The sequence below is a fragment of the Chryseobacterium salipaludis genome (assembly GCF_022968825.1).
In the GTDB taxonomy this organism is placed as follows: domain Bacteria; phylum Bacteroidota; class Bacteroidia; order Flavobacteriales; family Weeksellaceae; genus Kaistella; species Kaistella salipaludis.
In genome coordinates this window covers 1-230,686 of record NZ_JALHKS010000002.1, presented here as the reverse complement: position 1 = coordinate 230,686, position 230,686 = coordinate 1, and the positions used below count along the sequence as shown (strand labels likewise).

Genomic DNA, 230,686 nt, shown 5'->3' with positions numbered 1-230,686 from the left:
AATTTCTACGCCGGAATTCCGTTGTCCCTATAAAATATTCTTGCATGACAAGAAGCTAAATCCCTAATTTTGTGGCATGTCTATTATTGCCCTGCAGCCTTTTCTTCCGGCAGACACCGAATGCCTGGCATACCTGAAAAAATGGTTTGGCGCGCATCATATTCATCTGAAACTAACCCGCGAGCGTGCGACCAAACTCGGTGATTACCGCAAGCTCGGGAAGAACGAGCACCGGATTACCATCAATGGTACCCTGCCGCCGCAACTGTTTTTCTTTGTGCTCACCCACGAGCTGGCGCACCTCATTGCGTTTGACCGCTACGGTTTACGAATTATGCCCCACGGCAAAGAATGGAAACAGATTTTTCGGGAGATGCTGCTGGAAAGCCTGAGCTTGTATGAAGAGGAGTTGCAACCCATTATTAAGCGATTTGCTGCCGCGCCCAAAGCCAGTTTCACTGCCAGTCCCGATTTGGTTCGCTATTTCGATGTGCGGGAGCCGGCTGATGAAACATTGTATGTGGGTGACCTGCTGGTAACAGACCGTTTCCTCTACCGGAATGAGGCATATCAGATAGAAGAGAAGCGGAAAAAAAACTATCTTTGTGTGCATGCGAAAACCGGCCGCAAGTATATTTTCAAGGCCATTGCCCGCGTGGAAAAAATTTCATGATTTACTTTGACTATGGCGCATAGCAATAACTACTGCATTATTATGGCGGGCGGCATCGGCAGCCGTTTCTGGCCCATGAGCACTCAGAAATATCCCAAGCAGTTTCAGGACATTCTCGGTACCGGGAGCACGATGATTCAGCAGACTTACGACCGCATCAGCCGGATTGTGCCGCCGGAAAACATATACGTGATCACCAACCGCGAGTATATCGCGCTTACCCAGCAGCAACTGCCGGATCTTTCGGTGGACAACATTGTGGGCGAACCGATGATGAAGAACACGGCTGCCTGCAACATCTATATGGCGCAGAAAATTGCCGCACGCGACCCCAAGGCAAATATCGTCGTGCTGCCGGCAGACCATCTCATTCTGAAAGAAGATTTATTTCTGGAAAAGGTTGCCCTGGCGTTTAACCTTGTGCAGGAAAATGACTATCTCGTCACGCTCGGGATTCAGCCGACACGTCCCGAAACCGGCTATGGCTACATTCAGTATCTGGATCAGGGCGATTCGCAGTATTATAAAGTCATCACCTTTACCGAAAAACCGAGCCTCGAAATTGCACGGACTTTTCTGGAAAGTGGCGATTTCCTCTGGAACGCCGGCATTTTTATCTGGAACGTGCAGTCCATCCTTTCTGCCTTTGCGGAATATCTGCCCGAAATGTCTCAGGATTTCGCTGCCTGCGAATATAATAGCGAGCGCGAACAGGGGTGCATTGATTTGATTTATCCTAAGGTAAATAAAATTTCCATCGATAACGGAATCCTGGAAAAAGCGCAGAACGTGTTTGTAATCCCCGCTGATATTGGCTGGAGCGATCTGGGCACCTGGACTTCCGTGTACGAAAATGCGGCAAAAGACGATTCCAAAAATGCCGTCAAATCCCGCCATGTGCTGACGTATAACGCAAAAGGAAACATCATCAACCTTAAAAATAAAAATAAGGCCGCAGTCATCGATGGGCTGAAGAACTACATCATCGTGGATACCGATAAAGCCTTGCTGATTTGCCCGCGCGATAATGACCAGCTTATCAAAGATTACGTGCAGGATTTGAAAACCCTGAAGAAAGGCGATAAATTTTTATAGGAGCAGGAAGGTGAGTGCTTCCTTTCGAGCGGCGTCGCGCTGTCCATTATATCCCTTCGTCGCGCTGAGGCGCTCCTGCGGGGATGCCATTTCCATCGCGGCTATTGAGGGAGGCAGCCGCGATTCTGATGGATTTTTTTTAAACTTTACATATAAACCCTGTCCAGGATCTGCTGAATGTTCAGCTCTTCCAGGCAGGCCCAGTCGCCGCGGTAACACGGCCGGTCGCCAAAAACCGAGCACGGCCGGCAGCTGAGGTCTTTTACCTGGACCACATCTTCCTCGTTTTGTCCGTAGCCCAGGAAGCCGGCAAAAGGATGTGTGGAACCCCAGACGGAGATACAGCGGGTACCCATTAAACTCGCCAGGTGCATATTCGCTGAGTCCATGGAAATCATGAGTTCCAGTCCCGCAATTTTTTCCAGTTCTTCTTTCAGGCTGAGTTTGCCGGCCAGGCTTTCGGTATTCGGCAGTTGCTGCTGCCAGCTGTTCAACACCTCGGTTTCTGCTTTGCCGCCACCGAAAAGATAAATAGGATATTGCGCTGCCAGCCTCCGCACGAGTTCATAGGTTTTTTCCAGTGGCAGCATTTTGCCTTTGTGCTGCGCAAACGGTGCCACGCCGATTCCTTCTTTACCCGGTCGCGAGCGCAATTGGTGCGATAACACCAGCGGAAAGCCCATGGCCCGGAAGACATCGGCGTAGCGTTCGGTAGTACGTTTGAGTGGCTGCTTATCGAGGTGGCAAATATTGGTCAGCGTTTCCTTGTCCTTCTTGCCTTTATTAATTTTATAAACCGGAAAGCCGTTTTTCTGAAAAAAAAGATCCAAAGTTTTGGCGCGGATCACATCGTGCAGGTCCGCGATATAATCTGGCTGAAATTCTTTCACGAGCAGGCGCCCGAGCTTGCGCAGGCCCCAGAAACCTTTGTATTCCTCAAAATCAATTCCTTTAAAGGTCAGCCGCGGAATGCCATTAAATAAATCTGCAAAATTCCGGCGCGAAACCATTACGATTTCCGCGTCGGGATTTTGTTCCAGGAACTCCCGGAACACCGGCACCGTCATGGCGACATCGCCAAACGCCGAAAAGCGGTATGCGAGAATGCGCTTCACGATTTCAGCTGGAACGCGACGGCGTAAAACTTCAGTTGTTTGGTCATCGCCATCAAGCCGTTGGCGCGCGACGGCGACAGGAATTCCTGCAAGCCAATTTGCTCGATAAACTGAAAATCAGAATCCAGGATTTCCTGGGTAGTGTGGCCGCTGTAAATACTGACCAGCAGGGAAATAATTCCTTTCGGCAAAATACCGTCGGAATCTGCCTTGAAATAGAGTTTACCGTCATTGAAACTTGCGTCCAGCCATACTTTGGACTGGCAGCCTTTGATCAGGTTGGTCTCGGTTTTCTTATCCTCGGGCAAACCTTCCAGCTCTTTTCCGAGGTCGATAATATATTCGTATTTCTGCTCCCAGTCATCCATAAAGTCAAAAGCCTCCACAATTTCCTGCTGTTTTTCCTGTATCGTCATTGCGCTGTTTCTTTGGTGCAAAGATAGGAAATTGTGAGGGGAGCGTTCCAGTGAAAATAAAAAGCTGCTCTTGTGAAAAGGGCAGCTTTGAATGTTATAATAAGATGCTATTATTGTGGGGTAAGTGTATAAGTTAAAGTAGTGGTGAAAGTTTTGCTCTGCTCTGTTCCCAGCTTTGTGAAATACGCATTATTGCCTTTACCGGCGTAGGTGACATTAATTGATGAATCATTTTTTCCATAAGCCGCTGTGTACAACGTTTTCTTGGCTGCATCATTAAGGGTGCTTACGAGAATGTCTTTGTCACGAAAATTTTCTAGCCCATCTGTCGTTCCTTTGGTAGCAATAAGGCGTACACCCAAATCGTTAAATTCTGAATTGCTACTTTCTACCATTAACTGAAATCCACCTGTGCTGTACACAGTAAGGTGATCCTTATTTTCGGATTTTACACCATCTTGATAATGTTTTTTTGTTTTATATTCTAAAGTAATATTCTTCTGATTATTTTTAACTACCAAAGTTTGAATTGCGTTCAGTTTAACGTTTAAGGTGACCTGGTCACTAACGGACGGCGCTTGTAAGGTAGAAGGAGTTACTTGGCCAAATAGGCTAGCAGAAAAAGCTAAAAAAGCAAGGGTAAATAAAAGGCTGATTTTTTTCATTACGTGTATTTATTTTTTGTCTGTTGTGTATGCCGTTTTTTGACGTGGCAAAGATAGAAAGAAGCAATCAGGAAACAATTATTAAAAAACACAAAACACCTATTAAAATTAACAATACTTTAATTGTTATTTTAAATTAAGCTAATATTCCAATTATATAGTAATAAAAATTATAAAAGGAATAAATGGACACAGGTTGCAACATTTATTAATAATAATAAAAAGATAATGGTTTATGGTTTATAAAAAGGCATTTGGTTATCTGGTTAAATGGTGGTTTCTGCACTGGAGGGCGGTGATTTAAAACTCTTAAATCCAGTAAATAGCACATTTTGTCAAAATTGAATACGCTTTGTCGCCACATGAAGATTGACAGGTTCTCGAGCCTAAAAATTGGATTTTAAACAAACGATTAAATACTGCAAATTACTGCTTGTGGTTAGTTGCCAAACCGTTTTATTTCCACTTTCTTTTCCTTAATATATAAAATTACGGTGGGCAGCTCCGTAAGTTGATCCGCTGTTATCCTGATTTTGTTAAAATGATCTTTCACATATACGTGGGCGGGCAGGGATTCTGTATTTAATAAAACCTGGTAGATTCCTACCGGCAGAAAAGCGTTCAAGGAGCCATTGCTGTCTGATCGGTATTTAAAGCGCGTACCACTCTCATGTTCAAAAATCAATTCGAATCCCTCCAGGTTTGCCTGTACTTCAAAACTGATCCGCGCGTCATAGTTGGGATCAAAAATGAATTGTGTTTTAGCCCGCCCGGTGCGCTGAAGTGGAATTTGTGCCTCGGTTTTTTTGACTGCAACCTGAATTTGCCTCTCTGGTGCGTACCAGCGCTGGCCCGGAAAAGTAAGGGCATAGGAGCCGTAAGGTACGCCGCGGTAATTAATCGTGCCGTTTGACAAAGTGGTAAGCGTTGCATTATTGATTTTAACCTGCCGGTCGTGTGCAATTTCATCTCCTTTATCAAATATACCGTTGCTGTTGTAATCATAGAAAAGGAAAAGATTCAAATTTCCTTTTTGAATCGTATGATCGGGGGAAGCGGTGGGTAGATTATAGCGCACTCCGGTCTGAATGTAGTTTTGCCGAAAAGTGTAATTATTATTTGAATGGAAGTTCAGGTTGGCTCCGGCAGTCCAGGTGAGATTTCGCACCGGCATCCATTCCGCCTGTAGGGCAACAGCGTAATTATCTCCATAAAAGGAGTCTTTGTTCCATATGCCATTGGCGGCTACGAAAAGTCTGTCTTTCAGAATGTCTTTTCTGTAAGAAGCTGTAAAGCTTGTTTTTTCTACCGGCGCTTTTCGGTTATAAGCCAGCAGAAGATCGCTGATAAACATACTACCGTGCTGCCAAGTGGCATTCAGATGGAAATTTTTAAAATTATACCCTAGCTGACTCTGAAAATATAAAGTTGTGTCGTCGCCTGACCTGCTGAATAGGCCTTCTGCCAATGTTAATGAAATCACATGCTTATAAGACCTGCTGCGCCAGTTAAAACTTTCGGTAATATAAGCGCCGGTAATCCCTACCGTTTCTCCCTGATTGTAATAATTTGAGCTTTCTCTGCTGAAAGAAGGTGAAACGGATGCCGAGAGTTGATCACTGAGTTTGAAAGAAGTGCCAATACTGGCACGCAGCGTCGTGCTTTCGTTTCTCAGATTAAAAAGCGAAAGATCGTGCGGACGGTTTCTGTACAAGCTGAATCCTGCAAATGCCGTAACTTCACCAAACTGCCGGTTTAATCGTTCTTCTAACACGAGGGAGCCGCGTCGGTACCCTGCATAATAAGGGCTGCTGAAGTAGTTATTGCTGCTGTAGGTGTATGTACGGCCAAGTTTACCATTTGCTGTGAAGCCCAGCGCCCCGCCGTATGCACTTCGGCTATGATCACTGCTCATGATATAACTGCCCCCTGCGCTTATGTTCATATTATTGTCAAAGCCAGATCTTAGTTGATAGCTGTTGTTCCACAAAAACTTTTGACCGGTGTAATCCTGGTCTGCTGCCAGGCTGCTTTTGAGGATTTTATTATCAACGAGCAGAGAGCCTTTGGCAAAGGCTGCCCAACCTGTGAAGAAAGGGTTATTAAAATCAAGGAGATTGTATCCTCGCTGTACCACGCCAATACTACCTTGCCAACCGGTGGATTTTTCACGAAATAATTTAATCCCCTGTCCGGTGAAACTCATATCAATATCGGCTTCGGAAAAGCTGCCAAGTAAAATTCCTGAGCCATTCCTGGTATAACTCAGCCAGGTGTCATTTAAGATATCGGAAGAATATGCGCTCCTGTAATGCGTGTAGTTTAAATTTCCTTCCAGGTTTCCTTGAGAAACAGGAATTTTATGGTGAGCTGTGAATATGAGACCCGGATTCTGATTGAGAATGTCATTATAGTGTAAGGAAACGTGATTGGGGCTCCGCATACCATACAAAAAAGGCTGGTAACCAGGTGGTGCATAACGGCGCGAGCCGTCGGTATTGTGAACTGAAACAAACACATTTCCTCTGAATTCACCATTGGGGTCTAAGGCTGCAGTATTAATATTAAATTGGCCCAGTGACAGTAGTTCTCTGGTAGCAGTTCTGGTAAATGAAACGGTTTTTTCCGTGAAAGGCTCTACAGAAACATTTTTTTTAACTTCGCTTGTGTAGCCAGGCAGTTTTGGGAAAGTACTGACGAGAATTATGTTTTCAGTTTCGTTGCCTCCGTTAATTAGTTTTATTTCGTACGTAATAGAATCTCCCGGTGCCCGCACAAAAATTTCCGGATGCACAGGCGTTACAGATAATTGTTTTTTCGCTGCTACAGATATGGTAACAGATTGTTTACTGACGAGCAGGCCTTTTTTATCTCGCAAAAAAAGTTCGATGGATAGATTGCTGACAGGTCGGGCTTTTTGCGGTAAAATCCGTGCATTAAAAAAGTACTTTTTACCAGGTTCCAACTGAACCGAAACATTTTGATGGGATACAAGAGAAAATCCTTCCGGAACAATAATACTAGCGGTCCCGGTGAATACGTTTTGCGTGTGGTTTTCTACAGTTATAAGTAAAGAGCTGACGGAGCCGCTCTCTGTAGCAAGAGTTGACGAAGCGCTGATACGAACAGAGCTTTCCGTCAGCTGAGCATTTATTGTGTGAGCTGTAAAAATGAGCAGGACAAGGCAGAAGTGTGGAAGCCTGTGCCGGATATGAAACATTACTTTGGAATCAGCGTGTAAGTCAGGGTAGTAGAATAGTTGCCCGGACGCGCGTTAAAAATTTTTTCATCTGCAGCCTTCGTGCTGTATTTCAAATCAAAATCCTGATTTTGTGCAGAAGTGCCGGACGAATAAAGGGTCTGTGCTTCCGCAGATAATGGCAAGCGAAGGCCTCCATTAATTTGTATCCCGACCGTGCCCAGCGGTAATTGCTGCAAGCCGGATTCGTGTTCGAGTACAGGGGTCAGTGCGCGTACCTGTATTTCAAAACCTGTATTGGAGGAAACAGTAATGCCTTTTCTGTACAGGGAGTGAGTGCCCTGGGCATACTGTTCTTTGCTGTTAAATTCAAGCAGTGCAATGGTGGCAGCGGGATTTATTTTTAAGGCATATACCGGTTCGGGCGTAGACGGGCCGTAATTGGTTCCTGGATGAATTTGCATCGCCATTATTATGCTGGAAGATGAGAGTATGTTCCCATTTTGATTATAAAAGGTAAAAGTGAGGGGTACCTGGTAATTCTGCCATGATTTGTAATCATTCAGATATCCCCCGCCCTCGATGCGCAATTCATAATCGATGGTAAACTGTGCGTAGTATCGGGTTTTAAGACGATATGGAGAACGCTCTATCAAAAATTGCTCACTGAAATTCTGGAGCAGTGCATCTGATCTCGCGCCAAGCTGGGTGGCACTGATGCTTGCCAGGTCACCAGGATTATTCATGGTGATGTTTTTTATTTTCAGACTTATTTTTTGAGGTGGAAATTCTTTTGTTCCGTTCGTGATAGCGCTGGTTATACGGCTGGAGAGTGACCACGCAATTTCGTCAGGACTATCCAAATGAAATTGTACAGAGATGCCGGGATCGGTTGCAGTGCCACCGGTGGGGTGACTGATCGGGATCCAATTCCCAAAAGCGTTAATCCGTACTTGGGCTAAAGCGAAGCAGCAGAGCAGTGTCAGCAATAAGCTTATAGACTTCTTAATCATAACCAAACTCTAATTCTGCAATCTTCACAGCCCCGGAAGATTCATAATCGACAATGCTGGTAGCTACATAATTTCCTTTTTCCAAATCTGCAGGTAACTCCAGCTGCAGGTTCCGGCGGTCACCGGGCATCGTGTAAAATATAATATCGGCCGCCTTAATCTTCTTTCCGGTAGCGGTATTGAGTAAATCAGTAGTTATCGTTCCTTCTGCCCAGATATTACCCGTGTTTTCCAGCTTCATCAGTAGTTTGTTGCTTTCGCGTTTGTAGTCCAAAAACTCAATATTCGCATTGCGTGCTGATGGAAGCCGCTGGTATATTTTAACGCCTGTTCTTACCGCTATCTTGATCGAAGCTCCGCGGTCATTCACGCCATCGGAAGGATTGGTCTGCGTAATATACATCATGGCAGTGTGCACCGGCTCAGCGTTAAGAGTGGAGGGGACTGACATGCGTAGCTGAAGATCGTACGACTCTCCCGGATCCAGGCTGAATGTTTGCTTCGAGACCTGCAGCCAGTCAGCACTGCTCGTAGCAAGTGTGTTGGCATTGCTTACTACATTATTGCCGTTATCATCGTACTTCCAGTCATTAAAAGAAACACTCAGGTCCAGCCGGGCTGAAGCAGAAACATTGGTAACGGAAATCGTTTTAATGTCGCTTTCGCCGGCCCCTAACGTAAAATAGGTGCGCGGCGGCGTCACTGAAATCCCGGATTGGCCGAAAATGTAATACCATGTGAGGCTGAAAAATAGAATTAGTCGAAATTTGGTCATCCTTCTGTATTGTAATGAGATGGCAAAGATCGCTAATTATTATTGTGCTTCCAACGTGTAAGTTACATTCGTTGAGTATTCTGTGGGACCCCCTCCTTTAAAGTATTTATCCATATACTCATTTGCTTTTCCGCCCCCATAACTGATGTTGAAGTTTTTGTTGCCGCTCCCGCTGCCATTGGAGATAATGTTTTGCGGTTCGGAAGACAAAGCAACAGCAAAAAGAGAAGCTCCTTCCAACTGGTTAGAGCCCGGTGTCGGCATAATACTGATGCTGCTGCTCTCTATATTGTAGTTCGGAGCATTGGTACTGGTAACTTTATCTGAAGCCGTGTGCACCTTCACACCGAAGGATCCGGTGCTGAATATCGTTAAATGATCCTTTTGTTCTGCAGTAACTCCGTTTTTGTAGTCCTCCTTTGTTCGGTATTCCAAATTAACTTCTTTCTGAGCCGGATTTACAACAATGGTCTGCACAGGGTGCAGTTTGATGTTAAGAGTGACTTCTGCATCGGTAGTTTGTCCATGTGTGATACTGGCGGTCGCTATCACCGCGAGGGTCAAAATAATATTTCTCATATGTAGTATCATGTAGCGGTTTGCCGTACTCAAATATAGTAAGAAAAAACCGTGATATTACAATTTAAACAATAAACAAGGACTGATTTATATTGGTAAAACCAAAGTGTGAAACTCCTAAGTGATTATTTGATATAAGATTATATGAGAGCAGGCGATTGAGCAATGCTACGGTAGGCTGTTGGCGCTGTTCCGACATGCGTTTTAAAAAAAGCGCTGAAGTTAGACTCCTGTGCGAAGCCAAGGGAATTAGCAATTTCCTTGATGCTCAGATCGCTGTTTAGGATTAAGGACTTGGCGCGTGTCGTCAGGTTGTCCAGCACAAATTCTTTAGCGCTTTTTCTATATACTATCTGTGTAGACCGATCCAGGGCGCGTCGGGTAATATTTAGCTTTTCCGCATAAAAACTGGTGTTCCTTTTTTCGTGCAAATGTTGATTAATTAACTTTTTAAATCGCAGAACGATGGTGTGGTGATAATTGTGCGGATTAATTTCATTCAGATCATTTTGGAAACCTTCCAGCAGTATGCGTTCCAGTATGTTATGTGCAATGAGGTAATGATGTTCTTTAACGTCAGGTGAATAAATGTTTTGCAGGTCTTTCATAAACACAGCTGTAAATGTTTCAGCATTACAAATCGAGTTTTGAAAACTGCAAGCTGTAGTAGCAGAAAAAAGACAGTCACTTTCCAGCAGGGTGATTTCAGCAAAACTTCTGCCGAAGAATTCAGTACTGAATAAAATAACCTGCGCGGCAGTATTGTCCTGCTTAAGAAACCGTTGCGTTACATCCGGTGCCACGCATATAAACGTATTGGCGCCATATAAATGTTTTGATCCAGCTGCTTCATGCCAGAAAGGTTCGTTGCCCGACCAGATCACGCAGTGCATCGGCACTTGCCTTTCGCTTAATAGTTCAGGATAATTGGTTAGCAGTTCATCCAGAGTAAAAACCTCGATGAGCTGGGTCAGTAATTCAGGATATAAATTCTTCATCAGTGTAATTTCGATATGTGTCTTTTGGCGTTTGCGGTATTCTGTTAATTTATAGTAGGATTAAGTAAATTCAGTAAAACTACCAAATTCAAGATAAATAGAATATAAACTGCATTATTTATAAAAATATAAGATGCATCTGCCAAATTAGCACAGGTACATGCCAACTGATCCTGATAATGGATTCGCCCATTATATAATAGAGCGAAGCTGTTATTCTCGGCTCTTCTTTTCGAACATACTACGGTGCGCATGCAGTTACATCCTGTGTTGCGGAGAGGTGTAAGATTAGTTTTATGAGATGAAACTGGATTTTCATTCTGACCCCTTCCGTAGCCCTGCGATAAATTTTAAAATTTAGTACCTTTGGTTTCTTTTATACCTGAACCAACCTTTTCTCATACATGATTCTGATTGTTGATGATGCTCCGGAAAATATAATTTCGCTGAAGAAAGTCCTGGAAAAAAATAATTTCGAGGTGGATACGGCGACGTCCGGGGAAGAAGCCCTGAAAAAGGTGCTGAAAAATTCCTACGTCCTGATTATCCTGGATGTGCAGATGCCGGAAATGGACGGTTTTGAAGTGGCGGAAGCGATCTCCGGCTTCAGCAAAGCCAAGGAAACAGCCATTATATTTCTTTCTGCGGCCAGTGCCGATGTAAAACTCATTACCAAAGGATATTCCTCGGGGGCGCTGGATTACATCACCAAACCGGTGGATATGAATATCCTTCTGCTTAAGGTGAAAACATTTTACCGCATTTATGAACAGAGCCGCGCACTAAACCAGATGCAGACCAAGCTGCTGGAAGAAATCGAATTCCGCAAAGAAGCCGAGCGCAAAAAAGATGAGTTCATCAGCATCGCCAGCCATGAACTGAAAACGCCGATGACCAGTGTGAAAGGGTATATCCAGCTCCTGGAACGCAGCCTGGACAAAGGCGATATCGATACCGTGAGAGACCGCCTGCATAAAGTGCAGAATCATATTGAAAAACTAAATATCCTGATTGCCGACCTGCTCGATATTTCTAAAATTGAAAGTGGCAAACTGAAATTTAACAAAAAAGAATTTTCCTTCGACGAGTTGGTGGGTCATATTCTGGAGGTATTGCAACAGACCCATCCCGAGGTGAAACTTCTTCACCAGGGTCAGGTGGGCGCTGTAGCCTTCGGTGATGAAATGCGCCTGGAGCAGGTGATCATTAACTTTATCACCAATGCCATTAAATACGCGCCGGATAGTACTGAAGTTCATATTACCACAGAACTCCGCAATGATGAGGTGTATTTTTCTGTCCGCGATTTCGGAATCGGGATGGACCGGAAGCATCAGAGCAAAATCTTTGACAAATTTTATCGCGTGGAGGAAACTTCGGAACGATTCCAGGGATTGGGCATCGGGTTGTATATCTGTCGCGAAATCATCGAGCGGCACCAGGGAACCATCGGTGTACACAGCACGCCGGGCGAGGGTTCCGAGTTTTATTTTTCTATTCCGCTGCAGCCGGAAGCTGTGGCCAAGCCAATGATCAACCATGAGTCTTAAAAAAAATTTACTGTACGGGCTGGGCCTGTCCCTTCTTCTGTTAATCATCAGTTCCGCAGCTTCGTATGTAAGCATCAGGAATCTGATCGAGAGCGCACAAATGGTTCGCAACAGCAACCGGGTCATCAAAAATCTGGATCAGCTTTTTTCTTTGGTAAATAATGCCGAAACCGGCCAGCGCGGATACCTGCTTACCGAAAATCGGGATTTCCTGGAGCCTTATATTAGTTCCAAAAACAAAATTTCGGGCGGGCTGGATAAGGTAAGTTCCCAGATCAGCCAGACCCCTTCGCAGCTTAAAAATCTGGAAAATCTGCGCTCCAATATCGAAACAAGAATTCGCATTCTGGATAACAACCTGAATTACAAGGTTAAAAAAAATGAGGTGACCACGGAGCAACTCATGATGGGCAAAAAATACATGGATGAAATCCGCCGCACGGTGGCTGCCATGCAGGCCGAAGAACAAGCTATTCTTCAGTCGCGCACGGAAACCATGGAAAGTTTTGTTTCTTATACTCCGTTCCTGATTGTTATTTCAGCACTTCTGGCTATAACCATTACTTTGGTCTTCTATCGCAAAGTCTCACTGGATTATGATGAAAGGCTGAAGCTGAATTCAGAACTCCAGCTGAAAAATCACGAAACCGAGAACCGCCTGGTCGCTATTGAAAGAGTAGCTGCTAAGATTTCCGACGGCGATTATGATGTGCTGCAGGAACAAAAGGTGCGCGAAAGCCTGGGCAACGTGGCAGAACCACTGGAGCGCATGGCGGTTTCCCTTGAATCATCTTTTGCTGCTTTAGAAGAAAAAGAATGGTTAAGTTCATCTGTAGCAAAACTTAATGACCGTATGATGGGCGAGAAAAGTATTGAAACCCTGGCTGCAGATATCCTGGAAACTGTAACTTCTTTTACAGGCAGTACAGTTGCTGCGCTCTACCTGCAGGAAGAGGACACGATGCTGCACTTGGCCGGATCTTATGCCCTGGGCGAATCTGCCCGAATGGTGAAACCGGGTGAAGGAATAGTCGGTGAATCATTCCGTTCTGCGCAGGAAATTATGGTAGAGGATATTCCGGATACGAACCTGACCATCAGCTATGCAACGGGAACCACGACCCCGCGTAATATCGTGGCGCTTCCCGTCACGCGGTACAATGTGCCGCTGGGCGTGCTCGAGCTGGGAACCACTGGAGCGTACACAAAACTGCAACGCGAATTCCTGGCAGCTGTAGCAGGAAATATCGGACTTGCGTTTTATGGTGCCCAAAGCAGATTGAAACTGCAGGAGTTGCTGGAGGAAACCCAGGCACAATCCGAGGAGTTACAGACGCAGCACTCTGAACTTGAAAATATTAATGCAGAACTCGAAGCGCAGTCACAGAAGCTTTTAGCATCTGAAGAAGAGTTGCGTGTACAGCAGGAGGAATTGCTGCAGAGCAATCAGGAATTGGAGGAACGTACCAGTTTACTCGAAGAAAAAAATGCACTGATCGAGCAGCACAATGCGGCTATTCACCAAAAATCACAGGAGCTGGAGCAGAGTACCAAGTACAAATCAGAATTCCTGGCGAACATGTCCCACGAACTGCGTACGCCGCTTAATTCCATTTTACTGCTTTCCCGACTGATGACTGAAAGTGAAGACCTGGATCCGCAATATGTGGAATATGCCGAAGTGATGCAAAGCTCCGGGCAGGGATTGCTTCAGCTGATCGATGAAATACTCGATTTGTCGAAAATCGAAGCAGGGAAAATGACCCTAGAAATCAATGAGGTTCCGGTATCGGAAATTACAACCGACATGAAAATGTTGTTCGGTCCGCTGGCAGCTGAGAAAAAACTAAACCTTAACATCGAAATTGAACCCGAAACAGCAGAAACACTTCATACCGATAAGCAAAGACTGGAGCAGATTTTAAAAAACCTTTTGTCCAACGCGGTTAAATTTACCTCTGAGGGCAGTATCGGGCTTTATGTTTCCGGTGGTGCTGATCATAAACTCCTTCGCTTCCGCGTGACAGATACCGGGATCGGTATTGCAAAAGAAAAAATAGGAATGGTCTTCGAGGCCTTCCAGCAGGCAGACGGTTCCACCCAGCGCAAATTCGGCGGTACAGGCCTCGGTTTGTCCATCAGCCGTGAACTCGCTCGGCTCCTGGGAGGAGAAATTGAACTGCAGAGTACCGAAGGGAAAGGCAGTGAATTTACTTTGATAGTTCCGAGAGATGCCACCAAGCCGGTGGATGAGCTGGTACCAAAGCCGGTCATTAAACAACCGGAACTGCCGAAACCTGCACCAAAAGGTGATGAGCCTAAACGTTTTATCTCGGACCAGATTCCGCAACCCGTAGATGATGACCGGGACGATATTCAGGAAGGCGATAAGATCATTCTGATCATTGAAGATGATACGGCGTTTGCCAAAATTCTGCTGGAGTACACCCGCAAGAAAAACTATAAAGGTATTGTAGCCGTGCGCGGCGACGACGGAATTGAGCTGGCCCGGCATTACCGCCCATTGGCAATTCTGCTGGATATTCAGTTGCCGGTCATGGACGGCTGGCAGGTGATGGATGCACTTAAATCCGACCCTGCGACCAAGCCGATCCCCGTACACATCATGTCCTCCATGAAGTTTAAGCAGGAGAGTTTGCTGCGCGGCGCCGTGGATTTCATTAATAAGCCGTTTGCTCTGGAACAAATGCAGGAGATTTTTGCAAAGCTGGAAAATGCGCTGAACCGTTCGCCGAAGAAAGTGCTGATTGTGGAAGAAAATGAGCAGCACGCGAAAGCGCTCAGCTACTTCCTGACCGCAAATAATATCAACACAGATATCGCTACCAATGTTTCAGAAAGCATCGGCTCACTGCACAAGCGCGAGATTGATTGCGTTATCCTGGATATGGGTGTGCCGGACCGCAATGCGTATGACACGCTGGAAACCATTAAGAAAAGCGAAGGACTGGAACAGCTGCCGATTATTGTCTTTACCGGTAAAAACCTTTCGAAGGGCGAAGAAAACAGAATTAAAAAGTATGCGGATTCTATTGTCGTGAAAACAGCGTACTCCTATCAACGCATCCTGGATGAAGCCGGATTGTTCCTGCATTTAGTTGAAGAAAAAAACCGCAAAAAGCCACAAAATGGATCAGATTTTCTGCCTTCGGGTGAACTTCGGAATATTCTGAAGGATAAAACCGTACTGATCGCCGATGATGACGTTCGCAATATTTTCTCGCTTACCAAAGCCCTGGAAGCGCACGGCATGAAAGTACTGCCGGCAATGGATGGCAAAGAAGCCTTATCTACATTGAGGAGCAATCCCGAAATCGATGTGGTTTTGATGGATATGATGATGCCCGAAATGGACGGGTATGAAAGCATCCGCGAAATCAGGAGTTCCGCTTCTTTCCGCAACCTGCCGGTGCTGGCTGTTACTTCCAAAGCGATGATGGGTGACCGCGAAAAATGCATTGCCGTGGGCGCGTCTGACTATATTTCTAAACCTGTGGATATTGACCAATTGGTGTCTTTACTGCGGGTATGGCTTTATGATAAAAACTAATACTTAGCCGAATGAATACTTCCAGAGAAGTGCTTATCATCGATGATGACAGCAAAAATATTTTTGCACTTACTGCCGTGTTACGGGCAAAAAAATACCAGTGCCGCTCTGCCATGAGTGCAGAAGAGGGTTTCAGAATGCTGGCACCCGGCCACAATATCGGTGCGGTGCTGATGGATATGATGATGCCGGGCATGGATGGCTATGAGGCGGTCGCAAAAATGAAACAAAATCCCGACTGGAAGGACATCCCTGTAATTGCCATCACGGCACAGGCCATGGCCGGTGACCGCGAAAAATGCCTGGAAGCAGGTGCCGACGGATATATCTCGAAACCAGTGGATGTAACGGCGCTTGTTGATTTATTGACTGACTTAATGAACTGAATCTGTGAACGCGCCCGATCAATATGATGAATACATAGAAATTCTGTTGTCTGATGTGCTGGAAGTGTACGGTTACGATTTTACCGGCTATTCCCGCGCTTCGCTGCGCCGCCGTATTGTGCGGCTGTACGAGATGGACGACTTTGTAAGTTTTGCCGAATACCGCTATCGCATCCGGACCGATGCTGCTTATTTTAAGCGTTTTCTGGAGGAAATCACAATCAATGTTACCGAGATGTTCCGTGATCCCACCTTTTACAGAGTGTTGCGCCGGGATATCCTGCCGAAGCTCGGTACCTATCCCTTTATCCGTGTTTGGATTGCAGGCTGCAGTACCGGCGAGGAGGCTTATTCAGTAGCCATCTTTTTAAAGGAATTAAATTTGCTGCATAAATCCCTGATTTATGCCACGGATATTAACAGTGCGGTGCTGGAAACGGCAGGCCAGGCGATGATTCCTTTGAGTAAAATTAAATTATATACCGAGAATTATATTGCGGCCGGCGGCAGCGAACAGTTTTCGGATTATTATACGGCCAACTATTCTTTGGGTAAACTGAATGATGAACTGAAATCGAAGATGATTTTCTCCACGCATAACCTGGTGACAGATAACTCTTTTAATGAATTTCAGCTTATTCTGTGCCGGAACGTGATTATTTACTTCGATCGCCAGCTGCAGATGAACGTCTTCGAATTGTTTGATAACAGCCTGGAGAAATTCGGCTATCTGGCGTTGGGAACAAAAGAAACACTCGACTTTTCGACGATTGTTAAAAATTATGAGCGTCACGGAACCGAAAAAATCTGGCGTAAAATACATTAAATGGAAAAATGCGAAGCGGTAATGATTGGTGGTTCTGCCGGCAGCCTGGAGGTGCTGCTGAAAGTTGTTCCTGCCCTGGATACAGCGCTGCGCTTTCCTGTAATTATCGTTCTCCACCGCAAATCCGGACAGGATAATCTGCTTATTGACCTGCTGGCTGCCAGAACACAACTCCGTGTGAAGGAACTGGAAGAGAAGGAAAAAATTGAACCGGCTACTTTGTATATTGCACCACCGAATTACCATTTGCTGATCGAATCCGACGGGACCTTCTCGCTGGACGCTTCGGAGAAGGTTAATTTCTCCCGCCCGGCTATTGATGTGGCTTTTGAAAGCGGTGCCACAGCCTATGGTGAAAACATTGCCTGCATACTCTTGTCGGGGTCAAATAGTGACGGAGCGAAAGGCTTGCAAAAAGTAGCGGCAGCCGGCGGCCTGGTACTCATACAAAATCCCGAAATGGCGAAGATGCCTTATATGCCCGAATATGCGCTGCAGGCCGTGGAAGCAGATGCCGTTTTAAATGATGACGAAATCGCAAAATATATAAATGAATTGTCAAATGACTGAAAATACAACCTTACACACCACCAAAAAAGTATTTATTTTTGATGACAACCTGGAAATATTGGAACTGTGTTCCGAAATCCTGAGAGATATTGGTTGCGAGGTGAAAACATCGCCTACCACCAATGGCGTGGTGGAGCAGGTAGCTGCCTGGATGCCGGACGTTATCCTGATGGACAACTGGCTGCCGGACATCACGGGCGTGGAGGCTACACGCCTGATTAAAGCTGATGAAAGGCTGAAACATATTCCCGTGATTTATTTCTCCGCCAACAGTGATATTGATTTGCTAGCGAAGGAAGCCGGTGCCAATGATTTTCTGGCAAAACCATTTGATATTATGCAATTTGAGGAAACCATCCGGGAATATACCGGATTGCCTTGAAAAGACCTCTTCAAGCAAAGCAGGTACGACTTACTACAGAATATATATAATAAAAACAGCGGAGAAGACTTCACTGTTTTTTTATGTTGAGTGATATTGCCGGTGTATCAGCGCACCGCCATAAATTCAATTCCTTCTGGAGCGTCGTCGCGTGGGATACTCACAAAGTGGCGGTGATAATCATTGTAGTAATCATCATATTCCCGTTCGCGGTACTGCATCAGTTTACGGATGCCGAATAAACCTAGGCCCAGCAACAACCCCATGCCGCCGGCCAGTAAAATTCCGGTTTCTTTGCTCATGTTTTTATAAGTTATAGGTTTCTGTTTAGCAAATTGCATTCCTTTTTGTGCCCCGCCTGTTCATGTCGGATGTTAATTTTAAATTAAAACAGCTGAGATTGCTGGCGCACACAGCAGGTATTTCTCCCCGATTCCAACGATTCTTAATTCATTTTAAAATACTATTTTTGAAGAAACCCTGTATGTATGAATTTTAAAACTATTGCCGTGGGTGCTGCCGGTTTACTGCTTGCTGCGTGCGGCCCACAAAAGAGTATGGGAAAACTGAAATATCCAGTTACCAAAAAAGTGAACCACACAGATGAGTATTTCGGTGTCAAAGTAGCAGACCCGTACCGCTGGCTCGAAGATGACCGTGCGGAAGATACCAAAGACTGGGTACAGCGCGAGGTAGCTTTTACCAACGATTATCTGGCGAAAATTCCGTTCCGCGAACAGCTGCGCGAGCAATTACGGGATATCTGGAACTATGAGAAAATCGGTGCACCTTTTAAAGAAGGTAACTATACCTATTTCTATAAAAATGATGGTCTGCAGGCACAGTCTGTTCTGTACCGCACGGACCGCAAAGGAAAAACTGAAGTATTCCTGGATCCCAATAAATTTTCTGACAAGGGAACCACATCGCTGGCGGGACTTTCTTTCAATAAAAAAGGAAATTACGTAGCCTATTCTATTTCCGAAGGTGGCAGCGATTGGAATAAGATCATCATCATGGATGCCAATACCAAAAAAATTATCGATGAAACCATCGTGGATGTGAAGTTCTCCGGTGCGTCCTGGCTGGGCGATGAAGGCTTCTTCTATTCGAGCTATGATAAGCCGCAGGGCAGTGAACTTTCTGCAAAGACCGATACCCACAAAGTGTATTTCCATAAGCTGGGCACCAAGCAAAGTGCGGATAAACTGATTATCGGCGGATCGGATTTCAAACGCCGCTATATGGGCGTGGGTGTTTCCGATGATGAACGGTATCAGATTCTGAATGCGTCCGAAGCCACCAACGGAAATGAACTTTACATCAAAGACCTGAAGAAAAAAGGCAGCGATTTTATGCCAATCCAGAAAGGCTACGATGTAAACACAAGTTTCGTGGACTCTAAGGGAGATATCATTTATGCCATTACCGATAAAGATGCTCCGAATAAAAGACTCGTAAAGTTTAACATCAACAAACCAGATGTCTGGACGGATGTAATCCCTGAAACTGAAAATGTACTCAGTATTTCCACCGGGGGCGGTTATCTCTTTGCACGTTATATGGAAGATGCCGTAAGCACCGTGAAACAGTTTGATTACAACGGAAAGCTGGTCCGCCAGATTACGCTTCCTGGTATCGGGACTGCCGGTGGTTTCGGTGGTAAATCAACAGATAAGCATTTGTACTACTCTTTCACCAATTATATTACACCGGGAACTACCTATAAGTACAATGTGCAAACCGGGAAATCAGAGGTGTACCAGAAGCCAAAAGTGAAATTTAATCCGGAAGATTATGTTTCCGAGCAGGTATTCTTTACGTCTGCCGACGGCACCCGCATCCCAATGATGATTAACTATAAAAAAGGATTAAAGAAAGACGGAAAGAATCCGACCATCTTATATTCTTATGGTGGTTTTAATATCAGCCTGCAGCCTGCTTTCTCCGTAGTCAACGCAGTTTGGATGGACAACGGCGGGATCTATGCCGTGCCGAACATTCGCGGCGGTGGCGAATATGGTAAGAAATGGCATGATGCCGGTACCAAAATGGAAAAGAAAAATGTTTTCAACGATTTTATTGCCGCAGGTGAATATCTGCAGAAGAATGGGTACACGTCTAAAGAATATATGGCACTGTCCGGCCGTTCCAACGGTGGTTTACTGGTGGGCGCAACGATGACCATGCGTCCCGATCTGGCGAAAGTTGCCTTCCCGGGTGTGGGCGTACTGGATATGCTGCGTTATAATAAATTTACGGCTGGTGCTGGCTGGGCGTACGATTACGGAACTGCCGAAGACAATCCGGAAATGTTTGAATATCTGCGTTCCTATTCACCGGTGCACCAGGTGCGCAAAGGGGTTTGCTACCCGTCAACCATGATTATTACCAGCGACCACGATGACCGTGTGGTTCCTGCGCATTCATTCAAGTTCGGGGCAGAGCTTCAGGAGAAACAGTCCTGCAGCAATCCAGTACTGGTTCGTATTGAAACCAATGCCGGACACGGCGCAGGCCGCAGTACCGAGCAGGTCATCGGTGAAAATGCCGATATGTTGAGCTTTGCGTTGTATGAAATGGGTCTTCGCAGTCTGGAGAAATAACCAGATTCCCTTTGTGTAATAAAGGCTTCCCGTTGCAAAACCGGGGAGCCTTTTTGTTTCAGGTCAAAAAATAATTTCCCTATTTTTACACCACGAAAGCAGTATATCACAGGTTTCAGATGCAGAGTGCAGGTTGAAAAAGCGAATATAATTCCTGTGTCCCTTGAATGGGAATTTTGCTGCTGCCGTAAATGATTGAGAGAATACATGTCAGACATCATCCAGCTTTTACCCGACCATGTTGCCAACCAGATCGCTGCCGGCGAAGTGGTGCAGCGCCCGTCGTCTATTGTAAAAGAGCTTATTGAAAATTCCATCGATGCCGGTGCCACGAAGATCGAACTGATTGTGCGCGATGCCGGTAAAAATCTGATTCAGGTGGTGGACAATGGCCGCGGCATGAGCGAAACTGATGCGCGGCTGGCTTTTGAACGTCACGCCACATCCAAAATCCGCAGTACCGAAGATATCTTCCGCATCAATACCAAAGGCTTCCGTGGGGAAGCGTTGGCTTCCATCGCGGCGGTGGCGCAGGTGGAACTAAAGACAAAAGTAGCCGAAGCGGTGACCGGCACCAATATTTATATCGAAGGTGGTACGCTGCAGTTTCAGGAACCGGTGCAAACCACTGAGGGTTCCAGTTTCTCGGTGAAAAATCTTTTTTATAATGTTCCGGTGCGCCGCAAGTTCCTGAAAAATAATAATGTAGAATTCCGCCATATCATCGACGAATTCCAGCGTGTGGCGCTGGCGCATGAAAATCTGGATTTCGAACTTTTTCATAATGATGATATTATTTTCCGGCTCCGCAAGGGAAGTTTGCTGCAGCGCATTGTGGATGTGTTCGGCCGTAAGCTTCAGCCTTTGTTAATACCGTTGAAAGAAGACATCGGCTGGGTGCAGCTGAATGGGTTTGTAGCCAAACCGGAAGGCGCGAAGAAAACACGTGGCGAGCAGTTCTTTTTTGTAAATGGCCGCTATTTCCGGAGCGCCTATTTTAATAAGGCCGTGCAGGATGCTTTCGAAGGATTACTGCAGCCCGGTTACAATCCGACTTATTTCCTGTTTCTGGAACTCGATCCCGGTAAAGTAGATGTGAATATCCATCCGCAGAAAACAGAAGTAAAGTTTGAAGATGAAAGTCTGATCTATGCCTTAATTCGCTCCACGATTAAGCGCTCGCTCGGGATTTATAATGTAGCGCCAAGTCTGGACTTTGACCGCGATGCCAATGTGGAAGCTTTTGTGCAGCACAGTGGCAAAACCGCCAGCTCTATGAATGCACCGGATATCGTGGTGGACCGCGATTATAATCCCTTCCTCGAAGAAGTGGCGACACCGGCAGAACGCATTGCTCTGGCCGAAGTATATCAGCAGCACACCCAGGCGGAACCGTCTAAAATTAATCTTTTCGAAGACGAGGATTTCGAAGAAGATCTGATGCGCCTGCCCAATGGCTATTGGTTATATAACCGCAGCGGAACCACCCTGATGCTGGATCTGGGAAGGATGCACCGGCTCGTGGTAAGTGAAAGAAATCAGAACCGGAAGCACTCCGGCGAACGGTATGCGCTGCTCTTTTCCATGGAGTATCATATGAATGAGCTGGAAAAAAACAAGTACCGCTCCATTAAGAAATTCCTGCCCGAACTTGGTTTTGATATGGTGCTGGCCAATGACAATGTGTTGCGGATTGATGCAGTGCCCCATGGTTTAAAGGAAAGCCAGATCATGAAGTTTCTGGAAAACCTTTTTGAAATTCTGGACTACCGCACGGAGGAGGATTTCATGCAGTTCTATGACGAGCAGTGGAACCGGCTGCACTCCAAATCGCGGTTCGATTTTCTTTATAAAACAGATGCGGAACAGGTCATCAAGGATTTTACCGCACTGGGCTTCCCGGAATACCTACCCTCCGGCAAGCGGTGCTATTACCCATTACCCCTGGATGACCTCAAAAACAAATTTTAATTTATGTTCCGGAACCTTACGCCCGTCACCAAGAATATCCTGATTCTGAATGTCGTTTTTTACCTGGCCTCCAATTTCATCCAGTTTCCGAAACTGTATGAAATGTTTTCAGTGTACTATATTGAATCTCCATACTTCCGAGTGTGGCAGGTGATTACGCATATGTTTATGCACGCGCCCCTGCAGGGCGGTGGCGGACTTACGCATATTTTGTTTAATATGATTACGCTGCTCAGCTTCGGGCCCGTGCTGGAACAGGTGCTGGGTGAGCGAAAGTATATAATTTTATATTTCATCAGCGGCATCGGTGCCTATCTGCTGAACTGCGGCTGGAATTATTTTGAAATCATGCAGGGCGCAGACCCCGAACTTATCTACAACATCCCGATGATGGGCGCGTCCGGCGCTATTTTTGGCGTGGTGGCCGCCTTTTCCACACTGTTTCCGGATGCTAAATTGTTTTTCTTTTTTATTCCGTTTCCCATTAAGGCCAAATATCTCTTTCCGGGAATTATCGTTATTTCACTGTATCTCGGCTTCAGTGGGTCGATGGGGGGTATCGCACACTTTGCACATATCGGCGGAGCCATCGTAGGGTTTATTCTGGCGCGCGCCTGGAAGAATGATTTATACCGTTATCATTAAATCGCTTCTGTGGGAATCGTCAGAGCTTTATTAACGTTAATACATACGGGCATCCTGATTTTGTTGCTGGCAACGACGCTGAATGCAGTTGTGCCGCCGCGCGTTTTTCCTTATCTGAATTTGCTGTCACTTGGTTTTCCGGTTCTGCTGCTGGTCCATCTTGGCTTGTGTTTCTGGTGGCTTCTGCGGTTGAAAAAACGGGTCATCTTCTTTGCTACTGCAACTTTACTTATCCTTCAGCCCATCCGGCGCTGGGTGAACTGGACGGGTCAAAATGAAACCGCTGCAAATCTCAAAGTAGTTTCTATGAACATTAAAGGGGGCGAGTATGGCTATCCGGAAATCTATGAATATCTGGAAAGTCAGCAGGCCGACCTGGTGCTTGTTCAGGAATTCGGCACCCAGTTTAAGTTGCCCGGTCATCAGTATCAGGTAACCAAATATCCCATTGTGGCAGTGAGTTCGCGCACGGAGATTCTAAAAACTGAAAAAATTGCCACGACCGGCAATGGGAATTCCTTTTATGCCGATGTTCGGGTAAACGGGCAAACCATTCGCGTGATTAATGCGTACCTGAATCCGTTTTCCTTTGACAAAGGCACGGTGAAACCCACAGAAAGCCTGGGTGAAAATAAAGTGAAGGTCAAGTATATTCTGAAACGGTTAATTCCCACTTTTAAAATTCACCAGCAGGAAGTTGCAGATCTTCGCCGGGCCGTGGAGCAGTCGCCGCATCCGGTTCTTCTGGCCGGTGATTTTAATTCCGTACCGAATTCCTACGAATATTATCAGCTCACCGGCAGCCTGACGGATGCATTTGTAGCGGCGGGGCAAGGTTTGGGTACCAGTTTTCATGATTATAAATTTCCCATCCGCATTGATTATATTTTCAGTTCTCCTGAAATTACGCCGGTAAATTACCGGGTGGACCGCAACGTTCACCTCTCTGACCATTTTCCTGTAATTGCTGAATTCAACCTGAAATCGCCATGAAAAACCTTTGGATTTTTTTGTTGTTTGCTATGCTGGTTATTTCCTGCAGTAAGAAAAACGCAGCTGCCGTAACCGAGTCGCTGCCGGAAGATTTGCGCGCGCCTTATGACACAACTGCGATTGACTCTTTTTCGACGGGTGCTGTACCGAGGAGTGTGTTGATTGCTGACTCGCTCAAAAAACGTCGTGCTGCGGATCAGTTAAAAAAGGATACGGTCAGCAAAAGCAGATAACTTTCTTTAAGCATATGGTTTAAGTAGACTTGCCTGAGTAATTATCCGGAAGATAATATGCTCGGCAATGGCAGTAGATTTTTTGCTTCTTCCATTTTATATCAAAAATAAAGTTTTGGTGTATTTATTTTAATTTTAAATTTAGAAACGCTGAAATACCTGCTTCACGTATTGGCATGTGGGAACTAAGATTAATGATTATGTGCTTCGGAACAAACGCGCGGATTATGGTAAAAAAAACAGTTGCCGCAGTTTCACAACAATTAGAAAATAACTTGGGCAGAGGCTATTCATTGCGTAGCGTACGAAGGACGATGCAATTTGCCGAGCAGTTTCAGAATCTGGAGATTGTGACACCACTGGTGACACAATTGAGTTGGTCTCAGCTTAACCCTGCCTACAAAGGACAGATGGAGCTTTACCTTAAATGGCTGAATAAACATGAAAGGCAGCCGGCAGAAGAAAGCCCGATCGGCTTGATCCTGTGTGCCAGCAAAAGCAGTGAACAGATCGAATTGCTGGAAATGCATAAAGAAGGAATTATGGTAGCTGAATACTGGACAGAACTACCGCCCAAAGAAGAACTGGAGAAAAAGTTACAGTCGCTGCTGAAAGAAGCGCGGGAGCGGATCGGCAACCAGTTAAAAATCGACGATTGAATGCAATACGACGGTAACCAAAGTAATTTTCATTTCAAAAAAGAATCAAAGTGCCTTCTTTGTTCTGATTATTTTAAGCAACCCTGAAATTGGCCAACAACTTGTTGACCAATTATCATAAGCTGATATAATATAGCTGCGACATTGTGCTTCAAGACATGATCCTGCCAACTAATCACTAAAACGTTTCGGTTTTCACCGCATTCAGTTCCAGCAGACCATCAATATATTCCCGGTCATTGCTCAGGCGCGGAACTTTATTCTGGCCACCGAGTTTGCCACGCTGCGACATCCATCGGTAGAAAAGGTTGGGTTCTGCTACATGCACTATTGGCATTTTTAAGGTCATATTGTTGTAACGCTTGGCTTCGTAATCAGAGTTTAGCGATTTCAAATGATTGTCGAAAATCTCGATAAAGCGATCCAAGTCGTCCGGTTTCGTTGTAAACTCAAATATCCATTCATGTGCGCCGCTGTCACCGTTTTGCATGTACACGGGTGCACCGGTAAAATCACACACTGCCGCCCTGGTCGCCTCGCAGGCACGCGCCAGCGCAGTTTCCACATTATCGATCATCAGTTCCTCCCCAAAGGCATTGATGTAATGCTTGGTACGCCCGGAAACCCGGATGCGGAACGGCTGCAGTGAAGTAAAACGCACCGTATCACCGATCAGATAACGCCAGAGACCGCTGTTGGTAGTAATCACCATCGCGTAATTTTTGTCCAGTTCAACTTCCTCAAGCGGAATGGCTTCCAGGTTGGCCGGGTCAAAACGGTCCATCGGAATAAATTCATAGAAAATACCGTAGTCCAGCATCAGCAGCATTTCATCACTGCCATGCTGATCCTGGATTCCGAAGAAACCTTCGGAGGCATTATAAATCTCGTAATAATTAATGTCTTTCCCGATCAGCTGGCGATACTGCTCGCGATACGGTTTAAAGCTGATGCCACCGTGAAAGAATACCTCCAGATTAGGCCAGAGTTCCGAAATAGAGCCGTGTCCCGTTTCCTCAAGTACGCGCTGCAGCAACACCATCATCCAGCTCGGAACACCGGTCATACTGCCGACGTCTTCATTTTTAACTTCTGAAACGATCGCCTTCAGTTTGCTCTCCCACTCGGACATGAGCGACACTTTTTTGCTGGGCGTCGTCGTGATTTCCACCCAAAACGGCAGATTATCTATTAAAATGGCGGAAAGGTCACCGAATTTAGTGTTAAAATCTTCGTAGAAATCAGCACTGCCGCCCAAGCGAAGGTTCTTATTGGTAAAAAGCTGGTTATCCGGATGGTTATTGGCATACATGGAAACCAGATCCTTTCCGGCTTTTAGGTGGCACAGTTCCAGACTCTCGTCGGTAATGGGAATAAATTTGCTTTTGGCATTCGTAGTACCCGAAGACTTGGCAAAATTGCGCACAACACCCGGCCAGAATACATCGCGCTGACCTTGGCGGGCTTTCTCAATATAGGGCTCGAACTCCTCATAGGTCACAATCGGAATATTACGCCGGAAATCATCGTAGCCGGTAATGGAACTGAACCCATGAATTTTACCATAATCGGTGTTTTCCGCATGATACAATTGGGAAAGCAGTACCCCGTTCTGCGTTTCAATGGGGTGATCCATGAAGTTCTGGATCTGATCGATGCGCTGGCGGATAAACCAGTTCACCACGGTATTGAAAAGTGCCTTCGTAGCCATATATACAAATATAATATTTTTCCGATTACAGTTTCCGAAAGACGGTAATTTGCCTAATTCTTTAACAGGATTTAATAATATTGATATTTGAATAGAGATCCAGCCATTGGTGTCCAAAAAAAATCCACCTTTCAAAAAAGATGGATTGTACGTGACAGAAACCGAAGTTTAGCAATATTCATCGTAAGCTGCCTGCAGATTTGCTGCAATAGCACCGGCAGGGTTTCCTTCGATGTGGTGGCGTTCCAGCATGTGGACCAGTTCACCATCCTTAAACAAAGCAATACAAGGTGAGCTTGGCGGGAACGGTGCCAGGTGCTTGCGCGCTTCTTCCACCGCTTCCTTGTCATATCCTGCAAAAACAGTAATCAGTTGTGCCGGCTTTTTATCACCGGTCAGGGAGAATACTGCGCCCGGACGGGCAGCGCCGGCTGCACAGCCACACACAGAGTTAATCATCAGCAGGGTAGTGGCGTCTTTTTTTATCGCTTCATTCACAGCCGCTGCGGAAGTAAGGTCCTGGAACCCTTTATCGGTAAGTTCCTGCTTCATCGGCATTACAAGATCGTCTGGATACATAGTATTAAATTTTAAAAATATAAATGATAAAGGCTTATGCCTGACTGACAAATTTACGCAAACTTCGCCAGACTTGTGCCTGTGCATACTATCGTCAAAACCATTCCACTTTCGTAATCAGGACGATTTGTCCTAAAAAAAACCTGCAACTCCGAAAACGGGTTACAGGTTCAATCAAATCGATATGCAAAGGTTGAATATCCTGGGTTAATTAAGCAGTTGTTTTGCCATGGCACTGATGCTTTTTCCATCGCTCTTGCCGGCAAGCTGCGTGGAAGCCAAAGCCATGACCTTGCCGAGGTCCTTAGTCCCTTCAGCACCGCTCTCCGCGATGATTTGTTTCAGGGCAGCCTCCAGCTCGGCTGGTGATAACTGCTGAGGTAAAAACTGCTCGATGATGCGGCTTTGTTCCTGTTCCGTTTCCGCCAGATCCATCCGGTTCTGGGCAGAAAATTGTTCGTAAGACTCGCGGCGTTGTTTCACCATCTTTTGCAGAACGGCAATTTCCTGCGTTTCGGTGAGCTCTGCACCGCGCGCTTCGGATTTGAGCAACAGCAGCTGTGATTTTACCGCACGCAGCGCGTCCAGTGCCGTTTTGTCTTTGGCGCGCATCGCCGTTTTGATAGCGTCATTTATTTTATTTTCTAAACTCATATTGTTCAGTTTTAAATAGAAACCAGGTTAATCGACGTCTTTATTTAAAAAACGGTTTTCGCGAATTTCCATCTTGCCGTCGTTATCAGCCAGATAGTTGTTTATTTTCTGCTCAGACGGATTTTCCTGTCCGATAGAAATGTTTTTGCGTCGGAAAGCCGGCACCGTTTCAAATTCATTATCGTTGTCCATTTTCTGGTAACGGGAATTGAATTCTTTCAGTTTGTTTCGTCTTTCCTGTACTTTATCGCTCGCCGGTGTTTTATTAATGAAAGTAAAGCCATCCGAAACTTCTGAAACCGGAGTTTGGTGCGCTTCTTCTTCTTTCACTTCAGGAGCCATCTGCTGCGTTTCTGCCTGTGCCTTCGGCGTAGTTACCTGCTGGCTGGACGCGGATGGTTTTTCATTGACGAAAAAATTAAACTCTACCGGTTTTTCCTCTTCTGAATCGGAAGGTGGAGATTGAGGTTCTGCCGGTGTATAGGTGTTTTCAAAAGTAAAGGACTGTGGTTCTTCATCATCGCCGTCTTCTTCTTCACCGAAAGTAAAATGGTCGAAATCATCTCCTGAGGCAGGCTGACCAAATGTTTCAGCAGCGCGCGGCGCATCGTATGTTTCCGTCTGTGTTGGGAAATCATGTTCCGCGGAACGCTTTTTTTCTGTATTTGTCTGGGTAAACTGAGCAGTCGGGAATCCGCTGTCAGGATCATCATCATCGTCATCCAGAATGAAGATGTTTCCGGAATCTACCTGTTCTTTCTTAACTTCAGTCGGGAAGGAACTGCCGTCTTTTTTGGCACCACCGTCCATGGAATCAGACAGGGTGAATTTTACTTTTTCAGTAACGCCGGTATTTTTTTTATGATCCTTGGCAAAACCGGTCGCAATAACGAGTACGCTTACGGAATCGCCCAGTTCCTCATCTGTTCCCACCCCGAAGATAATATCGGCCGTATTGCCGGCTTCCTCCTGGATGTGGTCCATGATGACCCCGATTTCATCCATGGTGGCTTCTTCTGAACCGCTGCGGATCAGCAACAGGACATTTCTTGCACCGGTAATTTTGTTGTCGTTCAACAGTGGGGAATCCAGCGCACGTTTTACCGCTTCTTCGGCTTTTTTCTCACCAGATGCGATACCGTTGGACATCAGTGCCGTGCCGGAATTCTGAAGTACCGATTTTGCATCACGGAAGTCAATATTTACATCAAAATAACCGGTAATTACTTCCGCCATGCCTTTAGCCGCATTCGTCAACACCTCATCTGCTTTGGAAAAGCCTGATTTGAAACCAAGGTTACCGAACTGCTGGCGCAGCTTATCATTATTAATAACAATCAGAGAATCTACATTATTGCGGAGTTTGTCCAGACCGAGTTCGGCCTGCTCCAGCCTGCGCTTTCCTTCGAAACTGAAAGGAACTGTTACAATGCCCACCGTCAGGATGCCCATGTCTTTAGCCACTTTGGCAATCACAGGTGCCGCACCGGTTCCGGTACCACCGCCCATTCCGGCCGTAATGAAAACCATTTTGGTATTCTGGCCCATGGCCGCTTTAATATCTTCGATGCTTTCGATCGCCGCTTTCTCACCAACTTCCGGGTCTGCACCGGCGCCCAGGCCTTCGGTGATGCTTACCCCCAGCTGAACTTTATTGGAAACAGGGTTGTTATCCAGCGTTTGCGAATCCGTATTGCATATCACGAAATCCACTCCGTGAATACCGCGCTCGTACATGTGTTTCAGCGCATTATTTCCGCCACCGCCAACGCCGATTACTTTGATGATTGATGAATTTCCTTTGGGCAGATCAAATGAAAATCCTGTAGTTCCTATATTTTCCATACTATTTGTTTAAATTGTTCAACTTCGTCGTTATTCCACTTCCTCGAAGAATTTTTTCACGCTTTCCATGATCTTTTGTCCGATGGTCAGCTTTGTCTTTTTCACTTCCGGCACTGCAACTGGTTCCTGCGCAGCTACCTCTCCTGCAACTGTTTCCGCAGTTAGCTCTGCAGTAGGCTGAGCTTCAGTTTGCTGCGCTTCCGCCTCGGTTTCAGCGATCGGTTCCGCATAGCTTTTCTTGTCGCGAATGCGTAAACTCTCCATCAGCAAACCTATAGCGGTCGCAAATTCCGGACCTTTCAGCAGCTGGCTTTTGTCGTTGGTCACATACTCATTGGCAAAACCAATACGGCTGTCGAACCCGGTTGTATAATTCGCCAGCTGGCGCAGATGCCGCAGGTTGGAACCGCCGCCGGTAAGTACGATGCCGGCAATCAGTTTTTTCTTCTGCTCGAAGGCACCATAGGCTTTCAGCTCTGTATTTACCATCTCCAAAATCTCCTCCACACGCGCATTCACGATCTGTGCGAGGGTCTTCAGGCTGATTTCCTTATCGGGTCTGCCGTGCAGTCCCGGAATCGTCACGAAGGTAGTATCTTTTTCCAATTCCGGCACAGCCGAACCGAAATTAACTTTCAATTTTTCTGCATGTTTTTCGATGATGGAGCAGCCTTCTTTGATATCATCGGTAATAATGCCGCCACCGTAAGGAATCACGCAGGTATGACGAATAATGTTGTCCTTAAAAATAGCAATATCTGTGGTACCGCCTCCTATATCCACAATGGCAACACCGGCTTCTTTCTCTTCCTTGGTTAATACAGCCTCAGAAGATGCCAGCGGTTCCAGCGTGAGTGATTCCATCTCCAGGCCGGCTTCTTTCACACAGCGCGCAATATTGCGGATACTGCCCATCTGCCCGACCACCACGTGGAAGTTGGCTTCCAGGCGAGTGCCGTGCATTCCTACCGGCTCCTGAATTTCGCCCTGAGAATCTACTTTGTATTCCTGCGGCAGGACGTGGATAATTTCTTCTCCCGGAAGCATCACGAGTTGCTTCACCTGTTCCTTTAGTTTGTCAATGTCGTCATCGGTAATGACTTCTTCGGGGTTTTCGCGCATAATGTAATCCGAATGCTGCAGGGAACGGATGTGTTTCCCGGCAATACCTACGGTTACTTTCTTAATCTCTACGCCGGAACTTGCCTGCGCCTGTTGTACGGCCGTGCGGATGGACTGAATGGTCTGTGAAATATTATTCACAATCCCTTTATGAACACCTAAACTTTTGGCTGTGCCAACACCGAGCACCTCAATCTTTCCGTGCGCATTTCTCCTGCCTACGATGGCCACAATCTTTGTGGTACCGATATCGAGGCCTACTGAATACTCGTGATTTTCCATTATATATCGATTTGATTTTTTTTATTTATTTGTATTTGTTTTCATTTAAGGTACTTACGGTTTGGGCTGGTTTTGCGGCAGCTTCGCCAGTTCTTTCCGGCCGAGCGCCAGCACACTGTCATTGGGTTTAAAATTAGGATTCAGTGTGGTGACAATCTGATTTTCATATTTCAGTGAAATTTTATTGTATTTCTCCGGTTGCTGATAAATCAGGTACTTTTCCACAAAAGCTTTGAACCCTTTTATTTTTACTTCTATATTTTCCAGGTCACCGATTTCTACTTTAAAGTGGCCGTCGTTGGTCAGCAGGTTATAGTTGCCGCGCGATTTGGAGATGCCCACGAAATATTTGCTGCTGAACTCATCGCGGTTGATCTTGGATATAAGCGAAGCGAGCGGTTTATATTCTTCTGCTTCCACCGCTCCGGTTACCAGCATGGCAGGGAAGGAATAATTTCGGGACAAAGGAAACTCAGCACCGTGCACATCCACATAGAAATCCTGATTGCCTTTTTTCAGGCGGAAGGCGGGGACACGCTGCAGAATATCCAGATGCAGGCTGCCGTTCAGATTTAAGTACACATTCGCACTGTCCACAGCAGACCAGGTACGCAGTTTCTTCTCCAGGTCCGGTATATCGAGAGCACCGATACGGTCGGCCGGGTTGTTTTTCCGCACAAGCGTGCGTACCTCTTCTTCATCAATAAAATATACCGGCGCCGACGTATCCAGCAAACGTACCGCAATCTTCTGCACAGGTTTTTCGCTGAAACGCTTCAGGGAGAAGCTCAGCAAAAATCCGAAGATGATTACGGTAACCAGTATTTTTAATATTCTGAATTTATTTTTCATAGTGCCTTGTGGCGCTTCTTTTTTTAATAATTAGCGGAAACTTCCGTTTGCCAGGTGACCAGCGGGTCGTATAAAGTATCAATATTTCCGGCACCTGCCGTCAGTAAGATATCAAATTCTTTTTGTTTAATGAGATCCAGCGCCTCCGAAAGTGTACAAACTTGTGCCGACGTGCCGGAAACCTTTTCCAGAAGCCAGTCTGAGGTAATTTCATTATAATCCTCCTGCAGTTCACGCGCCGGGTAGATATCCAGCAGCAACAGCTCATCTGCCCGGCTGAGACTGTCGGCAAAACCCTGGGCAAAATCACGCGTCCGGCTAAACAAATGCGGCTGAAATGCAACCAGCAGCTTTTTACCGGGATAGAATGTTTTTATAGAACCAATCACCGCATCCAGCTCCGTGGGATGATGTGCGTAGTCATCGATATAAATTTTACCGTTAGCAAAGCGGTGCTTCGTGTAGCGTCTTTTAATTCCTTTAAATGAAGCAATCCCTGCCTGCAGTTTTTCATACGAGACACCGAGTGAAGACAGGAGGGCAATCGCTGCCGTGGCATTTTCCACATTATGAATTCCCGGAATTTCCCACTCGAAAGGGATGGTTTCGCCGGTGGATGTTTTATGGAAATCAAACTGAATATGGTCTCCGCTTTCGCGGATATTGTCCGCGTAGAAATCAGCGGGTTCATTCGCAGCATATCGTGGTCCCGAAGACTGAATGCTTATTCCCTTCCGGCAGAACAGCTGTTGCGCGTCGGGCAGCAGGTCTGCAAAATCCTGAAAACTTTTCTCAATGGCAGCGCTGTCTCCGTAAATATCCAAGTGGTCCGCATCGGTGGACGTAATCACGGCCCAATCCGGCGCTAGCGTGAGGAAACTGCGGTCATACTCATCGGCCTCCACCACAGAATACTGATTGCCGCTGTGGAAGAAATTGGACTGCAAATTTTCCGAGATGCCGCCAAGAAAGCAGCTAACCTCCAGACCGGCCTTTTTGCACAAATGTGCCAGCAGGGAAGAGGTGGTTGTTTTGCCGTGGGTACCGGCTACCGCAAGGCAGGTAGTGCCTTCCGTAATCAGTCCCAGCACCTGCGCGCGTTTTAAAATCCTGAAATTTCGCGCACGGAAGTATTGCAGAATGTCCAGATTTTTAATGGCCGGCGTATAAACGACTAACGTATTTTCGGTGGTAAACTTTTCGAAGTCGGGCGTAATTTCATCTTGAAACTGAATGCTGATTCCTTCCAGCTGCAAAGTGTCCGTTAGTTTGGTCGGCATCCTGTCGTATCCAAACACCACTTTTCCTTCAGCATGGAAATAGCGAGCCAGGGCGCTCATGCCGATACCGCCGATGCCGGCAAAGTAGATATATTGGTAGGAAGACAGGTTCATTCGTTCTTATTTAAAGTATTTAAAATTTCGTCCACAATCGCAGCCGTAGCATCCGGCCGCGCAAACTCCGCGATATTCGCCGACATTTCCTGGCGCAGGGTGTCATCATAACAGATTTCCTGAAGCACAGTCCAGAATTTCTGCGGAACCTCAACATCCGTTACCATTCTGGCGGCATTCTTTTCGACCAAGGCCTGCGCGTTTTTTGTCTGATGGTCTTCTGCCGCGAACGGAAAAGGAACCAGCAACACCGGCTTCTTCACCAAGGCCAATTCCGAAATGGCGATAGCGCCCGCACGCGAAACAATAATATCCGCCGCTGCGTAGGCGGACGCCATATCCGAAATAAACTCGTGTACATGAATATCCGGATTACCTGATCGCTGCGCCGCTTCTTTCATCTGCGAAAAAGCGGTACTGCCGGTTTGCCAGATGAGTTGCAGCTGATGTTTTTCCAGTTCCTGAAGATGCGATTTCCAGGCATTGTTGAGCGTTTGCGAACCCAGGGAACCACCAACGGATAGTACGGTAAGCCGGTCCGGATTCAGACCCATTTTTTCACGGGCAGTCTGGGTCTCCGGAAGCGGTTGCGTGAGTTGTTGCCGTACAGGATTACCGGTAAAAACGGTACGCGTTTTCGGAAAGAATTTTTCCATGTTCGGATAGGCGGTAAAAACTGCCTTTGCTTTGCCCGACAGGAAGATATTTGTTTTCCCCGGCAGTGAATTCTGCTCCTGCACAAACACCGGAATGCCTAAGGCCGCTGCTGTGTACAAGGCAGGACCGCTGGCAAAACCGCCGGTGCCGATGGCAACATCCGGTTTAAAATCGCGGATGGTTTTGTGCGCCTTTACCAGACTTCCCAGCAATTTAAAGGGAAGAGTCAGATTGCGCAGCATGTGCGCACGGTTAAAGCCGGCAATGGGTAAGCCCACGATGTTAAACCCGGCCTGTGGAACTTTTTGCATTTCCATTTTACCGGTTGCACCTATAAACAGAAATTCAGCCTGCGGGAACCGCTGCCGGATTTCCTGCGCGATGGCAAGCGCCGGGAAGATATGTCCGCCCGTACCGCCGCCGCTCATGAGTATTTTTATAGGTTGCTTCATTACGCGATATCGTTTATTTCTTCAATCGTTTGTTTTTTACCCAGGCCTTCTTCATCATGAACCTGTATTCTGGAACTGACATTGAGGACGAGCCCCAGCTGAAAGAAGGTCACCAGCATCGAGGTTCCCCCGTAACTGATCAGAGGCAAGGGCTGACCCGTGACCGGAATCAGATTAACGGCAACGGCAATGTTGACCGCCAGCTGCATAAAGATCATCACTCCGATGCTAAGTACCAGCAAACTGCCGAAAAAAGCCGGCATTCGCGAGGCAATAATCATAATCCGGATAATCATAATCAGATATAAACTGATCAAGAGGACCGCACCCGCGAAACCATATTCTTCGACGATAATGGCAAAAATAAAGTCGGACGCCGATTGTGGCAGCATTTGTTTTAAGGCACTTTTTCCCGGTCCCATCCCCGTAATTCCGCCATGCACAATGGCCGCTTTTGCCTGCATGGTCTGGTAATTCTTTGCTTTATCTGCCTCATCCTGGATATGGTTGTCCTTCTTGGAGTAGGTCTGCACACGGCTGATCCAGGTGTCCACCCGGTTATTGCTGATAAGTTTTGTCTGAGTGGCAACCAGCAGGAAAGCAGTAACCGCTATAAAGGCAACACCGATAAAGCCCAATATATATTTACGGTTCAGCTGCCCGATAAGCATGACCAGCAGTGACACGATCAGAATCATCAGTGCTGTGGAACCATTGTCCTTCGCCACCAGTGCAAATACAATAAGCACCGGCAGGAAGAGGTAAATGATGTTTTCCACCGGCAGACGCTCACGGCTGATTTTCTTCGTTAAATAACGGCAGATATATATAATCAAAAATAAATAGGCAAAAGTCGAGGGTTGAAAGGCAACACCGATACCGGGAATCCGCATCCAGCGTGAAGCGGAAGCGCCGTCAATCGTTTCGCCGGAAAATGAGGTGAATGCTACCAGAATTACACTCAGCCACATCAGGATGCTGCTTAATTTTCCAATATATTCATACCTGATCATAATGGCAAAGCGGAGCACAGCAATTCCCATGGCTAAAAAGCCCACGTGGCGAATCAGGTGAGAAGTGGTGGTTCCGTTATTCACAATATACTCCAGGTTCGAACTGGCAGAATATACGGGGAAAATGGAGAAAAAAGAAAGTATGAGCACAACGCTCCACAGGACTTTATCGCCCAGGAAAAATTCTCTCTTCTTTGGTGCTGCCTGCTGCATCTTATTCATTCATTTTTTCTGGTTCAGTTTGTAAGACCGCCTGCTTAAATTTGCGGCCGCGGTCTTCGTAGTTTTCAAACAGGTCGAAACTCGCACAGCAGGGTGCCAGCAATACGGCATCTCCTTTTTCTGCAACACCGCGTGCGGTGGCCACGGCTTCCTCCATGCTGGACGTGCTGTAAATAAACTCCTTACTATCTTTAAAAAAGTCGATGATTTTTTCGTTATCCAGGCCCAGGCAAACAATTGCTTTTACTTTGCGGTTGACCAGGTCCTGAATTTCAGTGTAATCATTTCCTTTATCGACGCCGCCCACAATCCACACAGTTGGCTGACGAACGCTTTCCAGGGCGAAATAGGCTGCATTTACATTGGTAGCTTTGCTATCATTAATATAGGTGATGCCATCAATGGTAGCTACCTGTTCCAGGCGGTGCTCCACAGCCTGAAATGTCATCAGGGAATTGCGGATGCTTTCATTGCTGATGTTCAGCAGTTTCCCGGCAATGGATGCGGCCAGGCTATTGGCGATATTGTGATTTCCTACCAGAGATAATTCTGAAACCGGCATGGAAAACTTATCATCCAGTTTCACGTGCAGGTTTTCTTTTTGAATATAACCCCCTTCGCTCAGTTTTTCATGGGTGGAAAAAGGAATCATTTTCGCCCGGACTTCCAGCTTTTCGAGCAGACTGCGGCTCATTTCATCATCTTTATTATAGATAAAGAAATTATCGTTCTGCTGATTTTCGGTAATCCTGAACTTGGCCAGTGCATACTCCTCGTAATTGTAATTGTACTGGTCTAAATGGTCCTGACTTAAATTTAACAGCAAAGAAATATACGGCCGGAAATTCTGAATATCATCCAACTGAAAAGAACTTACCTCCAGCACATAATATTCATAATTGGCATCCGCAACCTGTCGGGCAAAACTCTGCCCGATGTTGCCGGCCAGGCCTACCTGTAACTGGTCATTTTTCAGGATATGATAAATCAGCGAGGTAGTTGTAGTTTTTCCGTTGCTGCCGGTAATGGCGATAATCTTAGCCTGCGTAAACTCAGCAGCGAATTCTATTTCGGAAGACAGCCGGATTCCTTTCTGATTAATTTTAAAAATAATATCAGACTTTTTGGGGATACCGGGAGATTTTATAATCCAGTCAGCCGCTAAAATACGGTCTTCGGTGTGCTGACTTTCCTCAAACTCAATACCTGCCTCCAGCAATTGCTGGCGGTACTCGGGACGAATCGCGCCTTTATCGGACAGGAATACATCCAGCCCTTTCTTTTTAGCCAGATAAGCCGCACCCACGCCGCTTTCGCCGCCGCCCAAAACAACAATCTTCATACTATCGGACTTTAAGTGTTATTAAACAAATGATGGCAAATAAAACTCCGATGATCACCATGCGGTTCACAATTTTACTTTCGTGGTAACCCTCTTTCTGATAATGGTGATGCAGCGGTGACATCTTGAACAAGCGGTTTTCTTGGGCATACTCCAGACCGAAACGCTTTTTCCGGTATTTAAAAACAGCCACCTGCAGCACGACGGATAAGTTCTCTATCAGGAAGATTCCGCACAAAACAGGAATCAGTAATTCCTTTCTTAAAATAATGGCTAAAACAGCGATGACACCGCCCAGCATCAGACTGCCGGTATCGCCCATAAAGACCTGCGCAGGATACGTATTATACCAGAAAAAGCCGATCACAGCACCCACCAGCGCCAGCGCAAAAATGGTGGTTTCCCCCATATTCGGCAGGAACATGATATTCAGATAATCCGCAAAAATGATGTTCCCCGAGAGATAAGCGAAAAAGGCAAGCGTGAGCAGAATGACGACACTCGTGCCGGCGGCAAGCCCGTCAATCCCGTCCGTAATATTAGCGCCGTTACTTACGGCAGTTACAATAAAAATAACGATGGGAATGAAAACAACCCAGGCCCATTCATGCTGTTGTTCCGGTGTCATCCAGAAAAGCAGGCCGCTGTAATCAAACTCATTGTTTTTCACGAAAGGTACCGTGGAAACAGTTGACTTCTCAGTCTTCATGAAATTGGCTTCCACGTTGTTGCGGTTCAGTTCGCGCGCATCGGCGTATTTTCTTTTCACCGTAATATCGGGATGAAAATACATGGTAACGCCAATGATTAAACCCAGGCCTACCTGCCCGATTACTTTGAATTTGCCACTCAGGCCGTCCTTGTTCTTTTTAATTTTTTTCAGGTAATCATCAATGAAACCGATGGCGCCCATCCACACGACTGAGATGATCAGGAGCACAATGTAGATGTTCATTATTTTAGTAAAAAGCAATACCGGAATTAAGGTCGCGAGAATAATAATCAGGCCTCCCATCGTTGGTGTCCCTTCTTTTTGCTTTTGCCCAAGCAATCCCAGGTCACGCACCAATTCACCCATTTGGCGGCGGCGCAGGTAGTTGATGATTTTCTTTCCGAACACCAGCGCAATGACCAGCGACAGCAGTACCGCCATACCTGCCCGGAAGGAGATAAATTTAAACATACCCATTCCCGGAACGTGGATTCCGTGAGCATTAAAATATTCGTATAGGTAGTATAGCATTCTATTCTTTTCTTACATTATTTAGACATCAGCCTAGCGAGTTCCAGCGCGGTTTCGCGGTCATCGAAATGATGACGCTGTCCGTTTATTTCCTGATACGTTTCGTGGCCCTTGCCGGCGATTACAATGATATCTTTGGGTTCAGCAAATTTAATCGCCATTTTAATCGCTTCCCGGCGGTCTGGCATGACCATAAACTTACTGAAATGCTGCGGTTCCACACCCGATTCGATGCTTCGGATAATTTCCTGAGGGTCTTCCGTACGCGGATTATCTGAAGTGATAATGGCCAGCGTGGACTTCTGGGTGGCAATTTTTCCCATCTCCGGGCGCTTGGTAACATCGCGGTCGCCGCCACAACCGAACACGGTAATCAGCCGTTCATTTCGTGTCCTGATTTCATTTACTGAGTCCAGAATATTTTCGAGTGCATCCGGTGTGTGTGCATAATCCACGATGAAGAAAATTCCGCCGTCGGATTTCAAGGTTTCAAAGCGGCCGGGCACGCGCTGCAAAAGAGAGACGGCCTGCAATACTTCGGCAGATTCAAAACCGCATTCCAGTACGGCAGCATACGCCAGCAGCAGATTATAAGCATTAAATTTCCCGGTGAGTGTGGTCCAGAATTCATTGCCATTGAAGTTCAGCAGCATTCCGTTGAAATCTGTTTCCAAAACGCGGCCGTGGTAGTCCGCCATGGTTTTCAGAGCGAAAGTTTTGCGTGTTGCTTTGGTATTCTGCAGCATGACTTTGCCGTTGCGGTCATCTGCATTCACAATGGCTACTGCCTCGGATGATAACTGGTCAAAAAACGACTTCTTTGCTGCCAGATAGTTGGCAAAAGTTCCGTGATAGTCCAGATGGTCATGCGTAATATTGGTAAAGCCTGCCACCTGGAAATTCAGACCGGCGGTGCGGTATTGGTCCAGGCCATGAGACGAGACTTCCATCACGGCAAAATCGCATCCTTGTTCCAGCGCTTCCGCCAGCATGGCATTCAGCCGCAGGATGTCTGGAGTTGTATGTGTAGACGGAATCACTTTATCGCCGATGTGATAAGCGACCGTGGAAAACAAAGCAGATGGATGCCCCAACTGTTTCAGTAACTGATGGATCAATGTAGTGACCGATGTTTTACCGTTGGTGCCGGTGATACCAATAAGTTTTAATTTGGACGAAGGATTGCCATAAAAATTCGAAGCAATACGACCTAAAGTTGCTGCGGAGTTTTCAACTTTGATATAAGTGACATCCGGGTTTTGTTGTGCAGGTATTTCTTCGCAAACAATGATGGCAGCACCCGCTTCTTCCGCTTTGGTGATGTATGCATGACCGTTTGTTGTACTGCCGCGCAAAGCCACGTACATGCTGCCCGGCGCCACTTTTCGGCTGTCGAAGGTAATATGCGAAACGTCACGGGAAAGCGTGCCGGCCGTTTCGATAAGGGTGATATGTTGCAGTACTTTTTCTAAGGTCATCATCATAATCAGTTTTGCAGCTGCAAATAAATTCTCTGGTCTTTTTTTATAATCGTTCCTTCCTGCGGAAACTGTTCTTTAATTTTGCCTACGCCGGTGTAATCTACACGGTACCCCTGATTCTCCAGTTGGGGAATCACGTTTTTACCGATAAGACCCGTGACATTCGGCATCGTGTTTCTGCGAACGGCTACTTTTACAGGCTTGGCCATCATCTGGCTCAGGTCTACTTTTTTATCCACCAGCATTTCTCTTTCAATATTTTGCGGTGTTTTCAGGAACGTTTTTCCGGCAATTTCTTTAAATACAGGAGCCGCAATGGTGGACCCGTAGAATCCTTTGGAATTGTCCGGCTGGCTTACCATCACGATGCAGGTATATTTAGGATTATCTGACGGATAAAATCCGGCGAAACTTGCCTGGTATTTGGCTGGCCCTTTTTTCCAGTACTCAAATTTGGCAGTTCCGGTTTTACCGGCCATTTTCAGGTTGGGAGTAAAAATACTTCGGGCAGTTCCTTTTTCCACTGCCTTGGTGAGCGCATCGGTCATCAGCTGAATGGACTTGGGCGATGCCATTTGTTTTACCATCGTCTGCGGTTCCGCCTGGTACAGTACTTTTCCGTCCTTCATGATTTTTTCAATGAAGAGCGGCTTCAGCATTTTACCTTTGTTGGCGATGCCATTATAGAAAGTAGTCAGCTGCAATAAATTAAACCGTGAAGAGTAGCCATAAGAAATGGAAGCCAGCGTTGCCATATTCCAGGCCTTATCTTCCGGCTTTACGATGTAAGGCTTCGTGATGCCCGGCAGCTCAATGTCCATACGCTCGAACATTTTCCAGCGGCGCAGATGGTCCAGAAATACTTTAGGCTTCTCCCCATAAAACTGAGTAATGAGTTTGGCCGTGCCCACGTTGCTGGACTTTGCCAATACATCTGAAATTTCATAAATACCGCCGCCGTGGTCATCGGTTATGCGCTGTTTCCCATAAACCCAGACACCGTTGCCGATATCGACTGTGGTGTTTTCATCAATAAAACCATCATCCATTGCGGCGAGCAGCGACACGGTTTTAAAGGTAGAGCCCGGCTCCTGTGCATCCTTCAGGGCGTAGTTGTAAGCATCCACATAAATGCCCGGTTCCGTGCGGCGCAGGTTCACCATGGCTTTAACTTTTCCGGTAGTGGCTTCCATCACCACTACGCTGCCATGATGCGCATCGAAATTAATGAGTTGCTTTTCCAGTGCAGAATGGGCAATATCCTGGATGCGAAGGTCAAGGGTAGTGTACACATCCTGGCCGTCCACAGGTTCATTCACCTGCCAGTAGTCGATAGGTTTCCACTGGCTGCTGTTCACGCGCTGCTCCAGGCGGCTGCCATCAATCCCCGTCAGATACTTCGAGAAAGCACCTTCCAGGCCGGACTTTGCGATTTCATTATCCATCCCGATGGTACCGGCGCCGATCTGTGTGGTAGCTAATTCTCTTTTATAATTTCGGTCGACAATAAATCCACCCCGGTTTTTGCCGCGGTTGAAAATAGGAAACTGGCGGATGCGGTCATACTCATCGAAATCCAGCCCGCGCACCAGCATGTAATACTGGTTGTTGGCTTTCTTCTGCTGATCGAATCGGTTTCTGAAATAAGAACGCGGTTTGCCAAACATCGCCGAAAGCGAGTCGGTTAGCGCACCGATATTGTTTTTATATAAAGAGTCGCGGATAATTTTAAAATCGATATACACATCGTATCGCATCACGGTGGTTGCCAGGATGGAGCCGTCTGCCGCAAACAGGTTACCGCGCGCAGCCTTGAGCGTTGCCTGCCGGTAATTCTTGCTGATGTAGTCTTCCTTGATCTCTTCTACATTGGTATTCTGCAGAAACAGGATTCTGGCCAGAAAAACCGCGAAGACCACCACCGCCAGCGCAGTGAGCGAATAGCCCCAGCGTAATGCTTTCAGTCGTTTAGCTTCAAAATCATTTTTCTTCGCCATGCAAGCTGTCCAGTTTAATCAAGATTTTATGCGGATGATTTTCCAGTGACAATAAGCTGTCCTGCACCATTTCCTTGCCCAGTTCAGACTCCAGCTTTACTTTGATAAGCCGGCTCTGCGCAAAGGCGTTGCGCGATTTATATTCTTCTGTCTGTTCTTTCAGCACATTAACCTGGCGGATGCGCTGGCTCACCAGGTGGTTGCTGTAAATCATCATAATCAGCAGCACGAAAATCAGTAGGAAATATTTGTAATGGGTTTTTACCTCATCACGGTTTAGAAAATTACCTTTAACAATATCGATAAAGGTGAGTTTCTTTTTAGGGCGATATGTCTGCTTTTTGGCCATCCGGGCGTGTGCTCCTTTGTGTCTTTATACTTTGGTTCCGGTCCGCATTTTGGCACTTCGTGCGCGCGGATTTTCTGCAATTTCTTCGTCGGTGGGAATCACGGCTTTACTCTGCAACAGCGTAAAAGCTTTCGGATAGTTTCCGTACACGTCCCGCTCCGGTTCTCCCTCGAACATGCCGTTCTTTAAAAATCGCTTCACCAACCGGTCTTCCAGCGAGTGGTACGAAATAACCGTCAGCCGCCCGCCGGGTTTTAATATCTTATAAGATTGCAGCAGCATATCCTTCAAAGCATCCAGCTCCTGATTTACTTCAATGCGGATTGCCTGAAAAATCTGGGCATAGACTTTATTCTGTTTGAATTGTGGAATATAAGCAAAGACTTCTTTCAGGTCATTCGTTGTTTTCACCGGTTTGTTCTTGCGCCAGCTTACCAGTTCGCGGGCCAGCCGCCGTGCTTCCCGCAGTTCACCATAATAGTAAAACAGGTCAGCGAGTGCCTCTTCTTCATACTCATTTACCACGCGCCGGGCGTCCAGGTTTTGCATCACATTCATGCGCATATCCAATGGCGCCTCCGAACGGGTAGAAAAACCGCGCTCGGCTGCATCAAACTGATGGGAAGATACGCCAAGGTCTGCCAAAATTCCGTCCACCTGGGTTACGCCATACATTTGCAGTGAATTTTCCAGAAAGCGAAAATTCTGATTGATCAGTGTAAAGCGCGGATCATCGATGGTGTTATTCAGTGCATCCAGATCCTGATCAAAACTGAAAAGCCTCCCGTCTGCAGACAGGTGGTTCAGGATTTCCCGGGAATGCCCGCCACCGCCGAAAGTGCAGTCCACGTAGGTGCCATCTGGCGTTGTTACCAGATCGGTAATACTTTTTTTCAGCAGGACCGGATTGTGATACATATATATTGTTGAGCTTATCGTTTATACTTCTTTACATTAAACCTGACCGGCATCAAAATCCTGGGCACCCATCACCTCCTCTGCAAGTTGCGCAAAGGAATCTTCAGACGCAGACAAGACGGCCTCATAAGACTGCTTGTCCCAGATTTCAAACAGTTCACCTGCACTGGTAATAACAATGTATTTCTGCAAACCGGCATACTGCATCAGGTCTTTCGAAATCTGCAGCCGGCCCGCATTATCGGGTTCTGCTGTTTTCACACCGGCGGTGAACATGCGGATAAAATCTGCATTTTTCTTCACGAAGCGATTGAGTTTATTCAGCTTCGCCATCAGCAGTTCCCAGCTTTCCATCGGGTAGACTTCCAGGCAGTTCTGAAATACGGCACGTTTAATTACAAATGACTCTTCATCATAGGCATTCATCTGCCTGGCGAGTGCTGCCGGCAGTTTAAGCCGGCCCTTATCGTCGATCCGGCATTCATATGTCCCGATGAAATTTTTCATTTGGGGCAAATTTATAGAAAATATTCCGGAAGTTCCCACTTTCACCCACTTTCTGCCGCTATTGTTAATAAGTTTGCGGTGATTAAATAACGGTTTGATAAACAGTAGTTTATTAAAATATTTATCAACATTCTATGCGATGCGCATTAGTTCTGCATGAAAACAGGGCTGAAAAGAGAAATTCAGACAGAAAAAATGTATTTTGGTGTTTAATTTGTACTTTTGCACACGCTTACTGCGTAAAATTCTATGATATTTAAAACAAAAAAAGAAAAGAAATTCGCTTTTATTGAAGCTGGCACAGGTCAGCCGATCATCCTTTTGCACGGACTGATGGGCGGGCTTAGTAATTTTGAGGACACGGTGGAATTTTTTTCCGGTAAAGGATATCAGGTGTTTGTACCGGTACTGCCGATCTATGATCTGCCGGTGCTCAATACCAATCTGACAACGATTGCCAAGTATGTTGCGAAGTTCATTGAAGAGAAAGTAGGGAAGCCGGCCATTATTGTCGGGAATTCCATGGGTGGCCATGTAGGCCTTATTCTTACATTGTCCCGCCCGGATCTGGTGGAAAAGCTGGTGCTCACCGGAAGTTCAGGTTTATATGAACGTACTTTCGGCGACAGTTTCCCGCGCAAAAGCGACAAGCAGTACATCCGCAAGAAAACCGAAGAAGTGTTTTATGACCCGGCGGTAGCAACCGATGATCTGGTAGAAGAAGTATTTGCGGTAGTGAATGACCGGATGAAAGGAATCAAGACGGTGATGCTGGCGCGTAGTGCTATTAAACACAATATGCTGAATGACCTTCCGAAAATAAAAACACCCGTTTGCCTGATCTGGGGCAAGCAGGATAACGTGACGCCACCCGAGGTAGCGGTAGATATGCATAAGTCGCTGCCCAATTCGGATCTCTACTGGATTGACCACTGCGGCCACGCGGCCATGATGGAACGCCCGGAGGAATTTAACCGGATCCTCGATGAGTGGCTGCAAAAAGAAAAATAAACTGAAGGGGAGAAGCATCTTCCCTTTTTTTATACCTCAACTTTTATGATTATTAAAACCGCCACCTTTGTAAAAAGCAGCAGCCGCTGGCAGGAGTGCCCCGAAGCGGTCTTGCCTGAATATGCCTTCATCGGCCGCTCCAATGTGGGAAAATCCTCGCTGATCAATGCGATGCTGAACCATAAGGACCTCGCCAAGACTTCCGGAACGCCGGGGAAAACACAACTCATTAATCACTTTCTGGTGAACGATGAGTGGTACCTGACCGACCTGCCGGGTTATGGCTATGCGCGTGTTTCCAAAAGCATCCGCCGTGATTTCGAAAAGCTGATCACCAACTATATTCTGAACCGCAAAAATCTGGTCAACCTCTTTATTCTGGTGGACGCACGTCATGCGCCGCAAAAAATTGATCTGGAATTTATTGAATGGGTAGGCGAACACGGAATTCCTTTTTCACTGGTGTTTACCAAAGCTGATAAACTGAAGCCCATGGAACTGCAGAAAAATGTGGAACACTACAAAGCAGAACTGCTGAAAAGCTGGGAAGAACTGCCGGAACTGTATGTTACCTCTGCCGAGAAAAAAACCGGTGGCGAGGAGATTTTAAGTTTCATCAGCCGTACCAATGAATTTCTAATCAAAAATAAAGTTCGTTTCGACTGATGGCGGCTCCTTTATACTGGAAGTTGAAGAACTTTGCTGAACTGACTGCGCAGGAGGTTTATGCAATATTACAAGTCCGTGCCGAAGTATTTGTCGTGGAACAGAATTGTCCGTACCTCGATGCGGATGGAAACGATGATCAGGCATTGCACCTTTGGGCAGAACAAAACGGAGAAATCATCGCGTACTGCCGCCTATTCGGGCCGGGTATCAAATATAAGGAACCTTCTATCGGTCGAGTTTTAACCAGGGAATCGGCACGCGGAACCGGCGCCGGAAAAATACTGATGAAACTGGCACTGGAGGCAATTCACACCCATTTCGGGACTGCGGAATGCCGAATCTCTGCGCAGGATTATCTGTTGCGTTTTTATGAAGGTTTTGGTTTTATCGCTACGGATCACCGGTATCTGGAAGATGATATTCCGCACACGGAAATGCACCGCAGACAGTAAGTTCCAGGGCACGGCAGCTCTTTATTCTGCTGTGTGCGAACTGAAATGATTTTCTTAAATTAGCAGCTTAAATAATTTAATAAATGAAAAGAATCTTTTTACTGCTCACCTTCATGCTGAGCTTTCTGCAGATAAAGGCAGATGAAGGAATGTGGCTTTTAACGATGATTAAAAGACTGAACGGAGTAGATTTGAAAAAACAAGGCCTGAAGCTGACGCCGGAAGAAATTTATTCCGTGAACAACTCCAGCCTGAAAGATGCCATCGTGCAGTTTGGCGGCGGATGTACCGCTGAAATGGTTTCCAAGGAAGGTTTGCTGTTTACTAACCACCACTGTGGGTATGGGCAGATTGCAGCACTTTCGACCCCGGAAAATGATCACCTGACCAACGGATTCTGGGCAATGAAGCGCAGCGAAGAACTTCCTGCCAAAGGACTTTCCGTTCGTTTCCTGGTTCGTATGGACGATGTTTCTGCCCGAATCAACGCGAAACTGAACAACCAGATGAGCGCGGAAGAACGCGATAAAATCATCGGTGATGAATACAAAGCCATCCAGAATGAAAACTCTGAAAACGGAAAATACACGGTAGTGGTTCGTGATTTTTTTAACGGAAATGAATTCTACTATTTCGTATATCAGGATTTCAAAGATGTTCGTCTGGTAGGAACGCCTCCGAACTCTTTGGGGAAATTCGGTGGTGATACCGATAACTGGGAGTGGCCAAGACACACAGTGGATTTCTCTGTATTCCGTGTGTATGCTGATGCGAACAACAACCCGGCAGAATACTCGCCGAATAACGTGCCGATGAAACCTAAGCATGCCCTGCCGATTTCCCTGCGCGGTTACAAGCCGGGAGATTTCGCCATGATTATGGGCTTCCCGGGGCGTACCAACCGTTACCTGACTTCCTTCGGTATCGAGCAGATGGTGAACAAGGATTACCCGGCGTGGGTAGAAGCCTCTAAAGTAGCAATGGATGTCATGAAAAAATACATGGACAAAGACCAGGCTACCAAAATTGACTATGCTTCCCAATATGCTTCCGTAGCCAACTACTGGAAAAACAGACAGGGAACCATCGATGCCGTATATGCCAACGGAACTATTCAGGGCAAAAAAGAACTGGAAGCTAAATTCCAGACCTGGGCACTGAAGCCGGAAAATCAGGTAATGTATGGCGGGATCCTGCAGGATATTCACGCGAACTATGGCCAGATTTCTGACCGTAACGTAGAAAGAAATTACTCTTCTCAGTTGCAGCGCAACGCAAAATATATCCCGATTGCTTACCAGTTGGGCGAGCTGCTGCATTCCTATGCCAACCAGGACGAAGCCGGAAAAGCGGCAATGAAGCAAAAGGTAACAGATGCCATCGACCGCGTGTACGAAAAACTGAACATTAAGCTGGAAGGTGAAATGCTGAACTCTATGGTAGCCCTGTACCAGCAGCGTGTGAACAAATCGGTAGCGTCTCCGACCGTGATGGCCGCTGATGCCAAAAACCTGTCCAACATGGCGTTCGCTTCCATCTTTGCGAACAAGGAGTCTGCAATGAAGTTTGTGAACAACCCGGACCGTCTGGTAATCGATGCAGATCCGCTGTATAAATTCGCCAAAGGATATGTGGAAGACCAAAAACTGGCTGGCGAGAAATATTCCAAAGTAGATGAAGCTTTCGCGAAGAACAACAGAATCTTCCTGGATGGTCTGCGCAAATCTCAGCCAGAAGTATCTTATTACCCGGATGCAAACTCCACGATGCGTGTAACCTTCGGTAAGGTAACGACGCTGCCTATGCGCAATGACCGCAAGTACACCATCAAAAAAGAAGCGGATAACTATTACACAGATATCTACGGAATGGTGGCGAAATACAAGAAAGGCGATGAGGAATTCGACCTGCCACAACGTTTCCTGGATTTAGTGAAGAAAAAAGATTTCGGACAGTACAAGGATAAGAAAGGCTTTATGCCGGTGAACTTCCTGTCTGATAACGATATTACAGGCGGTAACTCCGGCTCACCGATTATGGATGGCGAGGGGAACCTGCTGGGCCTTGCTTTCGACGGAAACAGCGAAGCCCTGAGCGGTGATATTATCTTCGACCCGAAACTGCAGAAAACAATCAACGTAGACGTTCGTATGGTTCTTTGGACCATCGACAAATACGGAAAAGCAGGCCACCTGATCAGTGAAATGACACTGGTGAAGTAAGACGCTTTCACCTTATAAATAAACCCGCTGGATGATCCGGCGGGTTTTTGTTTTGATATGATGATGGTTAAATTTATCTAATAATCTTCAGGTGGTCGTTTAATAGCATTAAAGCGCTTGCCACTGAACAGGTTATTGAAAGAAAAAGGACTGCAAAATTTTTTACCTGCAGAGGTTTGATAACGTCAAATTTTATTAAGAAGATTAGCAAAACAGCAGCAGAAAATAGGCTGATCGAAATAATGGCGAGCAGGATTAGCGTAATATTCTCAGAGGTAAAAATCTGCCGATTAATAAACAACATTACCGCTGAAACAGCAGTGAGTATAGTGGCCAGTACAATTGAAGTTTCTGACTCTCTTTCTTTTGGTAAATTATTCCTATTTCCATTTGGGAGCAATAATAGCAAATTGGAAAGGGCGTCGAGTAGATCTGAAAGCATATTATTTCGTCAATATTTCATTAACAATTTTTATAATGCTGTATACCAGCGAAAGTGGCACATGAGAGCGTTCACACTAAAAATTTTAAAATAATCTGAACAACAACTGGATTTTAGTTGTCGGGTATTTTCTTTGAATGCATTTGCCTTTCGTTTCTTGTTGTCAGGGTCGTTAAGATATCACTGCTAAAGGTTGGGTATTGGCAATAGTGCAGTTATAACGTGGAGTTTTAATATTTATAAACTAATCTTCGGCAAATCTAAGATCGTTAAAAGTGCGATTCCTCCGCACTATAGCCAATACGATACTAGCAGATGCTCATTTTTTAGAAACTATTAAATAAAAGTCTGTAATATTCCTGATGGTTATTAATAGAATTTGAATTGTAAGAAAAACCAAAAAGCCATATAATATAATCTTAATTTTATTAGGAATTAAAACGAATGTCGTAAATAATGGTACAACTAGAGAACTTAATATTACAAATATCTCTATTACAATTGTATAACTGAAATTTATTAAGAGCAATTCGTAAAGCGAGATTTGCTTATTATTTATTTTAACAGGGGTTTTGACATTTCTAATTTGTTCCAAGTTTTTGCCGCCTCCTGTTACTAAAATTGTAATGATTGCAATTGAAATTCCTAATAAAACGCCTAAAATATTTAGTGATGATTCTTTAAACTTGAAAAAAATTTCAAAACTGTAATTATTACATATATTTAGAAGAATGACTAACATGATAATAACGAAAGGGACCACCCATTCAAACATTACATTTCTCTTATTAAGAGATTTAAAGTAATCGTAAATTAATATTAGAAATTCTAAATACATTATTCAAAGTTATCTAAAATAGAATTAAGTTGAATAAATGTATCTGCGGACGACATTTCTCCAGTTTCTTCATCATAATCGCACAATACATATTCTTGTCGTTCAATAAAATCAGTGTTGATAATAACTTCATTGTTTTCAGCATTTCTACCTTTTACCCTAATTCTATTAATATGATTCTCGCCTCCACTTACTTTTGCAAAAATATCTCTAACAGTATCTTCGATAGTATTTTTTCTCTTGGCCTTTAAAGTAACAGTTATCTCATGATTAACTTCTGTTGTACGATCACTAAAGTTTAGAGCCTCACTACCCAATAGTTGTTTATCTACAATTACATCAGCGTAAGTAATCCTTTGAAGTCTATCAATTTCATCTAAAAAATTATCCTTTGCTAAAGTTTCAAAATAAAAACGAAAATTGTTTTCTAAATCTAGTAAGGTTATAAAATGGTTCAAATATTTAATAAAATTATTAATACTTACTCCAAAATGGGATTTTTCAATTACAATTAAAACTTCTCCATTTATTGGCTTAGTGATTATATGAGTTTTTTGTCTTTCGCCTTCTCCTAACTGTTTGGGGCTATCTCTTTCGGCAATTGTTACACTATCTATCAATTTAGGCCTAAAATTATATGCAGCATTCTTAAAAGTAATTTTATTTTTATCACTACTTATAATCCTACTATCAAGTAAATAAAATCTATTATGTCCTTGTTCAATTTTTCGATCAGGCTTATCTAATTCCTCAATCTTCATTAACAAGTTATTAAACGTATCAATCACGTCCATATTTTCATCATTAATCTTTAAATAATGAAAACAAATTTTTCTTTTTTTTCTAGGCATGGTTTTCTTTTTGACTTTCTGCTAACTCTCAAATATACGCAATAAGACCATACAGTAATCCAAATATAAAATGCTGGAAAGGAAAGTTATATATAATTGTAACCGCTTGTAGCTGGATATTACATATTCATTTTACGCAACACGGAAACGGTCTTTTGTTTCCTGTAAAGCAAAGTAGATATCACAGAAAGACAAAAAAAAGCGGAAAATCAATTCCGCTTTTCGTTTTAAAGTTCTTCTTCACTAATTAATCCCATGTCGCCGTAATGCTTTTTGAACTTGGCGATTTTGGGACCAACCACCGCGCTGCAGTACGGTTGGTTTGGATTGGCTTTGTAATAGCCCTGGTGGTATTGCTCTGCCGGATAGAATTTGTCCAGTGGTGCCAGCTCGGTGACGTATTGGCCGTTCCATCGGCCGGACGCTTCGGACTTTTTCATTTCCACTTCTGCTTCCTTTTTCTCCGCTTCATCCTGATAGAAAATAACCGAGCGGTATTGTGTACCGATGTCATTTCCCTGACGGTTCAGCTGGGTCGGGTCGTGCAAAAAGAAGAAGATATCCATCAGCTGTGCGTAGGATATTATTTTAGGGTCATATTTAATCTGCACCACTTCTGCATGGCCGGTCTCGCCGGTGCAGACTTCCTCGTAGGTAGGGTTGGCTGTGTGACCGCCCGCATAACCGGAAGTTACCGAGTCCACGCCTTTCAACATACTGAAGCAGCTTTCCACACACCAGAAACAACCACCACCGAAGGTAATGGTCTGTAAATTTTCTTTATCCATTATAGGCTTATTTTGAGATACACTTTGTTTTTTGCCCTGGCCGTTACAGGAGAACAGCAGCAGGCTCATCAAAATTACTAAAAACTTGTTCATTTTAATAAAACGAATTTTGTGCCTTTTAATTTTATAAATCGTTAATTTTAATTAAAGTTTAACACCCGCGTCGGACGGCTGACTCCAAACCAATGCACTTGCCCCCAGGATGGCGGCATCGGCTTCGTTGAGCGAGCTGCAGATGAGCTTTACTTTATCGCGGAAGACAGGAAAAAGGTTTCGCTCCATGTGGAATTTGGTGGGCGTGAGTAAAAAGTCGCCCGCCTGAATCACGCCGCCAAACAGTAGAATGGCTTCCGGTGAAGAAAACATTACGAAATTCGCCAATGCTTCGCCCAGCTTCTGCCCGGTATAGCGGAACACTTCGATGGCGGTCGGGTCGCCCTGCAGCGCACAGTCATGGACCACACGCGCACTGATCTGCTCTTCCGGATAGTTATTCAGCAGCGAATGCGGAAATTCAGCCCTCATTTTCCGGGCGGTAATGGCAATTCCGGTCGCGGAGGCGTACGCTTCCAGAGAACCTTCCGAGCCGGTACTCCAGTGCTTCCGGCCGCCGGATTTCACGATGGTATGGCCCAATTCACCAGCAAAACCATCGTGACCATAAATGAGTTCACCATTGGAAATAATGCCGCTTCCGACACCCGTGCCCAGGGTAATCATAATAAAATCCTTCATCCCGCGTGCTGCGCCAAACATCATTTCCCCCAGCGCCGCCGCGTTGGCATCATTGGTCATTTTGCACGGAATCCCGAACTTTGCGGTAATCATTTTTGCAAAAGGTACAATTCCGGTCCACGGCAGGTTGGCGGCGTGTTCTATGGTGCCGGTATAATAATTCGCATTGGGCGCCCCGATTCCAATACCGATGAGCAGTTCAAAACCACCGTTTTCTTCAATCACCGGAGCAACTTCCGCATGGAGTGCCGCTACAAATCCTTCGGGCGCGGCATGCCCTGCGGTACTAAGATTCCCTTTGGCCAGGATTTCACCGCGGCGGTTGACCAGGCCATATTTTGTATTGGTACCGCCAATATCAACGCCCAGAGTAAATTGATGGGAAGTATCTGTGAACGACATGCAGGAAGTTTTTATGGTTTAAAAGTAGTTAAAATAAAACTTTAGCATGGACAACCGTTGGTTTTCTGAGCGAAAAGGCAACTGTAATTATAATTGCAAAATTTCATCTGCGGCTGAATCCAATATATTATCGTGTGTACTAATAAAAAACAATTTGTTTTTGTCTAAAATTTCGTCTTTTAATAAGGTTATCGATTCAGTGTCTAGAGAAGCAAAAGGCTCGTCCCAAAAAATATACTTAGGGTTATGAAACAGCGTTCTGGCCAACTCAGCTTTCTTTTTCATACCGAGCGAATATTCACTGTAATAAACGCTTTCAGGTAAAGTAAACAGAGCACTATAGAATTGTATCTGTTTCTCAATTACAGAAGAATTAATTTTTAAAAGATTTCCAACAAAACTGAGGTTATCTCTGAAGTTTAAATTGCTGAGCAATATTGGCTGATCCAGCAGGAACGCTGCATTTCCGTGAAAGTTGACATCTGTATATTCAACCGAACCACAATCGGGTCTAATAAATTGCGCAATGAGTTTAATCAATGTTGATTTGCCTGCACCATTTCGGCCCTTCAGCAAAATAATGCCTTTCTCCGGAATATCTAAGTCCGGGAATTTTAGCAGCGTCTTATCTCCAAACTTTTTCTGAAGATTACGTATCCTAATAAGCATGAAAAATACTTTTAATTAAATTAAAGAGAAAACCCGGTAAAAGACAGGCGATTATATATTCAACCGGTATAAAACTCTTAAAAATAAACAGCAGTATGAATGTGAGAAGTGAATTATAAACAGACAACCAGATCACCGATTTGTGGTAAAGCCTGCACAAGTTGATGACTTCACTGAAATCTTTAAAAAGTTTAAACTGCTGCACAAAAATATAAAAAAAGATAACCGCGATCATGGACTGCTGATAGCGTTGATCAATAATGAAAAGGAAAAGCAACAGAAGCGGCGGAACCCACAGCAGCTTTTTATAAAATAGTTTCAAAAAAGTGAGAACCCTTTTCATAGCAGTTTCTTACAGTACAGAAGCATTACAAGAGATGAGGTAATTATTCCGGCCAGTACGCCGAAGAATGTATATAATGAAACAAACTTTATATTTTCTGTAGAGGTTATTAATAGAAAACCAAAAAGCCAAATGATAATTGCCACCAGAGATGAATTTGTTTTAAAACTGGACTGGATAAGCAAAAGCAGGATTTCTACAGAATTAAGGAGAAACACACTGCACGCAGTCAGGATAAGTGTTATGAATAGTTGCAGAAAAAGATGTTCAGAGAAATAATAAGGGAGAACAACAATCATTGGAAATAGAGAACAGAGAAGTGCCCGAAAACCATATCCTTTAAAAAAGAGCATCTTCTGTAAAAATAATATTCTTGAGTTTGATGAAGGGAAAGATAATCGCGCAGTTGTGACCAAACTATTATAGCTGTTGCTGCTTCCCGGCAAAATAAATTTGCAGAAGAGATAAGATAATGTGAAAACGGCAGGATATAATATAAAATTTAACATTAGAAACTGCTGTCCTGCAAAATGAAATTCAATATTCTTTTGACTTGCAATCCCCACCGTTAGGGTGTTAATTAACAGGAAGTAGATAAAACTAAAAATATATAGATGAATATAAAACCTGTTTGAAAATTTCTTTAGAGCGAAATCCCAGGCAGGAGATATTCGGGAAGCCGCACCTTCATTAATCACCGATTTTATAATGAGAAGAATTACTTTAAAATGCACGGGAAGTCGTAAATAAAATCACAAGATATAAAAATCAGAAAGAATTGATAACCTGGGGAGTGATACATTTTAAAAAATTAAAACTTCCCCGGCTCTCACCAAAGAAGTTTTTATAAGACGCAGATTAAATAACGTTTGCTGCTATCTCGTATATCTCATCTTTTTACAGTAAACCCAAAACCATACAAAGGATAAAAATGCCATCGCACTATCAGTTAAAGGTCTTCAATAGTCTTTCAAAAAGTTGAATTAAAAAGTTAACGATGGTTATTAAACTAAATGTAATCGTATTTTCCTGGAAAATATCATCTTCCCTTTACTTTTCTTGGCGGAATATTAAGCTTATAAAACATAAAGCCAAAGATCACGGCACTAATCGTAAGCAGCACCTTTGCAGTTTGTTCTTCTTTAATAAAAAAGAGAGTAATAGAAATGATTAGGGCCACCAGCGAAAATTTATTTTTTAACACCATGTAATGTGATTAAGAGAATTGGTAAAGAAATCGATACGCACCTGAAAAACCTTCGTAAATTTATTAAATAATAAACAAACGTATTAAGCCATTATTATGCTTTGGAAACTAAAATTTTTTTCTTGAAACAATAGGCTAATAAAATAAGCATTGACCCTGCAAACAAGCTTGCTATCACTTTCAAGTTAAAACCTGAGATTACCAATCGGTAGTACGCGACAGCGAATGATGCTATTCCCAATAACGTTATGAAATAAATTGGCGCTGTTTTCTTCATTTATAAAATTTAAGTGAGTAAAAAGAAAATGTCTGATTCAAAAATAGTAAACTTTTACTTTTGCCGCAAAATGTACTTGCATAATGATATCTGCCGAGAAAAATTAAACTGCTAAAGACATCCACCTTGAATTCTGTGTCTTAATGTCTTTGCAAAAAAAACTTCCCAGGCTCACACCAGGGAAGTTTTCAAATAATTTAAGATACTTCTTACGCCGGAATATCTCCTTTATACAAGAAGGATACAATTTCCTTGTTGATTTTTTCTACCATTTCGGTAAACAGATAGAAGGATTCCTGCTTGTAAATCACCAGCGGATCTTTCTGCTCATATACCGCACCCTGGGAAGAACGACGCAGATCATCCATCTCGCGCAGGTGAAGTTTCCAGTTCTCATCGATGATGGCCAGCGAAATGTTTTTCTCAAAGTCATTCACCAGCGATTCACACTGGGTTTCGTAGGCTTTCTCCAGGTCGGTGACAATGGTCATCGTTTTAATACCGTCGGTGAACGGAACCTGAATCATTTTAAACATGCTGCCCTGGTTTTGGTATACATTCTCGATAATCGGGAAGGCTTTTTCTTTCAGCAGCTGCAGTTTGTTTTTATAATCCTCGGAAGCCGCGTCGAACAGCATCTGCGTAAGTTCCGGCACTTGCTTGTTGCGGAATACTTCTTCGGAGAAAGGAACTTCCATGGTGAAGTTTTTAATCACTTCAAACTCGAATTCCTTGAAATCACTATTCACTTTACCCTGCGCGACCAATGCCTGAGATACATCGAAAATCATGTTCATGATATCATATTTCAGGTGATCACCAAACAAGGCATTTTTACGGCGCTTATAAATCACATCGCGCTGCTTGTTCATCACGTCATCATACTCCAGCAAACGCTTACGGATCCCGAAGTTGTTTTCCTCCACTTTTTTCTGCGCTCTTTCAATCGACTTGGAAATCATGGAATGCTGAATCACTTCACCTTCCTTATGGCCCATTTTGTCCATCATTTTTGCAATTCTTTCGGAACCGAACAAACGCATTAGGTTGTCTTCCAGGGAAACATAGAACTGGGAACTTCCCGGATCACCCTGACGGCCGGCACGTCCTCTTAACTGACGGTCCACACGTCGCGAATCGTGACGTTCGGTACCAATGATGGCCAAACCGCCGTTTTTCTTTACATCGCCCTGCAACTTAATGTCGGTACCACGTCCTGCCATGTTGGTGGCAATGGTTACCACGCCGGGCCCACCGGCCATCGCTACAATTTCGGCTTCACGGGCGTGCAGTTTCGCGTTCAGTACGTTGTGCTGAATCTTGCGCAGTTGCAGCGCGCGGGACAGCAACTGGGAGATTTCTACCGAAGTAGTACCCACCAGTACCGGCCGGCCGGCTGCCGTTAATCTTTCGATTTCCTCGATAACGGCGTTGTATTTTTCACGGTTGGTTTTATATACCAAATCCTGCTTATCATGTCTTTGAATCGGGCGGTTGGTCGGGATCACCACTACGTCCAGTTTGTAGATTTCCCAGAGTTCGCCTGCTTCCGTTTCTGCCGTACCGGTCATCCCTGCCAGCTTATTGTACATACGGAAGTAGTTCTGCAGGGTAATGGTGGCAAACGTTTGGGTCGCTGCCTCAATTTTCACATTTTCTTTGGCTTCAATCGCCTGGTGTAAACCGTCGGAATAGCGTCGGCCTTCCATAATACGACCGGTCTGCTCATCCACGATTTTCACTTCGCCGTCGATGACTACGTATTCATCATCCTTTTCGAATAAGGTATAGGCTTTCAATAGCTGGTTCAGCGTGTGAATGCGCTCAGATTTCACGGCAAAGTCACTGAAAAGTTTTTCCTTCGCTTCGAATTCTTCTTCTTTGCTCAGGTTTTTCGCTTCCAGTTCCGCGATTTCGGTCCCAATGTCCTGCAGTACGAAGAAGTCTTTATCTTCATTACCGGCCGACATATATTCTACGCCTTTATCGGTCAGGTCAATCTGGTTATTTTTTTCATCAATAACGAAGTACAGGTCTTTGTCCACGATCGGCATGTCGCGGTTGTTGTCCTGCATGTACTGGCCTTCTACTTTTTGCAGCAAGGCTTTGTGTCCGCTCTCGGAAAGGAATTTAATCAGCTGGCGGTTTTTCGGAAGTCCGCGGTAGGCCTGCAGTAATTTAAATCCACCTTCCTTGGTATTGCCGTTGTTGATGAGCTTTTTAGCTTCGTTGAAAATCGCCGAAACTGTTTTCTTCTGAATATCAACGATGCGGTCCACAGATGGTTTCAGCACATCATATTCCTGACGGTCGCCCTGTGGCACCGGCCCGGAAATAATCAGCGGCGTACGGGCATCATCTACCAGTACAGAATCCACCTCATCCACAATCGCAAAGTTCAGTTCGCCCTGAACCAGTTCAGAAGGAGAGGTCACCATGTTATCTCTCAGGTAGTCAAACCCGAATTCGTTATTGGTTCCATAAGTAATGCTGGATTGATAGGCACGGCGGCGCGCATCGGAGTTCGGCTGGTGCAGATCAATACAGTCAATGGTCATCCCGTGGAACTGGTACAGTGGGCCCATCCAGGCCGAGTCACGCTTCGCCAGGTAGTCGTTCACCGTAACCACGTGCACACCGCGGCCCGGCAGTGCATTCAGGTAAATCGGCAAAGTTCCCACCAGGGTTTTACCTTCACCGGTCGCCATTTCCGCAATTTTTCCGCTGTGCAGTACCACACCACCGATGAACTGTACATCGTAATGTACCATATCCCATTTGATTGGGGTACCGGCAGCGTCCCATTCGTTTTTCCAGAAAGCTTTGTCGCCTTCAATGACCACGAAATCTTTGGTCGCAGCCAAACGGTGATCGTGTTCCGTTGCGGTCACGCGTAGGCCTCCGTTCTGGGCCAGGCGGCGGGCGGTTTCTTTTACCAGCGCAAAGGCTTCGGGCAGGATATCCGCCAGCACCTTTTCCTCGATGGCATACGAATCTTTTTTCAGCTGTTCAATACGGTTGAACAGGGTTTCTTTTTCATCAACATTTACCGAGTTCTTGATTTGTTCCTGTGTCTGCTCGATTTGCGCAGTAATTTCTGCGGTGGCAGTTTTAATTTTCTCCTGAAATTCAGTTGTCTTGTTCCGCAGTCCGTCGTCTGTAAGTTCCTGTACGGCCGGTTCTGCTGCTTTTATTTTTTGTACAACCTTTTTTACTTCCTTCAGGTCAGTGGCATTTTTATCGCCCAGAAAACCTTTCAGAACTTTATCTATAAAACCCATATTGATTACTTTCGGCTGCTGCGGTTTTGCTCCGGCAGCCATTTATATATTTTAGAAACTTTAAAAATTATTCTTAAAGTGCAAAAAGCCAGTAGTCACATGACCTACCGACTTTTATAAATTATTAATATTCATCTTCATTCCACAGGAAGTCCTCATCAGTAGGATAGTCACTCCACACTTCTTCGATAGACTCGTAGATTTCGCCTTCATCTTCGATCGCCTGCAGGTTCTCTACCACCTCCATCGGAGCTCCGGTGCGGATGGCATAATCAATCAGCTCTGCTTTTGTCATCGGCCAGGGAGCATCGCTCAGATAAGACGCAAGTTCTAATGTCCAATACATATTATTTATTTTTTTGCAAAAGTATAAAAATCGGCGACATAAAAAATCTTTTTCTCACTGATTTTCAACAAACTTAGATTATCGTTTTGGAAAAATTCAGATTCCTTTTCTCAAAAACCATTCCACAAACTTTTTTATGCCATTTTGGAAATTTGTGGCCGGTTGGTAGCCAATGAGTGTCTTCGCTTTTCGGATGTCGGCACTGGTTTTCTGCACATCGCCGGGCTGCATCGGTAAGGTTTTTTTCAGCGCAGGAACAGCCATTGTATTTTCCAGTGTTTCTACCATTTGGTGCAGCGGTATTACTTCACTTTCACCCAGGTTTATGATTTCATAAACACCCTCATTTTGCTCCAGATACTTGAGCGCGCCCAAAACGCCGGAAATAATGTCATCTATATACGTATAATCCCGCGCCGTGGTGCCATCGCCATAATAAGGAATCATCTCCTCGCGCTGCATCAGGCCGGCAAATTTATGAATCGCCAAATCTGGCCGCTGGCGGGGTCCGTACACGGTGAAAAACCGCAGATGAATCATGTCAATTTTATACAGATGAAAATACACATGCCCCAGAAGTTCCGTACAGCGCTTGGTTGCGGCGTAAGGTGAGATTGGTGCGTCCACCGGATCTGTCTCCGCAAAGGGCACTTTTTCATTATTTCCGTACACGCTGGAACTGGAGGCGCACAGGAATTTATTGATTTTATGTTTCTTCGCGAGTTCCCATAAATTCATCGTTCCGCGAATATTCACTTCTTCGTATTCCAGCGGCCGCTCAATTGAAGGACGGACTCCCGCTAAAGCCGCTAAATGAATAATAGCATCAATTGAATACTGTGAAAAGATGTTTTCCAAGCCTTCTACATCGCGGATATCCTGGTAAAATAAACGATAATTGTCCGACGAAGTTTCTGCTATAAGCTGCTGAATATCCTGGTTTTTATTGGTAAATACAAACCCGGATTTTCTGCCGGTTGATTCCAGCGTATTGTGCACCTTAATCCGGTAGTCATAAAAATCATCAAAATTGTCAATGTTAATGACAGAATGTCCGTTCTGTATTAATTGCTGAACCAGATGCGAGCCGATAAAGCCGCTGCCACCGGTAATAAGGTAGGTCATTTTTTATGTTTTCGCCGTAAATTTAATTAAATCTAAATGATTAATTTTACCCAAATATCTCCCTATGAAATTTACCGGCACTTTGCAGAAAATGATTACCCAGAACGGTCAGCCGATCGAGTATTTTCTGAACTTGTCGCAGCATCTGCTCAGCATGAATCAGCTGCTGGGCAAAACGCTGAAACTGCAGCACGTTGGCTACGAGTGTATGAACTGCGGCAGTGAGGAAAAGATTTTCAGGATGGGATTTTGCAAAAGGTGTTTTTATGAAAGTCCGTACGCCTCCGGTGCTATTATCCGGCCGGAACTTTCTACCGCGCATCTCGGGATTGAAGATCGCGATCTGGCCGTGGAAGAAGCCATGCAGCTGCAGCCGCATATTGTTTACCTCGCCTACACCGGTGATGTGAAAGTGGGGGTGACCCGCGAGAGTCAGGTGCCGACCCGCTGGATTGACCAGGGCGCTACTTTCGCGCTGCCGATTGCCAGAACGGACAACCGCTATGAAGCCGGCATGATTGAGGTGGCGATGAAAGAACACTTGCCCGATAAAACCAACTGGCGTAAAATGCTGGAAGATGATTTTGAGGATGACCTGGACCTGGCTGATTTCCGCGAAAAAATTCAGGCACATTTCCCGGATGATTTTAAAAATTTCTATGCCGCTGATGATCAGATGGTGCGGCTGGACTACCCTTATGAAGCACCCGAAAAAATAAAGTCTTTTACCCTGGACAAAAAACCTGAATATGAAGGCGTGCTGCGCGGCATCAAAGGGCAATATCTCTCTTTCGAAGGTGGCGAAGTGATGAACGTGCGCGGACACGAAGGCTACAGAGTTACCCTGGAAGTTTAAAATAGTTCTTAATACGCTGGCAGGCCGCCGATTGGCATGTAATTATCTATCTCACACGAATGAAAAAAAGAATACCCCGTTTTGTGCTGTGGGCACTTGCCGGCCTGCTGCTGTTGCTGCTGGTGGCAAATCTGGGCATTAATTTCTGGCTGAAGAAAAAACTTCCCGGTTATATAAAAGGAAACACGGAGTATATCGTCTCATATAAAACGCTGGAAGTGGACCTGCTCACCGGCAACATTCACAGTACCGGTCTTTCCGTGAACAGCCAGCATCCCGGGGATAAAAATACCATTGGGTTGCAGGGAACCATTGATACGCTTTCGGTTTCGCGACTCGGTATTTATGATTATCTGGTGCACAAGAGCGTTTCCAGCACACAACTTAACATGATCCGGCCGCTGTTAAATGTAACCCTTGCCAAACCCGTGGATGACCGTACCGGTAAAAAACGGAACCCGGTTACTTTCAGAAATATCAATATTAAGGACGGCGACATTCGCATATATCAACATACCGGACGGAAATTTTTCAGCGTTCGCCAGCTCGATCTGGAGGTGAATAATCTGAAAATGACCGAAGAATCTGTTGAGCAAAAGCTCCCGTTCGTCTTTGATAACTACAAGATCCGGGGAAATCACTTTTTCTTTCGGCCTGACCCGATTTATGCAATTACAGCGTGCGAAATACGTACCGAAGAACAAAATATGAAGGTGAAAGACTTTGCGCTTATTCCTTTATTAAATTATAGCCAACTGCAGCAGTATTACCCGAAGAAACGCAACCTGATGAAACTGGAAGTGCCCGATATGCGTTTTAAAAACCTGTCTTTAAAAAGAAACCAACTTGCACTGCATGGCGTGGAAATGAACCAGCCGGTGCTGACGATGACAACGTCCCAGGGAAATAATAAAAATAAAAAGAAAAGTTTCCGCTATGACGTGCTGCTGGATAATGTGCAGCTGAACAATGCGCGCATCCAAATTCTGAATCCTTCGGGAAATCAGATCTTCGCCGCCCAAAAACTGAATATGGGCATTGATAAGCTGAAAATGAATGATGAAACAGCGCGCGGTAATATTCCTTTTAATTACGACAGTTTCCGGATTCGCGGTAAACGGTTGCACTATTTCACTGGCAGGGAGAAAATTCAGGTGGCTGATATTTTCCTCAATCCGGAGAAGGCAGATTTACGTTCCATTAATGTAACCTCAGCGGCCCCTTCTTCCTCAGAAATTAGTCTGCAGGTACCGCGGTTGCGGCTGAATGTGGATCATTGGGAGTTTGTGAATGATAAATTGAAAATGGAGGTTCGCGATATACTGGTGACCAACCCAAAAGGAAAATGGCTTACCGCGGCACCGCAGAAAAAAGCAAATCCTGATTTCAGCTTTTTGCAACTGCCGATGCGCATCCGTAATGTGGAACTACAGGACGCAGATCTGACGGTAGGGAATAAAGAAAAACCAATCGTGGTGCAGGGTGCCAACGCGGAGCTGCATCATGTGGAAATGAATAATCAGACGGTGAAGGATTCCTGGCCTTTCCGTACGCGCAATTATGAGTTTTCTGCCAAAGGCTTTTTGTATACCATTCCTTTTTATACCTTATCTGCTACGAATATAAAAGCAGATAAAAATAAAGCCGAGCTTCGCAATTTTTCCATGAAACCTACTGTTTCGCGGGCTCAGTTTATCCGCCAGATTCCCACCGAGCGCGATTTGTATGATTTAAAAGCTCAGCACGTGCAGGCAAGCGGAACCTGGGACTTGGTTTCGGGCAAGAAATTTCTTGAGCTTGATCGGTTATTATTAAATGGAGTAGATGCTAATATATTCCGCAGTAAGATTCCGGCGGATGACCTTAAGGAAAAGCCACTGTATTCCGCGCTGCTAAGATCCATCAGGTTTCCTGTTTTTGTGAAAACGCTAAAACTGCAGAATTCGCGGTTAGTGTATGAAGAGGACACCAAAAAAAGTGATGGACCGGGTAAACTTATTTTCAGCAATTTTGAACTGCTGGGCCATAATATAAACTCCAGGATTGCTGGTCGGCCTACCCAAATTCCGCTCGACATCCGTTGCCGTTTTATGGACGTGTCGCCGATGCAGGTACGCTGGACACTGGACACGGCGAGTCCCCAGGATGCTTTCAGTATTGCCGGGAACATAACAGGTCTGCCGGCGCAGCAGATTAATACCTTCATTGAACCTTATTTAAAAATACGCGCAACCGGACGGATTAATGATCTGAGTTTCGATTTCAAAGGCAATCGTGCTGGCCTGGACGGTGTGCTCAGGATGAAGCATGAAAACTTAAAAGTAGAAGTCCTGAAAAAAGATGGCGATAAAAATGAAGTCTTATCCGCCGTGGCCAATATATTTGTGCGAAGCGATTCCGAGAAGTTTCCGGCTTCGGTACCGGTGAAAGATGTGGAGCGCGATAAAACCAAATCTTTTTTCAACCTTTTCTGGAAAGGAATAGAACAGGGATTAAAGAAAACCCTGCTCGGCAGCGGGCCTGCAAAAGTAACCGACAACCTCACCAAAAAAGATACAACTTCCGCGGTCGCGCCTTCCAAACTAACGGACAGCGCTGAAGCGCGTGCTGCCCAGCTGGAGCAGCCTGCTGAAAAAGACAGCACCAAAAAGAAAAAGAAAAACTGGTTCCAGCGTTTATTCCAGAAAAAATCCGGAAAGTAAAACTTTCCGGATCGGGGAGCGGTGCTCCGGGTATCAATTATTTCTAATCAAAGGTTGTCTTCGTCATATTCAGCGCGCTCGTGGATAGGCACCTGGCGCAGGAAATTATCGAATTCTTCGCCGCTGTAATTACTGTTGGCGCCGTAGGAATCCAGCAAAGTGGCCAGTTGTCCTTCTTTATCTTCAATTAAATAAAGCACGGCATTGTCATCGGGATTGCTTTCTCCTTCAAAGCGGTAGGACTTCACGATGCAAAGATCCTGTGGCTGATAGGTCTTTTCACTATCACCCAAAATCATCTGGTTTTGATCATTCATGCAGATTTCCTTCGTGATGCCTTTTTTATACAGGCTGTTCAATACTTGCGACAATGTCTTTAGCTCGTGTTGTTCCATGATTTTATATTTAAAAGGCAAGCAACAAAAAAAGTACCATGAACCGCGGATCGCTGAAGGGAAGGAATAAAAGAACAGAATCGTAGTTGGTAAAAAGGGCCTGAAGGTATAAAAAGAAAGCGCCGCTGACCAAAGGTCAGCGGCGCTTCTAATCTAAAAGTACCTCGGACGGGACTTGAACCCGTACGTCCTTGCGGACACAGGATTTTAAGTCCTGCGTGTCTACCAGTTCCACCACCAAGGCAAGCACTTAGAGCGAAAAACGGGACTCGAACCCGCGACCCCGACCTTGGCAAGGTCGTGCTCTACCAGCTGAGCTATTTTCGCGTAATATTAATCCTGAACTCAGAATTAACAGGTAAGATTAGGTGCGGATGAAGGGACTCGAACCCCCACGCCTCACGGCACCAGATCCTAAGTCTGGCGTGGCTACCAATTACACCACATCCGCTGATAAAGAACGCTATTCTTCGTTTTTGATGAGTGCAAATATAAAGACTTTTTTTATTGCAAACCAAATCTTTTTTTCAACAAATTTTAATTTTTGCAAAATAGATTGCCCGCTTTCTTTTTCTGCACAATTTTATTACTTTTACACCATAACGAATTATATCATGGAATTACAAGGAACAGTAAAGAAAATAACAGACATTCAGACGTTTGCGAGCGGTTTTCAGAAGCGCGAAATGATCCTGATGACCGAAGAACAATACCCGCAGCCGATCAGCATTGAATTTTTGCAGGACAAAACAGATTTGCTGAATCAGGTAAATGAAGGTGATAAAGTGAAGGTGTCTATCAACATCCGCGGCCGCGAGTGGACTTCTCCGCAGAATGAAGTGAAGTACTTCAACTCCATCGTGGGCTGGCGTATTGAAAATATGGCTGCTACTTTTAATGAGCCTACCCAGGCGGCACCTTCCCAAAACCAACCGGCACAGGGCGGGAATGTTTTCGAAGAAGATGAAGATGACCTTCCTTTCTAATCTTCTGGTGTACATTATATAAACCATACCTATATCCTGCTGTACCGGCGGGATTTTTTCTTCCCGATGATTCTGTTAAATCCCGCTGAAATTTCTTTTCCGGATCCCGCGCAATACGACCCGGAGCAAGGTCTGATCGCTTTGGGCGGCGATCTTTCGCCGGAACGGCTGCTGTTTGCCTATGAAACCGGGATCTTCCCGTGGTACAATCCTGGTGAGCCAATATTGTGGTGGTGCCCCGATCCGCGTTTCGTGCTCTATCCGGAAAAAATCAAAGTTTCCAAATCGATGCGCAAAGTTCTGCGTGACGGGCAATTTACTTTTACGGAGAATACGTGTTTTCGCGAAGTGATGGAGTCCTGCCAGCAGGTCGATCGAAAGGAGCAGGACGGTACCTGGATATCCGGTGAACTGATTGATTCCTTTGAAACTTTACACCGTCATGGTTTGGCCAAAAGCATCGAAGTCTGGAAAGATGGTGCACTGGCTGGCGGTTTTTATGGCCTTCAGATCGGCCGTGTTTTCTGCGGGGAAAGTATGTTCTCGCGTGTGAGCAATGCCTCCAAAGCGGGTTTTATACACTTTGTACAGACGCACGCCGCTGAAATTGATTTGGTGGATTGTCAGATTTACTCCGCTCATCTGGAAAGTCTCGGCGCGGAAATGATTCCAAAGCGGACGTACCTTGATATACTTAACCAACAAATTACATGAACGCAGAAAGAGAAAAATGGGTGCTGCTGATTGCGCTGTCCGTCATCTGGGGTTCTTCCTTTATTCTGATTAAGAAATCGCTCCTTTATTTTAATCCCTATCAGGTGGGCGCCTTGCGTGTACTCATTGCAGGACTGCTGTTGCTGCCGGTGGCGGTTTCACAGTTCAGGCGTTTTCCTAAAAAGCAGCTGCGCTGGCTTATTCTGGCAGCCTTCACCGGAAATTTTATTCCGATGTTTTTGTTCCCAATTGCGGAAGAGCGTGTAAGCAGCAGTATTGCGGGCATCATGAATTCCATGATGCCTATCTTCGTGATTATTGTCGGATCCCTGTTCTGGAAATTTGCCACGACCCGGCGGCAGGTGCTGGGTGTCGCGATCAGCTTTACTGGCGCGTGTCTGTTGATGCTTTCGGGAGGCGACAGCGGAACGCTGGAAATTGTTCCCATCCTGTTGTTGTTGCTTGCTACGTTGTGTTATGCGATTTCCACCACAACAGTGAAGTCTAAGTTACACAGCATCCCCGCAAAAGTACTTTCTGCTTTTGTCTTTTCTTTCGTCCTGCTGATTCCCTCCATGCTGGCGCTGGTGCTTTCCGGCTTCTTTTCTTCCGAAATGCCGGCCGGTGACCTGTGGGCCGGTCTTGGGTTTGTAAGCTTGCTGTCAGTCTTCGGAACGGGGCTGGCAATGATGCTCAATTACCGGCTGCTCAGTGTGTCCACGCCGTTATTTGCGTCTACGGTTACTTTATTAATGCCGGTCGTAGCGGTGCTGTGGGGAATTTTAGATGGTGACCGACTGACCGTCATGCAAGGTGCGGGTGGCACAATTATTCTGGCCGGGCTTATTTTTCTGCGGTCCGGGAAAAAGTAGTCTTAAAGATATTTTAGAAAAGGAGAGCTTTTTGTTCAAAGCCTATCTGCTCCGTTGTTCATTGGAAGGTTGTGCAACCATGGACGGCAATAGAAAAATAAAATCGAAGCGCTTTAAAATAAAAAAAACCACCGCACCCGAAAGTGCAGCGATTTAAATAAATCTAATAAAAAGTAAAAATGAAAGGCTACAAAGATATATAAATTATATCATACCAACCAAAACATTTTTTAGTGACAAGAGTTCTTTTGCCTTCACTGTCTTTTTTATTTTGCTAAATTTGGCTGATGTTTATCCGAGAATATATTTCCAAAGACTATCCGGCGTTCAGTCCGGCCGATTCTATTGAGTATGCCAATGAGGTTGCCAAGGAATTCGGGTACTCACATGTTTTTATAACGGAAGATGAAGTGTATCTCGGTGCGCTGAGCCAGTCTTTTCTGGAAGAAAGCCCGGAAGGATTGCTCTCCAGCCTGGAAATGCACTATGAGAAATTTGCCCTGTCCGAAGATCTGGCGCTACTGGAAGCGGTGAAGCTTTTCCATATCTTCAGCAGTAATGTGATCCCGGTGCTGAACGGTGAGGAGAAATATCTGGGCTATCTTTCCTGCGATGATCTCTTTGCGGAGTTTGCGCGCTATCCGCTTTTTTCGGAAACCGGTGCCATGCTGGTGGTGCAGATTCATGAAAAAAATTACACCATGACGGAGGTCTGCAAAATTGTGGAATCCAACAACTCTAAAATATACGGCTGCTACATCAGTGATTTTGTCGGGGAAGACGTGCAGATTACACTTAAAATCAGCAGCAATAATCTGAGCTCAATCGATGAAACTTTTGAGCGCTATGGTTACACCGTTGTGTATAAATATTATAATGACGAAAAAGAAGATCTGCTGAAAGACCGGTTTGGCTTCTTTCAGAAGTTTCTGGAATTTTAATGATGATGAAAGCAGCGATTTATTCACAAAAGAAAGATCTGGATACATTTCTGTATCTGAGCAAAGTGGTTTCTGAGCTGCAGAAGCGTGGAGTAGAAGCCTTGCTGTATCGCCAGATGGCGCAGGACATGCAGTTTTCCCGGGACTTCCGGACTTTCGGCACGCGTGAGGAACTGCGGGATTTTGGCGTGGATTACTTTTTTACTTTCGGCGGCGACGGAACCATTGTGAATTCGCTTTTATATGTGCAGGACCTCGGTATTCCGGTGGTCGGCGTGAACACGGGGCGGCTCGGGTTTCTGGCAAGCTTTACCAAAGAAGAGGTTTTTCAGGAGTTGGATGCGATTCTTAAAAATGAAATGAAAATCAGTGAGCGGTCCGTCATCGAAACGGTCTTGCCGGACGGTTCTTCTTTTTTTCCTTATGCCTTAAACGACCTGACGATTTCCCGAAAGGAAACTACCGCCATGATCACCGTGGAATCATACATCAACGGCGAATTCCTGAACACCTTCTGGGGCGATGGCCTGATCATCTCCACACCCACCGGCTCCACGGCGTATTCACTGAGCTGCGGCGGACCGATTATTACACCGGATAACGCCAATTTTGTGATCACGCCGATTGCACCGCATAACCTGAACGTGCGCCCGCTGATCGTGAACGACGATGTGGAAATCAGGCTCACCGTGCGCAGCCGCGTGCCGCAGTATTCACTTTCCCTGGACTCACGCCTCTTCCACATGGAAACCGACCAGGAAATCACCCTGCGCAAAGCTCCGTTCCGCATCCGGCTGATTCATCCGCGGAAACTGAGTTTCTATGAAACCATTCGCCAGAAACTGCTTTGGGGCAATGATAAGCGTAACTAAGATTACCATAAAATTTCGTTAACTTTACGCCGCCTAAAACGGTAACAAATACATCTAATAAAAATTACAAATCATGAGTAGAAAGTTTCCGGCCGGAGTAGCCACAGGACAAATGGTAACCGATATTTTTGAGTATGCCAAAGAAAACAAGTTTGCCCTGCCGGCAGTTAACGTGATTGGTTCCAGTAATGTGAACGCTACGATGGAGACCGCCGCAAAACTGAATTCTCCGGTAATCATCCAGTTTTCCAATGGAGGTGCTGCTTTCAACGCAGGAAAAGGATTGAAAGGGGAGGGCCAGACGGCTGCCGTACTCGGAGCTGTGGCCGGTGCCAAGCACATTCACACATTGGCCGAAGCATACGGAGCGACTGTAATCCTTCATACAGACCACTGCGCCAGAAAATTATTACCCTGGATTGATGGCCTGATGGATGCCAACGAGGAATTCTACAAGCAAACCGGGAAGTCACTGTACTCTTCGCACATGCTGGACTTATCCGAGGAAACACTTCAGGAAAATATGGATATTTCCTGCCGTTATTTCGAAAGAATGGCAAAAATGGAGATGACCCTGGAAATTGAACTGGGAATTACCGGTGGTGAAGAAGACGGTGTGGATAACAGCGGCGTGGATTCTTCTAAACTGTACACTCAGCCGGATGAGGTAGCGTACGCATATGAAAGACTAAAACAAATTTCACCTAATTTTACGATAGCTGCGGCGTTTGGAAACGTACACGGAGTGTACAAACCGGGCAACGTGAAACTGACACCTAAGATTCTGTACAACTCACAGAAATATGTTGCCGATAAATTCAACCTGGGCGCGAAGCCGGTGAACTTTGTGTTCCATGGTGGTTCGGGTTCTTCCCTGGAAGAAATCCGTGAGGCAATTGATTATGGTGTTATTAAGATGAACATCGATACAGACCTTCAGTTCGCTTACACCGAAGGCATTCGTGATTACATGAACGAAAAAGGTGAATACCTGAAAACGCAGATCGGTAATCCGGAAGGCGACGGTAAACCGAACAAGAAATACTACGATCCGCGCGTTTGGGTACGCAAAGGTGAAGAAACATTCAGCACCCGCTTGGTTCAGGCGTTCGAAGACCTGAATAACGTTGGCACACTGTAAAGATTAATTTAAAATAATAAGGCGGCAGGTATTCTCAGGATACAGCCGCCTTTTAAAACTTAAAAGCAAAATAAATGGCATTCGACTGGTTTAAAAGGAAAACACAGAACATTACCACCTCCACAGAAGACAAAAAAGATGTGCCGAAAGGACTCTGGCATCAGACGCCGACAGGCAAAATCATCGAGCATGATGAACTGAGAAAAAACAATTATGTTTCGCCGGAGGATGGGTTTCATGTGCGCATCGGCAGCCGCGAATTTTTTGCTATTCTGTTTGATGAAGGCCAGTTCACAGAACTGGACGCCAATGTGGAAAGTGTGGATATGCTGCACTTTAAAGACACTAAATCATACACCGACCGCCTGAAGGAAGTGAGAGCGAAAACCAAACTCACCGATTCCATTCGGAATGCCACCGGTACGGTTAATGGCGAGAAAATGGTGATTTCCTGCATGGACTTTAGTTTCATCGGAGGTTCCCTGGGTTCTGTGATGGGTGAAAAAATCCGCCGTGCGGTGGACTATTGCATTGAGCACAAACTGCCGTATATGATCATCTGCCAGTCCGGTGGTGCGCGTATGCAGGAAGCAACCTACTCGCTGATGCAGCTGGCCAAAGTGCAGGCAAAACTGGCGCAGCTTTCGGAAGCCGGTTTGCTGTACATCGCTTACCTGTGTGATCCTACCTTTGGTGGAATTACCGCCTCGTTCGCCATGACTGCAGATATTATCATGGCGGAGCCTGGCGCACTGATTGGGTTTGCCGGGCCGCGCGTAATACGTGAAACCATTGGGAAAGATTTGCCGGAAGGTTTCCAGACTTCGGAGTTTCTGCAGGAAAAAGGCTTCGTGGACTTTATTGTGAAGCGTACCGAAATCCGGGAGAAAGTTTCGCAAACTGTAAAACTGTTGCGCCACGCGTAACCAGAAAACATCCTGAAATATATCTCACCTCTGCACAGGGGTGGGATTTCTTTTTATGAGGACTTTAAAGATTATATTTTCAACGCTTTCCACCTTAAGCTTTGGCAAGCTGATGAAACTGCTGAGGCTCGTGGTTCCCCATCCGCTGTTCTCACTGATGGGTTTGTATGCCACCATTCAGACCTTCGCAATTGCACAAAAGCACTTTCCCAAAACCCATGGCAGCAACGGACCGGGAAATGCCTTCCGCCATGCCTTGTGGAGTTGCCTGATTATGATGTACTGCAGCAAGATTTCCTCACCCGAAAAAGCACTGGATTACTGCCGCCGGATGACGGATCTCCATGAAGAACTCTTTCCCAACAAACCACTGGAAACCAAGATGGATCTGCACAATAACCAGGTTGGGCGCGAATTCTTTCTCGAAATGTTGCCGGGCATTCACCGTCAGTTTTTTGAAAAGAATTTCTTTGTCGGACCTTTGCTGGAGAAAACGAAGAAGGCGCAGCGCCTGCTCGACCTGGAGGATGATTTTCCGGGTGAACTTGTGTATCTGACCAGGTAATTATTACTTTTTAGAAATGCGGTAGAGTTTCCCGCTGTCGGTAATAGCATAGAGGTTCCCGTCTTTGCCGTTCAGGACATCCCGAAAACGTTCGCCTTTATCAGCGAGCAACCATTCTTCACCGGCCACTTTGTTATTTTCCAGTTTCAGGCGAATAATTTTCTCGCCACCCAGGCAACCGAGGAACATATTGTTTTTCCATTCACCGATAGTTCCTGTATAAAAGGTGATGCCGCTCATCGAAACCGATGGATCCCAGTAATACACCGGTTGTTCGGTTCCGGCTTTCTGCTGGATGCCGGCGCCCACCTTCTGGCCGCTGTATTCCAAACCGTAAGATACATCGCCCCAGCCGTAATTCTTGCCGGGCTGGATCAGGTTTACTTCATCGCCGCCTTTAGGGCCCATTTCTGCTTCCCAGAGCTGGCCTTTCTCATCGATAGCCAATCCCTGAGGGTTCCGGTGTCCGTAAGAATAAATCTCCGGCTGATACTGGCTGTTTCCTACGAACGGATTGCCGGGCGCAGGTTTGCCGTCTTTGGTGATTTTTAAAACTTTACCCAGATAAGCGGTGGTATTTTGCGCCAGAGGTCTTGTTTCCAGATCTGAACGTTCGCCGGTGCTCACGAACAGATTTCCATCGGCTGCAAAAGCCAGCCGGCTGCCGTAGTGCAGTTTGCCATCGTACGTGGGGGTGGCTCTGAAAATAACAACAGGATTTTCAACCATTTTTTCGTCACCGGATAATCTGCCTTTTCCTACCGCAGTATGGTTGCCGCCTTGCACAGGTTCCGAAAAGCTCCAGTAAATCATTCTGTTTGTGGCAAAATCTGGATCCAGGGCTACATCCAGTAAACCGCCCTGGCCTTTGCTGTCGACGGCCGGAAAACCTTTCACTTCTGTGGTTTTTTGGCCGGCTGTATTCAGAACGATCATGGTGCCATTTTTTTGTGTTACCAAAAAACGGCCGTCCGGCAGATTGATGATTCCCCAGGGTTTTTGCAGGTCACTGTTAATGACTTCCGATGTGTAAGGCGTCTGTGTTTTCAAGCCTTGTGCGCGTGTTTGCCCGGCAAAAGCAGGCTGATAATCGGGCGCGTTTTTATTGGCTGTTTCGGGGTTTGGCAATCCGGCCGACTGTCCCGGCGGCGGGGCGGGATCATCGTTGGCAACGGGTGGTGTCTGGCACTGGGAGGTGATTAAAGCGAGGGTAAGGAGCAGCAGCGTTTTCATAGAATTGTTTTTTATTAATAAATACAGCAGTAACAAAAAATATTCCGTACGGAAGCTAACTCTTTATAAATTTATATTTAAAGAACAACGGTTTGTGTTTTTTTATTTATAATCAATCTTATGGTTTAACTCAATCGGGTTATTGTGCGCTCTTATTGCTTTTTGTGCATCGACGGTCCATTGCTGAAAGTTCGGTTCCAAAACATTCCCTTTATCATCGACGTATCTTATTTTAGCAGATAACCCCGCTGAGTTTGGTTTCATATTTTTAAAGGGGTCATTGTAATATTCGGTAGCCAGCTTTTTAAATTGCTTCCAGTTGATTTTAAATGGTTTTGCGGTGGTCGGAATATGTCCCGCTGTGTTTCTGATTTCTTTCAGTGAAAAGTGGTAATCCAGATCGCTGTCCATGATTTCTATGATTAAACCGGGTAATCCTCTGAAAACATAAGGCCCGTCCTGCACAGGGATTTCCGGCGCAAAGCAGGCTTCCCAGTTTCTTCCGCCATAGCCCACCTTAGCCTTCTGGCAGGTGATCTCTCCGATTTTTTTTGTGTCAGACAGTATGGTCCAGTGCAGTTTTTCCTCAATGGGCAGCGCATAATGATCATGCAGATTGTCAATGATTTTAATCGTTGTATCGGTAGCCAGGTCTTTGGTGACGGTAAACTTATTTTCGAAGCCGGAAGATAAAGAGCGGTTGACACCTGTTTTATAATTGATGGAGTCCACTTCTCTTTGCTGCTCCGTTCTGAATATCGATGTTAAATTTTCCACATCGAGCAGAGTGGTGGCTGTTTGTAAACTGTCTTTTTTCAGTTTAAAGCTCAGTTCATAAACAAAGATTTTATGCTGTGCACCCAGGAAACCGATGAGGAAAAGAGCGGAGAAGGTAAAAGTGGTTTTCATCATAAAAATTGGATTATTGTGAAGTAATAGTAAAACAAGGCCATTGTACTGGGCAGATTTGTACAAATATGCAATATTAAATCGTAAAAATGCACTATATTTCAAAATTAATTCTACATTTGTAGAGATAAGTGTGATATTGTAGATATGAAAATCAAACTAACGGAATCAGAACTGGAATTAATGGAGATTATTTGGTCTCGCGGAACAGCTTTTATGAAAGATATTCTGGAAGCCTATCCGGAACCGAAACCCGCCTCTACGACTGTAGCTACTTTATTGAAGCGGATGCACAGTAAAGGTGCCATCAATTACAAATTGTACGGAAACTCCCGGGAGTACAGTCCGATGATTAGCAAGGAAACTTATTTCGGGGAGGAAATGAATTCGATGATTGACCGCTTTTTTAATTCGTCCGTATCGCAGTTTGCGTCATTTTTTACCGGCAGCCAGCAGTTGAGCCAAGATCAGCTCAAAGAATTGCGGGACATTATTGATCATCAGATTAAAAGGTAGCGTATGGAAACCTATGTTATAAAAATCATTGTAGCGAGCGGTCTCTTTCTGGTTGTGTATTTTCTGCTTTTGCAAAAGGAGAGAATGCTGCAGGTACGCCGCTTTTATTTACTGGTAACATTAGTACTGGCTTACATCATGCCATTCATTACGATACCGCAGCTGAAAGCCGAAGCCGGAACCGGTTTATTTGTCGGTGCTCCGGTGTTGCTGCAGGCCGCCGGGGCAAATCAGAGCATTTTTATGTTTGATATAAAGGACGCATTATTGGCGGCGTGGGGAGTTGTTACCTTTTCTTTACTGGTAAGGTTTGTGGTGAATCTGTATCGTATTGTGCGGTTACGCGGAAAAATCAGCCATTTCAGGAATACCCGCGTCATGATCGGGAACTTTCCGCACGCTCCTTTTAGTTTTTTAAATACAATTTATCTCAATCAAAACCAGCTAAAAAATGGTCAGCACGAGGAGCAAATTTTGCTTCATGAAAATTGCCATGTACAACAACGTCATTCACTGGACGTACTTTTACTGGAATCATTGCTGATTGTCAGCTGGTGGAATCCGTTTCTTTATTTGTACCGGAAAGCTGTCTTCCTGAATCACGAATATCTGGCAGATGATGCGGTGCTCACTGAAACACAAAATGCTTCCGCTTATGCTGATCTTATTTTGCAAAATATTGCCGGCAGCAATGTACATACCCTTACACACCATTTTAATTTTATTCATATCAAAAAAAGATTTACGATGATGAACACATCCAATTCCCGGTTCGCCGGCCTGAAAAAATGGGCACTGTTGCCTGCAGTAATTGTCACAGGCTTTCTGTTTGCCAACAAGAAAGTACATCATACCGCGCCACCAAAAGCACCCGCACCTGCACATACCGATAACAGTGAAAAATTGACTGTAGTTGCGGAAACGGCCTTGATTACACAGGAACAAAGAGTATCTGTTTTGAAAGAAACGCAATCAGTTATAACCGCTCAGGATACCATCCGTCCCGGCCAGCGTGAAGAGGTCGCAGCTCCTCCTATTCCGCCACCACCGCCGCCAAGCGAAGGATTTTTGCCTCAATTCCCGGGCGGGATTAATGCGTTTCGTACCCTGCTGCAGCGTAATTTTGACATCTCCGCTTTAAAAGCAACAAAAGGAATTGTGAGCACCAAAATATATTTCACCATTGATGAAAACGGAAAAATGTCTGATTTCGAGGTCGACGGTACTGATGAAGCTTTTAATAAGGAAGCCGTGAGAGCAGTTACTGCCATCGCCAAAGATATTACCTGGACACCAGCTACGGAAAAAGGCAAAGCGGTAAAGTATCGGTTTTATTTACCGATGACCATGAGTTTTGAATAATAGTGTAAGTGAAGAAAGTCACGAATTACTATTTACAGTAGGCGCTAACAATTTAAAAAAAATTACAACATCCAACCAAAAACAGTGGCTTCAATTTTGCCGCTGTTTTTTTATGACTGATGAATTTAATCTCAGGGCTTCAAGGAAAATCGCCCTGACTGTTCTTTATATTTAAATCTAGATTATAAAATGATTTACCGAGGTTTAACGGCTGATATTCAAAGAGAAAGGCTCCGGTGAAATGCTATAAATTTCGTAAATTTGCACTATGAATTTTCAACTTCAATCTGAATATAAACCTACCGGCGATCAGCCCAATGCGATAGCGAAATTATCCGAAGGCGTGAAGATCGGCGAGAAATACCAAACCCTGCTCGGGGTGACAGGTTCCGGCAAAACCTTTACGATTGCCAATGTGGTGAATGAGGTGCAGCGCCCCACCCTGGTCCTCGCGCACAACAAGACGCTGGCTGCCCAGCTTTTTATGGAGTTCAAGGAATTCTTCCCGGAAAATGCCGTGGAATACTTTGTCTCGTACTACGACTATTACCAGCCGGAAGCGTTTATCGCGTCCACCAATACGTATATTGAAAAAGACCTCAGCATTAATGAAGAGGTGGAAAAACTGCGGCTCTCAGCCACGGCCAGTTTATTATCCGGCCGCCGGGATGTGCTGATTGTAGCATCGGTCTCCTGTATTTACGGTATCGGAAACCCGAAAGAGTTCCACAAGTCGCTGATTTCCATTGAAAAAAATCAGAAGGTGACCCGCACCCAGCTGTTGCATGGGCTGGTGAATGCGCTGTACAGCCGTACGCTGAATGAATTTACACGCGGTACCTTCCGCGTGAAAGGCGATGTGGTAGATGTATTTCCCGCGTATGCGGATTCTGCCATTCGTATTCAGTTCTTTGGCGATGAGATCGAGAAGATCCAAAGTTTTGATCCGCTGTCCGGAAATGTGACGTCGGACTTTGATCAGATTCAGATCTATCCGGCCAACCTGTTTGTGACTTCCAAGGAAACTCAGCAGAGCGCCATCCGGCAGATTCAGGATGACCTCGTAAAGCAGGTGGATTTCTTTAATGATATTGAAAAACCCTACGAAGCCAAGCGGCTGCAGGAACGTACCGAGCTTGATCTGGAGATGATGAAGGAGCTGGGTTATTGCAGTGGTATCGAAAACTATTCCCGTTATTTTGACGGCCGTACGCCGGGCTCCCGTCCCTTCTGCCTGCTGGATTATTTCCCAAAGGATTTCCTGATGGTGATTGATGAAAGCCACGTCACCATCCCGCAGGTACATGCCATGTATGGGGGCGACCGCAGCCGTAAGGAAGTTTTGGTAGAACACGGATTCCGCCTGCCTGCCGCGATGGACAACCGTCCGCTGAAATTTGAAGAGTTTGAAGGCATCCAGAACCAGGTGATTTATGTGTCGGCGACACCGGCTGATTATGAACTCGAAAAATGCGGCGGTGAGTACGTGGAACAGATTATCCGCCCGACAGGACTGCTGGATCCGGTGATTGAAATCCGTCCGTCCTTAAATCAGATTGATGATCTGATGGAGGAAATTCAGAAAAGAGCAGAATTGGATGAGCGTACCCTGGTGACCACTTTAACCAAAAAAATGGCAGAGGAGCTGACTAAATATTTTACCAAGTTTGGAATCCGCACGCGCTACATTCACTCGGATGTGGAAACGCTGGAGCGGATCCAGATTATGCAGGATTTGCGCGTTGGTTTATTTGATGTACTGGTGGGCGTCAACCTGCTGCGGGAAGGGCTTGATTTACCGGAGGTTTCACTGGTAGCCATTATCGATGCGGATAAGGAGGGGATGCTTCGTTCGCGCCGTTCGATGATTCAGACGGTGGGCCGTGCCGCGCGTAACCTGAACGGCAAGGCGATCATGTATGCCGATAAAATCACTCAATCAATGCAGGCAACCATTGATGAAACCAATTACCGCCGGCAAAAGCAAATGGAGTATAACGAGCAGAACGGACTGGTACCGACTTCACTGAATAAAAAGATTTCGGAAGTGCTGGTGGGCCGCAGCAAAGATTTCCCGGATGAAAAATATACCCAGAAGGAAATCCTGCGCAAAGTAGCCGAACAAACCGGCGGCTACGGCAGTGAGGATATTGAAAAAATGGTGGCCGACAAGCGAAAAGCCATGGAAGCTGCCGCCCGAAACCTGGACTTTATACAGGCTGCGAAACTGCGGGATGAGATTGCCGCGCTGGAAGCCAGTGCTCAATAATAAAAAAGCTGCCCGTGGTTAACGCGGGCAGTTTTGTTATTTTTGCTAGAAAGAAGGTAAGATATTCACGGATTTGGATTTGTTGTTCTGATGTCATGCTCTTACAAGATGTTTTTTAATGTGTTTTACCGCTTTTTCATGTTGTATTAGAAGAATGATCATAGTAACAAAAACGAAAAGATGAAAGAACGTTTGGGTTAGATTTAAAAGGTAAACGTCAACGCTAAATGCTGAGCTTTTGTTAGCAAACTCATGCAGCAATTTAAAACTGTTCATCGGAAGCGTTTGCATCAGATCAAAAAAAGATAGCATTACGTAGATAAAAAACAGGTGCACCACCAATTTGGAAAAGAGCTGAGAAGCCAAAGTTCTCTTTCTTTTCATGCTAGTGATGGCAAAGGTAATAAAAATCAAAGCAGTACCTGCTGTCATTAAAACCCAACCAAGCGCGGTCAGTATTACAAATTTTTCTGTAGAAAGCAGCCAGGCGCCGATCATTAAAAGCAACATGGAAACGGCTGTTGTTAGTAAACTTTGCTTCAACACCTGATGAATGCACTGTTTTCCTATATTTTTAATCATAGCAGGTACTTTGTGAAAACTGAACCACGCTTTACGCACCAATTTCAGTTCCGGAGCCCACAGCAATTTTGTCTGTTGAAAGGCAGTGGTGAAACTGGCACTTTCATTATCCATGAATTTGCTAACCTGACTGTAGAAATGATCTTCAATTTCAGGCAGAAAATCGATAGGGAGATTTTTAGACAGGAGATATTCACGGACTTGAGTTTGTTGTTCTGATGTCATAGTTGCACGTGTATTTTGTTTTGTAAAAACCGGACCGCTTTTCTGTATTGTAAAAAATATAAATACCCAAATATCCACCAGAAATCACAATACCAATATATACCAATACTTCCAATTTGAACCTGTGAAAATGGTTGGAGTTCCGCTAACGTGTTAAGCGCGACTACATATTTTTCAAACTTTGAGTCACCATCTGATAGCATCAATAAAAGTATGGCACTACTCGCCATACAAAATGAGTATGCTCCGGCTTGCATAAAACTGAGCCGCTTCTTTCGCGGGTTGTTCAGAATTGTTTTGGTGAGTTTAAATTCAATTAAAAGATGCAATGCAAAGGCAGAAACAGCTAAAAGATGTACCGTGAAAATAACGGGGTTCGCAAAACTTGGGTCATAAAAGATAAGTCCGGTGGATGCGATGGTATACAATGCCCAATAAAACAGACTTTTCTTAATAATGCTCCATTCAGTCCTGTTCGTTATTTTTCGTTCAAACACGGTCCTGCGGTTCACCAAAGGCCACCAACTCCAACGTAACTCCGTTTTCCAGCTATGGCTTATCTCCTGCAATGTTACTTCAAATGATTTCTTTTCAATTTCCGTTTTGTAAATCGCCTGTTCAGTCATATGATCCAAAATCTCCGATTTCAAATCAAGCGGCAGGTTCTTTCCTTCGAGTATCTGTTCCAGCTTTTGTTGTTGCCCGGTGGTCATCATAGGTCAAAGATGGCTTTCAGGTTAAACAAATAACTTCTCATTTCTGTTTCCTTTTCCTGTTGCAAGCCTTTGCCTTTTTCCGTCAGTAAATAATATTTTCGGTCACGGCCGTTCACGTTTTGCAGCTCAGAGTAGATGATCCCGTCGCCTTCCAGCTTGTGCAGTAACGGGTAAAGCGCGCCTTCCGTCATTTCCAGTTCGCCTTGGGTCAGTTCCTTTGCGCGCTGGGTCAGTTGATACCCATACATTTTTACTTCCTGTGCCAGGAGCTTCAGGATAATGTTTTGCAGCGTTCCTTTATACAGTGCATTCTTTTTAGCCATAGTAAAACTTATACATAGCAAATATATGTATAAGTTTCTTATGTATGCAAATTAAAATTAAAACCGGTACGTGCGGACAGGAGTTTTCGCTGTGCGCTTTTGCTGGCGAAGCGGTGTGAGCAGATCCATTAAACCGTTAAGTTTAATTTCATAGATGGTAGAAAGTTGCATGCCCAGTTTCCCCTTTGGCATTCCCTGGCGCTGGAACCATTCAAGATAATTAACCGGCAAATCCACGAGCAGGGTTCCTTTGTATTTGCCAAACGGCATTTCGGTTTCGCAGATTTCCTGCAGGATTTCTGGGCGAAGGTCAGGCATCATATCGTCAGGTCAATTTTTTCTTCTATTTCTTTGGGTTCCGGTAAAATAAGCTCGTTTTCGTCGTCCGAGAATTCATCACGGTACACCTGAATCAGCAGAACCGTAATCGAAATCAGGATCGGACCGAAAATAAGTCCCATAAAACCAAATAAATTAATCCCCATGATGATCCCAAAAACCGTGTTCAGCGGGTGAATGTTCTCCAAGCGTTTGAGCAGAGTAAACCGCAGTAAGTTATCAGTCAGTCCCACGACGATCAGGCAGTAAGCAGCCAATCCCAACCCGGGCCCCGTTTGCCCCTCAGCAATCATAAAGATGCAGACCGGCACATACACAATGGCGGCTCCCACGATCGGCAGCATAGAACCTACCGCTGTTAGCGCAAATAAAAGTATCGGGCTCGGTGCCCCAAAAATGTAATATCCCACCAGCGCGACAATTCCCTGACCCAGCGCAACCACCGGAATGCCGATCGCGTTGGCCATCACCATCTTGCGGATCTTTTCACCCAGCAGGGAAACATTAGATTTTTTTAAAGGTGCAGAACTGGACAGAAGCCGCTCAAATAAAAGCGGCTTTTCCAGCATAAAATATAAGATGAAATACATCGACAGGACGATGGTCAGTACATTGAACGTACTGGTAAGTGCTGCTGCGCTGTATTTGCCTACATTGTCTTTCAGTTTCGCCAGATTCTCCTGACTCAGCAGATCAATTTTTACTTTTGAATAAACAAAATCATGAATCTTGTCCACAAAAGCATTAAATTTTTCCATGTAAGCCGGTGCGTTCACCAATTTCTCGATCAGCAGATCGGCAATAAAATAAATCGGTAGCACGAGCACCAGCAAGGTTCCCACAATTATTACCGTTGCCGACAGCCAGGGCTTCCACTTGCGTTCCATTTGCAGATACATATTGTACTTGCGTGTAATCACATACAGCGTGATAGCACCCAGCAAAGACGGAATAAAAAGCGCGAGGTTGAACAGGATCAGCAGTGCCAGTACAATAATAACCAGCAGCAGAAAAACCTGCTTAATTTTGGTATCGCTAATCTGTTGGCGGCGGTGTGGCATGGCAAGAGTTTTTTTTAAGGATACAGGGCTTTCAAAAAGCTTGCCTGATTTACTCCGTAATAATCGTTCTCGGGCGACCTTTCGCTGCGCAGTACGCGGAGTACATCACCACAATCATAAACGGCATGGTTAAAATAAGCCCGATACCGCACAAAAAGACGCCGGCTATCGAAATTAAAAGGCCCAGAAATGAAGCCAGCAGCATCGCTCCGTAATTGTTCTTTGCGATCTGAAATGATTTTGAAAGTGCTTCGGTTGCCGAAGCGTTTTCAAATAACAAAATAGGGTAGCCCAGGAATACGAGCGGCAGCACAAAGAATAAAGGCACGACGCACAAGGCTGCCGCGATCCCTATAATAATACTGAAAAGCAAACCGAAAAGAACAATATTTAAAAAGTTCTGGCGGTATCCGATGAATAAGTCGCCGGCACTGATCTCTTCACCGTGATTATACTTATTGGCGATATAAATAAAGCCCACATACAGCGGCGTTAAAAGAAGGCCTATCAAACCGCTGATTCCATAATACGTGGTAAAGCCGGGATACATCCACATATCTTGGGTGAAAGTTTCCGGTGACGAACGTGCTTCTTCCATAAATCCCTGCGAATCAAAGCCCACCAGCGGTGTTACGATCAAAGAGGCACCGAACATAATGACCATCATCAGCAGGCCGTAGAGAAAAGTTCCTTTGTATGTTTCAAAGGCATCACTGATAATAGCGCCCGCCGACATTTCTGGTCCACTCGTTTTCTTAAAATCGTCGAAAGTTTCCATATTGTTTTGATTTTTTAATGTTTCCTTCAAATGTATTATTAAAAAATCAAAATAACCAAATTAAACCCCCGCATTTGTGCTCTTTTCTGAAATACTGCCGGAATATAATGCATATACTACCGCATGCCAGAAAGGAAACGTGAAAACAAGGCCGACTCCAAACAAAAACACACCGGATAAACTGATCAATATCCCAAGAATCACGCTGCCGGCAACTGCCAGCGGCTGTAATTTAAGCAGCTGAAAACTCACTTTAATTCCCTGAAAAGTTCCTGCCTGATGAAACAGCATAAGCGGGACAGACAAAACCGTCACCATGAGCCATACCAAAGACAGCAGCGGAATGATATTCGCGTAGGAAAGCATAATCGTCCAGAACAAGTAAAAGGCCAGAAAGCGGAAAAACATAATCCCGCGGAAACCGGTAAACAAATCACCTAACTGCGGCTTTTCCCCGGCATCCACCTTTCGGTACATTTCATAAAAACCCACGTTCAGCGGGCTGATAATCGCCAGCAGAATAAACACACCGAAGACGAAACCCTGTGCCTGCGGCAGCGCCGCAATCTCCGCCGCTTTTGTATTAAATGCCGGCAGATCCGTCATCACCAGATCACGGTACGGCTCCAGTGCTTCCCATAAACCAAAGTGGCGAAACAGATACATATACCCTAAAAAGAAAAGAGAAAAGTACAGCAGGCTATAGGAAACCTGGTAAAATAAAGTGCGGCTCCAGTAGCGGAAGGCACGTTTTAAAATCTCAGGCAAGCCGGCCTGTCCGGGCGTAAATTGTAGCATCCGGCAAAAATACACAAAAGCGCAGAGTAACTCTTAAAAAACGTAATTTTGCGCCATGTCAGCCTACCTGCATTCTGGGTTTCAACGCATGGATCGCTTCTCCGCCCGGGAGCAGCCTTTCTTCTTTCTGATTGATTTTGAGGTACAGCAGGTGGAAGTGTACAGTCCGGATGAATTAAAGGAAACCGGTATTTGCGTACAGTTTGCCGGCTTTCAAAATACAGAAGTTTCCGCACCGTCGGATCAGGAGATTGTATTGAAGTCGGTGCCATCTTCTTTTCAGGAATATCAAAAAGGTTTTGAAATCGTGCAGCAGCATCTGCAGCAGGGAAATTCTTATCTCATCAACTACACCTGCGAAAGCCCAGTAACGCTGAACACTTCTTTAAAAACCTTGTTTGGCGCGTCGGCAGCAAAATATAAAATCTATGCGCCGGGCCGCTTTGTATGTTTTTCGCCGGAAACTTTTGTGCAGATCAGAGACAATACAATCAGCACAGAGCCGATGAAAGGTACCATCGAAGCGGACCTGGAAAATGCAGCTGCACAACTCCTGGAAAATAAAAAAGAAACGGCAGAGCATTACACGGTAGTCGATTTATTACGGAATGATCTGAGTCATGTGGCCGACGATGTTACTGTGCAGAACTTCCGGCGATTGGATTTGATTAAAACAGCGCAGAAAGATTTGCTCGCCATGAGTTCCGAGATTACCGGGCAGCTGCGGCCTGAATTCTGCGGCAAGATCGGGAGTGTGTTGCAGGAACTGCTGCCGGCAGGCTCTGTTCTCGGTGCGCCGAAAAAGAAGACGCTGGAAATCATCAAAGAAGCTGAATCCCACGACCGCGGTTTTTATTGCGGAATTGCGGGTTATTTTGATGGCCACAATCTGGATTCCTGTGTCATGATTCGCTTTATCGAAGCGCGGAAGGGCAATTTATTCTTTAAGAGCGGCGGCGGCATCACCCATTTGAGCACAGCCGAAGAAGAATACGAGGAAATGAAAAATAAGATTTATGTCCCGGTTCATTGAAAGTATTCGCCTGGAAAACGGCCGCATTTACCTGCCCGAACTGCACCAACAGCGGATTGAGCAGGCTTTAAGAAATTTCGGTGCGGAAATTTATATTGATATTTTAAAAAAAGATTTCTTTAAAGAACTTCCCACGGATGGTTTGTACAAAATCAGACTGGATTACGGTTTGGACGGAAAGTATTCTTATGAATATCTGGTGTATCAGCGACTGGTGCACCGTTCTTTCTGTCTGGTTAAGGCAGATACGATTGATTATTCTTTTAAATATGCCGACCGCGCAGCTCTTAATCAACTGAAAGATGGCGATTCTGAAATCCTGATCGTGAAGAACGGCCAACTGACCGACGCGTCCTATGCGAATCTTATTTTTTATAAGGATGAAAAATGGTTTACGCCGGTTTCATTTCTGCTGAACGGGGTGCAAAGACAGTGGCTGCTGCATAACCAGCTCATTTTTGAAACAGAAATCACACCTGAAAACATCCACCAATTCAGTCATTTTAAATTGATAAATGCGCTGAATCCGATCGAAAAAGCCACCGAATATCCTGTCGGGTGTATCCGGAATCTTTTATTTTAAAGAGGCAAAATAGTTTTTCAGAATCTGTGCGTTCTCTCTTTCCATGGTGTCAACTTCCAGAATCTTGGGCTGACTGTCCGGCTTGAAAAAGTTATCGAGAATCCGGACCAGGGTTTCCTCGTCGTCTGCTTTGCTGTAACTGAAGCCATATTGCCTGGCCACAAATTCCATGTGTTTATGGTGGCGCGTCATAATAAATTCATCGAGCGCGTTGGTCGAGTCCGGCCCGGGAATAATTTTAAAGATATCGCCGCCGCCGTTATTAAAAACAATAATCCGCGTGTAGGGTGGGATATACTGATTCCAAAGCCCGTTGATATCATACAGAAAACTGATATCGCCGGTAACCAAAAGAGTGGGATTGGCGCTTTTCATGGCAAAACCCATCGCGGTTGAAGTAGAGCCGTCAATACCGCTGGTGCCGCGGTTACAGTACAAAGGATTTTTGCCGAAGTCAAACAGTTGCGCGTACCGTATTGCCGAGGAATTACTGATGTGCACATTCCAGTCCGCAGGAACTTTGGACGTCAGAATTTCAAAGAATTTAAAATCTGAAAATCCGGTTTTCCGGCAGTAGTCCAGATGCTGGGCGTCGCGCTTATCCCGCAGCACGTTCCATAAATTATAATACGCAGAAGGTTCAAGCGCCACCGACGGCAGCAATTGTGCAAAAAACTGCGCCGGCTCGGCCACCACTTTTTCTGTGAGCGCGAAATAGGTATCGGGCTGCCAGTGCGGATCTATATGCCAGTGGTATTTCACCTTTGCCTGTCTCAGGAATTGCTTTACTTTTTTGGAAACTACATTCTGGCCAACGGTAATCAATAAATCGGGGCCGTACTGCTTAAAATCCTCCGGCGTAAAATTAAAGATATACCGGTCGATATGCCCGAAGAATTTTTCGTTGTGCAGGTTAGAATTCGCTTCCTTCAAAACCACAACACTATGGTTTTTCACGAGTTGCGAAAGCTGCATGTTCAGTTGCTCGTTATCATCCAGCGTACCGGCCAGAATCATAATGCGTTTGGCGGCATTAAACTCTGCGGGTAAACGCGCCGGAAGCTGATATTTCGGAGCACGAATCGTTTTTTCCACCGGCGGAAAAACCGGTAATTCCGAAACCAGTTCATACAGCGGCTCCTGCAGTGGGATATTAATGTGCACCGGGCCCTGATTTTCCAGGCAGGCTTCAATGGCTCTTTTGATGGTGGACAGGTTGATTTCATCTGCATCATCCGCGTTATCTTCCACCAGTTGAAAGTCTCCGTAGGAATGCTGAGCGTACAAGTGGTTTTGGCGAATCGTCTGCCCGTCAAAAAGGTCAACATAATCCCGCGGACGGTCGGCTGTGAGAATCAGCAGCGGAATATTGCGGTAAAATGCTTCGGTCACCGCCGGATAATAGTTGGCAGCCGCAGAGCCGCTGGTGCAAGTAATAGCCACCGGTTTTTTTGTGCTCTCTGCCATGCCCATCGCTACAAAAGCTGCGCTGCGCTCATCCACAATACTATAGCAGTTCAGCGCTTCCGTTTCCGAAAAATGAATCGCCAGCGGTGCATTGCGTGAACCGGGAGATATGACCACATTGGAAATTCCGTATTCCTGGAGAAGATAAGCTAAAAGCTGAATGCTGTGTTTGGAGGAGTATTGTTTCATAGTCGGGAACTGGTGCAAATTTAATTAATAATAAATGCACCCTAAATAAATATTAAATTTGCAGCTGAAACTTAATCAAACAATTATGAAACAGATCCCAAGTGTGGATTTGCGTGATTTCCTTTCGGCCTCGCCGGAACGCAAGCAAAAATTTGTAAATGAAATCGGAAAAGCCTATCAGGAGATTGGCTTTGTTGCTTTGAAAGGTCATTTCTTGGAAGAAGAACTGGTGGATGAACTGTACAAAGAAGTGAAAAACTTTTTTGAACTGCCGGTAGAAACCAAAAAAAAGTATGAAATCGCCGGCATTGGCGGCCAGCGCGGCTACGTTGGTTTTGGCAAAGAAACCGCCAAAGGTTTCAAGCAGGCGGACCTGAAAGAATTCTGGCATTTCGGCCAGTATCTGGAAGAAGGTTCGAAATATGCGCAGGAATATCCTGACAATGTGGAAGTGGAAGAACTTCCGCAATTCAACGCGGTGGGGAAAGAAGCATATAAAATGCTGGAAAAAACCGGTGTCTATGTTTTGCGCGCCCTGGCTTTGCATTTAGGCCTGGACGAATTTTATTTCGACAAATTTGTCAATGAAGGGAATTCCATTCTTCGGCCGATTCACTATCCGCCGATTACGCAGGAACCCGATAACGCAGTACGTGCTGCGGCGCATGGTGACATTAACCTCATCACGCTGCTGATGGGCGCGCAGGGGAAAGGCCTGCAGGTGATGAATAACGATGGCGAATGGATTGATGCCATCGCTCAGGAAGACGAACTGATGATTAATGTCGGAGATATGCTCTCGCGTCACACCAATAACCGCCTGAAATCTACCGTGCATCAGGTGGTGAATCCGCCACGTGAACTGTGGGGAAGCAGCCGCTATTCCATTCCGTTTTTTATGCATCCCGTGAGCGAAATGCCGCTGAATGTCCTGGAAAACTGTGTGGACGCCGAGCATCCGAAATTATACGAAGATACGACCGCCGGCGAATTTCTGCATGAAAGACTGGTGGAATTAGGGCTGATAAAATAGAAATCAGCAGAATTGTTATTTTGAGAACGGGCCGTGGGTCCGTTCTTTTTTATTTAAGATGTGCATTCCGAGAGATGATGTGAACTGCAATTAGAAAAAAAGCCCTGTTAGAGCTCGAAACTCTAACAGGGTTAACATCAATATTTTAGACTAAAAGTTAAGCCTCCTTCAACTGTACCGTAAAGTGTCGCAGAATTTCGGACTCCCAGGTGATATGATAGCCTTTCTGAATTTCATCGCGGCGGTCATACACGTTTTTCACGGCCGCGGCAATATAATCCATGTGGTTGTTCGTGTACGTTCTCCTCGGAATCGCCAGGCGTACCAGCTCCAGACGCGGATAACGGTTCTCGCGCGTTTCCGGATCGCGGTCGGCCAGCAGCGTCCCGATCTCCACCGTGCGGATGCCGGCTTCTTTATATATTTCATTCGCCAGTGTTTGTGCCGGGTATTCTTCGCGCGCTACGGCAGGCAAAAACTGTAAAGCATCAATAAATACCGCATGTCCGCCAATGGGTTTCTGTACCGGAATACCGAGTTCAATTAACTTGTTACCCAGATATTCTACCTGGGAAATCCGGCTGTGTAAATAGGTAAATTCGGTGGCTTCATCTAAGCCGACTGCCAGTGCTGCCATATCGCGCCCGGCCATGCCGCCGTAGGTAATGAAACCTTCAAACACAATAGTAAAATTACTCGCCTCGCGGAAAATATTTTCATCATTCAGTGCTATAAAACCGCCGATGTTCACCAGTCCGTCTTTCTTGGAACTCATCGTCATGCCTGCTCCGTACGAGAAGACTTCCTTGGCAATTTCTTTAATGCTGCGGTCCTGCTGTCCTTCTTCTCTTTGTTTAATAAAATAGGCATTCTCCGCAAAACGTGCGGAATCAAAGAAAATCGGGATGCCATACCGGTCCGAAAGTTCTTTCACGGCGCGGATGTTTTCCAGCGAAACCGGTTGTCCGCCGCTGGAGTTGCAGGTAATGGTAATCAGGCAAAAAGGGATTTTTTCCTTTGGATGGCTTTTATAGACCTCTTCCAGTTTATTGAGGTCAATATTTCCTTTAAACAGATGCGGGTCATCAATATCAAATGCTTCATCAATGGTGCAGTCGACTGCATGTGCTTTGCGTATTTCAATGTGTCCTTTGGTGGTATCGAAATGGCTGTTGCCGGGAATAATATCGCCATCTTTTACTAATACGGAAAAAAGCACGTTTTCCGCAGCGCGTCCTTGGTGTGTTGGGAGCAAATATTTATATCCGGTAATGTTTTGTACTGTTTGATGCAGCTGGTTAAAACTGCGCGAGCCGGCGTAACTTTCATCACCGGTCATCAGTGCAGCCCATTGCCGGTCACTCATCGCACCGGTACCGGAATCGGTAAGCAGGTCGATAAATACGTGCGAAGACTGTAAATTAAATAAATTGTAATGTGCCTCTTTCAGCCATTGTTCACGTTGTTCGCGGGTGGACGGGAAAATTTCTTCCACCATTTTAATTCTGAAAGGTTCGGCGTATGGTAATTTCATAAAGATAGTTTTGATTAAATTGTAAGTGTTTCCTGAAGTGAGGAAAGGAAATGAATAGCTAAGACGCTAAGGATAATAGACTTGGAGGTGATAGACTTGGAGGTGATAGACTTTCAGATAATAGACAAAAAGATTATAGACCTGGGGAAAATAAAGAGGGGAATGAAGAAGAGAAACTTTAATACAGCTGGCTAATGCCTGTAAAGATGGCGGTAGGTTTTGAAGCATATACGACTTTCTGGGAATCTCCGCCACCTGAAATCGTTACGTGCAATTTCCTTCTTTCGTTACGCTTTCAACTATACTATCACACCTCTGACTTCTAACCTCTAACTTCTAACAATCTAATTTCTAACCATCTAACCTCTAATCTCTAACCATCTAATCTCTATTCCCTCATTCCGGCGCTTTAAACACGTTCTCATCCGAATGGAAGCCGGCCACGCCACCGCTCACGGCAAACTTCATGGCCTGCGCCGCGCTGACATTTTCGAGCACCACAATATTGGTCGCCAGCACGAAAACAACCCAGCCGGAAACGGCATAGGAGTGGGGCAGATACACCGAAACATATTCCGGAAATCCTACGGAAGATAAATCGCTCTGGGTGAGAAAACCAATCCGCCAGACATCCGGTTCCGCAGCAGTTTTAATGAGCACCGGGCGGTTAAACTTCTTTTTGTCGCCAACAAACGAAGTCATTACATCTTTTAAGGACGAGTAAATAAACTTAATCCCCGGGGTATGTTCCAGCAGATAATCTACGCTGTCCACAATCACGCGGCCCAGAATAAATTTGCTGCCCAGATAGCCGATCAGCGTTGTGGTACTGATAACAAGCAGAAAGGTGGTGCCGGGAAAGAGCTGCTCGGAAAGCGACGGAATAATATTATCAATACTGGAAACAATGTACCAGATAATCCATACCGTTACGGCCAGCGGCCCGATAATCAGCAACCCCTGAAAGAAGGATTTCGCTAACGTGTTAAAAATCTGTTCGTACCGGTTCTTGTTCATGAAGAGCGCAGCATTAAATAAAAGATGAATTCTGCCGGTTAAATGTACAAAAAAAGCCGGTGAATTACCGGCCGGTTCTTACCCGTGAATGGTTTCCTTTTTTCCGTAGGAAATAATCACTTTCGCTTCATAATCCAGCCACTCTTCCCAGCGCTTGTTCACCGTGTCGGGATCGCCCAGTTGGCGTGCGAAGGAAATGAAAGTCGTGTAATGATTTGCTTCCGAAATCATCAGTTCGCGGTAAAATGTTTTCAGTTCTTCATCTTTGATGTTTTCTGTCAGCACGCGGAACCGCTCGCAACTGCGCGCCTCAATCATGGCAGCGAAAAGCATCCGGTCAATAATATATTCCTGGCGGCTCCCCTGAACGATAAATTTCATCAGCTGGCCTACATAATCATCTTTGCGCTCACGGCCGAAGGTGTACCCACGCTTTTTGATAATTTCGTGTACCTGCTGGAAATGTTCCAGCTCCTCTTTTGCAATTTCCAGGAGTTCTGTTACGATTTCCGGATATTCCGGGAGCATGGTAATCAGCGTAATGGCGTTGGTTGTCGCTTTTTGTTCGCACCAGGCATGGTCCGTCAGAATTTCTTCCAGGTTACTTTCAGCAATATTTGCCCACCGCGGATCAGTGAGCAGTCTTAATTTGAACATAAGGGCTTTTTGGCAAATTTAATAAATTCTGGCTCAGAGGTTTGTGATGTTTTAAATTATATATAATTCAACAAAACGGTTATTAAATTAGGTAGTGTAAACTGTATTGGCATACAAGTTGAATATTTCCACAGCAACATTAAAAAAATAAAATTATGAACACTAGCGTAATAACGAGAAAACTGGAACAGTTTGGAGTGTGGGTGCTGACCCTTTTCTTTAGTGTAATGGCATTTGCTCAGGATACAACGCCTGATTTGAATGTAGATGTTACAACGACTAAAACAACCACTACGGAAGAATGGTATACCAATCCTCTGTACTGGGTAGTCGGAGCTTTGCTGCTGATTATTCTGATTGCTGTGGTAGCACGCGGAAACCGCGGTGAAAGTACCAACCCATAATCAAACGGGTGATTTTCTCTATTAAAAAAACTGCTTCCTCACGAGGCAGTTTTTTTGTGCAGAAACCTGAGCACACGCCAGCCCAATGCGTCCAGCCTCTTGAGCAGTTCAGCGATGCCCACGGCGAATACTACATTGATGCTGAAAATTAAAACCAACTGCAGTGCCCACGGTATTTTTCCCACGAGCGGAACTACGATGAAGTAAATCAGCGACGAACTGATGCCCTGCGCAAAATAGTAAAAGATGGCGTGTCGCCCGATATAGCTGAGGAAATTCTCTTTTGCAACAGCTAGGCGGTTGTATAAAACAAACAAAGTAATCAGTGAGAATGAAGACCAGAAGATATACAGCCATTTCGGTGGAAACTTGGCTTTGTTCATTTTCATAAACAATTCCTTGCCTTCCTGCCAGTACAGAAAAACAAAGATCAGCAGCGGCAACAGAAATAAAAGCGGAACTGCCTTCCTGCCTATTTTCTTTCCTTTCAGCTGATGTGCAATCAGGAAAATCCCCAGATAAAAAGCCACGTATCCCACCTGCCCGGTCGGATAATACGGCGGATAAACATTAAATAACAAGGTCAGTCCAAAACAAACGGCAATAAAACACGGAACATGCTTCGGGAAAAAACGGAGAATCAAAGCACCAAAAACCGTCAGAATAAAATAGACTTTCAAATACCAGAAACTGCCCATCACCACCGGGAAAGTGTCCGCATTGGTATATTGATGCAGATACCAGTTGCCCAGATTCTGCCATTGCGGTACATCCGAAATATTCACCGGAACATATTTGCTGCCGAAAGTTGCGTAGAAATCCTGCAGCCAGGCAAGGCTGAAGAAATGCAGGCCAATTACCTTAAAAATATAATCGGCAAAAAATAAAAAGGTTACGAAGATCATGTATGTGATCTGCAATTTCAGCAGGCGAAACAGCGTTTTCTCCAGATTGCTGCCGGAGGTAAGCCCGCTGAGTGCATAAAACAGCGGCACATCTATCAGCAGAGAAAGCACCCGCAGTTCCGCCGGAACATAATACTGACCCGACCAGAAAACGGTATGTATAAATATAATGGAAAGCGTTGCAAAGCCCTTCGCGCAATCAATGTAGAGATCTCTTTTCATAAGCAGTTTACCGGTGATAAATGTAATTAAAATTTACAGGCGTAGTACAACAGACATTTATAAAACAAAAGGCAGAACCAAAGTTCTGCCTCCTACTAAAGAAATGAATATGAAATAGGTGTTTTGTTAGTCGAGTTGTTGCCACTCTTCAGCACTGATGGTGCCGTCCTGAATTTGTTTTAACTCTTCCACATAGCGCTGCATATAAGCGTCCAGTTCCGGGAAACGGCTGTTCTGGCTCATGCGGTAGGTGTCATTCAGCACGCCATTATAATAATAGAAGAAATTATAATCAAAATCAGTAGCGGACAAATCATATTGACCCAGCAGGAAACCCAGACGTACGGCCGAACGGCGCTGCGCCGGCGTACCGTGGTGGCCCGGACTGGTGGTGCTGTAATCGCCGATGCTTTGCGCAAACTCATACGCTTTGGCAATTGCCGCAAACGAAGACTGATTATATCCGTTCGGACGACGCAGATAATATCCTGCAAAACCGTCAGCTTCCAGTTCGTGCGCGCGGGCGGTAGATTCATTCACCGTTGGGATGCGGTAAATGTATTGCAGCTGATGTCCGTATTCATGCGCAAGAATCATCGCATTCACAATATTGCCGCCTTTGGCCTTGGCATCATAATAAATGGCATATCCGTAATAGATCTTTCCGGTGGAATAGGAGATCGCGTTGTAGGTGGAATTTTGGTTAGAAGGGTCACTTACAAAACGGAGTGTGGGTGCGCTGCGTCCCCACAGGGCTGCAATCTTTTTATTTTGTGCGACCATAAAATTGGTGTCTGTGCTGCTGGTCAGGCCGGTTTTCAGTACCGCGCTGCTGGCCCAGTTGCCGTCCACGTAGGAGCAACTGATGTCATTTGCGCCCGGCTGTTCCGGTGCGAGTGCGGCAATGGTTTCGGGTTGTTCCGCAGGTGAGCGGTCCTCCGCGGTGCAGGAAAAAAGCATAGCGGTGACACCGGCTGCCAGCAAGCAGCTTTTTGTGAATTTGAAATTCATATCGGATAATTCTAATATCTGGTTCAGCTAAAGTAATAAAAAAATGTTTTTATCATAATATTTTAATGAAAAAATTCATGGTTTTTTATAAAATAAAAAGTGATTTGTCCATATGCTTGTAATGATTTATTTTATATCTTTGCACCTCGAAATAACTAAACAAAATTTATAAACAATGTTTGCAATTGTAGAAATAGCAGGGCTTCAATACAAAGTTGAGCAAGACCAGAAATTGTTTGTAAACCGTCTGAAAGGGGACAAAGGAGGAAAAGTATCCTTCGATAAAGTGCTTCTTACGGTAAACGGTTCTACAACCATTGGCGCCCCGGCTGTAAGCGGTATCACTGTTGATGCTGAAATCCTTGACCATGTAAAAGCGGATAAAGTAATCGTTTTCAAGAAAAAAAGAAGAAAAGGATACGAGAAGAAAAATGGTCACCGACAGTCTCTGACTCAAATCCAGATTACAGGAATCACCGGTTTTGATAACAACAAGACTGAAAAGAAGGCAGCTCCGAAAGCAAAGAAAGCAACTCCTGCAAAAGAGCAGCCGGCAGCAGACGTAGAAAACAGCAGCGAAGCGGCTGAATAATTTTTAACCGACAAAAAACCTAGAATAAAATGGCACACAAAAAAGGGGTTGGTAGCTCCAAGAACGGTAGAGAGTCACATTCCAAGAGACTGGGTGTGAAGATTTTCGGCGGACAGGAAGCGATTGCCGGAAACATCATCGTGAGACAACGCGGTACACAGCACCACCCGGGTGAAAACGTGGGAATGGGCAAGGACCACACACTTCACGCACTGATTGATGGTAAAGTAGTATTTACTAAGAAAAAAGACAACAGATCGTTTGTGTCTGTTGAGCCTAATGCATAAGCATTATATATAACAATAAAATCCCGGTTTCGTTTGAAGCCGGGATTTTTTTGTGCGCTCAGCCAGAGATTATTTGATTTTAACGCTCAGTCCTTTCAGTGTCTGCCAGCCTTCCTGATCGGTTACCCGGATCATGAAATGATAATCACCGGTGTCCGCATTGGCCGGGATATCAATTTCTGTAGTGGCGGTATATTCACGCAGCCCTGACGGGATATCATACGCTTTAATAAATGTCAGCGGATTTACCGGCGCTTTCTTTGGTTCAGAATCACATCCTGTCGTTTCAGTAGTGTGATTGTGGTGATCGAAGTTATGGTGAATATCCAGGCTGTAGGAACCCAGTTCACGATTATCTGTAAACGTGGCCCGGAAAATAAGTTTCTCGCCGATCTGGATCACACTGCATTGCTGCGGGAATGAACCAGGCGACATTACAATTTCCGGATATTCTGTATCTGGTTGTTCCTGCTCATCGCTGCGGCAGGCGGTGAGGGTGAGGAAAGCGGCCATCGAGGCCAAAAGTAATTTTTTCATAATTTCTAAAGATTAAAAGGGCCGCGCCATCACACGCGGCCCGCGTGTTTTACAATTGAACAGGGATTTCGATGTAATCAAAAGTGCTCATGTTGTGCGTTGTGTTTGTATAAACAACACCGTAATAATAGGTACTCGATTCCCAGGCTTTTGCGCCGGTGATCGGATTGCCCTGCGGCTTATTTCCGTCAACCGCAGCACCGATCTTTAATTTCGGGGCAGGATAATTTCCGATACCGCCGACGGTTTCCATATCGATGTGTTCGATAACGTCATACACGATTGCCTTACTGAAGTCAATCTCACTGATGGTTTCCGGCCTGTGATTAAATTTTTTGTTAATCAGCAGCAGGTACGCTTTTCCGTTATCTTTCACGCCTTCCAAAGTGGTAGGCCCCCAGAAGTCATCACCAGTTTTGAATACATATCCCGGCATTTCCACGCCGTCGGCCGTGCTGTAATACACATCATCATTTGCAAAAACATTCATGGCATAAATAATGGGATTTACCGGTAAGTTGGCTTCCAGGTACAGGGTAATCGCGCGTTTTTCCACCCGCTTGGTGCCGTTTTCGTCATATACCGTGATAATAAAGTCATAGGTGCCCTCGGCCGCATCTGCCGGAATATCGAAATGCTTATGGACATTCGTGTTACGCGCTCCTTTGTATTGCTCCCAGACTACAGTGTAATGCCAGGGCTTGCTGTAACTCGCATTGGCACGCTGAACAAGATTCACTTCAATCTTATCGATTTTATCGCCTGCAGTTACATCTGCATTAAAGTGAAAATCTTTTCCGATAGTTCCTATTTCATTGTTATTAAGGCCTATCTCAATATTCTCAATAGTCGGTACAGCTTTCTCCGGCTCCGGTGTGTCATCATCGCTACGGCAGGAAACGGCAGTGAAGAGAAGTAAGGCGAATACAGCCAGCATTCTGATAAAAAGCAGCGGTTGTTTAATAGATTGAATCATAATAGTGGTTTAATAAAATAGTTGTGTTGTAATAGTGTGCAGCAGTCGTCTGCCACTTTTGTTCTGTTTAATGATCGTGATCATGGTGATGCCCCGGTGGCAGGTTTTCTTCCAGGTAAAGCTGAATGGCGCGTTTTTCCACCAATTGAGTGGTGTTCTGGTCGTAAACGGTGATCACAAAATCATATTTTCCTTCCGCCGCATCTGCCGGAACATCAAAGTGTTTGTGAATGTGCGCATTTTTGCTGCCCCGGTATTCTTCCCAGGTTACCGTGTGATTCCAGGGTTTGCTGTACACTTCGTTAGCGCGTTGCAGAATCTTTACTTCGATCTTATCGATTTTGTCACCCGCCGTCACGTCTGCATTAAAGTGGGAATCCTCGCCAATGGTTCCGATTTCATCATTGTCATGACCCACTTCAATATTGGTAATAGAAGGCATTGGGAGTTCGGGTGCCTCATCGTCGCGGCAGGATACAGCAGTCAGAAGCAGGAAAGCTGCGAGGACACTGCAAAAGTTCAGGTGTTGTTTAAAAGTTTGTAACATGTTAAAAAAAATATAGGTTAATAAATGGTTTCAAATACTTGGAAACACGGCAGAAAGAAGCCCGGCTCTCCTTCGCCGGTAGCATCCTTCATGTCGGTTTACATATATAAAATAGAGTGGTGGAGTTCGCTTTTTAGATAGGAACTTTCAGAGTCAGCACAAAGTTTCTTCCGGCTTCCGGCACACCGATGAGCCTGTAAAAGTTGGTATGCGTGAAATACTTTGTATTCAGCAGGTTTTGTACCTGGAAATAGAAATTTACCTTTTTGCCATCGACCATCACATCCGTCCCTGCATTGAGGTTGAGAATCTGATAGCCGTCTGTCACGCGTTCCGGCGGAACAATCCGGTTCTGCATTGCCCCGATTTTAAAATCGACACCCAGGTAACTGTCACTGAGGGTACGACTGAACTTCGGTTCATAAGTAAACCCAATCAGTGCCGACGGCGCGGGCGCAAACGGGAGGTTATATCCTTTTTTGCTGCCCGACAATTGTTCTGAATACACATACTCACCCAGAATTTCGGTGCGGAAGGTGTCAGAAAAATGAATGCCCGCTTTCAGTTCAGCTCCGTAGCGCTGTACTTTACTTTGGGTGTATTCATAAATCTGATTTCCGGCACCATACAGAAAATCAAAACCGGAAGTCGGATTCAGGTAAATGTAATTTGGGAAATACTGAAAGAAAGGATTGAAGTCAATATGAATTTTTCCCTTTTTAAATTCTGCCCCGAAATCTGCCTGATAGGATTCTTCTGCCTTCAGTCCTGCGTTTCCTTTTTCGTAACTGTAATAATGGTAGTTTACTCCATTGGACGCGAGTTCTTTTGCCAGCGGCATCCGAAAGCTTTTCCCCAAATTAAGCCGGAACTGCCAGTGCCGGTGATGATAATTTGCGCCGGCGCCCCACGTAAAAGGCCGGAATGTGCGGGTGAGCGGCTGCGCTCTCTGCGCGTAGGTGCTTCCGCCGGGTACGGGACTGGTAAACCAGTCGTAGTATTCGTCTATGCTGATCCGGCCGTAATCTAAGCGAGCACCGACATTTAGAGACAGTTTTGAATTGATATTAAAAAGATCATGCACATACACTCCGGCAGAATGCTGGTCATAGGCCGGTGTAAGAAAACTCCAGCCACCGATGCCGTTATCCTGCATCTCCGTGCTGATGCCTGTGCTCAAAGTGTGGCGGCCCAGGCTGAGTTCATTGTGCGCCTGGGCACTGTAAACGTATTTATCAAAAAGTCTTTCCAGCTCCTGTGGAATTTGCAATTGTGCCGGATACAATGGCGGCATGTAGCCGTGTGCAATATAATTGCTGAACTCTTCCCGGTAGTTCCGCTGGAAACCGGTTGTAATTTTCAGTGAGTTTTTGCGGCCATAGCCCAGCACAGTTTCATTGATAAGTTTAAAGTGATTCACCTGCTGGGAAGGAAAATCGATATCGCGTGAAGAAGCATCATACAGATCTGTATCAACTTTTCGGGGCTCCAGTCCGTGTGCATTGGCAAAAAGTCCGCTCTTTGAATGCAGATTGCTCAGATAAAAGACCGACCGGAACCGGTCGCTGACATAGCCGCCCGACAAATGCACATTAAACTCTTGGCCTGCCGTATTGCGCATTCGCCTTTTATGAAGCGGTGCCTGATAAGAATAAATATCCACGTAATCGGCCGGAATCTTATAATCACCATAATCCAGATACGTAACCCGGCTATTCAGATACAGATTATTTTTTTTTCTCATGGCAGCAAAGGAACCGCCCAGCAGATCATTTACACTTTTAGCTGTGAAAATTGCCTCTGCTGAGGCGGAATCCCGGCGCGGAATGTTTGTCGGTTCAATGGCAATCAGCCCTGCAATAGCATTCGAGCCGGTCATCAGCGCCGCAGGTCCTTTAGTCACCTTCACAGTACCGGCCGCATACTGATCTATTTCCAGGCCGTGGTCGGCGCCCCACTGCTGGCTTTCATGTTTTACGCCATGCTCTGTCACCACTACGCGGTTAAAGCCCAACCCGCGAATGACCGGTTTGGACTGTCCGGATCCGATGCTGAAGGTATTGATGCCGGGCAGGCGTTCCAGCGTTTGCGATAAGCTGCCGCCCAGATGTTTCTGCAGGTCCTTCTGGCGAAGGACTTCCGAACTCTGGGACTGATTTCTTTTTAATTGATCATCGGGTGAAAGACCGGTAATGGTTACTTCCTTAATGGAATGGATGCTGTCTTTTTTTTGCTGTGAATGCAGGCTGCCGGCGGCCAGGCACAACCCGGCAGACAGATACATATACGCGCGAATATACATTGCTATATGTTTTAAGTTAATACGAAAAAGCACTGATACAGCGTGGGTATCAGCGTGGATTCTGAATTAGCTTAAAACAGGGGGTGCCCGAAGCCGGAAGAGGCCGGCCAGGCGAAATTGAGAAACAGACTGATCAGCTGCCTGAATTTTGGTTTCAATCAGCTGCCCGGGACGGGCGGGTATCAGGTCAGGGTGAAAACCGCAGTCATTCGTCTGCATACTGAAATGACAAATGGAACATGCCGTGAAATCATCGGCAGCCGCAGCCATTTTTTTGCTGTGCGAAGTATCCGCAGAAGAAGAAGTATTTTCATGCGCATGATGCCACAGGTGAACCGACTGGAAGATTACCGAGAAGATAACCAGTATTCCTAAAAACAGACTTTTAAAATGTGTTTTAGCCATATTCACCGAAACATTTCAACCCTGAGCATCCGTATGCCAAACAGGGAAATGCGCGAAATTTTGTCAAAACTAAGAAAAAATTAATAAACAGAATTAAATTAAGAGCGTATCTGTTATGATTTAGACATAAAATATAAATTATAAAACTGACGGATATGCTGTAAGAAGCATCAAACTGCATCGCATCTAAAAGGTAATACAGCAGCTTTTTTAGATGTATTTTATATTCTTTTAAATCATCCAGCTTTGGAACAAAGTAGCCAAGCCTAAAAAGACTGCGAAGCCGATCACGTCCTGAAAAGCGGTTTCAAACGGGCCGGCTGTGGTGGCCGGGTCAAAACCAAACCGCTTGGAAAGAATGGGAATAATGGTCCCCATCAGGCCGGCCGTCAGCATCGAGCAGACAATCGCGGCACCAATCACAATTCCGAATGGTAATTGCTTCGCCCAGATCGCTCCGATACCGCCCAGCACAATACCGCACACAATTGCCATGAGTAGTGAAGTCATTCCTTCTTTTTTCAAAGATTGCCAGAGATTTTTTTTGCGGCTGCCGGCATCCAGCGCGCGTACGGTGATGGCAGCGGCCTGCAAACCCACGTTTCCGGATACAGCTGAAATTACCGGCATGAAGGAGGCCAGCAGAATCACCTTTTGCAGTACGTCATCATAATGTGCGATAATCAGTCCGGCGCCCAGTTCAATCGCCATCGTTCCCAGCAGCCACGGCACACGCACTTTTGCGGCGGCTACGGGGGAGAGTTTCTCCATCACCTCGGCATCAGTCCCGACAGCTTTATTGTACAGATGTTTTAACCTGTTGGCAATCACCGGCATCAGATCGTCGGCCGGAATCACTCCCAATAGAAATCTTTCCTGATCAACCACCGGCATACTCGAAAATTTGTATTTGGACAGCAAAGCAGCCACATCTTCCTCCTGTACCTCCGGCTCCACGGAAATGACTTCGGTAGTCATCACTTCTTCAATCCTGCAGCCGGGTTCACACATAAGTAAGCTGCGAATGGAAATAACACCCAGCAGCCGGTTGCGTCCGGCGGGATTTGCATTGTTACCTTCCACCACGTACAGGTCAGAGGGCACGTCTATATCAGGATCTGTTTGTTTGACCGTTGCGATCGCCTGTTCAATAGTCATCCGCGGATGCAATACCAAAAATTCAGTTGTCATGATGCGGCCGGCACTGCCTTTTTCATATTCCAGCCTGTGCTGCGCATCTGCGGCAGCCGTTTCCGGTACTTCTGCCTGCAGGACCTGCTCCGCTTGCTCATCCGTTGCTTCTGCCAAAACAATCGCTGCCTCGCGGGCCGGCAAAGGTTCCAATAATTTAGCCACGTGTTCGGGGTCCAGCGCCTCCAGAATATATTCAGTATGCTCCTGATCCAGTTTTGCCAGAACTTCGGTGGCGGTATCATCATCCAGCGTTTTAAAAACGCGCAAAGCCTGTTCTTCTGTGAGTTCATCCAGCGCCAGCGCCATGTCGGCGGGGCAGGCTTCGGCAATTACATTGACCAACTGTTCTGTCGCCGGTTCTTCATTGTGTTCCTTAAACAGGGCAGCAAGAGATTCTGCCAGCTGTTTGTACAGCAGCGGTTCAGACATAGTTTACATTTTTTATTGGGTTGTTGTCGAGGAGGCAGGTACAAATAGGGTACCAGCGACCTGAAAGTTGCGGTGCAGGAAAAACTGATTGTCTATTAGTTGTGCGTATTTTTCTCTTTTTGCTCCCTCCTTTTCTGTTCCCGCATGGCTCTTTTGACCATTTTCTTGTGGCGGTAATGCCGGATGCGCTGGCTGTTCTTTACATCAGCGAAGTGCTGGTAAATCGTATTAAAAAATAACAGAATAATACCTACACTTATAATCTGATAAAAGACCACGAAAAGCTTTCCGTTCGTGGTTTCGGGGTATAAGTCACCATAACCGGTCGTAGTTACTGTGCTTACTGAAAAATACAGCCCGTCCAGCCAACTCCAGCCTTCCAGATAGTGCATGGCGACCATGCCTACGATCAGCGTAAGTACAGAAACAAACATCAGATGCCGGTAAGCCCGGTGCCGCATGAAGGATCGCAAAGTGGTGAGAAGAGTTGTTTCCATAAAAGTGTCTCTGGCTTTTATATGGAAGTATCATGCACAAAATAACATCCGCCTGTATATTTAACTGTTTTTAACATAAAATAAAATCTGGGTAAATATAAAAATCTGGGTAAGCCGCCGCTGATTGAATATTTTATATTAAATTTAAACAGAAATAGAATAATATTTTTAAAAACATCACATTTAAAATACATTTATGGAAAACCTTAACACACCGCCACCTTCGCCTACACCGCCTAGCCCGCAGGATCGCAACAAAACCTTTATGATTATTGCCATTGTAGCCATGGTCATCGCCGTGGGAGCCTTGTTGTACACCATTTTCGGCAATAAAAAAGAAGCGAGTAAGGAGGAAACAAAAGTAGAGGCCACCGTGGTTGATTCGCTCCCCGCGAAAAAAGATTCTGTAATCGTTCAGGAACCGCAGAAAACTGTTAACGAATATGGCGAAGAGTATGACCCGATTGAGCTGCAGTACGTGATTGCGAATGATGCCTACCTCCGCACCGCGCCCTCCACTTCTTCCCAGGCAGGCACCCTGAAATTCGGTGACGCGGTGTATGTGGACAACAGTAAATCGGACGGGCAGTATGCCACCGTCTACCTTTCCAAGCCTGATAATACCAATATGTCACAGCCGTATTACGTGACAAGTTCGGTCCTCGTGAGCCATTATGAATTCGAACAGTACAAAAAATCATTCTCATTGCCGCAGTTTGCCAAGCTGGCGTCCAAAACCAAAAAGCTGATTACAGATAATAACTATTCAAACAGCACGAGCTACAGCCTTACCCAAAATGCCGACCGCGCCAAATATGCCATCAGTTACGGCGATTTCGATGGCGATAAAATAACAGACGTCGCGGTTGTTCTGGATAACAATGAAAAACAAACTTCCAGGCTGCTTATTATCTGCACCAATGCCGCGACCAAAGATCCGTACCTGGCCTATGCCGCGGACTATAATGATAAGGTGCGCATCAACTCTTTCCGCAAGGGAGCCTCGGTATACATGGATTCCGACGAGTTTTATGCCTCACCGCACGACGGACTCATCCTGAATTATGAGTACGGTAAACTCGCTATTGTTTTCGACAGCAGCAACCAGAAATTTAAAGTCTACGAGCAGGAATAAGTTTCAGCTATTGTTTTCAAGGGCGGACATTTCGCGCTGTTCGCCCTTACTCCTCGCTCGGTAGCTCCGCTTTATTTCTTTTGAGAACATAATTTTCACCGCCGCCGTTAAAATACTTTCAATAAATATTTTTTTGATGAAAAAATTATCTTTTTTGCTTTTAGTGCTGTTGCTGGCCTTTCAAAACTGCACCAGAGATTGCGGTGAGAGTTTCACGCCGGCGGCACCATTAACGTTCAATGTAGTGGATAAAAATACGCTCGAAAATCTCTTTACCAACGGAACTTTCGACCCGGATAAAATTAAAATAGTCAATACGCTGAACAATAACCAGCCGCTGGAATTTAGATTTATCAAAGAAAATAATCGCAACCTTATCGAAATCGGTTCTATCGGCTGGAAGACCGAAACAGTACATGCGCTGGTGAAAGTTGGCGATGTGGAATTATTTAACCTGCAGGTAGAAGCCGAACGAAAAGAAGGCGAATGCAACAGTTACACGGAATACAAAAAGATTTCTGTTCTCAATGCAGATTACCAGGTGAATCCGCAAACCGGCTTGTATACTATTTTGGTAGAGTAGTACAGCATCGCCATTGTTCAATGAAATTCTTTCAACGACCTCCTCGCGGCGATTTAAATTTCGACGGCACATTTGAAACGGCTTTTCAGACTTCCTCTTATTTTATTGTGAATCCAAATAGCAGCATAAAATGAGTAATTACAATCCGCAGGAACACCACCGGCGGTCGATCCGTCTGAAAGGTTATGATTATAGCCTCGAAGGACTGTATTTTATCACCATCTGTTGTCAGCACCGGGCGCACTTATTTGGAGAAATTGCAGACGGAGAAATGCGTTTAAACCAATTCGGAGCGATTGCACATGCAGCGTGGCAGCAGACAAGTGAAATACGGGATAATGTGGCCTTACACGAATTCGTAGTTATGCCGAATCACTTTCATTCCATCATCGAGATCACCTTTAAAAAAGGAAATAATCAAGTCGGGAAATTTCAATCACCCTCGCAAACAGTAGGATCCATCATAATAGGATTTAAAATAGCCACCATCAAGAAAATAAAGGATTTGATAATTGATGAAGAAATGAAATCAGATTGTCGAGGCGAATTGCAATTCGCCCCGACAGCAGAAAAAATCAAATCATTAAATTTTAAAATCTGGCAAAGAAACTATTACGAGCATATCATCCGGAATGAGCAGGCTTACGAAAGAATTTCAAACTATATCAGAGAAAATCCAAAGCGCTGGCCGGAAGATAAATTCAGCAGCCTGAAATAAATGTTGCCGCAACCCGGGTGAAGTATGGCAAAGGCATGGCTGAAGCATGGATAGTGCATGAGTAATGCATGGAGCGGCATTATCGTGCTTTTGTGCCGTTTCTGCCGAATAGGCCGCAACCGCTATTACATAAAAGAGCCGGCTATTTTAAAAATACCGGCCCTTATAAATAGAAATGGATTAGTTGCCTCCCTGCTTTTTCAGGTATGCATCCCAGCCTTGTGCATTCAGCGCTACCAGCTCATTGCTGCCGCGTGCCACCAGATAGTTGCCCTGTGATTTATCCACTGCGTGACCGATCACCGTGAAATCGGGATGATTCCGAATCTTGTCAAAATCGCCGGGCGCAATGGTAAACAGCAGTTCGTAATCTTCACCGCCATTCAGGGCACACATCACCGGATTCAGGTTCAGTTCATCAGCCGTCAGCATGGTAAGTGGGTCCAGCGGGATTTTTTCTTCGTAAATATGAAAACCAACTTCACTTTGGTCAGACAGATGCAGCGTTTCAGAGGACAGCCCATCCGAAATATCGATCATAGACGTTGGCTGCACTTCAAGTTGCTTCAGCGTTTCCCATACATCGGTACGCGCTTCCGGTTTTAATTGTCTTTGCAAAATATAATCATACCCTTCCATCTCCGGCTGCATATTCGGGTTGGCCAGATACACGCTGTGCTCGCGCTCCAGAATCTGCAGACCCAGATAAGCCCCGCCCAGATCACCCGTTACCACCAGCAGGTCATTCGGCTTCGCACCGCGGCGGGTTGTGATTTCCTGCGTCTCAGCCAGGCCCACTGCCGTGAGCGTCATGACCAGTCCGGCCTGCGAACTGGTGGTGTCGCCACCAACCAGATCCACGTTGTAATGCTTGCAGGCGAGGGCAATACCTGCATACAATTCTTCAAACGCTTCCACCGGAAAACGGTTTGATGCCGCGATAGAAACCAGAATCTGCGTAGCCTGCGCATTCATTGCAGCAATATCGCTCAGGTTCACCACCACTGCTTTGTAGCCCAGATGCTTCAGCGGCACGTAGCCGAGATTGAAGTGAACGCCTTCTGCCAGTGTATCGGTAGAAAGTACCACCTTTTTCCCTTTCGGATCAATGATGGCGCAATCATCGCCAACACCCGTTTCAGAAGATTCATTCAGCGGCGCAAAATGTTCCGTCAGGTGCTTAATCAGTCCGAATTCCCCATATTCGGAAACCGGTGTCAGTTGTGGATTTTTATCTTCGGTCATGGTATTTTATTCAGTAGGTTTTTCACCGGTATTTTTCCTCCAGGTGAAGGTATTGCGCTTGTGGAACGGTTCCACATCCTGCGGCTTGAAGGGCAAATCCTTCAGGTCCTGCCGCGTCAGCGTTTTGATATGGTCGCCCGAGTATTCCTGCAGCACTTCCAGCACATCGTCCGGCGGCGTGGTGGATTTTCTCAGCATCGTATCAATCCAGACACCGGTGGCTTCTGCTGTTGCGCAGTGCGTACCGTCCGGCAGATAGAATTTATGCAGAAACTGATAAATACTCGCGTCCTCCGACATTCCCGCGATTTCTGCCGTTACGAAAACAGTCTGGTCTGCATAAATTTCCTTGAAAAAAGAATACCGTTCGTGCAGAATAACAGGTCCGATTCCCCAGCGTGTCAGTTCCCGCAAACCCATTTTATGGGTGTTCATAAAAGCCATTCGTGTTTGCGCGCAATATTCCACATACGAGGAGTTTGCCAGGTGCCGGTTCGCGTCAATATCGCTCCAGCGCACTTCAAATTTATAATGAAAATCAGCCATAGAGTTATTTTTATTTGGGCGCCTTTTTCCGCCTTCCACTCCCAATCTTTTTGCCGTTCCGGCAAAAAGGATTTCCGTTCAAGTCGGGGCGCAGGCCGTGCTATTTTAACAACAGCCGTTCTGAATGGTAAAAATACGCATTAAACATGGGCTGGAAAAGTGGTATTTTTGCAGCGTTGTCTGCAACTCTGCCCTGGCAAAGAAAGGCAGCACTACAATCTTTACTATGTCCAAGAAGAAAATCATCATCATCGGTGGCGGCGCAGCAGGATTTTTCTGTGCGGCCAACCTTGATGAAACAAAATACGAGGCCACCATCCTGGAGCAGAATTCAGAGGTTCTCCAAAAAGTAAAAGTGTCCGGCGGCGGACGTTGCAATGTGACGCACGCCTGCTTTGACCCGCGCGAATTGGTGCAGTTTTATCCGCGCGGCCATAAAGAGTTGCGTTCGGTATTCCATAAATTTCAGCCGGCTGATATGCTGGACTGGCTGGAACAACGCGGCGTGGAAACCCACACCGAAGAGGACGGCCGTATTTTTCCCGTGTCTGATTCGTCACAGACCATCATCGATGTTTTATTACATGAGGTCCGCCAAAAAGGATTTAAAATACATACAAAACAAACGGTAACCGCTATCAATCCTGCAGGCGCCGGCTACGAGGTCATTACTACCGGTGCAATCTATACCGCGGATATTGTGGTGTACGCCACCGGCAGCACTCCTAAATCGGTGCGATTGCTGGAATCTCTGGGACATCAGCTTATTCCGGCAGTACCCTCACTTTTTACGTTTAATATTAAGAACAAAGTACTAAATGACCTGATGGGAACCAGTTTCCCGGAGGCGGAGGTGCGTATTCCTTCCTTAAAGGCGTCGGATTCGGGACCGTTGCTGATTACGCATTGGGGACTTTCCGGACCGGCTGTGCTGAAATTGTCGGCATGGAAAGCACGCGAATTGGCCGCGTTGCAATACCAGTTTGAAATTATAGTCAATTTTGTAGGCGTTGATTTGGAAACGGCGGAACAGCAGTGGCTGGCTTACCGTCAGCAGCATCCGAAAAAGAGCGTTGGCAAATCAAAACTCTTTGACCTGACCAATCGGTTCTGGAACTACGTTTTGCAGGAAGCCAAAATAAATCCGGATAAAATTATTTCGGATGTGTCCGCGGTGGAACGGCAAGCGCTTCTTACTTTGCTGACAGCCCACCGCATGCAGGTGAACGGAAAATCTACCTTCAAAGAGGAGTTTGTCACCGCCGGTGGTGTGAGCTTAAAAGAAATTGATTTTCGCACCATGCAGTCGCGTGTGTTACCGGATTTTTATATTGCCGGCGAAGTACTCGACATTGATGCCGTGACCGGAGGCTTCAATTTTCAGGCCTGCTGGAGCGAAGCCTGGCTGATAGCACAGGATTTGAATTCGAAATCCGCTGAACACTAGGATTGCTGCGGTGCAGCTTCATTAATTTCTTACATTTGAAAAAAATAAACGACCATGAAAAAAATATTCCCTGTTCTGATTGTACTTCTGCTGCTGAGTTCGTGCAAAAGCCGTGTGGTGTCGCCAGACCGGCCAATGCAGAATAATTCCCTCGAGCTGTATCAACGCTATGAAGTGCAGACCAACGATGCCCGCGTGCTGAAAATGAAAGTAGTGAAAGTGGACCAGGAAAATATTTATGGTAAACTGAAATCGGGCGAAATGATCACCATTCCGCGGAGTGATATTCATTTGGTGCGCAAAACGGACGTGCTCGGTTCCATTCTGCTCGGATTGATTGCCGTGGGCACCGTGATTATTATACCGATATAGATACAATCGTTTCTTTATAAAAACTGAAAGCCATTCCTGTCGAAGAATGGCTTTACTATTTATTTGCTGTGGAGAAGTTTATTTAAACAACCTTCCCACAATATTCCCGATTTCCACAAAGTCACTGGCATTTCCGATATCGCGGATATCCTTCGCATAGGTTTGACGGTTTTCATATTTCGGATAAATCAGCAGGAAGTTTTTCTCACGGAAGTTATTGTTAAGGTAATCCGGTAGTTGCCGCATCTGCGGGAGGTAAGAAATCATGTTACGCTGCGCCATAAATAAAATCAGTGCATCGTTTTCCTTCATCTTATTAAATAATTTCTGCAGCGCATCCCAGTCATTGAAAATAATAAAGCTGGCCTCGATATTCACCTTCCGGCGAATCTTTTCGATTACCGCAATGGTTTCATCGCTGCCGTAAAATTCAATACTGGATCCCGAATTCCGGCCAATATTCCAAACCTTGAGCAAACTGTGGAAAAAACCGGGCTCGCGGTGCGCGTTTTCCGGCAGAATAACGAAGTACCGCTGCAAGGTGGACACCGGCTGAATGGCATGATACACCAATACATTCGCCGTATTATTGCGCAGATATCCGCTGTACAGATTATACACCAGACTTGGAGAGAACCCTTTTTCTGGCTCAATGCCAATCATCAGGTCGGTAATATTATATTCCTTGATTACATTGGAAATCCCGGTTATGATATCATTGTCATAGCGAGTGAGCGGTGTAATTTTGACGTCTGCGGCAGCACCCGTATCTACCGTAAGTTCCAGCAATGTTTCAGCGTTCTTGCGCGACGATTCGTTTTTTTCTTCATTAATGATATTCAGCGCGTAGATGTCGCCTCTGGCTTTTTTGGATTTGAGCAGCATCGCGAGGCTCGTCATGGAATCGATGGTGCTTTTATGATTGACGGCCAGCAGAATATTTTCGGTTTCATCACTGCTTTCTGTCAGTGTTTCCTCGTTATCTGCCTCCACCAGAAGCGCGGCATTTTTCTGCGTAACGAAAGATGAAATGGTGCACGAGACCAAGATGAGCAGAATACTGCCGTTCAGCACACTTTCATCCAGCAAACGAATCGGCTCGCCCAGATCGGTTTCCCCAATGATGATGTTGTACCCGACCGTAACAGTTGCCAGTGTAGCCGCCGCGGAGGCTGAACTTAAACCGAAGATAATGCCGCCTTCCGCCTTTTTATAGGAAAAACTTTTTTGTGTCGCCACTGAAGCCAGATATTTCCCGCCGATGGAAATCAGTATCATCAGGCCGGCTACTTTGATGGTTTCAAAATCTTTAAAGAATACCTTAAAATCGATCAGCATTCCCACACTGATCAGGAAGAAAGGAATGAAGATCGCGTTCCCCACAAATTCCACGCGGTTCATCAGCGACGAGGTGTGCGGAATCAGTTTGTTTAACGCCAATCCCGCCAGGAAGGCCCCGATAATCGCTTCAATCCCGGCGAGTTCTGCCAATAGTGCCGCAAAATAAATCATCACCAGTACGAAAATATACTGCGAAATTTTGTCGCTCACTTTTTTAAAGAACCAGCGGCCAATAATCGGAAATCCCACAAGCACTGCCAAGGCAAACAAAATAATCCCCACGGTAAGCTTTGTCCAGAAGGCAGCATTCACTTCACCGGTGGTCATGCCCACCACGATGGCGAGCACCAGTAACGCGGCGATATCCGTAATAACAGTTCCACCCACCGTAACGTTCACTGCGCGGTTTTTCACAATTCCGAATTTACTCACCAGCGGGTAAGCGATCAGCGTGTGCGAGGAGAATAAACTGGCAAACAGGAAGGAGGTAAGCCAGTTGTACTGCATAATGAAATGCGCTGCCGCAATTCCAATTATAAAAGGAATCACAAAAGTATAACCGCCAAAGCCCAGGCTCTTCCATTTATTCTTCTTGAATTCCGCCAGGTCAATTTCCAGACCGGCGAGGAACATAATATAAAGCAGGCCGGTGGTGCCGGTTACTACGATACTGCTGTCCCGCGTGAGGATGTTAAATCCGTTGGGCCCCACGACGGCGCCGGCGATGATCAGCCCGAGCAGGTGCGGAACTTTAATTTTATTTAGTAACAGCGGCGCTGAAAGAATAATAATCAGTACGACCAGAAATCTCAGTACAGGGTCTTCCAGCGGCAGGGTGAAGTTGCTCACATTCAGGAGGGTCAGCATACGGATTACTTTTTATTTTTTTCCAGTTCTACGGAGAATTTGGCAGTACATTCTTTGCCTGCCACTTCGCGGCTGCCTTTCAGGCGCTCCGGATTTTCAGGATTAATTTGCAGTGTAATTTCAGAACGGCCGGTACCGATGGCATCTTTTTTCGGCATCAGTCTGATTTCGGAATCGCTGTAACTGGCAATAAAGGAGCGTTCACCACCGGTCTTATTCGTAATTTTTACACTGTCTGCGGTAAAGTACCAGCTGTCGCTCCGTTGATCTCCGATTACATGCTCGGAGCAGTTGGACTCAGTGCAGATCATTTTGCCGTTCCATTTGCCGAGGATGAATTCCGGCACCTGGGGCAAGGCTGCTACGCTGTCCTGAGCAGTTTCCAGGCTGTCGCGCAGGGCACGCAGATCTTCCAGTTCTTCCATTTGGGAAGCCATCAGTTTTTCGCGTTGCTGCAGTTCCTGTTCACGCTGCTGCAGTTGTGCTTCCTTTTCAGGATCGGTGCAGGAGAAAAGGAAGAAAAGAGAAAGAGTAACTATGTATAAGGGTATTTTCATCTGAATCAATAAGTTCTTTTTAAAAATATAAAAAAAATCCGGAAATCTAAATTCCGGATTAATTAGCGATAATAATTCCTTACTGTTGATCGGACATTCGCGCAATCACATCGATTCCGCCTTTGGTTTTGTCGCCGATTTTACAAAGGATTTCTGTATCAAGCGGCAGGAAAATATCCATGCGGGAACCAAATTTAATGAAGCCGAATTCATGGCCGGCTTTCGCGGTATCACCTTCATTGCAATAGAAAACAATGCGTCTGGCAACATACCCTGCAATCTGGCGGAACACCACCTGATGTTTCGTCAGGCTTTCCACCGCAACGGTCGTTCTCTCATTATCGGTAGAAGATTTTTCATGCCACGCTACCAGATATTTCCCCGGATGATATTTTTTATAATTCACCGTGCCGGACACGGGAAACCGACAGATATGAACATTGAGCGGCGACATAAAAATTGAAACCTGAATCGCTTTGGACTTCAGTACTTCATCTTCCATGACCTCCTTGATCATCACCACTTTGCCATCCACCGGCGCGACCACATTTTCCACATGATCCAGAATCTGGCGGTTCGGCACACGGAAGAACCAAAAGATAAGCCCGTAAATAATGAGCAATGGGATGATAATTAACAGTCCCCAGATTTCCAGGAAATAGATCGACAGGAAGCAAATGGTTCCAAACAGAATGCTGGACAACCAGAGCGTCCCTTTCGATTCCTTGTGCAGTTTCATGCTATATTAGTTTTTCTAGAATAAAGTACAAATATACAACAGGGGCACAGATTATGAAACTGTCCAGCCGGTCGAGAATTCCGCCATGACCCGGGATGACATTCCCGGAATCCTTTACACCGAATGTACGCTTCAACTGGCTCTCCACCAGATCTCCTAAAGGCGCAAAAACCGCTACCAGGAAACCAACAATCATAAAGTTGCCACGCAGATCGGGATAGTTGCTTTCTATAAAATATCCTAATATCACGGTGAAGAAGACACCACCTGCAAATCCTTCCCAGGTTTTCTTGGGTGAAATGCGCGGTGCCATTTTATGCTTGCCAAACATCCGGCCCGTGAAATACGCGAAACTGTCGCTGCTCCAGATTAACACAAAAAGCAGAAATACCTCCAAAGTAAAAGTGCCGGACACAACAGAAAATTTAGGCAGTCCTAAGGCAAAACTGAACGGCAAGGCAGTATAAATAACCGTGAAGATCAGTTTACCGCTGTCGTAATATAATTCCTTTGGAAAACGAAACAGGGTGATGACGGCAATTAGAATAAGAGAAAGCGCCAGGATTTCCGACAGGTTTACATTAAAATAAAAACCATGTTCAAAATACCGTTTGGCAAACCGGTAAAAAACAAAGACAATAAGTGGAAGTACCACCCATTTTTCATACCCCTTGGGATCAAACTTCATCAGGCGAACGCATTCCCAGGCGCCCACAAAAAGCAAAAAAGTAATAAGTCCGAAATACAGATGTTGCTGCTGCACCAGTTCCGGAGATATAGTGTTCAGCAGCGAAGCGCCCAGTGGGGTGGTGCACGCGATAACGACAAAACCATAAAGGGCTCCGCCAATCAGGCGCTGGATTAGATTTCTGTCCAAAATGGATAAGAGTATAAAGGGTTAACAGCCCGCGCAGAAGGTGCGGAACTTAATCTTCAATAAGTAAGAGGAATAATTTAGTATTGTCCTTATTAGGCGTGTCCAGCTTGGAATTGCCGCCACTGATGGACGTGAGGTTCCGGATGTTCCCGTTGCGTTTGATTTTGCCCATTGCATCATTCAGATTGGTGACAATCTGGGAAACATTGGCCATGATAATAATCTTCTCCGGCAGGCGGCTCGAGTGGTAATGCAGGATATTATTATGTGACAGCATGATCCGACCGTCATAGGCAATCAGATATTCGCAGGTGATGAAAGCGCAGTCATTAAAGAGTTCCAGTTCCTTGGTGTAGGGTACATCCACCACATCCAGAAAGTTTTTCAGGTCCTGATCCCAGCAGAAAACAGACTTGATGTGCTCCAGTTTGATGATGTGATTCAGCGTCTGCAAAGCTTCGGCTTCATCTGCACAATAATTGAAAAAACCACCGGAATGCGTAAATAATTGGGCAAACTTATAATCAAGATCAGCATTTTTCAGCTGTTCTCCCATCTTGATCAGATCCTGACTTTCTTCCGGTTCAGGCTGATTCAGTATTTTACCTACCCATTTTTTAAATATACTCAATGCCGCTCATTTTTACGAATGTTAAACAAAAATAAAAAATATTTGCTGAAACTGTACCGCTTTAACGGAAAACTCCCGCTTTGTGCCCATGAAGACACCCAGCGGGAGCTATTTATATTAAAGCTGAGTACCGGAATCCGGTGCAATCACTTCTTCTTCCTGTACAGGATTTTCCGGCTGCGCGGAGGATACCGGCTGCTCTGTCAGCTCCGGATCCCAGGCTCTTTTACCGAAAATCTCTTCCAGGTCTTCACGGAAAATAACTTCTTTTTCCAAAAGTTTATTAGCTAGTGCATCCAGCTTATCCTTGTTCTCTTCCAGAATTTGCAAAGCCCGCTGGTATTGCGTCTCGATGATTTTAGAGATTTCCTCATCAATCATTTTGGCAGTCTGGTCAGAATACGGTTTTCCAAAACTGTATTCAGATTGGCCTGAACTGTCGTAGTAGGAAATATTCCCCAGCTTATCATTTAAACCATAAATGGTTACCATGGCCTGCGCCTGTTTGGTCACACGTTCCAGATCGGATAACGCTCCGGTGGAAATATTCCCGAAAATCGTCTGTTCGGCAGCACGTCCGCCCAGGGTGGCGCACAGTTCGTCGTACATCTGTTCTGTGGTGGTCAGTTGTCTTTCCTCCGGCAGATACCAGGCAGCACCCAGGGAACGTCCGCGCGGAACAATGGTTACTTTCAACAGCGGAGCTGCGTGTTCCACCAGCCAGGAAATAGTAGCGTGACCTGCTTCGTGATAAGCCACACGTCTTTTCTCGGATGGTTTAATGGCTTTGTTTTTCTTTTCAAGCCCACCGATGATCCGGTCTACCGCATCCAGGAAATCCTGTTTGGTCACCGACTCGTGGTCATTTCTGGCCGCAATCAGGGCTGCTTCATTACAAACGTTAGCAATATCAGCACCACTGAAGCCTGGCGTCTGTTTCGCCAAAAACTCACGGTCGATATTCGGGTCAAGTTTGATTTTCGCCAGGTGCACTTCGAAGATTTCTTTTCGCTCGTGCAGTTCCGGAAGATCCACATAAATGGAACGGTCAAAACGTCCGGCGCGCATTAAGGCTTTATCCAGAATATCTGCGCGGTTGGTGGCAGCCATCACGATCACGTTCGTATCGGTACCGAAGCCATCCATTTCCGTAAGGAGTTGGTTCAGGGTATTTTCGCGTTCATCGTTTCCGCCGGTAATATTTCCTTTACCACGGGCACGGCCGATTGCATCAATCTCGTCAATAAATATAATCGCCGGTGATTTTGCCTTTGCCTGCGCAAATAAATCACGTACACGAGAAGCACCCACACCCACAAACATTTCCACAAAATCAGAGCCGGACAGTGAGAAGAACGGTACTTTCGCTTCACCGGCAACCGCTTTTGCCAATAAGGTTTTACCCGTTCCCGGAGGACCTACCAGCAGTACCCCTTTGGGAATCTTACCACCGAGTTTGGTGTATTTATCAGAGTTCTTCAGGAAATCCACCACCTCCTGTACTTCTTCCTTCGCACCTTCCAAGCCGGCTACATCTTTAAATGTAACCTGAACTTTGTCTTTTTCGTCAAACAATTTCGCACGTGATTTCCCAATGGAGAAAATTTGTCCGCCAGGACCATTGCCGCCACCGCCGCCCATCATTCTGCGGAAGATAACGAAATAGAACAGTGCCATAATGGCAATCCAGAAAATCGCGGTAAAGAGCAGTTCGGTCATTGGGTTCTTCCCAACGCCGTAATCCTTCTTGGTCGCGATCGCAGGGTTTTCTTTTTTAATGGTATCAAACTTTTCCAGGAAAAGCTGCAGGTCGCCGAAACTTAAGGTGTAATCCGGCTTTGGTGAAAAATCAAATGCCGAAAACGGACTGCGTTCGCGCTGTACTTCTTTGGTAGCGGCTTCTGCCTTGGCAGCTTTTGTGAGGAATACATCGGCTTTTTCGGTGTCTTTGTAAATCATCACATTTTGCACCTTGCCCTGTTCCATCAACTGGTAAAAACCTTCTTCATCCAGATTGTTGGCTGACGAATCCCCACCCATATTGGTGAAGAAAAATATCAGGACGGCTGCAATCGCGATGGGGAAAAACCAGTTAAATCCTTTATTGTTATTCATGTCTTTTTATAAAAATTTTGACGAAGAGTTGCTTCGTCAACGGTAGTATTTAATTTTCTATTGTTGTGATTTCCGCATCGCCCCAAAGCTCTTCAATCTCATAATATTCACGCGTTTGCCGCTGGAATACGTGCACGACTACGGATACATAGTCCAGCAGAATCCATAAGGCATTCTCCGTTCCTTCCACGTGCCACGGGCGGTCGTGAATTTCGTTTCGTACTTTCTTTTCGATATTGCCGGCAATGGCTGAAACCTGGGTGTTCGAATTCCCGGTGCAGATCACAAAGGTCTGGGCTACCGAGTTTTCGATTTTGGAAAGGTCGAAGATCATAATATCTTCTCCCTTGGTATCTTGGATCGCATCTACGATGGTATCTATAAGTAGTTGCTTTTCTGTGGTTTTACTCATTCAAAATTTTGTATAATCTGCAAATTTATTGTTTTTTTCTCTAAATAGTCTCACATTTACAGCCGCTGAATCTTAAAGTTTTCTTAAATGGCCCCGCTTCTTTACATCGCTCAATGCAGTTCTACGCAACAGGAAATCCTGCAATTTCTAAAAGACAATCAAACCGGGCTTTTGGCTTTATTTACACTTGATCAAACCGGTGGACGCGGGCAGTACGGAAAGGTTTGGGAAATGCCCGCAAACCGGAATATTGCCTACACACTTGCCATTGCTGAAAAAGAGTGTGAGATTCAGGCTGTTTTATTCAATTTTCGTACCGCTGCTTTGGTGGCTGATTTTGTTGCCAATTTGACAAAACAAGCAGTGGAAATCAAATGGCCCAATGACATTATTTTAAATCAAAAAAAAATCGCCGGTCTCTTAACAGAACGTGTTACGGTGGAGAGACAGCCTTATTATCTTATTGGAATCGGACTGAATGTGTTGCAACGCGAATTTCCGGGTTTGCCAAAAGCGGGATCTTTGCTGAGCCAGACCGGACATTCCTATGATCCCAAACAAGTTGCAGAAGATTTACACGCTTTTTTAACCGCGCACATTACCGGTAATATTTCTGCACCAGATATTATTAAAAACATCAATGACCGGCTTTTCGGTAAAGGAAAAGTAATGGTGTTCGACACAAAATCCGGCAGACAAAATGGCATTATCCGGGAAATGGATTCAAACGGACTGCTGCTGGTAGATTTGGAAAATGAAGGTGTACAGAGATTTCGGAATCAGGAAATTACCATGCTTTACTGATTTGCACGCCGTAAATATAAAAACAAGGCAATGGGCGTAAAGATGATATTCGGCAGCCACATAGCCAATGCCGGCGGCAGCGTTTGGTTCGCAGAAACTACTTTTAATGCTTCGAAAGAGAAGACAAAAACAAAGGCCAGTGCAATACCAATCGCCAGATTCATGCCCAGCCCGCCGCGTTTCTTTTCGGAGGAAAGAGACAGTCCCAGAAAGGTGAGGACAATCACGGAAAACGGCATGGAAGTTCGCTGGTGAAGCTCATTTAAATAATCATTCAGGTTGGCGTTGCCTTTCTGTTTTTCGCGATCGATAAAAGTGAGCAGGTCCGGTGTTGTTTTATTCTGGCCGAGCAGAACATCGGGGAATAATTCTTCCGGCGGCAGGCCAAAATCCTTCAGCATCACGCTGCCCTGCTCCAGTTTTTCCTTTTGATTGGGCAGAAATGTTTTGATGAGGTAATCGCTGATCTGAAATTGCTTTTTATCCGGTTGCCAGCTGAATTCCGCGCCATTAATCTGATAGACCAGTTGCTGCTTGTCATTAAACTTCTGATAAAAAATGCCGTTGCCGCGTTTTTCTTTTCGGTTATATGATTTCAGGAAGATATATTCCAGGCGGGACAGTTGCGTGGCCACCTCGGCTGTACCGGTAAATCCTTCCCGTTTTTTCGCGTTATAGGTGTACGGTTCCAGCTCATTCTTTTTCATATTCGCCAGGGGCAGTACAAAGTGATTGATAGCCAGAGCAGACAAAGCAATAAAACCCGAAGTGATTAAGTAAGGCCGCGCAAACCGGTGAAAGCTTGCACCGGAACTGATAATGGCGACAATCTCGGTGTCATTTGCCAGTTTCGAAGTGAAGAAAATAACCGAGATAAAAACCAGAATAGACATGAAGGTAATGATCAGATTCACAATCCAGAAGGGATAGAAATTGATCAGAAATTCACTTACCTTAAATCCGTTGGACTCAATACGCGGCGCTTTTGCCTGCACATCGATCACCAATACGATGATACTGAGCAAAGCCAGCATAAAGCCAAAAGTGCCCAGGTATTTACGGATGATATAAAGGTCTATTATTTTCATCAGCTGTCAAACGTTGATCAGAGGCGCTGTTTCAGTTGTGGGATTACCCTGTCTTTCCACTCATAGAAATCGCCGGCTACAATATGCTCGCGGGCTACGCGTACCAGCTCCAGATAGAACGCCAGATTGTGGATGGACGCAATCTGCTTGCCAAGGTATTCCCGTGCGGCAAACAGGTGGCGAACATACGCTTTTGTGTAGGCGCTGTCCACATGACTGGTACCAAATTCATCCAGCGGAGAGAAATCTGTTTTCCACTTTTCGTTTTTCATGTTCATCACGCCGTTCCAGGTGAAGAGCATGGCGTTGCGCGCATTTCTGGTCGGCATTACGCAGTCCATCATATCCACGCCAAGCCCGATGGCTTCCAGGATATTCCACGGTGTGCCTACGCCCATGAGGTATCGTGGCTTTTCTTTTGGTAAAATATCGGTCACTTCATCGGTAATGCGGTACATTTCCTCTTCCGGTTCTCCGACGGAAAGTCCGCCGATGGCATTTCCTTCTGCATTCTGTTCAGAAATAAATTCCGCGGATTGTTTGCGCAGGTCCGAATACGTGGAACCCTGCACAATGGGAAATAATCTTTGGCGGTAGCCATACAATTCGGGATTGTCTTCCGTCCACTGAATGCATCTTTTCAGCCAGCGGTGGGTGAGTTCCATGGATTCCCGGGCCTGATTATATTCACAGGGATACGGTGTGCACTCATCAAAGGCCATAAAAATATCGGCACCGATCTGTCGCTGAATTTCCATTGATTTTTCGGGAGAGATGAAATGGCTGCTGCCGTCAATGTGTGATTTAAATTTCACACCCTCTTCATTCATTTTGCGGGATTTGGATAAAGAGAAGACCTGGTATCCGCCGGAATCTGTCAGAATGGGCAGATCCCAGCCCATGAATTTATGCAGTCCGCCCGCCCGCTGCATTACCTCCATGCCGGGACGCAGATTCAGGTGATAGGTGTTTCCCAGGATAATCTGGGCACGAATGTCATTTTTAAGTTCCTGCTGATGGACTGTTTTCACCGAAGCAACGGTACCGACCGGCATAAAAATCGGGGTCTGAATGGTTCCGTGATCAGTAGTCATGGTACCGGCTCTTGCTTTGCCGGTGGTCGTAGTATTTATTGTAAAAAAATCGGACATATTAATTATTCGTTTCGCCGGAGCGCGCTTTTTCTTGTTCTTTCTTTTCTTTTTCCTGCCTTTCCTTTTCCTTTCGCTTCTCTTCTGCGATTTGCTCTTCGATATATTGGCCGGCTTCCGGATCGCGTTTTATAATAATTTTCTGTGCGCGTTTTAGGATTTTATCCATATCGCCGGTGGCGGTATAGTATCGGTAACTGTCGGCATAGGCTGCAGAAGTTACTTTATATTTTTTCATGGTGAAGCGTGTGGCGTTATCCAGATTGTAGTTATCGGACATGCCCATGATTTGTTCATTGATGGCAAAATCAGCAATCATTTCCGCCATAACCTCTTTTTCGATGACCTCTTTGGGTTTATCGATCAGCTCTGTGCAGGCACACAGAAAAAACAACAGTATATATATAAGGTGTTTCATAATTTGCCGATCAGTGATTTCCATTTCATATTCAGGACACCGAAAACCGCTTCATGAATAATGCCGCCGTTCATTTTGCTGGTACCCAACTCACGGTTGGTAAAAATAATGGGAACTTCCACGACTTTAAATCCTTTCTGCAGGGCACGGAATTTCATTTCAATTTGAAAGCCGTAGCCTTTCAGCCGAATCTGGTCTAAATTAATTTCTTCCAGCACACGCCGCGAAAAACAAACAAAACCGGCTGTGGTGTCCCGGATTTGAATTCCCAGAATCTTGCGTACATAAATAGAAGCGCCGTAGGATAACAACACCCGACCCATGGGCCAGTTTACGACATTGACGCCGCGGGCATACCGCGAGCCTACACTCATATCAGCGGTACGACAGGCTTCGTACAGACGCGGAAGGTCCTGCGGATTGTGGGAAAAGTCGGCATCCATCTCAAAGATATAGTCGTAACCGTTTTTCAGGGCCCAGCGAAACCCGTGGATATAGGCTTGCCCCAATCCGTCCTTAACTTTGCGAATCTCCAGATGCAGTTGCCCGTTGCTGGTAGTTTGCATTCTTTTTACAACCTCTGCCGTACCATCCGGTGATGAGTCATCCACCACCAGTACTTCGAAATCCTGCTGCAGGCTGAAGACGGCAGCAATAATGTTTTCAATGTTTTCGATTTCGTTGTACGTCGGAATGATGACGAGTTTTTTCATCCGGAAAATTAATGTGCAAAGATAAACTTTTTCCTTCGTGATCTCATCCGGCGTGCCGGCGCTGCTTTATCTTTTTTAAAATAAACTATTACCCTAATATTAGTATTTTTGCAAAAAAATTTCTTTGGTAAGAATTGTACAGCAAAATGATTGGGTAATTTTTGTTTTGACGGCCTGCTTTGCGCTGTATCTTTTTATGCTTATTTATCTGCATCGGGATTCTACCGTGCGCAGTTTTCTTTTTCAGCAATATGCGGACGTAACCAATAACTTCCTGAGCTGGCTTATTGTGAGTTTTATCTATGTTGTGTTGCTTACCACATTGCTCTCTCAAACGATTCCCATTGTTCCGCAGTTTGTCTTAAGACTGCAATTGTTTGGTTATGAGCTAAATAAATTCGGCTATACCTTTTTAGTGCTGAGCGGGTTTTATGTGCTGCGTGCCGGCCTGACTTATTTGTTTTATAAAGCCAGTAATGATGCGGAACGGTGGAACCATCTGCAGTTTGTGGCGTCCAAATTTTTTTTCAGCGCCTCACTGCTTTTATTTGGTGTATGTTTCATGCATTATTATTATCCTCAAGAGCTGAAGGTTGTCTTCAGTTGGTACGTGTGGGGATTGGTCATCGTCTTCGTCTTCAAGAACTTAGTGTTTCTGCTGGCCACGCAGCCGGCTTTTCCCGAGAAAACATTTTATAAAATTTTGTATATTTGCACCCTTCAAATTATACCCTTGCTGGCCCTTTGGCGGCTATTATATATTTAAGACAAACTCATGATGAAAATTAAATCTATCCTGGTGTCGCAGCCTGCGCCGAATGAATCTTCGCCCTACCTGGAAATCGCCAAGAAAGAAAAAATCAGAATAGATTTCCGGCCCTTCATCCATGTGGAAGGAGTAGATGCCAAAGAGTTGCGGACACAAAAAATTGATCTCACGCAGTACACCGGGATCATTTTTACCAGCCGGAATGCGATTGACCATTATTTCCGCCTGGCTGAAGAAATGCGTTTTACGGTTCCGGATTCCATGCGGTATATCTGCCAGTCCGAGGCGGTAGCCAACTATCTGCAAAAGCACATCGTGTACAGAAAACGCAAGATTGCTTTTGGTGAAAAAACTTTTTCTGATCTGGCGCCTTTATTTAAAAAGTTCCCGGATGAGAAATACCTCCTGCCTTCATCAGATATTCTGAGTCCGGACATTCCGAGAGTTCTGGATGCCAGCGGTGTGGACTGGACACGCGCTACCATGTACCGCACGGTATGCAGCGACCTGAGCGATATCGCCATTAAGGATTATGATATGCTGATTTTCTTCAGTCCGCAGGGAATTCGCTCGCTGGGCGAAAACTTCCCGGAATTTGAGCAGGGAGATACCAAAGTAGCCGTGTTTGGTTCCACTACCGAGCAGGCTGCCAAAGATGCAAAACTTCGGGTGGACGTGATGGCGCCCACGAAAGAGTCGCCGTCCATGACCATGGCCATCGAGAAATATATCCGTAATCTGGAGAAATAAACCAGGACTTATTTTTACGAATTTTATAATAACCTGAAAACCGCCTTTTCTCCTAGGAAAGACGGTTTTTATTTTTATAACATACCTTTATAACATAATGATTAAAGATAGTACACCAGTACACCAGCCTCCCATGGCGCAGAAGATTCCAAAAGAACTGCAAACCCATGGCGACATACGCACTGATTCCTATTTCTGGATTAATGAGCGCGACAATCCGGCGGTAACCGCCTATCTGCAGGCAGAAAACAGTTATGTGGACGCGATGATGCAGGATACCGAAACTTTGCAGGAAAAACTCTTTGCAGAAATGAAAGCGCGCTACCGGGAAGACGATTCTTCGCTGCCCTATTTCTTTAATAAATACTGGTACATCGTGCGCTATGAACAGGGAAGAGAACATCCGCTGTTTACCAGAAAATATCTTTCGCTGGAAGCTGCCGAGGAGCTGCTGCTGGATGCCAATATCCCGGCGCAGCACCATGAATTTTTTGAAGTGGGAAGTTTGGCGGTATCACCCAACAATAAACTGATGTCTTACAGTACAGATGTGCTGGGCCGTCGTATTTACACGGTGTATTTTAAAGATCTGGAAACCGGGGAATTGCTGCAGGATCAGATTGCCAACACAACCGGTAAAGTGGTTTGGGCTAATGATAATGAGCATGTATATTACATTAGAAAAGATGATAATCTCCGCGCTTTTCAGGTGTATCTGCATCAATTGGGTACAGATTCCTCGCAGGATGTGCTCGTGTTTCATGAAGAAGATGAAGCGTTTGATGTAAATGTTTTTAAAACCAAGTCACTGGAATATATTTTCATCGCCAGTTCCAGTACGGTTTCAGATGAGCACCGTTTTATTCCGGCAAGCGATGTGTTTGCGCCGTGGACTGTCATTCAGCCGCGCATGGAAGACCTGGAATATGCGGTGGAGCATTATCAGGATCAGTTTTATATCATTACCAATGCGGATGACGCAACCAATTTTAAAATCGTGACAACACCTGTGGCGCAACCGGGTATTGAGCATTGGAAAGATCTTGTGCCGCACCGCGAAGAAGTTCTGCTGGAAGGTTTTGAAATATTTAAGGATTATCTGGTTCTGGAGGAACGCCGCGAAGGGTTACTGCATATCTGCATTACCGATTATGCGCAGAAAGCTTTGTTTTACCTTCCTTTCTCGGATCCCGCGTATACAGCGTACATCGGTCTGAACCTGGAATTTGAGACAGATGTTTTGCGCTATGGCTATACATCGCTTACCCAGCCAAGCTGCACGTATGAATTTAACATGAAAACCCATGAACGCACGCTGCTTAAAGAACAGGAAGTGCTGGAACCGGGCTTTGCACCGTCCAATTATGTTTCGGAACGTGTCTGGGCGCCGGCGCGGGACGGAAAATCAGTTCCGGTTTCTTTGGTGTACCATAAAGATACACAACTGTCGGCTGATACGCCTTTATTGCTGTACGGTTATGGAAGCTATGGCCATACGGTAGACGCCAGCTTTTCCAGCGTACGGCTTTCCCTGCTGAATCGTGGTTTCGTGTATGCAATTGCGCACATCCGCGGCGGAGAATATCTGGGTCGTGACTGGTATGAAGACGGTAAAATGCTGCAAAAGAAAAACACCTTCTTTGATTTTATTGATGCGGCTAAATTCCTGGTACAGAACAACTATACCTCCTCACCACATTTATATGCCATGGGCGGCAGTGCCGGTGGCCTGCTGGTAGGCGCTGTGATGAATATGGAGCCTTCCCTGTTTAATGGGGTCGTGGCCCAGGTACCTTTCGTGGATGTGGTCACTACCATGCTGGATGAAACAATCCCGCTGACCACCGGTGAATTCGATGAGTGGGGTAATCCAAAACATGAGGAATATTACCATTACATAAAATCCTACTCACCGTATGATAATGTGCAAAGCGTGGAGTATCCGCATCTGCTGGTAACCACCGGTCTGCACGATTCGCAGGTACAGTACTGGGAACCTGCGAAATGGGTGGCGAAACTGCGTGAGCTGAAAACAGACAATAATCTGCTGTTGTTCCGCACCGATATGAGTTCCGGCCACGGCGGCGCGAGCGGCAGATTTGAATCATTGAAAGAGGATGCGCTGGAATATGCGTTTCTGCTTAAATTAGAAAATAAATATGAATAATAAAACAGAGGGAGAACTGTGGGCAGAAGTAGAGCAGTTCTTTGTAACACATTTTGAAACCGAAGCCCATCCGCCGATTGATACCCTGCTTTTCCTGATTGGCGTGCAGGAATTGGGCAGCGGTGCGCAGAAGTACACCAAGGACGATAAGCTGAATCTCTTGCATATTGCCGTGTGCCGCTTGCTGGAGCCTTTCGGATATTATAAGTTTTCGCATTACGATGAGGAAGGCTATCCGCATTTCGAGGTGCTGGATACTTTGCCGGAGCTTAAACCTAATGAGCAGCAGCTTCTGATGAAAAAGGCAATCATTCAATACTTTATTGATGAAGATTTATTTAACTAAAAGCCTTTCGCAAACCATCATTTTTAAACCTTGCCGCACGGTGAGGTTTTTTTATATCCCGCAATGGCTGATTTCTTGCAATGCCTCGTGTTTATATTTAAAATGTTAAAACAAAACGTTTTAAGAAAACCCATACAATAAACTTAACTTTTTTTTGTTTCAATAATCTTAAAAAGAGTAATTTTAACAGTTGATTTAAAAATAACTGATGAATAACAGATTCATTCCTTTTATCTCCGTACTGATGACCATTTCCATGGTTGTTTTCGTTTCACTGCAACTCTACTGGTTGCGGGAACTTTACAGTGCGCTGAATCAGGATTTTACCAATAAGGTGTATGCGGCCATGGAATCCTCCTCCCGGAAGGTTCAGGAACTGGAAGTAGATAAATATCAGAACGGTGATTTAAAGGCTTTCACCAAAACAATTGTTGACAGCAGTGATAAACCCACACAAACGTACATTCAATCCAATGTGGACTCGGCGGACCGTACCACTATAATATTTCAGAAAAGTATTATCGAAAGCCAGAATATTCCGATCTCTCAGCAGGGAGACAGCCTGATGACCACGAAGTTGTACACTGACGAAGGGATTCTTAAGTTCAGGAAAGCACCGAACACTTCCGAGTTGCTGACCCCACAGCTGAGCAAAGACATCAGCAATAATACCTATGCGCTGCGTGAATTTGCCAAACTGAATGCCACCAACCTGCCGATTGAAAAAAGGGTCGACCGGAAAACGCTCGATTCCGTTTTAGCGCGCGAACTGAAACTGAACGGACTGGACACCAAATTCGGTTTTGCGGTGATGAACAAAGACAATAAAGTGACTGCCATTGCAGATACTACCTTCTCTGAACAAAAAGACCGCGATAATTATACCTATCCGCTTTTTCTGGACAGCAAAGACCGCACACTTTACACGCTGGCGCTTGTTTTTCCGCGAAAGGATTATTCCCTGGCGAAGAATAACCTGCCCATGCTGCTGGGAACCTTTATGTCGCTGCTGACGATTTTAGGGATTTATATTATCTCCATCAATTATATGATGCGCCAGAAAAAAATTGCTGATGTGAAAACGGACTTCATCAATAACATGTCGCACGAGTTTAAAACGCCGCTGGCCACCATATCAGTCGCGACCGATTCTCTGGCCAATGATAAAATTGCCACCAATCCGGACAAGGTAAAATATTATTCAAGTTTAATTCGTCAGGAAAATCTCCGGATGAAAAAGCAGGTGGAAAACGTGCTCAACATGTCTAAACTGGAGCGTAACGAAGTCGTATTATTTTTAAAGGAAATCAATGTGCGCGAACTTATTCAGGAGATTACAGAATCATTCGGCCTGATCGTTGAGCAGCGCGATGGTACTTTAACCCAGCAGTTTAATGCGGAAAAGTACAGATTTAAAGTAGATGAATTCCATCTTTCCAATGCGCTGATTAATCTTTTAGACAACGCCAATAAATACTCTCCCGAAGCGCCACAAATCAAAGTAACTACTCGCAACGAAGGCAATTGGTATGTTATTGAAATTGCTGACAAGGGTACGGGAATGGAAACGGATAATAAAAACCGAATCTTCGAAAAATTTTTCCGCGAAGAAACCGGTAATATTCACAATGTAAAAGGGCAGGGGCTGGGCCTCACCTATGTGAAGAAAATCATCGAGTTGCACAAAGGACAAATCCTGGTGGACTCGCAAAAGGGAAAAGGCAGCACCTTTACCATTAAGCTCCCGATGGCTTAAGACGGTGCTGAATAAAAAAATGTAAAAATTAAAAAAAACAAAATTATGAGCAACAGAATCTTATTAGTAGAAGACGACCAGAGTTTTGGTGCCGTGCTGAAGGATTATTTAACCATCAATAATTTTGAGGTAACGCTCGCAACTGATGGCGAACAGGGCTTGAAGGAATTCACCGAGAATGAATACGACATCTGTATCTTCGATGTGATGATGCCTAAAAAAGACGGGTTCAGCCTGGCGGAAGATGTAAAACGCATTGACCGTAATATCCCGATTATCTTTCTCACCGCGCGGAACATGCGCGAAGATATTCTGAAAGGCTATCAGCTGGGCGCCGATGATTATATTACCAAACCTTTTGATACCGAACTGCTTTTGTATAAAATTAAAGCCATCCTGCAGCGCAGCGCCGTGCTGGAAGACAGCGAGCAGGAACAGTTCAAAATCAGTAATATTTATTTTGACAGTATGCTGCGTCAGCTTCGGGTGAACGATACAGAATACAAACTGTCACCAAAGGAAAACGAACTGCTGAAATTGCTGTGCCTGCACCGGAACGATTTCATGCCGCGCGATCTGGCCCTGCGCAAAATCTGGAAAAAGGAAAATTATTTCACCGCAAGAAGTATGGATGTATATATCGCTAAACTTCGGAAACTATTGAAAGAAGATGATGGCCTGGAAATCATCAACGTGCACGGAGAAGGCTTCCGGTTGTTAGTAAAGAATTAATGGCGAGCCATTGTTTATAAAAATGAACCGGCGCGGAAACAAAGTTTCCGCGCCGGTTTTATGTTGTAGCGTTATTGATCTTATTTCGCTTCCGCACAGAAAACGCGGTACTGAACAGAGATCGCACCATTGAACTGCTGGCGTACCCGGGAAAGGTCACCGGCGGCACTTTGCTTGGTTAAATAACTTCCTGCCAGTACTTTATAGTTGGGACGAAGGGAGGCGTCGATTTCCACTTTCATGCTTGGAAACTTGCGGCGGAAGCTCGCGCCAATCTGTCGTGCTTCTTCATTGCTTTTCACCACCGCTACCTGGATTTTATAACCCATAATCCGCGGATTGCGCCGGCAGATCTCAGCTTGTGTGAGTTCGCGTTCCGGTACCGAGGGCCGTGCCGGCGTTGCGCGGTAATCATCATTGCTTGCTGAGCGCTCATTTTCGCGGCTGCATTTATTTTCAATATCTGCCATCAGGCTGTTTACCTTGGCATCCATCATCATCGTTAGGGGAGTGCCGGACAGGGTGTCACTTACGACTACCTGTTGTGCTGCTGCACGGCTGTTGAAAAGAGTAAAAACAAGGAGAGCAAATAACGCTGAAATCTTCATTAGGTAAATTTTAGGCAAATTTAAAACAAATAAAAATGATACCGAAAAGTGCTATTTAGAACAGTTACAAATTAACCTCATTCGGCGCCGCCTCGCGCTATCTGCTGTTAATTTGTGTTAAAAGTCTTATTTTTGCCAAATTGAAAGTAAACTCAATACAATTTACTAACCCAAGATTTATTAAATGATTAGTTGGAGAAAGCATTACAAGAACTGTCTTATTGCAATAGGGCTATTGCTGTCGACCAGTGCTTCTATTTACGCTCAGGGAGATGCCAAAAACGGTGAAAAGCTTTTTAAAGCAGACTGTGCCGCCTGTCACGCGTTGGACAAGCAACTTATCGGTCCGCCACTCGGGGGCGTAGTAGAACGGCTGAAAACAGAACAGAATCTGGAAACAGACTGGCTGCACAAGTGGATCAAGAATAACAAAGAACTGCGTGCCTCCGGAGATAAGTACGCAAACGAAGTCTTCGAGAAATTCAACCAAGTGGAGATGTTAGCATTTCCTAACCTGTCTGATCAGGAGATCGATGACATCCTGGAATATACCACCAATCCTCCTGTTGCGGAGCCGGCTGCTGGTGCCGGAAGCGCTGCAGCGGGTGCAGACACGGAACATACACCTGCGTCACTGGAAGCGATCAAGCAGGAATCCATGAACTCCAAAATCATTCTTATTTCCCTGCTGGCCATTGGCGGATTGCTGGTGTGGCTGCTGATTAAGCTGCGTACCCTCGTGAAACTGCAGCAGGCAGATGAGCTGGCTGGTGCCCGCGAGGAAAGCGCCGTATCTTTTGCAGATATCTACCGTAAATACAGCGTGGTAGGGAAAGGCTTGCTGGTGGTTCTGGGTATCTTTGCAGCCTACGGCCTTTGGAACAGCCTAATGTGGATTGGCGTGTACAAAGGGTACAAGCCGGAGCAGCCTATCTATTTCTCACATAAAATTCACGCCGGTGAAAATAAAATCGACTGTCAGTTGTGTCACTCTTCCGCGAAATACGGAAAGGTTTCCGAGATCCCTTCGCTGAATGTTTGTATGAACTGTCACCGTAATATTTCCGAGTACAACGGGAAATACATGGAGCCGGGCAAAGACAAAGCGTTCTATGATGGTGAGATCCAGAAAATCTACGCAGCAGCAGGATGGGATCCGGAAAAACAACAGTACACGGGCAAAACACAGCCGGTGGAATGGGTTAGAATTCACAATATGCCGGACTTTGTTTACTTTAACCACGCGCAGCACGTAGTGGCCGGTGAACAGGCGATCCTGAATTCACACAACAAGAAAAATCCTGATGCGAAGATTGATGTGGTTTGTAAAGCTTGCCACGGTCAGATTGACACCATGAATGTGGTACAGATGGCCAACGACTTCACCATGGGCTGGTGTATTGAATGCCACAGAACAACGGAAGTTGATATGGAGAACGGCTACAATAAAGAGTACTTCAAGAACCTGCACGATAAGCTGAAAAAGCAGTACGGTTCCGGCGCGAAGATTACAGTAGACGCCATCGGTGGTCTGGAGTGTGGTAAATGTCACTATTAATAATAAAAATTAGAAGTATCAATGGCTTCAAATAAAATACAATTCAGAAGTATTCAAGAACTGAAAGACCCGTCCCTTACCGGGAGGCTGGCACAGAAAGAGTTTCTGGAAGAACTGCCTGTAGACGAAGCAGCACCTGTCGCTAAAAAGACAGACTCCGGAACCTCGAGAAGAGATTTCCTGAAGCTGCTCGGATTTTCTACGGCAGCAGTAACCCTGGCAGCGTGTGAAGCGCCGGTGATCAAAACCATTCCGTACGTAGTAAAACCGCACGAAATTATTCCGGGCGTACCGAATTACTACGCGTCCACTTATTTTGACGGATATGACTTTGCCAGCGTATTGGTAAAAACACGTGAAGGGCGACCGATTAAAATTGAACCAAATCCGGCGGCAGGAACCTTGGGTAAAACCAATGCACGTGCGCAGGCTTCCGTACTGTCTCTGTACGATAACGATAAGATCAAGCAGCCTAAGCTGAACGGCAAGGATGAAACGTTTGCCAAAGTAGATGAGTTCGTTCGCAAAGGGTTGGCCGATGCACAAGGATTTGGTAAGAAAATCGTTCTGCTTTCGCATTCATTTCCTTCCCCGACATTCAAGAAATTGTTTGCCGAGTTCAAGGAACAATATCCAACAGCGGAACTGGTGACCTATGATACTGTTCCTCAAACCGCAGCATTGGATGCGGCACAGGAAGTTTTCGGAACGCGTGCGCTTCCGGTGTATGACCTGAGCAACACAAAACTGGTCGTTTCTTTCCAGTCAGACTTCCTGGCAGATACCAACTCAGGTTCTATGGAAAGCTCATACGCAGCAGCGCGTAAGCCAGGTCCGAACATGATGCGTCACATCCAGATTGAGTCGAACATGACCATGACCGGTGCTAACGCTGATACCCGAATTAAATTAAAGCCAAGTCTTGTGAACAAGGTATTGGTGGAAGTATATAACGGCCTCAATGGCGGTTCCGTGAGCAAAGAAGCTGCGGGAATCGTAAAGGAACTTCAGCAAAACGGCAGCAACGCGGTTGTATTTGCAGATGGTTCAAAAGGAGCGCACGTTCTTGCTAACTTAATCAACCAGAAACTGGCTTCCAATGCCTTCACCGGCAAAGCAAGTTTCCTTCGTGAATTCGATGGTGCACGCTATCAGGAATTCCTGGGTTGGATGAACAGTGGCCAGGTGGGCGTATTAATTACAAACAACGTAAACCCAATCTACTCCAGCAACAAAGGAGAAGATTTCAAAAAGGCAGTGGCTAAAGTACCATGCGTAGTTGCAGTTGCTGACAAGAAGAATGAAATGTATCAGGCCGCCAAAGCCGCTATTCCGGTAGCGAACTGGCTGGAAAGCTGGGGCGACCTGGCACCGCAGACCGGCGTATATACGCTGATGCAGCCTGCTATTCAAAAAATATATAAGTCCCGTCAGATTGAGGAATCTCTGCTAACGTGGATGGCAGCACCGGGCGAAGAAGTTCAGAACTATTACGAGTATCTGAAGGCAAACGCTTCCGCACTGATTGGAAACACAACATTCAATAAGGCATTGTACAACGGTATTCTGGCTACTTCCGCAGAAGGAGGTCTATCCTATGCCGGCGGAAATGCAGCTCAGGCCGTAGCTGAACTTTCTAACTTTAAAGCTTCGGATATTGAGCTTGTCCTGTACACCAATACTGCTCTTGGAGATGGTACGCAGGCAAACAACCCTTGGTTGCAGGAACTTCCGGATCCGATCACCAGAATGACTTGGGATAACTACTTAACTGTTTCCCCACAGGATGCTGAGAAATTAGGTCTTGAAAATGACCTGAACGGAAGAATGCAGTTGAACGGTTCACGTGTAAACCTTACAGTCAACGGTGCTAAACTGGAAAATGTTCCTGTATTCATTCAGCCGGGGCAGGCAGAAGGTTCTGTAGGTCTCGCTTTGGGTTATGGTAAAAAAGATTCAGGTAAAGTAGCAGCAACCGGTATTAATGCATACCCGCTCTTTGACGGAACCAACTTTACTGTCTCGAACGTACAGCTTGAAAAAACTAGCGGAATTCACGAATTTGCAGGAATCCAGCTTCAGAATACCTTGATGGGCCGTTATGAAATTGCCCGCGAAGTTCCTTTGGAAACTTTCCTTAATGTGAAGTTTGATGATGAACTGAACGGATGGAACAAGCCATTGGAATATCACACCATCGGTGGTGCATTGCCTGCCGGTAAAGTCGACCTTTGGGATGCTTTTGATGATACAGACGGTCCTCACTTCAACCTTTCTATTGACCTGAACTCCTGTACAGGATGTGGCGCGTGCGTCATTGCATGTCAGGCAGAAAACAACGTACCGGTGGTAGGTAAGGAAGAAATGAGAATGTCCCGTGACATGGCTTGGTTACGAATCGACCGTTACTACACGACGATCATGCCGGAGGAAATTGATACCAACAAAGATGGTAAGCTTTCCGAAGAAGAGGCAGTAGCCGCCGGACTGAACGTAGCAGGAATGTACGGAAACGCGTTCAGCAAGAGCAGCGGAATCCTGAACCACCCGGCAGATAATCCGGATGTGATCTTCCAGCCTGTAATGTGCCAGCACTGTAACCACGCTCCTTGTGAAACTGTTTGTCCGGTAGCGGCAACCTCACACGGTCGTCAGGGGCAAAACCAGATGGCTTACAACAGATGTATCGGTACCCGTTACTGTGCAAATAACTGTCCGTACAAAGTACGCCGCTTCAACTGGTTTACCTACAATCTGAATGATAAGTTTGATTTCAACCAGAATAACGACCTGGGTCGTATGGTGCTGAACCCGGATGTGGTAACCCGTACCCGTGGTGTAATGGAGAAATGCTCCATGTGTATCCAAATGACACAGAACGTAATCCTGGAAGCCAAAAAAGAAGGACGCGTTGTGAAAGACGGAGAATTCTCTACTGCCTGCGTAAATGCATGTCCTACCGGAGCAATGACTTTCGGAGATATGAACGACAAAGGTTCAGCAGTAAGAGCACTTTTCAGCGACAACAGACGTTATACACTGCTTGAAGAAATCGGCACGAAACCAAATGTTTTCTACCACACCAAGGTAAGAAACAGAAAAGAAACTAATGTATAAATAATAAATAGGTAAAAAATGTCAGGACATTACGAAGCTCCGATAAGGGAACCTTTAATTATTGGTCACAAGACTTATCATGATATTACAGAAGATATCGCCAGACCTATAGAGCAAAGAGCAGGGAAGTTATGGTGGGTTTCCTTCTGGGCCTCACTCGTGCTGTTTGTTTATGGTTTTGGTTGTATTGCATATACTATTGGTACCGGAATCGGTGCCTGGGGTCTGAACAGGACCAACAACTGGGGTTGGGATATTACCAACTTTGTATGGTGGGTAGGTATTGGTCACGCCGGTACGCTTATCTCCGCTGTACTTTTGCTGTTTCGCCAGCGCTGGAGAATGTCCGTGAACCGTTCTGCGGAAGCGATGACCATCTTCGCGGTTGTGCAGGCAGCTCTCTTCCCGGTAATTCACATGGGTAGAGTTTGGGTAGGGTACTGGGTATTCCCGTTGCCAAACCAGTTCGGTTCCCTTTGGACGAACTTTAACTCGCCACTGCTTTGGGACGTATTCGCGATTTCCACGTATTTCTCCGTATCCAGTGTGTTCTGGTTTATGGGACTGATTCCGGATTTCGCTATGATTCGTGACCGTGCAAAAACTCCGTGGACCAAGAGAATTTATACATTCCTTTCTTTCGGATGGGGTGGTAAAGCCAAGCACTGGCAGCGTTTTGAAGAATTATCATTGGTATTGGCCGGTTTGGCTACCCCGCTGGTATTCTCCGTACACACCACGGTATCCTTTGACTTTGCGACGTCGGTGATTAAAGGATGGCACTCCACCATCTATCCTCCGTACTTCGTTGCCGGGGCGATCTTCTCCGGATTTGCGATGGTGCAGACACTTCTTCTGATTGCTCGTAAAGTAGCGCACCTGGAAGATTATATCACCATGTACCACATCGAGATTATGAACATCGTAATCATCGTAACCGGTGGAATGGTAACCGTAGCGTACGCTTGTGAATATTTCATCGCCTGGTATTCCGGGTCAAGATATGAAGACTTCGTATATCTGTCACCGGGTGCCGCTACCGGACCTTACTGGTGGGCTTTCTGGGCGCTGATCATCTGTAACCTGGTAGTTCCTGCCGCGTTCTGGTTCAAGCGCGTACGTACCAACATTATTGCAACGTTTATCATTGCACTGATCATCAACATCGGGATGTGGTTCGAGCGTTTTGATATTATTGTAATCAATATTTCCCGCGATTACCTTCCAAGTTCCTGGACGATGTTTAAGCCATCGGTAATTGACGTGGGCGTATATCTTGGAACCATTGGTTTCTTTGGAGTTCTGTTCCTGTTGTATGCACGTACCTTCCCGGTAATTGCGCAGGCGGAACTGAAGAGTATTCTGAAAATATCTGGTGAAACTTATAAAGCTAAAGAAGAAGATGAGCACCACTAAAATAGTATACGGTATTTATGCCGATGACGATGAACTGCTGGATGGCGTAAAAGCCTTCAACGATAAGGGAATCAAGATTAATGAAGTTTATACACCGTTCCCGGTGCACGGACTGGATAAAGCACTTGGCTTGAAGAAAACAAGAATTTCCGATGCCGCTTTCATCTATGCTGTGTATGGCGTGCTGATTGGATCATTGGTTACCTGGTACACCATGAACCATGACTGGCCAATGAACATCGGAGGTAAGCCATCTTTTACCTGGGCAGAGAACATGCCTGCCTTCGTAGTGCCCATGTTTGAATTAATGGTATTCTGCTCCGCGCACATGATGTCACTTACCTTCCTGGTGCGTAACAAAATGTACCCGGGATGCCCGCCACAAAATCCGGATCCGCGCACGACGGATGATAAGTTCCTGATGGAATTCATTACTGATGATGTGGAATCTGTTAAGCAGCTGCTGGTGGAAACCGGTGTGGAAGAAATAACGATTAAAGATGCTTAAGATGAAAAAGAATATATTGAAGTTTACAGCCATCTTGGGAACCGCAGCACTCATGCTGAGTTCTTGCAGCGATGAAAATCCGCCGTTAGTATATTTCCCGGATATGTATTTTCCTGTAGCCTATGACCCGCTGCAAAAAGCGGAAGATGCGTATTCAAAAAGAGATAATGAAATTCCGGCGTTTGTTTCACAGCAGGGCGGAACCGGCCTTGGCCCGGTCAACGGAACTGTAGCGCAGAACCCCGAAGGTATTGCGGAAGAAGCAGCCAATTCAGCGATGACTGCCGTGCAGTATAATGAAGGCTACGAAGCGAGCAAAGCAATCACGGCTTCTCCATTGCAGGCAGCAGCGCAGCAAAAAGATATTGAGCGCGGCAAGGATCTGTTTAATAAGACATGCTCAGCCTGTCACGGTATTGGCGGAGACGGTCAGGGACCAATCGTAGAAAGCGGTGCCTATGCCGGCGTTCCTAAGTTTGCTGACCGTGATATCACTATCGGATCTGTACATTATGTAATTACCAATGGCCGAAACGCGATGGGTTCTTACGCAGGACAGCTAAAGCCGGGCGACCGCTGGAGAGTAGCGCTTTATATCATGAACGAGTTTAAAGGTGGTCTGGGCGCTGCAAGCGCAGCTGCTCCCGCTGCAGCAGACAACACGGCAGTAACGGAAACAACTGAAACCGCTGCAAGTACACAACCGCAAAATAATAAATGAGATTACAATGTATAGTTTTTCACCTAAATTAAGATTATATTCAATCATATTAGTCGTCGTGGGCGTGGTGCTTTTTGCGGCCGGTTATTTTGTGAATGCCGGGTTTGATGATGCAAAAGTAGAACACATGATGGAAGCTGTGCATCAGGCAGGAGAATATGCACCGACTAACTCTAGCGAGCTGGTAGGTCCGCAGGATCATGCTGCACATCTGGAGCACGCCAAGATGCAGGTTCATAACCAGCCGCTGGCAGCCATTCATACCGTTGCGGTATTTCTGTTTGCCCTGAGTTGCTGTGCCTTGTTCTTTTACGCTATTCAGACAGCAGCGCACGCAGGTTGGTCGATCATCATCCTTCGTGTGATGGAAGCGATCAGTTCTTTTATTCCCTGGGCGGGCGGACTTCTGATCATTATTATGATTCTGAACGTTACGCACATGGGACACCTGTTCCACTGGATGGATCCTGAACTAACTGATCCTGCAAGTCCACATTTCGACTCTATTCTCTTCGAGAAGAAAAAGTTCCTTAACATCCCGGGGTATGTTTTCAGAAACATCCTGTATGTAGCAGGAGCTACCTTCTTCATGTGGAAACTGAGATCAATGTCCCGTCGAGTTGATGAAAACAAGAGCCGTGCGACCTATGCCACGTACTACAACTGGAACATCGGATACATTGCTTTCTTCGGTCTGGCTTCTGCAGCGTGGGCTTGGGACTGGTTGATGTCTATTGACCCGCACTGGTATTCCACGATGTATATCTGGTACGCGATGGTGAGTACCTTATCTTCAGCAGTAGCTGCGATCATCCTGATCAGCGTTTATCTGAAGAAGACGGGCTTCCTGCCACAGTTCAATGATAACCATTTGCATGACTTGGGTGTGTATTTATTTGCCACCAGCATGCTTTGGACGTACACCTGGTTTGCACAGTTCATGCTGTACTGGTACGCCAACATTCCGGAAGAGGTTAACTATTTCTTCGGTCGCTTTAAGTATTACGGCGTTACTTTCCTGCCGATGCTGATCCTGAACTTCCTTATTCCTTTATTGGTGATGGTAAGCTCCAGCATTAAGAGAAATTACACAGTCGTTACCACGATGGCGGTTATTGTACTTCTTGGTCACTGGCTGGATTACTTTAACATGGTAATGCCGGGAACCGTTGGTCCTTACTGGCAGAATATGGCCGGCTTATTGCTTAACTTGGGCGCCGTGCTGTTCGGAGTGGGTCTCTTTGTTTTCGCAGTAATGACGACCTTAGCCAAAACCAAACTTATTCCGACAGGAAACCCGTTCTTGCGTGAGTCCGAGATATATGAATATCCGTTCTAAGGCAAAGAATATCAACATAATAAAATCCCGGCGCTTGTCGGGATTTTTCTTTATTTTTGCTTAAATCAAGGCTTATGAATCTGCTCTATATTAGATCTGCTTTTTCTTTTGTTAAAAGAATTAATTTCGTTTTACTCCTCGCCGCGTGCAGCTTACTGCTGGTTACGTCTTGCAAGAAAACATCAGTGGATGCCACGAATGTCAAAACACTCCAGTCCAGTATCAATGATCTGGCAAGCAGTCTGACGACCCTGGAGCAGGTGAAGTTTAATGAAGCCTTATATATCATTAAAACATTCGGCGTAGAAGCAGAAGGGGATTACAATTCCCTCATCGCCATGGGCAAACTCATCGACGGTAAAAAAGTACCGGAGATCTTCGCCATGGCCGATTCCGTAGCACAGAAGAATGGGATCGAGTGGGCGAGCAACGCGCCGCCTTCCCTGGGCGAAATGAACATCTTTGGCAGTACCGATCCACAGGAATCGGATCCGAATGATATCGCCGCCAATTCCGTTTTATTAAAAATTAATCCGGCCAAAACAGATCCGGTCCTGGGCGTACAGTCCCTTCAGATTGTGCCGCGCCTGGCAGATGCACGAGGGAAAGAAATTACCTTCGAAGGTGCCGGCCTGGAAGTTGTCCTGGAAGTATTCAGTGGTGGCACCAGATTATTGACTTCCAAAAACCTGATGCAGAATAACAACTTTAAAGGATTCACTTTACGATACAGTTCTTTGCCGGCAGAAAAAATCATTAATAACGCCATTGACATTACCGTTTCAGTTAAGACAACCAAAAAAACGCTTAAAATGTCTGCGATTGGCGTCGCCGTAAACGAAAGTGCACTTTTGATGCCCACTAAAAATGTTCCGGCTGATACGCTGACGGTTTCCACTCCCGGCGCAACCGAATACCCGGATTTCACGGAGGGCACCCCGGCTGAAGTTCCACCCGTTGGAAAAATTGATCCAAAATCCACCGTCAGCCGTTTCCTGAATAATCTGGCGGCTCAGAATCTGCGCGGCGCTTACGAAACGGCAGATAATCCGGCTTGGGGAAGTTTCGATAAGTTCAGCAATCCAACCACCGGCTTTGGGGCTGTGAAAAATGTTGCGGTGAAAAATGTAACGACCAATTCGAACAGTGGCGCTGCAGCCAGTGTAAGTGCAACCTATGATATAACGGATAAGGACGGCAAAACGACTTCGCTGATGGTCACCTTCGGACTGAAGAATGTTAACGGCGACTGGAAGATTAACAGCTATAAAATCAATTAAAAATGAACCACGCACTCGTCGAGCGGCTAAAACAAACCATCGAAACCATTCCGGACTTTCCAAAGAAGGGCATTCAGTTTCGCGATATCACGCCGATTTTCCTGGATCCGCAGCTGTACCGTGATGTCATTAAAGATTTAAGTGAGTTCAGCCGCGGAAAAGTAGATGCCGTTTGTGGCATTGAGAGCCGTGGGTATCTGTTCGGAATTGCCATTGCCGTTGCGCTCGACGTTCCTTTTATTTTAATCAGAAAAAAAGGAAAGCTGCCACCACCTTTTGTCGGCCAGAAATACGATCTGGAGTACGGCTCAGCAGAAATAGAAATGCGCGAAGGACAGTTGAAACCCGGGCAGTGTGTCTTAATTCATGACGATTTGCTAGCCACCGGAGGCACCACAGAAGCAGCGGCAGCACTCGTAGAAAAACAAGGCGGAATTGTGTCGCAGTTTAGTTTCCTTATTGGCCTGCACGAATTAGGCGGCCGGGAGAAACTGCAAAAGCATCATGCCGAAATCTATGAACTGCTGCAATACTGATCCCATTTATACAACTTGAAAAGCAACGTCATCTGCAGTAATTTCCGCACATAAAGTAAATTTTGTAAATCGTTCGGAAACAGTTAAATTTGCACTTCAATTGACAAAAAATTATGGCAAAAAATAAAGCCCAATCAAATCTTGAAGGGAAGGAAACCGTAGAAGTTTTTAAAGATCTGGACCGCGGTGCGCTCGATACGGAACGTTTTCTGGAACGCAACGCTAAACTCCTGATTACTGTTTTTGCGGTATTGGTGCTGGCGGTACTTGGCTATTTTGCCTATAAGCAATTCTATGTGGAACCACGAAATGAAGAAGCGTTGATGAGTTACCTCTCCGCTCAGAAGAATCTGGCTGAAGGGAAAGAAGACCTCGCTTTGGGTGGTAAAAGTGCAGCGAACCCTGGTTACCTGGGCACCTACAAAAATTACGAAGATACCCCTGTCGGGAAACTTTCTGCTTACAATGCGGGACTGCTGAAATTTAAAGAAGAAAAATACAAGGAAGCATACGACCTGCTGGACGCTTTCTCTTCCAACAATGATATTTTAATGTCACTTAAATACGGTGCCATGGCAGACTGCCAGCTGAACCTGAACAAGACCAATGAAGCTTTGCCGCTGCTCGATAAGGCAATCAAGGCTTCTGATGATCCGTATACTCAATATTACTTTACCCGCAAAGCCGGCATGACGGCACTAGCGATTAACAAAAAAGCAGAAGCTAAAAAATACTTCTCTACTGTTGACGAAAAATATCAGGATTACGACAATGGAATGTCCGATGCTTATATTGAAATGGTAAAGTACTTCTAAGCGATAATTTAAAAAATAAACCAAATGGCTACCGTAAATCTTTCAGATTACCAACCATTGGAAATACAGGATGCCGGTTCTTTCAGAATTGGCATCGTTGTTTCTCAGTGGAACTCTCCCATCACTTTTAACCTGCGTGATGCTGCTTTCGATATTCTGCAAAAAGAAGGCGTAGACCGGAAAAACATTTCTCTTTATAATGTTCCCGGCGCTTTTGAACTTTCCTATGCGACAATGCAGCTGTGCCGGACCAACGATTTTGATGCCGTGATTGCGATCGGATGCGTGATCCGTGGTGAAACGCCGCATTTCAATTATGTATGCTCTGCGGTAGCGCACGGGATCAAAGACTGCAATATCCAAACGGAAACACCGGCGATTTTCTGTGTACTCACCGATGATACCCAAGCACAATCTGAAGCGCGCAGTGGTGGCGATCTCGGGAACAAAGGCGTGGAAGCGGCGGCAACTGCCCTTCAAATGATCGATTTCAACCGTCGCGTTGCCAACGGTAAAGATTACAGCGAGACGCTGCTTTAAACTCTGGCACAATATTGCGTGTGTTCAATTCATATTAAACCCAACAATACGACACACCATGAGATGGACAAATAACAGAAGCGGTAATGTGGACGACCGGCGCGGAACCGGTGGCGGCGGTGGATTGCTTTTTGGCGGTGGCCTTGGCTCGCTGATTATCGCTGCAATTGTATTCTTCCTGGGAGGCGATCCCTCCGCGTTGCTCTCTTCGGGTGGCCCGCAGGTACAGCAGACTGAACAACGCGAGCTGACTGCTGAAGAACTTAAAATCCGGGAATTTGTTGAAATGCTTGCCTATGAGAACGAGCAGACCTGGGACCGCGTTTTTGCCGATATGGGAATGCAGTATGAACCCGCGAAAGTAGTGTTGTTTGAACAGGTAACACAATCCGGCTGTGGTACGGCGCAGGCTGCCATGGGACCCTTTTATTGTCCGGCAGACCAAACAGTGTATATGGATATGAGTTTCTTTCAGGAACTGCAACAGCGTTTCGGTGCAAGGGTTACAGAATTTTCCGTCGCTTATGTGATGGCACACGAAATGGGCCACCATGTGCAGACGTTACTCGGTACCACTCAGAAGGTAGATCAGCTGCGTCGCAGCGGAAGATATTCCGAAGCAGAAATGAACCGCGTATCCGTTGCAACCGAATTGCAGGCTGACTTTTATGCCGGTGTCTGGGCAAAGCAAACGGATAACCGTGAGCATATCCTGGAGCCGGGAGATATTGATGCTGCACTGTCGGCCGCCGAAGCTGTGGGCGACGATAACATCCAGCGGCGCGCCCAGGGTTACGTGAACCAGGAAAGTTTTACCCACGGTAGTTCGGCCCAGCGAAAAGAATGGTTTATGAAAGGCTACACCACAGGCAATATCCGCCAGGGTGATACCTTTGATGCATTATTAAAATAGAAGCACAGATTATAATTATACAAGTTGCCCGATGATCACTTCATCGGGTTTTTGTTAAAACGTTCATAGATTTTAAAACAAAAAACCTGCAACGACTGGCGCTGCAGGTTTCCAAGTAATATATGAATGTGATAGGGTGTCCTGTTCTTATCTTGCGTCTTCCGCGCGGGTAGGAGCTACTTTATCCTGAACCTGAGATACGGCATCAGATGCTTTATCTTTCAGATCATTTCCCCACTTGTTGAAATTATCTTTTGCAGTATTGACTTTGTCTTTTACTGCCTGTTTTTCTTCAGGGCTTGATTTTTTATATTTCCACCACGCCAGTGCGCCTAATCCAAGGAGTGCCAAGACTCCGTTTCTTTTTGTGCTCATAATAGTAAATTTTTATGTTTTAATTTTCATCGATAAGTCGTCGCGGTAGGTGATGTAAATTTTATGCCAAATAAAATACCTTCTTCCTAAAGTTTTGTTAAATGATCAAAAAACAAAAAAATCCGCTTCAGCAATTGAAACGGATCTTTAATAGTACTATTTGGATATCTCTTAACCTAAATAAGGATATTTATAATCTTTAGGTGAAACAAAAGTTTCTTTGATGCTGCGTACAGATACCCAGCGCAGAAGGTTCATTTTGGATCCTGCTTTATCATTTGTACCGGAGGCACGGGCACCGCCAAATGGCTGCTGGCCCACCACGGCTCCGGTCGGCTTATCATTGATATAAAAGTTACCCGCTGCATTTTCTAACGCTTTGTAGGCCTCATCAATAGCATAGCGGTCCTGCGCGAAAACAGCTCCGGTAAGTGAGTATGGCGAAGTTTCATCAACAAGCTTCAGCGTTTCTGCCCACTGCTCATCTTCATAAACATAAATCGACAGGATCGGGCCGAAAATCTCTTCACAAACTGATTCATATTTCGGATTGCTGGTCAGGATCACCGTTGGCTCCACAAACCAGCCTTTGGAATCGTCGTACCCACCACCGATGATGACCTCTGCATCGCTCGACGCTTTGGCTCTGTCAGTATAGTTCTTGCATTTTTCGAAAGAGTTCTTATCGATCACCGCGTTCACAAAGTTGGATGGATCTTCCGGGCTGCCCATTTTAATGGTTTTCATCTGGGCTTCCATTACCTCGCGAACCTGATTCCAAAGCGATTTGGGAACATACGCTCTGGACGCAGCGGAACATTTTTGGCCCTGATATTCGAAAGCACCGCGAACCAGTGCTGTAGCTACTGCTTCCGCATTAGCAGAAGGATGCGCTACCACGAAGTCTTTACCGCCTGTTTCGCCCACAATGCGCGGATAGGTTTTGTATTTATGAATATTCTCACCGATTCTTTTCCACATGTCCTGGAATACCTTCGTGGAACCGGTAAAGTGCAGACCGGCAAAATCAGGATGCTGCAATACTTTGTCTGCCGTTTCCTTCCCGTCCGTAAATACCATATTAATCACCCCGTCCGGCAGGCCGGCTTCTTTCAGGATGTCCATAATAACTTTAGCCGAGTAGATTTGCTTGTCAGATGGTTTCCAAACCACTACGTTGCCCAGCATCGCCATACAAGTTGGCAGGTTTCCGGAAATTGCCGTAAAGTTAAACGGTGTCACCGCAAAACAGAATCCTTCCAGCGGACGGTATTCTGAACGGTTCCAGATACCCGGATCGGAGACCGGCTGCTCGCTGTACATTTCAGTCATAAACTCTACGTTGAAACGCAGGAAATCGATAAACTCGCAGGCTGCATCAATTTCTGCCTGATGCACGTTTTTACTTTGCGCGATCATGGTGGCTGCATTCAGGCGGTCTCTGTACGGTCCTGCGATCAGATCTGCTGCTTTCAGGAAGATGGACGCGCGCTGCTCCCAGCCGATGGCGTTCCATTTTTCCTTTGCTGCCAATGCTGTTTCAATCGCCTGATCCACATGAGACATATCACCTTTATAATAAATACCCAGTTCATGCTGGTGGTCCTGCGGAGAAGTCATGGTAACGGCGTCACCTGTTGTAACCTCCTTGCCACCGATGATCATCGGGATTTCTACTTTTTCTTTCCACATCTGCTTGTAAGTCGCAATCAGCGATTTTACTTCATCAGATCCTGGTTCATAGCTTCTTACAGGTTCATTTACCGCGAAAGGAACCTGTGAAATGGCTTTTGACATATAATGGTTTTTATTGATTTTTTAGTAATACTACAAAGTTAGCGCAATTGGTGTAATATGCCAAGCGATAGCGGCAATCGCTTACTTCACCAGAATCTTATCACACACGATTTTGCTCAGGGTGACTGCCTGTCCGTTTTCTTTTTTGATGGTCATCGAGGCATCATACGGTTCAATATGTTGTATGAACAGCTGTTCGCCCAGTTCCAGTTCTTTGCTGTTCAGGAACTGCAGAAACGCCTGGTCAGAGACGGTGACGGATTTAAATTTCACGGTTTCCTGTTCTTCACAGGTACTGAGCGTGCGGAGATCGCGCTCGATGATGTTTCCTTCTTTGTTGGGTATAGGTTCGCCGTGCGGGTCATAATTCGGGTAATTGAGCAGTTCATCCATTTTATCAAAGAAAATTTCCGACTGCACATGTTCCAGCTGTTCCGCAATTTCGTGAACGTTTTCCCAGCCGAAATTCATTTTTTCCACCAGGAACATCTCTGTTAACCGGTGTTTGCGGACCACCAGGGCTGCCTGTTTTTTACCTTCAGACGTAATGAGCAGCGGTTTATAGCTTTCATAAATCACCCAGCCTTTCTGCGCAAATTTCTTCATCATATTGTTCACGCTCGGCATCTTTACCTTTAATAATTTACTGAGTTCATTAATGGTCACCGTATCATCGGCCGCTAAGAGATGAAAAATGGCTTTCAGGTAATTTTCTTCAGTGAGTGAAATCATTTTGTTAGATACTTTGTTTTGCAAATCTAACAATTATTAATAAGAAGGTTCAGTCTCCGGGCTGATGAATACTTTGTTTCACAAATATCCGGATAAATTTATCTTTTGCTTATTTTTAAGAAATGAAATACTCATTTAAAAATGATTACGCCGAAGGTGCGCACCCGGAAATCCTGCAGACACTTATGGAAAGCAACTTAATTCAGCAGCCGGGCTACGGTGATGATGCGTATTCCCGCCAGGCAGCAGAACTTTTGCGCAAAAAATGTAACAGTCCCGGGTCTGCCGTTTATTTTGTTTCGGGCGGTACACAGGCCAACCTGGTTGCGATATCTGCCTTTCTTCGGCCACATGAAAGTGTAATTTCTGCCGAGACCGGCCATATTTATACAAACGAAACCGGAGCTATTGAAGCCACCGGTCACAAAGTTCATCCTGTGTCCACAGATGACGGGAAAATCACACCGGCCGATATTCAAAGAATATTGGATGCACACCGCAATGTGCCGCATCAGCTGAAGCCAAAGCTCGTCTACATTTCCAATGCAACCGAACTGGGAACTGTCTACAGCAAAACCGAGTTGAAAGCGTTATGTACGTACTGCCGTGAACACAATCTGCTTTTGTATGCAGATGGGGCCCGCCTGGGCAATGCAATGGCAGCTTCAGAAGTTACTTTACAGGATATGGCTGCGCTCACGGATGCATTTTATTTGGGCGCGACTAAAAACGGTGGTCTTCTGGGAGAAGCTATCATTATTAACCATCCTGATTTGCAGCCAGACTTTGGCTTTCATTTAAAACAGAAAGGAGCCTTGCTGGCCAAAGGACGCCTGCTGGGAATTCAGTTTTTAAAATTATTCGACGGTAATTTATATGTCGAGCTGGCAGCCAAAGCAAACAGACAGGCGATGAAATTAAAAAATGCGTTTACGGCACACGGAATTTCTTTTCTCACGGAAACGGAAACCAATCAGATTTTCCCGATTCTGCAAAGACAGCATATTGCGCAATTGGCTGAAAATTTTGATTTCTATATCTGGCAGGAAATTGATGATGATTATGCCGCTATTCGTCTGATTACATCCTGGGCCACACCTGATGATAAAATAGAAAATTTTATGAAACAAATACATCAACTCAAATGAAAAAACTGATAACTGCTATCACATTCGGTATGTGTTTGCCGCTCATGGCACAACTCCCGGAAAAAGACCCGGAGATTTCCCGTTATGTGCAGGCGGTAAACGCAGATTCTTTGCGTGCTCATGTTGAAAAGCTGGTTAGTTTCGGTACGCGGCATACGATGAGCTCCACCACGGATCCCAAACGCGGCATTGGTGCCGCACGGGAATGGGTCTTATCGCGTTTTCGGGATTACGCCCGGAACAGCGCCGGCCGTATGGAAGTTTATCTGCAACAACAGGATCTGCAGCCGGACGGCAAAAGAATCAATGCGGCAACCAATCTTGGAAACCCCATCGCTTTTCTGAAAGGAACCGATCCCAATGATCAGCGGATTATTATCATCACCGGTCATTTGGATTCACGCGTGTCCGATGTGATGAATGCTCAGGCCGACGCACCCGGTGCCAATGATGATGCCAGCGGTGTAGCAGCGGTGATCGAAACGGCCCGGATACTCAGCAAGTCAAAATTCCCTTCTTCTGTTCTCTTCGTAGCAGTCAGTGGTGAAGAACAGGGATTGCTCGGAGCCAAAATGCTGGCGGATCATGCCAAAGCAGAAGGTTGGCAAATTCAGGCAGTGCTGAATAATGATATGATCGGGAATAATGTTTTCGATGCGCCTGAAAATGAAAAATCGCCAAATCTGCGTGTTTTCAGTGAAGGATTACCCGCCTTCAATACTGAAAAAAGTGCCGGTATGATCCGCAATCTGGGACTGGAGAACGAAGGAAGTGCGCGGCAGCTCGCACGGTATGTAAAAGAAATCGGAATGCAATACGTAAAAGATCTTGACATTAAGTTAATTTACCGAAATGACCGTTTCCTGCGTGGCGGCGACCATAGCCCGTTTGTAGCTCAGGGTTTTGCTGCAGTTCGTCTCACGGATTATTACGAAAACTATAACCATCAGCACCAGGATTTACGCACGGAAAACGGAGTTAATTACGGCGATCTGCTGGAATATATGGATTTTAATTATCTCCGGAAAAACACCGCGGTGAATATGGCTGTACTGGCAAACCTGGCGAAATCCACGCCGCCGCCAGTAAAAGTTGCCATGGATGTGAAGGAACTGACGAACACCACAAAATTAAGCTGGGAAAAACCGGTGACCGGAAAAGTAAAAGGATATCATATTCTGTATCGCGAAACCGACAGCCCGGTGTGGACCGACCGCATTTTTACTACAGAAACATCTTATACCGTACCGCTCTCGAAGGACAATTATTTCTTTGCCGTACAAAGTATCTCTGAAAACGGAAACGCCAGCCTGCCTGTGGTTCCGCAGATTTCAAGATAAAAAAGTTCCGCTCACTGGAAAAACCGGTGAGCGGATCATACTATGTTAAAAATAGCAGTAAATTCTTATTCCTGTCCTTCGTACTTTTCAACCACTTTCTGTGAAACGCCGGTATTGCTGAAACCACCGTCATTGAAAAGGTTTTGCATGGTTACTTTTTTCGTCAGGTCAGAGAACATGGCCACGCAGTAATTAGCGCAATCCATGGCGTCTGCATTCCCGAGTGGCGACATATCTTCTGCATACCCAAGGAATCCGCTGAACCCTTTCACACCGCTTCCGGCTGTGGTAGGCGTCGGTGATTGTGAGATGGTGTTCACGCGCACTTTGCGGTCGCCCCAATAATATCCGAAGGTCCGCGCAATGCTTTCCAGGTAGGATTTGTTATCAGCCATATCATTATAATCCGGGAAGGTACGTTGTGCTGCAATATACGTCAGTGCCAGGATGGAGCCCCATTCGTTCATGCAGTCTTTTTCCCAGGCCACGCGCATTACTTTGTGGAAGGAAACTGCACTTACATCCCAGCCTTTTTCCAGCCAGTCGTAGTTCATTTCTGTGTAATGCTTGCCCTTGCGCACATTTACAGACATCCCGATTGAATGCAGGATAAAGTCGATTTTACCGAATTTGGCAATCGCCGCATCAAAAAGTTTTTCCAGGTCTTCGATAGAAGTAGCATCTGCACCAATCACATCTGAACCGGTTTTATCGGCCAGTGTATTCAGTTCGCCCATGCGCATGGCAATCGGGGCATTGGAGAGGATGAACTCAGCGCCTTCTTCGTGGCAGCGTTCTGCAACTTTCCAGGCAATCGACTGGTCGTTCAATGCGCCGAAGATAATTCCCTTTTTTCCTTTTAATAATCCGTATGACATTATCTTAAATTTTAATTTAAGCAAATGTAGAGATTTTTTGCCGGTTGGAATCCAAAAAAAGAACTGCCCGTGTTCAGGCAGTTCTTCCGTGTTAATAGGGTGTGGGTATTAATTTGTCGCTTTTCTCATTTCAGCTTTTCCGTCTTCAGCAGCGTCTTTTGTATCTTCCCAGGCTTCATCAGCCATATCTTTGGTTTTTTCCCAGGCGCTGGATACAGCATCTTTCGTATCTTCCCAGGCATCCCCGATGTTTTCTTTCGCACGCTCCATCCAGCCCTCATGAGTTGGCGTAGCATTTTTGCGTTTTTCATCGCGGATATAATCTTTAGCGCGGTCTGCGTAATCGTTTACTGTCCATTTTGCTTTGTTCACTGTATGTTCCGCGTCGTTATAATCTTGTCTGTCCATAATGTTATAAATTTATTTAATGAATGATTTGGTAACAGTAAAGTTGCAAGGATCATTCCTTAAAATCTTAATAAGTTGTTAAAATATATTTAAAAGTGTATTAATTTATATTTATAAAAAGAGTTGGAAGTATTATTAAGACCATGCAAAAACGTAATTTTAGATTGAATTAAAAATTTTTAAAATGAAACCAGAACGGTGCCCGTGGGCAGAGAAGGATGAATTGTACCGGAGATACCACGACGAGGAATGGGGCAGGCCGGTACACGATGACCGAAAGCTTTTCGAATTCCTGCTGCTTGAGAGTTTTCAGGCAGGACTTTCCTGGCATACTATTCTGAAAAAACGCGAAAACTTCCGCCGCGCGTTTGATGATTTTGACTGTCAAAAAGTCGCCGGCTATGAGGAAACAAAAGTAGGAGAACTCATGGAGAATGAAGGAATCATCCGCAACCGGCTGAAAATCAAAGCAGCAATTCGCAATGCGCAACAGTTCCTGCGCATTCAGGATGAGTTTGGTTCCTTCAGTAAATATATCTGGGCTTTTGTGGACGGCAAAACCCTCGTGAATATTCACCGGAGCATGGCCGAGGTTCCTGCTTCCACGGAAATCTCGGACCGCCTTTCCAAAGATCTGAAAAAACGCGGCTTTACCTTTGTGGGCACTACGATTATGTATGCCTTCATGCAGGCCATCGGAATGGTTGATGATCATTTGGTAAACTGCCCGTGTAAAAAAAAGGCCGGCGCTGAGGCCGGCAAATAAAGGGGAAAATGGATTAAGGAATAAGTCTTTCCAGTACCCACTCAATCATATTTTTTTCAGAAGCATGGTGGTCCGCAGAGAATTCACCCCGGCGGCGGTTGGCAATCACCGCATTTACGGTAATAGCCTTGTGACCCAGCAATTTGGATAGCCCGTAAATGGCAGAAGTTTCCATCTCGAAATTGGTTACGCCCAGGTCATTGAGTTTTTCCAGGAACTGATCATCCAGCGCGCGAAGCCTCAGCTGACGGCCTTGCGGTGCATAGAAGCCCGGGAAGGTAGCGGTATTGCCGCGGTACTTCGCATCTTTAAAATATTCCGCGCTGTCTTCGGACCAGTCTGAGAAGTACAGCATCGGCTTGATATGTTCATACGGGAAGCCGGCCAGAAAGTTGCGGGAGAATTCGTTTTCGAATTTATAGTCTGAATAGAAATGCATCAACCCGTCCAGTCCTACTACATTCTGGGTAACCAGCATCTGATCAACTTCAATATCCGGATTCACGCTGCCACAGGTTCCCATGCGGAACAGTTGCAGTGACGTGTGATTTTCCCGGAATTCTTTTTTCTCGAGATCAATGTTCACCAGCGCATCCAGTTCATTCATTACGATATCGATATTTTCGGTACCAATCCCCGTGGACATTACGGTAATTCTTTCACCACGAAGCGTTCCGGTATGGGTGTAAAACTCGCGTTTATTTTTTTTAACCTCAATCGTATCGAAGAATTTGGAAACCTTAGGCACACGGTCAGGATCTCCCACCAGCATGATTTTCCCGGCAATATCTTCCGGTAAAAGGTTGAGATGGTATACACTGCCATCATCATTCAGCACCAGTTCCGATGCAGCTAACTTATTAAGCATATAATTGTTGGATTTTTTATTTGAAATTACAAAGATGGTTTCAGCCGCCGACTCTTTTCGTTTTGTAGCCCATCTCATGCAGGATTTCCATGACCTTATCGCGGTTGTTTCCTTGGATAACGATGGTGCCGTCTTTCTCCGAGCCGCCGATTCCCAATGTGGTTTTAATCTTCTTCGAAATTTTTTTCAGATCGTTCTCGCTGCCTTCAAAACCTTCTATGATGGTGACCGGCTTTCCGTTGCGGCCTTTCTTTTCGAATTTGCACACCAGTGGTTCCCGCTGCACAAATTTTTCCTCGGGCATTTCGAAATCCTGTTCTTCGTGTTCGGGAAACAGATTTTTAAGTTGGTCACGTAAATCCATCTAACAAATTTAAATATTATTTACACATCCGGAAGCGCTACCGGCTTTTAATAATCACTTTTTTGATGCTGCACTCCATTAATTTCTTAATATATGCTAAAAAAGAACGGTTGGTTCGGTTTGTTCAGAACTAAACCGTATTTTCGCGAATTAACCTAAAATAACCCTTTTGTCATCATGGATAAAGAAGTTTTTCGGGAACTGGTGAAGTTTTACGGGGAAGCTTTTAACCTGCCGCCGCTGGCAGCGAAGATTTACGGCTATCTTATTTTTGATTTTAACAGAAAGGGAGTCGCATTCGACGAATTTGTGGACGTTTTTGTCGTGAGCAAAAGTTCCGTTTCCTCCAATGTCAATTTACTGCTGAACCTGAATTTGATCAGCGATTTTAATAAAATTGATGAGCGGAAGCGCTTTTTTGTCGTGAATCAAAACTACATGAAAATTAGGTTTCAGGAGATTCTGGCACGAATGAAAAAGGAACTTTCCCTGATGGACCAGCTGCGGGTTATTGCTGCCGCACAGGATCAGCCGCCGGAAGAAAAGCACAACATCTGCCGGGAATTCTTTACCGAAAATATAAAGAGTCTGCAGGAAACGATTGATAAATTACCTTAAATAAAAACAGATATCGGATAAAATATACCTATGAAAAATAACTTAATGATTCTGGCGCTGTCTGCTTTGGCAGTTACCGCCTGCAAGAAAGAAGAATCACGGCCACCGATGGGGCCCAAAGTAGTCGCTACGGTCGCCGCGGAAACCCGAAACGTTACTGGGTATTCCAGCTTTCCGGCAAGCATTGAAGGCCGCGTGAATAACGGAGTCCGTGCAAAAATGCAGGGATACATCACCCAGGTTTTGGTGGATGAAGGGCAGTTTGTATCGAAAGGTCAGCCGTTGTTCCGCCTGGAAACCAACGCGCTCGATCAGTCTGCTTCTGCAGCGCGTGCCGGCGTAGGTGCCGCGCGTTCCAGTGTTTCCGCTGCGGAAGCCAATGTGAAAGCAGCGCAATCTGCCGTGAATGCCGCTCAGGTAGAGGTCGATAAATTACGTCCGCTGGTAGAGAAAAATATTATCAGCAGTGTGCAGTTGCAAACGGCACAGGCAAATCTGGCACGTGCACAGGCACAGCTGAGCCAGGCAATTGCAGCCAAACAGCAGGCAGCTGCGGGCGTTTCCCAGGCGCAGGCTAATTACCAGGGGGTACAGGAAAACATTAATTACTCGATTATTCGTGCGCCGATTTCCGGTGTTGTCGGGAAAATCAACTTCAGAACCGGAAGTCTGGTGGGGCCTTCAGACCCAACGCCGATTACCACTGTTTCCGATACCAGTGAGTTATATGCTTACTTTTCTATGAATGAAAAGGAATATCTGGATTTCCTGAAAACAGCAAAAGGAGCCACGGTTCCCGAAAAGCTGAAGAATATGCCGGCTGTGGAGCTGGTGCTTGCCAACGGAGAGCCTTATCAGCACAAAGGCAATATTAAAGCTGTAACCGGTCAGATTGATCCTTCCACCGGCAGTATTCAGTTCCGGGTGTCTTTCCCGAATCCTGAAAAAATGCTGAGCAACGGAAATAGTGGAACCATCCGCATCCCGATAGCGTATGATAATGCTCTGGTGATTCCGGAAAGTGCCACCTATGAACAGCAGGGCCTTGTGTACGTTTATAAAGTAAAACAGGACACCGCGAAAAGCGCCGTAATCTCCGTGACGGACCGCGTGAGCAATATGGTGGTGGTTAAAGACGGCCTGGACAAAGGAGAAGTCGTAGTGGCAGAAGGTGTGGGCACATTAAAGTCCGGTACACCGGTAAAACCACAGCCGAAGAAGTTCGATGATTTGATTAATGCCATTAAACCCATATTCTAAGTTATGATTAAAAGATTTATCAACAGGCCCGTCCTGTCCACGGTAATTTCGATTATGATCGTTATCCTTGGAATTTTGGGTCTCGTTTCCCTGCCTGTTACGCAGTATCCGGATATTGCGCCGCCAACCGTGCGGATTTCAGCAAATTATACGGGAGCGAATGCACAAACGGTGATGAACAGTGTCATCATTCCGATTGAAGAACAGGTAAATGGGGTGGAAGGAATGGATTATATTTCTTCATCCGCGGGGAACAATGGCTCTGCTTCCATTCAGATTTTCTTCAAACAGGGGATTGATCCGGATATTGCCGCGGTAACCGTTCAGAATCAGGTGCAGCGTGCCATTCCTTTGCTGCCGAGCGAGGTAACCCGCTCCGGTGTACAGGTTAATAAACAGCAGACCAGTGCGCTGATGTTCCTCAGTTTCTATACGGCAAACCCAAGCTTGGATGAAGTGTGGCTGCAGAACTATCTGAATATTAATATTATTCCTGCGCTGAAAAGGGTGAATGGTGTTGGCGATGCGCAGGTCTTCGGCGGGAAAAACTATTCGATGAGAATCTGGCTGGATCCCGCAAAGATGGCAGCCTATGGTCTGGAACCTTCCGAAGTGTCGAATGCCATCAATGAGCAGTCGCGCGAGGCGGCCGCCGGTGCCTTGGGTGAAAACAGCGGTGGTTCCTTTCAGTACATTATTACCTACAAAGGAAAATATAATGAAGTAGAAGAGTTTGAGAATATTATTCTGCGGGCTCTAGGAAACGGAGAATATCTGCGCCTGAAAGATGTGGCAGAAATTAAGCTGGATTCCCAGTCGTATGCCGGGATTGGGGAAAGCAACGGAAACCGCTCCATCAGTATGGGGATTTTCCAGACGCCGGGCTCCAATGCACAGGAGATTATTACTGAAATTAAAAAACAACTCAAGGAAACGGAAAAAACCTTACCGGAAGGAATCGGCTATAATATTAACTTCGATACCAATGAATTCCTGGAAGCCTCTATTTCCAAAGTAATTAAAACCCTTCTGGAAGCCTTCGTGCTTGTATTCCTGGTGGTATTTATCTTCCTGCAGGATTTCCGGTCTACGCTGATTCCGGCCATTGCCGTGCCGGTGTCCATCGTCGGTACCTTCTTCTTCCTGAATCTATTCGGGTATTCCATTAACCTGCTCACGCTCTTTGCTCTGGTGCTCGCCATCGGGATTGTGGTGGATGATGCCATTGTGGTGGTTGAGGCCGTGCATGCTAAAATGGAAAGCGGCATCGCCGATGCCAAAAAAGCTACGGTGGAGGCGATGGATGAGATTACCGGTGCAATTATTTCAATTACCCTGGTGATGGCGGCCGTGTTTATTCCGGTGACTTTCCTGACCGGGCCCACTGGCGTGTTCTACCAGCAGTTCGGGATTACGCTGATCATTGCGATTTTAATTTCGGCAGTAAACGCCTTAACGCTGAGTCCCGTTTTGTGTGCCATGTTCCTAAAACCGCAGGCGCACCATACCAAGGAATACGCACAGATGAATTTTGTGCAGAAGTTCTTCACGAAATTTAATACCGGTTTTAATGCCGTTACACGCAAATATGGGCAGTCTTTCGGCTTTTTGCTGCGACACAAGTGGGTAACTGCCCTTCTTTTTGTGGCCGGAGGTTTAACCTTCTGGTGGGCAAGCAGTACCATGCCGACCGGTTTCATCCCCAAGGAAGACCGTGGGATTCTGTTTACCGATGTGCAGTTGCCGCCGGGCGCGTCTATGGAAAGAACCTATAATGTGCTGTCTGATTTGCAGAAAGAGGCCCGCAAGATTCCGGGCGTGCTGAATGTAACCTTCACGGCGAGCCGCGGATTTATGTCCGGTCAGGGGTCTAACGTTGGGCAAGCGTTCGTGAAACTGAAACCATTTGATGAGCGCGGGAAAGCAGAAGGTCAGAGTATTGATGAAATCACAGGCCGCTTATTTGGTCTTGCGTCTAAATATCCGGATGCGAAAATTATTTTCTTCTCGCCGCCAAGTGTGCCGGGCTTTGGTACCAGCGACGGATTTTCTGCCGTGCTTTTGGACAAATCCGGTGGAGAAATTACGGAATTGAATAACGTTACACAGCAGTTTGTGGGTGCTTTGATGCAGCGGCCGGAAATTCAGTTTGCATCCACTTCCTTTAATACCAATTATCCGCAGTATGAAATGGTCGTGGATGTGCCCCGCGCGAAAGAAAGTGGTGTTTCTTTAAATAACATTTTAAGTACCATGCAGGGCTACATCGGTGGAATCTATTCTTCAGACTTCACCAAGTACGGAAAACAGTTCCGCGTGATGATCCAGTCTCTGCCGGAGAGCAGAAGAAATCCGGAAAACCTGAATTCTATCTTTGTGAAAACCGGTACCGGAGCGATGGCGCCCATCTCTCAGTTTGTGACTTTAAAACGAACCTTTGGTCCCCAATCACTGGAACGGTATAACCTGTTTACCTCGGTAGCCATCAGCGGATCCAGTAATCCCGGCTTTTCTACGGGTGACGCGATTCGTGCCGTACAGGAAGTAGCTGCGGAAAATCTGCCGGCGAATTACGACGTGGAATTTACGGGACTCACGAAGGAAGAAATGAAAGCAGGCTCACAAACCTATGTGGTGTTTCTGCTGAGTTTTCTGTTTGTGTACTTTATTCTGGCCGCCCAGTATGAAAGTTATTTGTTGCCATTCTCTGTGATTCTGTCGCTTCCGCTGGGGGTAATCGGCGCGTTCTTTGGGCAGCGGGTTTTCGGTTTGGAGAATAATATTTATTTCCAGATCGCCATTATCATGCTGATTGGCTTGCTGGCGAAAAATGCGATTTTGATTGTGGAGTTTGCCGTACAGCGCCGTCATCATGGTGAGAGTATTGCCATGTCCGCCATTAATGCAGCCAAAGCCCGTCTGCGTCCGATTCTGATGACCTCGTTTGCGTTTATCTTCGGAATGATTCCGCTGGTTTTTGCCAACGGTATCGGCTCGGTCGGGAACCGTTCCATCGGTACCGGTGCGGCCGCTGGATTGCTGATTGGTACGTTCTTCGGGCTGATTGCTATTCCAGTTTTGTATGTTATTTTCCAGCATATTCAGGAACGTATTTCACCACTTAAAGAAGAGGAAATTAATCTTTCAGAATAATTGTAATGTTAGTATTTATGAAAAAATATATGAAAATAAAATTTCCGCTGTTGCTGTTGTTGTCGCTGTTCTGGCTGTCCAGCTGCATGACGCGTGAAAAATATGTGCGCCCGGCAAACTCAGTTAATGAAAAGTTGTTCCGCACCGATATGATTCCGCAGGACTCGGTGAGTATGGCAGCTGTTTCCTGGCGTGACATTTTTACAGATCCGCTGCTTCAGCAGCACATCTCCACCGCGCTGGAAAATAATCTGGATGTGCGGATTGCCTTGCAGAATATCGCAGCGGCAGATGCCTATCTGAAACAAAGCAAAGCAGCCTATGCTCCCACTTTATCTGCCGGGCCTAATTATACCTTGCAGACACAGTCTTTAAATACGCAGGCAGGAAAACTTTTATCTGCCCGCAAGTACAATGACCAGTTTGATCTGTCCGCCAATATGAGTTGGGAAGCCGATATCTGGGGCAAGCTGCGCGCACAGGAAAAGTCCCAATTGGCCAGTTACCTGGGAACCGTCGCGGCACATCAGGCAGTGAAAAGCGACCTGGTTGCAGCGGTGGCCTCGTCATACTATCAGCTGCTAACCTTTGATGACCAGAAGCGAATTATCAATGAAACAATTGCGCTGCGCCGTAAAAACCTGGAAACGACCCAGGCATTGAAAGATGCCGGAACCGTAACAGAAGTTGCTGTGCAGCAAAGTGAAGCATTGGTTTATAATGCAGAATCAATGCTTATTAATATTGATGTACAGATTGCTTTAGTGGAGAACGCCATGAGCGTACTGATGGATATGCCTGCGCATGCGATTCCGCGGTCCACCATTGCGCAGCAGCAAATTCCGGTCAGCCTGAAATTAGGATATCCGGCCAACCTGCTCAGTAACCGCCCCGATGTGAAAGCAGCAGAGTATCGCTTGATGTCAGCCTTTGAACTGACCAATGCTGCCCGCGCAAATTTTTACCCGACCTTAAGACTAACCGGTGGTGCAGGTCTGGCGGCAGCGGACATTGATCAATTGTTCAGTGCGAACGCTTTCTTTGCCAATATTGTGGCAGGACTGGCACAACCGATTTTAAATAAAAGGCAAATCCGCACCCAGTATGAAGTAAGTCAGGCCAACCGTGAAATTGCTTATCTTAATTTCAGAAAAGCCATTTCCCGTGCCGGCCGCGAGGTTTCGGATGCACTGAAGATTTACAATTCACAGGATGAATACATCGGTGTGAAAAGAAAAGAGATGGAAGCGTACCAAAAATCCGTGGAGTACTCTCAGGAACTGGTGAACTATGGTTTGGCCAATTACCTGGAAGTACTCAATGCTAGTGTAAACCAGCTGAATGCAGAACTGAATATTTCCAATGCAGAATACGCCAAACTGGATGCGGGCATTGAGCTGTACCGCGCTTTGGGTGGCGGCTGGCGCTAAGACTGTGGAGCTGCGTAATCGCTGAAAAACGGTTTGCAGAATTCCCACATTACCACACCGGCGCACACCGAAACATTCAGCGAGTGCTTGGTGCCCAGTTGCGGGATTTCCACGAAAGCATCGTAGTAATGGAGGGTGTCATCACTTAAGCCTTCCACTTCATTTCCTAAGACCAGGGCATAACTCTGGTCTTTTTTTATTTCAAAGGCGGAGAGCTGCTGTGAATCGGTAGTTTGTTCGATCCCGATGATTCGGCAACCGCGCTCTTTCAGTGTTTGCAAAGCAGTTGCGATATCTTTTTCATACGTCCAGGTTACACTTTCGGTTGCACCCAGGGCTGCTTTCTGGATTTCACGGTGGGGCGGTTGGGGCGTGATACCGCAAAGTATAATTTCCTGAATAAGGAAAGCATCAGCCGTGCGGAAAACAGCGCCCACATTGTGCATGCTACGGACATTATCTAATACAACGGTGACGGGAATTTTCGGCGTGTCGCGAAAGGTGTCCACGTCTATTCTTCCCAATTCCTCCAGTTTCAGTTTCTTTGTGGATGACATTTTTGTATTTTTGGCAAAACTAAGCTTTTCCTTTTGATCCCTTAAAATATTGCCGTGTCGAAGAAAGAAACCCCGCTGATGAAGCAGTACAATAGTATTAAGGCAAAATATCCTGATGCCCTTTTACTGTTTCGTATCGGTGATTTTTATGAAACTTTTGGTGAAGATGCCATCCGCACTTCGCAGATTCTGGGGATTGTACTCACCAAGCGGGCAAACGGTGACAGCCATACAGAACTGGCCGGTTTTCCGCACCATTCCATTGATTCTTATTTACCTAAGTTGGTGCGTGCCGGTTTGCGGGTAGCCATCTGCGATCAGCTCGAAGATCCCAAATCAGTAAAAGGCATCGTGAAACGCGGCGTGACCGAACTGGTGACACCGGGCGTTACCTTTAATGAACAAGTTCTGACTTCCAAGGAGAATAATTTCCTGATGGCGGTTCATAAAGAAAAAGAAAAATACGGCATTGCGCTGGTGGATGTGTCCACCGGCGAATTTCTTATTGCAGAAGGAAACCTGGATAAACTGCTGCATACCATTGCAACTTTTCAGCCCAGTGAAATCCTTTGCCAGCGATTGGTACAGTTACCTTCCCAACTCTCTTCACAACCGTTATATAAGCTGGAAGACTGGGCGTTTCAGTTCAACTTTGCCTATGAAAAACTGACCTCGCATTTTAAGACTACCTCGTTAAAAGGGTTTGGTGCAGAACAGTGTACGCTGGGCGTCACCGCAGCCGGTGCGATCTTCGCATATTTGGTGGAAGATACCCATCATGCTTTGCTTCAGCATATCACCAAACTGCAGGTGCTGCCTTCAGACGAATATCTGATGATGGACCAGTTCACGCTCCGCAACCTGGAAATTGTGCACCCAAGTCATCACGGTGGAAAGGCTTTGTTGCATATCGTCGATAAAACTTCGACCCCGATGGGTGGCCGCCTGCTGCGGCGCAGGCTGATTCTTCCCCTGAAAAATACAGCAGATATCAACCGCAGACTGGATCTGGTGGAATACTTAAATGAAGATGAAAATCTGCGCTATGATATCCTGCAGTTATTGAAAAGCATTTCAGATCTCGACCGTTTGCTGGGTAAACTGGCCTCGGATAAAATTTGTCCGAAAGAAATAGGATACCTGCGGCAGAGCCTGCAGCACATTGAAGAAATACGGTCGCTGCTGCATTCTCATGAGAAAATGCTGGCCTGGCTGGAACCGCTGCAAAGCTTTCAGGAACTGAACACTTACCTTGCCGAACGCCTGAACGAAGAATTACCGGTACAGCTGGCCAAAGGAAATGTGATCCGGGCCGGCATTTCCGAAGAACTGGACCGGCTGCGCGCACTGCAAACCAAAGGAAAGGATTTCCTCGATGAAATGTGCAACCGTGAAATAGAGCGCACCGGCATCAGCAGCCTTAAAATAAGCTTTAATAACGTCTTCGGGTATTATATTGAAGTGCGGAATACCCATAAAGATAAAGTACCTGCGGACTGGATCCGGAAGCAAACGCTGGTGAATGCGGAGCGTTACATTACCGAAGAACTGAAACAATACGAAGAGCAGATTCTGGGCGCGGAAGAAAAAATTGCCGCACTGGAACATGGCTTGTATCGCGAACTGTGCAGCCATGTGATGCTGTACATCGACCGCATCCAGGATAACTCCAAAATTATTGCGGAACTGGACTGTGCCGTGGGCCTGTCTGAACTGGCCGTGACGGAAAGTTACACCAAACCGAAAATCACGGAATCCTATGACATTTCACTTTCCGAGGCGCGGCATCCTATTATTGAAAATGCGCTGCCTTTGGGTGAAAAATATATTCCGAATGACTTGTTTCTTTCTCGTGAAACGCAGCAGATCATCATGGTAACCGGACCGAATATGGCGGGTAAATCCGCTATTCTGCGGCAAACGGCGATCATCTGCCTGCTGGCACAGATGGGCAGTTTTGTGCCGGCCAAACATGCGCAGATTGGCTTGCTGGATAAGATTTTCACCCGGGTAGGCGCTACCGATAATATCTCCTCCGGAGAATCTACCTTTATGGTGGAAATGAATGAAGCGGCGAACATTCTGAATAATATTTCTGACCGCAGCCTGGTGTTACTGGATGAAATCGGACGCGGAACCTCCACTTATGATGGCGTATCGATTGCTTGGGCCATTGCGGAATATCTGCATCAGCACCCGGCACAACCCAAAACCCTGTTTGCCACACATTACCATGAGCTGAATGAAATGACGGTAAACTTTCCGCGTATTAAGAATTTCCACGTGGCGATACAGGAAAGCCGCGGGAATATTATTTTCCTTCGTAAACTCTTGCCGGGCGGCAGTGAACACAGCTTCGGGATTCATGTCGCGAAACTGGCCGGCATGCCTGCCGCTGTGGTGCGCCGGGCCGGGGAAGTTTTGAAAACACTCGAAAGCAGCCGCTCGCAGGAACCCGACGGAAAGAAGACCAAAGCATTAACAGAAGAAAATATGCAGTTATCGTTCTTCCAGCTGGATGACCCGGTGCTGGAAAATATCCGCGAGGAACTGACGAAAATTGATATTAATACACTCACGCCCATTGAAGCGCTTATGAAACTAAATGCAATTAAAAAAATGACCGGTAAATAAGAATGTCTTTCTTTAGGTGACACGCCGTTTTGTGCTGGCTTCCACCCATTCTTCTTTCTTGCAATTCGTACACGTACCGGCAGGGCCAGGCACTTTTTCTTCTGTATATCCGCAGAAGGTGCAGGAATATAATCCCGCATTTTCAATTTGCCGCAGGGGATTTTGCAGCGAACCCAGCATAACCGACAGGCCGGGTTTTGTATCTTCTTCACTATAAAAGAAAACGCTGATGTCTCCGGAGGTTTCTTCGATGGCGGTTTCTATCTGCCCGAGTTGGGAAACGCCCTTTAACCTTAATTCAGAAAAGAATTCATCTCTGCCCAAGTTTTCTTTTTTAAAATTCTCTACGGAGAAAGTACCTTGCTCAATCAGGCAGATCGGTTTCCCTTCCAGGAGGGTTTCCAACCGTTTGGACTTTCCGACGAAATAAGTAATAACCGCGTAGAGCAGAATAATCACGACAAATACCACGACCGAAAAAATAATTCCCACATCCTGATAAAACATGGGGTCGCCGGCCGCAGAGCCAAGCCCGATGATGACCACCAGTTCAAACACGGAAAGTTGTTTCACGCCCCGTTTTCCCAGAATCCGCAAGCCCAGGATAATCACCAGAAACATAATGAGCGTACGGAGAACGACCTCAATGATAAAGGAAGCCTTTTCGGTGCCGAAAAGAACCTGATGCCAAAACGAATCTGCAGCAAGAATTGTCATAGTTTTATTATTAATAACAGAAACGAAGCTACAATAAAAAATGATTTCAGGAATGGATACTGATACGCAGCAATACGCACAGCTAAAGTTTTTTTGAGGGAAGAACGGTCCACTAATCTTTTAGAAAAAGAGGGATCAATCAAAATTTTGCAGATCTACCAGTTTACGGTACATTCCGTTGCGGTTGTATAGCTCGAGATGTGTGCCCTGTTCTACAATTTCGCCGCGTTCCATCACCACAATCCAGTCCGCTTTCTGAATGGTGGAGAGGCGGTGGGCAATTACCAGCGAGGTGCGGTTTTCCATCATTTTTTCTAAGGCTTCCTGCACGAATCGCTCACTCTCGGTATCGAGAGCGGAGGTGGCCTCATCCAGGATCATAATCGGCGGATTTTTCAGGACGGCTCTGGCGATGGAAACACGCTGTTTCTGGCCGCCCGAAAGTTTATTGCCATCGTCACCAATGTTGGTATGGTACTGCTCCGGCAGTTCTTCGATGAAGCGGTGCGCATTGGCAATTTTGGCCGCTTCTGTCACTTCCTGTTCGGTAGCATCGGCTTTACCCATCAGGATGTTGTTGTACACCGAATCATTAAATAACACGGATTCCTGGGTCACCATTCCCAAAAGCGAACGGTAGTCCTTCACGCTTAATTCTTTGATATCATGACCATCGACCAGAATGGCACCTTCGGAAACATCATAAAAACGCGTCAGCAAATTGGCAATCGTTGTTTTCCCGGAGCCGGACTGGCCTACCAGTGCCACCGTCTTTCCTTTCGGGATGTTCAAATTAAAGTTTTTCAGGATGACATTGTCTTTATCGTAATAAAACCCGATATTTTTAAACTCAATTCCTTTTTCTAAATTATGAATGCGGATCGGATTTTCAATTTCATCAATTTTTAAATCATAATCCAGCACTTCAGAGACGCGGTCCAGACTCGCCATCCCGCCCTGAATGTTGGATATCGCGCTGGAAAGTTTTTTCGCAGGATCCAGAATCTGGAAGAAAATCCCGATAAACACCAGAAAGGTTTCCGGTTCCATGGTCTGTTCGTTCAGAATCTGAACGCCGGCAAACCACGTGATAATCAGGATGGTAACTGAGCCCAGGAACTCGCTCATCGGAGAGGCCATTTCGCGGCGGCGGCTCATGCCGATGGCGTACTTCTGCCAATTCCCGGTTGTGGACACAAAACGGCGGCGGAGGATGCGGTCAGCGTTGAATATCTTAATGACTTTGGAGGATTTCAGCGTTTCATCTACCAGAGAAAACAAGCTCCCTAATTCTTCCTGTGCGGCGGTTGCCTGGCGCTTCAGGCTTTTGCCCACCCACGAAATCAGCCAGCCCATCACCGGAAAAACCAGCAGTGAAAATAAGGTGAGTTTCGGAGATAAAATAAACAACGTAATTAGTGAAGACAAAATCATAAATGGTGAATTGATCACGTCCACCAGGCTGCCCATAATACCACCTTCCACAGCACCGATGTCATTTGAAATCCGCGACATCATATCTCCTTTTCTTTTTTCGGTGAAGAAGGAAACCGGCAGCTTCAGGAACTTGTCGTACATCGCCGTCCGTAGGTCCATCGTAATTCCTACGCGATAATTTACCAGCAGGAAGGCGCCCAGATAACGGAAAATATTGCGCAACAGAAAAGCGACTGCGGTAATCGCACACAGAACAGCCAGAACCTGCACCGCGCCGTGTTTGTCAATCTCAGTCTGAATGGTATAGTATGCCCAGTCTTTGGCGTACCCGAAGAAATCCACAATTCTTCCCGAATAGACGGGCTGTATGCTGGTGTCCACTTTCTCCACCGTTCCGAACATCAATCCCAGAATCGGCAGCATGGTGGCCACCGAAAAGATATTGAGCACGGAATACATGATATTAAAAAAGATACTTGCGAAAAGATATTTTTTATGGGGACGGGCGAAAAAGAGGATTCTCTGGAAGGGCTTCATTGAATAAATTGAGTTGCGAAATTACGCAATTTTGAGCAGGCGCTTTTTATCTTTTCAGTTTCAGTTGGTTGTTATAGGCAGGATTGAAGGCAGCGGGTGAAAGATTTTCTACGGTTCTGCCAAAATGATTGATAATTGCCGTCAGGTTCGGTACTTTAATAACATCCATATCGTCGTTCAGCTGATGGTAATGCCGCGCGGTATTCATGTCGACCGTAGAAAAAGAATGCGCAACCACGCCCTTTTTCGCGAAACTGATATTGTCGGAACGGTAAAAAAGCTGCTGTTTCAGATAAGGGTCTGCGGCAATGGAGAAACCAGAAGGTGCCGCGGCGGTCAGTATTTCATGAAGGTTGGACACGTTATTGCCGGTCATATACACGGCGTTCGCACCAAAAGCGGAAACGGTACCCAGCATTTCAAAGTTAAAAAGAGCGGCCGTGTTTTTCCACAAAGGTTGCAGGGCAGGCAGATCAGCGAGCGCTTTCGAGCCTTTCATTCCTTTTTCTTCACCGTTAAAAGCCATATAAACTAAAGTGAACTCCGGTTTCTTTTCTTTAAAATAATCAGAAAGTGCAATAACGGCCGCTGTTCCGCTCGCATTATCGTCGGCTCCGTTGTAGATGGTGTCGGTTCCCGATTTTGCAGTGCCGATATGGTCGAAATGCCCGGCAAAGGCAATGGTTTTTTCAGAATTTCCTTTTTGCAGGCCGCAGACGTTATAAGTGATTTGCCCTTTATATTCAAAAGGAATAAGATACGACTCACCAAAACAGAAGTCCAGCCGGTTGGCAGCAAATTGTCGGGCAATGTACACAGCCGCTGAATCATTTTCAGGGGTGCCGATATCGCGGCCTTTCATTTCATCGGAAGCCAGAAAGGAAACCAGCGACTCCACGCGGTTTTCGGAAATCTGGCCAAAGGCGGCTATTTGCAGTAAACAAAACAGGGCAATGGAGATTTTCTTCATTCAATTAAATTTAAAATAAAGATACAAATCACCAGCACATAAAAAAACAGCTCCCGGCTGGAAGCTGTTTCACTCAAAAAAAAGCGTTGTACGTTTAGCGGAGCCTGTCCACAGATTTTACGAGCCGCTCATCTTTCCGGATGTATACATTGGCAATCAGCAAAGAGATAATCGCCAGCAACGGAAAGAGGGGCTCAATACCCTTCTCAGGAAAATCCATTCCTCCGGGTAAGGTGAGTAGCCAGTACGCCAGTAAACCGAGCAACAATATGTTAATCACCAGGCTGATCTTATTCAGCAGGATTTGTCTCTTGCGGTCCTTGTAACTTAAAATACTGATGAAACCGAATAAAACCAGCGCCACACATACCACCGAAATAAACGGCACGGGTCCGAACAGTGAAAAGTCCTGCCCGGTAATAAAAAGAAATACGGCACCCAGGATGGCTAAAAAGATCCAGACCGTCTGTATTCTCTGCAGCATAGTATTCGTTTCAGGCTACAAAACTAATAATAATTTTTGCATTTTTGAAAAATAAACGTAGATTTGCACATGTAATACTCCTTCATTAAGTACAAGTCGCCTGACTTAACTTTCTTACTTACATATACTTATAAATTACATTTTTGCGTAACATTTATGTTCAATATTGAAACGTTACGGTCGAAATCCGATGCGGATCTCACCAAAATTACCAGTGATCTGGGCATTAAACTTGGAAAGAACAGCAGCGAAGAAGATAAAATCTTTGCCATCCTGGATTTTCAGGCTTCCAATTCCAAAGTAGCCAAAGAATACTACAACGCCACGGAAAACACCGGCACCCCAGAAATCACTGAAAAACCGGCACCGAAGAAAGCACCCGCTAAAAAAGCCGCTCCGCGCAAAAAAGCGGAGAAAAAGGAAGAAGCGCCTGCTGCAGACAGTTCCGCCCGGGAAACAGAACCCACCGAAAAACCTGCTCCGGCTCCGCAAGAAAAACCAGCAGAACAAGAAGTCCAAGCAGATCCTGCTGCCGAGGAAAAACCAAAGCCGGCACAAAAGAAAAAACGCACCCGCACTCCGAATAAGCCTGAAGCAGAAACTGATCAAAGTACCGCTGCTGATTCCACACCCCAGGCTTCTGCTGAGACACAGGCAGACACTGCAGCCAAACCGGCACATTCCCATAAACAAAAAGGCGGATCGCACGACAACAACAATAGCAACAACGGCAACAATAACGGTAACAATAACGGTAACAACAACGGGAACAGCAACAACAAAAAGGAGCAGCACCAGCATAAAAACCAGCAACAGAATAACCGCCATCAGCAGAAAAATCAGCAAAACGACCAGAATGATGATTCCAAAAAGGAATTTAATTTTGACGGGCTGGTGACCATTGAAGGCGTGCTGGAAATCCTGCCGGACAACTACGGATTCCTGCGTTCGTCTGATTTCTCCTATATTTCTTCTCCGGATGATGTGTATGTGTCAACGAACCAGATCCGCAACTACGGCCTGAAGACCGGTGATACCGTGAAAGGAATTGTGCGTTTGCCGAAAGAAGGAGAGAAATACTTTTCTTTATTAAAGCCAACGGAAGTGAACGGCCGCGATCTGCAGTTCATCAAAGATCGGGTAGCGTTTGAATTCCTGACGCCTTTGTTCCCGGAAGAAAAATTTAACCTGACCGGCAAGAATTCCACGCATTCTTCACGGATTGTGGATTTGTTTACACCGATTGGGAAAGGCCAGCGTGCCATGATTGTGGCGCAGCCGAAAACCGGTAAAACAATGTTGCTGAAAGAGATTGCCAATTCCATCTCTGCCAACCATCCGGAAGCCTATATGATGATTCTGCTTATTGACGAACGCCCGGAAGAGGTAACCGATATGGAGCGCAGCGTAAATGCGGAAGTGATTGCTTCCACTTTCGATGAGCCGGCAGAAAAGCATGTGAAAGTGGCCAACCTGGTCCTGTCCAAAGCACAGCGCATGGTGGAATGCGGACATGATGTCGTAATATTGCTGGACTCGATTACAAGGCTGGCACGTGCTTATAATACCGTAACGCCTGCTTCCGGTAAGATACTTTCCGGTGGGGTGGATGCCAACGCACTGCACAAACCAAAACGTTTCTTCGGGGCCGCCAGAAACATCGAAGGTGGTGGGTCCCTGACGATTATCGCTACGGCGCTGATTGATACAGGTTCCAAAATGGATGAGGTGATCTTTGAGGAGTTTAAAGGAACCGGGAATATGGAGCTGCAATTGGATCGTAAGATTGCCAACAAGCGAATTTACCCGGCCATTGACCTGGTGGCTTCCAGTACACGCCGCGACGATCTGCTGCTGGATGAAACTGCGCAGCAGCGTATGTGGATTCTGCGTAAGTATCTGGCCGATATGAACCCAGTGGAAGCGATGGAGTTTGTGAATAAAAACATTAAGGGCACCATCAGCAATGAAGAGTTTCTGATGTCAATGAACAGATAAAATAATTAGTATTAAAAATATTAAACCGTGTCGGAACAATCTGACACGGTTTTTATTTGAATATAACAAAATGTATAGTTTATCTTACAATATACTCATAGACAATTTTAGTTGTAGAGGTACCATCTGCAGATTTGCGAACTGATTCTATGGGCATTCCCTGTTCATTGTATTTATGTGTATAGGTACTTGTACTTCCGTTTGACCAGTTGTTGTCACCATACTTGGAACTGTATTTTTCGGTTGCAATAGTGTTTTCGCTAATTACCTCAGCGTCTGAATGCAGCAGCCTGATATACGGATTCATATAAGAATAAGCACTGCGGTTTGTCGTGTATGTGTTTTCGTACTTGGACTGACTGCTTGAGGTGGTGAAAAGTTCTGTTATGATGTTATTGCCGGAATAGGTAAATGAAGTTGAATAAGGTCTGGTGCACCCCGGCGTTTCGCAAACTTTAACATCCACAAGTTTTCCCACAGAATTATATGTATAAAAAGTGTCATCAACAAAACTGTTTCCAGATCGGCTAGATGACTTGGTCAGCTTCGTATCTTCATAAATATATGTTTGTGTGACTTCTACATTGTCATAATAGGCCATGCCTTTAGTGGGTTTCCCCTCGCTGTCATAGGTGAAATCTATTCTGCTGCCATCACCCTCATCAATGGTTATAATCTGAGACTTGTCATTGTATTTATAAATGGTCACATCAGTGCCATCACCATACATACTGCTATTAATCGTGGTAACTTTACTCACCAGCCAGGTTTGTTCATTCGGTTGATCATCACGATCGCTGTCACAGGAGCTTAAACCGATCGCAACGATCGCCATACTAAAAATAAATTTATATTTCATTTGTTTTAAAATTTATTCAAAGAAAACAAAAATTTATGTACAGGAAAGGAAATCTCTCATAAAATATTCAAAAATAGATAAGCTAAGAATTAAGTACCAAGCACGATTTTTGCATTAAAAGATTTTAATCATTAAATTTACGTTTAAATAAAACTATCAAATTATGTTTACATTACCTGATTTAGGATATGCGTACGACGCTTTAGAACCAACCATCGATGCGAAAACCATGGAAATCCATTACACAAAGCACCACCAGGGCTACGTGGATAACCTAAATAAAGCAGTGGAAGGAACTGATTTAGCAGATAAATCTATCGAGGAAGTATGCAAAACAGGAACTGACAAACCAGCAGTCCGCAACAACGGCGGTGGCCACTATAACCACAGCCTTTTCTGGAAACTGATTGCACCGGGTGGCAGCAAAGAACCGGTTGGGAAAGTGAAGGAAGCTTTGGAAAGTTACGGCGGAATGGAGAAATTCAAAACAGATTTTGCCGAAGCAGCCAAAACAAGATTTGGTTCCGGCTGGGCGTGGTTGATCAAAAATGAAGATGGTTCCCTCGCGGTAACATCCACTCCGAACCAGGATAACCCGCTGATGCCGCAGGCTGATAAAAACGGAACGCCTATTCTGGGAATTGATGTGTGGGAGCATGCGTACTATCTCAACTACCAAAACCGTCGTCCGGATTATGTATCGGCCTTCTTCGATATCATCAACTGGGATGAGGTGGAAAGACTGTACAACGCCTAGTTTCTAAAAGCATGTGTACAACAAAAGTTCAGGATTCGTCCTGAACTTTTTTTATTTACCGGATATCGGCCGGAGAGATTCCCTGCAGGCGTAAACCATATTTCCAGCCGACATAGGCGAACACCTGATAAAGTTTGTACTCGAACTTAAGTCCGTAATCAATGGTGGGATCGTAATCAATGGCGGATTCAATAATGTTTCGGTAGCGCCCGGAGTAATAATAAGAGTTCCACTCGCTCACCAGAAAACGGTTCTTTGATTTCAGGTACGATTCAGAATACATACTCATCGGTTTGGCCACAGCATTCAGGAAGTAATCGTACTGGCTGTCGAACACGATCAGGTCATATTCGTCATCCTCGTTTTTCTGCGCCTGGATCTTTTGTTCTTTGTCTTTGTTTATAGCTTTTGGGCCGGTGCAACTCAGGCTAAAGAGAAACAACAGACTGTATATTAAATATTTCATTGGATTTATATTTTAAATTCAGACATCAAATATATCACCAAAAAAACCGCTTCATTTCTGAAACGGTTTTAACTTTAATATATTAATTTGCTTCGCGCTGCACGACCACAAAAGCAGGGAAGTGGTCACTGTAGCCGCCGGTATAGCGGTCGCCATCCCAGGAACGCAGCGGATAGCCCTTCCAGTTGCCCTCCTTATTGATCAGATACGGCGGTGCAAAAACTTCGGTTCGGTAAACTGAATATTCTTTTCCAACCTGGTCTGAAATCAGATTGCCCGATACGATAATCTGGTCAAACAGATTTCCGGAATCGCGGTAGGCCAGGGATGCAACCCCTTTTTTGTATAAAGGATACATCAGGTTCAGATACGGCATTTCCGGGCTCAGTTGTTTTGGTTGCAAAGCAGCTTTCAGATAGTTTTTCAAACTGGTGCTCACCGGATCGTCGTTGAAATCGCCCATCGCAAATAGTTTTGCGGAAGGATCCTGCGCGCGCACGCTGTCCATCTGTTGTTTCAGGACCGCTGCAGCTGCATTTCTCCGGGGCAGGGAACGCGCCTCGCCACCGCTCCGGGAAGGCCAGTGGTTCATGAACAAAGCAATTTTTTCGTTATCCAGGAAGCCGGTGGCTACCAGTACATCACGGGTGTAACTTCTTTTGCCGTCATCATTAAATATTTTCACTTCTTTTTTAAGTGAATTGCTCGGCGTAAACCTTCTTTTCTGATAAATCAAAGCCACATCGATTCCGCGCGCATCGAACGAGTTGTAATGAATAATGCCGTAGTCATATTTAGCCAGCAGCGGATGTTTCACCAGATCTTCAATCACCTGACGATTTTCCACCTCAATCAGGCCCACGACCGCCGGCGGAATATTGCCGGTATATTGCGCACCCATTTCAGAGATCACCTTCGCGATGTTGGCAATTTTCTGGTTGTATTTTTTACTGTTCCAGTTCTTTGGGCTGTTAACCGTGAAATCATCTGCCAGGATCTGGCGGCGGATTACTTTTTTGCCTTTCAGTAATTCATTGCTCCAGGGGCCGCGGTATTCTTCCGTTACTTCCAGATATTTCAAAGAGTCAAGCGGGACGCTGCGGTGAAAAGCGGGATTGCTGAAGTCCTTGGTGCCATCAATATAATCGGCAGACGGAATGGTATCGAACAGGTTCTCCACATTCATGAAGCCTATGGTAGCTACTTTTCTCAGTTGCCCTTTTTGCTGCGCGCCAGCGTAGCAAAACAGAGCGATTAATAAGAGGCTGCTGAGTTTTTTCATTGTAAATAATGTACTAATTATATAATGCAAAGTTAATAATAAAAAACAGGATTTTTCCGGGGAAGCAGGTTATCCAACTTTTATCATGTTACCCTCTGACAGAGGTTTTTAAATAAATCTTTTACGGATATTATTCTTAAATTTGCGCACATATCATACAACTGATTAATAAAGTAATCAGAAGTCAAAACTAATTTAACGAAGATGATTAAAAAGCTATCTTTAATCTCAATGTTCACTTTGTTGCCGGCCTCCTTTTATTTTGCGCAAACTACTGTGTATGCGTATCTGAAAGATGCAGATGGAAATCCGGTGGAAAGTGCAGAGATCGACCTGAAAGGAACAGGGAAAGAGGTGAAAGCGGACAAAATCGGCTACTTCCAGTTCGTGGATCTGGAAGCGGGCAATTACCAGATCGTGATCACCAAGCCGGCGTACGAAACCAAAGTAATGGAGTTCGACGTGACCGATGAAAAACGCAAGGACCTCGGTGTGGTCACCTTGTACAGCAGTTTAACCGGTGCTGAGCAGGGCCTCGCCATTATCGAAGCGACCGGTGATGAGGAGAATGCCAGCCAGGGAACCACCGTGGGACTGCTCCAGTCTTCCCAGGATGTGTTCAGCCGCATTGCTGCCTTCGACCTGGGTGCCTACTGGTTCCGTCCGCGCGGAATTGATGGCCGTACCGGTGAAACCATGATGAATGGGGTGAGCATGGTGAAAGCCGACAACGGAAATGTGGACTTCAGCAACTGGGGCGGTCTCAACGAGATTACGCGTTATCCGGAAATCTCGGCGAACCACGCTCCGTCTGAATATGCTTTCGGTGGGGCCAGTTCTGTGATTTATAAAAACACCAATGCCGGAGATTACCGCAAAGGTTTCCAGGCAACCTATTCCTTAACCAACCGAAATTACCGCAACCGCGCCTCCCTGCGCTACAGTTCGGGAATGAACAAAAACGGCTGGGCGTACACCATCATGGGCGCGCGCCGCTGGGCACAGGAAGGAATTCAGGAAGGAACTTTTTATGATGCGTATGGCGCATTTTTGGGGATTGAAAAGAAATTTAATGATTCCCATTCCCTGAGCTTCAGCGCTTTTGCAGCACCGTATCGCCGTTCTACCGCGAGCCCGAGTACGCAGGAAGTGTATGACTACCGCGGTGTTCATTACAACTCTTACTGGGGCTACCAGGACGGCAAGAAACGCAGCGAGCGTGTGCGCGAAGGTTTCCAGCCTATATTCCAACTGCAGGATTTCTGGAAGATCAATGATAAATCCAGTTTGCGTACCGCTATTTCCTATCAGTTTGGTAAAGATAAAAGTGCCCGCCTGGACTGGCAGAACGTGAGCAATCCATCGCCGACGTACTACCGAAACCTGCCAAGCTATTTCGATTCCCTGGATCCGAATGCTTCCGTGACCGTAGGTCCGAATGAAATCATGACAACAGCGCAGGATGCATTTCAAACAGCGCTGGCCGGCTGGCAGAGCGGTGATCCCGCCATTACGCAGCTGGACTGGAATGCATTGTACCGCCGCAATATGAATCAGCAGGCCGCTGATTATTATGGCGTAACCGGAAGACGGTCACTGTATTTTCAGGTGAACGATGTCAGTGATGATAAGATTTTTAATGCCGGCACACACTTTACCCATGACTTCAGTGAAACGACCCGTTTTCTGCTAAACCTTTCCTATCAGAACTATAAGTCTGAGTTGTACCGCGAAGTGAAAGACCTGCTGGGAGGAGACTTTGCGCTGAACCGGGATCCTTTTTCCGATACCAATCAGCCCGGCAAAAGCGGTCTGTATAATGCCGGTGAGGACCAGGTAACCAAACGCGTGGGAGATAAAATTAACTATGACTATATTTTCACCCGCCAGGAAGTGAAGTTCAATCCGGGATTGAAATTCCAGACCGGGAAATTTGATGCTTTTGTGTCCGGATTAGCGGGCTATTCTGTTTCTAACCGCGAAGGTTTATTTAACCATTATTTATATAAAGATTCCTACGGCAAAAGCGAGAATTTTGATTTCTGGAATTTTGGTTTAAAAGGACAGGTGGTGTATAAGGCAGACGGACGAAACTTCTTTGTTTATAATGGCGCTTATTTCTCACAGGCACCTTTCCTGGAAGATTTATTCATCAACCCACGTGTTAATGCCTCCGTGGCGCCGAACGTGAGAAATGCAGTGGTGAATGCGAATGACCTGAGCTTTGTTCACAACAGCCCGTTTGTGAAACTCAGATTAACCGGATATATCGTCAATACAGAAAATGACACCAACGTTCAGCGTTTCTTTGCCGACGGAATCCAGCTGCAAAGCACTAGTGCGGAAGGTGAAGTTACCAGCGTACAGAGTGCTTTTGTAACACAGGTCATGTCTAATCTGAACAAAAGAAACCTCGGCGCGGAACTGGGTGTTGACGTAAAACTGTCGCCGACCTTATCGGCACAGGGTCTTGCCAGCTACGGTCAGTTCACCTATCAGAATGACCCGAATGTATATTTTGCCTCCGATGCGGCAGGAGTCTTTGAAAACGGCAAAGCCTATCAGGACCTGGGTAAAGCCTATCTGAAGAATTACCGCATGGGCGGAACGCCGCAGCAGGGATATTCCATCGGATTGCGCTACAACTCACCGAAATATTGGTGGATCGGCGGAAACTGGAATTATCTGGATGATAACTTCCTGGATCCTTCCGCACTTACCCGCACCGAGCGTTTTGTGCAGAACCCGGTCACTGGAGCTCCGTACGCCGGACTCACGGAATCTGATCTTCGGCGCGTATTGCAGCCAACACAATTGCCGGCCGCTTTCTTCTTTAATGCAAACGCGGGGAAATCATGGAGACTGGGTAGTTATTACGTGCTGCTAACTGCTTCTGTTAACAACATCCTGAACAACAAGCGCTACATCACCGGTGGATTTGAGCAAACCCGAAACGTAGCATATCCGCGTTTTGTGGAAGAAAATAACCGCGAGATGCCGCTGTTCGGCCCTAAATACTGGTACACACAGGGAACATCCTATTTCGTAAACCTGCAGGTACGTTTTTAATTAACCAAGAATTATAAAATACACAACAATGAATCTTAAACAATATTTTAAAACCGCTTTTATCGTTGCGTGTTCAGCGCTGGCAGTAACTGCCTGTGTGGATAAGGACGAGTGGGAAACGCCACCGATTAACTGCAACAATAAATTTGATGCGCCTACCAAAACACTGGCCGAGGTAAAGGCCATGGCGCCGTCCTCAGGATATCTTCTGATTGAGGATGACCTGATTTTTGACGGCTATATTATCTCATCTGATGAGAATGGTAACTTTTATAAATCAATCGTGTTCCAGGATAAGCCGGAAAACCCAACGGCCGGCCTGCAAATGGAAGTAGACCGCAGCAGCAACTATGCTGATTTTCCGGTAGGGATGCACGTGAGAATTAACGCAAAAGGCCTGCGCCTGGGACTGGACCGCGGAACTGTGAAACTGGGTTCTGTGGACCCAACTTACAATATTGGCCGAATTCCAAGTGTATTGCTCTCCCGGTATATTTCTGCCGTATGTGATGGAAATAATGCGGATATCGCTACCATTAAACCGGTACAGTTGAGCAAACTCTCCGACGCTAAAAATGAGAAATATATCAATACACTGGTTTCTGTTTCAGGTGTGCAGTTTGAAGAATCTCAACTGAATAAACAGTACATCGATTACGTAAACGGTGAAGGAAAAGACACCAACCGTGCCCTGCAGGACCTGACCGGTGGTACTGCTCCCATAAGAAGCTCCGGTTTTGCGAAATATGGTTCAGCCCTGTTGCCAACCGGAAGCGGGACCGTTACCTTTGTGGTTAGCCGTTACAACAGCGAATATCAAATGCTGATCCGCGGTCTGAACGATGTACAACTTAATGACAAGCGTCTTGCCATCACGGTGGAAACTTTTGAATCGTACACAAGCGGAACAAAGGATTTTGGTACCAAATATTATAACACTTCAGTTACAGGAAGCCGCCTTTGGGAAGTAAGAGAGTACAGCTCCAATAAATATATCCAGATTTCCGGTCTGAACCAGGGGTTGGTGAAAACCCACTTTGCAGTTCCGGTTAATTTCGATCAGCAGTCTAAACTGTCGTTTAAAACCAACGCAGGATATTACAATGGTGAGACCCTTAGCGTATATTATTCAACCAACTATAACCCAGCCAATCCTGGAGCGGCTACTTTAGTTGATATCACTGACCAGTTTGACATCTCTAAAGGTAAAAATGGTCCTGCCGGTGCTGCCAATTATGAAGATAGTTTCCGTCCAAGTGGAACCGGTACTTTCACTGCGCAGGGCGAAGGGTATATCATTTTTGAATATAATTCCAATTCAGTTAACAACAGCGGTGTATCCACAGTGATGCAGCTGGATGATATTAATATTAATTAAAAGATCAATACGTGCTTTTGAAGCGGTGGAAAACCGCTTTAAAAGTATCGCATGAGATGTTTAAATAATTATATAAAGAGCTACTTCCGCGAGGAGGTGGCTCTTTGCTTATGTGCAGAATGGGCAGGTCCAAAGGTTAGACAGAACTCTGTCCGGTATGGCTGAGAAGTTGAGTTGGCAGCTAACCATTTAGCAAAGGAAACACTTCTGTGATGTTGCATGTTCTTAATAACGACCTAAAAAAACCGGGTGCAATTGCATCCGGTTCACTGTCTTTTCTTAGTTGCGTTTTACTTAAAAACTAACTTCATCTACTTCCTTGCCGCGCTGGAACTTAATCGTTTTTTGTACACCACGGTAGGCAATATTGACCAGGTTCAGTTGTTTCGGGAACGTGGCCAGCATAATGGAGTTTTTAATTTTAATCGTGCTGATATCGGTAATCCCTCCTGCTTCAAAATACACCCAGACGGATTCACCGTTTACCTGGCTTCCCGTAAAGGTGAGGGTGCGGGACGAGCCGTTCACATAGACATCAAAATTATTATTGACATACTTTTTAACTTCAGCTTCAAAACCGGCCGTGTTGGGATTTATTTTGATCGCATCGGAAATATGCGAGGTATTCATTTTTGTAGTGAATTTCAGCTTCTTACTCCCTTCGAGGTAATCTACTTTCGTCATCGAGGAGTAAAATTCTGCAACCGCAAAACTCATCATCAGCATCGATGCAAAAATTAATAAACTATATAAAAATTTTTTCATCTTCCTTTAAATTGTAGTTGTAATTCTCAAATATGATGCCAATCAGAAGTTCACGTTAACCGTGTATTTATCATAAAATGCCTTAATGTGCGCCACGGCTTCATCTGCTGTATCCACCACACGATAGAGCTCCAGATCTCCCTCAGAGATGAGTTTGTTGGCGAGCAAAACATCGGTAAACCAATCCAGCAAACCGGACCAGAATTTTGAACCCACCAGCACAATCGGGAACTTGCCGATCTTATCCGTCTGGATCAGGGTGATTGCCTCCATCAGTTCATCCAGTGTTCCAAAACCGCCCGGCATCACAATGAAGCCCTGGGAATATTTCACGAACATTACTTTCCTAACGAAGAAATAATCAAAATCAATACTTAACCCTTTGTCGATATAGGGATTAAAATGCTGCTCAAAAGGAAGGTCAATATTTAAACCAATGGATTTTCCGCCGCCGTTTCGTGCGCCGCGGTTCCCGGCCTCCATAATTCCGGGCCCGCCACCGGTGATGATCCCGAAACCGATATCGGTAATCTTTTCCGCGATTTCAGTAGCGAGTTTATAATAGGGATCCTCAGGCTTCAGTCGTGCTGACCCGAAAATAGAAACGCATGGCCCGATCTTGGCCATCTTCTCGTATCCGTCCACGAATTCCGACATGACCTTAAAAACCATCCAGCTGTCCTTGGTTACGGTTTCGTCCCAGGTTTTTTCCTTAAAAGATTTTTGAATTTTCTGATCTATTTCAAAAGCGCTCCCTGCGGCAAGCTTGGTTTTGCCTTTTCCTCTTTCTATTTTGCTCATCTATTTAAATATTTTTTCGGCCTCCTGCACAGATTCCGGTCTGCCCACATCTACGATGACGGCTGAGTGCTGATAGCCATGAATGTTTTCAGTATGCATCAGGTCCAGGTATTCCTTCATAATGGAAAATGAACCGGTGCGGCGGATTTTATTAAAAATACGGGCGTTCAGGCAATGGATTCCACTGAAGGCAAGTTCCTGCAATGATCCCGCGGGCGCCGCCAGGTTTTCTTCGCCGGTGCTCATATTGCGCCAGCCTTTCAGCTGCATTTCCTCATTAAACAAAAGCTTGCGTGAACTGTTCCGGTCTGATACTGCTAATGTAGCAAAATCATTTTTGGCCAAATGGTAGTCAACAAAGGAATTGAGATCCAGATCAGTGAGAATGTCAGCGTTCATGACCAGGAAATCTGTACTGTCTTCCAGCAGCGCACGCGCAAAAAGCAGGCCACCGCCGGTTTCCAGCAGCATTTCTTTTTCATCCGACAACTGAACCGAAACGCCGAAATTGTCATTTTTTTTCAGGAACTCCCGGATTTGGTCGCCGAAATGATGGATATTAATCACAAAATGGGTAATTCCGAAACCTTTGAGGTACAGAATATTTCTTTCCAGCAGCGGCACACCGTTCACGGGAGCCAACGCTTTCGGATGGTGATCAGTGAAAGGGCGCAACCTGGTTCCCTTTCCGGCCGCGAAAATTAATGCTTTCATTACAACCCGGAATCAGCAATACACAACTGCGGTTGCTCATCATGAATCAGTTTAACGGTCGCCTGCGGATATTTCTTCCGAAGAAAAGCAGCCGTTTGATCTGCGGCATATACCGAACGGTGCTGTCCGCCGGTGCAGCCGAAATTAACCTGCAGATGTTCAAAACCGCGGGATAAATAATTTTCTACATTAATGGAAATAAGGTCTTGCACCAATTTTAGGAACTGCGGCATATCGGTTTGTGTTTCCAGGAATTCCTGCACACCCACATCGCAGCCGGTCTGGTCGCAATATTCCTGTTGCCGGCCCGGATTCAGGATTCCGCGGCAATCGAAGGCAAAACCGCCGCCGTTGCCGGAACTATCTTTGGGAATGCCTCCCTTTTTATATGAAAAACTGTGTACTTCTATGGTTAAACTCATAAGATATATTTTTAAAATCAGCGCTGACGGCTGTTTATTAAGGTTGCTATTTTCGCAGCGGTATCTTCGCTGTTTAAAGTTTGAATTAAATTTCTGAGTTCCGGATATTGTGGCATTTCTTCCCATTCTTCCGTAAAGTTGACCAGATTAAGAATACCGGGTCTGAGGCTGCTGATGAAGTGGGGTTTTCGTTGGACCAAGCCACGGAAACCATACGCGCCGAGCACCTGCAGAAAACGAATGAGTTTTAGCGGCATAAAGGATTGCTGCAAAACGCTCACAGTTTCTTCCTCCTTCCACAAGGAGTAGTAGTAAGAAACCATCTCAGTTCGGAACGCTTGCGTAAACGGCGCACTTGCCTGATAAAGAAAGGAAATGACATCGTACATCAGCGGGCCTTCCATCGCGGCCTGGTAATCGATAAAGAAAACATCCGCTTTGTCATTAAGCATGATATTCCTCGCCTGAAAGTCGCGCATCATAATGCCCCTGGGTTGCAGTTTACTTACCCGCTCAATAATTTCCCGGAATTCCGCAAGCAGTTTTCCTTTATGATAAGGAAGCTCCAGCATATCAGCGATATAGGCTTTAAAGTAATATAGATCGCTGGTAACCGGCAGTTCATCATAAGAGGCGTACTCATAGGACCTGCTGAAATTTATTTTACCAAACGTTGCTTTCTGCAGATGATATAATTTACGAAGAACCTGCTGCACCGTCGTTTTTATTTCATCAACTGGCGGATTTGTCTTAAACCATTCTGCCAGTGTCTGTGTGCCCAGAAACTCCTGCACGTACATCGTGCGGTCCGCAGAAACGGTGAAGATTTTGGGCGTGTTGAGTTTTAAATTCTGAAAGACCTGGGACAGATAGAGAAAACTTTCATTCTCCGCAATATGATGATTGGCGGTAAGGATGTATCTGGTATTATTTGCAGACGCAACGTAATTCATCCGCGCTGAGCCGCTGGCTGCCAGTGGCTGAAAAACATCTGCAGCACTGCCGGCAAAATTTTCGAAAAACTGGCGGGCTTCGTCGGTAGTCATAGGGTCACAAATATAGCAATTTCCTGTTTTAAAGCAGTATATTTGCGCCTATGTGGAAGGATTTCAAGCCGGTACTGAAAATGCTGCTGCGGTTTGTACTGCTGTATGTGGTGCTGGTGGGCGCGTATCAGCTTTATCTGAACGGCCACCGCGATCACGGTCTGGATCCGCTTTCTGATTGGGTGATGCGCCAGGTAGCGATGGTCCAGGAATGGTTGGGGTATACCACTTTGCTGGTGCCCGGTCAACCGCTGGAGGAAACCACCTATTTCTACATAAACGGGCAATATGTGACCCGGATGGTGGAAGGCTGCAACGCCGTGTCTGTCATTATTTTATTCCTTGCTTTTATTTTTGCTTTTTACAGTGGGTTGCGCACCTTTTTATTTGCATTTGGCGGTGTAATTATATTACATATCATCAATGTGTTGCGAATTGCCGGGCTTAATCTCCTGGTGCTGCATTATCCGCATTACACCAAAATCGGACACGACTATTTCTTTCCCGCCATTATTTATGGAACCGTCGTGCTGCTCTGGCTTCTTTGGATTAAAGGTTTTGTTCTTAAAAGTGCGGCCAAATGAAATGGGTGCGCTGGCTTTTAATGATAGTTGCCCTGGCCGGGCTGGTGGCTGTGCGCATGCTGGAAACCAAAGTGTTTTATGATCCGTTGCGCGACTATTTTCTGCTGGCAGACCGGCATGCCGTTTTTCCGCCGTATGAAATGCCTAAGCTGGTGCTGAATCACTTGTTCAGGTTTGCATTAAATCTCTTCTTTTCTTTACTGTTAATTCAGGTGCTTTTCCGGAATAAGGTCTGGACGAAACAGGCTGCACTTCTGATCGCACTTGTTTTCCTGATTACATTTCCCTTGTATTTATACGCAGTACACACTCAGTTTGAAATCGGCTACCTTTTCTCTTTTTATATGCGGAGGTTTGTCATACAGCCTTTAACGGTTTTATTATTGGTGCCGTTGTTTTATTACCGTTCGCGTCTTGCTCAAAATGCAGCTTAAAGGCCGTGTTTACGGTGCTGGCTAAGCGTTTCCGAAGTCCAGGGAATTTTTTTCTTCAAAGGCAGCTGCCGGACAGGGCAATTTTGCATGGTGCAAATTGAACAGGAAATTTTGCGGCAGTCATCAATATGGAAATTAAGTTCCACCGGCCTGCTGGCGTTCGCGCCGATCAGCTGGTATACTTCCTCCAGTTCCTGATGTGCGCGCCGTAATTCATAATACCAGGGCAAAGTCATGTGCGCATCAATATGCAGCCGGCTGCCATGCTGCTGAATACGGACGTTGTGCAGATCAATCCACTGTGGCTTTCGGTGTTCTTCCAGCAGTACCGCCAGATCAGCAAGCAGTGTTTCATCAGCCTCGTCCATTATTCCGCTCAGCGCCGTGCGCAGAATCCTGTATCCCACATAAATAATGTAGAGGCCAAAACATGCGGCAATAGCAGGGTCCGCCCAGTACCATCCGGTGAGATGGACGATGAGAAGTCCAGCTACAATTGCGACAGTGGTCAGCGTATCTGTTTTCAAATGTTTCCCGGAGCTCTGCAATACCAGTGAGTTCTCGCGCACGCCGCGCAGCCAGGAAATATGCCCCAGAATGTAATTGACAACGGCCGTGCCCGCGATGATCAGGATTCCCCATTCCAGCTTTTGGGGCGTATTCCCATTGATGAGCGAAACTGCACTTTGCACGATGATGATGGCACCGGCCACCATAATCAGTCCGCCCTCAATACCCGAAGTGATAAACTCCACTTTACCGTGCCCGTACGGATGCTCGGGGTCACGTGGCTTAGCTGCCAGAGCAAGTGCGTACAACCCCATGAAGGCAGCCATAATGTTCACGATACTCTCCATCCCATCGGAGAATACAGCATCGGAACAAGTCAGCCGCCAGGCGACGATTTTGACGGCGAAAAGCACAACGCCGGCAGCGGCGATGAGCCACTGGAAACGGATGTGCGTATTTGTATGATGATTTGACATATGTTTTAAAATAGTAGTTGCAAAAGTTCGCTCTGTCTAATAATAAAAAAGCCCGCTGTGGAGCGGGCTGTTTGTTTATAATAATTGATGCTGATGCAGATATTCTGCAATTTGTACCGCATTGGTGGCGGCACCTTTCCGCAGGTTATCGGCCACAATCCACATATTCAGCGTATTTGGCTGGGAATTGTCGCGGCGGATTCTGCCCACAAAAACCTCGTCTTTACCTTCGGCATACAAAGGCATCGGATATTGATTATTGGCTACATCATCAACCACTTCAATACCCGGGCTATCTGCCAGCAGGTTCCGCACTTCTGAAAGGTCAAAGTCTTTATTAAACTCGATATTTACACTTTCGGAGTGGCCGCCCTGCACAGGCACCCGCACGGCTGTGGCTGTGATTTTAAAAGAATCGTCCTGCATGATTTTATGCGGTTCCGTCATCAGCTTGATCTCTTCCTTTGTGTAATCATCTTCACTGAACACATCGCAGTGTGGCAGTGCGTTCTTAAAAATATGATGAGGATACACCTTTTCGCCGCTGTCGTTTCCGGCGATTTCTGCGTTGAGCTGATCAACTGCTTTTTTACCGGTACCGGTGACAGACTGATAGGTTGACACAATCACGCGTTTCAGGCCGTATTTCTGATGAAGGGGCGCGAGCGCCAGCACTAGCTGAATAGTGGAGCAATTCGGATTGGCAATAATTTTATCTTCCTTCGTCAGAGACGCTGCATTAATCTCCGGAACGATTAGTTTCTTATCCGCCTCCATCCGGAAGTGGGAAGAGTTGTCAATAACAGTAGTGCCGTTTTCGGCAAACTTCGGAGCAAATGCTGCCGACGTGCTGCCGCCCGCTGAAAACAGCGCAATTTGTGGTTTCTTACGGATCGCTTCTTCCATTGAAACGACAGGATATTCTTTGCCGCAAAAAACGATGGTTTTGCCGATTGATTTCTCGGAAGCCACGGGATAGAGTTCCGTCACCGGAAAGTTTCGTTCTTCCAGAACCTTCAGCATTACCTGGCCTACCATACCGGTAGCGCCCACAAGTGCTATTTTCATATAATATCAGAAAGTATTAAAGTTAATTAACCGAAAAGTCTCGTCCACTGGAAAGCCCACAGCATCAGTGCAAGTGCGATAAAGGACATAATTACCCAGCTCATGTTCAGCTTTTCATTCATCTTAAATTTCTTGTTCACGATGGTGAGCAGTACCGCAGCTACAATCATGGCAAAGGGATGCTCCACAAAGGTATTTCTGGCGGTGGCATCTTTCATTAAAGTTCCTGATTCACGCGCGGCCTGAAAGCCCGGCGAAAAGAAGAACAGCATCACCAGTCCGATCAGCGCCTGGACATGGAAGAAGATCATGGTGAACAGCGTTGATTTACGCAGCAGTTTGGTGATCCGGCCGGAATAGCCGAACATCGTCATCAGCAGTGCAATTACAAAAATGGCCGTTGCCAGCAAAATCAAATACGCAAACCCACGGTGTGCATTAAGCATGATGTTGAAATCCATTGTTTTATTTTTTTAATGTAGCACAAAGATAAAAAAATCCCGGTCACAGACCGGGATCACTTTATTAGAAAGAATTAATCTTCTTAGAAAGAATATTTAAATCCTAAAACTGCACTAAATGTAGTACCTCGGGAGCTGGAAGCTCTGTATGGAGACGCTACCAAAGACTGACCATCACGCAACATGGTGAAAGAAGGATCTGCAGATACAGCACCGGAGCGACCTAATATCGCTGCACCGTAGCTGCTTACAGTATAATCCTGAATTCCCCATTTGGAATTAAGAAGGTTTCCAAAGTTAATAATATCCAAGGTAATCTGAACTTTATCTCCTTTTTGAACCATATCAGTGAATAAACTTTGTGCGATTCTCAGGTCAACACGGTTTATCCATGGAAGCAAGAATTCGTTTCTCGGCAGAATAGTACCACGGTATTTTTCCAATCCGTTATCTGCGATAAACTTGTCAAATGCCTCTTGCTGTTGTGCAGCAGTAAATAAGACAGTACTTCCTTGTTTGATGTCTGCAAACTTCACTGTTTCTCCTACCTTAGGAATGTACATAAGGTCATTAGCGATTCCGTCACCATTCACATCATTGGAATAGTAGTAAGAATATCTGCCTTGGTTCTCGCCGTTGTAGTAGGCACCAATGGTAGTTTTACCAATCGTATAACTCAAATTTGCCACTACACGGTGAGGAATAGAGTAATTGGAGATACTAAGCGACTGTTGGTTTGGTGAATCCACAGTTGGTGAAGCCTGCCAAGCAGAGCTGGCACTCGAACCTGAATTGGCAGAGATTTCTTTTGCTTCCGAATACGTATAGAATACAGATCCAGAAAGGCCATGCCAAGGACGAACAGACGCTCCAAAAGTAGCGGAGAATGCAGTACCTTTTGTGTCAGAGTTGGTTAAAACAACTGCACTGTTTGCACCAATCTTGTCATTATAACGGTATGACTTTTCGTCAGGATAGAAGGCGCGATCCTGGTTGGTCATGCGGAAAGTTGATTCCTTTCTGTTAGCACCGTACTGAAAAACTGAATTTACATCCTTAGTATAAAGAATATCAGTTGTCAGCGTGATCGGTGTGTTTGGAATCTTAAAGTCAGCTCCAAAGCTGCTTCTCCAAACGGAAGGCATTTTGAAATCACTGTCTACCAATGCAAAAGTTGTTGGTGCACCTTCCTTAGGAGTGCTGATAAATACATTTTCTCCGCCGGCCGGAACATTATTTACATAATAGTAAATGTCTTCCGGATGGAATCTGATGTTTCCAATCCATGGAGCAACACCTGCATAGTCAAGCTCTACCGTATTTTGCAATACACCGGCATTCGTAGGCATGTTCGTTAACCAAACGAATGGTACACGACCGGTAAAGATTCCGGTACCACCTCGTAAGGTAAGGCTACGATCACCCAGAACGTCGTAGTTGAATCCTAACCTTGGTGAAAGCATTACGCGTGACTTTGGCCATTCACCTGAAGAGTAATTTTTAGGATTGCCGTTTTTGTCTAATAGAGTCAACGCATCAATTGATGGGTTCGCTGTCAGATCGTTCAGGTAGCTTGGCAATTCAGCTCTCAAGCCAACGGTTACGTTAAATTTATCTGTCAGTGTAATCCTATCCTGCAGATAAGCTGATAGAAGTCCAAAGTTTACTCTTGAGTATGTATCCTGGTTAGCATACGGATATGTTAGACCAAAAGAAATTGGCGCTACTTCGTTTGCTGTTCCGGTAGAAAGGAAATCCTCTACCGATGCGTAGCGGTAATAACCAGTACCCATTCTGGTATAGGAGTTACCAAATTTCTGTACTTCGTAAGCAGCACCTACTGTAAAGCTGTTTCTGCCTAAGTTATAAGTCAGGTTATTGGTAAAGGAGAAGTTGTCGTTATAAACGTCATTCAGATAAGTAAACAATTCAGTACCGAAGCTGATATAGTTTCCTCCACTCGCCGATCCGTCCCAAATATCAACAAATGGGAAAAGCTTGTCAGATGGTGACTTTCTGGTATCCTGAATTTTCGAGTACGTAAAGAGGAATTTATTAGAAAGGTCTGAACTAAACGTTGAGTTTAATTCCGCAGTTACAGACTGTACATAGTTTTCGAAGCTGTAGTTTCCGTTTTCGAAAGTCATCGCTTTATCGCTCACACGTCCCCAAGCTGATCTTGGAGCAGGTCCTGATGTAGCGTTTGCAACCTGCATGGAGGTTCCTTTCAAATAGTTATATCGTACCGCAAATTTATGCTTGTCGCTAATGTTCCAGTCGAGTCGGGTCAGGAATTTATCACCCTGTTGCATTGCTTCATCAGCATATCCCTGATATCTTCCCGGATCATATCCCCATCTGTTGATCAGGTGATTTTTAACAGCGATAAGGTCAGATTCCTTCACACGGGAAATGTTGTTGGCAGGATCAGCAATCCCATCCTGCGATGCTTTCCATAAGTTAGCGCCGGATGCATTAGCTCCAGTAGCAGTTTCACGCTCTCCGCTGACGAAGAAGAATAATTTATTCTGAACAATAGGTCCGCCGACTGTTAAACCGTTGGTCATTTTAGCTCCGGAAACTTTTTGAATTTCATTTCCGTTTATTTTCCAGCCGTTCAGATCTTTACCATTATAATAGCCATAAAGAGATCCGTGGAAACGGTTGGTACCAGACTTGGTTACAGCGTTAATACCTGCACCTGTAAATCCGGACTGCGTCACATCAAAAGGAGCGATGTTAACAGAGATTTCCTGAATTGCGTCCAGGGAAATTGGCTGAGCGTTACCCCCCGGCAGTGGGTTGCTGCTTAGGCCAAAGCCGTTATTAAAGTTAGCCCCGTCAATCTGCAGGTTGTTATAACGTGCATCTCGACCTGCGAATGAGTTTCCATTTGCCTGTGGTGTAAGTCGGGTAAATTCAGTAATACTTCTTGATACCTGCGGAAGTTCCTGAATCTGCTTTTGGCCAACATTGGTGGCAGCACCGGTTTGGTTTACGTTTCTGCCGCGGGCGCCTGTTAAAACTACCTCAGCAATAGTCGCTGTTTTTTCTCCAAATACAGGGTTTACCACAAATGGTTGTCCCAGTTCCAGATACACATCTTCATAGATGATAGGCTGCTCACTTCCGGAAGTAACTTCCACGCGGTAAGGACCACCCACACGCATGTTTGCGATGTTAAACGCGCCGGAGGCATTGGCAGTAGCAGTGTACACAGTTCCAGAAGGTAAGTGTGTAGCCTTGATCGTTGCATTACTTACAGACTTACCCGCAGTAGCCGTTACAATACCAGACAAGTTACTGGTAGTAACCTGTGCCTGCAGTGTACCATAGCCTGCAAAAGCAAGTGCCGCAACCAGTACAGATTTCTTTAATGGATTAAAAATCATATTAGTTTTAATTATAGATTTATTAAGCTAAAATTATGGTGCAAAAATATTTAATTTAAACGGGACTTTGATTAAGAAAATGTTAAATTTTAAAATTTTGTTAAAAAAAGCCTTTAAATAAGTGTCAGACAGTATTTTAAAAAAGATATAAAATCAATTTTCAGCTTGTAAACGCTTGTTTAGTTTTGCCTGATAACGCGATTTAATTATTGGATATATAATCAGACTGTAACTGCTTTTAAGCTGAGGTCAATGTTCTTCGCTGAATGCGTAAGTGCCCCGGCTGAAATGTAATCAACGCCAGTATCCGCGATTTCCTTCAGCATGTCGCGGGTGATGCCGCCGGACGCTTCGGTTTCGCTTTTCTTGCCAATGATTGCCACAGCTTCACGCATGGTAGCTATGTCCATATTGTCTAGCATAATGCGGTCTGCGCCGGCATCCAGGGCTTCGCGGACTTCCTGCAGCGTACGGGTTTCTACTTCTACTTTAAGTTCCAGCTCATTCTGTGCGATATATTCGCGTGCGGCTGAAACTGCATTTTTAATACTGCCGTTATAATCGATATGGTTATCCTTCAGCATGATCATATCATACAACCCAAAGCGGTGATTGGTTCCGCCGCCGATAGCAACTGCCCATTTTTCGCAAAGACGGAAGTTGGGCGTGGTTTTACGGGTATCGAGTAATTTGGTTTTAGTACCGACCAGACGTGCATCCCATTCGTGAGTGAGGGTGGCAATACCGCTCATGCGCTGCATGCAGTTCAAAACGAAGCGCTCGGTAGAAAGAATGGAGCGGGCACTGCCTGATATATTCAAAACGATATCGCCTGCTTTTGCCTGCTGTCCGTCTTTCATTAAAACTTCTACAGAAAGCGAAGGATCAAACTGGCGGAAAATGATCTCAGCGAGTTCAACGCCTGCCAGAATGCAATCTTCTTTAACCAAAAGTTTTGCTTTCTGCTGCAGGTCTTTCGGAATAGTAGCCAGGGTAGAGTGGTCTCCGGGGCCCAAGTCTTCCTCCAGCGCACGGCTGATAAAAGTTTTTAACGCAGCATCGGTAATGTATGCAGGTCTTTTCATGGTTTTTTAAAATAAAAAAACTTCAGGGCAGCACACCTTGAAGTTTATAAGTTTATCGCACAGCAAAAGTCACGGGAAAGCCAATAACGAAAAGACTTTGTATTCCTGAACTGATGCTCCATTTCTTTTTTATTTAATCTGCCGGCTGGTTTCCTCAGCACCTGTTGCAAACTTGCGGCAAAGATACAAAACCGAATCTTATTTCGCAATATGCATTTAAACATCAGAACCATAATGGTTTACGATAGATCCTTATTGAAAAAAGCGCCTTTGTTTTCTTTCATTTCAAGAGACTGGCGGATGATGAGATACGAGATGTTCACCAGATTGCGCAGTTCTGCCAGTTGCGGCGAGATGATCGAATAGCTGTACAACTCGGTCACGGCTTCGTGGATTTCACGCTGCTTCCGGGCTGCAATCTGCAATCGTTCATTGCTGCGGACAATGCTCACCAGGTCGCTCATCATTTCCTGCAATTGGCGGCGGAGATAGGAGACAATCACCATTTCATCCATCATTTTCATGCCTTCTTCATTCCATTCCGGAACGGCTTTTAAGTCCTCAAAATTAAAATTGTTTTCCTGCAGGAGTTCTGTGGTCTTCATGGCGGCTTTATGGCCAAAGACCAGGCCTTCCAGCAAGGAATTGGAGGCAAGCCGGTTGGCGCCGTGTAAACCGGAATTAGTACATTCGCCCACGGCAAAAAGGTGACGGATCGAACTCTGTCCGTCTTCATCAATGTCAATGCCGCCCATCAGATAGTGGCAGGCGGGCACGACCGGAATCAATTCTTTAAAAGGATCAATGCCTTCTTCCAGGCATTTCTGATATATATTGGGGAAGTGCTCAATAAATCGTTCCCGGTTCATTTGCCGGCAATCCAGCCCTACATAATCATCACCGGATATTTTCAGTTCGTTATCAATGGCGCGTGCCACAATATCACGGGAAGCCAGCTCTTCGCGCTCATCATATTTATGCATGAAGGGTTTTCCGTCTTTTGTTCGGAGCTTGGCACCATCACCACGCACCGCCTCAGAGATCAGGAACAGCATCCCGTCGCGGCGGGAGAATAACGCAGTAGGGTGGAATTGATAATACTGCATATTGGAAATCCGTCCGCGCGCCCGGTGCACGAAAGCAATCCCATCACCGGTCGCGATGAGGGGATTGGTGGTGTTTTTATACACATGGCCGGCGCCACCGGTAGCGACCAGCGTAATTTTAGCCGTAATTTTTTTAATTATCTTTTGCTGCTCATCCAGAATGTAGGCACCGTAGCAGTCAATTGAGTTTTCGTCGAATTGTTTGCCGGGAATATGGTGCTGGGTGATAAGGTCGATGACATAATGGTGGCTCATCATCTCCACGTTGGGCAAACTGCGGAGTGTTTGCAGCAGGGCGCGCTCGATTTCGCGGCCGGTAATGTCTTTGTGGTGAACAATTCTGTTCTCGGTATGTCCGCCTTCGCGGCCGAGCATCAGGTGCCCGTCTTTGCGGTCGAATTGGGTTCCCCAGTCCACGAGTTCCCGAAAGCGGTCCGGGCCTTCCTCAATCACCATTTTCACAATGGCGGGATCGTTCTCGCCATCGCCGGCGCGGAGGGTATCCTCAATGTGCTTGGTGAAATTATCTTTGCTGAAATCGGTGACGACAGCCAGGCCGCCCTGCGCGTATTTGGTATTGCTTTCGTCCTCATCGGCTTTGGTTACGATGATAATCTTCGCCTCAGGCATTTGCTGTGAAACTTTGATAGCATACGACAGGCCGGAAATACCGGACCCGATTACCAGGACGTCCGCTTTAATCATAGATCTTTTTATAAAAATTTAAAAAGCTTTTCTGCCGGTTTGCGCACCTTTTTCATGTTCTGAAAAGCATCTTCTGCCGAGCGGTATCCCAAGGCCAGCGTAACGGATACTTTTTCTTTTTCAGGATTAAGTTGCAGAACGCGGGCTAATACTTCTTCGCGGAAGCCTTCCATCGGGCAGGTATCCACGCCTTCCAGCGCAGCGGCGAACATCAGATTGGCCAGTGCAATATAACTTTGCTTTTCCGCCCAATGCTGCTGCTCTTCGAGTTCCTGCGCTTCCGTCCAGCCTTCAACACTCGCTTTGAACGCTTGTAGTTGTTCATCGGGTGTACCGCGCACTTCCGTAATGTGACGAAAATAACCGTCGATATATTCCTGTTCCACTTTTGTTTTGGATGTCAGTATCAGCAAATGCGAACAGGTTTCTGCCTGCGAGGGATTATAAAAAGCCGGAACCAGTTCCCGGCGAATGGCCGCGCTTTCCGCCACATAAATTTTATACGGCTGCAAACCCAGCGAACTGGCCGAGAGCTTGCCAGCCTGCAGAATATTGTGCAGCACCTCCGGCGCTACCTGACGTTCAGTATCAAACTTCTTTACCGAATAGCGGCGGTTCAGTGCTTCAAGGTAGTTCATAAGACAAAGGTAAATAAATGAAGGTAAATTGGTTTAAAGCTAAGACAAGTAGAAATAATTGCGCTTTCATCGTCAAATTTCCTTAGTGAAATAGCTGCATTTGCTTTGAAGGAAGAATGTGTTGTGAAAATAATTTAAAAGTAATACTAATTTGTCGTAGTATTACTACTGTTTTATATCTGGCTCTTTATTATCTTTAACAAAATTAATGCATGTTATGGCGGCCTTGTCATGATCGCTGAGCCGTGCAGCTGTTTTATTGAACCACAATAAAGGCGAGCCGGAATAGAACGTGGGTTATAAGGTATTGGGTGAAAAATCCTGAGGCATATATGAAGATATAAATAGGTTAACTGTGATTTTATAAAGACATTTTGTATGATAACCGGTAATCAGAATCCAGAAGTCGGTAAACAGGAGTTGTACACCGTGCATGACACAGGACATTACCTGCCGAGTGCGGACGTACAGTATGTTTGGAACATCTGGAAAAAGCAGAAAAACGGCACGTGGAAAGATATTACACCAAAAACCACCTAAAACCGGCATGCGCGTCCCGTTTACATTTGGCGAAAAAGTAACCGGCACAGAGTTCCGGCTGGATGTTTTTAAAGCGCAAAAGAAACTGTTGTCCAATGAATGGGAAGCGAAAAAAGCAGGCAGCCTCACTGTAATTCCCGGGAGAGCTTCCGAGTCCAAGATAGTAAAAGTGGTTCTTTTTAATCGTGGTGTAAAAGACATTAACAAGGCCAGCTATCAGGATACGCTCATTGCCCGGGCGCATTGTGTAGGTTTATTTAACCGTGAGATTACTTTCCAGCTGTGGGAAGATGATGCTCCCGGCCCAGGCCATCATGCGGAGATTAATAAACAAAATCAAATGCCGGGTGTTTTTAAAGCGCGCGTAAATAAAAACGGCATTGCAGAAGCTAAAATCCCTTTGACCTCCAATCCAAGAGTATTGCAGGCGATTGCTGATAAATTTTTAATGAAAGGGGACCAAGATGAAGGTGCCTACCATGAATATTATGTCACGGCTTCCTATGAGGGGAAAATCCGGGGCGCAAGTCAGGTAAATGTAAACGTGGTTAATCCTGCGCACAAATCTAAACCAAAAGACAACAGTGCTATTTTTCCCGGCACCTCTGCAAAAAGCCCGCGTGCTGATCAGGAAAAGAAAATCACCCATGCCTATTTTGTGGACCTGAAAGGAAATCCCGTCACAAAGGTAAAAGTGGGAGATACGATTAAAGTGCGCATCCGGACCCGTAATATGCTGAATCAACGGATCCAGTTTGTCATTTGGGAATATGATGTGTTTTCAGATGACAGGATTCATACAAGCCCGGCCATTACGATAAAAGGTGATTCAATGGATATGCCTGCCGTTACCATAACACAGGCGCTTTTTAATAAAGGAATTGATTCCAGATACCTCAAGGATCCTGACCGGGAGCGACAGCAGTATTTCATTGAGGTCATCCCATTGAAGCTTAATGTTCCTTCCAGCAAATTTGGCCTGGCGAATAGCGCTGAAAAACCGCTGGAGGTGGTACGGAGTGCGGCGAAGGTGAATGAAAGGAAACCAGACAAGCCAAAAGAGGATTTATGCTTTTGTAACAGGGACTTCAAAGAAAAAGATGTTAGAACATTTATTAGGCTCCTTAAAGGTTCAGAAAGGATTTGGGAGGGGCAAGCTTTAAAGGGTGGAAGGCGAGTTGGCTGCAATATTAATGATAAATCGTTTGCGGTTTTAACAAAATCTTTAAATCACTGTTTCAATAAGTATAAAATCAACCACTGTGCGCAAAAAATGCATTTTCTAGCACAGGTTTGTGAAGAAACTGGTGTCTTTTCTTTATCAGAGGAAACAAAGAGTGTTTTTATCTCAAGTCAAAGCATATATAAAGGAAGAGGTTTGCTACAATTAACCGGTGTAAGAGTTAATTCAAACGATCCAAAATCTCCGTTTGACAAGCCCGGGCCATATCAAGATTACGCAGAATATATAGGAGACAAGAAAATTGTAAGAAATCCTGAAGTAGTAGCCAATACAGTTGATTATTGTGTCGATAGCGGTGGGTGGATGTGGAGTATTTACAAAAAGATGCCAAAAGCCCCGTCTGAAGCGGTTGATCGATGGGGAGAGGAAACTTCGGGAAAGACTCTTAATGAGTTGGCAATTTTCGCAGATAAGTATTTGGAATTGATTTCAGTTTTGCTAAACGGTAGAAATAAAAATACTAAAATGCCAAATGGGTGGGAAAAGCGTAAGAGCAATTATAATTTACTTAAAACAGTTTTCTTCAAATATGATCATTATCACAAAATACCGTCAAAAACAATAAGTAACAGCGGTACTATAACCTTCCATATTTATCAAGATGGAAATATCGAAAAACGTTTTCCAAGAACAATACATCCCGATGCTGAAGATAAATATAAATATGTTTATCACGATGCTAAAGGTAACCAGCATAACATATGTACCCTAGAATTCAAATTAGCTCAAAAGTGGATTGTTGGTTCGAAAAAAGATGGTGGTCCAGGATGGGAGAAAAGGGTCATTGGAAAGACCGCCAGATACTACCAAAAAGCGAATGGTCTGGGCGAGTTGGTAAAGATGACTTTTCCAATCAATTATCAAAAAGACGAAGTAAGGATAAGAATTGAAGATAATACATCGCGTGAATATATTAACCCGGTATCATTTGCGTCTCTATTGGGAGCTGTGGCAGAATGCGGTTTTGAAGACTTTCATTTTAATGGTTCTACTTCAGCAGACGGAACAGGGGCTCCCAGTGTTACTCACGTCAATGGCGTGTCATTTGACTTTAGGTATTTACGAAAGGACAAAACCGGAAACAATCTTCATATTGATAAAGATCCCGACCTATTTGATATCCATAGACAAGAAAAATTTTTAGATGCGCTAATCAAGTTCGGATACTCGCAATTTTATAGTTACAATATTAAAGTAAATGGTAAGAATTTTATTTTGAAGAACTCCACAAGTTTAACGGACCACCACCATCATTTACATGTTAGAAAAGAGGGTTATAACCCTAAGTACAAAGAATTAAAAGATTAGTCTTATGAAAACCTTATTTGGTGCACTGTGTGTTGCTGTAATAATAAATTCCTGCTCCCAGAAAATTGATCATATGCAGATAGAATCTACATTGGTAAAAGGTTCAGGTGAAAAAGTGACTGCCGCTCTAGAGGAGCAATTTCCTAAAATAAAAAATTGCGCTTTTGACTCACTGCAGTTACAGACAGCGCAATATGAAGGGACACAATTCTTCACAGAGAATGTTTTGCGGGGAACAGGAGTTGTTACCATGGCACCGGGAATTAGTTTCAAAATATTAAATCTCGACAATACTTCATTTGCAAGCGTATCCGTAAATACCACCGCCGATGATGCTGCGCTAAAAATTAACTTTCCAAAAATTGTAATTTCCCGGGAAATCATTCCCTATGAAGAGTTTAGTACCTTTAGTTTTGATGCAGAGGATCCGCAGACGGATGATGATTATTTAATTGTGTACATAAATAAAGAAAAAAAGAAGATTAGTAAAAAACATAAATACCACTTCGATTCTTGGGAAAACTATGCAAAAAGTGCTTATATTGAATTGACGCAAGCTGTGGTAAATGCCACAATTGCTGAAAAAGGATACTGGTACGAAGTGCTGCAAATAAAGGGAGATTCGATGCAGGTTAAATCAGTTCCCGAAACAGAATGTGATTACATTGAAAATTATCAGGATGTCACAAAATGGATACGATGGAAAAATAACTCCTGCAAAACGGTGAAACTTAATTTTTGCTACTAATTATGAAAATTAACAGAGCGTATATAGGATTTCTGATGATTTTTGCGCTTCTTACCGCGAGCTGCAAGGAGTATATAAAATATAATGGTGAAAATCCTTCATCATCATTTTTAGGAAATAAACGACTTGAAGAGCCCAATTTCTTTGAGCAGGTTGCAAAAAACCACAATAGTTTAATGACGCAATGTGCGTTATATGAGGAAAACTTTCGTGCTTTAAATGATTCGAATGTGCTGAAATTACCTGGAAAGAATGTTCACTCAAAATTGCAAAAACAACTTTTACATAGTTCTGATGCTGGAATTGTCTTATTTACTTACGTGAACAATACTAAGGTGGATTCAGTCGTGTTCTACCGAAATTCAGAAGTATATAATGAAACGGCCGGATTTAATCAATATACTTGTCTCAGCTATCTTGACCTCAAAAAAGGCGAAATCTGGCAGGCAAAGTATTTCCACCAATCGAAGTTTGATGCTCCTGTAACCATTTGTTATTTAAAGAGAACAATAAGAACTGATGGGAAAATCCGAACTGATTCTCTTTATTATTTAGATGAATCCTTCGAAGCTGAAATGCAGCAGTATAAACTTTACTAGAAGTTTATTATCTAAACTTAATTCCCTAATATGAAACTTCCAATATTTTTATCCTGTATACTTCTGATTTCTTTGTACAGCTGCAAAAAGCCGGTAAAGATGGGGATGGCTACACAGAATGCCGTGGTTAGAGAAACACGTTTTGATAGACAACCTGCAGGGAGACCGTCCTTTCTTTTCACCTTACGCAAAACAGATGAGGATGGCAGACCTGCACAGATAGAAATACAAATTAAAAACGAACATCAGATAAAGCAAATTATCACCCATAAGCCAAATTATTGGCGATAGAAGAAGGTCCTTTTCAAGTAAGCCAGGTTGATTACTTTAATAAAAGTACCGAGATTGATGAAGGTGTAGAGAGCTACCATGACTTTATCATCGGTGATTTTAATTTCGATGGACGGGAAGACTTTGCAATACTGTATGACCTCGGCGGGAATCCGGACCGTCTTACTTGTATTATTTTCAAAACGAGGCAGGTATGTTTAATGTTGATAAAACTTTCCCGTTGAATGCAGGCTATTTTCCAGCTGAAATTGATGACAAAAACAAAACTTTAACAACGATGAAGCCAAGTGGCTGCTGCACCATTCGAACCATTGTTTATAAATTAGCTAATGCTAGCCGTTGGGACATTCTTTCTTACGAGGAAAAAAATATGGATTAGAAGGTGTTTTCCCAAATGTGCCCGCAAGTAGTATATACCTGAAAATTGTATTTAACAATATTCCGTGTCTGTAGCTCTTTTCTCTTATGAATAAAAATTAAAGCCAAATAATGACACCTGATTATTAAATTGTTCGGCCAATAAATAATGAAATATGCGAAGAATAATGCTCTGTTCGATAGTCCTTTTCATCAGCTGCATGCAGAAGAATCCGGCCATAACCGGCACTTCCGGTGAAAAGATTGATTCTTTGCAGATAAACCAATTTGTAATTCAGGAACAGGGCGATCGGTACACATTGCTGGGTAGCGCTTGCAAGAATAATGATATCAATAAAGTCAAAAAACTTTTAAGAGCGGGCGCAGATATACAATTAGCCAAAACAGATGACATCTACGAGTTTGATGCGCTGTATGTCGCCATTGAAAACAATCATGTGGCTTTAGTTAATTATATTTTGACGGAAGATGTGGACATTAGTCGGATTTATACTGAAGAAGGATTAACACCGCTTACGTTGGCCTGTAAGCTTAATCGTGATCTAATTGCCGAAAAGCTAATTCCAAAAGAAGCCAACGTAAATGGTATTATACTTGGAAACAGCGAATATATTATTACACCTCTGCTAGTGGCTTTGGAAAATAATAACTTTAGCTTAACAAAAAGACTGTTGGAAAAAGGGGCAAACGTGGATGTGCAAAACGAAGCGGGTGATGATGCTCGGAGCATAGGATTGCGGAAAGGTGGCAAATGGGTTTTTCTTTTTGAGGAACATTAAATTTGGATAAGATTATTTTGTCAAATTAATTTCAATCTATGACAAGGCTGTAGTTTCCAGCCTTTATGTGGAAGGTGAACTACATGAGCCGGAAAACGACGTGGTCGTGGAAAAAACAAGTTTTACAATAGACAAGAATTCCGTTTTAACCGTAAAAACTGAAAACGAAAACTTTGAACTGGGGGCTAATAATGAAAAAAAGTTCAAAGTGTCGAATGCTGCTGAAATCCTCGAAATAAAGTGAGCAGATCATGCCGTCAATTGCTTTGGGGCAGACTATCGCTGTCTGAATCTCATAATTTTCAAGATAATGAATCCCAAAGGAGGGAAGAGAACGGATAAAATAAACAAAAACAGGCCGGTTTCTGGGGTTACCTTTTTATTTTGTAGCAGTTGCATGTTTACAAAAAGTAAAACGGTGAAAAGAACCACGGCAAAAATAAGTATCATATGCTTCAATTCCATACTGTTGCTTTAAATTGATTATATAAAACAAATACGCTGAGCAGCATGCTGCTGCCTGGCTAAATATAAGAAATTGATTTTTAATGAGTTTGCCTTCTTTGGCTGTTATGAAAAAGAAGGTTTTAAAAGACGGGTTTATAAGCGGGTTGCAGCCTTATTTGTCGAAGAGCCCGCCCTTTCCCTGCTGCTCAAAAAAGGTGTCCACAAGCAAAGGTTCAGTTTGGGCCGCTTTCACGGCCAGTTGGTCGCAGATTTCGTTTTCGGTGTGGCCGGCGTGGCCTTTTATCCAGTGGAAAGTAGGGGTGTGCGCTTTGAGGAGCGGAACAAGGCGTTGCCACAGGTCGGGGTTCTTTACGTTTTTAAAACCTTTGCGAATCCAGCCGTAAATCCATTTTTGGTTAATGGCATCCGAAACATATTTACTGTCCGTGAAAACATGGATATCGTTTTCAGTAGACTTTAGTTTTTCCAGTGCGGTGATTACAGCCAGTAATTCCATCCGGTTGTTGGTGGTGCGCCGGAACCCCTGTGCGTAGCGTTTTTCGTAGTTCTTTTCGGGAACTTTCATCACGATACCGTAGCCGCCACGGCCCGGATTGCCGCTGCAGGCCCCGTCTGTGTAAATGTTGATTATGAGACTCATCTATCAGAACATAAACTCGTCATCGTCATCCTGGTCGTTCATGGAAGAGCCGGACAGTTTTTGTGGGTCGCCGATGTCGAAAGCTGCGCCCGGATCGATGGTCGTCCGGATTTTATCGAAGCCGCTCGGGGTTTCCTGTTGTGCGAAGCTGGACGGCTGATATCCGCCATAGCCACCGCCGTCACCATACAGATCCAGGTCGGCAAACTTGGCGATATTCTTGAAGAAAGACATCCGCACATCTGCCGTTGCACCGTTCCTGTGTTTTGCAATAATAAGTTCTGCCTGGTTCTCCGTGGAGCTTTCCATGCCGTCTTCATCGTTGTCCCAAGTTGTGATTTTGTAGTATTCCGGGCGGAAGATAAAAGAGACAATATCCGCATCCTGCTCGATCGCTCCGGATTCCCGCAGGTCGGAAAGTTGCGGACGTTTGCCCGGGCGCGTTTCCACACTTCTCGAAAGCTGAGAGAGCGCAATTACCGGTACGTTCAGTTCCTTCGCAATCGCTTTCAGGGAGCGGGAAATGGTCGCGATTTCCTGCTCACGGTTCCCGGCGCCTTTGCCGGAACTGGCGGTCATCAGCTGCAGGTAATCCACCATGATGATCCGCACGCCGTGCTGCATCACGAGACGGCGGCATTTTGCACGGAAATCAAACACCGATAGAGATGGCGTTTCATCAATGTAGAGCGGCGCATTTTCCAACGCGGAAACGTTAGAGAACAGCCGCTGCCATTCTTCGTCTGACATCTGGCCTTTCCGTAATTTTTCGGAGGAAATGCCGGTTTCGCTGGCAATCATCCGGGTGATCAGCTGTACAGAAGCCATCTCCAGGGAGAATAGCGCCATGGGAATATTGTGTTCCACGGCAATGTTTCGGGCCATGGAGAGAAGAAAAGCAGTTTTACCCATCGCCGGACGCGCCGCGATGATAATGAGGTCAGAATTCTGCCAGCCGCCGGTTTCTTTGTCAATATCACGGAAGCCGGACGGAATACCGGAAAGTCCTTCTTTGTCTTTGAGGGATTTGATGGTTTCAATCGCTTCCTTCACGAGGTTATTCGCAGTGTCAAACCCTTTTTTAATGGTTCCGTTGGTAATATCAAAAAAGGCCTGTTCGGCTTTGTCGAGCAGTTCAAACACATCGGTGGTTTCCTTATAAGAACTGTCGATCACATTCGCCGACACATTGATAAGGCTGCGCAGAATAAACTTTTCCAGAATCACGCGAACGTGATATTCGATGTGCGCACTGGAAGAGATGCCCATCGTCAGGTCGATGATATAATGATCACCGCCTGCAAAGGCCAGTTTCTCGCTTTTCTTCAGTTCCTGAATCACGGTCATTAAATCCACCGGATGATTGGCTTCAAACAGCCGCGTGATGGCGCGGAAGATTTCCTGGTGGCGCGGATCGTAAAAAACGTCGGCGGTCAGCAGGTCAATGGAATAGTCCAGTCCTTTCTTATCAATCAAAAAAGTACCGATGACGAGCCGCTCGAAATCTACTGCATTGGGCGGCATTTTACCATCGGAAATCGACAGTTCCCGGGCGAAAGTGCCGTGAATAAGCGATGATAAAGTGTCCTTCTGAGTCATGGTACAAAGATAGTTTTTTTAAATCCAGGTGGCAGAAATTTAACTAACATTCCCCGTTTTGATCAGGGTAAATAATTGGTTATCAAATGTTAAATCTGTTGATAAGTCAAAGGCAAACGAAATTCTCCTCTAGCCCGGATTGCAGTGGAAATCCCGCAGGACCGCCCGCCAGGGTGGGCCGAGGAATTGCAACGGAAAGCCGGAACCGGTCTTGGGGAAGAGCACCGCGCTCGTTGCTCCCGAAAATCAATATTCCATCCGGCGCAGTTTCGGAATGCTGCGGCCCACGACCAGCGCAATGAGCACCGTCATGGTTCCCCCGAAAATCACAGAACGCACCACGCCGAGCCAACGCGCCGCCAGACCGCTTTCGAATTGGCCCATTTCGTTGCTGGACATAATGAAAATGGAATTCACGCTCAGCACGCGGCCGCGAATGTGGTCCGGTGTTTTAAGCTGAACAATGGTCCCGCGGATGACTACGGAAATGCCATCGAGCATACCGCTGAGCACCAGCAGCCCGAAGGATAGCCAGTACAGTTCCGACAGTCCGAAACCAATAATACACAGTCCGAAGCCTGCCACCGCGCCCAGCAGAATTTTACCCTGCGCTCGTTTGAGCGGAATCAGGGCGAGAATGATAATCATAATCATGGCGCCAATGTCAGTGGCGGCATTGAGCAAACCAAAACCTTCCGCGCCAACCTTCAGGATATCGGTCGCAAAAACCGGGATCATGGCGACGGCGCCACCAAACAGCACGGCAAACATATCCAGGCAAAGGGCGCCCAGGATTTCGCGGGTTTTGTAAATGTACGCCATTCCTTCGCGCATGCTTTTCATCACGCTGAGTTGCGGACCGGTGTTTTCGGACGGATGTGCGCTCAGGAACCAGAAGAAGAAGGAAGCGATCGTCATGACACTGAGAATAACCAGCAAAGTGCCGCCAATGTCCAGCCAGTGAATCAGGAAGCCGCCGATGGCGTGCCCGGAAACGGAAGCGGTGAGAAAAGTCGCCTGGTTGAGGGTAATGGCATTGGGCAGGGTTTCGCGGGAAACGACTTTGGGAATGATGGTTGGGATAATCGGTCCGATGAAGGCGCGGCAAAAGCCCGTGAGAAAAATAACACCGTAAATAAAATAGGAAATGCCGGTGCTGGAAAGTCCCAAAAGAGAGTGTCCGAAAAAGGCAGGCAGTGTAAGCAAGCCAATCAGCAGGACATACGCATAGTTGCAGATGAGCAGCAGTTTTTTCTTATTCGAATTATCGATGACATGGCCGGCGTACAGCGCGGTAGAAACGGCCGGGATGACCTCGGAAAGTCCGATGAGCCCGATGGCAAACGGATCTTTGGTGAGTTGATAAATCCACCAGCCCATGAGGGTGGCAAGCATGCGAAAGGCTAAAACGAGAAAGAAACGGCCCGCCATCAGGTTGCGGAATTCGGGGATTTTCAGCGTCTGAACAGGCTGTAATGAAATCATGGTGCAAAAGTAAGCTAACCGCCGGGAAGATAATTTAAAAATCAGGTCGCTGTTTAAATTTCTATCTTTGGCGCATGAACTGGATTATTCTGATTATCGGCGGCTTGTTTGAAACTGCGTTTGCCACCTGTCTCGGCAGGGCGCAGGAAACCACGGGCCGTGAAAGTTATTTTTGGTGGGCCGGTTTTGCTGCCTCTTTGTTTTTAAGCATGTTCTTGCTCTACAAAGCGATATCCTATGGCAGTAATCCCATTCCGATCGGTACGGCGTATGCGGTCTGGACCGGCATTGGCGCTGTGGGCGCGGTAGTAATGGGCATTTTCTTTTTTAATGAGCCGGCGACCTTTTGGCGGATTTTCTTTGCGCTCACGCTGATTGCGTCGGTGGTCGGACTGAAGGCGGTATCGAATTAAGTTTGTGCGGCTTTATATAAAAGAAATATCCGGGTGAGATGCCCGGATATTTTGTTGAGGTAAGTTTTGATTATCTCTTGATAAATTTGGTAGATTCTGTTTTTCCGCTGGCAAGGGTTACATTCAGGATGTATACACCTTTGGGCAGTTGGCCGATGTTGAGTTTATCCACCGTTCCGGAAGCTACTTTTTTGCCATCAGTGGCGTAAATATCCGCAGATTTCAGCTTATCGTTCTTTGTGAAAATATGCAAAAGGTCGCCTTGTTGTGTGGCCATTACGGGTTTTACGTTGCTGTACAGTTCACTGGTGCCGAGCGCCGTGTCGCCTGTTATACTGAAAGCCAAACCGAAATCTCCCCAAGGTTCTGAAAAGAAATCATCGAGAGATATCCATTCGGTAAAACCTTCTTCAAACAAATCTGAAGGGTCAATTAAGTGGACTTTTCCGGGAAATTTATTGTCTTCGGCTTTAAACCAAGCGTACCTTAAATCATCTTCAAAATCGACCGAAGGTACTATTGAAAACCAATATCTTTTTTTATTTTCTAATTGCAAATCAATTCCTGCAGCTGCCAGATCTACAGAAATTTCATAAAGCTGTCCGCTGCTCTCCAAATTATTATTGATAATGAGACCAGGACTGCCTTTCGCTACAGTAATAGTTTTAAATGCATTTGCCGGTTTTGTAGCTGGTACTCCATTATTATTCTCAAAAATATGGATTTTAACCTCAGTTATTTCTTCAGCGAGCAAATCAGTTGGTGCCACGGTTGTAAAACCATAAGTTGTGATTTTAGTAATAGTAGCAGGGTTCAGGATTTCAAAATCATCTGCTAGATAAATAGCACCACCAAAAGCAGAAAGATTTCCTACTCCGTAACCGTTCTGCCCGTTTGCAATTTGGATAAATAACTGAGACGGTGCTTTTGAAGTTACAAAAGAGTTTCCTGCATAGTTTTGAACTGTTTTTGATTTGTTAATTTTCTGCCCGCTTGCAAAAGACAAAGTCAACGCAGTCGCAGCTAGTAAATAGATTTTTTTCATTTTGATAAATTATAATTAATGATTGGCTAATATATAAATTATAATTTAATAAAAGTAATCTTCCTATAGGAAATCGGCAATCCTGCGGTCATTTGCTAATCTGGGGATTTTATTTTGACCTCCCAGTTTTCCTTGTGATTTTGCGTAGTTAAGGAATGAATTTGATGCTAAAGTCGTAATCACCAAGGGGCGCAAAACATGTCCTGAAATCAGATCATCATAGTAACTGTTTCTCTTGCGCATCTCGGCATCAAGTGTGGCGCTAAACTGCTCTATATGTTCAGGCTTTTTGGCAAATTCAATCAGCCACTCATGATAAGGAAGGCCTTCGCGAGGATTTACCTGAGGTGCGAGATGAAACTCTGTAATCTGCGCCGGATGTTGCGCGATGGTGGCTTTCAGGGCTTCCTCTACTTCATACGCAATCACGTGCTCTCCAAACGCTGAGGTGAAATGCTTGGTGCGGCCGGACACCAGCACCCGGTACGGCTCTTTGGAAATAAAACGTACCACGTCCCCGATAGAATAGGCCCACAACCCGGAATTGGTGGTAAGAAGTAAGGCATAATCTTTTTCAAGTTCAATTTCTCCCAAAGTCAGACGTTTTGCATTCGGTTTGCCAAACTCCTCCAGTGGAATAAACTCGTAAAAAATTCCGTGGTTGGTCAGCAGCAATAACCCTTCTTTTCGGTAATCGTCCTGAAAAGCAAAGAAACCTTCGCTGGCGGGAAAGGTCTGCAGGGTGTCCACCGGCTTGCCGAGCAGTTCTTCCATTTTTTCGCGGTAAGGTTCGTAGTTCACACCGCCGGTAATCAGCAATTGCAGGTTTGGGAAAAGTGCCGTGATTTTTTTATTATGCCGCGCCACGAGTTTTTCAAAATACATAATCAGCCAGGGCGGAATCCCCGAAATGAGCGTCATGTTTTCATGTTCTGTTTCGCGCACAATGGCATCCACTTTTGTTTCCCAGTCTTCAATCAGGTTTGTTTCCAGGCTGGGCAGGCGGTTTTTTTGAAGATAATCGGGGATATGATGTGCGACAATACCGGAAAGGCGCCCGGTTTTGATGCCGTACACTTCTTCGAGCTCCGGACTTCCCTGCAGGAAAATCATTTTCCCGGAAACAAAATCAGCATTGTTTTTCTGCGCGATATAATGAAAAATAGCACTCTGCGCGGCGCTTACCTGATACGGCATTCCTTCCTGGGAAATAGGAATATATTTCGCGCCGGAAGTGGTCCCCGAAGTTTTGGCGAAATACAGCGGCGTTTCCGGCCACAGAATATGGCGCTGCCCCCGTTTAACTTTATCGATAAATGGTTTTAAATCTTCATAGTCCGCAACCGGTACCTGCCGCTGAAAGTCTTCCACCGTACGGATATTTTCAAACTGATGCAGGCGGCCAAATAAAGTTTTCTCGGCGGTTTTCACCAGGGATAACAGCAGTTTCTGCTGGTCGGCAACCGCGTTGGTTTTAAAAGCGGCTGCTTTCTTCACATGCTTTTTCGCCCAAAGCAGTGCAATATTTCTTTTTATAATAGAAAGCATGTTGCAAATGTAAAAGTTTTTTAGCCACACCGGGCAGCTTGGTTTTCTCAGAACTGATAGCGGTAGCCGGCACTGATGCTCAGCAATACCGTTTCTCTTCGCACGAGTGAAAAGGGATGTTTGTCCGCTGACGGCGGAAACATGACATTGATCTTGGGTGTCACAAATAATGACTGCTGTTCTTCGCGGTCGATAGGGTGGAGAAAAGTAATGCCACCGGTAAATCCGGCCATATTAACGGCGTAAGTGCTCTTGTTTTCTTCAGGCCGGGTGGTCAGCCGGTAAAAACTGCCGCCAGCGAAAGGCTCTGCGGTGTCATCAGATTTGTTTGTACGCCAAATCCGTAAAACGGCTGCAGGTGCTGTGCTAAAATATCGCTTCCTGCCGGTTTCATGAAAACAGCGTACGTACCGATATTTGCTGTTATATCAGCTGTGGCAGATTTCTTTTGCGCGGAAATAAAGTGCAGGGAACTGACCAGAAAAGCAGTGAGCAGAAAACCTTTTTTTCATAAGTTTTAAAATGTGTTTTTCGTGGTGAAGATAATCCAAATAAATTTTTGTCGCACGAAGTTTGTTTAAGGACCGCCAGCCCTTGCCAAGATGAAATGCCCGAAAATAATTGTAAATTTACGGCTGCAAAACGGCGCCGGAAAACTCCCGGTGCCGCATCTGCATTTATAGGCTGATGGCCTTATTTTAGCTTTTACGAACGACTATGCAACTGAAAAACATCACCGAAACCTTGCTGCCCTCGCTGCTGCAACGTGATTTTGGAAAAAATATATGTACTGCTTTAGATAACAAAAAGCCACTGGCGGTGAAATCTTCCGCCGGCTCGGCACCTTCCATACTGGCGGCGGAACTGTTTCTGCTGAGAAAAACGTCGATACTTTTCCTGGCGGATGATAAAGAGGATGCGCTCTACCTGACGGCAGAACTGGAGGAATTACTCGGCCGTGAGAATGTGCTGTATTTCCCGCCCAGCCATCTGGACCCCTATCAGACGGAAAAAACACAGAATGCAAACCTGGTGCTTCGCACAGAAGTCCTTAATAAAATTCACACCAATAAAAAGCCGCAGGTGATGGTGGCGCCATTTGTGTCACTGGCCGAAAAGGTGATAAGGAAAGAGGATTTCAAAGCGATTTCACACACCATTAAAGCAGGCGATAAACTCGATTTTAATTTTACCGAAGAATTGCTGGAGCAGTTTCAGTTTCAGCTGACGGATTTCGTTTCCGAGCCGGGCGAGTTTTCGGTGAGAGGTGGAATTGTGGACGTGTTTTCCTATTCTAACGAGGAGCCTTACCGCATCTCCTTTTTTGGCAATGAGGTGGAAAGCATTAAAACTTTTGATATTGAAACACAGCTTACCAAAGAAAAGGTGGAGGAGTTTCAGCTGGTGTCAAACATGAATTACACCGTGGTCAGCAGTCGTGTGCCGCTGTTTGATTTGGCACCGGAGAACTTGCTGGTGGTTACCAAAAATGCTTTTTTAGGTTTTACGGTTATTAAAAACTTTTATGCAAAAGCCGAAGAAAATTTCCTGAAACTGAGCAGAGACATCAAGCATTCCACGCCGGAAGAACTGTTTGTGCCGGAGGAAGAATTTATGTCCAATGTCCGCCGCTTTGACTGGGTGGATTTCACACTGCAGGAAATTCCCGGCTCAGAAATTATAACACTGAACCAAACAGCGCAGCCTACCTTCAATAAAAAGTTTGACCTGCTGCAGGAAGACCTGGATGCCAAACAGCAACAGGAATATGAAACCTGGATTTCCTTTTCCGGTGAGAAACAGAAGGAAAGACTCGAAGCCATTTTTGAAGAACTGGAAAAAGATGTTCCTTTTCGATCATTTAAGTCTGAACTCCACGAAGGCTTTGTGGACCACGATCACAAAATTTCGGTGTACACAGACCACCAGATTTTCGAACGTTATCAGCGCTTTAAAGCCAAGAATTCATTTGCCAAATCCGAACAGATTACACTGAAAGATCTGATGCAGATGAAAGTGGGCGATTACATTACGCATATCGACCATGGCATCGGGAAGTTTATGGGCTTGGTGAAAGTGAATAATGATGGCAAAGTGCAGGAATGTTTTAAACTCACCTATAAAAACGGAGATCTGCTGTATGTCAGCATTCACTCGCTTCATAAAATATCAAAGTACAACGGCCCGGAAGGCAAAGAAATCGTGCTTTCCAAACTGGGGTCGCCGGCCTGGAAAACATTAAAACAGAAAACGAAAGCGAAAGTAAAACAGATTGCTTTTGACTTAATTAAACTCTACGCCGAGCGAAAAACCGCCAAAGGTTTTGCGTTTGCACCCGATTCCTACCTGCAGAATGAGCTGGAAGCTAGCTTTATTTATGAAGATACGCCCGACCAGGAAAAAGCTACGGTAGATGTGAAAAAGGACATGGAAAACAACACCGTGATGGACCGGCTGATCTGCGGTGACGTTGGTTTCGGGAAAACGGAAATTGCCATCCGCGCCGCTTTCAAAGCAGCTACCGACGGGAAACAGGTAGCGATTTTGGTGCCGACCACAATTCTTGCCTTCCAGCATTACCGCAGTTTTAAGGAAAGGCTTAAAGATTTCCCGGTAAACATCTCTTATCTCAACCGGTTCCGGACGGCCAAGCAAAAAGCAGAAACGCTGGCAGGTTTAAGGGACGGCAGTGTGGATATTGTGATCGGAACCCATCAGCTGGTGGGCAGCAGTGTGAAATTTAAAGACCTAGGCTTATTGATTATTGACGAGGAACATAAATTCGGCGTTTCCGTAAAAGATAAATTAAAGACCCTCAAAAGTAATATTGATACACTGACACTGACGGCCACGCCGATTCCGCGGACGCTCCAGTTTTCGCTGATGGCCGCGCGTGACCTATCGGTGATTAAAACGCCACCGCCCAACCGCCAGCCGGTGGAAACGCAGATCGTTGGTTTTAATGAAGAAATTATCCGTGATGCGATTTCCTATGAACTGCAGCGGGACGGCCAGGTATACTTCATTAACAACCGGGTGGAAAACCTGAAAGATATCGCCGGCTTGATTCAAAGACTGGTGCCGGATGCGCGGGTGATTACCGGCCACGGACAAATGGAAGGAAAGCAACTTGAAAAAAATGTCCTGGATTTCATAGAAGGAAAATATGACGTGCTGGTTTCCACCACGATTGTGGAAAGTGGAGTAGATGTACCGAATGCCAACACGATTTTCATTAATGATGCCCAGCGTTTCGGCATGGCAGATATTCACCAGATGCGCGGGCGCGTGGGCCGGAGCAACAGAAAAGCGTTCTGCTACCTGATTACGCCGCCGTTTGATATGGTAACTTCTGACGCAAGAAAAAGGCTGGAAGCGATTGAGCAGTTTTCGGACCTGGGCAGCGGTTTTCAGATTGCCATGAAAGACTTGGAAATCCGCGGTGCCGGTGATTTGCTGGGTGGGGAACAGAGTGGTTTCATTAATGAAATGGGCTTTGATACCTATCAGAAAATCATGCAGGAAGCGCTGGAGGAATTGCAGAGCGATGCGGAATTCGAAGACCTTTTTGAAAATGAGGAAGAACGGAAGAAACTCTTTAAATCCACCAAGGAAGTCAACATTGATACCGATCTGGAACTGATGCTTCCCGATTCCTACGTGCAAAGCATTGAAGAGCGTTTGTCCTTATACCAGAAACTGGCCGATACGGAAAGTCCGCAGCAGCTCAAGCAGTTTGAGGAGGAACTGAAAGACCGTTTTGGGGAACTGCCGGAAGAAGCTAAAAACCTGTTGAAATCCGTGGAGCTCAAATGGATTGCAGCCGATGTCGGCTTTGAAAGACTGGTGGTGAAGAGCGGCATTTTTATCGGGTATTTCCCCTCCAATCCGCAGGACCGCTTTTATCAGAGTGAAAGGTTTAAGAACATTATTTCGTACTTAACATCCAACCCGACGGAAGCGGTATTAAAAGAAAAATCCAGCAAGGAAGGCAATCAGCTGATGATGCGCAAGGAAGGGGTGAAGAACGTGGAAGACATCAATGCGGTGCTGCACCGGATTTTGCAATTGGAGATTATGAAACAGTCGTAAGAATTACAATTTATTTACGCCACTATGAACTTGCCGACCGGCAACTTGCTACTTAGCAAGTTTTTAAAATACATGATTTTAATGTAGAAAGAAAAACATGATACGCTATTACACAAATCAGCGTTAAAAAAATAAGTTACCGGAATACCGTATTTTTGCCTAAAATTAAATTCTGATGAAGAAACTTCTGTATATATTGGGAACCGTACTTTCTGTGGTCGTGCTGTTTTCCTGTGAACCCGGCCGTGATGAGAACGGTGATCTTTTATTTAATGTAAATGAACCCAGCTACGATTGGGAGCCGCGTTTTTTATCTAAAGTTGAAGACAGTGCGGGCGGGAATACAACGTACAGTTATGATGGTGCCAATCGTCTGACAGAAGTGAATTCAACCCAGAACAGCACAAGCCAGTTCAAATTCACCTATGCTGCTGATTCGGTTAAAAGCGCGGCAGTTACTTATGAGGATTCAAACGGTATTTTCACGTCTGATTTTACTTTTGAGTATAACACCGATAAATTAGTAAGTAGAGCTAAAGGGACTATTAAGCAAGGAGCTAATGCAGTTTCAGATATTTCAATCGAAGTAATTTACAGCAATAAAAAACCGACTACGATTACTTCTACAGTTACGCCTGTAATCACACCTGCTGATTCCATTCAAACTAAAAATGAATTAGGGTACAGTGGTGATCAGCTTACTTCGTGGGAAAAGACCATTACTTCGTCAGGAACTAATTCTGACGAAATGATTACTTTTGATCTATTCGACGATAATCCAAATGGCTTCGCACAGCTTCCGATGGTGTACCGAATCCTTTCAACGGTATATAATGAAGGGCCGTGGGCCGTGGCAGGTTTTTCAATAAATAATTTTACGAAAATAACGGTGGACGGGGAAAGCGCTGAATACATTTACAAATACGACCCAAAAAAATACCCGACCGAAGCCAGCACTACCGGGAAAAAGTTTACATTTTTATATAAGAATTAAAGTGTATGAAATACCTCATCGTCGGGCTCGGAAATAAAGGGGAAGAATACGCTGAAACGCGCCATAATATTGGTTTTAAAGTAGCTGATAAAATTGCTGCCGAGCTGGAAGTGCCCTTTAAATCTGCAAATTTCGGCTGGCTGGCTGAAGGGAAATATAAAGGGCGGAAAGTTCTCATTCTGAAGCCGGATACCTATATGAACCTCTCCGGAAATGCCGTGCGCTTTTGGTTGCAGAAAGAAAATATCCCGGTTGAAAACCTGATGATTATTACGGATGATCTGGCGCTGCCTTTCGGAACCCTTCGCATGAAAATGAAAGGTTCGGATGCGGGCCACAATGGCCTGAAAAGTATCCAGCAGCAACTTAATACACAACAGTATCCGCGGCTGCGCTTTGGCATTTCCGCTGATTTTGCCGAGGGCCGGCAGGTAGATTATGTACTTGGGAAATGGACTGAAGCGGAAAAAGAAAAACTCCCCGAGCGAATCGAGAAGTTTTCCAAAGCGTGTTTATCGTTTGTCTTTGCCGGAATCCAGAACACCATGACGGCGTTCAACGGCAAGTAATTACTGCATATTCTTATTGTTCTGGCGGCTCATCACCCAGTTGGAGTTGGTGAGGTTGTAAATTTTCTGGATGTCTTTCAGGATATTTTCAAAATCAATTTCCAGGTCGATGATTTTACCGGTGCGCATGTCAAAGACCCAGCCGTGTACAATCGGATATTCATCCACCAGGTATTCTTCCTGTACCACGGCCATTTTAATGACATTGATACACTGTTCCTGCACATTCAGTTCCACCAGCCGGTCGTAGCGCTTTTGTTCATCTCCAATCGCATCCAGCTCGGTCTGATGCAGCCGGTATACATCACGAATCGTTCGCAGCCACGGATTTAAAAGTCCCAGGTCTTCCGCCGTCATAGCCGCTTTGATCCCGCCGCAACCGTAATGTCCGCACACAATAATATGTTTTACCTGCAGGTGTTCCACCGCATACTGGATCACGGCCGTTGCGCTCATGTCCAGCGTATTCACCACGTTCGCGATATTGCGGTGAACAAAGAGTTCGCCCGGTTTCATGCCCATCATTTCCTCTGCAGAGACGCGGCTGTCCGAGCAACCGATATACAGAAATTCCGGGGTTTGGGTAATCGAAAGATTTTTAAAGAAATCGGGATTCTCGGCACATTGGGCTTCTACCCAGGCTTTGTTCTTTTCAAATATTTTGTCGTAGGACTTTCTCATGCGCTTGTTTTTTGATACTGTAAAAGTAAGGGCTGGCGCTTAAAAAATCAAAGAAATAACGATAATTAAAGAATTTACAAATCATGTAAAGGTTCAAAAGCGCACAGTGCCTGCCTTTTTTTGTGACATGTAACTGAAGTAAAATCGGAGTACAATGTTTTTTACAAGGTTGGCTCTCGGTTTACGACTGCGGAAGCATTCACGGTTTTCCGCCCAATCGACTTATAATAGAAACCCGTATCCTCCACCTGTTCCAGTGCGAACATGTTTCGGCCGTCGAAAATGGCGCGGCCGGTCATGCGCTCTGCCATCAGACTGAAGTTGGGATTCTGGAACTCGCTCCATTCCGTGGCAATCAGCAGGCAATCTGCGTCCTGCAGCGCGCTGTACATATCCGGTGCGTAGCTGATTCGGTCGCCCAGTATTTTGCGTACATTTTCTTCTGCAATGGCATCGTACGCAGTGATGTCTGCACCTTTCTCCAAAAGCAGTCGAATATTGTCTAAAGAGGAAGCTTCGCGGATGTCATCGGTATTTGCTTTAAAGGCGAGCCCCCACAGGGCGATTTTTTTACCGTTCAGGTCGCCATTGAAATACTGCTCAATCTCGGAAACAAGAATTACTTTTTGTGCCTGATTCACCTCTTCGGTGGCTTCCAAGAGCTGGAAGTTGAAATCAGCCTGACGGCCGGAGCGAATCAGCGCCTTCACATCTTTCGGGAAGCAGCTGCCGCCGTACCCGATGCCCGGAAACAGGAAACGGTGCCCGATACGGTCGTCCGAACCCATGCCGAGCCTCACCTTATCCACATCTGCGCCTACTTTTTCACAGTAGTTCGCGATTTCATTCATAAAGGTGATTTTTACCGCCAGGAAGGAATTCGCTGCGTATTTCGTGAGTTCCGATGACTTTTCGTCCATGAAGATAATCGGCACACCGGTATTGGTAAACGGCTGGTAAATCTTGGCCATAATTTCGCGCGCCTGCTCAGATTCGCTCCCCACGATAACACGGGCGGGATTCATGGAGTCTTCAACGGCGAAACCTTCTCTTAAGAATTCAGGGTTGGAAACTACATCGAAAGGAATATCAGTTCTGGACTCAATCGTTTCCTGCACTTTGGTTGCCGTGCCTACTGGCACAGTGGATTTGTTGACAATGACTTTATATTCGGTCATCAGCGTGCCGATTTGCTCCGCGACTGATAATACATAGGAAAGGTCTGCGGAACCATCCTCACCGGGTGGCGTGGGTAACGCCAGATAAATAACTTCGCTTTGGTCCAGCGCTTCTTTCAGGTCTGTGGTAAAAAATAAACGCTGCGCCTGAATGTTGCGCAGGAAAATTTCTTCCAGGCCGGGTTCGTAGATAGGAACTACGCCCTGCTTCATGCGTTCCACTTTCTGCGCATCAATATCCACACAAAATACGGTATTCCCGAGTTCTGCCAGGGTCGTTCCGGTTACCAGGCCCACATAGCCGGTTCCAACAATAGTAATATTCACTCCTTTTCAGATTTGTGGCTGCAAAGGTAATAATAATTCAGCCGCGCAGCCTTGCAGACTGTGTTGAAAAATCAGCATTTTTTTTGCAGTTTCATATTAAGTTCGTATATTTGCGGTGGATTTACGGAAAAATAATGACAAGGCCTTCGCAAGAATGCCTTTTTTCGTAACAGTAGTTGAACGATTTTTATGGAATTTAGAACACAGATTGAAAACCTGTTACAAGAGTTTCTGGCGACGCGCCCGGATTTATTTTTAATCGACCTGAAATTTTCAGCGTCCGATGATATTACCATAGTGTTGGACGGCGACAATGGTGTGAATCTGCAGGATTGCCTGGATGCCAGCCGCGCCATTGAGTTTAATATGGACCGCGAGCAGCACGATTTCTCTTTGCAGGTCACCAGCGCCGGTTTGAGCGAGCCTTTATCGTCACCGCGTCAGTACCGCAAGAATATCGGTCGCGACCTGGACGTGCTTTTAACAGATGATACCAAGGTGGAAGGTGAACTCACATTGGCAGATGACGAAAAAATTGTGCTCATCCTTCGGTACAGAAAGCCGAAAGAAGTGGGCAAAGGAAAAGTAGATGTGGTGGAAGAAAAAGAGATTCCCTACACCGATATTAAAAAAGCCCTCGTAGCGATCAAATTTTAATGAAGCTGCGCTGCGCCATTAGTTATAATTAAAAAGATACCGGCAGTACATCCTGCCCTGAGCAACCTAAAAACAAACATGATATAGATGAACGGTTTAGCATTGATTGAAGCATTTGGCGATTTCAAAGAAGAAAAAAGCATCAGTAAAATTGACCTGATGGCCATCATCGAAGATTCGTTGAAAACTTTATTAAGAAAAAGATTTGATTCCGATGACCACTTTGATGTTATCGTGAACCCGGATAAAGGTGACTTTCAGATTTTCCTGAACAAAACCATCGTGGAAGATGAAATGTCTGAAGACGATGACCTGGAAATTGAACTTTCTGAAGCGCGTAAACTCGACCCAACCTTTGAAGTGGGTGAAGATTACACCGTGGAAATTCCAATCGAACAACTCGGTCGCCGCAGCATTCTGACTTTAAAGCAAATCCTGGCGACCAAACTGCAGGAATATAATAATGCGGCCCTGTACGAGCAGTTCCGCGACCGTATTGGTGAAATCGTTATTGGCGAAGTGCACCATATCCGTCATAAGCACGTTATTCTGCTGGATGATGAAGACAATGAGTTCATTCTGCCGAAGGAAAAACAAATTCCATCTGACTTTTTTAAAAAAGGAGAAAGCATCCGTGCGATTGTGGAAAGCGTAGATTTTAAGGGAAGCAAGCCGCAGATTGTGGTTTCCCGCACGGCGCCTCGTTTCCTGGAGAAGCTCCTGGAGCTGGAAATTCCGGAAATCCAGGACGGAACCATTATGCTGAAAAAAGTAGTGCGCATTCCGGGTGAAAAAGCGAAGATTGCGGTAGATGCGTATGATGACCGTATTGACCCGGTAGGAGCCTGCGTCGGTGTGAAAGGTTCCCGTATTCATGGCGTGGTTCGCGAACTGCGCAATGAAAACATCGACGTGATTCAATGGTCCAAGAACCCTGAAATTCTGGTAAAGCGTGCCTTAGGAAATATCACCATTAATAAAATTGATATTAATGAAGAAACCAACTACGCGCTGGTTCATACACCGGTAGAGGAGATTTCCCGCGTGATTGGAAAGCAGGGACAGAATATTCGTCTGGCTTCCTGGTTAAGTGGCTTCGATATTGATGTGTACCGCGAATCCAGCGAGGAAGATGATGTGGAACTGAAAGAATTCGTGGGTACCGAAGAAGGGGATATCGAGCAATGGATCATCGATGAGTTCCAGAAAATCGGTTTGAATACAGCGAAGAGCGTGTTGGATAAAGAAACAGAAGCCCTGTTGCACCTCACCGACCTGGAAGAAGAAACCATCGAAGAGGTGAAGGCGATCCTGCGGGATGAATTTGAGGATTAACTGCCTCTGCAATATGTATTTAAAGTTAAAATAGGTTAACTTTGCCAAAAATTTATAAAAAAGTATAAAATATACATGCCAAAAATTAGATTAAATAAAGCGGCGCGGGAATTTAATATTTCAATCCCCAGGCTTGTGGAGTTTCTGCAGGACAAAGGATATGAAGTGGAAAGTAACCCCAATGCTAAATTGGAAGAATCGGCATATTCTGCATTGGAAGCGGAGTTTCGCAAAGACGGCGAGCAGCGCAAAGCTTCCGATGAGGTGGTGATGGCCAAGGTTCCGGATGAAAAACTGGAAATTGAGCCGGCTAAACCTGAGGTGATAAGAGCCAAAGCAGGCGCCCGGCCTGAAGCCAAAATCCTGGGCAAAATCGATCTGGCCACCGGTAAGCCGGAAACTGCACCGGAACCGGAAACGCCGGCAGCTCTTGCAACACCGGCAGAGGAAGCAAAACCTGCTGAAGAAGCAACTCCGCAAAAACAGGAGTTTAAGGTGCTGGATAAAATAGACCTTTCTCAGATTGAAAGCGGCAAGCCACGAGGCAAAAAACCGGCTGCTGAAAAACCGGCTGCTGCGGAAACACCTGCTCCGGCACCAAAAGCCGAAGATAAACCGGCTGAGCCCGCTGCACCAGTTGCACCGCAAACACCGGCAGCAGAAGCTGGAACGGAAAAACCGGCCGAAAGCAGCGAGCCACAAAAAATAGAAACGGTGTACCAGAAACTGGACGGGCCTAAAATCCTGAAAGAAAAGGTAGACCTTTCTCAGTTTAATAAGCCTAAATCCGCCGGTGCGAAGAAAAAAAGAAAACGCATCGAAAAACCTGCAGCCGGAACCGGTACAGGTCAGGCACAAGGCAATCGGCCGGGTGGCGGCGGAAACCAGGGGAACCGTCCGGGTGGCGGCAACCAGGGGAACCGTGGCGGTAATGCAGGCGGAAACAGAAAAGGCGGCAACCGTCGAGGACCTGTCATGCCGGTTGAACTAACCGATGAACAGGTTAAAAATCAGATTAAAGAAACCCTGGAAAAACTGACCAGTAAGGCCGGTAAAAACAAGGGTGCAAAATATCGTAAGGAAAAAAGAGTATTCCGTCGTGAGCAGGACGAGCGTCAGGAAATGCTGGATGCGGAAGACCGCACACTGAAGGTAACCGAGTTTATCACCGTGGGTGAACTGGCCAGCCTGATGAACGTGAGCCCGACCGAAGTGATCTCTGCCTGCTTCTCTTTAGGCGTAATGGTAACTATGAACCAACGTCTGGAAGCAGATACGCTGACATTGGTAGCTGACGAATTCGGTTATAAGATTGAATTTTCGGATGCTGACGTGGAAGAATCCGCGATGGAAGAAGATACCGATACCGAAGAGGATATGGAGCCAAGAGCACCCATCGTGACGGTGATGGGCCACGTGGACCACGGTAAAACTTCCTTGCTGGATTACATCAGAAAAACCAACGTGATCGCCGGAGAATCCGGAGGGATTACCCAGCACATCGGTGCTTACAACGTACAGCTGGAAAACGGCCAGCGCATCACCTTCCTGGATACCCCGGGTCACGAAGCGTTTACCGCGATGCGTGCACGTGGTGCCCAGATCACCGATATCGCCATTATCGTAATTGCGGCGGATGACGATGTGATGCCGCAAACGAAGGAAGCGATTTCCCACGCGCAGGCAGCCGGTGTACCGATGATCATTGCACTGAACAAAGTAGATAAACCAAATTCCAATCCGGATAATATTCGCCAGCAACTGTCTTCTATGAATATTCTGGTGGAAGAATGGGGTGGTAACGTGCAGTCTCAGGAAGTGTCTGCCAAATTTGGTAACAATATGGATCTCCTGCTGGAAAAAGTATTGCTGCAGGCTGAATTACTGGAACTGAAAGCCAACCCGGATAAAAACGCAAGTGGTGTGGTCATTGAAGCATCTTTGGATAAAGGACGTGGTTATATCTCTACCATGCTCGTACAGGCGGGTACGCTCCGTGTCGGAGATTACGTACTGGCCGGTAAGAACCATGGTAAAGTAAAGGCAATGCTGGACGAAAGAGGCAAGCCTATGAAAGCCGCCGGTCCGTCGATTCCGGTAACCATTCTGGGACTGGATGGCGCTCCTACGGCAGGTGACCGTTTCCGCGTGTTCGAAGACGAGCGCGAAGCAAAATCCATTGCGACCAAGCGTGAGCAATTGCAGCGTGAGCAATCGATCCGTACGAAGAAGCACCTTACGCTGGACGAACTCGGACGCCGTATTGCACTGGGCGACTTCAAGGAACTGAACATCATTCTGAAAGGGGACGTGGACGGTTCGGTGGAAGCACTTTCCGATCAGCTGCAAAGCTTGTCTACCGAGGAAATCAGCGTGAAGATCATTCACCAGGGCGTGGGTCAGATTACCGAATCCGACGTACTCCTGGCAGCTGCTTCCGATGCGATTATGATTGGCTTTAATGTAAGAGCCGGTGTCAACGCAAAAGATCTGGCAGATAAAGAAGAGATTGAAATCAGAACCTATTCCGTGATCTATGACGCCATCGACGATGTGAAAGAAGCGATGGAAGGAATGCTCTCTCCGGAAATCCGCGAGCAGGTCATTGGTAACGTAGAGATCCGTGAAGTCTTTAAGATTTCCAAAGTAGGTTCCATTGCAGGATGTATGGTCCTGACCGGAAAAGTAACGCGCAACTCCAAAATCCGCTTACTGCGTGACGGTATTGTGAAATACGACGGTGAACTGGAAAGCTTAAAACGTTTCAAAGACGATGTGAAAGAAGTAACCAAAGGATACGAATGTGGTCTCAACCTGAAAGGCTACAACGACATCGAAATCGGTGACATCCTGGAAGTCTACGAAGAAGTAGCTGTTAAGAAAAAGCTGAAATAAGCTGTAATACATGATAGAAACCCGCTGGAAGGCGGGTTTTTTTCTGTTGTGAAAAGAACTCCGGTCTAAATAAGCCGAAAGGTCACTACGCTTTCAGAAATAAAAATTTCAAAATAATAAAGATCTGACAAAAACACTTTCATATAATGACTTCAAAATACCAATTCCGCAAAATAAAAAGCAAAGTGCTGCCGCCTTTAAGCCTTAATACAGCTAAAAAAATCAAAAAGAAAATAAAGTTTGGCAGTGTTAAGAATTTTTAACATATTTGCAGAAATATAATATTAAATAGTGTTAATATGAATGTGAAATTAAGAGTGCTAAGCGCCGGAGTTCTTTTCTTTGTTGGAACCCAGGCAGCTTTTGCTCAGCAGAAGAGAGATTCTGTAAAGACCGAAGACATCGAAGAGGTTGTAGTTTTAGGCTATAGTAAGACCTCCACAAAAGCCAAATCTACAGCTGCGAGTACAACAATTAGCTCAGAGGTTCTAGAAAATAGGCCAAACATTTCATTCCTTAACTCAGTTCAAGGTGCTGCGCCAGGAATCCAGATTAATGCTGCTTCAGGTTCACCAGGCTCAGGAAAGATTGATGTTAGAATTAGAGGTTTAGCGTCACTCAATGCCTCAACAGACCCATTGTATGTTATTGACGGTCTTGCAACGTCCGGTAACCAGTTTAGAAATCTGAATCCAAATGACATCGAAACTATCTCTGTACTCAGAGATGCGCAGGCTACGTCTATTTACGGTAACAGAGGAGCAAACGGAGTGGTAATTATTACTACTAAAGGAGGGAGATTCAATTCTGGACTTCGATTAAGCTATGACGCTTTGACGAGCTTTTCAACCTATCCGGAGTCAGATTACAATCTTGCTGACGCTAAACAATTATTAACTATTCATAAGAATTACGGAGCAGGACTAGGTGCCACTCTTACTGATGAGCAGATTAATAATTACCCAACTAATACTGACTGGAATAAGGAGTTTTTCCGAGTCGGAATGCTCCAGCAACATAACTTAGGTATTAGATTTGGTGGAGAAAATATTGCTGCTTATTCGTCTCTAGGATATTTAGATAGCGAAGGTTCCTTATTGGGTACAGATTTTAAAAGATTTACCTTCCGAAATAATCTGAATGGGAAATCAAAAAACAACCGCTTTACTTACAACTCGCAGTTAGCAGTTGGATACTCTAAAAGACACCAATTAGATCAGGAAACAAACGGAGATATCTCCAATAACGTTGTACAAAACCCATTGTTTGGCCCAGTGTTAGCACCCGCAACACTACAACCATATCCATTTATTAATGGACAGGATATGTACAATCAGATTAAAGGATCTACATCTGGAAGAAGTACTTGGATTTTACAGGATATTATTCGGGGAGGAATAGCAAACAAGTTTACGGAAACTAGCGTTTTAGCAAATGCTGCAGCAGATTATAAGCTTACAGACTACTTAAGCGTAGGTAATAAAACGGGTATTGACTTTAAGGAGTCAGATCGAGAATTTGCAAGAACTCCAACTGGATACCTGTCAGTAAATGTGGCAGCAGGTCAGCAGGCGCAGTATGGCGGTCTGGAGGATTTGACGAATACGAAAGATTTTACAGTGAGTTCTGTTACTAATTTGACATATAATCAATCATTTGATGAACATAGCCTTACCGTAGGAGCGTATTTAGATTATATTAAAGGACACTATATATCTAAAGGACAGCGGCAAAATGGTTTAAATCCCCTAAATTGGGAGCTTGGAGCGGGTACTGGCTACGTGCCATTCAATCCGGCTACTCCGAATTTATATAGACCTACCGTTAATGCTTTTAAATATAACGCTGGGACATTAGCTTATTTTGCTACAGTGGATTACGACTATGCAAGTAAATATGGATTAAGTGGTGTTGTAAGAAGAGATGGGTCTTATCGATTCAGTGAAGAAAACAGATGGGAAACATTTTGGTCAGTTGCAGGACGATGGAATATAGATCGCGAAGACTTTCTTGAGGGCTCAAGTGTGCGAATGCTCAAACTGAGAGCGTCTTACGGTACTCAAGGAAACCAAAACTTATTTAAGGGTACTAACAACATGAATCCTCTATTTGTGCGGCCAAATATGGTTAGAGATGTTTTATCAACAAATACAGGTTATGGCAATTTACCAGGATTTGGCGTAGGAGTAATCGCAAACGAAAACTTGAAATGGGAAAAAATTTCTCAGTTTAATGTTGGACTCGATTTTGGCTTATTTAACAATAAGCTTGAGGGTAATTTTGATTATTATATCAAAAAAACCAGCGACATGTTTAATGATATCTCTATTTCAGCTGTTACGAGTTTATACACTATCAATGGTAACAATGGCGAAATGGAAAACCGTGGAGTTGAGGGATTGCTGCGTTACAATGTAATACGCAACAATGATATAAAAGTTTCAGTATTTGCAAATGCAGCGTATAATAAAAATAAAATATTAGCGATGGATACTGAAGATCTTCAAGATGATATCGTTAATGCCATCGGAGGTGTTGCATATCAATGGCATTTGTATCCATTTGTAGGAGTAAATCCTGATACAGGTGAGCAACAATTCTTGGATATTAATGGAAATATCACTGAAGAGCCAACTGAGGGTGACCGCAGATTAACAGGTAAATCATACTTGCCAAAATTGTCAGGAGGGTTTGGAGTAGACCTAGATTATAAAGGATTCTACTTTAATGCCTTATTTACTTACCAAACCGGCGGATGGATTTATGATAATTTGTATAGCTGGCTAATGGATCCTTCTACTGCTGCATCATATAATGGATCTGCGGATCTGTTAAATAGCTGGACTCCTAATAATACCAATACAAATATTCCAGCCATTGATGCCTACAATGCGGGAACTGAAGGTTCATCTGACAGATTTTTGTATAAGTCTGATTACCTTCGACTTAAAAATGCTTCCATAGGCTATGGATTTACGAAAGATCAATTAGGTAACCTGCCTATAAAAGCACTAAGGGTATTTGCGCAGGCAGAGAATATCTATACATGGACAGAATGGAAAGGTTTTGATCCCGAACCTATCGGGCAGTTCTCTTTAGGAATATACCCGAATCCTAAGACTTTTTCGGTAGGATTTAATGTTGAATTTTAATAAAAATTACAGAAATGAAGAAACTTGTTATAAATGTTGGATTAATTCTGCTAACTACTGCAGGAGTCTCAACACTAAACAGCTGTAAAGATGCACTGGAGATTGTGCAGCCTGGTGAATTGAATCCAGATGCAGTTTTTACCAACGTGTCTAATTTGGAAGGGTTTTTAAATGGTGCCGTTTACGCAGCAGTTGAACCTAACTATGAAATCTATCTATCGGCTGTACTAACCGACGAAGTAAAACCTGGAAAATCTAGTGGAGGACAAGAATTCCAATTGCATAGATTTTTTCTCGACAAGGGAGATGCCTTGACAAGTAATATTTGGTTATCCAATTATACAGTTATAAACAGAGTAAATAGGCTGCTGGAAGGTGCAACAAAATTTACGCCGGCATCGTCCGAACTAGCCAAATATAATAGTATACTTGCGCAAGCACGTCTTTTGAGAGCGTTTGCCTATTTGGAACTACAAACATATTTCTCTGAAAATATGAAAGATGATAACGGCCTGGGTGTGATTATTGTCGAAGGTGTTCCGGAAACAGCAAACCAAACTCCGCGCAGCAGTAATAAAGAAGTTTTTGATGTAATTAATGCTGACCTGGAATACGCTCGCGGGATATTAAAACGTGGCAGTAACCGTTACTATGCAGATTTAAATTTTGTTGAAGCGCTAGCAGCTCGTGTTAATTTATATAGAGGTAAATATGCTGAAGCAAAAATTAATGCACTGAGTGTTCTAAACAATTCTGGTCTTGCTTTGACTCCTGCTACACCTATCTATCCGAATGATGACCAGACGCCACCAATTGGATCAGCAGAATGGAACGCTGAATTTTATAAAACTGGAGGATCCTTTAATCCATACCGTAATATTTGGAATGATTCCAGCAGAGGCGAGGTGATTTTTGCGCTAAATCGTCAGGCGACAGGAGTAGGTTTTTCGATCGGAACCAGATGGAATACAAACCAGTCTAATATTACTGGTTCTCCAATGTGGAACATGGGTAGAAACTTGTTTAACATAATTGATAATACAGATGGTGACATAAGGAGATATGCATTTATTGATCCGACAAGTACGATTGATCCAAATTATTTGACATCGCCTTCGCCAATTACCTCAGACCAGATCATTATTGATAAATATCCTGGTATTCCAAACGCTGCAACTAGAAATGACATTAAGGTTATCAGACTGTCTGAGATTTATTTCATCTTAGCAGAATGTGCAGTTAGCGAAAATAATCTCGGCGCAGCTGCAGATTATATACAACAGGTTAGGGTTGCAAGAAATTATAAGGGCACTGCTACGACTCCTGCTTATAGCAGCAAGCAGGTAGCATTGGCGGATATTTTGAAGGAACGACGAGTTGAACTTGCGTTCGAAGGACATCGTCTAATTGACTTGAAAAGACTAGCAGTTGATGCAGGTGTAGAAATGGATAGAAATCCAACTGATGATATCGTTACCGTTTCTAATCTTCCTAACGGAAGTTATAAGTACACTTTACCAATACCGATTAGTGAAACAGCCGGAAACCCCAATATCCAGCAGAATACAGGTTATTCTAAGTAATATAATGTTTTTCAAGCCGCCCCTCACCGGGCGGCTTTTTTATGGCAAAGCATGAGCATTCTCCTTGCTTTATTTCCAATTCCTTACATTTGTAGCCCAAATCTACTGCATGAGGTTCCTGCTTTTTCTCGTTTTGTGTAGTGCCGCCGTGGGTGCCCAAATCCGCAACAAAACGGACTCCAACCGCGTCAGACCCGGTGATACACTCGTCATCGATTCCGGCTTCAAGGACAGCCTGAAAGTATTTAAACCCACCATTCAGGATTATACCTGGCAAACCCGGTTCTCCGAAAAGAAAGTGTTTGATACCGTGCTGACCGCCGATAAAACATTTATCTTTTCACAATACAACAATCAGGATAATTTCGGGCGCGCGCCGTTTGCCAATGTGGGTGCCGGTTTTCAGCCGCTGGTCTTCACTCATCATCCGGAGCAGGATTTGGCACTGCTGCCGGTTCGCAAATCCTTTCTCATCCGGACGGCTGATGAAATCAAGTATTACGACGTCAAAACACCGACCACCGCTTTCGTCTATCACAATGCCATGCGCAATGGCGCCGTGCTGCAGTCGACTTATACCCAGAACATCGGCAAGCAGTTTAATTTTGCCATAGAGTACACCGGCCTGCGCTCCCAGGGATTTTATCAGAATTTCCTGGCCGCCAATAACAATACCCAGCTGTCTGCGCATTACGAATCGCCCAACGAAAAGTACCGCGCCTTTGGGCACTTTTTGCATACCAATATCAACAATCAGGAAAACGGAGGGATCGCGGATGTAGACCTTTTTCTAAATGATGCTTCCGATTTTAACAACCGTGAAAATATTCCGGTAAATCTGACCACGGCCAACTCCCGCTTTGCCTACCGGCGCTTTTATTACAGCCATGAGTTCCGGCCTTTCTCCTCGGCGCGGTTTCCTTTCAGGCTGCGCCATACCATTTATCGGCAGAGCAATAAGTATTATTTCAGCCAGGAACAGCCGGAGCCTTTTCTCTCTAGCAGCCCGGATGACCTGATTCCGTATCCGTTGTCTTCTAAAAAGTATTCCGTCAACCTGAGCAATACCGTTTCAGCCCTGCTGGATACGCAGAACTTTTTACTCGAAGCCGGTGTACGCCATCAGCATATCGTGCTGGGAATCGGTGATGCACTGCCCGAAACTTTTGGTATTCCGCCGAAGCAGTCCGAAGAGCGATTAGGGGTCGTCGGGAAACTGCAAATGAATCTCTGGGAGCGCGTTGCTTTAAATGCCGGCCTGGAAATCTCGGGCGGAAAAGAATTCGGAAGTTTCATTCGTTCGCGTAACAACCTGCGTCTTGAACCTATCCCGGACTATGCCGTCACTGCACATGTCAATTTCCAAAGCGGCAGCCCCACCTTTAATTTACTGCTGAATCCTTCCGTCTACCGCCAGTTCAACTACCGCTTGACTGACCCGAAGAATGAGCAGATTACCGAAGTAGGCGGACAATTGGGTTTAAAATGGTTTAATACGGTGGCGATGGCCAACTTCATCCGTGTTGAAAATTATACGTACCTCAATGCAGCTGCGCAGCCACAACAGAGTACCGATGCCTTGAGCATCTCGCAGTTGGGCGGTGAGGCTACTTTCTCCTGGGGCAAATTTCATCTGAATCCGCGCGTACTTTTTCAGTCAGCGCTGTCCGGAAAAGACCTGTATCCGATGCCTGCGTTTATTGGCCGCGCCAACCTGTACTGGCAGTCACGCGTTTTCAAAGGTGCTGCCGAAGTTCAGGCCGGACTCAAGGCTTATTACTTTTCCAGATTTAACAGTCGTGAATTTTCACCGGTGCTGAATGAGTTTATTTTACCGGGTGCCACCGGGTACGCCATCGGTGGCAAGCCAATTGCGGATGTTTATGTAAATTTAAAGGTAAAGAAAATGTTCTTCTTTATTGAAGGGCAACATTTCAATGCCGCACTCACGGGCAATAAGTCTTTTGCTGCACCGTATTATCCGGTGCACGATTTCAGGCTGAACCTGGGTATTGTGTGGTATTTATTTAGTTAAAAACTATTTTTGAAAGAAATTGCAAACATACCGTTTACCGAACTTCCGAGCATTCCTCAGTTAATCCGCGATTTTCTGCAGGATGAATTGCCTGGCGCAGAAAAGTACAGGTTTGAGCTGAATCGGATTCCCGCACAAATTGCTCAGAAAAACTTTAGCACTGATAAACGAAAAGTGTTGGCAAAAGTGCAGCATGCGCAATACGAGGGCATCCGGCTTTCAGAAAAGCAGCAGGAACATCTCCAGGCGCTTTCTGCTCAAAATACTTTCACCGTTACCACCGGCCACCAGCTGAATCTTTTCACCGGGCCTGTTTATTTTATTTATAAAATTGTCCAGACCATCAAACTGGCTGATACCTTAACGAAAGAATTTCCGCAATATCGCTTCGTGCCGCTTTTCTGGCTCGCTTCGGAGGACCACGATTTTGAGGAAATCAATCACTTTAAAACAAAACAAAATACCTACGCCACCGCAGGCACAGCCGGTAATGCCGTTGGCCGCCTGGAACTCACTGATTTTTCCTTTATCTCTAAATTAAAAGAAGAATTAAAAGACACCCGCTTTGAAAACGAACTGCTCGAAATGGCAAAGAAGGCGTACCATCCCGGCCAGACGTTCACCGACGCCACGCGTTCTCTGGTTCAGCATTTATTTGCAGACTACGGGCTGCTGGCTTTAGATGGTGACAGTCCGCTGCTCAAGCAGCAGATGCTCGAAACCTTTGCACGCGAACTGCAGGAAGGACTACTGGAAAAAACCACCGCAGCTGCTGTTGAAAACTTAAGTAACCGGTACGGAAAAGTACAGGTGAATCCGCGCGATATAAACTTGTTTTATCTCCAGGAAGGACAGCGCCGGCGCCTTACTAAATTTAATGGCCGTTTCGTGGTCGTTGACAGTGAGATCAGTTTCTCGAACGAAGAAATTCTGGCAGAGTTGCAGCTGCATCCCGAGAGGTTCAGTCCGAACGCAGTGCTGCGCCCGGCTTATCAGGAAACGGTATTGCCTAATCTGGTTTATATCGGCGGTAATGCTGAAATCATGTACTGGCTGGAACTGCCTGCCTTTTTCGAGGTGCTGGAACTGCCGTTTCCGCTGTTGCTGCCGCGTGATTCGTTTTTAATGTTAACTGAAAAAATCCAAAACCGGGCGGAAAAGTTAGGCCTTCGCACAGAAGATTTTTTCCGGAACCGCGAAGAAGTTATTGCCGGTCAGTTGCTGGAACTGCATCCCATCGCGGCAGTGCTGGACGCCCAGGAAGCGGCACTTGTGGAGCAGTTTGAAGATTTAGCAAACCTGGCTGCAATGACGGATGTTACCTTCAGAACGCTGGTGGAGGCAGAACGGGCCAGGCAACTTAAATCATTTGTCCGGATGCGCAAGCGATTGCGCCGTGCCGAGAAAATCCGACAGCAGGACCGTGTGCAGCGGCTGCAAACAATTTTCTCTGAAGTTCATCCTGACAATTCCTGGCAGGAACGGCAATGGAATTTTTCTGTCTTCTATCGTGACCTTGGTTCCGGCTGGCTGAAGGCATGTTATGACGCAGTTGAAATCGGGAAAACGCAACTCATAATTTTTAGCGTTTAAATTTAAAAGAAGTATTTTTGTGCATAATTTATCGAGAGAGATGATTAAAAAGTTTTTTCTGGCAGCTGGGCTTGCCTTCACAGTCAATGCCGGCGCGCAAAGTACCCACACCGTCGTAAAAGGTGATACCCTGTATAATATTGCACGGCGCTATGGCCTTACCATTGCGGAACTCCAGAATCTCAACCCTACTACCCGAGAAGGGCAGGTCTCCCTTGGCGAAGTGCTGCAGGTTAACGGCAAAGCGGCTCCGGCGGCTTCCGGCAACAACCAGGCGACGCTGGGACGTATTGTTTTAAAACCAAAACAAACCATTTACGGCCTCACCAAACAGTATCATATCTCCGAAACCGAATTGCGCGCGCTGAATCCGGAACTGGATTCGCACATGCGAATCGGTGATCAGGTAACCCTTCCGCTGGCAGCCATCCAAAAATATGGCGATGCCCCGGCAGTTCAGCCTGCAGAAACCAATACCGATCGGGTGGTGGCAGAAGTTTCGTCCCCGGTTTCAACTGAGCCTGCAGTGGTGGCGCTGTCAGAAAATGAATATGAAGTAAAGCCGAAAGACAATTATTTCAAAATTACCCGTCAGTTTAAAATCACCCAAAAGAAACTGTATGACCTGAATCCGGGTCTGGAAGCCAGAGGGCTTCAGGCAGGGGATGTGATTATCGTGAAGGAAGGTGCAAACATGGATAGTTCTGCTTCTTCTTCTTCTTCTTCTTCTTCTGCTGCTGCTCCTGTTACTGAAACAGCGGTCGCCGGTGATGACTATGTAACTTACACCGTTCAGGCGGGAGATACCGTGTTCGGAATTTTAAATAAATTCGGGATTACGCTCGATGATCTGCTTTCTTTAAACCCAAACATTACGCAGGGCTTAAAAGCAGGCATGATCATTAAAATTAAAAAAATGGACGCCGCTTATGTTAAGAAATCGGGCAATGCACTGAATGTGGTGCTCATGCTTCCGTTCGGATTTGATACCGGCGATGCCAAATACCGCTCCCTCTCGCTGGATTTCCTGGCCGGGGCTAAACTTGCGATTGAAAGAAACGCTAGGGCAGGCCAGCAGCTCGACATCAAAGTTATTGATGCCGGGAACGAGAAAAGTTTCAAAAACTCTTTAACACAAATTAATAAAGATAATACCGATTTAATTATCGGCCCGTTCTTTAAATCAAGCGTTCTGGAAGTGCTGGACTTTGTGAAAACCAACAAAATTCCGGTTGTTGCGCCTTTTGCCAATTCCGACGATCTGATGGGCTACAACAATCTCATCATCATCGAAACTCAGGATGAGGTGTATGCAGACCGCATTGTGAAAGAAGTGAAAGACGTGTACGCTGAACAGAAGATTTACATCCTGACGGATTCCGATGAAACTCAGGCTAAATATCTGAAAGCAGGCCTGGAAAAACAACTGCGCAATGCGACGGTACAAATCGTTCGTTCCGCGGCAGACATCCGTCCGGAACAAAACATGATGACAGGACAGGCAGCGCCAGTGATTGCGGTACTGGCCAGTAAAAATGATAATTTGGGTGAAGCCTTCGGAAACCGCCTGATTACCCTGGCCCAGGAAGCACCGGGCACCCGCGCCTTCAGTATGTACTACGCACCGATTTTTGAAAAGAAAGTTGAAGAACTGAATCCTTCCGGACTGGTGTACCTGATGGACCGTACCATCAATACAGAAGGGAATTTCGAAAAAGAAATCCTGGCGGCGTATCGCGCGAAGTACTGCAAGGCTCCCTCTAAATATGCTGTGATTGGCTTCGATGTGACCAATGATATGCTGACCCGCGAAAACAAAAAAGGCGAAATTTTTAAACAAATAAATAAAGTGCAGACCCAGCTGGCAACGAAATTCGAATTCGAGAAAACCCGTTCCGGCGCTTATGTTAACAAGGGATACCGCGTAGTGCGTTTGCTTCCCAATTAAATTTAGTACTGCAACAACAAAAGAAAAATCCGGTCTTCGGACTGAACTGTAAATTTATATATGAAAGCACTTGTATTTCCCGGGCAGGGTTCACAGTATGTCGGTATGGGTACAGACCTGTATGCCTCGCGAAAAGACATTAAAGACCTGATGGATTCTGCTAATGATATCCTTGGTTTCGATATTCTCTCTGTCATGTTCAAAGGAACGGCAGAAGATCTGAAAAAAACCGAGGTAACCCAGCCTGCTATTTTTATTTATTCCGTAGCGGCACTCAAAGCAGCGGTAAGCGGCACCTCACCTTCGATGGTAGCCGGCCACTCGCTCGGCGAATTTTCTGCCCTGGTGGCCAACGGCGTACTGAGCTTTCAGGATGGCTTAAAGCTGGTTTCCACTCGGGCGAAAGCGATGCAAGAAGCCTGTGATGCGCACCCAAGTTCGATGGCAGCCATTCTTGGCCTGGCAGATGAAATGGTGGAACAGATTTGTGAGGCCACACCCGGTATTGTGGTTCCGGCAAATTATAACTGTCCCGGCCAGCTGGTGATTTCCGGCGAGACCGAAGCGGTGGAAGAAGCCTGTGCCAAAATGAAGGAAGCCGGCGCCAAGCGTGCTTTGCTTCTGCCGGTGAACGGAGCCTTTCATTCGCCGCTGATGCAGCCGGCACAGGAAACGCTGGCCAAGGCCATTGAAGAAACCAAGTTTTATAAGCCTACCATGGACGTGTATCAGAACATCACCACCACCGCCGTGGAAGACCCGGAAGAAATCAAGCAAAACCTGATTGCGCAGCTGACCGGCCCGGTGAAATGGACCCAGTCTGTGCAGAATATGATTAAAAAAGGCGCAACTTCTTTTGTGGAAGTAGGGCCCGGAAAAACGCTGCAGGGGCTTATTAAGAAAATAAACAGTGATGTGCTGGTTTCCTCGGCGATTTGATTTTAAACTGATATCATGATTTTTTCGCCCGGAAAGTTGTTGCTCACTTCCGAATATGCCGTCCTAGACGGTGCAAAAGCTCTTGCCCTTCCGACCAAATGGGGGCAGGAGCTTTTTGTTGAACCCTTAACGGAAAATTCCTCCCGGATTCACTGGAAAGCATTTCATCAGCATGATTTATGGCTGGAAGCAAGTATTGATTATCAAACGGAGACCATAATCAACAGCAATAATCCCGAAGCTGCTGCCTTTGTCTTAAAGGTAATCCAAACCCTGAAGCATTTGCAATCCGCTTCGCTGACGGAAAATAAAAGCTGGTCCCTGAAAACGAACCTGCAGTTCCCCGCAAATTACGGGCTGGGCAGCAGTTCCACTTTAATGAACAACCTGGCGCAGTGGGCAGGCGTCGACGCTTTTGAACTGAATGAAAAGTGCCTGGGCGGCAGCGGTTATGATATTGCCGTGGCGCAACAGCAGACGTCAATTCTGTATATGGCCCGACCGGTTCGCACGGTGGAGCCTGTGGCGCTCGACTGGCCTTTTAAGGAAGAACTGATTTTTATTCATCTTAATCAGAAACAAAACAGCAGGGAAGGAATTTCCCTGTATCGGAGCCGGCCGACTTCCGAGGCTTTACTCGCGCAATGTACTGAGCTAACGGAGCGCACACGCTTGGCGCAGGACCTTGAAACTTTCTCCCAAATCATGACCGAACATGAGCAAACGCTGGCGGATTTCCTGGGCTTAAAAACGGTGAAAAAACAGTATTTCAGCGATTGCCCTGCCTTTGTTAAAAGTCTGGGCGCCTGGGGCGGAGATTTTGTGATGAGCCATCAGTTCAGCGGATATCGTGAATATTTTGCGCAGCGGGGCTTTAGCACTGTTTTTAAATGGAGCGAAATAATTCTTTGAGTATGAGTGAATTGAACAGGAAATCAATAAAAATAGTATGCGCTGACGAATATCAGCAAATCGGCACAGTCCAACTAAACAGAATTCGTTAAATTTGTTTTTTAATAAAAATAAGTAATAAAAAGACATCATGAAGAACATCAAAATCATCCAGCAGCTCCATGATCTGGGCATCACAGGATACGAAGAAGTAGCCTACAACCCAAGTTATGAAGAACTGTATCAGGCTGAGGTAGCACCCGAAAATTCCGGGTTTGAAAAAGGAATCGTTACACAGTCCGGAGCTGTCGCAGTAGAAACCGGAATCTTTACCGGCCGTTCGCCGAAAGACCGTTTCATTGTGAAAGATGATGTAACCCGTGACACCATTCACTGGGATGGCAAAGTAAACCAGCCGACGACACCGGAGATTTTTGAAAGCTGCAAACAGCTGGTGCTGAAACAACTTTCTTCTTCCAAAAAGATTTATGTGGTGGATGCTTTCTGCGGTACCAATCCGGATACCCGCCTGAAAGTTCGTTTCGTGATGGAAGTAGCCTGGCAGGCACATTTTGTGACGAATATGTTCATTCGTCCTTCGAACTACGAGCTGGAGCATTTCGGCGAGCCTGATTTCATCGTGATCAACGGTTCCAAAGCCACCAACCCAGATTGGGAAAAGCAAGGCCTGCATTCCGAAAACTTCGTGATGTTCAACCTGACGGAAAAAATGCAGATCATCGGTGGAACCTGGTATGGCGGTGAAATGAAGAAAGGAATGTTCGCCATGATGAATTACTATCTGCCGCTGAAAGGAATGGCCTCCATGCACTGCTCAGCCAACGTGGGCGAGGAAGGTGATGTTGCCTTATTCTTTGGTCTTTCCGGTACCGGGAAAACGACTTTGTCTGCAGACCCGAAAAGATATCTGATCGGTGATGACGAGCACGGCTGGGATGATAACGGAGTTTTCAATTTCGAAGGCGGATGCTACGCAAAAGTAATTGACCTGAGTGAAGAAAAAGAACCGGATATTTACCGCGCGATCCGTCGTGATGCCCTGCTGGAAAATGTGGTGGTTAAAGAAGACGGCGAAGCAGATTACGCTGATAATTCCATTACGGAAAATACCCGCGTTTCTTACCCGATTTACCATATCAGCAAAATTGTATTGCCTTCCAAAGCTGGACATGCCAAGAAAATCGTCTATCTGTCGGCGGATGCATTCGGCGTATTGCCACCGGTTTCTCTGCTGAACGATGATCAGGCACAGTATCACTTCCTGTGCGGGTACACCTCCAAGCTGGCGGGAACTGAGCGTGGGATTACCGAGCCGCAACCGTCCTTCTCTCCGGCGTTTGGAGAAGCGTTCCTGACACTGCACCCAACCATGTACTCCAAAACTCTGATCGGGAAAATGAAAGAGCACGGTGCCAAAGCCTATTTGGTGAACACTGGCTGGAACGGTACCGGCAAGCGTATTTCATTGAAGGACACGCGCGCGATTATTGATGCCATTATTGATGGTTCCATTGACAGTGCAGAGAAAACAACCATTCCGGTAATGAATCTGGAGATCCCGACGGCTTTGCCAAATGTGTCCGAAGGAATTCTGGATCCGCGTGATACGTACAACGATGCAGCTGAGTGGGAAGAAAAAGCCCGTGACCTGGCTGCGCGATACATTAAAAACTTTGAGCAGTACTGCGACAACGACGAAGCCAAGCGTCTGGTAGCAGCAGGGCCACAGTTATAATATTTTAAATTGTTTCTCAGAAATTCCTTCGGTTTATATCGGAGGAATTTTTTTTTGGGCGGACAATTCGCGCTGTCCACTCATACTCCTCGGTCGGTCGTTTCCGCTGCGCTCCACCGCCTCCCTGCGGGGTAACCATTTCCATCGCGGCCGCAAGGGGAAATTGTTTTCAAGAGCAGCGGGAACGGGCAGAGCGGCTGTTTTTTTGGTGCAAGGTGTAAGGTGCAATTCGAGGTTATGAAGTTATTAGGTTACGAGTTGTTGAAATTAATGGGTGCAGGTTGCAAGGTGTAGGGTGCAGAGTTTAATGCTAGAGCTATAAGATAAACTGTTGCATGTGCGCAATTGTTCTGTGTAAATCTGTGGAATCTGTGCGACTTAGCTCGAGGTGCAGGATACAAGGTGCAAGGTCTATGCACAATTATTTGTGAAATCCTTGTGTTTATAAGTCGGTTTCCATTATTCAAAGAGCTCCGTTTATTATATAAGTTACGTGTTGCAATTTTAAAAATGTGGCATTAATCCGTTTTTATCTGTGAAATCCGTGCGTGTTTAAAGTTACGGGTTGTTGAGGTTAGAAAGTGCTCCGTGCGTGGTGCAGGTTGCGAGGTGCAAGGTGCGAGTTCTGTGCGCAATCATCTATGAAATAAGGGCTTACTAAAGCTTGGTGCGTAGCCTGTTGCTTATAAATAACAGCATGCTGCATACAATTTCCATTGCCTATCATTATACATTGTACGTTATACATTATACAGCATTCAATTTTCCATCGCCTATCATTATACTTTGTACGTTATACATTATACAGCAAACGCCCGAATCCCCGATAAAAAGTCGTAAAACTACTACACTTTTCAAAGTTTCGCTCCGTTTGGTTGATTTATGAAAAAGATGCGCGTAAGTTTGATATGTAGAAAGCAGGAAACAGGAGGACAGAAGACGGAAGCGGGAGGACAGAAGCCGGAAGTCTGAAGAAGGAAGTCTGAAGCGAAGAAAGAAAAAAGAAGAAAGAAAAAAGAGAAAAACAGATTGACGGATAAACAGATCAACGAATAAACAACTCAACAAGTCCAAGTCTCCTCTAATTTCTAACCCTCTAACCTCTAACTTCTGAATTAAAAAACCAAATCAATTCATATAACACTTAAAAACCTACCATCATGGCAAACAATTCAAGAGCCGTATTAAAATTCAACGGCGGTAACGAGCAGAAAGTATTAAAATTAAATTATGGCGTCTCCAGATCTACGGATGTTTCCGGACGCGTAGCTTCGGATCCCAACAACGCGCTGATTAAAATCACCGTGGAAGCTACTGAAGACAGCGGCATTCTGGAAAGCCTTTTGAACGGCAAGTACAAACCTACCAGCGGCGAGGTGACCTTTAACAAGGCACACGAAGAAGGTGCACTCACCACCCTGAAATGGGAAAACGGCTACGTGATCCAGCACGAAGTAGATTACGATGCTCTGAACGAAGACAATATGCAGGTATCCTTTGTAGTGAGTGCTGAGAAGATCGACTACGGCAACTCTTCCTACGATGGAATCTGGCCACAAAAATAGATTAGAAATTAGATATTAGAAAGTTAGATATTGGAAGTTGGAAGTCTGAAGTTGGAAGTTAGAAGTCGGAAGCCGGAAGTCCGGAGCGGAAAGTCTGAAGTATGAGTCTGTAAGCTAGCAGATGAAAGCTTAAGAATAAAGGTCCGGGCAAAACGAGGTCCATCTTTGAAACAAGACTTAGCGATAAAAAGCGACCAGACGACTAAAATAATAGACAGATAAACGAATAAACAAATATACAAACCCCAAAAGTTTATCACTTTCAAATCTAACCTCTAATTTCTAACCCTCTAACCTCTAAAAAAAACATTCATCATTTGTGTTAACCGCTTCCCGATACGGTCCGGCTGCTTTGGTAGTCATCCGGTCGGGAAGTTTTTTTGCAGGATGAAGAGTTGAGCTTCTTTTTGGTAAACAGGTGAGGGAAATCCTACCATCCCTTGAGTTTATATCGAAATAAAAGGAAAACAATATTTTATTTACTGTCATGATATCTCGATAAGACCAGTTGCATGTTAAAGGTGCAATTCATCCGCGGCAGTGTCCCGAAAGCTGGTGGATTTGGAATTATGCTATGTAATTAAAAATAATACCTTAATTTTATTAGCAATAATTGCTTAAAGTGTTCAATATTTTGTGCGGTAAGCAAAATTTAATTATAAAGTTAACGTGGACAGAAAGGTAAAAAATAATGTTGTGAGCAAAATAACGCGCTAAACTTGAACGCCTTGTCAATAAACCAATCAACAGATACACAGATAAACCAATCAACAGATACAGGCCTCAACAAATACACAAATAAACACCTTAACGACCAGATACCTTAACGGCAGAACAAATAGATAGATAAACAAATAAACAACTTAACAACTCAACAACTCAATCACTGCACAACTCCTCAACTTTAACCCAAACCTCCTGCCTATGTCTTCCCTCAACCTAAAATCCTCCCACACGGCGCGCGCTGTTTCTGAGCATCAGCTGCGCGGCATCAACCGCCAGGTAAAACTCTCGGTGATCATCGAGGGCAGAGTTATCTCGCATTACCGGCATTTAAGCCTGGAGCAGTACAGCCATACCCATCATCATTTTGAGCTCGAACTCTCGCACGATACCCTGGGCGCTGAGGAAAACCATCAGCTGCAGAGCGCCAACAGCTTTTTAGGCAAACGCATTACTCTGATTCAAAAATACCGCGAGGTGGAAGACAGCCCCGAGCGCACCTTTGTGGGGGTGATCACCAAAGTAAGCTACCGCCAACAGAAAGGAGGTCTGGGAACTGTAATTCTCTCCGGCGGGAGTCCCACGCTTTTGATGGACGCCGCGCCCCATACCCAGAGCTTTGGCGGCGACCAGAGCGTGAACATGAGTATTATTGCCCGGGAAGTCATCTCTCAGGCGCTGAGCCGTGAGAAGTTTGACCTCCGTATCGAGGCAAATGACCACTGCCAGATTCCTTATTCAGCGCAGTATGAGGAAACCCATTACAATTACCTCTGCCGTATGGCCGTGGCTTATGGTGAGCAGTTCTACTATGACGGGGAAATACTGCACTTAGGAAAACTCCCCGCGCCTGAAGCGCCGCTGACGCTGCACTATGGCAGTAATGTGAGCAACATTCAGGTGGACCTGAATGCCGTGCACATAAAGCCTGAGTTCTACGGCTATAATTCTTCCCAGCATACAAAACTTACCTCGGGAGAAACACCGGCCAGCCATAAATCAGATCTGGCCAAAACAGCCTACCGCAATAACGACCAGATTTTCAAGACCCGCTCGCTTCAGGTAGCGCCCCTAAGAGCGCAGACCGATCAGGATGTGGTCAGCTCCCAGCAGAGCGCCTGGGGGCACCGCGCGGTGGATGTCTTTACGGTGAGCGGAGATACTTCGATTCCTTTTCTGTATCCGGGTTGTGTCTGCGATCTGGAGATGCGAAAAACCGACAGTACCGAAACCTCCTACTTCACGCGCATTATGATTACCGAAGTAACCCACGATCTGGATGCCACGGGAAGATACAAAGGCAGTTTTAAAGCCATTGCCAGCGACACGGGTTATCTGCCCGAGCCAGAGTTCACCACACCGACTGCTCAGCCGCAGATGGCCACGGTCATCAGCAATGCTGACCCACAGGGCCAGGGTAGAGTTACAGTGCGCTTTGACTGGCAGCTGCACGATACCACCAGCTTTATCCGCATGATGTCTCCCGATGCCGGCGGCACCGATCAGGTCACCCAGAACAGAGGCTATGTCGCCATCCCGGAAGTAGGCGATCAGGTGATGGTCGGTTTTGTACACAACCACCCGGACCGGCCTTTTGTGATGGGTGGCATGTTCCACGGGCAGGTGGGGCTGGGTGGAGGCTCTGATAACCGCGTTAAATCCATCCAGACCCGAAGCGGCCACCGTATTATCTTTACGGAAGATGAAAGTATTGTCATCACCGACAAGAGTGGCAATGAAATCCATTTGGATACCACCGGCAGTAATATCAGCATCACCGCGCCGGAGACGATGACACTTAACTGCAAGAATATGAATATTAATGTGGGGGAGAATATGACATCTACGATCGGCAATAATCAGAGTACCTCAGTTGGGCAAAATCAGTCAAACTCCGTGGGTATGAATCAAATAGAAAGTATTGGCTTTCTGAAAACCCTTTCAGTTGGTGGGAACTTCCTGACAAATGTTTTTGGAAGCTTGGTGGAATTCGTAAAAGGTAACAGAGAATCAAAAGCAAAGGAAGTTAAAGAAAATTCTAAAAGACGAGAAATCATTTCGCAAGGAAACAATAATATTCATTCTAGGAAAACTTTCAACAATAACAGTGGCGAGAACTCTAAACATCATTAATTATGTCTATTATACGAATAACGGAGGGCGAACATATTACATATATTGAAGGTAATTGGACGGTTTTTACAGATGTCTTTGAAGCATCGGCTGGCAACTTTAGCCATTTCAGTGCTGCAGAAGAAACCATTTTTGGAAGCCCACAATCAGAATCTGAAGCTGCTTGGGAAAATTCGTATGTGCCGGTAGTAGAAATTAGCGAAGGTTCAGATGTGCTTTTTAGGGTTAAAACTATCAAAGGAAATCACTGGACGCTAAGCGAGCATATAGAAGAGTCGTTAAGAAAACCGTTAGTAAAGGCAATGCAATTTAAAACGGAAGATAAAATTGTACCAGTCCGTTTTAATGTAAAACAGGGAAATCCTGCTGCAAACGATAGTGACGGTGGGAATATCACTGCGTATTTCTTCACGACATCAAAGAGAAGCACTGAAAAACAAGTTTTTAAAAATCTAAAGTACGGCGACAGCTTTGATATAAAATGGGATAAAACGAAAGGTTATTCACAAGTTCAGTTTTATGCTGACGACAATGATTGGTTTTTTGACGGAGGAGTTTCAAATGTTTTTTGTGGCGCTGTTAAAGTACAGGATAGTCTTTTCCGTAAGATTTATGAGAGTTATCCGAAACCTTACTCATATAAACCTTGCGACGGTGATTTTTATAATCAATGTGCTATTAGAATGAGTATTGCGCTTGCCGGAGCAGATATCTCACTAAAAAATGTCAAGAATAAGTCAAATCCTGGTGGTCAAACCTATTGTAAGCATGGTCACGTTTTAGGTGCTTATAACCTATCCGAATATCTATCTAATACAGGTGTTTTTGGAAATTTCAAACAATTTGATGGAACTAAGCAAAATGTCCGACAGTTGCTTCGACATAAAACTGGAATTTTATTTTTTGAAAATTTTGAAGAGGAAGTCAGGGGAGTTAATAGTCGGAGCAATGAATTCCGACATATAGAGGTTTGGAATGGAGATAGACTTGTTAGTGGGTTTGACTTTCAAATGTTTGGTGCCACAATTATAAAATTTTGGGAAATTTATTAACATGAAAAAGATTTTTGCGGTGTCTATTTTCCTAGTATTCTCTAACTGTCATAACACAACAGCGGAAAAACAAGGCAACAATTTGAAAGATAAAATGGATTTATTATTCAAAACAGATTCAGCCGAATTTGCACAAAATGATTCGCTATTGAAAACGAAAGGTGTAGCGAGAAATATATGGGTGAATAGCGCAGTTTTGGATTACATCCGTAATCCCGATTTGGAAGTAAATCCAACAGAACTGCTGCCTCTCTTTTACATTACAGAAACGGACGAAATAGCTGCTTTTTATAAAGCTGAACCTGCGCAAGTAGAGTTTGATAAGTTTTACCGTGTGGGGAACCATTATGTTTCGAATGGGCGGACTTTTCGGATAATTAATGACACCCTTGCAGTGAATGATACACATGATAGCACACGAACGAAAAAATTTACTAAGCAGGAAACTGGAGAAATAGAGCAGAATATTACATCAACTTATTTCCCGCCAGAACTGCTCGAAAATTCGTCACTATTCCTGTCCGACTTAAGTGAAAAATATAAAAAGCCTGCTGTCGTCAGGCTAAACTATTCTAAAACAGCAGTCCTGTGCGTAACAGAAGACAATATATTAAAGATTAAAATTAATGCAGGATTTCCTGTTGTTTTTAAAAATAAGATTATTAATCCTCCTACAATTTATGCGACAGTTTTCATGCCTGATGATAAACAATATATGGTAATGAAAACACTGCGGAGTTTCCAATTAATAGATATTAATAACCATTCAGTCAGATTTGTAATTAGTTCGTATTAATTGGCTGGCAGACTTTTTAATATACAACATTTTGTATAGTTCGAAAACCGCGAGTCGTTAATGTTATTCATACTTTTTGCAATCTGAACCGGTGGCATCTACTGCTTTCCATGATGGAATGATAGCTTTCAATGCGTGTGTTTTGCTGTGGTGTGGAAGATTTGCTGAACTCTTGGATGATGTTTTTCTCTGCAAAAGCGCCTGTACTTCGGCTGCAATAAATTGGCTGCCGTTGTTGTTTCTCACAATAAAACGTTTAGACAACGGGTCTGCTGTAATAAGGTTAAATAGGTTAATTACATCTCGTTTCTGTATCCGGGCTGTGTCTGTGATCTGGAGATGCGAAAAACCGACAGCACCGAGACCTCTTACTTCACGCGCATTATGATTACCGAAGTAACCCACGATCTGGATGCCACGGGAAAATACAAAGGCAGTTTTAAAGCCATTGCCAGCGACACGGGTTATCTGCCCCAGCCCGAGTTCACCACACCGACTGCTCAGCCGCAGATGGCCACGGTCATTAGCAATGCAGACCCGCAGGGCCAGGGTAGAGTTACAGTGCGCTTTGACTGGCAGCTGCATGACACCACCAGCTTTATCCGCATGATGAGTCCCGATGCCGGTGGCACCGATCAGATCACCCAAAACCGTGGCTATGTCGCCATCCTGCAAGTTAGGGATCAAGTAATGGTCGGCTTTGTACACAATCACCCCGACCCACCGTTTGTGATGGGTGGCATGTTCCACGGGCAGGTGGGTCTTGGAGGCTCTGATAACCGCGTTAAATCCATCCAGACAAGAAGTGGACACCGGATTATCTTTACGGAAGATGAAAGTATTGTCATCACCGACAAGAGTGGCAATGAAATCCATTTGGATACCACCAGCAGCAATATCAGCATCACCGCACCGGAAACCATGACGCTGAACTGCAGGAACATGAATATTAATGTGGGTGAGAATATGACCACGAGTGTGGGAATGAACAGCAGTGAGACCATTGGCATGAACAGTTCACAATCCATCGGAATGAATGCTACCCAAAGTGTCGGTTCCATGAAGATGACCTCCGTGATGGGTGATGCCAGTGTGTTCATCACCGGGAAACTGATGGAGATGATTGAGGGAGATGTGCATAGTGAAACGAACCAAATCAGAAACGAGATTTCACATGATATTGAAATTTCTTCCAGCAAAAACATCACAAAGAATGCGCAGCAGGAAGTAAAAAACAACAGTGGTGAGAAAAGCAAAAATCATTAGTTATGTCTCGTACCAGAATTGTAAAAGGTAAATACGTTAAAATTTCTGCAGGGGATCACTATATTTCTGCTGAGGGAAATATTATTTCCAACGCAGCAAGCGAGGTCAGAGATCACGGAGTTGAGCGCGGCGTGTTTTATGGGAGTTATGAACGTTTGGGCAGTGATATAACAGATGACTTCGAAATAAGTTTTTCACAAAAGAAGAATGGAATTTATTCTAC

The 230,686-nt window shown here is 45.4% G+C and carries 205 protein-coding genes, 3 tRNA genes and 2 pseudogenes (1 of these 210 cut by a window edge); 102 read left to right on the top strand and 108 right to left on the bottom strand.

The features are described from left to right. The 3 genes in view from MVI27_RS03770 to MVI27_RS03760 are tightly spaced (at most 43 nt apart) and all read left to right on the top strand, a layout consistent with a single transcriptional unit that may run on beyond the window. Window positions 1–33, top strand: partial view of a TolC family protein gene (locus MVI27_RS03770; protein WP_246959358.1) — the end only. Its footprint begins 1,302 nt before the window's first position; only the last 33 of its 1,335 coding nucleotides appear in the window; its start codon lies off the left edge, out of view; its stop codon occupies window positions 31–33. 43 nt (window positions 34–76) lie between these two features. After that, complete coding sequence (locus tag MVI27_RS03765) at window positions 77–673, top strand: SprT-like domain-containing protein (RefSeq protein WP_246959357.1); 597 nt, start codon at window positions 77–79, stop codon at window positions 671–673. Between the two features lie 12 nt (window positions 674–685). Beyond that, window positions 686–1,768: a mannose-1-phosphate guanylyltransferase gene (locus MVI27_RS03760; RefSeq protein ID WP_246959795.1), complete on the top strand. Its 1,083-nt coding sequence runs from the start codon at window positions 686–688 to the stop codon at window positions 1,766–1,768. Window positions 1,769–1,914: 146 nt separating this feature from the next. Here MVI27_RS03760 and MVI27_RS03755 read toward each other — a convergent pair whose 3' ends face one another. From MVI27_RS03755 to MVI27_RS03720, 8 genes are all read right to left on the bottom strand, one after another. Beyond that, complete coding sequence (locus tag MVI27_RS03755; protein ID WP_323134555.1) at window positions 1,915–2,883, bottom strand: glycosyltransferase family 9 protein; 969 nt, start codon at window positions 2,881–2,883, stop codon at window positions 1,915–1,917. Next, window positions 2,880–3,299, bottom strand: a complete 420-nt coding sequence (locus tag MVI27_RS03750; RefSeq protein ID WP_246959356.1) for a SufE family protein — start codon at window positions 3,297–3,299, stop codon at window positions 2,880–2,882. The genes MVI27_RS03755 and MVI27_RS03750 overlap by 4 nt, the downstream gene beginning before the upstream one ends. A 110-nt stretch (window positions 3,300–3,409) precedes the next feature. Beyond that, window positions 3,410–3,964, bottom strand: a complete 555-nt coding sequence (locus MVI27_RS03745) for a hypothetical protein (protein ID WP_246959355.1) — start codon at window positions 3,962–3,964, stop codon at window positions 3,410–3,412. A gap of 439 nt (window positions 3,965–4,403) precedes the next feature. Further along, the gene (locus MVI27_RS03740) at window positions 4,404–6,842 is read right to left on the bottom strand and encodes a hypothetical protein (protein ID WP_246959354.1); all 2,439 of its coding nucleotides are present in this window, start codon (window positions 6,840–6,842) and stop codon (window positions 4,404–4,406) included. Between the two features lie 341 nt (window positions 6,843–7,183). Then, the gene (locus MVI27_RS03735) at window positions 7,184–8,176 is read right to left on the bottom strand and encodes a hypothetical protein (RefSeq protein WP_246959353.1); all 993 of its coding nucleotides are present in this window, start codon (window positions 8,174–8,176) and stop codon (window positions 7,184–7,186) included. Next, the gene (locus MVI27_RS03730; protein ID WP_246959352.1) at window positions 8,169–8,951 is read right to left on the bottom strand and encodes a fimbrial biogenesis chaperone; all 783 of its coding nucleotides are present in this window, start codon (window positions 8,949–8,951) and stop codon (window positions 8,169–8,171) included. The genes MVI27_RS03735 and MVI27_RS03730 overlap by 8 nt, the downstream gene beginning before the upstream one ends. A gap of 39 nt (window positions 8,952–8,990) precedes the next feature. Continuing rightward, complete coding sequence (locus tag MVI27_RS03725; protein WP_246959351.1) at window positions 8,991–9,530, bottom strand: hypothetical protein; 540 nt, start codon at window positions 9,528–9,530, stop codon at window positions 8,991–8,993. A 140-nt stretch (window positions 9,531–9,670) separates the two neighbouring features. Then, window positions 9,671–10,528: a helix-turn-helix domain-containing protein gene (locus tag MVI27_RS03720; protein WP_246959350.1), complete on the bottom strand. Its 858-nt coding sequence runs from the start codon at window positions 10,526–10,528 to the stop codon at window positions 9,671–9,673. Window positions 10,529–10,932: 404 nt separating this feature from the next. On the opposite strand from MVI27_RS03720, the gene MVI27_RS03715 reads away from it, so the two are divergent. Genes MVI27_RS03715 through MVI27_RS03690 form a run of 6 tightly spaced genes read left to right on the top strand, consistent with a single transcriptional unit; the run spans window position 10,933 to window position 17,813 of the window. Then, window positions 10,933–12,078: a hybrid sensor histidine kinase/response regulator gene (locus tag MVI27_RS03715; protein WP_246959349.1), complete on the top strand. Its 1,146-nt coding sequence runs from the start codon at window positions 10,933–10,935 to the stop codon at window positions 12,076–12,078. Next, entirely contained in the window at window positions 12,068–15,649 is a 3,582-nt protein-coding gene (locus tag MVI27_RS03710) for a response regulator (protein WP_246959348.1), read from the top strand. Before MVI27_RS03715 ends, MVI27_RS03710 begins: the two co-directional genes overlap by 11 nt. Before the next feature lie 11 nt (window positions 15,650–15,660). After that, window positions 15,661–16,035 carry a response regulator gene (locus MVI27_RS03705; RefSeq protein ID WP_246959347.1) on the top strand — a complete coding sequence of 125 codons (375 nt, stop codon included), beginning with the start codon at window positions 15,661–15,663 and terminating at the stop codon, window positions 16,033–16,035. Between the two features lie 4 nt (window positions 16,036–16,039). Further along, window positions 16,040–16,861: a CheR family methyltransferase gene (locus tag MVI27_RS03700; RefSeq protein ID WP_246959346.1), complete on the top strand. Its 822-nt coding sequence runs from the start codon at window positions 16,040–16,042 to the stop codon at window positions 16,859–16,861. Further along, window positions 16,862–17,431: a chemotaxis protein CheB gene (locus MVI27_RS03695; protein WP_246959345.1), complete on the top strand. Its 570-nt coding sequence runs from the start codon at window positions 16,862–16,864 to the stop codon at window positions 17,429–17,431. It abuts the gene before it with no gap. Next, window positions 17,424–17,813 carry a response regulator gene (locus MVI27_RS03690; protein ID WP_246959344.1) on the top strand — a complete coding sequence of 130 codons (390 nt, stop codon included), beginning with the start codon at window positions 17,424–17,426 and terminating at the stop codon, window positions 17,811–17,813. Before MVI27_RS03695 ends, MVI27_RS03690 begins: the two co-directional genes overlap by 8 nt. Before the next feature lie 107 nt (window positions 17,814–17,920). Here the strand turns inward: MVI27_RS03690 and MVI27_RS03685 are convergent, their stop codons facing one another. Next, window positions 17,921–18,115, bottom strand: coding sequence for a hypothetical protein (locus MVI27_RS03685; RefSeq protein ID WP_246959343.1), 195 nt, complete (start codon window positions 18,113–18,115; stop codon window positions 17,921–17,923). Between the two features lie 186 nt (window positions 18,116–18,301). Here MVI27_RS03685 and MVI27_RS03680 point away from each other — a divergent pair, with 186 nt between their 5' ends. From MVI27_RS03680 to MVI27_RS03655, 6 genes are all read left to right on the top strand, one after another. Beyond that, complete coding sequence (locus tag MVI27_RS03680) at window positions 18,302–20,419, top strand: prolyl oligopeptidase family serine peptidase (protein ID WP_246959342.1); 2,118 nt, start codon at window positions 18,302–18,304, stop codon at window positions 20,417–20,419. A gap of 207 nt (window positions 20,420–20,626) precedes the next feature. After that, entirely contained in the window at window positions 20,627–22,390 is a 1,764-nt protein-coding gene (gene mutL / locus MVI27_RS03675; protein WP_246959341.1) for a DNA mismatch repair endonuclease MutL, read from the top strand. Window positions 22,391–22,393: 3 nt separating this feature from the next. After that, window positions 22,394–23,035 carry a rhomboid family intramembrane serine protease gene (locus MVI27_RS03670; RefSeq protein ID WP_246959340.1) on the top strand — a complete coding sequence of 214 codons (642 nt, stop codon included), beginning with the start codon at window positions 22,394–22,396 and terminating at the stop codon, window positions 23,033–23,035. A gap of 9 nt (window positions 23,036–23,044) precedes the next feature. Continuing rightward, on the top strand, window positions 23,045–24,028 hold the full coding sequence (locus MVI27_RS03665) for an endonuclease/exonuclease/phosphatase family protein (RefSeq protein ID WP_246959339.1): 984 nt from the start codon (window positions 23,045–23,047) through the stop codon (window positions 24,026–24,028). Then, a complete protein-coding gene (locus MVI27_RS03660; protein ID WP_246959338.1) occupies window positions 24,025–24,261 on the top strand; it encodes a hypothetical protein in 237 nt (78 codons plus the stop codon). Before MVI27_RS03665 ends, MVI27_RS03660 begins: the two co-directional genes overlap by 4 nt. 227 nt (window positions 24,262–24,488) lie before the next feature. Then, entirely contained in the window at window positions 24,489–24,920 is a 432-nt protein-coding gene (locus MVI27_RS03655) for a PDDEXK nuclease domain-containing protein (RefSeq protein ID WP_246959337.1), read from the top strand. 178 nt (window positions 24,921–25,098) lie between these two features. Here the strand turns inward: MVI27_RS03655 and MVI27_RS03650 are convergent, their stop codons facing one another. From MVI27_RS03650 to mraZ, 16 genes are all read right to left on the bottom strand, one after another. After that, window positions 25,099–26,631, bottom strand: a complete 1,533-nt coding sequence (locus MVI27_RS03650) for a GH3 auxin-responsive promoter family protein (RefSeq protein ID WP_246959336.1) — start codon at window positions 26,629–26,631, stop codon at window positions 25,099–25,101. 168 nt (window positions 26,632–26,799) lie between these two features. Further along, complete coding sequence (locus MVI27_RS03645; RefSeq protein ID WP_246959335.1) at window positions 26,800–27,210, bottom strand: BrxA/BrxB family bacilliredoxin; 411 nt, start codon at window positions 27,208–27,210, stop codon at window positions 26,800–26,802. 207 nt (window positions 27,211–27,417) lie between these two features. Continuing rightward, window positions 27,418–27,864: a GatB/YqeY domain-containing protein gene (locus MVI27_RS03640; protein ID WP_246959334.1), complete on the bottom strand. Its 447-nt coding sequence runs from the start codon at window positions 27,862–27,864 to the stop codon at window positions 27,418–27,420. Between the two features lie 27 nt (window positions 27,865–27,891). Next, entirely contained in the window at window positions 27,892–29,709 is a 1,818-nt protein-coding gene (gene ftsZ, locus MVI27_RS03635; RefSeq protein ID WP_246959333.1) for a cell division protein FtsZ, read from the bottom strand. Between the two features lie 30 nt (window positions 29,710–29,739). After that, on the bottom strand, window positions 29,740–31,113 hold the full coding sequence (gene ftsA, locus MVI27_RS03630; protein WP_246959332.1) for a cell division protein FtsA: 1,374 nt from the start codon (window positions 31,111–31,113) through the stop codon (window positions 29,740–29,742). Between the two features lie 54 nt (window positions 31,114–31,167). Beyond that, the gene (locus tag MVI27_RS03625; protein ID WP_246959331.1) at window positions 31,168–31,965 is read right to left on the bottom strand and encodes a cell division protein FtsQ/DivIB; all 798 of its coding nucleotides are present in this window, start codon (window positions 31,963–31,965) and stop codon (window positions 31,168–31,170) included. A 23-nt stretch (window positions 31,966–31,988) separates the two neighbouring features. Next, complete coding sequence (murC, locus tag MVI27_RS03620; protein ID WP_246959330.1) at window positions 31,989–33,359, bottom strand: UDP-N-acetylmuramate--L-alanine ligase; 1,371 nt, start codon at window positions 33,357–33,359, stop codon at window positions 31,989–31,991. Continuing rightward, on the bottom strand, window positions 33,356–34,468 hold the full coding sequence (murG, locus tag MVI27_RS03615; RefSeq protein WP_246959329.1) for an undecaprenyldiphospho-muramoylpentapeptide beta-N-acetylglucosaminyltransferase: 1,113 nt from the start codon (window positions 34,466–34,468) through the stop codon (window positions 33,356–33,358). Before murG ends, murC begins: the two co-directional genes overlap by 4 nt. After that, window positions 34,468–35,694, bottom strand: a complete 1,227-nt coding sequence (locus tag MVI27_RS03610; protein WP_246959792.1) for an FtsW/RodA/SpoVE family cell cycle protein — start codon at window positions 35,692–35,694, stop codon at window positions 34,468–34,470. The genes murG and MVI27_RS03610 overlap by 1 nt, the downstream gene beginning before the upstream one ends. A gap of 1 nt (window position 35,695) precedes the next feature. Then, window positions 35,696–37,045 (bottom strand): UDP-N-acetylmuramoyl-L-alanine--D-glutamate ligase, encoded by a 1,350-nt coding sequence (gene murD, locus MVI27_RS03605; protein ID WP_246959328.1) that lies wholly within the window; start codon window positions 37,043–37,045, stop codon window positions 35,696–35,698. Between the two features lies 1 nt (window position 37,046). Further along, window positions 37,047–38,288 (bottom strand): phospho-N-acetylmuramoyl-pentapeptide-transferase, encoded by a 1,242-nt coding sequence (gene mraY / locus MVI27_RS03600; protein WP_246959327.1) that lies wholly within the window; start codon window positions 38,286–38,288, stop codon window positions 37,047–37,049. Between the two features lie 17 nt (window positions 38,289–38,305). After that, window positions 38,306–39,766, bottom strand: coding sequence for a UDP-N-acetylmuramoyl-L-alanyl-D-glutamate--2,6-diaminopimelate ligase (locus MVI27_RS03595; protein ID WP_246959790.1), 1,461 nt, complete (start codon window positions 39,764–39,766; stop codon window positions 38,306–38,308). Window positions 39,767–39,774: 8 nt separating this feature from the next. Then, complete coding sequence (locus MVI27_RS03590; protein WP_246959326.1) at window positions 39,775–41,766, bottom strand: penicillin-binding transpeptidase domain-containing protein; 1,992 nt, start codon at window positions 41,764–41,766, stop codon at window positions 39,775–39,777. Continuing rightward, the gene (locus MVI27_RS03585; RefSeq protein ID WP_246959325.1) at window positions 41,750–42,115 is read right to left on the bottom strand and encodes an FtsL-like putative cell division protein; all 366 of its coding nucleotides are present in this window, start codon (window positions 42,113–42,115) and stop codon (window positions 41,750–41,752) included. Before MVI27_RS03585 ends, MVI27_RS03590 begins: the two co-directional genes overlap by 17 nt. Window positions 42,116–42,139: 24 nt before the next feature. Then, complete coding sequence (gene rsmH / locus MVI27_RS03580) at window positions 42,140–43,033, bottom strand: 16S rRNA (cytosine(1402)-N(4))-methyltransferase RsmH (protein ID WP_246959324.1); 894 nt, start codon at window positions 43,031–43,033, stop codon at window positions 42,140–42,142. 36 nt (window positions 43,034–43,069) lie between these two features. After that, complete coding sequence (gene mraZ / locus MVI27_RS03575) at window positions 43,070–43,540, bottom strand: division/cell wall cluster transcriptional repressor MraZ (protein ID WP_246959323.1); 471 nt, start codon at window positions 43,538–43,540, stop codon at window positions 43,070–43,072. A 249-nt stretch (window positions 43,541–43,789) separates the two neighbouring features. Here mraZ and MVI27_RS03570 point away from each other — a divergent pair, with 249 nt between their 5' ends. The 4 genes from MVI27_RS03570 (at window position 43,790) to MVI27_RS03555 (ending at window position 47,894) form a co-directional block, all read left to right on the top strand. After that, window positions 43,790–44,551: an alpha/beta fold hydrolase gene (locus tag MVI27_RS03570; protein WP_246959322.1), complete on the top strand. Its 762-nt coding sequence runs from the start codon at window positions 43,790–43,792 to the stop codon at window positions 44,549–44,551. A gap of 45 nt (window positions 44,552–44,596) precedes the next feature. After that, on the top strand, window positions 44,597–45,217 hold the full coding sequence (gene yihA, locus MVI27_RS03565; RefSeq protein ID WP_246959321.1) for a ribosome biogenesis GTP-binding protein YihA/YsxC: 621 nt from the start codon (window positions 44,597–44,599) through the stop codon (window positions 45,215–45,217). Continuing rightward, the gene (locus MVI27_RS03560) at window positions 45,217–45,672 is read left to right on the top strand and encodes a GNAT family N-acetyltransferase (protein WP_246959320.1); all 456 of its coding nucleotides are present in this window, start codon (window positions 45,217–45,219) and stop codon (window positions 45,670–45,672) included. The genes yihA and MVI27_RS03560 overlap by 1 nt, the downstream gene beginning before the upstream one ends. Before the next feature lie 83 nt (window positions 45,673–45,755). Next, window positions 45,756–47,894: a S46 family peptidase gene (locus tag MVI27_RS03555; protein ID WP_246959319.1), complete on the top strand. Its 2,139-nt coding sequence runs from the start codon at window positions 45,756–45,758 to the stop codon at window positions 47,892–47,894. Between the two features lie 1,279 nt (window positions 47,895–49,173). On the opposite strand, the gene MVI27_RS03550 is transcribed toward MVI27_RS03555, so the two are convergent. The 7 genes from MVI27_RS03550 to MVI27_RS03520 all read right to left on the bottom strand — a co-directional run bounded on the left by MVI27_RS03550 (window position 49,174) and on the right by MVI27_RS03520 (window position 59,198). Then, on the bottom strand, window positions 49,174–50,025 hold the full coding sequence (locus MVI27_RS03550; protein WP_246959318.1) for a hypothetical protein: 852 nt from the start codon (window positions 50,023–50,025) through the stop codon (window positions 49,174–49,176). 227 nt (window positions 50,026–50,252) lie between these two features. Further along, window positions 50,253–50,906 carry a peptide-methionine (S)-S-oxide reductase MsrA gene (gene msrA, locus MVI27_RS03545; protein WP_246959317.1) on the bottom strand — a complete coding sequence of 218 codons (654 nt, stop codon included), beginning with the start codon at window positions 50,904–50,906 and terminating at the stop codon, window positions 50,253–50,255. Window positions 50,907–50,957: 51 nt separating this feature from the next. Then, window positions 50,958–51,950, bottom strand: coding sequence for an ROK family protein (locus MVI27_RS03540; protein WP_246959316.1), 993 nt, complete (start codon window positions 51,948–51,950; stop codon window positions 50,958–50,960). Window positions 51,951–52,037: 87 nt separating this feature from the next. Then, window positions 52,038–52,619, bottom strand: coding sequence for an ATP-binding cassette domain-containing protein (locus tag MVI27_RS03535; protein ID WP_246959315.1), 582 nt, complete (start codon window positions 52,617–52,619; stop codon window positions 52,038–52,040). 2,036 nt (window positions 52,620–54,655) lie between these two features. Beyond that, entirely contained in the window at window positions 54,656–57,727 is a 3,072-nt protein-coding gene (gene secA, locus MVI27_RS03530) for a preprotein translocase subunit SecA (RefSeq protein ID WP_246959788.1), read from the bottom strand. Between the two features lie 124 nt (window positions 57,728–57,851). After that, entirely contained in the window at window positions 57,852–58,073 is a 222-nt protein-coding gene (locus MVI27_RS03525) for a DUF2795 domain-containing protein (protein ID WP_002662059.1), read from the bottom strand. Window positions 58,074–58,169: 96 nt separating this feature from the next. Continuing rightward, window positions 58,170–59,198 carry a GDP-mannose 4,6-dehydratase gene (locus MVI27_RS03520; protein ID WP_246959314.1) on the bottom strand — a complete coding sequence of 343 codons (1,029 nt, stop codon included), beginning with the start codon at window positions 59,196–59,198 and terminating at the stop codon, window positions 58,170–58,172. Between the two features lie 64 nt (window positions 59,199–59,262). On the opposite strand from MVI27_RS03520, the gene MVI27_RS03515 reads away from it, so the two are divergent. Both MVI27_RS03515 and MVI27_RS03510 read left to right on the top strand, forming a co-directional pair. After that, a complete protein-coding gene (locus MVI27_RS03515; RefSeq protein WP_246959313.1) occupies window positions 59,263–60,054 on the top strand; it encodes a DUF2797 domain-containing protein in 792 nt (263 codons plus the stop codon). Window positions 60,055–60,113: 59 nt separating this feature from the next. Beyond that, window positions 60,114–62,756: an AsmA family protein gene (locus MVI27_RS03510; RefSeq protein WP_246959312.1), complete on the top strand. Its 2,643-nt coding sequence runs from the start codon at window positions 60,114–60,116 to the stop codon at window positions 62,754–62,756. Between the two features lie 47 nt (window positions 62,757–62,803). On the opposite strand, the gene MVI27_RS03505 is transcribed toward MVI27_RS03510, so the two are convergent. The 4 genes from MVI27_RS03505 to MVI27_RS03490 form a co-directional block, all read right to left on the bottom strand. Next, complete coding sequence (locus MVI27_RS03505; protein WP_246959311.1) at window positions 62,804–63,151, bottom strand: hypothetical protein; 348 nt, start codon at window positions 63,149–63,151, stop codon at window positions 62,804–62,806. Window positions 63,152–63,311: 160 nt separating this feature from the next. Beyond that, window positions 63,312–63,395, bottom strand: a tRNA-Leu gene (locus tag MVI27_RS03500). A 10-nt stretch (window positions 63,396–63,405) separates the two neighbouring features. Continuing rightward, window positions 63,406–63,478, bottom strand: a tRNA-Gly gene (locus MVI27_RS03495). Window positions 63,479–63,520: 42 nt separating this feature from the next. Beyond that, window positions 63,521–63,602, bottom strand: a tRNA-Leu gene (locus MVI27_RS03490). 163 nt (window positions 63,603–63,765) lie between these two features. Here MVI27_RS03490 and MVI27_RS03485 point away from each other — a divergent pair. From MVI27_RS03485 to MVI27_RS03450, 8 genes are all read left to right on the top strand, one after another. Continuing rightward, a complete protein-coding gene (locus MVI27_RS03485) occupies window positions 63,766–64,137 on the top strand; it encodes a DUF3127 domain-containing protein (RefSeq protein ID WP_246959310.1) in 372 nt (123 codons plus the stop codon). Between the two features lie 66 nt (window positions 64,138–64,203). After that, window positions 64,204–64,851, top strand: a complete 648-nt coding sequence (gene aat / locus MVI27_RS03480) for a leucyl/phenylalanyl-tRNA--protein transferase (protein ID WP_246959309.1) — start codon at window positions 64,204–64,206, stop codon at window positions 64,849–64,851. Further along, window positions 64,848–65,723 carry a DMT family transporter gene (locus MVI27_RS03475; RefSeq protein ID WP_246959308.1) on the top strand — a complete coding sequence of 292 codons (876 nt, stop codon included), beginning with the start codon at window positions 64,848–64,850 and terminating at the stop codon, window positions 65,721–65,723. The genes aat and MVI27_RS03475 overlap by 4 nt, the downstream gene beginning before the upstream one ends. Before the next feature lie 287 nt (window positions 65,724–66,010). Then, complete coding sequence (locus tag MVI27_RS03470) at window positions 66,011–66,664, top strand: CBS domain-containing protein (RefSeq protein ID WP_246959307.1); 654 nt, start codon at window positions 66,011–66,013, stop codon at window positions 66,662–66,664. Between the two features lie 5 nt (window positions 66,665–66,669). Then, complete coding sequence (locus MVI27_RS03465) at window positions 66,670–67,536, top strand: NAD kinase (RefSeq protein WP_246959786.1); 867 nt, start codon at window positions 66,670–66,672, stop codon at window positions 67,534–67,536. A 73-nt stretch (window positions 67,537–67,609) separates the two neighbouring features. Next, window positions 67,610–68,677 carry a class II fructose-bisphosphate aldolase gene (gene fbaA, locus MVI27_RS03460; protein WP_246959306.1) on the top strand — a complete coding sequence of 356 codons (1,068 nt, stop codon included), beginning with the start codon at window positions 67,610–67,612 and terminating at the stop codon, window positions 68,675–68,677. A gap of 74 nt (window positions 68,678–68,751) precedes the next feature. Next, window positions 68,752–69,603 carry an acetyl-CoA carboxylase, carboxyltransferase subunit beta gene (accD, locus tag MVI27_RS03455; protein ID WP_246959305.1) on the top strand — a complete coding sequence of 284 codons (852 nt, stop codon included), beginning with the start codon at window positions 68,752–68,754 and terminating at the stop codon, window positions 69,601–69,603. Between the two features lie 55 nt (window positions 69,604–69,658). Then, entirely contained in the window at window positions 69,659–70,168 is a 510-nt protein-coding gene (locus MVI27_RS03450; protein ID WP_246959304.1) for a DUF6973 domain-containing protein, read from the top strand. Window positions 70,169–70,171: 3 nt separating this feature from the next. Here the strand turns inward: MVI27_RS03450 and MVI27_RS03445 are convergent, their stop codons facing one another. Both MVI27_RS03445 and MVI27_RS03440 read right to left on the bottom strand, forming a co-directional pair. Further along, window positions 70,172–71,401, bottom strand: coding sequence for a PQQ-dependent sugar dehydrogenase (locus tag MVI27_RS03445; RefSeq protein ID WP_246959303.1), 1,230 nt, complete (start codon window positions 71,399–71,401; stop codon window positions 70,172–70,174). Between the two features lie 102 nt (window positions 71,402–71,503). Beyond that, the gene (locus MVI27_RS03440) at window positions 71,504–72,313 is read right to left on the bottom strand and encodes a GLPGLI family protein (RefSeq protein WP_246959302.1); all 810 of its coding nucleotides are present in this window, start codon (window positions 72,311–72,313) and stop codon (window positions 71,504–71,506) included. A 144-nt stretch (window positions 72,314–72,457) separates the two neighbouring features. Between MVI27_RS03440 and MVI27_RS03435 the strand changes: the two genes are divergently transcribed. From MVI27_RS03435 to uvrB, 3 genes are all read left to right on the top strand, one after another. Continuing rightward, window positions 72,458–72,826, top strand: coding sequence for a BlaI/MecI/CopY family transcriptional regulator (locus tag MVI27_RS03435; protein ID WP_246959301.1), 369 nt, complete (start codon window positions 72,458–72,460; stop codon window positions 72,824–72,826). 3 nt (window positions 72,827–72,829) lie between these two features. Next, a complete protein-coding gene (locus tag MVI27_RS03430; RefSeq protein WP_246959300.1) occupies window positions 72,830–74,188 on the top strand; it encodes a M56 family metallopeptidase in 1,359 nt (452 codons plus the stop codon). Window positions 74,189–74,456: 268 nt separating this feature from the next. Further along, complete coding sequence (gene uvrB / locus MVI27_RS03425) at window positions 74,457–76,457, top strand: excinuclease ABC subunit UvrB (RefSeq protein WP_246959299.1); 2,001 nt, start codon at window positions 74,457–74,459, stop codon at window positions 76,455–76,457. A 93-nt stretch (window positions 76,458–76,550) separates the two neighbouring features. Here uvrB and MVI27_RS03420 read toward each other — a convergent pair whose 3' ends face one another. The 7 genes from MVI27_RS03420 to MVI27_RS03390 are packed head-to-tail and all read right to left on the bottom strand — an operon-like array spanning window position 76,551 to window position 81,279. Next, window positions 76,551–77,264 (bottom strand): hypothetical protein, encoded by a 714-nt coding sequence (locus tag MVI27_RS03420; protein WP_246959298.1) that lies wholly within the window; start codon window positions 77,262–77,264, stop codon window positions 76,551–76,553. After that, window positions 77,261–77,980 (bottom strand): hypothetical protein, encoded by a 720-nt coding sequence (locus tag MVI27_RS03415; protein WP_246959297.1) that lies wholly within the window; start codon window positions 77,978–77,980, stop codon window positions 77,261–77,263. The genes MVI27_RS03420 and MVI27_RS03415 overlap by 4 nt, the downstream gene beginning before the upstream one ends. After that, window positions 77,977–78,303 carry a PadR family transcriptional regulator gene (locus tag MVI27_RS03410; RefSeq protein ID WP_246959296.1) on the bottom strand — a complete coding sequence of 109 codons (327 nt, stop codon included), beginning with the start codon at window positions 78,301–78,303 and terminating at the stop codon, window positions 77,977–77,979. The genes MVI27_RS03415 and MVI27_RS03410 overlap by 4 nt, the downstream gene beginning before the upstream one ends. 57 nt (window positions 78,304–78,360) lie before the next feature. Then, entirely contained in the window at window positions 78,361–78,621 is a 261-nt protein-coding gene (locus MVI27_RS03405) for a DUF3820 family protein (RefSeq protein ID WP_246959785.1), read from the bottom strand. Further along, a complete protein-coding gene (locus MVI27_RS03400) occupies window positions 78,621–79,703 on the bottom strand; it encodes an AI-2E family transporter (protein WP_246959295.1) in 1,083 nt (360 codons plus the stop codon). The genes MVI27_RS03405 and MVI27_RS03400 overlap by 1 nt, the downstream gene beginning before the upstream one ends. Before the next feature lie 49 nt (window positions 79,704–79,752). Continuing rightward, on the bottom strand, window positions 79,753–80,481 hold the full coding sequence (locus MVI27_RS03395) for a DUF2189 domain-containing protein (RefSeq protein WP_246959294.1): 729 nt from the start codon (window positions 80,479–80,481) through the stop codon (window positions 79,753–79,755). A 60-nt stretch (window positions 80,482–80,541) separates the two neighbouring features. Then, the gene (locus tag MVI27_RS03390) at window positions 80,542–81,279 is read right to left on the bottom strand and encodes a DUF2189 domain-containing protein (protein ID WP_246959293.1); all 738 of its coding nucleotides are present in this window, start codon (window positions 81,277–81,279) and stop codon (window positions 80,542–80,544) included. Window positions 81,280–81,334: 55 nt separating this feature from the next. Here MVI27_RS03390 and MVI27_RS03385 point away from each other — a divergent pair, with 55 nt between their 5' ends. Together MVI27_RS03385 and MVI27_RS03380 are read left to right on the top strand one after the other, a co-directional pair. Continuing rightward, a complete protein-coding gene (locus MVI27_RS03385) occupies window positions 81,335–82,312 on the top strand; it encodes an aminodeoxychorismate synthase component I (protein ID WP_246959292.1) in 978 nt (325 codons plus the stop codon). Further along, window positions 82,296–82,895: an aminotransferase class IV gene (locus tag MVI27_RS03380; RefSeq protein ID WP_246959291.1), complete on the top strand. Its 600-nt coding sequence runs from the start codon at window positions 82,296–82,298 to the stop codon at window positions 82,893–82,895. The genes MVI27_RS03385 and MVI27_RS03380 overlap by 17 nt, the downstream gene beginning before the upstream one ends. On the opposite strand, the gene menD is transcribed toward MVI27_RS03380, so the two are convergent. Continuing rightward, window positions 82,887–84,551, bottom strand: coding sequence for a 2-succinyl-5-enolpyruvyl-6-hydroxy-3-cyclohexene-1-carboxylic-acid synthase (menD, locus tag MVI27_RS03375; protein WP_246959290.1), 1,665 nt, complete (start codon window positions 84,549–84,551; stop codon window positions 82,887–82,889). The two genes, MVI27_RS03380 and menD, sit on opposite strands and share 9 nt — an antisense overlap. An 85-nt stretch (window positions 84,552–84,636) precedes the next feature. Between menD and MVI27_RS03370 the strand changes: the two genes are divergently transcribed. Beyond that, window positions 84,637–85,584 carry an isopenicillin N synthase family dioxygenase gene (locus tag MVI27_RS03370; protein WP_246959289.1) on the top strand — a complete coding sequence of 316 codons (948 nt, stop codon included), beginning with the start codon at window positions 84,637–84,639 and terminating at the stop codon, window positions 85,582–85,584. Window positions 85,585–85,741: 157 nt separating this feature from the next. Here MVI27_RS03370 and tnaA read toward each other — a convergent pair whose 3' ends face one another. From tnaA to MVI27_RS03355, 3 genes are all read right to left on the bottom strand, one after another. Next, entirely contained in the window at window positions 85,742–87,118 is a 1,377-nt protein-coding gene (gene tnaA, locus MVI27_RS03365) for a tryptophanase TnaA (protein ID WP_246959288.1), read from the bottom strand. Between the two features lie 396 nt (window positions 87,119–87,514). Then, window positions 87,515–88,135: a DUF502 domain-containing protein gene (locus MVI27_RS03360; RefSeq protein ID WP_246959287.1), complete on the bottom strand. Its 621-nt coding sequence runs from the start codon at window positions 88,133–88,135 to the stop codon at window positions 87,515–87,517. Window positions 88,136–88,213: 78 nt separating this feature from the next. Beyond that, the gene (locus tag MVI27_RS03355) at window positions 88,214–88,792 is read right to left on the bottom strand and encodes a MiaE family protein (protein WP_246959286.1); all 579 of its coding nucleotides are present in this window, start codon (window positions 88,790–88,792) and stop codon (window positions 88,214–88,216) included. Between the two features lie 155 nt (window positions 88,793–88,947). Here MVI27_RS03355 and MVI27_RS03350 point away from each other — a divergent pair, with 155 nt between their 5' ends. Then, on the top strand, window positions 88,948–89,196 hold the full coding sequence (locus MVI27_RS03350; protein ID WP_246959285.1) for a hypothetical protein: 249 nt from the start codon (window positions 88,948–88,950) through the stop codon (window positions 89,194–89,196). A gap of 38 nt (window positions 89,197–89,234) precedes the next feature. Here MVI27_RS03350 and MVI27_RS03345 read toward each other — a convergent pair whose 3' ends face one another. Continuing rightward, on the bottom strand, window positions 89,235–90,323 hold the full coding sequence (locus MVI27_RS03345; protein ID WP_246959284.1) for an acyltransferase family protein: 1,089 nt from the start codon (window positions 90,321–90,323) through the stop codon (window positions 89,235–89,237). A 126-nt stretch (window positions 90,324–90,449) separates the two neighbouring features. After that, window positions 90,450–91,334 (bottom strand): neutral zinc metallopeptidase, encoded by an 885-nt coding sequence (locus tag MVI27_RS03340; protein WP_246959283.1) that lies wholly within the window; start codon window positions 91,332–91,334, stop codon window positions 90,450–90,452. A 175-nt stretch (window positions 91,335–91,509) separates the two neighbouring features. On the opposite strand from MVI27_RS03340, the gene rplU reads away from it, so the two are divergent. After that, complete coding sequence (gene rplU, locus MVI27_RS03335; RefSeq protein ID WP_246959282.1) at window positions 91,510–91,926, top strand: 50S ribosomal protein L21; 417 nt, start codon at window positions 91,510–91,512, stop codon at window positions 91,924–91,926. A gap of 29 nt (window positions 91,927–91,955) precedes the next feature. Beyond that, entirely contained in the window at window positions 91,956–92,213 is a 258-nt protein-coding gene (gene rpmA, locus MVI27_RS03330) for a 50S ribosomal protein L27 (protein ID WP_246959281.1), read from the top strand. A 69-nt stretch (window positions 92,214–92,282) separates the two neighbouring features. Here the strand turns inward: rpmA and MVI27_RS03325 are convergent, their stop codons facing one another. The 7 genes from MVI27_RS03325 to MVI27_RS03295 all read right to left on the bottom strand — a co-directional run bounded on the left by MVI27_RS03325 (window position 92,283) and on the right by MVI27_RS03295 (window position 99,100). After that, window positions 92,283–92,750, bottom strand: a complete 468-nt coding sequence (locus MVI27_RS03325; protein ID WP_246959280.1) for a DUF4625 domain-containing protein — start codon at window positions 92,748–92,750, stop codon at window positions 92,283–92,285. A gap of 49 nt (window positions 92,751–92,799) precedes the next feature. After that, window positions 92,800–93,726, bottom strand: coding sequence for a DUF4625 domain-containing protein (locus MVI27_RS03320; protein ID WP_246959279.1), 927 nt, complete (start codon window positions 93,724–93,726; stop codon window positions 92,800–92,802). 67 nt (window positions 93,727–93,793) lie between these two features. After that, window positions 93,794–94,273: a DUF4625 domain-containing protein gene (locus MVI27_RS03315; RefSeq protein WP_246959278.1), complete on the bottom strand. Its 480-nt coding sequence runs from the start codon at window positions 94,271–94,273 to the stop codon at window positions 93,794–93,796. Between the two features lie 133 nt (window positions 94,274–94,406). Beyond that, window positions 94,407–96,575 (bottom strand): TonB-dependent receptor, encoded by a 2,169-nt coding sequence (locus MVI27_RS03310; protein ID WP_246959277.1) that lies wholly within the window; start codon window positions 96,573–96,575, stop codon window positions 94,407–94,409. A gap of 66 nt (window positions 96,576–96,641) precedes the next feature. Continuing rightward, entirely contained in the window at window positions 96,642–96,980 is a 339-nt protein-coding gene (locus tag MVI27_RS03305) for a hypothetical protein (RefSeq protein WP_246959276.1), read from the bottom strand. 231 nt (window positions 96,981–97,211) lie between these two features. Continuing rightward, window positions 97,212–98,603: a magnesium transporter gene (mgtE, locus tag MVI27_RS03300; RefSeq protein ID WP_246959275.1), complete on the bottom strand. Its 1,392-nt coding sequence runs from the start codon at window positions 98,601–98,603 to the stop codon at window positions 97,212–97,214. A gap of 95 nt (window positions 98,604–98,698) precedes the next feature. Further along, window positions 98,699–99,100, bottom strand: a complete 402-nt coding sequence (locus tag MVI27_RS03295) for a potassium channel family protein (protein ID WP_246959274.1) — start codon at window positions 99,098–99,100, stop codon at window positions 98,699–98,701. A 196-nt stretch (window positions 99,101–99,296) separates the two neighbouring features. Here MVI27_RS03295 and MVI27_RS03290 point away from each other — a divergent pair, with 196 nt between their 5' ends. The 3 genes from MVI27_RS03290 to MVI27_RS03280 all read left to right on the top strand — a co-directional run bounded on the left by MVI27_RS03290 (window position 99,297) and on the right by MVI27_RS03280 (window position 101,536). Next, window positions 99,297–100,235, top strand: coding sequence for a hypothetical protein (locus MVI27_RS03290; protein WP_246959273.1), 939 nt, complete (start codon window positions 99,297–99,299; stop codon window positions 100,233–100,235). 136 nt (window positions 100,236–100,371) lie between these two features. Beyond that, complete coding sequence (locus MVI27_RS03285; RefSeq protein WP_246959272.1) at window positions 100,372–100,818, top strand: hypothetical protein; 447 nt, start codon at window positions 100,372–100,374, stop codon at window positions 100,816–100,818. Window positions 100,819–100,948: 130 nt separating this feature from the next. Then, a complete protein-coding gene (locus tag MVI27_RS03280) occupies window positions 100,949–101,536 on the top strand; it encodes a transposase (RefSeq protein ID WP_246959271.1) in 588 nt (195 codons plus the stop codon). A 180-nt stretch (window positions 101,537–101,716) separates the two neighbouring features. Here the strand turns inward: MVI27_RS03280 and thiL are convergent, their stop codons facing one another. Both thiL and MVI27_RS03270 read right to left on the bottom strand, forming a co-directional pair. After that, window positions 101,717–102,781: a thiamine-phosphate kinase gene (thiL, locus tag MVI27_RS03275; protein ID WP_246959270.1), complete on the bottom strand. Its 1,065-nt coding sequence runs from the start codon at window positions 102,779–102,781 to the stop codon at window positions 101,717–101,719. A 6-nt stretch (window positions 102,782–102,787) separates the two neighbouring features. Continuing rightward, window positions 102,788–103,327, bottom strand: coding sequence for an acyl-CoA thioesterase (locus MVI27_RS03270; protein WP_246959269.1), 540 nt, complete (start codon window positions 103,325–103,327; stop codon window positions 102,788–102,790). A 226-nt stretch (window positions 103,328–103,553) separates the two neighbouring features. On the opposite strand from MVI27_RS03270, the gene MVI27_RS03265 reads away from it, so the two are divergent. After that, the gene (locus tag MVI27_RS03265; RefSeq protein WP_246959268.1) at window positions 103,554–104,774 is read left to right on the top strand and encodes a BaiN/RdsA family NAD(P)/FAD-dependent oxidoreductase; all 1,221 of its coding nucleotides are present in this window, start codon (window positions 103,554–103,556) and stop codon (window positions 104,772–104,774) included. Between the two features lie 54 nt (window positions 104,775–104,828). Further along, entirely contained in the window at window positions 104,829–105,146 is a 318-nt protein-coding gene (locus tag MVI27_RS03260) for a bacteriophage spanin2 family protein (protein ID WP_246959267.1), read from the top strand. Between the two features lie 78 nt (window positions 105,147–105,224). Here MVI27_RS03260 and MVI27_RS03255 read toward each other — a convergent pair whose 3' ends face one another. From MVI27_RS03255 to rsfS, 7 genes are all read right to left on the bottom strand, one after another. Then, entirely contained in the window at window positions 105,225–107,354 is a 2,130-nt protein-coding gene (locus MVI27_RS03255) for a cation:proton antiporter (protein WP_246959266.1), read from the bottom strand. 5 nt (window positions 107,355–107,359) lie between these two features. After that, window positions 107,360–107,911 carry a hypothetical protein gene (locus tag MVI27_RS03250; RefSeq protein WP_246959265.1) on the bottom strand — a complete coding sequence of 184 codons (552 nt, stop codon included), beginning with the start codon at window positions 107,909–107,911 and terminating at the stop codon, window positions 107,360–107,362. A 79-nt stretch (window positions 107,912–107,990) separates the two neighbouring features. Further along, entirely contained in the window at window positions 107,991–108,650 is a 660-nt protein-coding gene (locus tag MVI27_RS03245; RefSeq protein WP_246959264.1) for a phosphatidylserine decarboxylase family protein, read from the bottom strand. A gap of 1 nt (window position 108,651) precedes the next feature. Then, a complete protein-coding gene (locus MVI27_RS03240) occupies window positions 108,652–109,527 on the bottom strand; it encodes a phosphatidate cytidylyltransferase (RefSeq protein WP_246959263.1) in 876 nt (291 codons plus the stop codon). Window positions 109,528–109,576: 49 nt separating this feature from the next. Continuing rightward, on the bottom strand, window positions 109,577–110,158 hold the full coding sequence (locus tag MVI27_RS03235; RefSeq protein WP_246959262.1) for an LUD domain-containing protein: 582 nt from the start codon (window positions 110,156–110,158) through the stop codon (window positions 109,577–109,579). A 117-nt stretch (window positions 110,159–110,275) separates the two neighbouring features. After that, a complete protein-coding gene (ftsH, locus tag MVI27_RS03230) occupies window positions 110,276–112,273 on the bottom strand; it encodes an ATP-dependent zinc metalloprotease FtsH (protein WP_246959261.1) in 1,998 nt (665 codons plus the stop codon). Between the two features lie 49 nt (window positions 112,274–112,322). Beyond that, window positions 112,323–112,685: a ribosome silencing factor gene (gene rsfS / locus MVI27_RS03225; RefSeq protein WP_246959260.1), complete on the bottom strand. Its 363-nt coding sequence runs from the start codon at window positions 112,683–112,685 to the stop codon at window positions 112,323–112,325. An 87-nt stretch (window positions 112,686–112,772) separates the two neighbouring features. Here rsfS and MVI27_RS03220 point away from each other — a divergent pair, with 87 nt between their 5' ends. Continuing rightward, the gene (locus MVI27_RS03220; RefSeq protein WP_246959259.1) at window positions 112,773–113,489 is read left to right on the top strand and encodes a biotin--[acetyl-CoA-carboxylase] ligase; all 717 of its coding nucleotides are present in this window, start codon (window positions 112,773–112,775) and stop codon (window positions 113,487–113,489) included. Here MVI27_RS03220 and MVI27_RS03215 read toward each other — a convergent pair. Genes MVI27_RS03215 through MVI27_RS03200 form a run of 4 tightly spaced genes read right to left on the bottom strand, consistent with a single transcriptional unit; the run spans window position 113,483 to window position 116,859 of the window. Then, a complete protein-coding gene (locus MVI27_RS03215; RefSeq protein ID WP_246959258.1) occupies window positions 113,483–114,577 on the bottom strand; it encodes an LptF/LptG family permease in 1,095 nt (364 codons plus the stop codon). The two genes, MVI27_RS03220 and MVI27_RS03215, sit on opposite strands and share 7 nt — an antisense overlap. A 17-nt stretch (window positions 114,578–114,594) precedes the next feature. Continuing rightward, window positions 114,595–115,728 (bottom strand): tRNA guanosine(34) transglycosylase Tgt, encoded by a 1,134-nt coding sequence (tgt, locus tag MVI27_RS03210; RefSeq protein ID WP_246959257.1) that lies wholly within the window; start codon window positions 115,726–115,728, stop codon window positions 114,595–114,597. 1 nt (window position 115,729) lies between these two features. Further along, the gene (locus MVI27_RS03205; RefSeq protein ID WP_246959256.1) at window positions 115,730–116,146 is read right to left on the bottom strand and encodes a DUF4296 domain-containing protein; all 417 of its coding nucleotides are present in this window, start codon (window positions 116,144–116,146) and stop codon (window positions 115,730–115,732) included. Then, window positions 116,143–116,859, bottom strand: a complete 717-nt coding sequence (locus MVI27_RS03200) for a polyprenol monophosphomannose synthase (protein WP_246959255.1) — start codon at window positions 116,857–116,859, stop codon at window positions 116,143–116,145. Before MVI27_RS03200 ends, MVI27_RS03205 begins: the two co-directional genes overlap by 4 nt. Window positions 116,860–116,983: 124 nt before the next feature. Here MVI27_RS03200 and MVI27_RS03195 point away from each other — a divergent pair, with 124 nt between their 5' ends. From MVI27_RS03195 to MVI27_RS03170, 6 genes are all read left to right on the top strand, one after another. After that, entirely contained in the window at window positions 116,984–117,625 is a 642-nt protein-coding gene (locus MVI27_RS03195) for a DUF4271 domain-containing protein (protein WP_246959254.1), read from the top strand. Between the two features lie 12 nt (window positions 117,626–117,637). After that, on the top strand, window positions 117,638–118,378 hold the full coding sequence (locus MVI27_RS03190; RefSeq protein WP_246959784.1) for a uroporphyrinogen-III synthase: 741 nt from the start codon (window positions 117,638–117,640) through the stop codon (window positions 118,376–118,378). 97 nt (window positions 118,379–118,475) lie between these two features. Further along, window positions 118,476–120,545, top strand: coding sequence for a S9 family peptidase (locus MVI27_RS03185; RefSeq protein ID WP_246959253.1), 2,070 nt, complete (start codon window positions 118,476–118,478; stop codon window positions 120,543–120,545). Then, window positions 120,538–120,891 carry a hypothetical protein gene (locus tag MVI27_RS03180; RefSeq protein WP_246959252.1) on the top strand — a complete coding sequence of 118 codons (354 nt, stop codon included), beginning with the start codon at window positions 120,538–120,540 and terminating at the stop codon, window positions 120,889–120,891. Before MVI27_RS03185 ends, MVI27_RS03180 begins: the two co-directional genes overlap by 8 nt. 208 nt (window positions 120,892–121,099) lie before the next feature. Continuing rightward, on the top strand, window positions 121,100–122,647 hold the full coding sequence (locus tag MVI27_RS03175) for a sensor histidine kinase (protein ID WP_246959251.1): 1,548 nt from the start codon (window positions 121,100–121,102) through the stop codon (window positions 122,645–122,647). A gap of 45 nt (window positions 122,648–122,692) precedes the next feature. Further along, window positions 122,693–123,379 (top strand): response regulator transcription factor, encoded by a 687-nt coding sequence (locus tag MVI27_RS03170; protein WP_246959250.1) that lies wholly within the window; start codon window positions 122,693–122,695, stop codon window positions 123,377–123,379. An 80-nt stretch (window positions 123,380–123,459) separates the two neighbouring features. Here the strand turns inward: MVI27_RS03170 and MVI27_RS03165 are convergent, their stop codons facing one another. Continuing rightward, entirely contained in the window at window positions 123,460–123,987 is a 528-nt protein-coding gene (locus tag MVI27_RS03165) for an SPOR domain-containing protein (RefSeq protein WP_246959249.1), read from the bottom strand. A 184-nt stretch (window positions 123,988–124,171) separates the two neighbouring features. On the opposite strand from MVI27_RS03165, the gene MVI27_RS03160 reads away from it, so the two are divergent. From MVI27_RS03160 to ypfJ, 11 genes are all read left to right on the top strand, one after another. Beyond that, entirely contained in the window at window positions 124,172–125,545 is a 1,374-nt protein-coding gene (locus MVI27_RS03160; RefSeq protein WP_246959248.1) for a c-type cytochrome, read from the top strand. A 21-nt stretch (window positions 125,546–125,566) separates the two neighbouring features. Then, window positions 125,567–128,662: a TAT-variant-translocated molybdopterin oxidoreductase gene (locus MVI27_RS03155; protein ID WP_246959247.1), complete on the top strand. Its 3,096-nt coding sequence runs from the start codon at window positions 125,567–125,569 to the stop codon at window positions 128,660–128,662. 18 nt (window positions 128,663–128,680) lie between these two features. Continuing rightward, window positions 128,681–130,078: an NrfD/PsrC family molybdoenzyme membrane anchor subunit gene (nrfD, locus tag MVI27_RS03150; protein ID WP_246959246.1), complete on the top strand. Its 1,398-nt coding sequence runs from the start codon at window positions 128,681–128,683 to the stop codon at window positions 130,076–130,078. Beyond that, on the top strand, window positions 130,065–130,586 hold the full coding sequence (locus tag MVI27_RS03145; protein WP_246959245.1) for a DUF3341 domain-containing protein: 522 nt from the start codon (window positions 130,065–130,067) through the stop codon (window positions 130,584–130,586). Before nrfD ends, MVI27_RS03145 begins: the two co-directional genes overlap by 14 nt. After that, window positions 130,579–131,307: a c-type cytochrome gene (locus MVI27_RS03140; RefSeq protein WP_246959244.1), complete on the top strand. Its 729-nt coding sequence runs from the start codon at window positions 130,579–130,581 to the stop codon at window positions 131,305–131,307. Before MVI27_RS03145 ends, MVI27_RS03140 begins: the two co-directional genes overlap by 8 nt. A gap of 7 nt (window positions 131,308–131,314) precedes the next feature. Then, window positions 131,315–132,646 carry a quinol:cytochrome C oxidoreductase gene (locus MVI27_RS03135; RefSeq protein ID WP_246959243.1) on the top strand — a complete coding sequence of 444 codons (1,332 nt, stop codon included), beginning with the start codon at window positions 131,315–131,317 and terminating at the stop codon, window positions 132,644–132,646. Between the two features lie 74 nt (window positions 132,647–132,720). Further along, window positions 132,721–133,926 (top strand): hypothetical protein, encoded by a 1,206-nt coding sequence (locus MVI27_RS03130; protein WP_246959242.1) that lies wholly within the window; start codon window positions 132,721–132,723, stop codon window positions 133,924–133,926. 2 nt (window positions 133,927–133,928) lie between these two features. Next, window positions 133,929–134,462, top strand: a complete 534-nt coding sequence (locus tag MVI27_RS03125; RefSeq protein WP_246959241.1) for an adenine phosphoribosyltransferase — start codon at window positions 133,929–133,931, stop codon at window positions 134,460–134,462. 113 nt (window positions 134,463–134,575) lie between these two features. Next, window positions 134,576–135,277: a tetratricopeptide repeat protein gene (locus MVI27_RS03120; RefSeq protein WP_246959240.1), complete on the top strand. Its 702-nt coding sequence runs from the start codon at window positions 134,576–134,578 to the stop codon at window positions 135,275–135,277. Between the two features lie 24 nt (window positions 135,278–135,301). Beyond that, complete coding sequence (ribH, locus tag MVI27_RS03115; protein WP_246959239.1) at window positions 135,302–135,817, top strand: 6,7-dimethyl-8-ribityllumazine synthase; 516 nt, start codon at window positions 135,302–135,304, stop codon at window positions 135,815–135,817. Window positions 135,818–135,875: 58 nt separating this feature from the next. Continuing rightward, on the top strand, window positions 135,876–136,730 hold the full coding sequence (ypfJ, locus tag MVI27_RS03110; RefSeq protein ID WP_246959238.1) for a KPN_02809 family neutral zinc metallopeptidase: 855 nt from the start codon (window positions 135,876–135,878) through the stop codon (window positions 136,728–136,730). Window positions 136,731–136,877: 147 nt separating this feature from the next. On the opposite strand, the gene MVI27_RS03105 is transcribed toward ypfJ, so the two are convergent. The 3 genes from MVI27_RS03105 to MVI27_RS03095 form a co-directional block, all read right to left on the bottom strand. After that, complete coding sequence (locus MVI27_RS03105; RefSeq protein WP_246959237.1) at window positions 136,878–137,105, bottom strand: YtxH domain-containing protein; 228 nt, start codon at window positions 137,103–137,105, stop codon at window positions 136,878–136,880. Window positions 137,106–137,276: 171 nt separating this feature from the next. Continuing rightward, entirely contained in the window at window positions 137,277–138,902 is a 1,626-nt protein-coding gene (gene pruA / locus MVI27_RS03100) for an L-glutamate gamma-semialdehyde dehydrogenase (protein WP_246959236.1), read from the bottom strand. An 81-nt stretch (window positions 138,903–138,983) separates the two neighbouring features. Then, a complete protein-coding gene (locus MVI27_RS03095) occupies window positions 138,984–139,634 on the bottom strand; it encodes a metal-dependent transcriptional regulator (RefSeq protein WP_246959235.1) in 651 nt (216 codons plus the stop codon). Window positions 139,635–139,756: 122 nt separating this feature from the next. Here MVI27_RS03095 and MVI27_RS03090 point away from each other — a divergent pair, with 122 nt between their 5' ends. Next, window positions 139,757–140,782 carry a threonine aldolase family protein gene (locus MVI27_RS03090; RefSeq protein ID WP_246959234.1) on the top strand — a complete coding sequence of 342 codons (1,026 nt, stop codon included), beginning with the start codon at window positions 139,757–139,759 and terminating at the stop codon, window positions 140,780–140,782. After that, window positions 140,779–142,122: a M28 family metallopeptidase gene (locus tag MVI27_RS03085; protein ID WP_246959233.1), complete on the top strand. Its 1,344-nt coding sequence runs from the start codon at window positions 140,779–140,781 to the stop codon at window positions 142,120–142,122. Before MVI27_RS03090 ends, MVI27_RS03085 begins: the two co-directional genes overlap by 4 nt. 65 nt (window positions 142,123–142,187) lie before the next feature. On the opposite strand, the gene MVI27_RS03080 is transcribed toward MVI27_RS03085, so the two are convergent. Together MVI27_RS03080 and MVI27_RS03075 are read right to left on the bottom strand one after the other, a co-directional pair. Continuing rightward, on the bottom strand, window positions 142,188–143,000 hold the full coding sequence (locus MVI27_RS03080; protein WP_246959232.1) for an enoyl-ACP reductase FabI: 813 nt from the start codon (window positions 142,998–143,000) through the stop codon (window positions 142,188–142,190). 108 nt (window positions 143,001–143,108) lie between these two features. Next, window positions 143,109–143,408, bottom strand: coding sequence for a hypothetical protein (locus MVI27_RS03075; RefSeq protein WP_246959231.1), 300 nt, complete (start codon window positions 143,406–143,408; stop codon window positions 143,109–143,111). 184 nt (window positions 143,409–143,592) lie between these two features. Between MVI27_RS03075 and MVI27_RS03070 the strand changes: the two genes are divergently transcribed. Continuing rightward, the gene (locus MVI27_RS03070) at window positions 143,593–144,174 is read left to right on the top strand and encodes a DNA-3-methyladenine glycosylase I (RefSeq protein ID WP_246959230.1); all 582 of its coding nucleotides are present in this window, start codon (window positions 143,593–143,595) and stop codon (window positions 144,172–144,174) included. Window positions 144,175–144,187: 13 nt separating this feature from the next. On the opposite strand, the gene MVI27_RS03065 is transcribed toward MVI27_RS03070, so the two are convergent. Together MVI27_RS03065 and MVI27_RS03060 are read right to left on the bottom strand one after the other, a co-directional pair. Continuing rightward, window positions 144,188–145,042, bottom strand: coding sequence for a nucleoside phosphorylase (locus MVI27_RS03065; protein WP_246959229.1), 855 nt, complete (start codon window positions 145,040–145,042; stop codon window positions 144,188–144,190). 40 nt (window positions 145,043–145,082) lie between these two features. Next, on the bottom strand, window positions 145,083–145,406 hold the full coding sequence (locus MVI27_RS03060) for a translation initiation factor (protein WP_246959228.1): 324 nt from the start codon (window positions 145,404–145,406) through the stop codon (window positions 145,083–145,085). Between the two features lie 177 nt (window positions 145,407–145,583). On the opposite strand from MVI27_RS03060, the gene MVI27_RS03055 reads away from it, so the two are divergent. Genes MVI27_RS03055 through MVI27_RS03040 form a run of 4 tightly spaced genes read left to right on the top strand, consistent with a single transcriptional unit; the run spans window position 145,584 to window position 151,867 of the window. Next, window positions 145,584–146,024: a transcriptional regulator gene (locus MVI27_RS03055; RefSeq protein ID WP_246959227.1), complete on the top strand. Its 441-nt coding sequence runs from the start codon at window positions 145,584–145,586 to the stop codon at window positions 146,022–146,024. A gap of 30 nt (window positions 146,025–146,054) precedes the next feature. Then, entirely contained in the window at window positions 146,055–147,284 is a 1,230-nt protein-coding gene (locus MVI27_RS03050; RefSeq protein ID WP_246959226.1) for an efflux RND transporter periplasmic adaptor subunit, read from the top strand. 3 nt (window positions 147,285–147,287) lie between these two features. Next, a complete protein-coding gene (locus MVI27_RS03045; protein ID WP_246959225.1) occupies window positions 147,288–150,437 on the top strand; it encodes an efflux RND transporter permease subunit in 3,150 nt (1,049 codons plus the stop codon). 29 nt (window positions 150,438–150,466) lie between these two features. Next, window positions 150,467–151,867 (top strand): efflux transporter outer membrane subunit, encoded by a 1,401-nt coding sequence (locus MVI27_RS03040; RefSeq protein WP_246959224.1) that lies wholly within the window; start codon window positions 150,467–150,469, stop codon window positions 151,865–151,867. Here the strand turns inward: MVI27_RS03040 and MVI27_RS03035 are convergent. Continuing rightward, window positions 151,864–152,424: an RNA methyltransferase gene (locus MVI27_RS03035; protein WP_246959223.1), complete on the bottom strand. Its 561-nt coding sequence runs from the start codon at window positions 152,422–152,424 to the stop codon at window positions 151,864–151,866. The genes MVI27_RS03040 and MVI27_RS03035 overlap by 4 nt on opposite strands. 48 nt (window positions 152,425–152,472) lie before the next feature. Between MVI27_RS03035 and mutS the strand changes: the two genes are divergently transcribed. Further along, on the top strand, window positions 152,473–155,058 hold the full coding sequence (gene mutS, locus MVI27_RS03030) for a DNA mismatch repair protein MutS (RefSeq protein ID WP_246959783.1): 2,586 nt from the start codon (window positions 152,473–152,475) through the stop codon (window positions 155,056–155,058). A 12-nt stretch (window positions 155,059–155,070) separates the two neighbouring features. Here the strand turns inward: mutS and MVI27_RS03025 are convergent, their stop codons facing one another. The 4 genes from MVI27_RS03025 to MVI27_RS03010 all read right to left on the bottom strand — a co-directional run bounded on the left by MVI27_RS03025 (window position 155,071) and on the right by MVI27_RS03010 (window position 159,203). Continuing rightward, a complete protein-coding gene (locus MVI27_RS03025) occupies window positions 155,071–155,775 on the bottom strand; it encodes a DUF421 domain-containing protein (protein WP_246959222.1) in 705 nt (234 codons plus the stop codon). A 135-nt stretch (window positions 155,776–155,910) separates the two neighbouring features. After that, window positions 155,911–157,749 carry an ABC transporter ATP-binding protein gene (locus MVI27_RS03020; protein ID WP_246959221.1) on the bottom strand — a complete coding sequence of 613 codons (1,839 nt, stop codon included), beginning with the start codon at window positions 157,747–157,749 and terminating at the stop codon, window positions 155,911–155,913. 46 nt (window positions 157,750–157,795) lie between these two features. Then, entirely contained in the window at window positions 157,796–158,719 is a 924-nt protein-coding gene (locus MVI27_RS03015) for a M28 family peptidase (protein WP_246959220.1), read from the bottom strand. A 94-nt stretch (window positions 158,720–158,813) separates the two neighbouring features. Next, window positions 158,814–159,203 carry a DUF4293 family protein gene (locus MVI27_RS03010; RefSeq protein WP_246959219.1) on the bottom strand — a complete coding sequence of 130 codons (390 nt, stop codon included), beginning with the start codon at window positions 159,201–159,203 and terminating at the stop codon, window positions 158,814–158,816. 156 nt (window positions 159,204–159,359) lie between these two features. Between MVI27_RS03010 and rho the strand changes: the two genes are divergently transcribed. After that, entirely contained in the window at window positions 159,360–161,201 is a 1,842-nt protein-coding gene (gene rho / locus MVI27_RS03005; RefSeq protein ID WP_246959218.1) for a transcription termination factor Rho, read from the top strand. A 79-nt stretch (window positions 161,202–161,280) separates the two neighbouring features. Here the strand turns inward: rho and MVI27_RS03000 are convergent, their stop codons facing one another. After that, complete coding sequence (locus MVI27_RS03000; RefSeq protein WP_246959217.1) at window positions 161,281–162,036, bottom strand: hypothetical protein; 756 nt, start codon at window positions 162,034–162,036, stop codon at window positions 161,281–161,283. A gap of 184 nt (window positions 162,037–162,220) precedes the next feature. Here MVI27_RS03000 and MVI27_RS02995 point away from each other — a divergent pair, with 184 nt between their 5' ends. Further along, window positions 162,221–162,817: a superoxide dismutase gene (locus MVI27_RS02995; protein WP_246959782.1), complete on the top strand. Its 597-nt coding sequence runs from the start codon at window positions 162,221–162,223 to the stop codon at window positions 162,815–162,817. 55 nt (window positions 162,818–162,872) lie between these two features. On the opposite strand, the gene MVI27_RS02990 is transcribed toward MVI27_RS02995, so the two are convergent. Both MVI27_RS02990 and MVI27_RS02985 read right to left on the bottom strand, forming a co-directional pair. Further along, window positions 162,873–163,283 carry a DUF6146 family protein gene (locus MVI27_RS02990; protein ID WP_246959216.1) on the bottom strand — a complete coding sequence of 137 codons (411 nt, stop codon included), beginning with the start codon at window positions 163,281–163,283 and terminating at the stop codon, window positions 162,873–162,875. 82 nt (window positions 163,284–163,365) lie between these two features. Next, window positions 163,366–164,565 (bottom strand): endonuclease/exonuclease/phosphatase family protein, encoded by a 1,200-nt coding sequence (locus MVI27_RS02985; RefSeq protein ID WP_246959215.1) that lies wholly within the window; start codon window positions 164,563–164,565, stop codon window positions 163,366–163,368. A gap of 204 nt (window positions 164,566–164,769) precedes the next feature. Between MVI27_RS02985 and MVI27_RS02980 the strand changes: the two genes are divergently transcribed. After that, on the top strand, window positions 164,770–167,634 hold the full coding sequence (locus tag MVI27_RS02980) for a TonB-dependent receptor (RefSeq protein WP_246959214.1): 2,865 nt from the start codon (window positions 164,770–164,772) through the stop codon (window positions 167,632–167,634). 28 nt (window positions 167,635–167,662) lie between these two features. Then, a complete protein-coding gene (locus tag MVI27_RS02975) occupies window positions 167,663–169,012 on the top strand; it encodes a M949_1556 family lipoprotein (protein WP_246959213.1) in 1,350 nt (449 codons plus the stop codon). A 294-nt stretch (window positions 169,013–169,306) separates the two neighbouring features. Here MVI27_RS02975 and MVI27_RS02970 read toward each other — a convergent pair whose 3' ends face one another. Genes MVI27_RS02970 through MVI27_RS02950 form a run of 5 tightly spaced genes read right to left on the bottom strand, consistent with a single transcriptional unit; the run spans window position 169,307 to window position 172,760 of the window. Then, window positions 169,307–169,777, bottom strand: coding sequence for a DUF6702 family protein (locus tag MVI27_RS02970; protein ID WP_246959212.1), 471 nt, complete (start codon window positions 169,775–169,777; stop codon window positions 169,307–169,309). A 42-nt stretch (window positions 169,778–169,819) separates the two neighbouring features. Further along, entirely contained in the window at window positions 169,820–170,578 is a 759-nt protein-coding gene (locus tag MVI27_RS02965) for an LOG family protein (RefSeq protein ID WP_246959211.1), read from the bottom strand. After that, window positions 170,579–171,292, bottom strand: coding sequence for a nucleotidyltransferase family protein (locus MVI27_RS02960; protein ID WP_246959210.1), 714 nt, complete (start codon window positions 171,290–171,292; stop codon window positions 170,579–170,581). After that, window positions 171,292–171,714, bottom strand: coding sequence for a RapZ C-terminal domain-containing protein (locus MVI27_RS02955; RefSeq protein ID WP_246959209.1), 423 nt, complete (start codon window positions 171,712–171,714; stop codon window positions 171,292–171,294). The genes MVI27_RS02960 and MVI27_RS02955 overlap by 1 nt, the downstream gene beginning before the upstream one ends. A gap of 17 nt (window positions 171,715–171,731) precedes the next feature. After that, on the bottom strand, window positions 171,732–172,760 hold the full coding sequence (locus MVI27_RS02950) for an aminoglycoside phosphotransferase family protein (protein ID WP_246959208.1): 1,029 nt from the start codon (window positions 172,758–172,760) through the stop codon (window positions 171,732–171,734). A 50-nt stretch (window positions 172,761–172,810) separates the two neighbouring features. Here MVI27_RS02950 and xrtF point away from each other — a divergent pair, with 50 nt between their 5' ends. Continuing rightward, window positions 172,811–173,344, top strand: a complete 534-nt coding sequence (gene xrtF / locus MVI27_RS02945; protein WP_246959207.1) for an exosortase family protein XrtF — start codon at window positions 172,811–172,813, stop codon at window positions 173,342–173,344. Then, a complete protein-coding gene (locus MVI27_RS02940; RefSeq protein ID WP_246959206.1) occupies window positions 173,341–173,778 on the top strand; it encodes an exosortase F system-associated membrane protein in 438 nt (145 codons plus the stop codon). Before xrtF ends, MVI27_RS02940 begins: the two co-directional genes overlap by 4 nt. Here the strand turns inward: MVI27_RS02940 and MVI27_RS02935 are convergent. From MVI27_RS02935 to MVI27_RS02905, 7 genes are all read right to left on the bottom strand, one after another. Continuing rightward, on the bottom strand, window positions 173,775–174,764 hold the full coding sequence (locus tag MVI27_RS02935; protein WP_246959205.1) for a cation diffusion facilitator family transporter: 990 nt from the start codon (window positions 174,762–174,764) through the stop codon (window positions 173,775–173,777). The two genes, MVI27_RS02940 and MVI27_RS02935, sit on opposite strands and share 4 nt — an antisense overlap. 75 nt (window positions 174,765–174,839) lie before the next feature. Beyond that, window positions 174,840–175,832: an aspartate-semialdehyde dehydrogenase gene (locus tag MVI27_RS02930; protein ID WP_246959204.1), complete on the bottom strand. Its 993-nt coding sequence runs from the start codon at window positions 175,830–175,832 to the stop codon at window positions 174,840–174,842. 26 nt (window positions 175,833–175,858) lie between these two features. Beyond that, on the bottom strand, window positions 175,859–176,293 hold the full coding sequence (locus tag MVI27_RS02925) for a hypothetical protein (RefSeq protein WP_246959203.1): 435 nt from the start codon (window positions 176,291–176,293) through the stop codon (window positions 175,859–175,861). 83 nt (window positions 176,294–176,376) lie between these two features. Beyond that, entirely contained in the window at window positions 176,377–179,685 is a 3,309-nt protein-coding gene (locus tag MVI27_RS02920) for a TonB-dependent receptor (protein WP_246959202.1), read from the bottom strand. Window positions 179,686–179,906: 221 nt separating this feature from the next. After that, complete coding sequence (gene nadC, locus MVI27_RS02915; RefSeq protein WP_246959201.1) at window positions 179,907–180,770, bottom strand: carboxylating nicotinate-nucleotide diphosphorylase; 864 nt, start codon at window positions 180,768–180,770, stop codon at window positions 179,907–179,909. Between the two features lie 239 nt (window positions 180,771–181,009). Beyond that, a complete protein-coding gene (gene nadB, locus MVI27_RS02910; RefSeq protein ID WP_246959200.1) occupies window positions 181,010–182,581 on the bottom strand; it encodes an L-aspartate oxidase in 1,572 nt (523 codons plus the stop codon). Window positions 182,582–182,589: 8 nt separating this feature from the next. After that, a complete protein-coding gene (locus MVI27_RS02905; protein WP_246959199.1) occupies window positions 182,590–183,219 on the bottom strand; it encodes an NAD(P)H-dependent oxidoreductase in 630 nt (209 codons plus the stop codon). Window positions 183,220–183,597: 378 nt separating this feature from the next. Between MVI27_RS02905 and MVI27_RS02900 the strand changes: the two genes are divergently transcribed. The 6 genes and pseudogenes from MVI27_RS02900 to MVI27_RS02875 all read left to right on the top strand — a co-directional run bounded on the left by MVI27_RS02900 (window position 183,598) and on the right by MVI27_RS02875 (window position 189,105). Continuing rightward, a complete protein-coding gene (locus MVI27_RS02900) occupies window positions 183,598–183,759 on the top strand; it encodes a hypothetical protein (protein WP_246959198.1) in 162 nt (53 codons plus the stop codon). Window positions 183,760–183,766: 7 nt separating this feature from the next. Continuing rightward, window positions 183,767–186,310, top strand: a complete 2,544-nt coding sequence (locus MVI27_RS02895; protein ID WP_246959197.1) for a hypothetical protein — start codon at window positions 183,767–183,769, stop codon at window positions 186,308–186,310. Between the two features lie 4 nt (window positions 186,311–186,314). Next, complete coding sequence (locus MVI27_RS02890; RefSeq protein ID WP_246959196.1) at window positions 186,315–187,058, top strand: hypothetical protein; 744 nt, start codon at window positions 186,315–186,317, stop codon at window positions 187,056–187,058. A gap of 2 nt (window positions 187,059–187,060) precedes the next feature. Further along, complete coding sequence (locus tag MVI27_RS02885; protein WP_246959195.1) at window positions 187,061–187,657, top strand: hypothetical protein; 597 nt, start codon at window positions 187,061–187,063, stop codon at window positions 187,655–187,657. A 454-nt stretch (window positions 187,658–188,111) separates the two neighbouring features. After that, window positions 188,112–188,327: pseudogene (locus MVI27_RS02880) on the top strand (hypothetical protein); the annotation flags it as partial. Between the two features lie 199 nt (window positions 188,328–188,526). Next, the gene (locus tag MVI27_RS02875; RefSeq protein WP_246959193.1) at window positions 188,527–189,105 is read left to right on the top strand and encodes an ankyrin repeat domain-containing protein; all 579 of its coding nucleotides are present in this window, start codon (window positions 188,527–188,529) and stop codon (window positions 189,103–189,105) included. 619 nt (window positions 189,106–189,724) lie between these two features. On the opposite strand, the gene rnhA is transcribed toward MVI27_RS02875, so the two are convergent. The 3 genes from rnhA to MVI27_RS02860 all read right to left on the bottom strand — a co-directional run bounded on the left by rnhA (window position 189,725) and on the right by MVI27_RS02860 (window position 193,297). Next, window positions 189,725–190,213 carry a ribonuclease HI gene (gene rnhA / locus MVI27_RS02870; protein ID WP_246959192.1) on the bottom strand — a complete coding sequence of 163 codons (489 nt, stop codon included), beginning with the start codon at window positions 190,211–190,213 and terminating at the stop codon, window positions 189,725–189,727. A 3-nt stretch (window positions 190,214–190,216) separates the two neighbouring features. Beyond that, on the bottom strand, window positions 190,217–191,812 hold the full coding sequence (dnaB, locus tag MVI27_RS02865; RefSeq protein WP_246959191.1) for a replicative DNA helicase: 1,596 nt from the start codon (window positions 191,810–191,812) through the stop codon (window positions 190,217–190,219). A 246-nt stretch (window positions 191,813–192,058) separates the two neighbouring features. Then, entirely contained in the window at window positions 192,059–193,297 is a 1,239-nt protein-coding gene (locus tag MVI27_RS02860; protein ID WP_246959190.1) for an MFS transporter, read from the bottom strand. Between the two features lie 74 nt (window positions 193,298–193,371). Between MVI27_RS02860 and MVI27_RS02855 the strand changes: the two genes are divergently transcribed. After that, the gene (locus MVI27_RS02855; RefSeq protein ID WP_246959189.1) at window positions 193,372–193,710 is read left to right on the top strand and encodes a DMT family transporter; all 339 of its coding nucleotides are present in this window, start codon (window positions 193,372–193,374) and stop codon (window positions 193,708–193,710) included. A 70-nt stretch (window positions 193,711–193,780) separates the two neighbouring features. On the opposite strand, the gene MVI27_RS02850 is transcribed toward MVI27_RS02855, so the two are convergent. The 3 genes from MVI27_RS02850 to MVI27_RS02840 all read right to left on the bottom strand — a co-directional run bounded on the left by MVI27_RS02850 (window position 193,781) and on the right by MVI27_RS02840 (window position 196,536). Then, entirely contained in the window at window positions 193,781–194,755 is a 975-nt protein-coding gene (locus MVI27_RS02850) for a T9SS type A sorting domain-containing protein (RefSeq protein ID WP_246959188.1), read from the bottom strand. Between the two features lie 63 nt (window positions 194,756–194,818). Further along, on the bottom strand, window positions 194,819–196,303 hold the full coding sequence (locus MVI27_RS02845) for a GH3 family acyl-acid amido synthetase (protein WP_246959187.1): 1,485 nt from the start codon (window positions 196,301–196,303) through the stop codon (window positions 194,819–194,821). Window positions 196,304–196,350: 47 nt separating this feature from the next. Then, window positions 196,351–196,536, bottom strand: a complete 186-nt coding sequence (locus MVI27_RS02840; RefSeq protein WP_246959186.1) for a hypothetical protein — start codon at window positions 196,534–196,536, stop codon at window positions 196,351–196,353. Between the two features lie 484 nt (window positions 196,537–197,020). Between MVI27_RS02840 and mfd the strand changes: the two genes are divergently transcribed. The 3 genes from mfd (at window position 197,021) to pth (ending at window position 201,958) form a co-directional block, all read left to right on the top strand. Then, entirely contained in the window at window positions 197,021–200,395 is a 3,375-nt protein-coding gene (mfd, locus tag MVI27_RS02835) for a transcription-repair coupling factor (RefSeq protein WP_246959185.1), read from the top strand. Between the two features lie 175 nt (window positions 200,396–200,570). Further along, window positions 200,571–201,389, top strand: a complete 819-nt coding sequence (locus MVI27_RS02830; protein ID WP_246959184.1) for an RHS repeat protein — start codon at window positions 200,571–200,573, stop codon at window positions 201,387–201,389. 5 nt (window positions 201,390–201,394) lie between these two features. After that, entirely contained in the window at window positions 201,395–201,958 is a 564-nt protein-coding gene (gene pth, locus MVI27_RS02825; RefSeq protein ID WP_246959183.1) for an aminoacyl-tRNA hydrolase, read from the top strand. Here pth and MVI27_RS02820 read toward each other — a convergent pair whose 3' ends face one another. Both MVI27_RS02820 and MVI27_RS02815 read right to left on the bottom strand, forming a co-directional pair. Further along, window positions 201,959–202,639: a carbonic anhydrase gene (locus MVI27_RS02820; protein WP_246959182.1), complete on the bottom strand. Its 681-nt coding sequence runs from the start codon at window positions 202,637–202,639 to the stop codon at window positions 201,959–201,961. 161 nt (window positions 202,640–202,800) lie between these two features. Continuing rightward, window positions 202,801–204,144 carry a UDP-glucose dehydrogenase family protein gene (locus MVI27_RS02815; protein ID WP_246959181.1) on the bottom strand — a complete coding sequence of 448 codons (1,344 nt, stop codon included), beginning with the start codon at window positions 204,142–204,144 and terminating at the stop codon, window positions 202,801–202,803. Between the two features lie 189 nt (window positions 204,145–204,333). On the opposite strand from MVI27_RS02815, the gene rimP reads away from it, so the two are divergent. The 15 genes from rimP to MVI27_RS02740 all read left to right on the top strand — a co-directional run bounded on the left by rimP (window position 204,334) and on the right by MVI27_RS02740 (window position 229,197). After that, complete coding sequence (rimP, locus tag MVI27_RS02810; protein WP_246959180.1) at window positions 204,334–204,801, top strand: ribosome assembly cofactor RimP; 468 nt, start codon at window positions 204,334–204,336, stop codon at window positions 204,799–204,801. 87 nt (window positions 204,802–204,888) lie between these two features. Next, window positions 204,889–206,136 carry a transcription termination factor NusA gene (nusA, locus tag MVI27_RS02805; protein WP_246959179.1) on the top strand — a complete coding sequence of 416 codons (1,248 nt, stop codon included), beginning with the start codon at window positions 204,889–204,891 and terminating at the stop codon, window positions 206,134–206,136. 75 nt (window positions 206,137–206,211) lie between these two features. Further along, window positions 206,212–209,031: a translation initiation factor IF-2 gene (gene infB, locus MVI27_RS02800; RefSeq protein WP_246959178.1), complete on the top strand. Its 2,820-nt coding sequence runs from the start codon at window positions 206,212–206,214 to the stop codon at window positions 209,029–209,031. A gap of 299 nt (window positions 209,032–209,330) precedes the next feature. Beyond that, window positions 209,331–212,183 (top strand): SusC/RagA family TonB-linked outer membrane protein, encoded by a 2,853-nt coding sequence (locus MVI27_RS02795; RefSeq protein WP_246959177.1) that lies wholly within the window; start codon window positions 209,331–209,333, stop codon window positions 212,181–212,183. A 14-nt stretch (window positions 212,184–212,197) separates the two neighbouring features. Beyond that, entirely contained in the window at window positions 212,198–213,766 is a 1,569-nt protein-coding gene (locus MVI27_RS02790) for a RagB/SusD family nutrient uptake outer membrane protein (RefSeq protein WP_246959176.1), read from the top strand. A 109-nt stretch (window positions 213,767–213,875) separates the two neighbouring features. Continuing rightward, window positions 213,876–215,801, top strand: a complete 1,926-nt coding sequence (locus tag MVI27_RS02785) for a putative porin (RefSeq protein WP_246959175.1) — start codon at window positions 213,876–213,878, stop codon at window positions 215,799–215,801. 9 nt (window positions 215,802–215,810) lie between these two features. Then, on the top strand, window positions 215,811–217,394 hold the full coding sequence (bshC, locus tag MVI27_RS02780; protein WP_246959174.1) for a bacillithiol biosynthesis cysteine-adding enzyme BshC: 1,584 nt from the start codon (window positions 215,811–215,813) through the stop codon (window positions 217,392–217,394). Between the two features lie 40 nt (window positions 217,395–217,434). Further along, complete coding sequence (locus MVI27_RS02775) at window positions 217,435–219,342, top strand: amino acid ABC transporter substrate-binding protein (protein ID WP_246959173.1); 1,908 nt, start codon at window positions 217,435–217,437, stop codon at window positions 219,340–219,342. A gap of 60 nt (window positions 219,343–219,402) precedes the next feature. After that, window positions 219,403–220,281: an ACP S-malonyltransferase gene (fabD, locus tag MVI27_RS02770; protein ID WP_246959172.1), complete on the top strand. Its 879-nt coding sequence runs from the start codon at window positions 219,403–219,405 to the stop codon at window positions 220,279–220,281. Between the two features lie 15 nt (window positions 220,282–220,296). Beyond that, window positions 220,297–221,193: a GYDIA family GHMP kinase gene (locus tag MVI27_RS02765; RefSeq protein ID WP_246959171.1), complete on the top strand. Its 897-nt coding sequence runs from the start codon at window positions 220,297–220,299 to the stop codon at window positions 221,191–221,193. A gap of 130 nt (window positions 221,194–221,323) precedes the next feature. Beyond that, window positions 221,324–222,928: a phosphoenolpyruvate carboxykinase (ATP) gene (pckA, locus tag MVI27_RS02760; RefSeq protein ID WP_246959170.1), complete on the top strand. Its 1,605-nt coding sequence runs from the start codon at window positions 221,324–221,326 to the stop codon at window positions 222,926–222,928. Between the two features lie 1,160 nt (window positions 222,929–224,088). Beyond that, entirely contained in the window at window positions 224,089–224,493 is a 405-nt protein-coding gene (gene tssD / locus MVI27_RS02755; RefSeq protein WP_246959169.1) for a type VI secretion system tube protein TssD, read from the top strand. Window positions 224,494–225,417: 924 nt separating this feature from the next. Further along, entirely contained in the window at window positions 225,418–227,349 is a 1,932-nt protein-coding gene (locus tag MVI27_RS02750) for a type VI secretion system Vgr family protein (protein ID WP_246959168.1), read from the top strand. A 2-nt stretch (window positions 227,350–227,351) separates the two neighbouring features. Then, window positions 227,352–228,401, top strand: coding sequence for a T6SS effector amidase Tae4 family protein (locus MVI27_RS02745; RefSeq protein WP_246959167.1), 1,050 nt, complete (start codon window positions 227,352–227,354; stop codon window positions 228,399–228,401). A gap of 1 nt (window position 228,402) precedes the next feature. After that, a complete protein-coding gene (locus tag MVI27_RS02740; protein ID WP_246959166.1) occupies window positions 228,403–229,197 on the top strand; it encodes a hypothetical protein in 795 nt (264 codons plus the stop codon). A gap of 63 nt (window positions 229,198–229,260) precedes the next feature. Here the strand turns inward: MVI27_RS02740 and MVI27_RS02735 are convergent, their stop codons facing one another. Next, the gene (locus MVI27_RS02735; protein ID WP_246959165.1) at window positions 229,261–229,443 is read right to left on the bottom strand and encodes a hypothetical protein; all 183 of its coding nucleotides are present in this window, start codon (window positions 229,441–229,443) and stop codon (window positions 229,261–229,263) included. A 93-nt stretch (window positions 229,444–229,536) separates the two neighbouring features. Here MVI27_RS02735 and MVI27_RS02730 point away from each other — a divergent pair, with 93 nt between their 5' ends. Next, entirely contained in the window at window positions 229,537–230,463 is a 927-nt protein-coding gene (locus MVI27_RS02730; protein ID WP_246959164.1) for a phage baseplate assembly protein V, read from the top strand. A 2-nt stretch (window positions 230,464–230,465) separates the two neighbouring features. Beyond that, window positions 230,466–230,686 (top strand): annotated as a pseudogene (locus MVI27_RS02725) (hypothetical protein); the annotation flags it as partial.

What these genes read in the sequence shown, in the direction of transcription:
- mgtE (WP_246959275.1), bottom strand. Translation starts at nt 98,603, where the DNA reads ATGTCTGAACCGCTGCTGTACAAACAGCTGGCAGAATCTCTTGCTGCC.
- MVI27_RS02905 (WP_246959199.1), bottom strand. Translation starts at nt 183,219, where the DNA reads ATGAACTACCTTGAAGCACTGAACCGCCGCTATTCGGTAAAGAAGTTT.
- mraY (WP_246959327.1), bottom strand. Translation starts at nt 38,288, where the DNA reads ATGCTATACTACCTATACGAATATTTTAATGCTCACGGAATCCACGTT.
- ftsH (WP_246959261.1), bottom strand. Translation starts at nt 112,273, where the DNA reads ATGAATAACAATAAAGGATTTAACTGGTTTTTCCCCATCGCGATTGCA.
- MVI27_RS03560 (WP_246959320.1), top strand. Translation starts at nt 45,217, where the DNA reads ATGGCGGCTCCTTTATACTGGAAGTTGAAGAACTTTGCTGAACTGACT.
- rpmA (WP_246959281.1), top strand. Translation starts at nt 91,956, where the DNA reads ATGGCACACAAAAAAGGGGTTGGTAGCTCCAAGAACGGTAGAGAGTCA.
- MVI27_RS03130 (WP_246959242.1), top strand. Translation starts at nt 132,721, where the DNA reads ATGAATCTGCTCTATATTAGATCTGCTTTTTCTTTTGTTAAAAGAATT.
- MVI27_RS02875 (WP_246959193.1), top strand. Translation starts at nt 188,527, where the DNA reads ATGCAGAAGAATCCGGCCATAACCGGCACTTCCGGTGAAAAGATTGAT.
- MVI27_RS03445 (WP_246959303.1), bottom strand. Translation starts at nt 71,401, where the DNA reads ATGAAAACGCTGCTGCTCCTTACCCTCGCTTTAATCACCTCCCAGTGC.
- MVI27_RS03405 (WP_246959785.1), bottom strand. Translation starts at nt 78,621, where the DNA reads ATGCCTGACCTTCGCCCAGAAATCCTGCAGGAAATCTGCGAAACCGAA.
- MVI27_RS03015 (WP_246959220.1), bottom strand. Translation starts at nt 158,719, where the DNA reads ATGAAGAAAATCTCCATTGCCCTGTTTTGTTTACTGCAAATAGCCGCC.
- fabD (WP_246959172.1), top strand. Translation starts at nt 219,403, where the DNA reads ATGAAAGCACTTGTATTTCCCGGGCAGGGTTCACAGTATGTCGGTATG.
- rsfS (WP_246959260.1), bottom strand. Translation starts at nt 112,685, where the DNA reads ATGAGTAAAACCACAGAAAAGCAACTACTTATAGATACCATCGTAGAT.
- MVI27_RS03245 (WP_246959264.1), bottom strand. Translation starts at nt 108,650, where the DNA reads ATGAAACTGCACAAGGAATCGAAAGGGACGCTCTGGTTGTCCAGCATT.
- MVI27_RS03155 (WP_246959247.1), top strand. Translation starts at nt 125,567, where the DNA reads ATGGCTTCAAATAAAATACAATTCAGAAGTATTCAAGAACTGAAAGAC.
- MVI27_RS03340 (WP_246959283.1), bottom strand. Translation starts at nt 91,334, where the DNA reads ATGAATTTCAAATTCACAAAAAGCTGCTTGCTGGCAGCCGGTGTCACC.
- MVI27_RS03505 (WP_246959311.1), bottom strand. Translation starts at nt 63,151, where the DNA reads ATGGAACAACACGAGCTAAAGACATTGTCGCAAGTATTGAACAGCCTG.
- MVI27_RS03765 (WP_246959357.1), top strand. Translation starts at nt 77, where the DNA reads ATGTCTATTATTGCCCTGCAGCCTTTTCTTCCGGCAGACACCGAATGC.
- MVI27_RS02965 (WP_246959211.1), bottom strand. Translation starts at nt 170,578, where the DNA reads ATGAGCAAAATAGAAAGAGGAAAAGGCAAAACCAAGCTTGCCGCAGGG.
- MVI27_RS03510 (WP_246959312.1), top strand. Translation starts at nt 60,114, where the DNA reads ATGAAAAAAAGAATACCCCGTTTTGTGCTGTGGGCACTTGCCGGCCTG.
- nrfD (WP_246959246.1), top strand. Translation starts at nt 128,681, where the DNA reads ATGTCAGGACATTACGAAGCTCCGATAAGGGAACCTTTAATTATTGGT.
- MVI27_RS03750 (WP_246959356.1), bottom strand. Translation starts at nt 3,299, where the DNA reads ATGACGATACAGGAAAAACAGCAGGAAATTGTGGAGGCTTTTGACTTT.
- MVI27_RS02895 (WP_246959197.1), top strand. Translation starts at nt 183,767, where the DNA reads ATGCGCGTCCCGTTTACATTTGGCGAAAAAGTAACCGGCACAGAGTTC.
- MVI27_RS03390 (WP_246959293.1), bottom strand. Translation starts at nt 81,279, where the DNA reads ATGCTACAATTTACGCCCGGACAGGCCGGCTTGCCTGAGATTTTAAAA.
- rnhA (WP_246959192.1), bottom strand. Translation starts at nt 190,213, where the DNA reads ATGAGTCTCATAATCAACATTTACACAGACGGGGCCTGCAGCGGCAAT.
- MVI27_RS03625 (WP_246959331.1), bottom strand. Translation starts at nt 31,965, where the DNA reads ATGAAAAATAAATTCAGAATATTAAAAATACTGGTTACCGTAATCATC.
- MVI27_RS03090 (WP_246959234.1), top strand. Translation starts at nt 139,757, where the DNA reads ATGAAATACTCATTTAAAAATGATTACGCCGAAGGTGCGCACCCGGAA.
- MVI27_RS03175 (WP_246959251.1), top strand. Translation starts at nt 121,100, where the DNA reads ATGAATAACAGATTCATTCCTTTTATCTCCGTACTGATGACCATTTCC.
- MVI27_RS03540 (WP_246959316.1), bottom strand. Translation starts at nt 51,950, where the DNA reads ATGTCGTTCACAGATACTTCCCATCAATTTACTCTGGGCGTTGATATT.
- MVI27_RS03000 (WP_246959217.1), bottom strand. Translation starts at nt 162,036, where the DNA reads ATGGCGATCGTTGCGATCGGTTTAAGCTCCTGTGACAGCGATCGTGAT.
- MVI27_RS03020 (WP_246959221.1), bottom strand. Translation starts at nt 157,749, where the DNA reads ATGAAGCCCTTCCAGAGAATCCTCTTTTTCGCCCGTCCCCATAAAAAA.
- MVI27_RS02740 (WP_246959166.1), top strand. Translation starts at nt 228,403, where the DNA reads ATGAAAAAGATTTTTGCGGTGTCTATTTTCCTAGTATTCTCTAACTGT.
- MVI27_RS02890 (WP_246959196.1), top strand. Translation starts at nt 186,315, where the DNA reads ATGAAAACCTTATTTGGTGCACTGTGTGTTGCTGTAATAATAAATTCC.
- MVI27_RS03075 (WP_246959231.1), bottom strand. Translation starts at nt 143,408, where the DNA reads ATGGACAGACAAGATTATAACGACGCGGAACATACAGTGAACAAAGCA.
- rsmH (WP_246959324.1), bottom strand. Translation starts at nt 43,033, where the DNA reads ATGTATCACAATCCGGTCCTGCTGAAAAAAAGTATTACCGATCTGGTA.
- MVI27_RS03265 (WP_246959268.1), top strand. Translation starts at nt 103,554, where the DNA reads ATGTCCAAGAAGAAAATCATCATCATCGGTGGCGGCGCAGCAGGATTT.
- MVI27_RS02730 (WP_246959164.1), top strand. Translation starts at nt 229,537, where the DNA reads ATGCGAAAAACCGACAGCACCGAGACCTCTTACTTCACGCGCATTATG.
- MVI27_RS03345 (WP_246959284.1), bottom strand. Translation starts at nt 90,323, where the DNA reads ATGAAAAGAGATCTCTACATTGATTGCGCGAAGGGCTTTGCAACGCTT.
- MVI27_RS03640 (WP_246959334.1), bottom strand. Translation starts at nt 27,864, where the DNA reads ATGAGTTTAGAAAATAAAATAAATGACGCTATCAAAACGGCGATGCGC.
- MVI27_RS02885 (WP_246959195.1), top strand. Translation starts at nt 187,061, where the DNA reads ATGAAAATTAACAGAGCGTATATAGGATTTCTGATGATTTTTGCGCTT.
- mutL (WP_246959341.1), top strand. Translation starts at nt 20,627, where the DNA reads ATGTCAGACATCATCCAGCTTTTACCCGACCATGTTGCCAACCAGATC.
- MVI27_RS03040 (WP_246959224.1), top strand. Translation starts at nt 150,467, where the DNA reads ATGAAAATAAAATTTCCGCTGTTGCTGTTGTTGTCGCTGTTCTGGCTG.
- MVI27_RS02925 (WP_246959203.1), bottom strand. Translation starts at nt 176,293, where the DNA reads ATGGATTTCAACATCATGCTTAATGCACACCGTGGGTTTGCGTATTTG.
- MVI27_RS03680 (WP_246959342.1), top strand. Translation starts at nt 18,302, where the DNA reads ATGAATTTTAAAACTATTGCCGTGGGTGCTGCCGGTTTACTGCTTGCT.
- MVI27_RS02975 (WP_246959213.1), top strand. Translation starts at nt 167,663, where the DNA reads ATGAATCTTAAACAATATTTTAAAACCGCTTTTATCGTTGCGTGTTCA.
- MVI27_RS03025 (WP_246959222.1), bottom strand. Translation starts at nt 155,775, where the DNA reads ATGACAATTCTTGCTGCAGATTCGTTTTGGCATCAGGTTCTTTTCGGC.
- MVI27_RS03200 (WP_246959255.1), bottom strand. Translation starts at nt 116,859, where the DNA reads ATGAAAAAACTCGTCATCATTCCGACGTACAACGAAATCGAAAACATT.
- MVI27_RS03730 (WP_246959352.1), bottom strand. Translation starts at nt 8,951, where the DNA reads ATGACCAAATTTCGACTAATTCTATTTTTCAGCCTCACATGGTATTAC.
- accD (WP_246959305.1), top strand. Translation starts at nt 68,752, where the DNA reads ATGGCATTCGACTGGTTTAAAAGGAAAACACAGAACATTACCACCTCC.
- MVI27_RS03590 (WP_246959326.1), bottom strand. Translation starts at nt 41,766, where the DNA reads ATGGCGAAGAAAAATGATTTTGAAGCTAAACGACTGAAAGCATTACGC.
- MVI27_RS02930 (WP_246959204.1), bottom strand. Translation starts at nt 175,832, where the DNA reads ATGAAAATAGCACTTGTGGGCGCTACCGGTATGGTAGGCCAGGTAATG.
- MVI27_RS02840 (WP_246959186.1), bottom strand. Translation starts at nt 196,536, where the DNA reads ATGGCCGGATTTACCGGTGGCATTACTTTTCTCCACCCTATCGACCGC.
- MVI27_RS03380 (WP_246959291.1), top strand. Translation starts at nt 82,296, where the DNA reads ATGTCCCGGTTCATTGAAAGTATTCGCCTGGAAAACGGCCGCATTTAC.
- MVI27_RS03695 (WP_246959345.1), top strand. Translation starts at nt 16,862, where the DNA reads ATGGAAAAATGCGAAGCGGTAATGATTGGTGGTTCTGCCGGCAGCCTG.
- MVI27_RS03145 (WP_246959245.1), top strand. Translation starts at nt 130,065, where the DNA reads ATGAGCACCACTAAAATAGTATACGGTATTTATGCCGATGACGATGAA.
- MVI27_RS03570 (WP_246959322.1), top strand. Translation starts at nt 43,790, where the DNA reads ATGATATTTAAAACAAAAAAAGAAAAGAAATTCGCTTTTATTGAAGCT.
- MVI27_RS03470 (WP_246959307.1), top strand. Translation starts at nt 66,011, where the DNA reads ATGTTTATCCGAGAATATATTTCCAAAGACTATCCGGCGTTCAGTCCG.
- MVI27_RS03410 (WP_246959296.1), bottom strand. Translation starts at nt 78,303, where the DNA reads ATGGCTAAAAAGAATGCACTGTATAAAGGAACGCTGCAAAACATTATC.
- MVI27_RS03250 (WP_246959265.1), bottom strand. Translation starts at nt 107,911, where the DNA reads ATGAAAATACCCTTATACATAGTTACTCTTTCTCTTTTCTTCCTTTTC.
- MVI27_RS02985 (WP_246959215.1), bottom strand. Translation starts at nt 164,565, where the DNA reads ATGAAAAAACTCAGCAGCCTCTTATTAATCGCTCTGTTTTGCTACGCT.
- tssD (WP_246959169.1), top strand. Translation starts at nt 224,089, where the DNA reads ATGGCAAACAATTCAAGAGCCGTATTAAAATTCAACGGCGGTAACGAG.
- tnaA (WP_246959288.1), bottom strand. Translation starts at nt 87,118, where the DNA reads ATGAAATTACCATACGCCGAACCTTTCAGAATTAAAATGGTGGAAGAA.
- MVI27_RS03350 (WP_246959285.1), top strand. Translation starts at nt 88,948, where the DNA reads ATGAACACTAGCGTAATAACGAGAAAACTGGAACAGTTTGGAGTGTGG.
- MVI27_RS02785 (WP_246959175.1), top strand. Translation starts at nt 213,876, where the DNA reads ATGAGGTTCCTGCTTTTTCTCGTTTTGTGTAGTGCCGCCGTGGGTGCC.
- ftsZ (WP_246959333.1), bottom strand. Translation starts at nt 29,709, where the DNA reads ATGGAAAATATAGGAACTACAGGATTTTCATTTGATCTGCCCAAAGGA.
- MVI27_RS03430 (WP_246959300.1), top strand. Translation starts at nt 72,830, where the DNA reads ATGGAAACCTATGTTATAAAAATCATTGTAGCGAGCGGTCTCTTTCTG.
- MVI27_RS02920 (WP_246959202.1), bottom strand. Translation starts at nt 179,685, where the DNA reads ATGATTTTTAATCCATTAAAGAAATCTGTACTGGTTGCGGCACTTGCT.
- MVI27_RS03385 (WP_246959292.1), top strand. Translation starts at nt 81,335, where the DNA reads ATGTCAGCCTACCTGCATTCTGGGTTTCAACGCATGGATCGCTTCTCC.
- MVI27_RS03085 (WP_246959233.1), top strand. Translation starts at nt 140,779, where the DNA reads ATGAAAAAACTGATAACTGCTATCACATTCGGTATGTGTTTGCCGCTC.
- MVI27_RS03290 (WP_246959273.1), top strand. Translation starts at nt 99,297, where the DNA reads ATGGAAAACCTTAACACACCGCCACCTTCGCCTACACCGCCTAGCCCG.
- uvrB (WP_246959299.1), top strand. Translation starts at nt 74,457, where the DNA reads ATGAATTTTCAACTTCAATCTGAATATAAACCTACCGGCGATCAGCCC.
- nadC (WP_246959201.1), bottom strand. Translation starts at nt 180,770, where the DNA reads ATGAAAAGACCTGCATACATTACCGATGCTGCGTTAAAAACTTTTATC.
- MVI27_RS03355 (WP_246959286.1), bottom strand. Translation starts at nt 88,792, where the DNA reads ATGTTCAAATTAAGACTGCTCACTGATCCGCGGTGGGCAAATATTGCT.
- MVI27_RS03400 (WP_246959295.1), bottom strand. Translation starts at nt 79,703, where the DNA reads ATGCCACACCGCCGCCAACAGATTAGCGATACCAAAATTAAGCAGGTT.
- MVI27_RS03320 (WP_246959279.1), bottom strand. Translation starts at nt 93,726, where the DNA reads ATGATTCAATCTATTAAACAACCGCTGCTTTTTATCAGAATGCTGGCT.
- MVI27_RS03585 (WP_246959325.1), bottom strand. Translation starts at nt 42,115, where the DNA reads ATGGCCAAAAAGCAGACATATCGCCCTAAAAAGAAACTCACCTTTATC.
- MVI27_RS02765 (WP_246959171.1), top strand. Translation starts at nt 220,297, where the DNA reads ATGATTTTTTCGCCCGGAAAGTTGTTGCTCACTTCCGAATATGCCGTC.
- MVI27_RS03650 (WP_246959336.1), bottom strand. Translation starts at nt 26,631, where the DNA reads ATGGCTACGAAGGCACTTTTCAATACCGTGGTGAACTGGTTTATCCGC.
- MVI27_RS03295 (WP_246959274.1), bottom strand. Translation starts at nt 99,100, where the DNA reads ATGGAAACAACTCTTCTCACCACTTTGCGATCCTTCATGCGGCACCGG.
- MVI27_RS02980 (WP_246959214.1), top strand. Translation starts at nt 164,770, where the DNA reads ATGATTAAAAAGCTATCTTTAATCTCAATGTTCACTTTGTTGCCGGCC.
- MVI27_RS02845 (WP_246959187.1), bottom strand. Translation starts at nt 196,303, where the DNA reads ATGCTTTCTATTATAAAAAGAAATATTGCACTGCTTTGGGCGAAAAAG.
- MVI27_RS03215 (WP_246959258.1), bottom strand. Translation starts at nt 114,577, where the DNA reads ATGAAAATAATAGACCTTTATATCATCCGTAAATACCTGGGCACTTTT.
- MVI27_RS03065 (WP_246959229.1), bottom strand. Translation starts at nt 145,042, where the DNA reads ATGCTTAATAAGTTAGCTGCATCGGAACTGGTGCTGAATGATGATGGC.
- MVI27_RS03705 (WP_246959347.1), top strand. Translation starts at nt 15,661, where the DNA reads ATGAATACTTCCAGAGAAGTGCTTATCATCGATGATGACAGCAAAAAT.
- MVI27_RS03515 (WP_246959313.1), top strand. Translation starts at nt 59,263, where the DNA reads ATGAAATTTACCGGCACTTTGCAGAAAATGATTACCCAGAACGGTCAG.
- MVI27_RS02830 (WP_246959184.1), top strand. Translation starts at nt 200,571, where the DNA reads ATGAAGAAACTTCTGTATATATTGGGAACCGTACTTTCTGTGGTCGTG.
- ypfJ (WP_246959238.1), top strand. Translation starts at nt 135,876, where the DNA reads ATGAGATGGACAAATAACAGAAGCGGTAATGTGGACGACCGGCGCGGA.
- mraZ (WP_246959323.1), bottom strand. Translation starts at nt 43,540, where the DNA reads ATGAAAAATTTCATCGGGACATATGAATGCCGGATCGACGATAAGGGC.
- MVI27_RS03595 (WP_246959790.1), bottom strand. Translation starts at nt 39,766, where the DNA reads ATGACCTTAGAAAAAGTACTGCAACATATCACCCTTATCGAAACGGCC.
- MVI27_RS02820 (WP_246959182.1), bottom strand. Translation starts at nt 202,639, where the DNA reads ATGAGAAAGTCCTACGACAAAATATTTGAAAAGAACAAAGCCTGGGTA.
- MVI27_RS02960 (WP_246959210.1), bottom strand. Translation starts at nt 171,292, where the DNA reads ATGAAAGCATTAATTTTCGCGGCCGGAAAGGGAACCAGGTTGCGCCCT.
- MVI27_RS02745 (WP_246959167.1), top strand. Translation starts at nt 227,352, where the DNA reads ATGTCTATTATACGAATAACGGAGGGCGAACATATTACATATATTGAA.
- MVI27_RS03360 (WP_246959287.1), bottom strand. Translation starts at nt 88,135, where the DNA reads ATGAACAAGAACCGGTACGAACAGATTTTTAACACGTTAGCGAAATCC.
- MVI27_RS03190 (WP_246959784.1), top strand. Translation starts at nt 117,638, where the DNA reads ATGAAAATTAAATCTATCCTGGTGTCGCAGCCTGCGCCGAATGAATCT.
- msrA (WP_246959317.1), bottom strand. Translation starts at nt 50,906, where the DNA reads ATGAACAAGTTTTTAGTAATTTTGATGAGCCTGCTGCTGTTCTCCTGT.
- MVI27_RS03125 (WP_246959241.1), top strand. Translation starts at nt 133,929, where the DNA reads ATGAACCACGCACTCGTCGAGCGGCTAAAACAAACCATCGAAACCATT.
- MVI27_RS03450 (WP_246959304.1), top strand. Translation starts at nt 69,659, where the DNA reads ATGAGGACTTTAAAGATTATATTTTCAACGCTTTCCACCTTAAGCTTT.
- MVI27_RS02850 (WP_246959188.1), bottom strand. Translation starts at nt 194,755, where the DNA reads ATGAAAAAAATCTATTTACTAGCTGCGACTGCGTTGACTTTGTCTTTT.
- MVI27_RS03260 (WP_246959267.1), top strand. Translation starts at nt 104,829, where the DNA reads ATGAAAAAAATATTCCCTGTTCTGATTGTACTTCTGCTGCTGAGTTCG.
- MVI27_RS02860 (WP_246959190.1), bottom strand. Translation starts at nt 193,297, where the DNA reads ATGATTTCATTACAGCCTGTTCAGACGCTGAAAATCCCCGAATTCCGC.
- MVI27_RS03165 (WP_246959249.1), bottom strand. Translation starts at nt 123,987, where the DNA reads ATGAAGATTTCAGCGTTATTTGCTCTCCTTGTTTTTACTCTTTTCAAC.
- MVI27_RS03185 (WP_246959253.1), top strand. Translation starts at nt 118,476, where the DNA reads ATGATTAAAGATAGTACACCAGTACACCAGCCTCCCATGGCGCAGAAG.
- mfd (WP_246959185.1), top strand. Translation starts at nt 197,021, where the DNA reads ATGCAACTGAAAAACATCACCGAAACCTTGCTGCCCTCGCTGCTGCAA.
- dnaB (WP_246959191.1), bottom strand. Translation starts at nt 191,812, where the DNA reads ATGACTCAGAAGGACACTTTATCATCGCTTATTCACGGCACTTTCGCC.
- MVI27_RS03035 (WP_246959223.1), bottom strand. Translation starts at nt 152,424, where the DNA reads ATGTCATCCACAAAGAAACTGAAACTGGAGGAATTGGGAAGAATAGAC.
- xrtF (WP_246959207.1), top strand. Translation starts at nt 172,811, where the DNA reads ATGTGGAAGGATTTCAAGCCGGTACTGAAAATGCTGCTGCGGTTTGTA.
- MVI27_RS03310 (WP_246959277.1), bottom strand. Translation starts at nt 96,575, where the DNA reads ATGTATATTCGCGCGTATATGTATCTGTCTGCCGGGTTGTGCCTGGCC.
- MVI27_RS03520 (WP_246959314.1), bottom strand. Translation starts at nt 59,198, where the DNA reads ATGACCTACCTTATTACCGGTGGCAGCGGCTTTATCGGCTCGCATCTG.
- MVI27_RS02955 (WP_246959209.1), bottom strand. Translation starts at nt 171,714, where the DNA reads ATGAGTTTAACCATAGAAGTACACAGTTTTTCATATAAAAAGGGAGGC.
- MVI27_RS03655 (WP_246959337.1), top strand. Translation starts at nt 24,489, where the DNA reads ATGGTAAAAAAAACAGTTGCCGCAGTTTCACAACAATTAGAAAATAAC.
- MVI27_RS03670 (WP_246959340.1), top strand. Translation starts at nt 22,394, where the DNA reads ATGTTCCGGAACCTTACGCCCGTCACCAAGAATATCCTGATTCTGAAT.
- MVI27_RS03465 (WP_246959786.1), top strand. Translation starts at nt 66,670, where the DNA reads ATGAAAGCAGCGATTTATTCACAAAAGAAAGATCTGGATACATTTCTG.
- MVI27_RS03045 (WP_246959225.1), top strand. Translation starts at nt 147,288, where the DNA reads ATGATTAAAAGATTTATCAACAGGCCCGTCCTGTCCACGGTAATTTCG.
- MVI27_RS03140 (WP_246959244.1), top strand. Translation starts at nt 130,579, where the DNA reads ATGCTTAAGATGAAAAAGAATATATTGAAGTTTACAGCCATCTTGGGA.
- MVI27_RS03645 (WP_246959335.1), bottom strand. Translation starts at nt 27,210, where the DNA reads ATGTATCCAGACGATCTTGTAATGCCGATGAAGCAGGAACTTACCGAT.
- MVI27_RS03170 (WP_246959250.1), top strand. Translation starts at nt 122,693, where the DNA reads ATGAGCAACAGAATCTTATTAGTAGAAGACGACCAGAGTTTTGGTGCC.
- MVI27_RS03010 (WP_246959219.1), bottom strand. Translation starts at nt 159,203, where the DNA reads ATGCTGCAGAGAATACAGACGGTCTGGATCTTTTTAGCCATCCTGGGT.
- MVI27_RS03395 (WP_246959294.1), bottom strand. Translation starts at nt 80,481, where the DNA reads ATGGAAACTTTCGACGATTTTAAGAAAACGAGTGGACCAGAAATGTCG.
- MVI27_RS03610 (WP_246959792.1), bottom strand. Translation starts at nt 35,694, where the DNA reads ATGCAGCAGGCAGCACCAAAGAAGAGAGAATTTTTCCTGGGCGATAAA.
- MVI27_RS03220 (WP_246959259.1), top strand. Translation starts at nt 112,773, where the DNA reads ATGGCCCCGCTTCTTTACATCGCTCAATGCAGTTCTACGCAACAGGAA.
- rho (WP_246959218.1), top strand. Translation starts at nt 159,360, where the DNA reads ATGTTCAATATTGAAACGTTACGGTCGAAATCCGATGCGGATCTCACC.
- MVI27_RS03205 (WP_246959256.1), bottom strand. Translation starts at nt 116,146, where the DNA reads ATGAAACACCTTATATATATACTGTTGTTTTTTCTGTGTGCCTGCACA.
- MVI27_RS03055 (WP_246959227.1), top strand. Translation starts at nt 145,584, where the DNA reads ATGGATAAAGAAGTTTTTCGGGAACTGGTGAAGTTTTACGGGGAAGCT.
- rplU (WP_246959282.1), top strand. Translation starts at nt 91,510, where the DNA reads ATGTTTGCAATTGTAGAAATAGCAGGGCTTCAATACAAAGTTGAGCAA.
- pckA (WP_246959170.1), top strand. Translation starts at nt 221,324, where the DNA reads ATGAAGAACATCAAAATCATCCAGCAGCTCCATGATCTGGGCATCACA.
- MVI27_RS03095 (WP_246959235.1), bottom strand. Translation starts at nt 139,634, where the DNA reads ATGATTTCACTCACTGAAGAAAATTACCTGAAAGCCATTTTTCATCTC.
- MVI27_RS03285 (WP_246959272.1), top strand. Translation starts at nt 100,372, where the DNA reads ATGAAAAAATTATCTTTTTTGCTTTTAGTGCTGTTGCTGGCCTTTCAA.
- MVI27_RS03255 (WP_246959266.1), bottom strand. Translation starts at nt 107,354, where the DNA reads ATGCTGACCCTCCTGAATGTGAGCAACTTCACCCTGCCGCTGGAAGAC.
- MVI27_RS03725 (WP_246959351.1), bottom strand. Translation starts at nt 9,530, where the DNA reads ATGAGAAATATTATTTTGACCCTCGCGGTGATAGCGACCGCCAGTATC.
- nadB (WP_246959200.1), bottom strand. Translation starts at nt 182,581, where the DNA reads ATGATTAAAGCGGACGTCCTGGTAATCGGGTCCGGTATTTCCGGCCTG.
- MVI27_RS03315 (WP_246959278.1), bottom strand. Translation starts at nt 94,273, where the DNA reads ATGTTACAAACTTTTAAACAACACCTGAACTTTTGCAGTGTCCTCGCA.
- MVI27_RS03735 (WP_246959353.1), bottom strand. Translation starts at nt 8,176, where the DNA reads ATGATTAAGAAGTCTATAAGCTTATTGCTGACACTGCTCTGCTGCTTC.
- MVI27_RS03715 (WP_246959349.1), top strand. Translation starts at nt 10,933, where the DNA reads ATGATTCTGATTGTTGATGATGCTCCGGAAAATATAATTTCGCTGAAG.
- MVI27_RS02900 (WP_246959198.1), top strand. Translation starts at nt 183,598, where the DNA reads ATGATAACCGGTAATCAGAATCCAGAAGTCGGTAAACAGGAGTTGTAC.
- MVI27_RS02990 (WP_246959216.1), bottom strand. Translation starts at nt 163,283, where the DNA reads ATGAAATATTTAATATACAGTCTGTTGTTTCTCTTTAGCCTGAGTTGC.
- infB (WP_246959178.1), top strand. Translation starts at nt 206,212, where the DNA reads ATGCCAAAAATTAGATTAAATAAAGCGGCGCGGGAATTTAATATTTCA.
- MVI27_RS03685 (WP_246959343.1), bottom strand. Translation starts at nt 18,115, where the DNA reads ATGAGCAAAGAAACCGGAATTTTACTGGCCGGCGGCATGGGGTTGTTG.
- MVI27_RS03690 (WP_246959344.1), top strand. Translation starts at nt 17,424, where the DNA reads ATGACTGAAAATACAACCTTACACACCACCAAAAAAGTATTTATTTTT.
- ribH (WP_246959239.1), top strand. Translation starts at nt 135,302, where the DNA reads ATGGCTACCGTAAATCTTTCAGATTACCAACCATTGGAAATACAGGAT.
- MVI27_RS03720 (WP_246959350.1), bottom strand. Translation starts at nt 10,528, where the DNA reads ATGAAGAATTTATATCCTGAATTACTGACCCAGCTCATCGAGGTTTTT.
- thiL (WP_246959270.1), bottom strand. Translation starts at nt 102,781, where the DNA reads ATGACCGAAGATAAAAATCCACAACTGACACCGGTTTCCGAATATGGG.
- pruA (WP_246959236.1), bottom strand. Translation starts at nt 138,902, where the DNA reads ATGTCAAAAGCCATTTCACAGGTTCCTTTCGCGGTAAATGAACCTGTA.
- MVI27_RS03105 (WP_246959237.1), bottom strand. Translation starts at nt 137,105, where the DNA reads ATGAGCACAAAAAGAAACGGAGTCTTGGCACTCCTTGGATTAGGCGCA.
- MVI27_RS03160 (WP_246959248.1), top strand. Translation starts at nt 124,172, where the DNA reads ATGATTAGTTGGAGAAAGCATTACAAGAACTGTCTTATTGCAATAGGG.
- MVI27_RS03550 (WP_246959318.1), bottom strand. Translation starts at nt 50,025, where the DNA reads ATGCCTAGAAAAAAAAGAAAAATTTGTTTTCATTATTTAAAGATTAAT.
- MVI27_RS03060 (WP_246959228.1), bottom strand. Translation starts at nt 145,406, where the DNA reads ATGGATTTACGTGACCAACTTAAAAATCTGTTTCCCGAACACGAAGAA.
- MVI27_RS02950 (WP_246959208.1), bottom strand. Translation starts at nt 172,760, where the DNA reads ATGACTACCGACGAAGCCCGCCAGTTTTTCGAAAATTTTGCCGGCAGT.
- MVI27_RS03135 (WP_246959243.1), top strand. Translation starts at nt 131,315, where the DNA reads ATGTATAGTTTTTCACCTAAATTAAGATTATATTCAATCATATTAGTC.
- MVI27_RS02790 (WP_246959176.1), top strand. Translation starts at nt 212,198, where the DNA reads ATGAAGAAACTTGTTATAAATGTTGGATTAATTCTGCTAACTACTGCA.
- MVI27_RS03435 (WP_246959301.1), top strand. Translation starts at nt 72,458, where the DNA reads ATGAAAATCAAACTAACGGAATCAGAACTGGAATTAATGGAGATTATT.
- MVI27_RS03660 (WP_246959338.1), top strand. Translation starts at nt 24,025, where the DNA reads ATGAAAAACCTTTGGATTTTTTTGTTGTTTGCTATGCTGGTTATTTCC.
- MVI27_RS03080 (WP_246959232.1), bottom strand. Translation starts at nt 143,000, where the DNA reads ATGTCATACGGATTATTAAAAGGAAAAAAGGGAATTATCTTCGGCGCA.
- MVI27_RS03325 (WP_246959280.1), bottom strand. Translation starts at nt 92,750, where the DNA reads ATGAAAAAATTACTTTTGGCCTCGATGGCCGCTTTCCTCACCCTCACC.
- MVI27_RS03710 (WP_246959348.1), top strand. Translation starts at nt 12,068, where the DNA reads ATGAGTCTTAAAAAAAATTTACTGTACGGGCTGGGCCTGTCCCTTCTT.
- murC (WP_246959330.1), bottom strand. Translation starts at nt 33,359, where the DNA reads ATGAACCTGTCTTCCTACCAATATATCTACTTTGCCGGCATCGGCGGT.
- secA (WP_246959788.1), bottom strand. Translation starts at nt 57,727, where the DNA reads ATGGGTTTTATAGATAAAGTTCTGAAAGGTTTTCTGGGCGATAAAAAT.
- MVI27_RS03760 (WP_246959795.1), top strand. Translation starts at nt 686, where the DNA reads ATGGCGCATAGCAATAACTACTGCATTATTATGGCGGGCGGCATCGGC.
- MVI27_RS03525 (WP_002662059.1), bottom strand. Translation starts at nt 58,073, where the DNA reads ATGTATTGGACATTAGAACTTGCGTCTTATCTGAGCGATGCTCCCTGG.
- MVI27_RS02935 (WP_246959205.1), bottom strand. Translation starts at nt 174,764, where the DNA reads ATGTCAAATCATCATACAAATACGCACATCCGTTTCCAGTGGCTCATC.
- MVI27_RS02940 (WP_246959206.1), top strand. Translation starts at nt 173,341, where the DNA reads ATGAAATGGGTGCGCTGGCTTTTAATGATAGTTGCCCTGGCCGGGCTG.
- MVI27_RS02750 (WP_246959168.1), top strand. Translation starts at nt 225,418, where the DNA reads ATGTCTTCCCTCAACCTAAAATCCTCCCACACGGCGCGCGCTGTTTCT.
- MVI27_RS03745 (WP_246959355.1), bottom strand. Translation starts at nt 3,964, where the DNA reads ATGAAAAAAATCAGCCTTTTATTTACCCTTGCTTTTTTAGCTTTTTCT.
- MVI27_RS03440 (WP_246959302.1), bottom strand. Translation starts at nt 72,313, where the DNA reads ATGATGAAAACCACTTTTACCTTCTCCGCTCTTTTCCTCATCGGTTTC.
- MVI27_RS03415 (WP_246959297.1), bottom strand. Translation starts at nt 77,980, where the DNA reads ATGATGACCACCGGGCAACAACAAAAGCTGGAACAGATACTCGAAGGA.
- MVI27_RS03280 (WP_246959271.1), top strand. Translation starts at nt 100,949, where the DNA reads ATGAGTAATTACAATCCGCAGGAACACCACCGGCGGTCGATCCGTCTG.
- MVI27_RS02855 (WP_246959189.1), top strand. Translation starts at nt 193,372, where the DNA reads ATGAACTGGATTATTCTGATTATCGGCGGCTTGTTTGAAACTGCGTTT.
- nusA (WP_246959179.1), top strand. Translation starts at nt 204,889, where the DNA reads ATGAACGGTTTAGCATTGATTGAAGCATTTGGCGATTTCAAAGAAGAA.
- murG (WP_246959329.1), bottom strand. Translation starts at nt 34,468, where the DNA reads ATGAAGCAACCTATAAAAATACTCATGAGCGGCGGCGGTACGGGCGGA.
- MVI27_RS03535 (WP_246959315.1), bottom strand. Translation starts at nt 52,619, where the DNA reads ATGCTTATTAGGATACGTAATCTTCAGAAAAAGTTTGGAGATAAGACG.
- yihA (WP_246959321.1), top strand. Translation starts at nt 44,597, where the DNA reads ATGATTATTAAAACCGCCACCTTTGTAAAAAGCAGCAGCCGCTGGCAG.
- murD (WP_246959328.1), bottom strand. Translation starts at nt 37,045, where the DNA reads ATGAAGATTGTTGTTTTGGGCGGCGGCGAAAGCGGCGTGGGTGCGGCT.
- MVI27_RS02970 (WP_246959212.1), bottom strand. Translation starts at nt 169,777, where the DNA reads ATGAAAAAATTTTTATATAGTTTATTAATTTTTGCATCGATGCTGATG.
- MVI27_RS03120 (WP_246959240.1), top strand. Translation starts at nt 134,576, where the DNA reads ATGGCAAAAAATAAAGCCCAATCAAATCTTGAAGGGAAGGAAACCGTA.
- MVI27_RS03475 (WP_246959308.1), top strand. Translation starts at nt 64,848, where the DNA reads ATGAACGCAGAAAGAGAAAAATGGGTGCTGCTGATTGCGCTGTCCGTC.
- MVI27_RS03305 (WP_246959276.1), bottom strand. Translation starts at nt 96,980, where the DNA reads ATGGCTAAAACACATTTTAAAAGTCTGTTTTTAGGAATACTGGTTATC.
- MVI27_RS03070 (WP_246959230.1), top strand. Translation starts at nt 143,593, where the DNA reads ATGAAACCAGAACGGTGCCCGTGGGCAGAGAAGGATGAATTGTACCGG.
- MVI27_RS03050 (WP_246959226.1), top strand. Translation starts at nt 146,055, where the DNA reads ATGAAAAATAACTTAATGATTCTGGCGCTGTCTGCTTTGGCAGTTACC.
- MVI27_RS02775 (WP_246959173.1), top strand. Translation starts at nt 217,435, where the DNA reads ATGATTAAAAAGTTTTTTCTGGCAGCTGGGCTTGCCTTCACAGTCAAT.
- MVI27_RS03270 (WP_246959269.1), bottom strand. Translation starts at nt 103,327, where the DNA reads ATGGCTGATTTTCATTATAAATTTGAAGTGCGCTGGAGCGATATTGAC.
- pth (WP_246959183.1), top strand. Translation starts at nt 201,395, where the DNA reads ATGAAATACCTCATCGTCGGGCTCGGAAATAAAGGGGAAGAATACGCT.
- MVI27_RS03370 (WP_246959289.1), top strand. Translation starts at nt 84,637, where the DNA reads ATGAAACAGATCCCAAGTGTGGATTTGCGTGATTTCCTTTCGGCCTCG.
- ftsA (WP_246959332.1), bottom strand. Translation starts at nt 31,113, where the DNA reads ATGGAAAATCACGAGTATTCAGTAGGCCTCGATATCGGTACCACAAAG.
- MVI27_RS03420 (WP_246959298.1), bottom strand. Translation starts at nt 77,264, where the DNA reads ATGACATCAGAACAACAAACTCAAGTCCGTGAATATCTCCTGTCTAAA.
- menD (WP_246959290.1), bottom strand. Translation starts at nt 84,551, where the DNA reads ATGAAACAATACTCCTCCAAACACAGCATTCAGCTTTTAGCTTATCTT.
- MVI27_RS03555 (WP_246959319.1), top strand. Translation starts at nt 45,756, where the DNA reads ATGAAAAGAATCTTTTTACTGCTCACCTTCATGCTGAGCTTTCTGCAG.
- MVI27_RS02795 (WP_246959177.1), top strand. Translation starts at nt 209,331, where the DNA reads ATGAATGTGAAATTAAGAGTGCTAAGCGCCGGAGTTCTTTTCTTTGTT.
- MVI27_RS03485 (WP_246959310.1), top strand. Translation starts at nt 63,766, where the DNA reads ATGGAATTACAAGGAACAGTAAAGAAAATAACAGACATTCAGACGTTT.
- fbaA (WP_246959306.1), top strand. Translation starts at nt 67,610, where the DNA reads ATGAGTAGAAAGTTTCCGGCCGGAGTAGCCACAGGACAAATGGTAACC.
- rimP (WP_246959180.1), top strand. Translation starts at nt 204,334, where the DNA reads ATGGAATTTAGAACACAGATTGAAAACCTGTTACAAGAGTTTCTGGCG.
- tgt (WP_246959257.1), bottom strand. Translation starts at nt 115,728, where the DNA reads ATGTCCGATTTTTTTACAATAAATACTACGACCACCGGCAAAGCAAGA.
- aat (WP_246959309.1), top strand. Translation starts at nt 64,204, where the DNA reads ATGATTCTGTTAAATCCCGCTGAAATTTCTTTTCCGGATCCCGCGCAA.
- MVI27_RS03180 (WP_246959252.1), top strand. Translation starts at nt 120,538, where the DNA reads ATGAATAATAAAACAGAGGGAGAACTGTGGGCAGAAGTAGAGCAGTTC.